This is a genomic window from Bacillus sp. NMCN1 (genome assembly GCF_002998085.1).
Taxonomy (GTDB): Bacteria; Bacillota; Bacilli; order Bacillales; family Bacillaceae; genus Bacillus.
On sequence record NZ_PVQL01000001.1, the window covers coordinates 1,324,265 to 1,554,950 of the forward strand.

Annotated in this window: 252 protein-coding genes, 1 tRNA gene, 1 other RNA gene, 1 pseudogene, 2 riboswitches and 2 other annotated features (2 of these 259 cut by a window edge); of the genes and pseudogenes, 46 read left to right on the forward strand and 209 right to left on the reverse strand. The window is 41.6% G+C overall.

Going from position 1 to position 230,686, the window contains the following annotated elements; all coding sequences use genetic code 11:
* The 23 genes from C6W21_RS07015 to C6W21_RS07125 all read right to left on the reverse strand — a co-directional run.
* Window positions 1–567 carry the 5' portion of a TlyA family RNA methyltransferase gene (locus C6W21_RS07015; RefSeq protein WP_034661248.1) on the reverse strand. The gene continues 288 nt to the left of window position 1, outside the view, so 567 of the gene's 855 nt are visible here — the first part of the coding sequence; its start codon is at window positions 565–567; its stop codon lies off the left edge, out of view.
* Entirely contained in the window at window positions 564–2,465 is a 1,902-nt protein-coding gene (gene dxs / locus C6W21_RS07020) for a 1-deoxy-D-xylulose-5-phosphate synthase (protein ID WP_106049780.1), read from the reverse strand. Before dxs ends, C6W21_RS07015 begins: the two co-directional genes overlap by 4 nt.
* Window positions 2,466–2,615: 150 nt before the next feature.
* Entirely contained in the window at window positions 2,616–3,512 is an 897-nt protein-coding gene (locus C6W21_RS07025; RefSeq protein WP_411266015.1) for a polyprenyl synthetase family protein, read from the reverse strand.
* Window positions 3,496–3,756, reverse strand: a complete 261-nt coding sequence (locus C6W21_RS07030; RefSeq protein WP_003215880.1) for an exodeoxyribonuclease VII small subunit — start codon at window positions 3,754–3,756, stop codon at window positions 3,496–3,498. Before C6W21_RS07030 ends, C6W21_RS07025 begins: the two co-directional genes overlap by 17 nt.
* Window positions 3,753–5,099, reverse strand: coding sequence for an exodeoxyribonuclease VII large subunit (gene xseA / locus C6W21_RS07035; protein WP_106049782.1), 1,347 nt, complete (start codon window positions 5,097–5,099; stop codon window positions 3,753–3,755). The genes C6W21_RS07030 and xseA overlap by 4 nt, the downstream gene beginning before the upstream one ends.
* A 70-nt stretch (window positions 5,100–5,169) precedes the next feature.
* Window positions 5,170–6,021, reverse strand: coding sequence for a bifunctional methylenetetrahydrofolate dehydrogenase/methenyltetrahydrofolate cyclohydrolase FolD (folD, locus tag C6W21_RS07040; protein ID WP_106049783.1), 852 nt, complete (start codon window positions 6,019–6,021; stop codon window positions 5,170–5,172).
* 11 nt (window positions 6,022–6,032) lie between these two features.
* Complete coding sequence (nusB, locus tag C6W21_RS07045) at window positions 6,033–6,428, reverse strand: transcription antitermination factor NusB (protein ID WP_034661255.1); 396 nt, start codon at window positions 6,426–6,428, stop codon at window positions 6,033–6,035.
* 210 nt (window positions 6,429–6,638) lie between these two features.
* Window positions 6,639–7,046: an Asp23/Gls24 family envelope stress response protein gene (locus tag C6W21_RS07050; RefSeq protein WP_034620383.1), complete on the reverse strand. Its 408-nt coding sequence runs from the start codon at window positions 7,044–7,046 to the stop codon at window positions 6,639–6,641.
* A 25-nt stretch (window positions 7,047–7,071) separates the two neighbouring features.
* A complete protein-coding gene (gene accC, locus C6W21_RS07055) occupies window positions 7,072–8,421 on the reverse strand; it encodes an acetyl-CoA carboxylase biotin carboxylase subunit (protein ID WP_106049784.1) in 1,350 nt (449 codons plus the stop codon).
* An 11-nt stretch (window positions 8,422–8,432) separates the two neighbouring features.
* Complete coding sequence (gene accB / locus C6W21_RS07060) at window positions 8,433–8,909, reverse strand: acetyl-CoA carboxylase biotin carboxyl carrier protein (RefSeq protein WP_003215926.1); 477 nt, start codon at window positions 8,907–8,909, stop codon at window positions 8,433–8,435.
* Between the two features lie 198 nt (window positions 8,910–9,107).
* Window positions 9,108–9,737, reverse strand: coding sequence for a SpoIIIAH-like family protein (locus C6W21_RS07065; RefSeq protein WP_189318167.1), 630 nt, complete (start codon window positions 9,735–9,737; stop codon window positions 9,108–9,110).
* Complete coding sequence (gene spoIIIAG / locus C6W21_RS07070; RefSeq protein WP_106049786.1) at window positions 9,737–10,408, reverse strand: stage III sporulation protein AG; 672 nt, start codon at window positions 10,406–10,408, stop codon at window positions 9,737–9,739. The genes C6W21_RS07065 and spoIIIAG overlap by 1 nt, the downstream gene beginning before the upstream one ends.
* Window positions 10,401–11,033, reverse strand: coding sequence for a stage III sporulation protein AF (gene spoIIIAF / locus C6W21_RS07075; protein WP_106049787.1), 633 nt, complete (start codon window positions 11,031–11,033; stop codon window positions 10,401–10,403). The genes spoIIIAG and spoIIIAF overlap by 8 nt, the downstream gene beginning before the upstream one ends.
* A gap of 15 nt (window positions 11,034–11,048) precedes the next feature.
* Window positions 11,049–12,242 carry a stage III sporulation protein AE gene (spoIIIAE, locus tag C6W21_RS07080; RefSeq protein WP_106049788.1) on the reverse strand — a complete coding sequence of 398 codons (1,194 nt, stop codon included), beginning with the start codon at window positions 12,240–12,242 and terminating at the stop codon, window positions 11,049–11,051.
* Between the two features lie 19 nt (window positions 12,243–12,261).
* The gene (gene spoIIIAD / locus C6W21_RS07085; RefSeq protein WP_087978339.1) at window positions 12,262–12,675 is read right to left on the reverse strand and encodes a stage III sporulation protein AD; all 414 of its coding nucleotides are present in this window, start codon (window positions 12,673–12,675) and stop codon (window positions 12,262–12,264) included.
* Window positions 12,672–12,878, reverse strand: coding sequence for a stage III sporulation protein AC (gene spoIIIAC, locus C6W21_RS07090; protein WP_003153142.1), 207 nt, complete (start codon window positions 12,876–12,878; stop codon window positions 12,672–12,674). The genes spoIIIAD and spoIIIAC overlap by 4 nt, the downstream gene beginning before the upstream one ends.
* 19 nt (window positions 12,879–12,897) lie before the next feature.
* Window positions 12,898–13,413: a stage III sporulation protein SpoIIIAB gene (spoIIIAB, locus tag C6W21_RS07095; protein ID WP_106056073.1), complete on the reverse strand. Its 516-nt coding sequence runs from the start codon at window positions 13,411–13,413 to the stop codon at window positions 12,898–12,900.
* On the reverse strand, window positions 13,407–14,330 hold the full coding sequence (gene spoIIIAA, locus C6W21_RS07100) for a stage III sporulation protein AA (protein WP_106049790.1): 924 nt from the start codon (window positions 14,328–14,330) through the stop codon (window positions 13,407–13,409). Before spoIIIAA ends, spoIIIAB begins: the two co-directional genes overlap by 7 nt.
* Window positions 14,331–14,396: 66 nt before the next feature.
* Window positions 14,397–14,681 (reverse strand): YqhV family protein, encoded by a 285-nt coding sequence (locus C6W21_RS07105; protein WP_066030673.1) that lies wholly within the window; start codon window positions 14,679–14,681, stop codon window positions 14,397–14,399.
* A gap of 178 nt (window positions 14,682–14,859) precedes the next feature.
* On the reverse strand, window positions 14,860–15,417 hold the full coding sequence (gene efp, locus C6W21_RS07110) for an elongation factor P (protein ID WP_012010541.1): 558 nt from the start codon (window positions 15,415–15,417) through the stop codon (window positions 14,860–14,862).
* A gap of 25 nt (window positions 15,418–15,442) precedes the next feature.
* Window positions 15,443–16,507, reverse strand: a complete 1,065-nt coding sequence (locus C6W21_RS07115) for a M24 family metallopeptidase (RefSeq protein ID WP_189318168.1) — start codon at window positions 16,505–16,507, stop codon at window positions 15,443–15,445.
* On the reverse strand, window positions 16,501–16,944 hold the full coding sequence (gene aroQ / locus C6W21_RS07120; RefSeq protein WP_106049792.1) for a type II 3-dehydroquinate dehydratase: 444 nt from the start codon (window positions 16,942–16,944) through the stop codon (window positions 16,501–16,503). The genes C6W21_RS07115 and aroQ overlap by 7 nt, the downstream gene beginning before the upstream one ends.
* Window positions 16,945–17,052: 108 nt before the next feature.
* A complete protein-coding gene (locus C6W21_RS07125; RefSeq protein ID WP_106049793.1) occupies window positions 17,053–17,580 on the reverse strand; it encodes a YqhR family membrane protein in 528 nt (175 codons plus the stop codon).
* 222 nt (window positions 17,581–17,802) lie between these two features.
* Here C6W21_RS07125 and C6W21_RS07130 point away from each other — a divergent pair, with 222 nt between their 5' ends.
* Entirely contained in the window at window positions 17,803–18,759 is a 957-nt protein-coding gene (locus C6W21_RS07130) for a DUF1385 domain-containing protein (RefSeq protein WP_106049794.1), read from the forward strand.
* Window positions 18,760–18,797: 38 nt separating this feature from the next.
* Window positions 18,798–19,193, forward strand: a complete 396-nt coding sequence (locus C6W21_RS07135) for an SA1362 family protein (RefSeq protein WP_106049795.1) — start codon at window positions 18,798–18,800, stop codon at window positions 19,191–19,193.
* On the opposite strand, the gene C6W21_RS07140 is transcribed toward C6W21_RS07135, so the two are convergent.
* The 3 genes from C6W21_RS07140 to C6W21_RS07150 form a co-directional block, all read right to left on the reverse strand.
* Window positions 19,190–20,065 (reverse strand): patatin-like phospholipase family protein, encoded by an 876-nt coding sequence (locus C6W21_RS07140; protein ID WP_106049796.1) that lies wholly within the window; start codon window positions 20,063–20,065, stop codon window positions 19,190–19,192. The genes C6W21_RS07135 and C6W21_RS07140 overlap by 4 nt on opposite strands.
* A gap of 103 nt (window positions 20,066–20,168) precedes the next feature.
* Window positions 20,169–20,603, reverse strand: coding sequence for a transcriptional regulator MntR (mntR, locus tag C6W21_RS07145; protein ID WP_003215946.1), 435 nt, complete (start codon window positions 20,601–20,603; stop codon window positions 20,169–20,171).
* A gap of 85 nt (window positions 20,604–20,688) precedes the next feature.
* On the reverse strand, window positions 20,689–21,525 hold the full coding sequence (locus C6W21_RS07150; protein WP_003216009.1) for a lipoate--protein ligase family protein: 837 nt from the start codon (window positions 21,523–21,525) through the stop codon (window positions 20,689–20,691).
* 220 nt (window positions 21,526–21,745) lie between these two features.
* Between C6W21_RS07150 and C6W21_RS07155 the strand changes: the two genes are divergently transcribed.
* A complete protein-coding gene (locus C6W21_RS07155) occupies window positions 21,746–22,126 on the forward strand; it encodes a rhodanese-like domain-containing protein (protein ID WP_106050221.1) in 381 nt (126 codons plus the stop codon).
* Window positions 22,127–22,170: 44 nt separating this feature from the next.
* Here the strand turns inward: C6W21_RS07155 and gcvPB are convergent, their stop codons facing one another.
* From gcvPB to gcvT, 3 genes are read right to left on the reverse strand one after another with little or no spacing between them, the layout of a single operon-like run.
* Window positions 22,171–23,631, reverse strand: a complete 1,461-nt coding sequence (gene gcvPB / locus C6W21_RS07160) for an aminomethyl-transferring glycine dehydrogenase subunit GcvPB (RefSeq protein WP_106049797.1) — start codon at window positions 23,629–23,631, stop codon at window positions 22,171–22,173.
* Window positions 23,624–24,970, reverse strand: coding sequence for an aminomethyl-transferring glycine dehydrogenase subunit GcvPA (gene gcvPA, locus C6W21_RS07165; RefSeq protein WP_106049798.1), 1,347 nt, complete (start codon window positions 24,968–24,970; stop codon window positions 23,624–23,626). The genes gcvPB and gcvPA overlap by 8 nt, the downstream gene beginning before the upstream one ends.
* 16 nt (window positions 24,971–24,986) lie before the next feature.
* Window positions 24,987–26,084: a glycine cleavage system aminomethyltransferase GcvT gene (gene gcvT / locus C6W21_RS07170; protein WP_106049799.1), complete on the reverse strand. Its 1,098-nt coding sequence runs from the start codon at window positions 26,082–26,084 to the stop codon at window positions 24,987–24,989.
* A gap of 104 nt (window positions 26,085–26,188) precedes the next feature.
* Window positions 26,189–26,284: riboswitch (glycine riboswitch) on the reverse strand.
* Between the two features lie 3 nt (window positions 26,285–26,287).
* Window positions 26,288–26,395, reverse strand: a riboswitch (glycine riboswitch).
* A 250-nt stretch (window positions 26,396–26,645) separates the two neighbouring features.
* Here gcvT and C6W21_RS07175 point away from each other — a divergent pair.
* The 4 genes from C6W21_RS07175 (at window position 26,646) to sinR (ending at window position 29,844) form a co-directional block, all read left to right on the forward strand.
* On the forward strand, window positions 26,646–28,316 hold the full coding sequence (locus C6W21_RS07175; protein ID WP_106049800.1) for a DEAD/DEAH box helicase: 1,671 nt from the start codon (window positions 26,646–26,648) through the stop codon (window positions 28,314–28,316).
* A gap of 14 nt (window positions 28,317–28,330) precedes the next feature.
* The gene (locus C6W21_RS07180) at window positions 28,331–29,128 is read left to right on the forward strand and encodes a YqhG family protein (RefSeq protein ID WP_106049801.1); all 798 of its coding nucleotides are present in this window, start codon (window positions 28,331–28,333) and stop codon (window positions 29,126–29,128) included.
* A gap of 182 nt (window positions 29,129–29,310) precedes the next feature.
* Window positions 29,311–29,475 (forward strand): anti-repressor SinI family protein, encoded by a 165-nt coding sequence (locus C6W21_RS07185; RefSeq protein WP_003217357.1) that lies wholly within the window; start codon window positions 29,311–29,313, stop codon window positions 29,473–29,475.
* A 33-nt stretch (window positions 29,476–29,508) separates the two neighbouring features.
* Window positions 29,509–29,844 carry a transcriptional regulator SinR gene (gene sinR / locus C6W21_RS07190; protein WP_106049802.1) on the forward strand — a complete coding sequence of 112 codons (336 nt, stop codon included), beginning with the start codon at window positions 29,509–29,511 and terminating at the stop codon, window positions 29,842–29,844.
* A gap of 67 nt (window positions 29,845–29,911) precedes the next feature.
* On the opposite strand, the gene tasA is transcribed toward sinR, so the two are convergent.
* Genes tasA through tapA form a run of 3 tightly spaced genes read right to left on the reverse strand, consistent with a single transcriptional unit; the run spans window position 29,912 to window position 31,921 of the window.
* A complete protein-coding gene (tasA, locus tag C6W21_RS07195; protein WP_106049803.1) occupies window positions 29,912–30,712 on the reverse strand; it encodes a biofilm matrix protein TasA in 801 nt (266 codons plus the stop codon).
* Window positions 30,713–30,769: 57 nt separating this feature from the next.
* On the reverse strand, window positions 30,770–31,342 hold the full coding sequence (gene sipW / locus C6W21_RS07200) for a signal peptidase I SipW (protein ID WP_106049804.1): 573 nt from the start codon (window positions 31,340–31,342) through the stop codon (window positions 30,770–30,772).
* A 51-nt stretch (window positions 31,343–31,393) separates the two neighbouring features.
* Window positions 31,394–31,921, reverse strand: a complete 528-nt coding sequence (gene tapA, locus C6W21_RS07205; protein WP_106049805.1) for an amyloid fiber anchoring/assembly protein TapA — start codon at window positions 31,919–31,921, stop codon at window positions 31,394–31,396.
* A 265-nt stretch (window positions 31,922–32,186) separates the two neighbouring features.
* On the opposite strand from tapA, the gene C6W21_RS07210 reads away from it, so the two are divergent.
* On the forward strand, window positions 32,187–32,498 hold the full coding sequence (locus C6W21_RS07210) for a YqzG/YhdC family protein (RefSeq protein ID WP_189318169.1): 312 nt from the start codon (window positions 32,187–32,189) through the stop codon (window positions 32,496–32,498).
* 33 nt (window positions 32,499–32,531) lie between these two features.
* Here the strand turns inward: C6W21_RS07210 and C6W21_RS07215 are convergent, their stop codons facing one another.
* The 9 genes from C6W21_RS07215 to C6W21_RS07255 all read right to left on the reverse strand — a co-directional run bounded on the left by C6W21_RS07215 (window position 32,532) and on the right by C6W21_RS07255 (window position 37,797).
* A complete protein-coding gene (locus C6W21_RS07215; protein ID WP_024718846.1) occupies window positions 32,532–32,726 on the reverse strand; it encodes a YqzE family protein in 195 nt (64 codons plus the stop codon).
* Between the two features lie 58 nt (window positions 32,727–32,784).
* The gene (locus C6W21_RS07220) at window positions 32,785–33,168 is read right to left on the reverse strand and encodes a competence type IV pilus minor pilin ComGG (protein WP_106049807.1); all 384 of its coding nucleotides are present in this window, start codon (window positions 33,166–33,168) and stop codon (window positions 32,785–32,787) included.
* Window positions 33,165–33,704: a competence type IV pilus minor pilin ComGF gene (gene comGF, locus C6W21_RS07225; RefSeq protein WP_317615075.1), complete on the reverse strand. Its 540-nt coding sequence runs from the start codon at window positions 33,702–33,704 to the stop codon at window positions 33,165–33,167. Before comGF ends, C6W21_RS07220 begins: the two co-directional genes overlap by 4 nt.
* Complete coding sequence (gene comGE, locus C6W21_RS07230) at window positions 33,604–33,921, reverse strand: competence type IV pilus minor pilin ComGE (RefSeq protein WP_106049809.1); 318 nt, start codon at window positions 33,919–33,921, stop codon at window positions 33,604–33,606. Before comGE ends, comGF begins: the two co-directional genes overlap by 101 nt.
* Window positions 33,905–34,351: a competence type IV pilus minor pilin ComGD gene (comGD, locus tag C6W21_RS07235; protein WP_106049810.1), complete on the reverse strand. Its 447-nt coding sequence runs from the start codon at window positions 34,349–34,351 to the stop codon at window positions 33,905–33,907. The genes comGE and comGD overlap by 17 nt, the downstream gene beginning before the upstream one ends.
* Window positions 34,344–34,637, reverse strand: coding sequence for a competence type IV pilus major pilin ComGC (gene comGC, locus C6W21_RS07240; protein ID WP_106049811.1), 294 nt, complete (start codon window positions 34,635–34,637; stop codon window positions 34,344–34,346). The genes comGD and comGC overlap by 8 nt, the downstream gene beginning before the upstream one ends.
* Window positions 34,638–34,653: 16 nt before the next feature.
* The gene (comGB, locus tag C6W21_RS07245) at window positions 34,654–35,694 is read right to left on the reverse strand and encodes a competence type IV pilus assembly protein ComGB (protein ID WP_106049812.1); all 1,041 of its coding nucleotides are present in this window, start codon (window positions 35,692–35,694) and stop codon (window positions 34,654–34,656) included.
* Window positions 35,675–36,745 (reverse strand): competence type IV pilus ATPase ComGA, encoded by a 1,071-nt coding sequence (gene comGA / locus C6W21_RS07250; protein WP_106049813.1) that lies wholly within the window; start codon window positions 36,743–36,745, stop codon window positions 35,675–35,677. The genes comGB and comGA overlap by 20 nt, the downstream gene beginning before the upstream one ends.
* A gap of 179 nt (window positions 36,746–36,924) precedes the next feature.
* A complete protein-coding gene (locus C6W21_RS07255; protein ID WP_106049814.1) occupies window positions 36,925–37,797 on the reverse strand; it encodes an STAS domain-containing protein in 873 nt (290 codons plus the stop codon).
* Between the two features lie 98 nt (window positions 37,798–37,895).
* Here C6W21_RS07255 and C6W21_RS07260 point away from each other — a divergent pair.
* A tRNA-Gln gene (locus C6W21_RS07260) sits at window positions 37,896–37,966 on the forward strand.
* 54 nt (window positions 37,967–38,020) lie between these two features.
* On the opposite strand, the gene C6W21_RS07265 is transcribed toward C6W21_RS07260, so the two are convergent.
* The gene (locus tag C6W21_RS07265; protein WP_007501232.1) at window positions 38,021–38,401 is read right to left on the reverse strand and encodes a Spx/MgsR family RNA polymerase-binding regulatory protein; all 381 of its coding nucleotides are present in this window, start codon (window positions 38,399–38,401) and stop codon (window positions 38,021–38,023) included.
* 212 nt (window positions 38,402–38,613) lie between these two features.
* Between C6W21_RS07265 and C6W21_RS07270 the strand changes: the two genes are divergently transcribed.
* Window positions 38,614–38,856, forward strand: coding sequence for a DUF2626 domain-containing protein (locus C6W21_RS07270; protein WP_003217440.1), 243 nt, complete (start codon window positions 38,614–38,616; stop codon window positions 38,854–38,856).
* Window positions 38,857–38,948: 92 nt separating this feature from the next.
* Here the strand turns inward: C6W21_RS07270 and C6W21_RS07275 are convergent, their stop codons facing one another.
* A complete protein-coding gene (locus C6W21_RS07275) occupies window positions 38,949–39,587 on the reverse strand; it encodes an MBL fold metallo-hydrolase (RefSeq protein ID WP_106049815.1) in 639 nt (212 codons plus the stop codon).
* A gap of 157 nt (window positions 39,588–39,744) precedes the next feature.
* Here C6W21_RS07275 and C6W21_RS07285 point away from each other — a divergent pair, with 157 nt between their 5' ends.
* On the forward strand, window positions 39,745–39,918 hold the full coding sequence (locus tag C6W21_RS07285) for a DUF2759 domain-containing protein (RefSeq protein ID WP_106049816.1): 174 nt from the start codon (window positions 39,745–39,747) through the stop codon (window positions 39,916–39,918).
* A gap of 26 nt (window positions 39,919–39,944) precedes the next feature.
* Here C6W21_RS07285 and C6W21_RS07290 read toward each other — a convergent pair whose 3' ends face one another.
* The 10 genes from C6W21_RS07290 to rpmG form a co-directional block, all read right to left on the reverse strand.
* Window positions 39,945–40,259, reverse strand: coding sequence for an MTH1187 family thiamine-binding protein (locus tag C6W21_RS07290; RefSeq protein ID WP_034662003.1), 315 nt, complete (start codon window positions 40,257–40,259; stop codon window positions 39,945–39,947).
* Window positions 40,260–40,337: 78 nt separating this feature from the next.
* Window positions 40,338–41,591, reverse strand: coding sequence for an MFS transporter (locus C6W21_RS07295; RefSeq protein ID WP_106049817.1), 1,254 nt, complete (start codon window positions 41,589–41,591; stop codon window positions 40,338–40,340).
* A gap of 155 nt (window positions 41,592–41,746) precedes the next feature.
* Entirely contained in the window at window positions 41,747–42,871 is a 1,125-nt protein-coding gene (locus C6W21_RS07300) for a M14 family metallopeptidase (RefSeq protein ID WP_106049818.1), read from the reverse strand.
* Window positions 42,872–42,957: 86 nt separating this feature from the next.
* A complete protein-coding gene (locus C6W21_RS07305; protein ID WP_106049819.1) occupies window positions 42,958–44,877 on the reverse strand; it encodes an LTA synthase family protein in 1,920 nt (639 codons plus the stop codon).
* A 214-nt stretch (window positions 44,878–45,091) separates the two neighbouring features.
* Window positions 45,092–46,045, reverse strand: a complete 954-nt coding sequence (locus C6W21_RS07310; RefSeq protein WP_106049820.1) for an ROK family glucokinase — start codon at window positions 46,043–46,045, stop codon at window positions 45,092–45,094.
* 13 nt (window positions 46,046–46,058) lie between these two features.
* Window positions 46,059–46,262 carry a YqgQ family protein gene (locus tag C6W21_RS07315; RefSeq protein WP_008342322.1) on the reverse strand — a complete coding sequence of 68 codons (204 nt, stop codon included), beginning with the start codon at window positions 46,260–46,262 and terminating at the stop codon, window positions 46,059–46,061.
* Window positions 46,263–46,335: 73 nt separating this feature from the next.
* Window positions 46,336–47,874 carry a rhomboid family intramembrane serine protease gene (locus tag C6W21_RS07320; RefSeq protein WP_106049821.1) on the reverse strand — a complete coding sequence of 513 codons (1,539 nt, stop codon included), beginning with the start codon at window positions 47,872–47,874 and terminating at the stop codon, window positions 46,336–46,338.
* A gap of 86 nt (window positions 47,875–47,960) precedes the next feature.
* Window positions 47,961–48,134 (reverse strand): hypothetical protein, encoded by a 174-nt coding sequence (locus C6W21_RS18995; protein WP_189318152.1) that lies wholly within the window; start codon window positions 48,132–48,134, stop codon window positions 47,961–47,963.
* 357 nt (window positions 48,135–48,491) lie between these two features.
* Complete coding sequence (locus C6W21_RS07325) at window positions 48,492–49,052, reverse strand: 5-formyltetrahydrofolate cyclo-ligase (RefSeq protein WP_106049822.1); 561 nt, start codon at window positions 49,050–49,052, stop codon at window positions 48,492–48,494.
* A gap of 48 nt (window positions 49,053–49,100) precedes the next feature.
* Window positions 49,101–49,250 carry a 50S ribosomal protein L33 gene (gene rpmG, locus C6W21_RS07330; RefSeq protein ID WP_008360061.1) on the reverse strand — a complete coding sequence of 50 codons (150 nt, stop codon included), beginning with the start codon at window positions 49,248–49,250 and terminating at the stop codon, window positions 49,101–49,103.
* A 430-nt stretch (window positions 49,251–49,680) separates the two neighbouring features.
* Between rpmG and C6W21_RS07340 the strand changes: the two genes are divergently transcribed.
* Both C6W21_RS07340 and C6W21_RS07345 read left to right on the forward strand, forming a co-directional pair.
* Window positions 49,681–50,028 (forward strand): hypothetical protein, encoded by a 348-nt coding sequence (locus C6W21_RS07340; RefSeq protein WP_003217285.1) that lies wholly within the window; start codon window positions 49,681–49,683, stop codon window positions 50,026–50,028.
* The gene (locus tag C6W21_RS07345) at window positions 50,025–50,525 is read left to right on the forward strand and encodes an endolytic transglycosylase MltG (RefSeq protein WP_106049824.1); all 501 of its coding nucleotides are present in this window, start codon (window positions 50,025–50,027) and stop codon (window positions 50,523–50,525) included. The genes C6W21_RS07340 and C6W21_RS07345 overlap by 4 nt, the downstream gene beginning before the upstream one ends.
* Before the next feature lie 42 nt (window positions 50,526–50,567).
* Here C6W21_RS07345 and pstB (C6W21_RS07350) read toward each other — a convergent pair whose 3' ends face one another.
* From pstB (C6W21_RS07350) to C6W21_RS07390, 9 genes are all read right to left on the reverse strand, one after another.
* Complete coding sequence (gene pstB / locus C6W21_RS07350; protein WP_106049825.1) at window positions 50,568–51,350, reverse strand: phosphate ABC transporter ATP-binding protein PstB; 783 nt, start codon at window positions 51,348–51,350, stop codon at window positions 50,568–50,570.
* 14 nt (window positions 51,351–51,364) lie between these two features.
* Window positions 51,365–52,177, reverse strand: a complete 813-nt coding sequence (gene pstB / locus C6W21_RS07355; RefSeq protein WP_034661308.1) for a phosphate ABC transporter ATP-binding protein PstB — start codon at window positions 52,175–52,177, stop codon at window positions 51,365–51,367.
* A gap of 23 nt (window positions 52,178–52,200) precedes the next feature.
* On the reverse strand, window positions 52,201–53,085 hold the full coding sequence (gene pstA / locus C6W21_RS07360) for a phosphate ABC transporter permease PstA (RefSeq protein ID WP_106049826.1): 885 nt from the start codon (window positions 53,083–53,085) through the stop codon (window positions 52,201–52,203).
* Window positions 53,085–54,011 (reverse strand): phosphate ABC transporter permease subunit PstC, encoded by a 927-nt coding sequence (gene pstC, locus C6W21_RS07365; RefSeq protein WP_106049827.1) that lies wholly within the window; start codon window positions 54,009–54,011, stop codon window positions 53,085–53,087. Before pstC ends, pstA begins: the two co-directional genes overlap by 1 nt.
* 79 nt (window positions 54,012–54,090) lie before the next feature.
* Window positions 54,091–55,008, reverse strand: a complete 918-nt coding sequence (locus tag C6W21_RS07370; RefSeq protein WP_106049828.1) for a phosphate ABC transporter substrate-binding protein — start codon at window positions 55,006–55,008, stop codon at window positions 54,091–54,093.
* A 214-nt stretch (window positions 55,009–55,222) separates the two neighbouring features.
* Window positions 55,223–57,358 (reverse strand): peptidoglycan D,D-transpeptidase FtsI family protein, encoded by a 2,136-nt coding sequence (locus tag C6W21_RS07375; RefSeq protein WP_106049829.1) that lies wholly within the window; start codon window positions 57,356–57,358, stop codon window positions 55,223–55,225.
* Between the two features lie 122 nt (window positions 57,359–57,480).
* Window positions 57,481–58,767, reverse strand: coding sequence for an MFS transporter (locus C6W21_RS07380; protein ID WP_106049830.1), 1,287 nt, complete (start codon window positions 58,765–58,767; stop codon window positions 57,481–57,483).
* A gap of 122 nt (window positions 58,768–58,889) precedes the next feature.
* On the reverse strand, window positions 58,890–59,498 hold the full coding sequence (sodA, locus tag C6W21_RS07385; RefSeq protein ID WP_007501264.1) for a superoxide dismutase SodA: 609 nt from the start codon (window positions 59,496–59,498) through the stop codon (window positions 58,890–58,892).
* Window positions 59,499–59,685: 187 nt separating this feature from the next.
* Window positions 59,686–60,171 (reverse strand): DUF456 domain-containing protein, encoded by a 486-nt coding sequence (locus C6W21_RS07390; RefSeq protein WP_095285394.1) that lies wholly within the window; start codon window positions 60,169–60,171, stop codon window positions 59,686–59,688.
* A gap of 143 nt (window positions 60,172–60,314) precedes the next feature.
* Here C6W21_RS07390 and C6W21_RS07395 point away from each other — a divergent pair, with 143 nt between their 5' ends.
* On the forward strand, window positions 60,315–61,085 hold the full coding sequence (locus tag C6W21_RS07395; RefSeq protein ID WP_106049831.1) for a DUF1189 domain-containing protein: 771 nt from the start codon (window positions 60,315–60,317) through the stop codon (window positions 61,083–61,085).
* A 53-nt stretch (window positions 61,086–61,138) separates the two neighbouring features.
* Here the strand turns inward: C6W21_RS07395 and C6W21_RS07400 are convergent, their stop codons facing one another.
* Entirely contained in the window at window positions 61,139–61,684 is a 546-nt protein-coding gene (locus tag C6W21_RS07400; protein WP_106050222.1) for a GNAT family N-acetyltransferase, read from the reverse strand.
* A gap of 207 nt (window positions 61,685–61,891) precedes the next feature.
* On the opposite strand from C6W21_RS07400, the gene C6W21_RS07405 reads away from it, so the two are divergent.
* Together C6W21_RS07405 and ispG are read left to right on the forward strand one after the other, a co-directional pair.
* Window positions 61,892–62,194 carry a hypothetical protein gene (locus tag C6W21_RS07405; RefSeq protein ID WP_106049832.1) on the forward strand — a complete coding sequence of 101 codons (303 nt, stop codon included), beginning with the start codon at window positions 61,892–61,894 and terminating at the stop codon, window positions 62,192–62,194.
* 105 nt (window positions 62,195–62,299) lie between these two features.
* Window positions 62,300–63,412 carry a flavodoxin-dependent (E)-4-hydroxy-3-methylbut-2-enyl-diphosphate synthase gene (gene ispG / locus C6W21_RS07410; RefSeq protein WP_003217392.1) on the forward strand — a complete coding sequence of 371 codons (1,113 nt, stop codon included), beginning with the start codon at window positions 62,300–62,302 and terminating at the stop codon, window positions 63,410–63,412.
* A 43-nt stretch (window positions 63,413–63,455) separates the two neighbouring features.
* Here ispG and C6W21_RS07415 read toward each other — a convergent pair whose 3' ends face one another.
* The gene (locus C6W21_RS07415; RefSeq protein ID WP_034661320.1) at window positions 63,456–63,818 is read right to left on the reverse strand and encodes a DUF308 domain-containing protein; all 363 of its coding nucleotides are present in this window, start codon (window positions 63,816–63,818) and stop codon (window positions 63,456–63,458) included.
* A 139-nt stretch (window positions 63,819–63,957) separates the two neighbouring features.
* Here C6W21_RS07415 and C6W21_RS07420 point away from each other — a divergent pair, with 139 nt between their 5' ends.
* Window positions 63,958–64,536 (forward strand): 5' nucleotidase, NT5C type, encoded by a 579-nt coding sequence (locus tag C6W21_RS07420; protein ID WP_106049833.1) that lies wholly within the window; start codon window positions 63,958–63,960, stop codon window positions 64,534–64,536.
* Between the two features lie 218 nt (window positions 64,537–64,754).
* Here the strand turns inward: C6W21_RS07420 and C6W21_RS07425 are convergent, their stop codons facing one another.
* The 5 genes from C6W21_RS07425 to C6W21_RS07445 all read right to left on the reverse strand — a co-directional run bounded on the left by C6W21_RS07425 (window position 64,755) and on the right by C6W21_RS07445 (window position 68,865).
* A complete protein-coding gene (locus tag C6W21_RS07425) occupies window positions 64,755–65,672 on the reverse strand; it encodes an ROK family protein (protein WP_106049834.1) in 918 nt (305 codons plus the stop codon).
* A 133-nt stretch (window positions 65,673–65,805) separates the two neighbouring features.
* A complete protein-coding gene (zur, locus tag C6W21_RS07430) occupies window positions 65,806–66,234 on the reverse strand; it encodes a zinc uptake transcriptional repressor Zur (protein ID WP_003217433.1) in 429 nt (142 codons plus the stop codon).
* Entirely contained in the window at window positions 66,212–67,072 is an 861-nt protein-coding gene (locus C6W21_RS07435; protein ID WP_060596671.1) for a metal ABC transporter permease, read from the reverse strand. Before C6W21_RS07435 ends, zur begins: the two co-directional genes overlap by 23 nt.
* On the reverse strand, window positions 67,072–67,848 hold the full coding sequence (locus tag C6W21_RS07440) for a metal ABC transporter ATP-binding protein (protein WP_106049835.1): 777 nt from the start codon (window positions 67,846–67,848) through the stop codon (window positions 67,072–67,074). The genes C6W21_RS07435 and C6W21_RS07440 overlap by 1 nt, the downstream gene beginning before the upstream one ends.
* A 135-nt stretch (window positions 67,849–67,983) precedes the next feature.
* A complete protein-coding gene (locus C6W21_RS07445; RefSeq protein WP_106049836.1) occupies window positions 67,984–68,865 on the reverse strand; it encodes a YitT family protein in 882 nt (293 codons plus the stop codon).
* 140 nt (window positions 68,866–69,005) lie between these two features.
* Here C6W21_RS07445 and C6W21_RS07450 point away from each other — a divergent pair, with 140 nt between their 5' ends.
* A complete protein-coding gene (locus tag C6W21_RS07450; RefSeq protein ID WP_106049837.1) occupies window positions 69,006–69,260 on the forward strand; it encodes a DUF2624 domain-containing protein in 255 nt (84 codons plus the stop codon).
* A 48-nt stretch (window positions 69,261–69,308) separates the two neighbouring features.
* Here the strand turns inward: C6W21_RS07450 and C6W21_RS07455 are convergent, their stop codons facing one another.
* Both C6W21_RS07455 and C6W21_RS07460 read right to left on the reverse strand, forming a co-directional pair.
* Window positions 69,309–70,202 carry a deoxyribonuclease IV gene (locus tag C6W21_RS07455; protein ID WP_106049838.1) on the reverse strand — a complete coding sequence of 298 codons (894 nt, stop codon included), beginning with the start codon at window positions 70,200–70,202 and terminating at the stop codon, window positions 69,309–69,311.
* Between the two features lie 9 nt (window positions 70,203–70,211).
* Window positions 70,212–71,531 carry a DEAD/DEAH box helicase gene (locus C6W21_RS07460; protein WP_106049839.1) on the reverse strand — a complete coding sequence of 440 codons (1,320 nt, stop codon included), beginning with the start codon at window positions 71,529–71,531 and terminating at the stop codon, window positions 70,212–70,214.
* A gap of 155 nt (window positions 71,532–71,686) precedes the next feature.
* Between C6W21_RS07460 and vrrA the strand changes: the two genes are divergently transcribed.
* A complete protein-coding gene (gene vrrA, locus C6W21_RS07465) occupies window positions 71,687–72,385 on the forward strand; it encodes a VrrA/YqfQ family protein (RefSeq protein ID WP_106049840.1) in 699 nt (232 codons plus the stop codon).
* Between the two features lie 157 nt (window positions 72,386–72,542).
* The gene (locus tag C6W21_RS07470) at window positions 72,543–73,487 is read left to right on the forward strand and encodes a 4-hydroxy-3-methylbut-2-enyl diphosphate reductase (RefSeq protein ID WP_106049841.1); all 945 of its coding nucleotides are present in this window, start codon (window positions 72,543–72,545) and stop codon (window positions 73,485–73,487) included.
* Window positions 73,488–73,523: 36 nt separating this feature from the next.
* Here C6W21_RS07470 and C6W21_RS07475 read toward each other — a convergent pair whose 3' ends face one another.
* The 25 genes from C6W21_RS07475 to rpsU form a co-directional block, all read right to left on the reverse strand.
* Window positions 73,524–74,645, reverse strand: coding sequence for a Nif3-like dinuclear metal center hexameric protein (locus C6W21_RS07475; RefSeq protein ID WP_106049842.1), 1,122 nt, complete (start codon window positions 74,643–74,645; stop codon window positions 73,524–73,526).
* Complete coding sequence (locus C6W21_RS07480; protein ID WP_106049843.1) at window positions 74,638–75,354, reverse strand: tRNA (adenine(22)-N(1))-methyltransferase; 717 nt, start codon at window positions 75,352–75,354, stop codon at window positions 74,638–74,640. Before C6W21_RS07480 ends, C6W21_RS07475 begins: the two co-directional genes overlap by 8 nt.
* 120 nt (window positions 75,355–75,474) lie before the next feature.
* Window positions 75,475–75,834: a cytochrome c550 gene (gene cccA / locus C6W21_RS07485; protein WP_106049844.1), complete on the reverse strand. Its 360-nt coding sequence runs from the start codon at window positions 75,832–75,834 to the stop codon at window positions 75,475–75,477.
* Window positions 75,835–76,137: 303 nt separating this feature from the next.
* Entirely contained in the window at window positions 76,138–77,259 is a 1,122-nt protein-coding gene (rpoD, locus tag C6W21_RS07490) for an RNA polymerase sigma factor RpoD (RefSeq protein ID WP_008342392.1), read from the reverse strand.
* 201 nt (window positions 77,260–77,460) lie between these two features.
* A complete protein-coding gene (dnaG, locus tag C6W21_RS07495) occupies window positions 77,461–79,290 on the reverse strand; it encodes a DNA primase (protein ID WP_106049845.1) in 1,830 nt (609 codons plus the stop codon).
* Between the two features lie 33 nt (window positions 79,291–79,323).
* On the reverse strand, window positions 79,324–79,824 hold the full coding sequence (locus C6W21_RS07500) for a YaiI/YqxD family protein (protein WP_106049846.1): 501 nt from the start codon (window positions 79,822–79,824) through the stop codon (window positions 79,324–79,326).
* A 261-nt stretch (window positions 79,825–80,085) separates the two neighbouring features.
* A complete protein-coding gene (locus C6W21_RS07505; protein ID WP_008342399.1) occupies window positions 80,086–80,907 on the reverse strand; it encodes a pyruvate, water dikinase regulatory protein in 822 nt (273 codons plus the stop codon).
* 25 nt (window positions 80,908–80,932) lie between these two features.
* Window positions 80,933–81,571 (reverse strand): transcriptional regulator CcpN, encoded by a 639-nt coding sequence (gene ccpN, locus C6W21_RS07510; protein ID WP_024423017.1) that lies wholly within the window; start codon window positions 81,569–81,571, stop codon window positions 80,933–80,935.
* Between the two features lie 166 nt (window positions 81,572–81,737).
* Entirely contained in the window at window positions 81,738–83,783 is a 2,046-nt protein-coding gene (glyS, locus tag C6W21_RS07515) for a glycine--tRNA ligase subunit beta (protein WP_106049847.1), read from the reverse strand.
* The gene (gene glyQ / locus C6W21_RS07520) at window positions 83,776–84,663 is read right to left on the reverse strand and encodes a glycine--tRNA ligase subunit alpha (RefSeq protein ID WP_106049848.1); all 888 of its coding nucleotides are present in this window, start codon (window positions 84,661–84,663) and stop codon (window positions 83,776–83,778) included. The genes glyS and glyQ overlap by 8 nt, the downstream gene beginning before the upstream one ends.
* A gap of 330 nt (window positions 84,664–84,993) precedes the next feature.
* A complete protein-coding gene (recO, locus tag C6W21_RS07525) occupies window positions 84,994–85,764 on the reverse strand; it encodes a DNA repair protein RecO (protein WP_106049849.1) in 771 nt (256 codons plus the stop codon).
* 35 nt (window positions 85,765–85,799) lie between these two features.
* Window positions 85,800–85,943 carry a YqzL family protein gene (locus tag C6W21_RS07530; protein ID WP_003217288.1) on the reverse strand — a complete coding sequence of 48 codons (144 nt, stop codon included), beginning with the start codon at window positions 85,941–85,943 and terminating at the stop codon, window positions 85,800–85,802.
* Between the two features lie 148 nt (window positions 85,944–86,091).
* A complete protein-coding gene (gene era / locus C6W21_RS07535) occupies window positions 86,092–86,997 on the reverse strand; it encodes a GTPase Era (protein WP_060596663.1) in 906 nt (301 codons plus the stop codon).
* Window positions 86,990–87,388 carry a cytidine deaminase gene (locus tag C6W21_RS07540; protein WP_034661347.1) on the reverse strand — a complete coding sequence of 133 codons (399 nt, stop codon included), beginning with the start codon at window positions 87,386–87,388 and terminating at the stop codon, window positions 86,990–86,992. The genes era and C6W21_RS07540 overlap by 8 nt, the downstream gene beginning before the upstream one ends.
* Before the next feature lie 113 nt (window positions 87,389–87,501).
* On the reverse strand, window positions 87,502–87,888 hold the full coding sequence (locus C6W21_RS07545; protein ID WP_044139413.1) for a diacylglycerol kinase family protein: 387 nt from the start codon (window positions 87,886–87,888) through the stop codon (window positions 87,502–87,504).
* Window positions 87,866–88,345 carry an rRNA maturation RNase YbeY gene (gene ybeY / locus C6W21_RS07550; RefSeq protein WP_012010615.1) on the reverse strand — a complete coding sequence of 160 codons (480 nt, stop codon included), beginning with the start codon at window positions 88,343–88,345 and terminating at the stop codon, window positions 87,866–87,868. The genes C6W21_RS07545 and ybeY overlap by 23 nt, the downstream gene beginning before the upstream one ends.
* On the reverse strand, window positions 88,346–90,457 hold the full coding sequence (locus C6W21_RS07555; protein ID WP_411266026.1) for an HD family phosphohydrolase: 2,112 nt from the start codon (window positions 90,455–90,457) through the stop codon (window positions 88,346–88,348).
* Window positions 90,458–90,571: 114 nt separating this feature from the next.
* The gene (locus tag C6W21_RS07560; RefSeq protein WP_034661351.1) at window positions 90,572–91,531 is read right to left on the reverse strand and encodes a PhoH family protein; all 960 of its coding nucleotides are present in this window, start codon (window positions 91,529–91,531) and stop codon (window positions 90,572–90,574) included.
* A 3-nt stretch (window positions 91,532–91,534) separates the two neighbouring features.
* A complete protein-coding gene (gene yqfD / locus C6W21_RS07565; protein WP_106049851.1) occupies window positions 91,535–92,725 on the reverse strand; it encodes a sporulation protein YqfD in 1,191 nt (396 codons plus the stop codon).
* A gap of 18 nt (window positions 92,726–92,743) precedes the next feature.
* Entirely contained in the window at window positions 92,744–93,025 is a 282-nt protein-coding gene (gene yqfC, locus C6W21_RS07570; protein ID WP_106049852.1) for a sporulation protein YqfC, read from the reverse strand.
* Window positions 93,026–93,233: 208 nt separating this feature from the next.
* Entirely contained in the window at window positions 93,234–93,731 is a 498-nt protein-coding gene (locus tag C6W21_RS07575) for a hypothetical protein (protein ID WP_106049853.1), read from the reverse strand.
* Between the two features lie 31 nt (window positions 93,732–93,762).
* Window positions 93,763–94,755, reverse strand: coding sequence for a flotillin-like protein FloA (gene floA, locus C6W21_RS07580; protein ID WP_034661354.1), 993 nt, complete (start codon window positions 94,753–94,755; stop codon window positions 93,763–93,765).
* 26 nt (window positions 94,756–94,781) lie between these two features.
* Entirely contained in the window at window positions 94,782–96,095 is a 1,314-nt protein-coding gene (locus tag C6W21_RS07585) for an NfeD family protein (protein ID WP_106049854.1), read from the reverse strand.
* A gap of 141 nt (window positions 96,096–96,236) precedes the next feature.
* Window positions 96,237–96,686: a GatB/YqeY domain-containing protein gene (locus C6W21_RS07590; protein WP_041086254.1), complete on the reverse strand. Its 450-nt coding sequence runs from the start codon at window positions 96,684–96,686 to the stop codon at window positions 96,237–96,239.
* Window positions 96,687–96,700: 14 nt separating this feature from the next.
* Window positions 96,701–96,874 (reverse strand): 30S ribosomal protein S21, encoded by a 174-nt coding sequence (gene rpsU, locus C6W21_RS07595; protein WP_003152957.1) that lies wholly within the window; start codon window positions 96,872–96,874, stop codon window positions 96,701–96,703.
* 182 nt (window positions 96,875–97,056) lie between these two features.
* Here rpsU and C6W21_RS07600 point away from each other — a divergent pair, with 182 nt between their 5' ends.
* Complete coding sequence (locus C6W21_RS07600; RefSeq protein ID WP_106049855.1) at window positions 97,057–97,986, forward strand: Na/Pi symporter; 930 nt, start codon at window positions 97,057–97,059, stop codon at window positions 97,984–97,986.
* A 40-nt stretch (window positions 97,987–98,026) separates the two neighbouring features.
* Here the strand turns inward: C6W21_RS07600 and mtaB are convergent, their stop codons facing one another.
* The 12 genes from mtaB to gpr all read right to left on the reverse strand — a co-directional run bounded on the left by mtaB (window position 98,027) and on the right by gpr (window position 111,998).
* Window positions 98,027–99,385: a tRNA (N(6)-L-threonylcarbamoyladenosine(37)-C(2))-methylthiotransferase MtaB gene (gene mtaB / locus C6W21_RS07605; RefSeq protein ID WP_106049856.1), complete on the reverse strand. Its 1,359-nt coding sequence runs from the start codon at window positions 99,383–99,385 to the stop codon at window positions 98,027–98,029.
* Window positions 99,385–100,155, reverse strand: coding sequence for a 16S rRNA (uracil(1498)-N(3))-methyltransferase (locus C6W21_RS07610; protein WP_106049857.1), 771 nt, complete (start codon window positions 100,153–100,155; stop codon window positions 99,385–99,387). Before C6W21_RS07610 ends, mtaB begins: the two co-directional genes overlap by 1 nt.
* Window positions 100,156–100,178: 23 nt before the next feature.
* Window positions 100,179–101,114, reverse strand: a complete 936-nt coding sequence (gene prmA / locus C6W21_RS07615; RefSeq protein WP_106049858.1) for a 50S ribosomal protein L11 methyltransferase — start codon at window positions 101,112–101,114, stop codon at window positions 100,179–100,181.
* A 22-nt stretch (window positions 101,115–101,136) separates the two neighbouring features.
* The gene (gene dnaJ, locus C6W21_RS07620) at window positions 101,137–102,270 is read right to left on the reverse strand and encodes a molecular chaperone DnaJ (RefSeq protein ID WP_106049859.1); all 1,134 of its coding nucleotides are present in this window, start codon (window positions 102,268–102,270) and stop codon (window positions 101,137–101,139) included.
* A gap of 165 nt (window positions 102,271–102,435) precedes the next feature.
* A complete protein-coding gene (gene dnaK, locus C6W21_RS07625) occupies window positions 102,436–104,274 on the reverse strand; it encodes a molecular chaperone DnaK (RefSeq protein WP_106049860.1) in 1,839 nt (612 codons plus the stop codon).
* A 24-nt stretch (window positions 104,275–104,298) separates the two neighbouring features.
* Window positions 104,299–104,856 (reverse strand): nucleotide exchange factor GrpE, encoded by a 558-nt coding sequence (gene grpE, locus C6W21_RS07630; protein ID WP_106049861.1) that lies wholly within the window; start codon window positions 104,854–104,856, stop codon window positions 104,299–104,301.
* Window positions 104,857–104,920: 64 nt separating this feature from the next.
* Complete coding sequence (hrcA, locus tag C6W21_RS07635; RefSeq protein WP_106049862.1) at window positions 104,921–105,952, reverse strand: heat-inducible transcriptional repressor HrcA; 1,032 nt, start codon at window positions 105,950–105,952, stop codon at window positions 104,921–104,923.
* Between the two features lie 81 nt (window positions 105,953–106,033).
* A complete protein-coding gene (gene hemW / locus C6W21_RS07640; protein ID WP_106049863.1) occupies window positions 106,034–107,173 on the reverse strand; it encodes a radical SAM family heme chaperone HemW in 1,140 nt (379 codons plus the stop codon).
* A 117-nt stretch (window positions 107,174–107,290) separates the two neighbouring features.
* Window positions 107,291–109,129: a translation elongation factor 4 gene (gene lepA / locus C6W21_RS07645; RefSeq protein ID WP_106049864.1), complete on the reverse strand. Its 1,839-nt coding sequence runs from the start codon at window positions 109,127–109,129 to the stop codon at window positions 107,291–107,293.
* Between the two features lie 131 nt (window positions 109,130–109,260).
* On the reverse strand, window positions 109,261–109,593 hold the full coding sequence (locus C6W21_RS07650; protein WP_044139432.1) for a YqxA family protein: 333 nt from the start codon (window positions 109,591–109,593) through the stop codon (window positions 109,261–109,263).
* A 14-nt stretch (window positions 109,594–109,607) separates the two neighbouring features.
* Window positions 109,608–110,816 (reverse strand): stage II sporulation protein P, encoded by a 1,209-nt coding sequence (locus C6W21_RS07655; protein ID WP_106049865.1) that lies wholly within the window; start codon window positions 110,814–110,816, stop codon window positions 109,608–109,610.
* Window positions 110,817–110,882: 66 nt separating this feature from the next.
* Window positions 110,883–111,998 carry a GPR endopeptidase gene (gene gpr / locus C6W21_RS07660; RefSeq protein ID WP_034661368.1) on the reverse strand — a complete coding sequence of 372 codons (1,116 nt, stop codon included), beginning with the start codon at window positions 111,996–111,998 and terminating at the stop codon, window positions 110,883–110,885.
* A gap of 198 nt (window positions 111,999–112,196) precedes the next feature.
* On the opposite strand from gpr, the gene rpsT reads away from it, so the two are divergent.
* The gene (gene rpsT, locus C6W21_RS07665; RefSeq protein ID WP_106049866.1) at window positions 112,197–112,463 is read left to right on the forward strand and encodes a 30S ribosomal protein S20; all 267 of its coding nucleotides are present in this window, start codon (window positions 112,197–112,199) and stop codon (window positions 112,461–112,463) included.
* A 135-nt stretch (window positions 112,464–112,598) separates the two neighbouring features.
* Here rpsT and holA read toward each other — a convergent pair whose 3' ends face one another.
* The gene (holA, locus tag C6W21_RS07670; protein ID WP_106049867.1) at window positions 112,599–113,618 is read right to left on the reverse strand and encodes a DNA polymerase III subunit delta; all 1,020 of its coding nucleotides are present in this window, start codon (window positions 113,616–113,618) and stop codon (window positions 112,599–112,601) included.
* A gap of 237 nt (window positions 113,619–113,855) precedes the next feature.
* Here holA and C6W21_RS07675 point away from each other — a divergent pair, with 237 nt between their 5' ends.
* On the forward strand, window positions 113,856–113,990 hold the full coding sequence (locus tag C6W21_RS07675; RefSeq protein ID WP_012010638.1) for a YqzM family protein: 135 nt from the start codon (window positions 113,856–113,858) through the stop codon (window positions 113,988–113,990).
* A 39-nt stretch (window positions 113,991–114,029) separates the two neighbouring features.
* Here C6W21_RS07675 and C6W21_RS07680 read toward each other — a convergent pair whose 3' ends face one another.
* The 3 genes from C6W21_RS07680 to C6W21_RS07690 all read right to left on the reverse strand — a co-directional run bounded on the left by C6W21_RS07680 (window position 114,030) and on the right by C6W21_RS07690 (window position 117,614).
* Window positions 114,030–116,357, reverse strand: a complete 2,328-nt coding sequence (locus C6W21_RS07680; RefSeq protein ID WP_106049868.1) for a DNA internalization-related competence protein ComEC/Rec2 — start codon at window positions 116,355–116,357, stop codon at window positions 114,030–114,032.
* Entirely contained in the window at window positions 116,350–116,919 is a 570-nt protein-coding gene (locus C6W21_RS07685; RefSeq protein ID WP_024423045.1) for a ComE operon protein 2, read from the reverse strand. Before C6W21_RS07685 ends, C6W21_RS07680 begins: the two co-directional genes overlap by 8 nt.
* Window positions 116,920–116,984: 65 nt before the next feature.
* Window positions 116,985–117,614, reverse strand: coding sequence for a helix-hairpin-helix domain-containing protein (locus tag C6W21_RS07690; RefSeq protein WP_106049869.1), 630 nt, complete (start codon window positions 117,612–117,614; stop codon window positions 116,985–116,987).
* A gap of 90 nt (window positions 117,615–117,704) precedes the next feature.
* Here C6W21_RS07690 and comER point away from each other — a divergent pair, with 90 nt between their 5' ends.
* Entirely contained in the window at window positions 117,705–118,553 is an 849-nt protein-coding gene (gene comER / locus C6W21_RS07695; protein ID WP_106049870.1) for a late competence protein ComER, read from the forward strand.
* Window positions 118,554–118,601: 48 nt separating this feature from the next.
* Here the strand turns inward: comER and C6W21_RS07700 are convergent, their stop codons facing one another.
* Genes C6W21_RS07700 through C6W21_RS07735 form a run of 8 tightly spaced genes read right to left on the reverse strand, consistent with a single transcriptional unit; the run spans window position 118,602 to window position 123,619 of the window.
* Window positions 118,602–119,345 (reverse strand): class I SAM-dependent DNA methyltransferase, encoded by a 744-nt coding sequence (locus C6W21_RS07700; protein ID WP_106049871.1) that lies wholly within the window; start codon window positions 119,343–119,345, stop codon window positions 118,602–118,604.
* A complete protein-coding gene (gene rsfS, locus C6W21_RS07705; protein ID WP_003217467.1) occupies window positions 119,342–119,698 on the reverse strand; it encodes a ribosome silencing factor in 357 nt (118 codons plus the stop codon). The genes C6W21_RS07700 and rsfS overlap by 4 nt, the downstream gene beginning before the upstream one ends.
* Before the next feature lie 12 nt (window positions 119,699–119,710).
* Entirely contained in the window at window positions 119,711–120,274 is a 564-nt protein-coding gene (gene yqeK / locus C6W21_RS07710; RefSeq protein WP_106049872.1) for a bis(5'-nucleosyl)-tetraphosphatase (symmetrical) YqeK, read from the reverse strand.
* On the reverse strand, window positions 120,264–120,833 hold the full coding sequence (locus tag C6W21_RS07715; RefSeq protein WP_106049873.1) for a nicotinate-nucleotide adenylyltransferase: 570 nt from the start codon (window positions 120,831–120,833) through the stop codon (window positions 120,264–120,266). Before C6W21_RS07715 ends, yqeK begins: the two co-directional genes overlap by 11 nt.
* A 13-nt stretch (window positions 120,834–120,846) precedes the next feature.
* Window positions 120,847–121,137: a ribosome assembly RNA-binding protein YhbY gene (yhbY, locus tag C6W21_RS07720; protein WP_106049874.1), complete on the reverse strand. Its 291-nt coding sequence runs from the start codon at window positions 121,135–121,137 to the stop codon at window positions 120,847–120,849.
* Complete coding sequence (gene aroE, locus C6W21_RS07725) at window positions 121,131–121,973, reverse strand: shikimate dehydrogenase (RefSeq protein ID WP_106049875.1); 843 nt, start codon at window positions 121,971–121,973, stop codon at window positions 121,131–121,133. Before aroE ends, yhbY begins: the two co-directional genes overlap by 7 nt.
* 21 nt (window positions 121,974–121,994) lie before the next feature.
* Window positions 121,995–123,095 carry a ribosome biogenesis GTPase YqeH gene (yqeH, locus tag C6W21_RS07730; RefSeq protein ID WP_106049876.1) on the reverse strand — a complete coding sequence of 367 codons (1,101 nt, stop codon included), beginning with the start codon at window positions 123,093–123,095 and terminating at the stop codon, window positions 121,995–121,997.
* 2 nt (window positions 123,096–123,097) lie between these two features.
* Entirely contained in the window at window positions 123,098–123,619 is a 522-nt protein-coding gene (locus C6W21_RS07735; RefSeq protein WP_044139602.1) for a YqeG family HAD IIIA-type phosphatase, read from the reverse strand.
* A 362-nt stretch (window positions 123,620–123,981) separates the two neighbouring features.
* On the opposite strand from C6W21_RS07735, the gene C6W21_RS07740 reads away from it, so the two are divergent.
* A complete protein-coding gene (locus C6W21_RS07740) occupies window positions 123,982–124,122 on the forward strand; it encodes a sporulation histidine kinase inhibitor Sda (RefSeq protein ID WP_003217327.1) in 141 nt (46 codons plus the stop codon).
* Between the two features lie 136 nt (window positions 124,123–124,258).
* Here the strand turns inward: C6W21_RS07740 and C6W21_RS19000 are convergent, their stop codons facing one another.
* The 4 genes from C6W21_RS19000 to C6W21_RS07755 form a co-directional block, all read right to left on the reverse strand.
* The gene (locus C6W21_RS19000) at window positions 124,259–124,408 is read right to left on the reverse strand and encodes a hypothetical protein (protein ID WP_189318153.1); all 150 of its coding nucleotides are present in this window, start codon (window positions 124,406–124,408) and stop codon (window positions 124,259–124,261) included.
* Between the two features lie 78 nt (window positions 124,409–124,486).
* Complete coding sequence (locus C6W21_RS07745) at window positions 124,487–125,215, reverse strand: SGNH/GDSL hydrolase family protein (RefSeq protein WP_223249535.1); 729 nt, start codon at window positions 125,213–125,215, stop codon at window positions 124,487–124,489.
* 84 nt (window positions 125,216–125,299) lie between these two features.
* The gene (locus C6W21_RS07750; protein ID WP_106049878.1) at window positions 125,300–126,040 is read right to left on the reverse strand and encodes a polysaccharide deacetylase family protein; all 741 of its coding nucleotides are present in this window, start codon (window positions 126,038–126,040) and stop codon (window positions 125,300–125,302) included.
* A gap of 176 nt (window positions 126,041–126,216) precedes the next feature.
* The gene (locus C6W21_RS07755; protein WP_106056074.1) at window positions 126,217–127,338 is read right to left on the reverse strand and encodes a response regulator aspartate phosphatase; all 1,122 of its coding nucleotides are present in this window, start codon (window positions 127,336–127,338) and stop codon (window positions 126,217–126,219) included.
* Between the two features lie 231 nt (window positions 127,339–127,569).
* On the opposite strand from C6W21_RS07755, the gene sigK reads away from it, so the two are divergent.
* Window positions 127,570–128,298 carry an RNA polymerase sporulation sigma factor SigK gene (sigK, locus tag C6W21_RS07760; protein ID WP_106050223.1) on the forward strand — a complete coding sequence of 243 codons (729 nt, stop codon included), beginning with the start codon at window positions 127,570–127,572 and terminating at the stop codon, window positions 128,296–128,298.
* A 290-nt stretch (window positions 128,299–128,588) separates the two neighbouring features.
* On the opposite strand, the gene C6W21_RS19205 is transcribed toward sigK, so the two are convergent.
* A complete protein-coding gene (locus C6W21_RS19205) occupies window positions 128,589–129,401 on the reverse strand; it encodes an aminotransferase-like domain-containing protein (protein WP_223249536.1) in 813 nt (270 codons plus the stop codon).
* 15 nt (window positions 129,402–129,416) lie between these two features.
* Window positions 129,417–129,980 (reverse strand): GntR family transcriptional regulator, encoded by a 564-nt coding sequence (locus C6W21_RS19210; RefSeq protein WP_223249537.1) that lies wholly within the window; start codon window positions 129,978–129,980, stop codon window positions 129,417–129,419.
* 350 nt (window positions 129,981–130,330) lie between these two features.
* Between C6W21_RS19210 and C6W21_RS07770 the strand changes: the two genes are divergently transcribed.
* Window positions 130,331–131,029 (forward strand): GNAT family N-acetyltransferase, encoded by a 699-nt coding sequence (locus C6W21_RS07770; protein ID WP_106049880.1) that lies wholly within the window; start codon window positions 130,331–130,333, stop codon window positions 131,027–131,029.
* Window positions 131,030–132,278: 1,249 nt separating this feature from the next.
* On the opposite strand, the gene C6W21_RS07780 is transcribed toward C6W21_RS07770, so the two are convergent.
* Window positions 132,279–133,448, reverse strand: a complete 1,170-nt coding sequence (locus C6W21_RS07780; protein ID WP_106049881.1) for an MFS transporter — start codon at window positions 133,446–133,448, stop codon at window positions 132,279–132,281.
* 646 nt (window positions 133,449–134,094) lie between these two features.
* Here C6W21_RS07780 and C6W21_RS07785 point away from each other — a divergent pair.
* Window positions 134,095–134,378 (forward strand): annotated as a pseudogene (locus tag C6W21_RS07785) (sigma factor-like helix-turn-helix DNA-binding protein); the annotation flags it as partial.
* A gap of 117 nt (window positions 134,379–134,495) precedes the next feature.
* Here C6W21_RS07785 and C6W21_RS07790 read toward each other — a convergent pair.
* From C6W21_RS07790 to C6W21_RS07800, 3 genes are all read right to left on the reverse strand, one after another.
* The gene (locus C6W21_RS07790; protein ID WP_106049882.1) at window positions 134,496–134,747 is read right to left on the reverse strand and encodes a DUF3986 family protein; all 252 of its coding nucleotides are present in this window, start codon (window positions 134,745–134,747) and stop codon (window positions 134,496–134,498) included.
* Between the two features lie 53 nt (window positions 134,748–134,800).
* Window positions 134,801–135,025, reverse strand: coding sequence for a hypothetical protein (locus C6W21_RS19435; RefSeq protein ID WP_411266016.1), 225 nt, complete (start codon window positions 135,023–135,025; stop codon window positions 134,801–134,803).
* A 147-nt stretch (window positions 135,026–135,172) separates the two neighbouring features.
* A complete protein-coding gene (locus tag C6W21_RS07800; RefSeq protein ID WP_106049883.1) occupies window positions 135,173–135,598 on the reverse strand; it encodes an NUDIX hydrolase in 426 nt (141 codons plus the stop codon).
* A 152-nt stretch (window positions 135,599–135,750) separates the two neighbouring features.
* On the opposite strand from C6W21_RS07800, the gene C6W21_RS19365 reads away from it, so the two are divergent.
* The gene (locus C6W21_RS19365) at window positions 135,751–135,882 is read left to right on the forward strand and encodes a hypothetical protein (protein ID WP_003217310.1); all 132 of its coding nucleotides are present in this window, start codon (window positions 135,751–135,753) and stop codon (window positions 135,880–135,882) included.
* Window positions 135,883–135,934: 52 nt separating this feature from the next.
* Here C6W21_RS19365 and C6W21_RS07805 read toward each other — a convergent pair whose 3' ends face one another.
* The 5 genes from C6W21_RS07805 to C6W21_RS07825 all read right to left on the reverse strand — a co-directional run bounded on the left by C6W21_RS07805 (window position 135,935) and on the right by C6W21_RS07825 (window position 139,188).
* The gene (locus C6W21_RS07805; protein ID WP_106049884.1) at window positions 135,935–136,126 is read right to left on the reverse strand and encodes a hypothetical protein; all 192 of its coding nucleotides are present in this window, start codon (window positions 136,124–136,126) and stop codon (window positions 135,935–135,937) included.
* A 100-nt stretch (window positions 136,127–136,226) separates the two neighbouring features.
* Complete coding sequence (locus C6W21_RS07810; protein WP_106049885.1) at window positions 136,227–137,639, reverse strand: polysaccharide deacetylase family protein; 1,413 nt, start codon at window positions 137,637–137,639, stop codon at window positions 136,227–136,229.
* A gap of 159 nt (window positions 137,640–137,798) precedes the next feature.
* Complete coding sequence (locus tag C6W21_RS07815) at window positions 137,799–138,353, reverse strand: delta-aminolevulinic acid dehydratase (RefSeq protein ID WP_106049886.1); 555 nt, start codon at window positions 138,351–138,353, stop codon at window positions 137,799–137,801.
* Window positions 138,354–138,613: 260 nt separating this feature from the next.
* Entirely contained in the window at window positions 138,614–138,841 is a 228-nt protein-coding gene (locus C6W21_RS19215) for a hypothetical protein (RefSeq protein ID WP_223249538.1), read from the reverse strand.
* A 53-nt stretch (window positions 138,842–138,894) separates the two neighbouring features.
* Window positions 138,895–139,188, reverse strand: a complete 294-nt coding sequence (locus C6W21_RS07825; RefSeq protein ID WP_106049887.1) for a spore coat protein — start codon at window positions 139,186–139,188, stop codon at window positions 138,895–138,897.
* A gap of 221 nt (window positions 139,189–139,409) precedes the next feature.
* Between C6W21_RS07825 and C6W21_RS07830 the strand changes: the two genes are divergently transcribed.
* A complete protein-coding gene (locus C6W21_RS07830) occupies window positions 139,410–139,622 on the forward strand; it encodes a hypothetical protein (RefSeq protein ID WP_106049888.1) in 213 nt (70 codons plus the stop codon).
* Between the two features lie 35 nt (window positions 139,623–139,657).
* On the opposite strand, the gene C6W21_RS07835 is transcribed toward C6W21_RS07830, so the two are convergent.
* The 4 genes from C6W21_RS07835 to C6W21_RS07850 form a co-directional block, all read right to left on the reverse strand.
* Window positions 139,658–140,998, reverse strand: a complete 1,341-nt coding sequence (locus C6W21_RS07835) for a sugar porter family MFS transporter (RefSeq protein WP_106049889.1) — start codon at window positions 140,996–140,998, stop codon at window positions 139,658–139,660.
* Window positions 140,999–141,080: 82 nt separating this feature from the next.
* Window positions 141,081–142,502 (reverse strand): L-arabinose isomerase, encoded by a 1,422-nt coding sequence (gene araA / locus C6W21_RS07840; protein WP_106049890.1) that lies wholly within the window; start codon window positions 142,500–142,502, stop codon window positions 141,081–141,083.
* 17 nt (window positions 142,503–142,519) lie between these two features.
* Window positions 142,520–143,224: an L-ribulose-5-phosphate 4-epimerase gene (locus C6W21_RS07845; RefSeq protein ID WP_106049891.1), complete on the reverse strand. Its 705-nt coding sequence runs from the start codon at window positions 143,222–143,224 to the stop codon at window positions 142,520–142,522.
* Window positions 143,218–144,843: a xylulokinase gene (locus tag C6W21_RS07850; RefSeq protein WP_106049892.1), complete on the reverse strand. Its 1,626-nt coding sequence runs from the start codon at window positions 144,841–144,843 to the stop codon at window positions 143,218–143,220. Before C6W21_RS07850 ends, C6W21_RS07845 begins: the two co-directional genes overlap by 7 nt.
* A gap of 273 nt (window positions 144,844–145,116) precedes the next feature.
* Here C6W21_RS07850 and C6W21_RS07855 point away from each other — a divergent pair, with 273 nt between their 5' ends.
* Window positions 145,117–146,217, forward strand: coding sequence for a GntR family transcriptional regulator (locus tag C6W21_RS07855; protein WP_106049893.1), 1,101 nt, complete (start codon window positions 145,117–145,119; stop codon window positions 146,215–146,217).
* A 33-nt stretch (window positions 146,218–146,250) separates the two neighbouring features.
* On the opposite strand, the gene C6W21_RS07860 is transcribed toward C6W21_RS07855, so the two are convergent.
* From C6W21_RS07860 to C6W21_RS07910, 12 genes are all read right to left on the reverse strand, one after another.
* Entirely contained in the window at window positions 146,251–146,976 is a 726-nt protein-coding gene (locus C6W21_RS07860; protein WP_106049894.1) for a DsbA family oxidoreductase, read from the reverse strand.
* Between the two features lie 140 nt (window positions 146,977–147,116).
* On the reverse strand, window positions 147,117–147,674 hold the full coding sequence (gene hxlB / locus C6W21_RS07865) for a 6-phospho-3-hexuloisomerase (RefSeq protein WP_106049895.1): 558 nt from the start codon (window positions 147,672–147,674) through the stop codon (window positions 147,117–147,119).
* Window positions 147,671–148,303 (reverse strand): 3-hexulose-6-phosphate synthase, encoded by a 633-nt coding sequence (gene hxlA, locus C6W21_RS07870; protein WP_003216301.1) that lies wholly within the window; start codon window positions 148,301–148,303, stop codon window positions 147,671–147,673. The genes hxlB and hxlA overlap by 4 nt, the downstream gene beginning before the upstream one ends.
* A gap of 188 nt (window positions 148,304–148,491) precedes the next feature.
* A complete protein-coding gene (gene hxlR / locus C6W21_RS07875) occupies window positions 148,492–148,848 on the reverse strand; it encodes a transcriptional activator HxlR (protein ID WP_106049896.1) in 357 nt (118 codons plus the stop codon).
* A gap of 75 nt (window positions 148,849–148,923) precedes the next feature.
* Window positions 148,924–149,793 carry an alpha/beta hydrolase gene (locus C6W21_RS07880; RefSeq protein ID WP_106049897.1) on the reverse strand — a complete coding sequence of 290 codons (870 nt, stop codon included), beginning with the start codon at window positions 149,791–149,793 and terminating at the stop codon, window positions 148,924–148,926.
* A 53-nt stretch (window positions 149,794–149,846) separates the two neighbouring features.
* A complete protein-coding gene (locus tag C6W21_RS07885) occupies window positions 149,847–150,224 on the reverse strand; it encodes a hypothetical protein (RefSeq protein WP_106049898.1) in 378 nt (125 codons plus the stop codon).
* Between the two features lie 18 nt (window positions 150,225–150,242).
* The gene (locus C6W21_RS07890) at window positions 150,243–150,590 is read right to left on the reverse strand and encodes a YxiJ family protein (protein WP_106049899.1); all 348 of its coding nucleotides are present in this window, start codon (window positions 150,588–150,590) and stop codon (window positions 150,243–150,245) included.
* Between the two features lie 59 nt (window positions 150,591–150,649).
* A complete protein-coding gene (locus tag C6W21_RS19555) occupies window positions 150,650–150,778 on the reverse strand; it encodes a hypothetical protein (protein WP_486187520.1) in 129 nt (42 codons plus the stop codon).
* Window positions 150,779–151,163: 385 nt separating this feature from the next.
* Window positions 151,164–151,406 (reverse strand): DNA-binding protein, encoded by a 243-nt coding sequence (locus C6W21_RS07895; RefSeq protein ID WP_050943707.1) that lies wholly within the window; start codon window positions 151,404–151,406, stop codon window positions 151,164–151,166.
* Between the two features lie 3 nt (window positions 151,407–151,409).
* Complete coding sequence (locus C6W21_RS07900; protein WP_106049900.1) at window positions 151,410–158,444, reverse strand: DNRLRE domain-containing protein; 7,035 nt, start codon at window positions 158,442–158,444, stop codon at window positions 151,410–151,412.
* Between the two features lie 168 nt (window positions 158,445–158,612).
* A complete protein-coding gene (blaBPU, locus tag C6W21_RS07905; protein WP_106056212.1) occupies window positions 158,613–159,401 on the reverse strand; it encodes a BPU family class D beta-lactamase in 789 nt (262 codons plus the stop codon).
* 101 nt (window positions 159,402–159,502) lie between these two features.
* Window positions 159,503–160,687, reverse strand: a complete 1,185-nt coding sequence (locus C6W21_RS07910) for an acyl-CoA dehydrogenase family protein (RefSeq protein ID WP_106056076.1) — start codon at window positions 160,685–160,687, stop codon at window positions 159,503–159,505.
* A gap of 144 nt (window positions 160,688–160,831) precedes the next feature.
* Between C6W21_RS07910 and C6W21_RS07915 the strand changes: the two genes are divergently transcribed.
* From C6W21_RS07915 to C6W21_RS07930, 4 genes are read left to right on the forward strand one after another with little or no spacing between them, the layout of a single operon-like run.
* Window positions 160,832–161,596 (forward strand): amino acid ABC transporter ATP-binding protein, encoded by a 765-nt coding sequence (locus tag C6W21_RS07915; protein ID WP_189318154.1) that lies wholly within the window; start codon window positions 160,832–160,834, stop codon window positions 161,594–161,596.
* Entirely contained in the window at window positions 161,593–162,453 is an 861-nt protein-coding gene (locus C6W21_RS07920) for an amino acid ABC transporter substrate-binding protein (protein ID WP_106056078.1), read from the forward strand. Before C6W21_RS07915 ends, C6W21_RS07920 begins: the two co-directional genes overlap by 4 nt.
* Window positions 162,450–163,148 (forward strand): amino acid ABC transporter permease, encoded by a 699-nt coding sequence (locus tag C6W21_RS07925; RefSeq protein WP_106056080.1) that lies wholly within the window; start codon window positions 162,450–162,452, stop codon window positions 163,146–163,148. The genes C6W21_RS07920 and C6W21_RS07925 overlap by 4 nt, the downstream gene beginning before the upstream one ends.
* Window positions 163,149–163,160: 12 nt before the next feature.
* Complete coding sequence (locus tag C6W21_RS07930) at window positions 163,161–163,874, forward strand: amino acid ABC transporter permease (RefSeq protein ID WP_106056082.1); 714 nt, start codon at window positions 163,161–163,163, stop codon at window positions 163,872–163,874.
* Between the two features lie 36 nt (window positions 163,875–163,910).
* Here the strand turns inward: C6W21_RS07930 and C6W21_RS07935 are convergent, their stop codons facing one another.
* The 6 genes from C6W21_RS07935 to C6W21_RS07960 form a co-directional block, all read right to left on the reverse strand.
* Window positions 163,911–164,741 (reverse strand): manganese catalase, encoded by an 831-nt coding sequence (locus tag C6W21_RS07935; RefSeq protein ID WP_106056084.1) that lies wholly within the window; start codon window positions 164,739–164,741, stop codon window positions 163,911–163,913.
* A 129-nt stretch (window positions 164,742–164,870) separates the two neighbouring features.
* The gene (locus C6W21_RS07940) at window positions 164,871–165,911 is read right to left on the reverse strand and encodes a 2,3-butanediol dehydrogenase (RefSeq protein WP_106049907.1); all 1,041 of its coding nucleotides are present in this window, start codon (window positions 165,909–165,911) and stop codon (window positions 164,871–164,873) included.
* A 70-nt stretch (window positions 165,912–165,981) separates the two neighbouring features.
* Window positions 165,982–167,202 (reverse strand): MFS transporter, encoded by a 1,221-nt coding sequence (locus tag C6W21_RS07945; RefSeq protein ID WP_106056086.1) that lies wholly within the window; start codon window positions 167,200–167,202, stop codon window positions 165,982–165,984.
* A 372-nt stretch (window positions 167,203–167,574) separates the two neighbouring features.
* Entirely contained in the window at window positions 167,575–168,324 is a 750-nt protein-coding gene (locus C6W21_RS07950; RefSeq protein WP_106056088.1) for an SDR family oxidoreductase, read from the reverse strand.
* 175 nt (window positions 168,325–168,499) lie between these two features.
* Window positions 168,500–169,657 carry an iron-containing alcohol dehydrogenase gene (locus C6W21_RS07955; protein WP_106056090.1) on the reverse strand — a complete coding sequence of 386 codons (1,158 nt, stop codon included), beginning with the start codon at window positions 169,655–169,657 and terminating at the stop codon, window positions 168,500–168,502.
* Entirely contained in the window at window positions 169,654–171,105 is a 1,452-nt protein-coding gene (locus C6W21_RS07960; RefSeq protein WP_189318155.1) for an alanine/glycine:cation symporter family protein, read from the reverse strand. The genes C6W21_RS07955 and C6W21_RS07960 overlap by 4 nt, the downstream gene beginning before the upstream one ends.
* Before the next feature lie 138 nt (window positions 171,106–171,243).
* On the opposite strand from C6W21_RS07960, the gene C6W21_RS07965 reads away from it, so the two are divergent.
* Window positions 171,244–172,137: a LysR family transcriptional regulator gene (locus C6W21_RS07965; protein ID WP_106056092.1), complete on the forward strand. Its 894-nt coding sequence runs from the start codon at window positions 171,244–171,246 to the stop codon at window positions 172,135–172,137.
* Window positions 172,138–172,410: 273 nt separating this feature from the next.
* Here C6W21_RS07965 and fdhA read toward each other — a convergent pair whose 3' ends face one another.
* Entirely contained in the window at window positions 172,411–173,625 is a 1,215-nt protein-coding gene (fdhA, locus tag C6W21_RS07970; RefSeq protein ID WP_106056094.1) for a formaldehyde dehydrogenase, glutathione-independent, read from the reverse strand.
* Window positions 173,626–174,025: 400 nt separating this feature from the next.
* Window positions 174,026–174,628 (reverse strand): class I SAM-dependent methyltransferase, encoded by a 603-nt coding sequence (locus C6W21_RS07975; protein WP_106056096.1) that lies wholly within the window; start codon window positions 174,626–174,628, stop codon window positions 174,026–174,028.
* Between the two features lie 267 nt (window positions 174,629–174,895).
* Here C6W21_RS07975 and C6W21_RS19440 point away from each other — a divergent pair, with 267 nt between their 5' ends.
* Window positions 174,896–175,024, forward strand: coding sequence for a YjcZ family sporulation protein (locus C6W21_RS19440; protein WP_106056098.1), 129 nt, complete (start codon window positions 174,896–174,898; stop codon window positions 175,022–175,024).
* Between the two features lie 44 nt (window positions 175,025–175,068).
* Here C6W21_RS19440 and C6W21_RS19005 read toward each other — a convergent pair whose 3' ends face one another.
* The 7 genes from C6W21_RS19005 to C6W21_RS08010 form a co-directional block, all read right to left on the reverse strand.
* Entirely contained in the window at window positions 175,069–175,224 is a 156-nt protein-coding gene (locus C6W21_RS19005; RefSeq protein WP_223249568.1) for a hypothetical protein, read from the reverse strand.
* A gap of 166 nt (window positions 175,225–175,390) precedes the next feature.
* A complete protein-coding gene (locus C6W21_RS07985) occupies window positions 175,391–175,525 on the reverse strand; it encodes a YrzI family small protein (protein WP_106049916.1) in 135 nt (44 codons plus the stop codon).
* 443 nt (window positions 175,526–175,968) lie between these two features.
* On the reverse strand, window positions 175,969–176,199 hold the full coding sequence (locus C6W21_RS07990; RefSeq protein WP_041815772.1) for a YrhC family protein: 231 nt from the start codon (window positions 176,197–176,199) through the stop codon (window positions 175,969–175,971).
* Between the two features lie 72 nt (window positions 176,200–176,271).
* Entirely contained in the window at window positions 176,272–177,420 is a 1,149-nt protein-coding gene (locus C6W21_RS07995) for a bifunctional cystathionine gamma-lyase/homocysteine desulfhydrase (protein ID WP_106056100.1), read from the reverse strand.
* A 1-nt stretch (window position 177,421) separates the two neighbouring features.
* Complete coding sequence (locus C6W21_RS08000; RefSeq protein ID WP_106056102.1) at window positions 177,422–178,345, reverse strand: PLP-dependent cysteine synthase family protein; 924 nt, start codon at window positions 178,343–178,345, stop codon at window positions 177,422–177,424.
* 46 nt (window positions 178,346–178,391) lie between these two features.
* Entirely contained in the window at window positions 178,392–179,087 is a 696-nt protein-coding gene (gene mtnN / locus C6W21_RS08005) for a 5'-methylthioadenosine/S-adenosylhomocysteine nucleosidase (protein ID WP_106049919.1), read from the reverse strand.
* Window positions 179,088–179,102: 15 nt separating this feature from the next.
* Window positions 179,103–179,744 carry a class I SAM-dependent DNA methyltransferase gene (locus C6W21_RS08010; protein ID WP_106056104.1) on the reverse strand — a complete coding sequence of 214 codons (642 nt, stop codon included), beginning with the start codon at window positions 179,742–179,744 and terminating at the stop codon, window positions 179,103–179,105.
* Between the two features lie 186 nt (window positions 179,745–179,930).
* On the opposite strand from C6W21_RS08010, the gene C6W21_RS08015 reads away from it, so the two are divergent.
* Window positions 179,931–180,134 (forward strand): YrzA family protein, encoded by a 204-nt coding sequence (locus C6W21_RS08015; protein WP_034620637.1) that lies wholly within the window; start codon window positions 179,931–179,933, stop codon window positions 180,132–180,134.
* A gap of 38 nt (window positions 180,135–180,172) precedes the next feature.
* Here the strand turns inward: C6W21_RS08015 and C6W21_RS08020 are convergent, their stop codons facing one another.
* From C6W21_RS08020 to C6W21_RS08095, 16 genes are all read right to left on the reverse strand, one after another.
* Window positions 180,173–180,838, reverse strand: coding sequence for a YrrS family protein (locus tag C6W21_RS08020; RefSeq protein ID WP_106056106.1), 666 nt, complete (start codon window positions 180,836–180,838; stop codon window positions 180,173–180,175).
* Window positions 180,839–180,905: 67 nt separating this feature from the next.
* A complete protein-coding gene (locus C6W21_RS08025) occupies window positions 180,906–182,648 on the reverse strand; it encodes a peptidoglycan D,D-transpeptidase FtsI family protein (protein ID WP_106049923.1) in 1,743 nt (580 codons plus the stop codon).
* Between the two features lie 50 nt (window positions 182,649–182,698).
* Window positions 182,699–183,172, reverse strand: coding sequence for a transcription elongation factor GreA (gene greA / locus C6W21_RS08030; protein ID WP_106049924.1), 474 nt, complete (start codon window positions 183,170–183,172; stop codon window positions 182,699–182,701).
* A gap of 724 nt (window positions 183,173–183,896) precedes the next feature.
* Window positions 183,897–184,529 (reverse strand): uridine kinase, encoded by a 633-nt coding sequence (udk, locus tag C6W21_RS08035; RefSeq protein ID WP_024423106.1) that lies wholly within the window; start codon window positions 184,527–184,529, stop codon window positions 183,897–183,899.
* A 7-nt stretch (window positions 184,530–184,536) separates the two neighbouring features.
* On the reverse strand, window positions 184,537–185,805 hold the full coding sequence (locus C6W21_RS08040; RefSeq protein WP_106049925.1) for a peptidase U32 family protein: 1,269 nt from the start codon (window positions 185,803–185,805) through the stop codon (window positions 184,537–184,539).
* A gap of 20 nt (window positions 185,806–185,825) precedes the next feature.
* Window positions 185,826–186,755 carry a peptidase U32 family protein gene (locus C6W21_RS08045; protein ID WP_106049926.1) on the reverse strand — a complete coding sequence of 310 codons (930 nt, stop codon included), beginning with the start codon at window positions 186,753–186,755 and terminating at the stop codon, window positions 185,826–185,828.
* The gene (locus tag C6W21_RS08050) at window positions 186,752–187,417 is read right to left on the reverse strand and encodes an O-methyltransferase (RefSeq protein ID WP_106049927.1); all 666 of its coding nucleotides are present in this window, start codon (window positions 187,415–187,417) and stop codon (window positions 186,752–186,754) included. Before C6W21_RS08050 ends, C6W21_RS08045 begins: the two co-directional genes overlap by 4 nt.
* Window positions 187,418–187,628: 211 nt before the next feature.
* Window positions 187,629–188,711, reverse strand: a complete 1,083-nt coding sequence (gene mltG / locus C6W21_RS08055) for an endolytic transglycosylase MltG (protein WP_106049928.1) — start codon at window positions 188,709–188,711, stop codon at window positions 187,629–187,631.
* Window positions 188,712–188,784: 73 nt separating this feature from the next.
* Window positions 188,785–189,873 carry an acetyl-CoA C-acyltransferase gene (locus tag C6W21_RS08060; protein WP_106049929.1) on the reverse strand — a complete coding sequence of 363 codons (1,089 nt, stop codon included), beginning with the start codon at window positions 189,871–189,873 and terminating at the stop codon, window positions 188,785–188,787.
* Window positions 189,861–191,324 carry an acyl-CoA synthetase gene (locus tag C6W21_RS08065; protein WP_106049930.1) on the reverse strand — a complete coding sequence of 488 codons (1,464 nt, stop codon included), beginning with the start codon at window positions 191,322–191,324 and terminating at the stop codon, window positions 189,861–189,863. The genes C6W21_RS08060 and C6W21_RS08065 overlap by 13 nt, the downstream gene beginning before the upstream one ends.
* Window positions 191,321–191,890: a biotin transporter BioY gene (locus C6W21_RS08070; protein WP_223249540.1), complete on the reverse strand. Its 570-nt coding sequence runs from the start codon at window positions 191,888–191,890 to the stop codon at window positions 191,321–191,323. Before C6W21_RS08070 ends, C6W21_RS08065 begins: the two co-directional genes overlap by 4 nt.
* Before the next feature lie 153 nt (window positions 191,891–192,043).
* Window positions 192,044–192,328: a DUF1292 domain-containing protein gene (locus tag C6W21_RS08075; RefSeq protein WP_003216483.1), complete on the reverse strand. Its 285-nt coding sequence runs from the start codon at window positions 192,326–192,328 to the stop codon at window positions 192,044–192,046.
* 15 nt (window positions 192,329–192,343) lie between these two features.
* The gene (gene ruvX, locus C6W21_RS08080; RefSeq protein ID WP_106049931.1) at window positions 192,344–192,760 is read right to left on the reverse strand and encodes a Holliday junction resolvase RuvX; all 417 of its coding nucleotides are present in this window, start codon (window positions 192,758–192,760) and stop codon (window positions 192,344–192,346) included.
* Between the two features lie 3 nt (window positions 192,761–192,763).
* A complete protein-coding gene (locus C6W21_RS08085) occupies window positions 192,764–193,030 on the reverse strand; it encodes an IreB family regulatory phosphoprotein (protein WP_008358522.1) in 267 nt (88 codons plus the stop codon).
* 89 nt (window positions 193,031–193,119) lie between these two features.
* Window positions 193,120–195,756 (reverse strand): alanine--tRNA ligase, encoded by a 2,637-nt coding sequence (alaS, locus tag C6W21_RS08090; RefSeq protein ID WP_106049932.1) that lies wholly within the window; start codon window positions 195,754–195,756, stop codon window positions 193,120–193,122.
* Between the two features lie 80 nt (window positions 195,757–195,836).
* Window positions 195,837–196,045: a binding site (T-box leader), on the reverse strand.
* A gap of 43 nt (window positions 196,046–196,088) precedes the next feature.
* Window positions 196,089–197,153: an AI-2E family transporter gene (locus tag C6W21_RS08095; protein ID WP_106056108.1), complete on the reverse strand. Its 1,065-nt coding sequence runs from the start codon at window positions 197,151–197,153 to the stop codon at window positions 196,089–196,091.
* Window positions 197,154–197,320: 167 nt separating this feature from the next.
* On the opposite strand from C6W21_RS08095, the gene C6W21_RS08100 reads away from it, so the two are divergent.
* The 4 genes from C6W21_RS08100 to C6W21_RS08115 all read left to right on the forward strand — a co-directional run bounded on the left by C6W21_RS08100 (window position 197,321) and on the right by C6W21_RS08115 (window position 200,275).
* A complete protein-coding gene (locus tag C6W21_RS08100) occupies window positions 197,321–198,049 on the forward strand; it encodes an amino acid ABC transporter ATP-binding protein (RefSeq protein WP_106056110.1) in 729 nt (242 codons plus the stop codon).
* A gap of 13 nt (window positions 198,050–198,062) precedes the next feature.
* The gene (locus tag C6W21_RS08105) at window positions 198,063–198,872 is read left to right on the forward strand and encodes a transporter substrate-binding domain-containing protein (RefSeq protein WP_106056112.1); all 810 of its coding nucleotides are present in this window, start codon (window positions 198,063–198,065) and stop codon (window positions 198,870–198,872) included.
* An 80-nt stretch (window positions 198,873–198,952) separates the two neighbouring features.
* Window positions 198,953–199,606 (forward strand): amino acid ABC transporter permease, encoded by a 654-nt coding sequence (locus C6W21_RS08110; RefSeq protein WP_106049934.1) that lies wholly within the window; start codon window positions 198,953–198,955, stop codon window positions 199,604–199,606.
* 18 nt (window positions 199,607–199,624) lie between these two features.
* On the forward strand, window positions 199,625–200,275 hold the full coding sequence (locus tag C6W21_RS08115; protein ID WP_106049935.1) for an amino acid ABC transporter permease: 651 nt from the start codon (window positions 199,625–199,627) through the stop codon (window positions 200,273–200,275).
* A 235-nt stretch (window positions 200,276–200,510) separates the two neighbouring features.
* Here the strand turns inward: C6W21_RS08115 and C6W21_RS08120 are convergent, their stop codons facing one another.
* The 8 genes from C6W21_RS08120 to cymR all read right to left on the reverse strand — a co-directional run bounded on the left by C6W21_RS08120 (window position 200,511) and on the right by cymR (window position 207,373).
* Window positions 200,511–200,642 carry a YrzQ family protein gene (locus C6W21_RS08120; RefSeq protein ID WP_106049936.1) on the reverse strand — a complete coding sequence of 44 codons (132 nt, stop codon included), beginning with the start codon at window positions 200,640–200,642 and terminating at the stop codon, window positions 200,511–200,513.
* A gap of 20 nt (window positions 200,643–200,662) precedes the next feature.
* Entirely contained in the window at window positions 200,663–200,854 is a 192-nt protein-coding gene (locus C6W21_RS08125; RefSeq protein WP_003216308.1) for a hypothetical protein, read from the reverse strand.
* 13 nt (window positions 200,855–200,867) lie between these two features.
* A complete protein-coding gene (locus tag C6W21_RS08130) occupies window positions 200,868–201,386 on the reverse strand; it encodes a PRC-barrel domain-containing protein (RefSeq protein WP_106049937.1) in 519 nt (172 codons plus the stop codon).
* A gap of 74 nt (window positions 201,387–201,460) precedes the next feature.
* Window positions 201,461–203,845, reverse strand: a complete 2,385-nt coding sequence (gene recD2 / locus C6W21_RS08135) for an SF1B family DNA helicase RecD2 (RefSeq protein ID WP_106056114.1) — start codon at window positions 203,843–203,845, stop codon at window positions 201,461–201,463.
* 19 nt (window positions 203,846–203,864) lie between these two features.
* On the reverse strand, window positions 203,865–204,518 hold the full coding sequence (locus tag C6W21_RS08140; protein WP_106049939.1) for a tetratricopeptide repeat protein: 654 nt from the start codon (window positions 204,516–204,518) through the stop codon (window positions 203,865–203,867).
* A gap of 60 nt (window positions 204,519–204,578) precedes the next feature.
* Window positions 204,579–205,697, reverse strand: coding sequence for a tRNA 2-thiouridine(34) synthase MnmA (mnmA, locus tag C6W21_RS08145; protein ID WP_106049940.1), 1,119 nt, complete (start codon window positions 205,695–205,697; stop codon window positions 204,579–204,581).
* 95 nt (window positions 205,698–205,792) lie between these two features.
* The gene (locus C6W21_RS08150) at window positions 205,793–206,935 is read right to left on the reverse strand and encodes a cysteine desulfurase family protein (protein WP_106049941.1); all 1,143 of its coding nucleotides are present in this window, start codon (window positions 206,933–206,935) and stop codon (window positions 205,793–205,795) included.
* 18 nt (window positions 206,936–206,953) lie between these two features.
* Entirely contained in the window at window positions 206,954–207,373 is a 420-nt protein-coding gene (cymR, locus tag C6W21_RS08155) for a cysteine metabolism transcriptional regulator CymR (protein ID WP_012010726.1), read from the reverse strand.
* Window positions 207,374–207,579: 206 nt separating this feature from the next.
* Here cymR and C6W21_RS08160 point away from each other — a divergent pair, with 206 nt between their 5' ends.
* Window positions 207,580–208,845, forward strand: coding sequence for a replication-associated recombination protein A (locus tag C6W21_RS08160; RefSeq protein ID WP_106049942.1), 1,266 nt, complete (start codon window positions 207,580–207,582; stop codon window positions 208,843–208,845).
* Between the two features lie 33 nt (window positions 208,846–208,878).
* Here the strand turns inward: C6W21_RS08160 and C6W21_RS08165 are convergent, their stop codons facing one another.
* The 5 genes from C6W21_RS08165 to C6W21_RS19010 form a co-directional block, all read right to left on the reverse strand.
* Window positions 208,879–209,643: a tRNA threonylcarbamoyladenosine dehydratase gene (locus tag C6W21_RS08165; protein ID WP_044140034.1), complete on the reverse strand. Its 765-nt coding sequence runs from the start codon at window positions 209,641–209,643 to the stop codon at window positions 208,879–208,881.
* A gap of 92 nt (window positions 209,644–209,735) precedes the next feature.
* Window positions 209,736–209,916: non-coding RNA, 6S RNA (gene ssrS, locus C6W21_RS08170), on the reverse strand.
* A gap of 77 nt (window positions 209,917–209,993) precedes the next feature.
* Window positions 209,994–211,772: an aspartate--tRNA ligase gene (gene aspS / locus C6W21_RS08175; protein ID WP_106050226.1), complete on the reverse strand. Its 1,779-nt coding sequence runs from the start codon at window positions 211,770–211,772 to the stop codon at window positions 209,994–209,996.
* Window positions 211,773–211,790: 18 nt separating this feature from the next.
* A complete protein-coding gene (gene hisS / locus C6W21_RS08180; protein WP_106049943.1) occupies window positions 211,791–213,065 on the reverse strand; it encodes a histidine--tRNA ligase in 1,275 nt (424 codons plus the stop codon).
* A 73-nt stretch (window positions 213,066–213,138) separates the two neighbouring features.
* Window positions 213,139–213,378: a binding site (T-box leader), on the reverse strand.
* Window positions 213,379–213,436: 58 nt separating this feature from the next.
* A complete protein-coding gene (locus C6W21_RS19010) occupies window positions 213,437–213,607 on the reverse strand; it encodes a YrzK family protein (protein WP_003216250.1) in 171 nt (56 codons plus the stop codon).
* Window positions 213,608–213,768: 161 nt separating this feature from the next.
* On the opposite strand from C6W21_RS19010, the gene C6W21_RS08185 reads away from it, so the two are divergent.
* Complete coding sequence (locus C6W21_RS08185; protein ID WP_486187523.1) at window positions 213,769–215,325, forward strand: N-acetylmuramoyl-L-alanine amidase family protein; 1,557 nt, start codon at window positions 213,769–213,771, stop codon at window positions 215,323–215,325.
* A gap of 97 nt (window positions 215,326–215,422) precedes the next feature.
* Here C6W21_RS08185 and dtd read toward each other — a convergent pair whose 3' ends face one another.
* The 8 genes from dtd to C6W21_RS08225 form a co-directional block, all read right to left on the reverse strand.
* Window positions 215,423–215,866: a D-aminoacyl-tRNA deacylase gene (gene dtd, locus C6W21_RS08190; RefSeq protein ID WP_106049945.1), complete on the reverse strand. Its 444-nt coding sequence runs from the start codon at window positions 215,864–215,866 to the stop codon at window positions 215,423–215,425.
* Between the two features lie 18 nt (window positions 215,867–215,884).
* Window positions 215,885–218,095: a RelA/SpoT family protein gene (locus tag C6W21_RS08195; RefSeq protein WP_106049946.1), complete on the reverse strand. Its 2,211-nt coding sequence runs from the start codon at window positions 218,093–218,095 to the stop codon at window positions 215,885–215,887.
* A 142-nt stretch (window positions 218,096–218,237) separates the two neighbouring features.
* Entirely contained in the window at window positions 218,238–218,750 is a 513-nt protein-coding gene (locus C6W21_RS08200; RefSeq protein ID WP_003216770.1) for an adenine phosphoribosyltransferase, read from the reverse strand.
* 23 nt (window positions 218,751–218,773) lie between these two features.
* Window positions 218,774–221,098, reverse strand: coding sequence for a single-stranded-DNA-specific exonuclease RecJ (recJ, locus tag C6W21_RS08205; RefSeq protein ID WP_106049947.1), 2,325 nt, complete (start codon window positions 221,096–221,098; stop codon window positions 218,774–218,776).
* Window positions 221,099–221,179: 81 nt separating this feature from the next.
* Window positions 221,180–221,533, reverse strand: coding sequence for a LapA family protein (locus C6W21_RS08210; protein WP_106049948.1), 354 nt, complete (start codon window positions 221,531–221,533; stop codon window positions 221,180–221,182).
* A gap of 101 nt (window positions 221,534–221,634) precedes the next feature.
* Window positions 221,635–222,123 carry a cation:proton antiporter regulatory subunit gene (locus tag C6W21_RS08215; protein WP_106049949.1) on the reverse strand — a complete coding sequence of 163 codons (489 nt, stop codon included), beginning with the start codon at window positions 222,121–222,123 and terminating at the stop codon, window positions 221,635–221,637.
* Window positions 222,124–222,309: 186 nt separating this feature from the next.
* Window positions 222,310–224,538, reverse strand: a complete 2,229-nt coding sequence (gene secDF, locus C6W21_RS08220; RefSeq protein ID WP_106056116.1) for a protein translocase subunit SecDF — start codon at window positions 224,536–224,538, stop codon at window positions 222,310–222,312.
* A 41-nt stretch (window positions 224,539–224,579) separates the two neighbouring features.
* Window positions 224,580–224,876, reverse strand: a complete 297-nt coding sequence (locus C6W21_RS08225) for a post-transcriptional regulator (protein ID WP_003216788.1) — start codon at window positions 224,874–224,876, stop codon at window positions 224,580–224,582.
* A gap of 115 nt (window positions 224,877–224,991) precedes the next feature.
* Between C6W21_RS08225 and spoVB the strand changes: the two genes are divergently transcribed.
* On the forward strand, window positions 224,992–226,542 hold the full coding sequence (gene spoVB, locus C6W21_RS08230) for a stage V sporulation protein B (protein WP_106049951.1): 1,551 nt from the start codon (window positions 224,992–224,994) through the stop codon (window positions 226,540–226,542).
* A 1-nt stretch (window position 226,543) separates the two neighbouring features.
* On the opposite strand, the gene C6W21_RS08235 is transcribed toward spoVB, so the two are convergent.
* The gene (locus C6W21_RS08235) at window positions 226,544–227,206 is read right to left on the reverse strand and encodes a DUF421 domain-containing protein (RefSeq protein ID WP_106049952.1); all 663 of its coding nucleotides are present in this window, start codon (window positions 227,204–227,206) and stop codon (window positions 226,544–226,546) included.
* 165 nt (window positions 227,207–227,371) lie between these two features.
* On the opposite strand from C6W21_RS08235, the gene C6W21_RS08240 reads away from it, so the two are divergent.
* Window positions 227,372–227,749: a TIGR04086 family membrane protein gene (locus C6W21_RS08240; RefSeq protein WP_106049953.1), complete on the forward strand. Its 378-nt coding sequence runs from the start codon at window positions 227,372–227,374 to the stop codon at window positions 227,747–227,749.
* A gap of 49 nt (window positions 227,750–227,798) precedes the next feature.
* Here C6W21_RS08240 and yajC read toward each other — a convergent pair whose 3' ends face one another.
* The 5 genes in view from yajC to ruvB are tightly spaced (at most 47 nt apart) and all read right to left on the reverse strand, a layout consistent with a single transcriptional unit that may run on beyond the window.
* Window positions 227,799–228,065 (reverse strand): preprotein translocase subunit YajC, encoded by a 267-nt coding sequence (gene yajC / locus C6W21_RS08245; protein WP_003216659.1) that lies wholly within the window; start codon window positions 228,063–228,065, stop codon window positions 227,799–227,801.
* 47 nt (window positions 228,066–228,112) lie between these two features.
* On the reverse strand, window positions 228,113–229,258 hold the full coding sequence (gene tgt / locus C6W21_RS08250) for a tRNA guanosine(34) transglycosylase Tgt (RefSeq protein WP_106049954.1): 1,146 nt from the start codon (window positions 229,256–229,258) through the stop codon (window positions 228,113–228,115).
* A 31-nt stretch (window positions 229,259–229,289) separates the two neighbouring features.
* Window positions 229,290–230,318 (reverse strand): tRNA preQ1(34) S-adenosylmethionine ribosyltransferase-isomerase QueA, encoded by a 1,029-nt coding sequence (gene queA, locus C6W21_RS08255; protein WP_106049955.1) that lies wholly within the window; start codon window positions 230,316–230,318, stop codon window positions 229,290–229,292.
* Between the two features lie 34 nt (window positions 230,319–230,352).
* Entirely contained in the window at window positions 230,353–230,553 is a 201-nt protein-coding gene (locus C6W21_RS08260; protein WP_012010741.1) for a DUF2905 domain-containing protein, read from the reverse strand.
* Window positions 230,546–230,686 carry the 3' end of a Holliday junction branch migration DNA helicase RuvB gene (ruvB, locus tag C6W21_RS08265; protein ID WP_106049956.1) on the reverse strand. The gene runs 864 nt beyond the window's last position, so only the last 141 of its 1,005 coding nucleotides appear in the window; the start codon falls outside the window, past its right edge — the gene reads right to left on this strand; its stop codon occupies window positions 230,546–230,548. Before ruvB ends, C6W21_RS08260 begins: the two co-directional genes overlap by 8 nt.

The following is a 230,686-nucleotide window of genomic DNA, read 5'->3' on the forward strand; positions in this document are numbered from 1 at the left end:
GCCTGCTTCAAATTGAGGCTTGACGAGTGCAATACAGTCTCCGCCCGGGACAAGAATATGCTTTAAAGCCGGCAGGATGAGTTTAAGTGAAATAAAAGAGACATCAATTGACGCCACTTCTGGCAATCCTTCGGTAAAATCTGCTGGGACGGAATGGCGGAAATTGGTGCGCTCCATGACGATCACTCGGTCATCCTGCCTTAATTTCCACGCAAGCTGATTGTAGCCAACATCAACAGCATATGATTTGACCGCTCCATTTTGAAGAGCACAATCTGTAAATCCGCCTGTTGACGAACCAATATCAATTAGTAATTTCCCTTCAACGGTTAAGTCGAATTCTTTTAGCGCCTTTTCGAGCTTTAACCCGCCGCGACTCACATATTTCAGAGGGTTCCCCTTCACAGTAAGCGGAGTATCACGAGCGATTTTCTCTCCTGGTTTATCCAAACGGTTTTCATTTGAGTAAACGATTCCTGCCATGATGGCACGCTTTGCTTTCTCTCTCGTTTCCATTAGTCCTTGTTCGACTAATAAAACGTCAAGTCGTTCTTTCTTTGATGTCATGATCCAATTCCTTTTCTTGGTGCTGCGGGAAGCAGGTCACGTAAAGTGTCAGCAACCTTTGCTTTCGTCAGACCAATTTCTTCAAGCAGGGCATCAACACTTCCATGCTCAATAAATTCATCTGGAATGCCCATACGTTCTACTTTGATATGAGATGCTTTCTTATCGTGTATATATTCTAATACGCTGCTGCCAAAACCGCCTTGGAGCACAGCTTCTTCAATCGTTAAAATCGGAATGCCTTCAGAAAGAATGTCATTTAACATCGCTTCATCAAGGGGCTTAATAAACCGAGCGTTGACGACACGAATCGATTTTCCTTCTTTTTGCAGTTCCTCTGCGGCTTGCAGCGCCATTTTAATCGTCGTACCAAATGTTAAAATCACGGCGTCCTTCCCTGGTCGAAGAACCTCCCAGGACCCAATCGGAATGGTTTTCAGCTGTTCATCCATTTTCACGCCCAGCCCATTACCGCGCGGGAAGCGCATGGCAATAGGACCGTCATCATACTGAATGGCTGTATTGACCATGTGCTGTCCTTCATTTTCATCCTTTGGCATCATGAGCACCATATTCGGCATATGACGCATGAAGGCAATGTCAAACACACCTTGATGGGTTTCTCCATCTGCACCGACAAGTCCCGCACGGTCAATGCCAATAAACACGTTGAGGTTCTGGCGGCAAATATCGTGCAGCATTTGATCATAGGCTCTTTGCAGGAACGTTGAATAAATCGCTAAAAATGGTTTCATGTCCTGCGTCGCAAGCCCAGCTGCCATTGTGGCTGCATGCTGCTCTGCAATTCCTACATCAAACATCCGCTCTGGAAATTCCTTTGCAAAGCCTTCAAGTTTTGAGCCAACAGGCATCGCAGGTGTGATCGCAACAATCCGCTCATCTTCCCGCGCCAGCTTTCTGACCGTCTCACTGACGAGACCACTCCATGACGGAGCTGCTGCTGCCGGTTTTACAAAATCACCTGTATCGATTTTGTATGGGCCCGTACCGTGCCAAGTCCCGATTTTATCGGATTCTGCCGGCTGATAGCCTTTTCCTTTTTTCGTGATGACATGCAGAAGGACAGGACCTTTTGTTTTCTTTGCATATTCAAGATTTTCAAAAAGATCTTCATACGAATGTCCATCGACAGGACCTAAGTAGGTAAATCCCATTTCCTCAAAGAACATGCCAGATACAAGTAAATATTTGAGGCTGTCTTTGATTCGCTCTGCTGTGGCAGCAAGCTTTCCGCCTACAGCTGGAATGCGCTTGAATAAATATTCGAGCTCGTCCTTTACCCATTGGTATTTGCCAGCTGTACGTAATCTGCCAAGCATTGTGTGAATCGCACCGACGTTTGGTGCAATACTCATTTCATTGTCGTTTAATATGACAATCATATCTTTCTTTTCATCCCCGATATGATTCAAGGCTTCCAGCGCCATACCTCCGGTTAGTGCACCGTCTCCGATAATCGGCAGGATATATTCATCTGTCCCTTTGATATCCCGCGCTGCCGCCATACCCATCGCGCCAGATAACGAGGTTGAACTATGACCTGTCTCCCAAACATCATGCTCGCTTTCATTTCGTTTAGGAAAACCGCAAAGCCCTTTATATTGACGAAGTGTATCAAACTCCGCCCCTCTTCCCGTTAACAGCTTATGAACGTAAGACTGATGTCCAACATCCCAGAGGAATTTGTCTTTTGGGCTGTCAAATACTTTATGAAGCGCAACAGTAAGCTCAACGACTCCGAGGTTCGGACCGATATGCCCGCCAGAGTTAGCTAAGGACTCAATTAAAAACATGCGAATGTCAGCACTAAGCTCCTCTAATTCTGCATTTGACATTCCTTTTAGAAACGTTGGATTTTTTATTGATAAAAGATCCAATCAGGATCAACTCGCTTTCAACAAAATTTCTATATACATATATAATGCCTTATTCCTTTGAAAACCAATGGGGAATAAGAGTTGTCTCATCATGATAAACTGTTTACAGTTTACCACAATTGCTCGAGGACCCTCAAATCTAGGCTGTTTTTAATGATCTCTTGAGGCAATCAGATCACATAAATCATGCAGCAATTGCTGCTCTAATTGAAGATTTGAGACAATTTCTTTTGCACGAGTGATGTGCTCATGCAGCTTTTCTTTTGCTCCTGAAAGCGTTAATAAAGAAGGATATGTCGACTTTTCATTTGCTGTATCAGAGCCGACCCGTTTTCCGATTTTCTCTTCGCTTCCTTCGAGATCTAAAATATCATCACGGATTTGAAACGCAATGCCAATATGATAGCTGAATTCCCTTAGCTTTTCGATATCGTCATCTGATGCTCCTGCCACCATTGCACCTGCCGCGACGCTGAACGTGAGAAGCTTTCCTGTTTTACGGGCGTGAATGGATTCTAGTTCAGTAAGCGATACTTGTTTTTGCTCTGCTTCCATGTCATCAAATTGACCGCCAACCATTCCTAGTGCACCTGCTGACTTCACAAGCTCATCTACAATTCTGAGCTTTTTGTCAGCAGAGACGCTGCTAGCCAGCTGCGATGTAATCAGGCGGAAGCTTTCTGTTAAAAGGGCATCGCCTGCGAGAACCGCTGTTGCTTCTCCGTAAACTTTATGATTTGTCGGTTTTCCTCTGCGAAGGTCATCGTCGTCCATGCAAGGAAGGTCGTCATGTATCAATGAATACGTATGAATCATCTCGACCGCACAGCCGACAGGTATGCCGTCTTCTTCGTTTTTACCGTAGGCATGTAATAGAGCAAGAACGAGAACAGGTCGAAGCCTTTTCCCGCCCGCTTTAAGAGAATAGAGCATAGAAGATTTCAGGTCTTCTGGAATCGTCAATTCCTGAACATATGTAAATAAATAATCTTCAATGGCCTGTTTTCGTGTTGTTAAAAATTCATTTAAATTACTTGTCACCAGCATCTGCCTCCTTCACTGAGAAAGGAGCCAGCTCACCGTCCTCTTTTAAAATGAAATCCATTTGCTTTTCAACATGCTGTAATTTTTCATGACAAAGCTTCGAAAGGGTCATGCCTTCTTGGAAATAATGAATGGCCTGCTCAAGTGGTACATCTCCTTCCTCGAGCTTTCCCACAATCTCCTCAAGACCTTTCATCGCCTCTTCAAATGTCATTTGTTCTTCTTTTTGTTTATTGGATTCTGTCATGATGATTGCCCCTCCTTCTCAATAACCTCACAAATCAGACGTCCATCTTTCATCGTGATAGTCAGCTGATCCTTCGTCTCTACTTGGTTCACACTTTTTATCAGTTCATCTTCTTTATAGGCTAAGCTGTAGCCTCTTTCCATCACTTGAAGTGGATTTAATGCATTTAGTTTACCAAGAACCGATTGGAACTGCGAATGAATTGTTTTCATTTGCACATTCATACTGCGGATGAGCTGTTCTGTTTCGTTGGCGTGGCGTTTTTTCGCCTGATGCAGCTGCTCTTTAGGATGAAGCGGCTTCAGCCTGTATGTTTGTCTGTCTAGTTGACTGCGCTTTTGCTCAATTTGTCTCGTCAGTTGTTTTTGAAAACGATCAAATACCAAATCAAATTGCTGCTCTTTTTGCTCCTGTAATCGTTTTGGAAAACGGAAGGCATAAGAGGATTGCAGCGCAACAAGACGGTCTTTCGCTTGTGAGGTTTGATTCTTTACCGCTCTTGTCAGCCGTATATCAATTGATTTGATTCGTTCAATTAAATCGGTCGTGCTTGGAACAGCAAGTTCGGCTGCTCCTGTTGGTGTGGGTGCTCTCATGTCTGCAGTGAAATCACTGATCGTAAAGTCTGTTTCGTGCCCAACTGCAGATATGATTGGAATGTCTGATGCGAAGATGGCCCTTGCGACAGCTTCTTCATTAAAAGCCCAAAGCTCTTCAATCGAACCGCCTCCTCTTCCGACAATCAAGACATCACAGAGCTGTTTTTCATTCGCTTCCTTGATCCGCTCTACGATGGAACGGGTCGCATGTTCACCTTGAACGAGCGCCGGAAGCACAATGATTTTCGCCTGCTGATAGCGCCGATTGATGGTCGTAATGACATCTCGAACAGCCGCTCCTGTTGGAGACGTAATCACACCAACAACCTCTGGATATTCAGGAATTGGTTTTTTATAGCGCGCATCAAATAAGCCTTCACTTGCTAGCTTTTTCTTCAGCTCTTCATAAGCAAGATGAAGAGCACCAACACCATCAGGCTGCATTTCTTTTGTATATAATTGATAGTTGCCGCTTGGTTCATATACTTGAATCCCGCCGCGTACAAACACCTTCATTCCACTCTTTGGTGAAAAAGGCAGCTTCGCTGCAGAGCGCTGGAACATGACAGCTTGCATGCGTGCGTTTTCGTCTTTTAAGGTGAAGTAAACATGTCCTCTTGAATGAATCTTCACATTGGATAACTCACCTTTGATCCAAATATCTTCTAAATGCGGATCAACATCAAATTTTCTTTTTATGTATTTTGTAAGGGCTGTGACCGTCACAAAGGCTTTTTCACTCATGACGTATTCCTCCTCTTCAAAAACGCACATTCATCCACCAGCAGCATGCAGGTGGATGAATGGATAAAGCTTATGCTAATGTACGTTTTGCTGATTTAACCGTATTGTGTGCAAGCATCGTAATCGTCATTGGACCGACTCCGCCAGGGACTGGTGTGATATAAGAAGCTTTTTCTTTTGCCTCTTCAAAATCAACATCTCCAACAAGCTTCCCAGTATCTAAACGATTGACTCCTACATCAATAACAATAGCGCCTTCTTTAATTTGATCAGCTTTAATAAAGTTTGCTCGACCGACGGCAACAACTAAAATGTCCGCTTTCAACGTATGTTCTGAAATATTCACTGTTCTTGAATGGCAGTAAGTAACCGTTGCGTTTTCGTTTAACAGCAATTGCCCTACTGGTTTACCGACAATATTGCTGCGTCCCACAACAACGACTTCTTTTCCAGAAAGATTAACACCCGTTTTGTTTAGTAATTCAACAATACCCGCTGGTGTACATGGAAGGAATGTGTCCTCCCCAAGCAGCATTTTCCCGATATTCAATGGATGGAAACCATCAACATCTTTTTCAGGTGAAATACGTTCAATAACGGCTTTTTCAGAAATATGTTTTGGCAGTGGAAGCTGAACAAGAATCCCGTGGAATTGGTCATTCGCATTGTACTGATCAATCAGCTGAAGCAATTCTTCTTCTGTTAAAGAAGCATCTAAATGATCAAGCTGGAAATGCATACCCATTGTTTCTGCTGCTTTTTTCTTCCCGCGTACGTAAGAAAGTGAAGCCGGATCATCACCGATTAGAATAACGGCAAGACCAGGTGTGACACCTTTTTGTTTTAGCTCTTCTACTTCTTTTGCTAATTGCTCACGCTTTTCTTTTGCTGTTTCTTTCCCATCGATGATTGTTGCTGTCATGTCGAATCCTCCTATTGCTGCTTTAGGTCGTTTTTAATGTTTGAAAGTACACCATTTACAAATTTCGGTGCTTTATCATCACCGAATAACTTGGCCAGTTCAATCGCTTCATTCATTGAGACACTAAGCGGGATATCTTCTTGATACACCATCTCGTACACAGACAGCCTTAAAATGGCTCTGTCTACGTTTGCAATACGATCGAGTTTCCAATTCACTAGATGCTGTGAAATCATGTCATCGAGCTTGTCCTTTTGTTCAAGCACACCGAAAACCAGCTCCTCGAAAAAAGGATCTGATTCTTGTTCATCCAGCGCATGTGTAATGGCCTCTTTCGGATCAATATTGCTCACATCAATTTGAAATAATGTTTGTAGCGCCTTTTCTCTTGCAGTTCTTCTTTTCATTATTTACTCCTTTAACCACTTTATCCGCTTGTCGTTAAGCCATACAGAGATCATAACATATTTTGACCGTGGTCGCACCAAGATCCATGCGAGCTGTGACGAAAAACGAATCAATCAACGCGTGAGATCATTATTATTCGGAAATGAACCAAAAATGGGCTTTAAAAAACCAAAGAGGCAACGCCTCCTTGGTTTCACTTCAACTCTTTTTTACATTTCTTGATCTACTTCAGCCTCAGATGCTTTAGTATCAAATTGAATACCAACGACATGAATATTGATTTCATTAATCGTTAAGGCAGTCATGTTCAAAAGAGTTTGACGGATATTTTCTTGTACAGCAGTGGATACCTTTGGAATGGATAGGCCAAATTCAACCACACAATACACATCGATTGTGATGCCTTCATCAGAGACATCTACTTTCACACCTTTACGGTGATTTTTCTTACCAAAACGTTCTGCTACATCAGCAGCGAAATTGCCGCGCATTTCGGCAATGCCTTCGACTTCTGAAGCGGCGATCCCAGCAATGACCTCAATCACTTCTGGTGCAATTTGCACTTTTCCCAATTGATCTTCATCAAGGTTCATTTCAAGCAAATTGTTTTCTGACACGATCATTCACCTCCGAAAGCTGTGATTATTTCATGATTTGGTATGTTTCTAAAAACTTCGTATTAAAATTACCGCTCACAAATGTTTCATGCTCAAGTAACCTTAGATGGAATGGGATCGTTGTGTAGACTCCTTCAATGACGAATTCTTGAAGCGAGCGTTTCATTTTCGCAATCGCTTCTTCTCTCGTTTTACCATATGTGATCACCTTTGCAATCATACTATCGTAATATGGCGGAATCACATAGCCCGGATAAGCGGCAGAATCAACACGTACTCCTAGACCGCCTGGCGGAAGATACATTTTAATTTCACCAGCTGATGGCATGAAGTTTTTCTCTGGGTTCTCTGCATTAATACGGCATTCGATCGCCCATCCTTCGTAGACGACATCCTCTTGTGTAAGAGAAAGTTTTTCACCTGATGCCACTTTAATTTGTTCTTTGATCAAGTCAACACCTGTGACCATTTCTGTTACAGGATGCTCTACTTGAATACGGGTATTCATTTCCATGAAGTAGAATTTCTCTTCATTATAATCATAAATGAATTCAACCGTTCCAGCACCAGTGTATTCAACAGCTTCTGCTGCTTTTACGGCTGCTTCACCCATTTGCTCACGGATGTCTGCATTCAGCGCTGGTGATGGCGTTTCTTCAAGAAGCTTTTGCATTCTTCTTTGGATCGAGCAATCACGCTCTCCTAAATGAATAGTATGACCATGCTGATCTGCAAGCACTTGGATTTCCACGTGTCTAAAGTCTTCAATGAACTTCTCTAAATAGACGCCAGGGTTACCAAAGTTTTGCGCTGCTTCCTGCTGCGTGATGGTGACACCATTAATGAGCTCTTCTTCGGTACGAGCCACACGGATTCCTTTACCGCCACCGCCTGCAGTTGCTTTAATAATGACAGGATACCCAATACTTGCTGCTGTTGAAACAGCATCATCAAGATCTTTTACAATGCCTTGAGAACCAGGAACAATCGGAACCCCGGCATCTTTCATTGTTTCCCTTGCGACATCTTTCGTTCCCATTTTGGAAATGGCTGACGCAGTTGGCCCAACAAAGATGACATTGCATTCCTCGCAAAGCTCTGCGAAGTCTGCATTTTCAGCAAGGAAGCCGTATCCTGGATGGATGGCGTCTGTCCCTGTTAATTTTGCTACACTGACAATATTCGTGACATTTAAATAACTATCTTTTGAAGCAGTCGGTCCGATGCAATATGCTTCATCAGCCATTTGAACATGAAGCGCATCGCGATCCGCTTCAGAAAATACCGCAACTGTTTCAATTCCAAGCTCTTTACAAGCGCGGATAATTCTAACTGCGATTTCTCCTCTGTTTGCAATTAATAGCTTTTTAATCATGATCGTACTCCTTACTCTGCTTTCACTAGAAAGAGGGGTTGTCCGAATTCTACAAGCTGACCGTTCTCAGCTAATACTTCGACGATTTCACCTTTTACTTCTGCTTCGATTTCATTAAACAGTTTCATCGCTTCTACGATGCACACAACTGTGTTTTCCTTCACCTTAGAACCTGATGTCACATAAGGATCTGCTTCTGGTGAAGATGAAGCATAAAATGTGCCAACCATTGGGGATGTGATTTTATGCAGATTTTCAGACGCAGCTGCCTCTTGTGCAGGGGCTTCGGTCTGAGCTGGAGCTTGTGCTTTAGGAGCTTGTTGAGCTGGAGCTGCTTGGACAGGAGCCACTGGTGCCGCAACTTGCTGAACGACTTCTTTATTTTTCTTCAGTTTGATTTTTGCACCTTCGTTTTCGTACGTAAATTCATCAATTGTAGATTCGTCAATTAATTTAATCAGTTCATGAATTTCTTCAATTTTTAACATGGATTTGCACCCCTATGTATGGATTTATCTTTTTCTTATAGGCTAGTACTAAAAGTACATACTATAACCATCTTACAGGAGGATTTCAATGAATTCAACTACTATTGTGGCGAAGCGCCTCGCGAAAGCACCTTGGAGAAGGCGCCAAACCGCATCAAAAAACGCCCTTTTCGGCAAAGGGCGCCTGTTCATTTTTTATTAATTGGAGGGCTCAAAAGTGACAGCTACGTTATCAAGACCTCTCATTTCTTTTGTGACCATATCAATAATATCGGCCGCTTGGGACTTTGATTTTTTGTCAGAACGAACCGTGATGCTTACTTTATCTCCCTCAGCACTCACTAGCGCATCTTTATATCCTTTTGTTTTAATTAAGGTTTCGAGCTGACGCTCCGTTCCTTCTGCCTCACTTAGCGCTGTCATTTGATCATACGCTTCACTTTTTTCTTGTGCTGTTGCATCATCACTGGATACGATTTCGTTGAACTCTTCGCGCTGTTTGCTTCGTTTATCTTCAAGCTCTAATCTATATGTTGTAAAAAGCTCATCGTCTGTTTGCTCCGACACAGCTTTTCCTTCTTCACCGCTTGTTTCGATATCCTCTTGTTTGCCATTTGTTTCTTTGTCATTGGACTTCTCATCAGCACCTTTTTCCGTTCCTTTGTCCGTTCCTTTTTCTGTTTCAGTCTTTTTCTCTTCCGTTCCTTTTGATTTCACCTCTTCTACTGTCACTGCATTTTCACCTTGTGGAGACATGATATAGTACACACTTAAGACGACAACTAAACTTAGCATCGTTAATAGCCAAACCGTTTGTTTTTTTAACATCATTCCGAATCCTCCTTGATTTTTTTAGGGGCAACAGCCACTCTATGGCTCGGTACATCAAGCACTCGTGTAACCGCTTCAATGATGGTTTTCTTTATTTGAACGTTGTCTACTCCTTGAGCAACAACGAGGACACCTCGAATATCTGGCTTTTTCGTTTGAACCACTACAGGTGTTTCTTCATTGCCATTTTTGATGATGACGATTTCTTCTTCTTTTGTTTGATCGGTGACACTTCGCACGCCGCCTTCTTTATCTGTTTCCTCGGTCGTTGTGCTTTTATTGGATTTGTTTTTTTCAAACACTTTTAAAGAAGTTGCGTCTACATTGACCACAATCGATACGTCCTCAACGCCAATGATGGTCTCTAAAATTTCTTTCAGCTGATTTTCGTATTCTTGCTCCACATCCTCAATCGAATTCTTTGATTTACTTGACGATGCCGGCTTGAATACTTCCTGCTCTTGTGAAGTTGTTTTTTTAGAAGCAGGAACAGCAGCCTGTTCTTTGTTTGATGGCGGTGACAAGATCTGACTGACTAACATGAAAGATACGCCGATGATGAATACAAGCAGCAAGTAATGGTGCTTCGTTAACTTTGGTTTCCCTTCACCTTTTTCAGGCGGCTGCAAGAATGCTTTCAGCTTTTGCTTCCAGTCCTTGTTATTCATGATCTGCTGCGTCACCTCCCTCAATGTTCAGCGCAATGTGCTCAGGACTCGTATTCCAAACATCAGCAAGCTTCTCTTTCACCCTCGTGATCTCTTTGCTAGAAGATCCAGCGCTTTCCTCCTTTTGCCTGGAGAGATCAATGTCCACCTTTGCCACCGTTTCTACCGCATCACCTGTGAGCGGGGAAAGAACTGCTTTGATGCGAAATTGATCCGCCTCCATATTCTGATCCAGATGCTCCTCATCTGCCAGCACTTCTACGTGTTTCATTTCATAGCTCTCCTTCTCCAGTGGCTCCTTTGCGCTTTTTTCTAGTTGGACAGCCATTTGCTTTAAAATATATGCACGCTGAGAGGCTTGTATTTCTTTTTTTTCTAAATTCATTCGATTTTTTATTTCTTCTGACTGTGCTTCTTCCTTCCCCTTCATCAATTCTGAGAAAATTTGATCAGGGTCTGCCCGAAATAAAGCAAAAATCGGATTGAGCATCACCACAATCAACAGCAGGCTGACGACCATTTTGGCATACTTTTGCATGCTTGAATTGGGAAGCAGAAGATCAATGACAATCGCAAATAAGATAAAGAGAATAATACTTGTGATCCATTCCGTGAGAAAACTCAAAAGGTGTCCCCCTCCTTACTTCATCATCATGGTCAAGTTGCCAGCAGTGATAATGACGGTAATGCTTAAAAAGAACATGAGCGACACGACAGCAAGTGCAGCAAAGATATAAAGCACACTTTTTGAAATGACATCAAGACAGCTGATGATCGGTCCGCCTCCTAATGGCTGAAGAATGGCTGCGGCAAGCTTATATATAAGGGCTAGCGAGAGCACTTTGATCGCCGGGAAGGCGGCAATTGAAATGAGAATAGCGACGCCAACAAGTCCGACCGTATTTTTGAGTAATACAGAGGCACTGATCACGGTATCTGTTGCATCTGTAAACATTCTGCCAAGGACAGGGATGAAATTTCCGGTAATAAATTTAGCTGTACGAAGTGCGATACCATCCGTAACCGCAGCAGATGCACCTTGCACAGAAATGACGCCAAGAAAGACAGTTAAAAAAACGGCTAACCCGCCTATCGCCACATTTCTTAACAGCTGGGCAAGCTGGGTGACCTTGTATTGTTCGGTCAGCGTACTGACAATGCTCAATATCGCTGATAAAAAAATAAGCGGTAGAACGACATATTGAATAAAAACGCCGCTCGTATTCATCAAAAATAAAATAACGGGATGAAAAAATCCGGCTGAGACAAGCCCGCCTGATGAAGCAATAAGTGCTAATAAAAGAGGTATAAGAGCAAGAATAAAACTAGTCATCGTTTGAATCGCTTCTGTAGCATAGGAAATCGCCACATGAAAGCTGTTGAGTGCAATAATGATCAGCACCATATAAACAAGAGCGTAAGCGACTTTGCTGACTGTGCTTTGCTCAAACGCATTCTGCAAAAGCTGCAAAAGTGAACAAAAGATGGTGAGTAAAATCAGTGTGCCTAGAAGCTTTCCGTTTGCTATGACCTCGTGAAAAAGATAATGAACAAAGGCTTTTAGCCATGTTTGGGGAGACAGCTCTTTATCGCCATCAACCATTTCCTTCACTGTTCCTTTTTGGCTTTCTGGCAGAAAGCCGCCATACTCGTCCAATATGGTTTCCCAAAAGTCACTGATAGAATGAAGCTCAAGTGCATCAGCCTGTCCATTCGCCACTTCTTCTGCTGCTGGTGCTTCATTTGAGAAAGGCTCTTTTTCTTCTGCACCTGCCTGCGGAGCGATCAGCCAGAAGAAAAGGATCAATCCCATAACAGCTGTCACCCGTTTCATTGTCATCACCTCTTTTCAATTAAGTCATGGACGGGATCATACCTAAGATGGTCTCAATGATGACTGTTAAAATGGGGACTGCCATGACCAAGATAAGAATTTTGCCGCCAAGCTCTATTTTTGATGCAATGGCGCCTTGTCCGGCATCTTTCGTCAGCTGGGCGCCAAATTCCGCAATATAGGCAATGCCAATAATTTTTAAAATGGTTTCAACATACTTCATATTGACGCCGGCACTTGCCGCAATTTTTTCAATCATCGAGATAATGGCATAGATTTGATCAATTAAATAAAGAAAGATTACACACCCTGTAAATACAACAAGCATAAAGGCGAAGGTCGGCTTTTGTTCTTTGACGATTAATGCTAAAAAAGTAGCGATTAAACCAAGTCCAACAATTTGTATGATTTCGATTTGTAAGCCCTCCCCTATCCTTGAAATAGAAATACGGCTTTAATCTTTTTAAACAAATCGTCTACAATGGTTGCCACCATAAACAAAATGTAGATAAACCCAAGCAGCGTGACCCACTGAGCGTACTCCTTTTTCCCCATTTGATCTAAAATCGTATGGAGGAATGCCACAACGATGCCTACTCCCGCAATTTGAAAAATGACGTTTACATCAACGCCCATGCTCTCGACTCCCTTCCTCTCACATCAATAAAAGAATCAGTAGTAATCCGCTTAAAAATCCGAGGCTTCTGACCATTTTTTCATTTTTCGCTTGGGCGATTTCAGCTTCCTTCTCCTCCGATTCCAAATGACCTAAAGCAAGCTTGATATATTTTTGCTGAGACGTGACATCATGCTGGCCAAGTGTTTCTCCAAAGTGCTTCAGTGCCTCATATTCGCCTTTTTTCAAAACGGTTTTTTTCCAAACATCCTCAAGACTCTCATTCCATGCATGCCGTGCAGAAAAAGTTCCGACTTTCAGTTTTTCTGCAAATTGTTCAAATAACCGATTTACAGGAGTACCTACTTGCGACGCAATTTGCTCTGCAGCCCGCGCTAGAGGTGTTTGACCATACATAATTTCCGCTTCAAGAGACTGGAGCGCAAACCGAAGCTGCCGAATTTGTTTCGGCCTGTCGCTATATCGTTTGGCAAACTCGAACCCTCCCCAAGTCGTAGCCGCGACAATCAAAATAGCGCCAATGAGCTTTAACATACGTCCACTCCCCGCCTCCATTTCATCTCTTGTCCGTCTTGGTCATATATCCGCCCGATCGTGCCGGGACCATTCTTGCGATTTAATTCAACATATCGTTCAAACACTCGAAGCTCCCATAACGACTTCAATGATGGGCGTTTATACACATCTTCAAGTGAATAGCCATGAACTGAGACGATAATGGTGACTCCGGCATGAATCGCTTCTAAAAGTGCCTGCACATCCTCGCTTTTTCCGATTTCATCGACGATCATGACCTCTGGACTCATAGACCGAATCATCATCATCAAGCCTTCAGCCTTTGGACACGCATCGAGCACGTCAACCCGGTGTCCAAACTGGTGCTGCGGTACCCCTCTTATACACCCAGCGATTTCAGAACGCTCATCTATAATGCCTGTTTTTTTAGGAGGAATTGCTTTTGTGCCAGTACTAGCCAGTCTTGCTACATCCCGCAATAATGTCGTTTTCCCTGTTTGCGGTGGACCGATGATGAGTGTATTGCACCAGTGCTCTTCATATAAATAAGGAAGAAAGGGAAGCGCAATCCCGAGTTTTTCTTTTGCAATGCGGATATTAAATGAAGAGATATCTCTTAATCCTTTGACAATACCGTTTTCAACGATCACCTTTCCTGCAAGTCCCACCCGGTGTCCGCCAGATATGGTGATGTAGCCTTGCTTTAGTTCCTCTTCAAGTGTGTACATGCTGTAATTGCTCAACCTGCCTAATAGCTGAGACGCATCTTCTCCTGTTGTGTGATAAGAAAGAAAGCGCGGTTTTCCTCTTTGCATCAATTCAATAGGACGATCCGTGCGAATGCGGATTTCTTCTATTTGATCCCATTCTGCTTCTTTTAGCAGTCTAAGTTCTTGTCCAATCGAGTGCGGGAGAATATCCAACAAACTCCGCAACGAATTCCCCTCCTTTTTTTCTTCTCTAAAATGTATGATGGGAGTCGTTAATTATGCCAAGCCGTTTCACTTATAGATCCCAACAAGAATAAACACGACACCAATGAAAATAAAGACGAGCTTGGCATAAGATAACTGCCCTGCGATTTGATAGATTCCAATCGTCATCGTGATAATAAAAATGAGCGGCCCAATGATCGCCAATATACTATTGATGACAACCGCTTTTCGAACGTCATTTGTGACTAAAATGAGGATGGCAGCCGTCAGTTCAATCGCGGCCGATAAGAACCTCATGCCTGCCATTGCAGCTACTGACGGATGGATGCCTGGGAAAAGAAATGGTTTCATATAGAACCTCCAGCTTTTTTTACACTATATGCTTGTCTAGCTGAAAGTAGTCTTGTTTTTCGGGAAGGAAAAGAGATGAATGAGAGAATTGAGAGAATGCCTACCTTTTGGGGAGTCTTACATGTTTTACAATAAAAAAAAGACTGTAAACACGAGGTTTACAGTCTTTCTTCGTTCATTACGCTCTTGACACGTATGAACCGTCTGATGTATTAATGACTAGTTTATCTCCTTGGTTCACAAAGAAAGGAACGTTGACGATTAAACCAGTTTCAGTTTTTGCAGGTTTTGATCCGCCTGATGTTGTGTCGCCTTTAATACCAGGCTCTGTTTCTACTACTTCTAGTTCTACCGTGTTTGGAAGTTCTACTCCAAGAGTTTCAGCACCGTACATCACAATTTGAACCGACATATTTTCTAGCAAATATTTCAGCTCATCTTTAATTTGTGTTTCACTTAGTTCAAGCTGCTCATAAGAACTTGTATCCATGAAGACATGCTGGTCGCCATTTGCGTACAAGTATTGCATTGTTTTTGTTTCAATTTGAGCTTTCGCTACTTTTTCGCCTGCACGGAATGTTTTTTCTTGAATGGCACCAGTACGCAGGTTACGCAGTTTCGAACGAACAAACGCTGCGCCTTTCCCTGGCTTTACGTGTTGGAAATCCACTACACGCCAAATACCGCCGTCCACTTCAATTGTCAGGCCTGTACGAAAATCGTTTACTGAAATCATTTTGTCATCCTCCTACATTTCACCATCATAATATGATAAGTTCTTTCGGTGAGTGGGTCAATCGTTTATTGCCGTCAGCTGTCAGGACAATATCATCCTCAATTCTCACGCCGCCGACATCCGGCAAGTAAATCCCCGGCTCAACTGTCACAACCATTCCTTCTTCTAAGACGACCTCTGATCGTGAGGAAAGGCCTGGCGCTTCATGCACTTCCATCCCTAGCCCGTGGCCAGTTGAATGCCCGAAGTATTGACCATAGCCATACTTTTCAATGATGTCACGTGTGATGCGATCAGCTTCTTTTCCTGTTAAGCCTGGCTTGATTCTATCCACACCAGCGTTTTCTGCTTCTAATACGATATGATAAATTTCCTTTAGCTTATCGCTCGGTGTGCCGACAGCAATCGTTCTTGTCATATCAGAACAATAACCTTTATAGTAAGCACCGAAATCGAGTGTGACTAAATCACCAGATTCAATCACCTTTTCACTCGCTCTTCCGTGCGGCAGGCTTGAACGAACACCTGAGGCGACAATCATATCGAATGAAGATCCTTCAGCGCCTTCTTTTCTCATGAAAAATTCAAGCTCGTTCATGACAGCAATTTCCGTCAAGCCCGGCTTGATGTAAGTGAGAATATGTTCAAAGGCGTGATCTGCAATCTTCGCAGCTTCCTCTAATATCTTAATCTCTTCACTAGACTTAATCAAGCGCAACTTTTCAACTGATTCTGAGACCGGAACAAGCTCTATATCGCCTGCTTTATCTGCATACTGCTGGTACGCGGCAAATGTCATATGATGTTGTTCAAACCCAAGGCGTTTTATCCCAAATTCCTTTGCCATTTGGGCTGCGGTTTCCACGATGTTTCCTTTATGTTCAATAATGTCGTAGCCTTTTACTTGGTCCTTCGCTTGCTCTGTATAACGGAAATCCGTGATAAAAGCTGCCCGGTCCTTTGAAACAACGGCAAGACCGGCTGAGCCAGTAAAGCTGGTCATGTACTGTAAATTAAAGCTGCTCGTAATGACAAGACCATCGATCTCCAATTCAGATAAAAGTGTTCTTAACTTTTCAAGTTTCATGATACTGCTCCCCCTTCACTGACTAAATAACGAATCGCCAATTTATACCCTTCTAAACCAAGACCAACGATTTGCCCTTGGCATACTGGAGCAAGTACAGAATGATGGCGGAATTCCTCTCTCTTATGAACGTTTGAGATATGTACTTCAATGACGGATAAAGAAATACTTGCAATGGCATCTCTCAGCGCATAGCTGTAGTGTGTAAAAGCACCCGGGTTAAACACGACTCCATCGTACTGATCTTCTCCCTCATGGAGCGCATCAATCAAATCCCCTTCGTGATTCGATTGAAAGAACGTTAACTGGATATTGGCTCTTTCTGCAAACTGGAACAAATCCGTTTCTAAATCTGTCAGCGTCTTACTTCCGTAAACAGCAGGCTCTCTTTTGCCAAGCCTATTTAAATTGGGCCCATTCAGCACAAGAAAATGAGGCATACGACCACTCCTTCACCCTAATTCAATCAATATCGAGATCTGTTTCTTTTTCCTTAGAAACCTTTCGTTTCCAAAAATATTTTATCATATGAATAGGTGATTTACACTTTATTCTGTCTTTTTCCCGAGTGCCCTTGCAAGCTTCTGACTCGTTAATTCATTATATTCAAATGAAATACTGTATCCGACAAACATGCCATATATAATATATAGGCAAAATGTCGTAACGATGGTGCTTTGCTGCAAATCCTGGACTTGCTTTACATCTGGGAAAATGGGATTAAATACGTAAAAAACGAGCAGCCATAAAAGCGCGCCATATATCAGTCCCATCCAATAGCCTTTGATTCGTTTTAAAAGCCCATAATAAATAAAGGCTGCTCCAATAGATAAAACCCCTAAAAGCACAATACTAATAAAAGTACCAAGTCCGCCCTTTTTCCACTCTCCGAGCACAAAAGGCTGAAGGAGCATATTCGGACTCACCTCTGAGAAATGAAACATATGGGTCAGGAACCCGATAAAGCCCCAAAAAACACCGCCGACAAAGCCTGTCGCAGCTGCTCTTGCCACCAGCGATGACGTTTGTACGGACTGATTTTTTTCTTCTTGGTTTTTCTTTTCATCACGTTTCATTTGTGAACACCTCCAGCAAGTAGTATGTCCAAAATGTCATGAAAAAAAAGGATTCCATCCGTGAGTGTAAAATTTTTATAACAGGGTATACTGGCTAAAAAGAGGCAGATAGAATTCTAGTAGATAATCGACCTGTGCGCTAGTGATTTCCCCTCATTTCCTGTACAATAAAGGTATAAGGAAATGCATGTAAATTACAGGAAACAGGCAGGTTGATGAAATATGTCCAATCAAACAAAACCTCCAGCATATGGAGGGCAGGCAGTTGTCGAAGGTGTCATGTTCGGAGGAAAAAAGAACTATGTGACAGCGATTCGGCGAAAGGATCAGTCCATTGAGTTTTTGAAGCTTCCCCGGACCTCCAATAAACGAACCGCCTTTCTCAAGAAAATCCCCTTTGTCAGGGGTGTTGCTGCACTTGTTGAAGCAAGCGCAAATGGCAGTAAGCACTTAAACTTCTCCAGCGAGCGCTATGACTTAGATCCTTCAGAAGATCATACTCTTGAAAAAGAACAAAAAAGCTCGAAATTATCCATGATTTTCGGCATTGCTGTGATCGGAGTTCTCTCTCTTCTCTTTAGTAAATTTGTCTTTACCCTAGTACCTGTCTTTTTAGCTGAACTTGTGCGGCCCGTATTTTCAGGGAATTTCGCACAAATCGCAGTGGAAACATTCTTTAAATTGGTTCTTTTATTAGGCTATATTTACTTTATTTCCATGACCCCTTTAATTAAAAGGGTATTTCAATATCATGGCGCAGAACATAAAGTCATAAACTGCTATGAACAGAATCTTGACATCACAGTGGAAAATGTCCAAAAACAATCACGGCTGCATTATCGATGCGGCAGCAGCTTTATTTTATTCACTGTCATTGTCGGAATGTTCGTCTATTTACTCGTACCGACAGATCCTTTATGGGTGAGAGTTTTGAATCGCTTGGCGCTCATTCCGGTTGTTCTGGGCATTTCATTTGAAGTGCTTCAGCTCACGAACAAACTACGAGAAGTGCCTGTGCTTAAAGTGCTTGGCTATCCTGGCCTTTGGCTGCAATTGCTCACAACAAAGGAACCCTCTGACGATCAAGTCGAGGTAGCCATTGCAAGTTTTAATGAACTTCTTCGTTTAGAGGAAGCGTCTGAGAAACAAGCGTCAGATTCTGCTCATCAAGTGATCTAACTTATAAATCCGGTAAATTCCTTCGGAGGTGGACAGTTATGAATCGCCGAGTACATCCTGCTTTTACCATTATTTTCGCTTTAGGTGTTTTGGGATTTGTGTATTTACTCACAACGAATCCAGGCAGACTTTTTACCATGCTGCTATCAGTTGTGATCATTGGAGCGGTTGTGTTTTTCCTATTTAGATGGCTGATGAATCGAAGAACTGGAACAGAGGGCAATCTTTATCGTAAAGCAGTCAAACAATCAAAACGTCGCTACCAGCAGCCTAAACCAAAAACGAAAAGCCAGATGAAAAATCGGGTCACTCATTTGCGAAGCGTGCCGACTGACCACAAGTCTAAGCCCGTCCTTCTCAAAAAGAAAAGCCAAACACAGTTAACTGTGATTGAAGGCAAGAAAAACAAAAAGAAGAATCGCGCCTTATTTTAAAATGTCCAGCTTTTTAAAAATTGCTCGGCCTTCTGTCTGCCTAGATCGACGAGCGCCTTTTTCTTTTCTGTCATCAGGTGAAAATCAGTGGCAATGACGTGTTCTACAGGAATAAAAATAATATGACGTTCGTGTTTTGTGGCGATGTGTCTTTCGTCATGAGCACCACGCATCGTTTCAAAAAGAGCGCCAAACAGTTCAAACGCATTGCGGATGGAGTGTTGAGGGCGTTCTTTTTCGTTTGGGGTTAATGTGACACCGACGAACGGTCTTTTTTTCTCTTCGGCAAACAGCCATATTGGAAAATTGCTGAGCACTCCTCCATCCACGATGGTACAAATACCTTTTGAAGACTTCAGTTTGACAGGCTCGAAAAAATACGGCAGGCTGCAGCTCATCCGAATCGCCCTCGCAACGGAAAAGCGCTCCGGATTTAAGCCGTATGAAGGAAGATCGTCTGGCAGCACGAGGATTTTCCCATTTGTTAAATCAGAAGCAACAATTTTCAGCGAATCTTTTTTCAGATCCCCAAATACGGTGACCCCTTTTCGTTTCAACACGTCTGTCAGCCATTTTTCCAGCCGGTCGCCTTTGTACAGACCGAGGCGCCAGTAAATGGATACCCACCTGAGCATTTTAAACGGAATGAATTGACATCTTCTGTCAAGCAATTGATGTTCATCCATTTCATCTAAAAGCTCCCGAATCTCCTGACTAGTAAAACCTGCTGCGATGAATGAAGCAATGATCGCTCCGGCACTTGTACCAGCAAGGCGGACAAATTGATATCCTCTCGCTTCAAGCGCTTCATAGGCACCCGCAAGTGCTGCCCCTTTAATGCCTCCACCTGAGAACACACCATCTATCTTCATCAAGGAGCCCCCTTTACTTTCACACTATTAATAGTGTAGGAGCATTTGCCTTCAATTAGAACTTTAATCAAAAAGGACACCCATGCTGAGGGTGTCCTTTTTCTTAAGATTCTTGATTTGTTTGTTCGTTTTTCTTTTGAATCGCTTTCAGCTGAACAGATCGCTCGTCGTTTTCTTCAAAGAATTGAACGAGATCGCCGATGCGGTCAATGCTGTTCCAGCTGAGATGATGTTCAATGCCTTCTACATCATCATAAATTTTCTCTTCATCTACACCAATGATTCTTAAAAATTGCTCTAGCAGTTCATGTCTGTATACGAGACGTTTTCCAATTTTTTTGCCTTTCGGTGTTAAAATTAGACCACGATACTTCTCATAAATGAGGTATTCATCTTTATCTAGCTTCTGAACCATTTTTGTTACAGAGGAGGGATGGACAGCGAGTGCTTCTGCAATATCAGAGACTCTGGCATATCCTTTTTCTTCTATCAGCATATATATTTGTTCAATGTAATCTTCCATACTAGGTGTAGTCATAAAACCCCTCCATAATGCACCTTTACTTAATAATCATAACAATTCTACACCATCGCCCATTAAAAAACAAGAAGTGTCCACTGTCTTAACGCTTGTAATTCCACTCGTCTGAGGCATATTTCGTTTTGGCGAGATGATGGACAAACGCTAATTCTTCATCTGTCAGCTCATAAGGCACAAGCTCAATATTTAACCCTTTTTCAAATCCCCGTTTAAACGCAACACGCGCATCGTCTATTGTACAAGTTCGGTCTGAGATTTCATTGATGGCGACCGCTTTGTTTTTAAAGCTTCGCTGCATCCGCTCTCTCACACGGTCGTTTGGATAAAGAAATAAATCGAACAGTTTGTCCTCATCAAGGTCAATTAAAATGGAGCCGTGCTGGAGGATCACTCCTTTTTGTCTCGTTTGAGCACTGCCCGCTACCTTTCTGCCTTCTACGACAAGCTCGTACCAGGAAGGCGCATCAAAGCATACAGACGATCTTGGATTTTTTAAGCTTTCTTTTTCTTTATCTGTTCGAGGAATGGCAAAATACGCATCGAGTCCCAGTTCTTTAAAGCCCTCTAAAATGCCTTCTGAAATAACGCGGTACGCCTCTGTCACCGTCGCCGGCATTTCTGGATGTTCCTCTGACACAATCACGCTGTAGGTCAGCTCCTGGTCATGAAGAACCCCTCGCCCTCCAGTTGGTCTGCGGACAAACCCAAGGCCATAGCGCTCGACTGCTTCCATGTTGATTTCCTTTTCAACATGCTGAAAATACCCAACAGACAATGTCGCCGGATTCCATCCATAAAAACGGATGACAGGCGGGATGAGCTTCTCACTATGCCAATAAAGCAAGGCTTCATCCATTGCCATGTTAAAAGCAGGGTCTTGATTTCCTGTATCAATGAAACACCATTTCTCTTTTTGCATATAAAAATCCCTTCTCTTTTACGTAGTCAATGTTAGCTGATGGTGATGGCCACCGGTTTTCTCTCTTCATCAGTCTATCAAATAGGGAACGAATTGAAAATAATTCTTACCATTTATGATGACAAGTTTCTTTTGCTTTACTATAATAGTATTTGTCTAAAACGTACCATCAGACAGGCCACTGTGCTGATGCTCAAGAAGGAGTCGAGTTGTATTGTCAATATTCAACTATATCGTCCTCTCACTTTGTGGACTTTTCGTTCTTTATTCCGTCGGCAGCTACATTTATCAGCAGCGCATTATGAAAACGCTGACGGAAGAAGAATTTATTAAAGGTTACCGCAAAGCTCAACTCATTGATGTGAGAGAGCCAAATGAGTTTGAAGGCGGACATATTTTAGGGGCAAGAAACATCCCCCTTTCCCAGCTAAAGCAGCGCAAAAATGAAATTCGTCCTGACAAGCCTGTTTATCTCTATTGCCAAAACAATTTGAGAAGCGGAAAAGCAGCCCAAACTTTACGTAAAAACGGCTGTCGTGAGATTTATAATTTAAAAGGCGGCTTTAAAAAATGGGGCGGCCGTATCAAAACGAAGAACTAACAAAAAAGACTCTGGGAGCGTGATCCCCCTTGAGTCTTTTTTCTTTATTTTCTTTCAAAAACAAGGACTGGATTCCGCGCGGCCTTTGTTTCGTCCATTCGTTTGACGACTGTCGTATGCGGCGCTTCCTGCACCACTTCAGGATTCTCTTCTGCTTCTTTGGCAATCTGAATCATCGCTTCGATAAAGGCATCAAGAGTTTCTTTTGATTCTGTTTCAGTTGGTTCAATCATGATACATTCCTCTACATTGAGCGGGAAGTAGATCGTTGGCGGATGATAACCAAAATCAAGTAATCGTTTGGCAATATCCAGTGTCCGCACACCTAATTTTTTCTGACGTTTACCTGAAAGAACAAATTCATGCTTACAGTGACGGTCAAATGGCAAATCGAAATGAGCACTTAAGCGGCGCATCATATAGTTCGCATTTAACACGGCATTATCAGTTACAGCCTTTAAGCCGTCTGGACCCATAGAGCGAATGTACGCATATGCTCTGACGTTAATGCCAAAGTTGCCATAGAACGGCTTAACGCGGCCAATTGATTCTGGTCGATCATCATCAAAGTAAAAGCGGCCTTCCTTCTTCACAAGCACCGGCTTTGGCAAGTAAGGGATCAAATCCTTTTTGACTCCTACAGGACCTGAACCAGGGCCTCCGCCTCCATGTGGACCTGTAAAGGTTTTATGGAGATTTAAGTGAACAACGTCAAACCCCATATCCCCCGGTCTTGCTCTGCTTAAAACGGCATTCAAGTTCGCTCCATCATAATAAAGCTTGCCGCCAGCTCCGTGAACGATTTCAGCCATTTCTAAAATATTTTCTTCGAATAGGCCGAGTGTATTCGGATTCGTCAGCATTAAAGCAGCTGTTTCTTCATTGACAACACGGCGCAGGTCCTCTAAATCAACAAGCCCATTCGCATCAGATGCGACGGTAATGGTTTCAAATCCGGCCACTGTCGCAGATGCCGGGTTCGTTCCATGGGCAGAATCAGGCACAATGACTTTTGTTCGCTTATGGTCTCCTCTTGCTTCATGGTACGCACGGATCATCATGAGTCCTGTCCATTCCCCGTGTGCTCCTGCCGCAGGCTGTAATGTCACAGCGTCCATCCCCGTAATTTCTTCAAGATGATCACCCAGGTCGTGGAGTAACTCTAATGCACCTTGCACAGTGTCTGCCTCCTGTAGTGGATGGACTTGCGCGAAGCCTGCAAGGCGTGCGACCTTTTCATTAATCTTCGGATTATATTTCATCGTACAAGAGCCAAGAGGATAAAATCCGGAATCGACCCCATGATTACGCCTTGATAATGCTGTATAATGACGCATGATATCAAGCTCAGATACTTCTGGAAGCTCAGCATCCTCATGACGGATGTACGTGTCATCAAATAAAGCTGGGATCTCCTGTTCAGGTACATCTAAATCAGGCAGGCTATAACCAATTCTTCCTTCTTTGGATAATTCAAAAATAAGCCGCTGATCTTGTTTATTCATGGCGATCCCCCAATTCCTTAATGAACGTATCAATTTCTTCTTTCGTTCTTAGCTCTGTTACAGCGACAAGCATGTGATTTTGAAGCTCTGGGTAGTCTATTCCTAAGTCATAGCCGCCGACGATTCCTTTTTCAAGCAATCGTTTATTGGCTTCTTTCACAGGCTCTTGTAATTTGATCACAAATTCATTAAAATGGGTCCCTTCTATATCAGCGAGCAGTCCATATGTTTCTGCCTGCGTCTTCGCATAGTGGGCTTTTTGTACGTTTTGATAGGCGATTTCTTTGATGCCTGTTTTTCCGAGTGCTGTCATGGCAACGGAAGCGGCTAATGCATTTAATGCCTGATTCGAACAAATATTGGATGTCGCCTTATCTCTTCGAATATGCTGCTCACGCGCTTGAAGGGTCAGCACAAATCCACGAACACCATTTTCATCTTCTGTCTGTCCGACTAAACGACCTGGCACTTTTCGCATCAACTTTTTCGTCACAGCAAAGTATCCGCAATGAGGCCCGCCAAACGCAGCTGGAATGCCAAACGGCTGTGCATCACCAACGACAATGTCTGCCCCAAGTTTTCCTGGCGGCGTCAGTAACCCGAGGGCAAGCGGATTGCTTGAGACAATGAACAGACTTTTTCCTTTATGCGCAATAGGTTCAATGTCTTTTAAAGGTTCGACGACACCAAAAAAGTTTGGATATTGCACAAGAACCGCTGCTGTATCGTCGCAGACAGCCTTCTCTAATGCAGCTAGATCTGTCTGTCCTTTTTTCGCAGGCACTTCAACAACTTCGATGTGCTGTCCTTTGGCGTATGTTTTTAGCACTGCTCTTGATTCAGGGTGAACCGTTTCAGAAACAACCACTTTTTTCTTTTTTGTGTGTCCCGCAGCCAGCATCGCCGCTTCAGCTAATGCCGTCCCGCCATCATACATCGAGGAGTTAGCAAGATCCATACCCGTCAGCTCAGCAATCATTGTTTGAAATTCAAAAATGGCTTGTAGTTCACCTTGCGAAATCTCCGGCTGATATGGTGTGTATGCTGTATAAAATTCGGAACGTGAGATGACATGATCAACAATGACAGGCTGGTAATGATCATATACACCAGCACCAAGAAACGATGCATAGGAAACCGTATCCTTATTCTTTGCAGCTAATCGGGATAATTCCCTTACAAGCTCTGTTTCAGATGCGGCTTCTTTAATGTTGTATGCTCCTTTAAATCTCACTTTTTCTGGGATATCTGAAAAAAGCTCATCAATCGACTGAACGCCGATGACATCCAGCATTTCTTTTTGATCTTGCTCAGTTTGCGGCAGATACCTGTGCTTCATCCTCTATTCCCCCTCATTATTTGGCTCTTTTATAAAATGGTGTTGCGACGATTTTAGCTTTTAGACGTTTTTTGCGAACTTGTACTTCCACCTCTGCCTGAAGCTGCGCCTGAGAAGATTCGATTAAAGCAAGCCCGACATTTTTCTTTAATGTTGGGGATTGTGTGCCCGTTGTGACAACCCCAATCTGCTTTTCTCCTGAAAAGACCGGATAGTCTGTGCGCGGAATCCCTTTATCGATCATTTCAATGCCGACAAGCTTTCGTTTCGTCCCTTCTTCTTTTTGTTTTTTGAGCGCTTCTTTGCCAATAAAATTGGCTTCTTTATCCGTTTTGACAGCAAAGCCAATCCCGCCTTCTAATGGAGAGATATCCTTTGTCAGCTCCTGGCCGTAAAGCGGAAGTCTTGCTTCAAATCTCAAGGTGTCACGTGCACCGAGCCCGCACGGTATTAATCCTTTTGGCTCGCCTGCTTCTAATAAAGCCGACCAAATATGGATTGCATCTTCTGACTGGCAGTAGATTTCAAAGCCGTCTTCCCCTGTGTAGCCCGTTCTGGAAACAAGCACTTCTTTTTGAGCGACCTCAGCTTTTGATAAAAATGTAAATGGCTTGAGAGATGTCACCTCTTCATCCGCCACATCTTTCATAATGTCAGCAGCAAGAGGTCCTTGAAGGGCTAGCAAGGCGATTTGATCAGAGACATTTTGGATCAATACATCGTTCTCACCTTGATGCTGAAGCAGCCAATCCACATCTTTTTCGATATTTGATGCATTAATGACAAGCAAATAATTGTTCTTTTCTTTTTGGTAGACGAGCAGATCATCCACCGTCCCGCCATCTTCATAGCACATGGCTGTATATAGCGCCTTACCATCTGTCAGCTTAGACACATCATTGGTTAATAACCTTTGTAAAAAAGGAAGGGCATCTTGACCTTTGATTTCCACCTCACCCATGTGAGACACATCAAAAAGCCCTGCCTTTGTTCGAACAGCTTCGTGTTCTTCTTTAATGGAAGAAAATTGGACAGGTAATTCCCAGCCCCCGAAGTCAATGGTTTTTGCGCCAAACATTTCATACGCATGAAAAAGCGGTGTTCGTTTCAACATCAATCGTTTCCCCCTTTTTTCTTTCAGTGCAGTTCACAAGCTGAATTTTCAGAAAAAAATCACAGCAAAAAAGGACAGAGCGCTCCCTTTTATCAAAAAGAAGTCTCTGTCCTTGCACCTGAAAGTTTACAGCACAACATCATTGTGCGTTTTCCCCTTTGGTGGTTTGCTAAAAAACGATGAGCAAACACTCTCCAGAGTTGCGTCCGGTAAGAGTACTTTTGCCTGAGAGATTCACTGAAACGATTCAGCTTGCTCCTTCGGCGCCTGCCAGTGCAAAATAACTGCCAAATCTCTCCCCATACCATCATCCGCTCATATTCTTCACATTTATTGGACATACTATCAAAATGGGTGACTTATTTTCTAGATCACTTACCAACATCCTACCATTAGAAACGGATGAAGAGCAACAGAAAAATCATTAACATTTTTTAAATAGTCATTCACTATCATTCGCTTTTATTCATATATCTAGTCTTTTAAAGACCTCTTAAAAAATGAAGCGTTTAAATACTGAACAATTTTATCCACAACCTACTAGAAAGGCAGGCGATCACATTGAATATTCAAACGATTTTCGATCAGGAATGGGCAAGTGAATTTCAGCAGCGGCTTGCAGCAGACGGCCCCTGGGCGAACTGGGAAATGTACCGTTTAGCGACGCAGGTCCAAAAAGTCACAGCCATTGATTCATTTGAAGGACTGCAAGCTCCCGCACACCTGCCTGCATTAACCCCTTTAAAACACCAGCTTGAAGTAGCCAGAAGAGTCGTAGAAGAGATGAACGGAAAAGCCATTTTAGCAGATGAAGTAGGACTTGGAAAAACCGTAGAAGCAGGACTCATTATCAAAGAATACATGATTCGTGGACTTGCAAAAAAAATTCTTATACTCGTCCCCGCCTCCCTTGTATCTCAATGGGTACAGGAGCTGCGGACGAAATTTTACATTGATGCTGTCGAACAAAAAAAGAGCTACGTGTGGGAGCAGTGTGACGTCGTGGTTTCCTCCATTGATACAGCCAAAAGACCGCCGCATCGAGACACCATTTTATCAATTGCCTACGATATGGTCATTATTGATGAAGCACATAAACTGAAAAACAATAAAACGAAAAACTATGAATTTGTGAGAAATCTGAATAAGAAATTCTGCTTACTGCTGACAGCGACGCCTATCCAAAACCGTATCGGAGAAATATTTAATCTCGTTTCCCTTCTGAAGCCAGGCCACCTAGGGAATGAACATCAGTTTAAAGATGTTTTTGCCAAAAAGGATTTGCAGCTTGAAGACCATGACCGATTAAAACAGCTTGTGAATAAAGTGATGATTCGTAATCGAAGGCAAGACACAGGCATCGAGTGGACAAAACGGCATGTCAAAACGATTTCCATTGATTTCTCTCCAACAGAACAAACATTATATGATGAAATCTGCAAGCTGAAAGAGAACCCGTCTTATACAAAGCACATGTTTTCCATCATGACCTTGGAACGGGAATGCTGTTCAAGCCGCGAGGCGGTCTATATGACGATAAAAAAAATGCAGGAAGAAGAAAAACATATCCTTGGAGCCTCTGCTATAGCGCAAATTATGGAGAAAATCAATCAAGTTCAGCAAAATACAAAGGCGCTCGAAGTGGTCAAGCTTATTCAGCAGTTAAATGAAAAGGTCATTATTTTCACCGAATACCGCGCGACACAAATTTATTTACAATGGTTTCTTCAGCAAAATGGCATCAGCTCCGTTCCTTTTCGGGGCGGCTTTAAGCGGGGCAAAAAAGATTGGATGAAAGATTTATTTAGAGAACGGGCGCAGGTGTTAATTGCGACAGAAGCGGGCGGCGAAGGAATCAACCTTCAGTTTTGTAACCAAATCATCAACTACGATCTTCCGTGGAATCCGATGCGTCTAGAACAGCGGATTGGACGTATCCACCGCCTTGGTCAAGAGCGAGATGTCCACATTTACAATATGGCAACAAACGGTACCGTTGAGGAACACATCTTAAAACTTTTATATGAAAAAATTCAGCTGTTTGAAAACGTCATTGGCGATCTAGATGATATTTTAACGCGAATAGATATCAAAGATGCCGAAACAGAACTGCATCAGATTCTCTTTCAGCACGAATCTGACGGAGACATGAAAAAGAAATTAACTCAGTTTGCTTCCTATTTAACAGAAGCAAAAACACCACTTTTAGAAAAAAGACAGCAAGGCTCATAAAGGAGAGTTGATCAATGGAGCAGCGTGACATACACACCTTTCTTCTCCGTTTCTTCCAGGCAAATCAATGTGACATACTAGAAGAAAGTGCAGGACATATGACCGTACAACTGACCATCGATATGGATAAATTGATTATGAACCGCCCTTTTTATTGGCACTGGCTTGAAAAAACTGGTGGTGTTCCGGAACCGCGGCAATTGACCCTCATCACCGATCAAAAAAAAGTGGATGATACGATTGAGGGTGAATTTATTCACTTCGGCTCCCCTCGTTTATTTCAAATATTTGAAGCTGTCAAACAGCAGGGCCGTTTTATCCGTCTCTATGAACGAGTCACTCCGCTCACAAACAACCAGATCGCACTCGAGCCATGGCTTGGTCTCAATGTGAAAATTTCTTATCTTGCAGATCGGAAGAAGGATAAGCTTTTATCACTAGGACTTCATCTAATTCGCGGAGAAGTCGTTGAACAATTTCAAGAAAAGCTGGAAACTCGCGAGCTGTCATCTCAAATTCCAGATTATTGCTTTACGATGAGTACAATGATTAAGCCAGAAAGCGGAGTCAAACGGCTCTATAGTCTAATGGAGCGTTACGCCCAAGAGGAGCCAGACGATTGGGCGGTGAGAGCTGTTCAAAAATGGAAGAAAGATGCCGAACTTTTAAACCAATTTTATGAAGGGACTTCAGACACGTCTGTAGAATATGAAATAGAAAGACAAGCACTCAAAACTTTATACGAACCAAAAATCAGTCTTACGATTGAAAATGGCGGGCTTTTTTACTTACAGCAAAAAAGAGGAGGTTGACCCATGGGTCCCCTCCCTTTCATGTGACATACAATTTTCGATCAGCCAAAAGCAACGTTTGTCTGTTTGTATTGGGCGGAAAAATGACGCAAGCAAACTATGAGGTCTTACCATCTGTGTCTTTCCATTTCATGCGTTAAGTGCCTGAAATACACGATTCAGTATTTTAGGAGGGTATTTGTATGGAAAAGAAAACGAACATATTAGACAGTGAATGGGTTCAATTATTACTTGAAGCTCGTAAAGCAGGGCTAACAGTTGAAGAAGTCCGTCAATTCCTCAAATCAAGTGAAAAGTCCTCTGAGTCTCACCCTCTGGTAAGAAGTCATTCTATCAAACCTTTCTGAATGTGCTATAATATCGAAAGGAAGGTGATGACATTGATTGGCCAGCGTATTAAACAATACCGCAATGAAAAAGGCTACTCACTATCAGAACTGGCCGAAAAGGCTGGGGTAGCGAAGTCTTATTTAAGCTCAATAGAAAGAAACTTGCAAACAAACCCCTCCATTCAATTTCTTGAAAAAGTCTCCGCTGTTCTGGACGTCTCGGTTCATACACTGTTACACGAAAAAGATGAAACCGAATACGATGGTCAATTAGATAGTGAATGGGAAAAACTAGTTCGAGATGCAATGACATCAGGGGTTTCGAAAAAGCAATTTCGTGAATTTTTAGATTATCAAATCTGGAAAAAAAAGCAAGAAGAGGAGTAAAGCGCACATTTTAGCGCATACTCCTCCAATTGCTATGCAGAGTTTGATATCAGTCTAAAGACTGGCTTTATTTTTTATCTTCGCTGTGTGCTTTTTCGTTTTCTTTCACGTAGCCTTTTTCATCCGTATGCTTTTTGGGATTGATCGTTAAACCATTCCACTGAGTCGCTTCGAAGGAAAGATCAATTTGAATCGCATCGCCTTGGTATTTATTTTGGATATAGTGACCAGCTTTATCCTTCGTCTGGTCATTGACAAATTCAATGATCATTTCCATTTTATCGTAATCAAACGGGTTCTTTGGAATGCCGTCATACTCTGGAGCCACTGTTCCATCAACAGTTGCTACATTAATCTTCCCACTTTCATGTAAAAACTTCTCATCGACGGCATGACGAAGCTTTTCAAATGCGGTCTGATCCTGTTTTGACGTTAGTTGATGCAAGTCAAGCAGGTTTGCATCGTCTAAGATAATATTTTTCGGATAACCATTTCCACCTTCGGCTCCAACCGTAAGAACACTCACCTGAAACTGGCTGAGGAATTCTTCAGCTGTATTCTTACCGCCATTCTTCGCGGAAGCTCCGTCTTGAAACTGGCTGTAATCAAGACTCATCAGCACTTGATTGATCGCAAGCGATCCTTTATTTTCAAAATGAAATTCTTTCTTGATCCGATCACCAGGTTTTAAGTTCGCAAGGTTGATGGCGCCGGAGTTCTCTTTTGCAGATAAATCCAGCTCTCCTGTTGAGTAGACCGCGTTTGCCGTTTCTACATCGTTAAACGCCGCCCATGTCCCCCCGCCGATTAATGCAAGGCCTAAAGCCCCTGATAATACACCTAAACGAATTGATCTCTTCTTTGTCATGAATGAACCCCCTAATAAATTGTTTTATTGAAACCTAATTAGGTTACAAACGAAAATTTAAGCTTGTTCCTCTGACATATGTAAATCAGCCGTGTGTCTTCGGTGTTTTGCAGCGCCCACAAAATGAAGAGTGGAATAAACGAGCAGCATCACACCTGGTATAATGAGCAGCAACGCAGTTCCAGCCGAAGTCCCTGCATACGAAAGAAGCTTTCCTGCATAAGGAATGTTCACACCCGTATACTGCGCAGCCACCTGATCCGCTTTCACTAGCGTGCCGTCCTGATACATATTATGGTCACCTTTTGTCTCAAAGGCTTTATTTGCTCCCTTTCCTTTCACCCCAACAATTCGGTGGGTCACATAAGACTGGTCCTTCTTCGTTTGAAACGTAATAATATCTCCTTTTTTCAGCGCCTCAGGTGAAGTCACTTCTTTTACGACAATGAGTGAGCCAGTCGAAAACTCTGGTTCCATTGAGCCAGATAATACTTGCTTGAATTGATAACCGAAAATCTGAGGATCTCCTCCTGTCGTTCTTGATGACAATACGACAATAATACATGCAATCATCACAGTGAACACTATCACATAAAGAATACTTCCAGACATCTTCATCCATTTTTTCATGACCTCTTCTCCCCTTCGCCTATCATTGTTTCATTTAAAAGACAGCGCCTTTTAGGATGCCTTTTCTTGACACTTTGCGAGCTGCATATGATTAGTCCAAATGAATGCTTCTTGAGATGCACCAAAACCATTAGGATAATAGATTTTAAACGCATAGATTCCATTCGTTTTCGCTTTATCTGTCGTGACAGTCGTCGTTTCTTGTGTTAAAAGAGACTGTATAGAGCCCTTTTCAACAATATGACCATCTTGTAACGGCTTCTGCTCACTTTTTACTTTATGTAATTCCCATTTCCATTCAGAGTGTGCAATAGGTTGTCCACTATTTTTTAATGTCATGCTCAGCTTTTGAGGCGCGCAGACTGTTCCTTTGATCATCGTTTGATCGATGAGTTCCAAATGACTTCTATCCCATTTGTTAGGCCGACAATGCTGATCCGTCTGTTCAAAATTTTCGCATGTTTTCATGACAAAGTTTGAGTGCTCAACATCGTTAAAAGAAGCGTTCGTTGTTGAGATCAAGAGAGACGTGAAAATCAAACAAATGGCACAAAAGAGTACAAAGAGCGACTGTTTCATTCATCCTCCAACTCCTTGAACGGTTGTTCTTTAATAAGAACGATTACATACAGTATAAGGAAATACCTATAAAAACCAAAACGTCAAATTAGTCCATTTTGTTCTTAAACAAGAACAATTACGAGAAAATTCTTCTATTTTCTCATTCTTTCGCCATATTCAATATTTTTTTGTGTGACATTTGTACTTCTTAAAACTTACATAAAAATGTAGGATTTGGTCAGGATAATAATAGGTGAGGTGATGTGAAGTGAAATATGGAAAGATGATAATCATGCTCAGTTTACTGTTGGGTCCTATAATACAAGACGCCACTCCTGCGGATGCGAGAGGTTTCACTGCCGCCGCAGATCAATGGGAAACACGGGCAGTCAAAGAAGCAAAGAAACGATATCCGCTGGCACAAGTCTTATTCAAACAAAAAGTATGGGACCGTCATCGTGAGAAGGAATCTGTGAAACAGTATCATATTACGTTAAAAGACCACGCCAAAGAATTCGGGGTATTTGTCACGATTTCTTATAACCCTTACTCAAACAAGGTCAATAAAGTGATTGTTGTGGAAGAATACAGTTAAAGGGGCATAAAAAAACCGCCTGCTGGCGGCTTTTTACTTTCGTCGATGTCGCTGACGTTTTTTTAACATCATTGAAAACCCAAACGGCAGAACCCCAAATAAACGCTGTGAAAATGGCGGTTTCGTTTCCATTTTCTCTTGTTTATGTTCCTTCCGTTCATCACGTGGTGTATTCATATATTTAATGATTTCCTGCGTCATATATTTTACATAGTCATTGGTTTTCAACACATTCACCTCTTCTTTCTTCAAGTGTTACCAGGAAGAGGATCATTTTATACACTGGCTATTCAGTGTTTGTCCATTTCATGATTTCACGGGTCTTCCAATCCAGTACGAGTTCCCGCTCATCTGTTAAACCATCCTTTGTTTTCACACTGACTAACATGAGGATACGCTTTTTCTTTTGATCGCATGTCATCTGCTTCAATGTCACGCGGCCTTCTTCAGTGTCAATATGGGTATGCTGCTTTTCACACAAACGATGTAATGTACGGGCAGCTTCACTCGCCCCCACCCTGAAAAGCTGCTGTTTTTTATAAAAGGAAATGGTCAGCTCTGCACTTCTCAGCTCTTTTTGAAACCCCATCGTCATCGATCCTAGGATCAAGAGAAAAAATAGAATCGCAGCCAGTACATGCGGATAGATAAATCCTCCTTCCCTTTTCACGATGTAGGAACCACCCCTTTATATATGGAAAAAACGGCTTCATACACCTTACCAGACCCATCTGTGACTTTAAGGATGGCTTTATGCTGATTCGTTCTGACACGAAATTGTTTCACCTTTTGCAATAAAGGAAGATGGCCTGCTTGATCCATTCGCTTCCGAAGCATTTCTTGATATGGCTCAATCGTTACCACTCGCCCTTGATCTGATACATACTCTAACGCTTTACCTCCTTGCACCGATCTAACAGCCGTTGCACGGCTTAATTCCTCATCTAATTGCAGGACAGTCTGTTTCCACTCCATATGTGAAAATCGGTTCATTTCTTCAAAAGGACGGGCTTTCTCAGCTGTAGAAAAGATCAGTACACAGCCAAAAGAAAGGAATAAAAATAGCTGCAATTGCCACAAAGCCTGGACAAAGGTAAAACCTTGTTCACCGTTCCACAACATGGCGAAAGCATATGGTCTGCTTTTTTTGTATTTTGTATGATACACATCCCTTCTCTTTACTCCGATTGAATGCATATATGACATCGCCTCGCTTCTTTTTGACAGAAGATTTTGTACCACCTATGAAGACTTCATTCATCTGTTCATGCAAGATCTGATAAGCTTCAAGTTTGGCTCTTACTTCGTTTTTCCCCATCATGATTTTTTCATAGGCTGGCATGAGCACAAGAGCTGCAAATAGAAAGATATGACAAGCAAACAGCGCCTCAATCGTACTAAACCCTTTACTGTTTTTGAACATGGATTCGCCCGCTTCCTAAATAGATCGTGAGCTTATACGTTTGACTGCCAAATTGAATGATGAGAGACCCGCCGCTGCTTGGATGTCCGTTTACATTAAAATAGATACCTTGTGGAAATGTAGAAGCCTTAATGCTTCCCTTTTGTTGCTGAAAAGAAGCAATGACTTCGCCATCCTTTTGATCGATTACTTGATACGATACATGTGGCGGATGGAATTCAACATCCACACGTGTTTTTTTGATAAATGCAGTATAAGCAGCCAATTGAAAATCTTGTTTCATGATGTTCACTTGTCTTTTGGCTTCAGCGCCTTCTATTAAATTTGGGATTTTTACTCCTATGATCGACAATAGAATCGATAGAACAAGTAAGATCATTAGCTGTTCTATGAGGGTAAAACCCTTTTCATGAAAAATCAATTTATTCATGCTTCACGTTACCGTTTTGAATGACAATCGCTTTTCCATTAGGACACGTTAATCCCTTTTTGACATAGCCTTCTTTTTCTAATTCAGCTAAAGATGGTGTCTTGCCATCATGCTCTAATTCATATGCCATCACCTGTGTGCTCACCATTGATTTAAGCCCTTCACAGCCCTTTGCTTGAATCGTTTGGTGATGACGAGTGATATTTGGAATGGTAATGAGTAAAAGAATCGAAATCACGAGCATGACAATCAACATTTCTAACAGAGTAAATCCCTTATCATTCATGTCTTTGTCCTCCTTCTTACACTTGCTCCATGAGTTGATACATTGGTAAAAGAATAGATAAATACACAATGAGTATAAGAAGTGCTGTCACACCATAGATAACCGGCTGCAGCCACGAAATCCATTTTTCAATTTTCAGCTCTGCATTCTCTAATAGAAATTGGCTGTACGTGTACATTTCTCTTGCAAGCATCCCGCTCGCTTCACCATGCTCGATGACGGCTGCAAAATGTTTCTCGAAAAAAGGAGACAGGCTTACTTGGTGTGCCATGCTTTCTCCTTTTCTTAACTCTTCAATCATCTGTTCTGATATTTCTTGAAGAAAGGGTAAGTAGCTTTGCTGTTTAAAAGCTAGCAAGCTCTCGTACATCGATAATCCAGCCTGAAGCAGTCCGCTTAACTGAAGAGAGAAAAGGTACGTATGCATCAGCCGCATTCCTTTATATAAAAAAGGAAACCTGCTTATCACCCTCAGCTTCTCAAGGGTGGACTTTTTCCTAAAAAAGACAGCATAGTATCCGGTCAGGCAGAGACACACACAGCCGATGAGGAGTAGAATAGCATGCAGCAATTGAAAAAGTCCAAACATACCTTGAATCAGCCATGACATTCGGGTATCCATCGAGGAGTACAAGAGAGAAAATTGAGGAATGATCATTTGCTGAACGAGTATGAGCACGACCAAAACCGTAAAAATGAGGAAGATCGGGTAACGTAACATGCGTTTAAACGTGTCTACCTGTGTGATTTTTTTCTCTAAAAACCGTGCGCTTTGTTCAAGTGCTTGTGCTAGACTGCCATGCTTTTCGGAGAAACTTAATATGGCGATGACTTCCCGCTGAAATTGGAGTCTCTCCAGCACCACATAAAAAGGCTCCCCTTCGAGCAGCAACTGAATGCCCGGTGTTAATTGCTGCTGCTGCTCATTCGACAACTGGATATTCACCATCGTTAATGCCTCAATCAATGTATATCCAGCCTGAATCAATTGAGCAAGTTTTGATAGACATTCCGCTTGGTCCTTTTTAGACCATGCTTTAAAGGCTTGCTTCTTCATAAACCCAGCGATGATAGGTGTTTTTCGATAAATAGCCTAGTGCCACTCCTTTACGAATTAATCTTTGCAGTGTTTCATATGACGAGTGAGCATATTCTCCTTTAGCCTCCTTTATACACTCACCGAGCTCCTTTCCGAAAAGCAGTTCAAATACATTTGTTCGTCTGACCGGTCGATTTAATTTACAGTAAAGCTGACATGTTTCTCCACAAAAAGGACAGGTGAGCTCGATTAATCGCTGCGCAGCAATCGCAACCATCGTTTGTTCGAGTTCATTCATCGTGACACCAAATTCAAGCATACGATAAAGGGCTCCTTTTGCATTTTTCGCATGGAGCGTACTCATCACTAAATGGCCTGTCAGTGCTGCTCTAATTGCCGTTCGGGCCGTTTCAGCATCTCTTATTTCTCCTAGCACAATCATATCTGGATCATGTCTTAAAATAGCGCGTAATCCTGCGGCATATGTGATGCCGGCTTTTTCATTCACTTGAACCTGTAACACTTCTTCATTTCTCGTTTCCACAGGATCCTCAAGTGTAATAATATTTCGGTTGAAATTCTTTTTTGCAAACTGGATCAATGAATAAAGGGTTGTTGTTTTCCCTGAATTTGTTGGACCGGTAAATAAAATGAGTCCATGCGAATGATTCAAAAATGATAATAACTTAGTGGAAGCTTTCGGAAATAGTGACAGATGTTTTATTTTCGGAACATGATCCTGCGGCAATATTCTAATCACTAAGCTCTCATCATTTACAGTTGGTAAAGTAGACATCCGAATAAACACCTGGCCGCTTCTTAGCATCACAGCTAGTGACCCATTTTGCGGTCTTCTTTTTTCCCCGATATCCATGGATGATAAAAATTTAAAATGAGCAATGAGCCGCTCCCCGCTTTTTTTATCAATGGTTCGCTGCTGAATTAAATCTGAGTCTACGCGGAAAGATACCGAAGCTTCCTTTTCTTTTGGAACAATATGCACATCAGATGCTCTCATGCGGCATGCTTCTTCTAGCAGCTCTTGTCCCAAATATTCAATCCCATACAAATGGTTCACTCCCTTCTCTGACCATATTGTAAGTTGGAGGAACCTGTCTGACAAAAGAGCATTTTATCATTTTAACGACTAATCAAGTGAAAAAAATCATCAGCTTGCGATGGAGAACGTGATTTTTTTAAAAAAGAGCATATAAAAAAACCTGACTTTTACAAGTTCAGGTTTTTTGGTCATGTGGCTTCTTGCGGCTGTTCTTCAAAAATACGAAATCCTCTTTTTTCTAAAGCTTTTGCAAGGCTGTGTTCAGTATTTACTTTTGAGAAATCAATGCCCAATTTCACGACGGTTTGAGCAATTTCTGGGCGGATGCCTGAAATAATCGTCTCAATTCCTAGAAGCTTCGCACTATCCACCACTTTAAACAGCTGATAAGCAACCATCGTATCAACGATTGGTACGCCCGATATATCAATAAATAAATGCGTTAGACGCAGTCTTGAAGCCTGTTCTAGTACGGATTCCAGAATAATTTTGGCCCGGTACGTATCAATCTCTCCGATCAGCGGCAAAATCCCGATTTCCTTTGATACTGGAATAACAGGGGCACTCAGTTCCTGAATCATCTCTCTTTGTGCATTTAGCTGACTCAGTGTCACGCGGTCGTATTCTTCTGATAAACGCTCGATCATATCATCAAACGTGGAATGAAAATGCTGATTCCACCCACACACATCTTGGAGCGTCACTTCAAGCTCGGTTTCTAGTGTGAATTTTTCAATTCTCGAACAGAAAATCTGACGGAATATCTTAAATTGTCCAATGATTTCATATAAAGGCACCTCGTGAACGGCTCGATCACGTGCAATATCAACAGACCATTTTTTCAAATGATTTTCTACTTTGTCTGACAGCGTCAAAAGCGTTGCTGCAATGGTTTGAATAAACGCTGTGTTCTGTTCTTTCAGTCTCATTTCCGTTTCCTCTGAAGCATGTTTGGAATATAATGAGCCTTCTTCAGTTCTTGTTTTCAGCCATTCTTCGGTCATGACAGGGGCTTCTTTTAGGATAAATTCATATAATCGCTTAGATTTTTCATTTTTCATTTACTTCTTCCGCTCCTTTTTCACTTATAACTAGTGACATACAACTTTTATGTATAAATGACCGCAGATGGTGAACAATATCATTACACGTTTGATATTGGGCTATAGCCAAGTGGTAAGGCAATGGACTTTGACTCCGTGATCGTTGGTTCGAACCCAGCTAGCCCAGTTCAGCACAAAAACGAAGACGGCTGAAGCATGTTTCAGCTGATCTTCGTTTTTATTAGGAAACTGATTGATGAATCGCTTTCTTTTTTGATATTTTCATGAGTTCTCCGGGATTATAGCCTACTACTAATTTATTTCCATCAATGATAATTGGTCTCCGGAGCAGTTTTGGTTTTTCAATGAGAAGCTGAAGAACCTCGTTTACTTTTAAATCATTAATATTTAAATTTAAGCTTTTAAAAGCCTGGCTTCGTGTGGCTAAAATTTCATCCATTCCTTCTGTTGTTAAGGAAAGAATCTTTTTTAATTCATCTAGGGTTGGCGTTTCTCTGAAAAGGTGACGCTCTTTAAAATCAATTTGATTCGCCTTTAGCCAATGTTTTGTTTTGCGGCAAGACGTGCAGCTCGGGTATGAATAAAAAGTAATGTCACTCATTAGTCTTCCTCCTTAGGTCGTTAACCTTTTCTCTTATGGAGTAAGTACCCTCATGTATTTCGGCATAAACACGTTTTTATCACTTTTTCAAAAAATTTTTTTCTGGTTGTAAAATAAATGTTCACACGTTGTCAAAAATGTAAATGTTTACATAACAAGTGGTGATCAGCTATAATATGAATCAAAGGGGTTTTTTAAGGGGAGGGAAAGAAATGAATCGCATGTTCCGCGTGCTTGGCTTTTGGACGGGTATTTTTGCTGTCATGTTCTATTTAGGGCATATGAAAGATGCATCACTGCTGTTCTTCGGTCAAACCGTCCTTTTTGTATTTTTATCCTACTTGAATTTATCCGAAAGAATGTATATTTACATTTTCGGAGCGTACTTGACGATTTTCTTTGCCGGATTTACATATTATTCGATCTTCATCATGGTTCCCGGTACCGGACATTAAAAAAGCATCTTTATAAAAAGAGATGCTTCAGATTGTTGACAAAGGGCTAAAATGATCTTTATTTTAGCCCTTTGTCTTCTTTTTTCATACGTTTAAAGAGAAAAACCATTGATAAACGGATTTTGCTCCTGCTCCGTGAGCACAGTGGTTTCACCACCATGTCCACTTAAAACAAGAGTTGATTCTGGCAATGACAACAATTTGTTATGAATTGATTGAAGCAGCACTTCTTGACTGCCCCCTACTAAATCTGTTCTCCCGATGCCGCCTTCAAATAACGTGTCACCAGAAATCACAAATCCTTCTTCCGCCGAATAGTAAGACACACTGCCTGGTGAATGCCCAGGAGTGTGGAACATTTCTAATGTAAACGATCCAATTTGAAGTGTTCCTTCTGACGTAATTAATTTTTCTGCTTCTTTGATCGTAATTCCATTCCCAATCAATCGAGCTGAACCGTTTAATTCAGCGTTCGTCAGCCATTCTTTTTCATTCTCGTGTACATAGAGCGGCACTCCCCACTCTCGCCGCACCTCATCTGCCGCACCGATATGATCAAAATGAGCATGTGTCAGTAAGACAGCAAGCGGTGTGAGCTGTTTTTCTTTTATATAGGAAATCAGCTTTTGTGCTTCACCGCCTGGATCAAAAATTAAGCATTCTCCGTGCTCATTTTTCCAAATATACGCATTCGCTTGTACATAGCCTAGTGGCATTCTTCTCCAATTCATTTTCATCACCTACTTTATTCATTCTTTTTTATTATGAAGGCTACACAATAAAAATTCAAACAATCGTCAACTGGAATCTACTCGACAAGCTTTATGAAAACGGTTAAAATGAAAAGAAAGGAAATCAAGGGGATTGATGACAAAGGGGGACTTTCACATGATGCTCGTCATTATTTTTGGTCTAGTCACGATTTTAGCTGCACTCGGGATCTTTCGCTCACTTAAAAAAGTGAACGTACTTGCCATCGCTTTTGCTGGCGCGACATTTTTGGTTTTTGGATGGTTTACTGTCATGACTATCATCTATAGCGGTTATCCAACTGCACATTAAAAAGCCTGCAAATAGCAGGCTTTTCTTTATTGATTCAAGTGCTTATTCACGCTTTCTATTTTACTTGTAAGCGTTGTGGTTTGATCCCGCCTGTCATCAATGCGGATATTGGTCGCTACGCGGTGCAATCCCTTTTCAAAAGGTGCTTCATGAATGCGCTGAATAACTTCAAATAAAACGGATAATTCACCTTCAATTAACGTATTCATTGGTGTTAATTGATAATTGATTTTCCCTTCTTTTTGAAAGCCTTCTAAAATTCTTTGTACATCTGCTACATAAGCACTGACACTTGGTGTTTCAGTGCCTATTGGAATGATGGTTACATCTGCTATGGCCATGTGTCTTGCCCCTTTCCATTGAAATCCTCATGTTTTCTCGTCCTCATTGTAACCTATTCGCTTTCAATCATGCCATGCTCACGTTGCATTTATAGAAGGTTTGTCTCGTTCTATCGTCAAATCCGCCCTCTCTACCTTCCCAATGTTTGTGAACAGAAGTAGGCATATCCCTGAGACAGCTTCAATGATGCCGCCAGCCGCAATGACATACCCAGACCCAAATAGTGTCGCCATATAGCCGCCAGTGAGAGCGCCTAACGGAATCATGAAGAAGGAGATCATATTGATAATCGCATACACTTGCGGCTGATCCTCTGCTTTTACTGACAATTGAATCATTGTATGTTCAGGCACGTTGACTGCACTGATGGCAGCCCCTAAAGCAAAGGCTGATATAAACACAAGTGGTAAAAATGCGTTCATGCCTGTGATGAAGAACGAAATTCCATCAACGATCCCGGCACCTATAAACAACAACCCATACCGGTTCACTTTTACCTTTGTCAAAACAAACCCCATCAAGAATGCACCTAGTGCTGTTGTGACTTTAATAAATGAATAGATAACTGGTCCACTATGTAAATCCTCTGTTAAATAAATAACAGACAATGCTTCCCAAGGTGCTGCAGCGAAGTTTGAACAGACACAAAAAATCGCCAATGGAAACAAAATATGATGCCTTTTAACAAGTGAAAATCCTCGAATTAATCTTTTGCCGTATGATAACCCTTTTTTGGCTTTATCGATGATGACTTCAGTCTCATATGTAATCATTAATACCAATAAAGCGGACAAGAGATAAAGAGGAATGATCACAAGCATTGTATATCCTACCCCTACAAACGCAATCATGACACCACAAATCGTTACCGTCACAAGCCTGACCACATGACTCGCTGATTGGATGGTTGCATTCGCTTTTTGTATGAGGTCCTCATGGACAAGCTTTGGAATAATTGATACGGATGCCGGTTCGTAGGAGCCACCAGTCGCCGAATGAAGCAGCATACAGCCAATAACAAGTGCTAATGGCGTGAAACCATAAAAGTAACTGACCACGATCACAAGGATTATCGCTCCTCTTGTTAAATCAGCAAAACACATCCAAAATTTCAATTGATGCGGCTTCATCATTGGGGTAATCAGCGGCCCAACAATGGCTTGCGGAACAAAGCTGACCGCAATAAAAAAAGCTGTTCCAATTGCCCCTTTCCCGCCTAGTACTAAAAGCCACAAGATGGTGTTGAAAGATAGACTATCAGCTGTTATTTTACACATTTTAGAAATAAATAAGTAAGTAAAATTCCTTTTCCACAGGCTTTGAGCACTCAATGTTCGACATCCCCCTAAAACATATCCTTTTTTTTACATCCGCACCTTTCACAATAGCTTAGAAGGCGACCTTCGTCAATTGCTCTAACATTATTTTTATTGACAATACGAAATTGCTTCATGTTCAAATGTAAAAAGCACCTGAGAGGTGCTTTTTAACACTTACATGCTTCCCATAACAGCCGCTTTGTTTTCTCATAGATGGAATCAAATTGATTCATGGAAAGAGGATTTTTCCCTAATCCAAGCTCGACTGTATAGCCCTCATTGTGAAATTGATAAATAAACCAATCTCGATAGCCTGCATAGCTGTCAAGATATTGTACCGGTTTATAGCCGCTCACATGCTCGAATCGTTTGACCGTTTCTTTTGAGATGGCAGGTTCGTGTCCAAGAAAGCCCCAGTATATCTCTTCCCCCTGTGTATGAAGAGCGATCAGCCGATCAAAGCGTTTTCGTAATGCTAGATTTGCCATCGCTTTTGCTTCTGGTTCTGTTAATGGCTCGCGCCCAGGAAACCCCCGATTGGACGGTGCCTTAGGCTGATGACGATAGTATTCGATCTCCCAATAAGCAGGAAATTGATTGTTCAAATCCACCCCTCGAATATTTGCTTTCCACTCCTGATAATCAGCAAATCCGCCATTTAGTGATGTGATTGCTTCACTGTTGAGACCTAGTGACTCAGGTCCATTCCGAACGAGGTCTACGCCATCTGGATTCACCATTGGCACGATGGAGAGAGCTGTGGTTCGCAGAATATGAACGGCTTCATGATGTCTTGCTTGCACCGGGTCAGATGCGGCTAAACACAGTGATTTCAGCCATTTTATTAAAACAGACGTCGTGATCCATTCATTTGCATGAAAAGAAGCATTCAAATGAATAGAATGTAAATGCTGAACAGGCTCTGTTCGGATTTCATAAATAGGTGTATCAAGCACTGAATGACCTATTATGCTGATTTGAAGAAAAGGAAATGCGGCTTTCAAACGGCTCAGCTCTTCTTCTAATTGAGCACTATCATATTCAAAGGTTCCATTGATCCAATCATCGGATTGCTGCAGCCTGTATGGTGCAATAAATTTCTGGACCTCACCTATAGAAGAAAATGAATGGATGCCTTCCGGAAGTCTATATCCCGGTAAAAGAAGGTAATCAGTGCTTGTTTGATTGGATAAATGAAAAGCCGCATTCCCTATCCCTAACTGCTTTGCCACATTATCCTTTCCCGCTTCATCTAGCTGCCATTCAATTTTCCCAAACGACGTTGTCTTCATTTACATCCCTCCTCTCATACTATATGAGCCGGCAGACAAAAAAAGAAAACCTCTGCATTTAAAAATAGCAGAGGTTTTCTCATATGTTAGGACGCCTTTTTCAGCTTCGTTTCATCTTCTTTTTTGGATGGAGAATGGTCCGGGCTGTTCCGGTCATAAAATCTAAGGAGATCCCCGTAAATGATTTGATCAGAGAATTGAAGCTCTTGCTTCGCCTTCTCTTCATAAGACTGACAAACGGTCTCATCATCTCTTGGCTCACCCGTTTCCTTATTGTAGCAAACACCATCTGTGAAAACACTGTCCTTCGTAATAAAGCTGCCGTCACGAAGTACGGTAAAGTCATTCTTATCTTTTGATAAAAGGTCATGACCAAATTGAATCTGTTTACTTGTATCAATTCCTAAAAGATTGAGTATAGTTGGACGGATATCGACTTGACCGCCTACCGTATCAATTTCTTTTGGATGTTGATCTGTGATCCCTGGAATGTGTACAACAAACGGGACTTTTTGAAGCTGCACTTCTTCAAATGGCGTAATCTCTTTATTTAAAAATTGTCCCATTGCTTCGTTATGGTTTTCTGAAATTCCGTAGTGATCCCCATATAAAACAAAGATGGAATTTTCGTATAAACCTGTTTCCTTCATTTTTTCAAAGAAAATCTTCAGCGCCTCATCTTGATAACGCACTGTAGGGAAGAATTTATTTAGCGTTTTGCTCTTAGAATCATATTCATCAATGAGCTTATCTTCTTCATCTAGATCAAATGGAAAGTGATTCGTTAATGTAATCAATCTCGTATAGAAAGGCTGCGGGATCGATTTCATCAATTCCGCTGACTGTTCAAAGAACGGACCATCTTTCAAGCCCCAGCCAACTGAGTTCTCTTCATTCACATCAAATGATTGAATATCAAAGAACTTGTCGTAGCCAAAGCTATCGTAGGTCAGGTCACGATTCCAGAAGCTTTTGTTATTCGCATGAATAACAGAAGAGTGATAGCCCTCATCCTTTAACAGCTCAGGTGTGGCTGTATACTCATTGCTTGGGTTTGTGAAGAACACAGCCCCTCTTCCAAGTGGATAGAGAGAGTTATCAACAATAAACTCTGAGTCCGATGTTTTTCCTTGACCTGTTTGATGATAAAAATTAGTAAAATTGTAGCTTTTCTTGATTAATTTGTTTAAAAACGGAGTAATTTCTTTCCCATTTAACTTTTCATTGACCACAAAACTTTGTGTAGACTCAAGTGAGACAAGAATGACATTCCGCCCTTTTGCTTGACCAAACGTCTTTTCATTACGGTCGGTTTGATTTGCGCTTACATAGTTTTCAATTTCCGTTAAACTATTGCTGTCAGCAAGGGCTCGTTGAGCAGACTGCTTCGACTGCAAAACCCCATCATAAATATGGAAGTTATATAAGCTAATATTTTTCACCAGCATCTCACGGTCAAATGAGCGAGTAAGCAGTTCTGGTCTTTCTGTTTCAGCTAAACCAAGGTTAAAGAAGAAGGTGGCTGCTACAAATAAATAATAGGCTGCTCGTTCTTTTCGTGAAATGGTGACATCCGTTCTAAAGGAAGGCTGTTTTTTATAGAGCCACATTAAAATCATAATATCAACGAACATCAGAAAATCGACCGGTTCAATTAAAGAGGTAATACTTGACCCGAGGTCACCCATATTGTTTGTTTGAAATAGGACGGGGATGGTGAGAAAGTCACTATAGAATCGATAAAACACAATGTTAGCTAACAAAATGAATGTCAGGATAAAGCTCATCACGATGATATATCGATTGCGATTTTTTTCTTTCATAAATAAACCGATACCGAAGATAAACAAAAGAAAGCTAAGCGGATTAATAAACAGGATAAACTCCTGCATAAAATTTTCTATTTTAATATTAAAGTTAGATTTATAGATAACATAGGTTTTGACCCACATTAACAAAGTCGCAATCAGTAAAAATGAAATCGCCTTTAATCTTTTCTTTCGCATTGTAACCTCCTTATGCTCTAAGCATGCACTCAAGTTAGGGAATACCCTAATGATTGGTACTTCTTCAAAAATAACTAAACTATATCTTATCCTGTATGGGCTGGAAAATCAATGTCTTTTTCCCCATGACAAACTTATGAATATGCTAAACATTTCATTTCATGCCCATCTATCGCTTTTTTTAATAAAAATGACATCATGATGACTTTTTTGTTTAAGACAGCCATTTGTTTTTCGCCATCCATGCACCGCCGATGACCCCTGCATCGTTTCCGAGTGAAGCAATCACGACTTCGACATCATCAACGCAAGGCGGGAATGCGTGATGTTTAACAACGCGCTCTACCTTACTGCGAAGAAGTTCACCTGCTTTTGAAACACCGCCGCCAATCACAATTTTTGTTGGGTTTAATGCACTGGCAAGATTCGCTAAGACAAGTCCAAGATGAGTCGTCACTTCTTCTACGACACGCATGGCAAGATCATCTCCACTTTCAGCGGCCTCAAACACAGCCTTTGCAGACAGCGAAGTGAGCGTGCCAAGTGAAGATGTATGCTGCTCTGTTTCTAATTTATCCTTTGCAAGCCGGACGATGCCAGTTGCAGATGCAATGGTTTCAATACAGCCTGTTCTTCCGCAGTTACACGGTGCTCCTTGGAATGGAACGGCACAAATATGGCCAATTTCTCCGCCAGCCCCTGTCTCACCTTGAACAACTTCACCATTTACAATAATACCGCCGCCAACCCCCGTGCCAAGTGTAACCATCAGGATATTTTTTGCGCCATCTCCTGCACCCTTCCACATTTCACCGAGTGCAGCAATATTCGCATCATTTTCTATGACAGATGGAAGTCCCGTCTCTGCCTCTAGGTGATCTTTGAGTGGATAGTTTGTCCAGCCGAGATTCGTTGTTTTATAGACAATCCCAGATACTTTATCTACAGGCCCAGGTGCACCCATTCCAATTCCAATAAGCGCTGATTTTGGCATACTGATCTGGGCCAGTTTGTGGTCAATTGATTTGGCAATATCGACTGTGATCGTCTGCCCTGATTTATCCGTAGGAATCTCCCACTTATGCTGAATTTCACCATATAGATTAATGAACGCTAGCTTAATTGTCGTACCGCCAAGATCAACACCTACAAACCAATCCCCTGTCATATGCCCTCCACCTTCACATTGTTTTTCGATTTAATTTGGCTAGTTCCATTTGAAGAATCGTCATTGCGTTTGACCATTCGGTCCGGTCAATAATGCCCGATGTATACATTTCCTTCAGTTCATCTGCCATAAATTCTAATTCCACTTCACGATCTCCGAAATACACATAATTTCCAAATCTCATGAGCAGCTGCTGTACATCATATAACGTTTTCATTGTTTCCACCATTTCTTCTCATCATCAACAGATAGGATAAGCGTATTCATAAATGCGCTTTCAGTCAAGTCATTCAACGTGCTTGCGTGTTTTCAATATATTGTTTCAGCTTTAAAAATTGATCATTTTTAGGATCTTGGTCTAACCCTTCCTCTATTAGATCCTCCGCTTTCGCTGTCTCTCCTTTTTCTACGTACAACAACGATAAATGATACAGTTTATTTGGGTCATCTGGATCTTTTTTAAGCGACTTTTGTAAAAATTGTATCGCTTTGTCAAGGTGGCCGAGCTGCGCTTCCGATAGTGCATATATATGGAGAGCCTCAGCTGATGCATCCTTTTGATGTACATATTCCTCTAAACGTTTACTTGCTTCGCTATAGTTCTTCTCATCAAATAGACTTGCTGCCTCACTTACTGCCGCCGCTTCCTTTTGATTGTCCGAATGAAACCCTGTATACAGCCCAAAACCGCCAATCAACAGTAGAACAACACTAGCAAGAAACATTTTGACAAGCTGCACCTGTTTAGGGAGCCGAACAGCTAAAGCAGCTAAAAAACCGCCAACCAGACCGCCAAGGTGCCCTGCATTATCAATACCTGATACAGTGAAGCCAATCCCTAAATTGATGACGATGATCACAATAATATTTGTCCCCATCGTTCGAAAGAAGAGCTTGCGGTTAGAGATTGCTAAATATAATAGTGCACCTAAGCAGCCAAAGATCGCACCTGATGCACCGGCAGCGATTGCCGTATTAAATACAAAGCTCGCAATGGAACCAAAAATGCCGGAAATGAAATAGATGAGCAAAAATCTCCCTGAGCCATAAATTCTCTCAACAGCCGCTCCGACAGACCAAAGAGCAAATGTATTAAAGAGTAAATGCGTCAAGCCAATGTGCAAAAACATTGGTGTAATCAGTCGCCACCATTCTCCATCTAAGATCAGCCCATTATTTTTAGCACCAAACGCTGTTAAAGTTGCCGTATTGGTACTTCCGCCAGATAGTTCAAGCAAAAGAAACATCACCACTTGAATAGCGATGAGCAAGTAGGTGAAAATTGGTCTGCCATTTTGAAAAACGGCCCGTTCTCGTTCACGCTGCTTTTCCTGATCATCAAATGCCTGAAGTACGTTCATTTTAAGCCGCATGACATCCCCAGCTGTGTCTCTCTTCGCCTCTTCTACATCCAATGTTACCGAGGTGTTCAGCCATTTTTGCAGCACGTTTACATCGTGTTGAAGAGTGTCTGCGTTCAGTAATACAGGTGTAACCGTCACCTTTTGTTTTTTTTGCGGCTGGCCGCTTAAGTCTTCCCAATCATCTACAGGATTGTCAGCTGTAAATTGGAGCTGCAAGAGATGAAGAGACCGTTTACGCATGGCCTCTCTCAGCTGATTCATCCGATACGTCTGCTCTTCGATATCTCGAACGATCTCCTGTCTAAAATTCACATCTTTTCTATATAGACGGATGAGATCATACCCTGAGTTTCGTGGTGCTTCAAAAAATATTTCATCTTCTGGATATGGACTTTGAATCATCTCGTACCCTTTTTGCCTTAATTCATCAACAACTCGCCAAAATAGACTATCTATGACATTCATTCATTCGCGCTCCATTTTTTACATTATTATAACAAGAATCGTTCATATCCGCATTTCTGAACAAAAAAATCCCGGCTTTTGCGGGATTAGAATGCTTGGCGAATAAATTTCGTCCGAAAATATGGAATTTTCATCAGCCACTTAATAAAAAAGTGACGCACTTGATTTTGACCTAAGATCAAATTCATCAGCCGATAACGATTTTGCACGAGAACGAATGCAAACAATGCGAACACAATGCTCCAAATCATTTTATTCATCATATTCCCTCCTATGTTCGTATCGTGGCTTAAATAGGATTTGTTTATGCATGAACCATCATTTTTATCGCTTTCAATGGTTCGTTTCATTAGCCGGCCTTCACAATCTAATCCCTTGTTTTTTTAATTGAATATAATAGACCTTTTCACACTCTGATTGATCATAAGAAACGTCAAATTGATGAAGGTCGATTAAATTTTTTGAAAGTATGAGGCAGCTGACAATTCCGCTCTAACTCTTCCATCTTGTGCGGGAAGTAACTGTCGTTTGGATTTGGTGTATGAACATATACAGCATCTGAACTGATGAAAGGATCTCAACACAAAAAGCCCGTTCATTGGACAATCAGCGGACTTTTACTCTTGATATAACGTACCTTTTTCACTGACAATCATAGACACTGGTATGTCGTGTGCTTCAGCCGGCACATGCCTGGTTTGCTGTAACGACAGACAAAGGGCAATGGTTACGCCGTGGTAGTCAGCTAAGTAGCGGTCATAATAGCCGCCCCCAAATCCAATCCGGTAGCCTTTTTGATCGAAGCATACCCCAGGCACAATGATTAAATCAATGGCTTCTTTATGTACAGCAGCCGACGCCTGAGGGTCTGGCTCCAATAGCCCAAAGTAGCTGGATGTCATCTTTGTTTCAAGTGTATATTCATAAAACTTCATCTCTTTTGTTTTCGGAAAACAGGTAGGTATACATACTGTTTTTCCTTCTTCCCACGCTTTTTCAATCAGAGGCATTGTCGGTATCTCTTTTCCTCTAGACATAGTCAAAGCGATCGTTTTCGCCTGTTTCCATGCTGGCAGCTGCAACAAGTGCTCATAAAGTAAAGCGGTGCTGCACTCAAATTCTTCAGCGCTTATCTGATCAAGCTTGGCTAATGTTTGAAGGCGAAGCTCCTTTTTCATACAGATCATCTCCCATCATAAAAAAACAGCAGGAAAATTCCCTGCTGCTTACTTTGTTTCACGATGTAAAGTTTGTTTTTTATCACGTGAGCAATACTTTTTGAATTCAACGCGATCTGGATTGTTTCGCTTATTCTTTTTAGTAATATAGTTACGCTCACCGCATTCAGTGCAAGCTAGAGTAATATTTACGCGCATATTTTTCCCTCCAAACTAAAATCAATTCACATTCAGACCTAACTATAATACCACTTCTAGCTTAGGAATGCTAGAATGTTTTTTCACCAATTTCATTTTGAGTGCATTCCGTCCGCGTTCTTTTACATATCGCACGGTTATGTCATGAAAAATCGTCTGCTCCCCTATAAAACCTGATCCTTTGTCGTACTGTATACATGAGACCCCTCTTCTCCCCGCCGCTTTCTTTTATTTTGACAGCGAGCAAGGTTTTCATACTCGTTTTACATATAAAAAGAAAAAAGATGAAAAAAAGGTGATTTTCTTCAGCAATTCCTTTTGAAACTAGCTTTTTTATGGTATAAAAAAGAAGGGTCGAAAACTGTCTGAAACAATCTTGAAAGCCTTTTATGGCTTTCAGCATTAAAATATGAATAAAAGGTGATGAAACATGGAAATTGCAATTATCGGATTGCTTGTTGTCAGTATTGTACTGATCGCATTCTCATATTTTCAAAGGGAGCCGATTAAAGAGGTCGAGCAGGAACTTGAAACACTTCAACTATCTGCAATGCAAGAAATCTATAAACTGAAAAAGAAAATGAAAGTGCTTGAAGAAGAATTACTTGAAACAAACATCGTCGTTCGCAAACATTCAGAAATTGATCCATCCATCGCAAGACAGATCATTTCAAAACATCAAAATGGCATGTCTCCTGAAGCCATTGCGCGCGCTGAGCATGTATCTGTAGAAGATGTCAACATGATCATTAAAGACAACGAGAGGGTGCTTGTATGACGAAAAAAAGCATCCAAACGTTTGCAGCAGGTATGATTCTTGCAACTGGGGTTCTCGCGATCGTCTTTTTCCTCACTGGAAAAGACGAGGCAGCAGCTGATACAACAACAAAAGAAACCCTCGCAGCGAAAGTAACAGACAATGACGTGAAAAACTATCTAGACTCCAAAAAAGAAGTCACTGTCAGCCGTGAAACGTACCAGCAGCTTCTGGACTATAAAGAAAAAGCGCTGAAGGCAAATGAAGACGGCGATTCTAAGAGTGATCAACAAAAAGCGGACAAGCCAAAAGGCAAATCGATCAAATTCGTGATTAAAAACGGTATGAGTACAAGTGATGTTTCAGACATGCTGGAAAAGGACGGCATCATCAACTCGTCTAAAGATTTTAATGATTACGTGATTGACGCCGGCTACCATAAAGAAATTCGTGCAGGCAAGTTCAATTTAAAAACAGGGATGACGTTCAAACAAATCGTCAAAGCCCTAACAAAATAACAACAAAACCCCCTGGCAGCACTGGCCTCCAGGGGGGTTTTATTATCCAAATCGACCAGATATATAATCATTCGTTCTTTGATCGTTTGGCTCAGAAAACATCACATTCGTATCATTGGCCTCAACAAGCTCCCCCATTAAGAAGAAGGCCGTTCGGTCTGATACCCTAGCCGCTTGCTGCATGTTATGCGTCACAATGGCAATCGTATATTTCTCTTTTAATTTCATAATCAATTCTTCAATCTTTAATGTTGAGACAGGATCAAGCGCTGATGTTGGTTCATCCATTAATAAGATATCTGGGCTTGTGGCAATGGCTCTTGCAATACAAAGACGCTGCTGCTGACCGCCAGAAAGACCTAGAGCGGGCGCACTTAATCGATCTTTCACTTCATCCCAAAGGGCAACATCTCGAAGCGCTTTTTCAGCGATTTCTTTCAATTGCTGCTTGCTCTTTACTCCGTGAATTCTTGGCCCGTATACGACATTATCAAAGATAGACTGAGGGAATGGATTCCCTTTTTGAAACACCATCCCGACATTTTTACGCAGCTCCACTAAATCGACACGGCCTTTTAAAATGTTGTCACCTTTATACATCATATCCCCGGTGATTTTAACACCTGGTACTGTTTTGACCATGAGATTTAACGTTTTAATAAACGTTGACTTTCCGCAGCCAGACGGGCCGATAATCGCTGTGACTTCATGCTCTCTAATAGCTAAGTCAATATGCTTCAGTGCATGATGCTGTCCATACCAAAGATTCATATCATTCACACGAAACACTTCTTTTTTTGCTGTTTCAGTTGCTACTGCATTCATCAAATCCACCCGCCTTATCCAAATCGACCATTGATATAGTCTTCTGTTTTTTGCTGCGCAGGACGTGTAAAGATACGTTCTGTGGCATCATATTCTACTAGATCTCCGTTTAAGAAAAAGGCCGTACGATCTGATACACGGAGCGCTTGCTGCATGTTGTGTGTCACAATGACGATTGAATAATCATTTTTTAATTCGCCTAATAGCTCTTCAATTTTCGCATTTGAGATGGGGTCTAGGGCAGAAGCCGGTTCATCTAATAGCAAGACACTAGGTTTCATCGCAAGTGTACGGGCAATACAAAGTCGCTGCTGCTGACCGCCTGACAATGACAAAGCAGATCGGTGCAGACGATCTTTGACCTCATCCCATAGAGCCGCCTTTGTTAAGCTTTCCTCAACCGCATCATCAAGCACAGATTTTCTTTTTTCCCCGGCATACTTTAACGCATGAGTAATGTTATTATAGATCGATTTAGGAAATGGATTTGGCTTTTGGAAGACCATACCGATTTCTCTTCTTAAATTCACCACGTTAATGCGGTCATCCAAAATATTTAACCCTTCGTACATGATCGCTCCTTCACTTCTCGCACCTGGAATCAAGTCGTTCATGCGGTTAATACTGCGTAAAAAGGTAGACTTCCCGCAGCCAGATGGGCCGATTAATGCAGTAATCGCATTCTTCTCAATTTCGAATGAAATGTGATTGACCGCTCTTTTTTCACCATAATAAATGCTTAAATCCTGCACCTGTAAAATCTGTTCCGCTTGAAGTGGAGCCTTTTTTGCTGCAATCTCTTTTTTTTCTGCTAGCATTTGAACCATATCCCCTTCACACCTCTCTCACATTATTTTGATGTAAGCTTTTTATGAATAAATGAACCAAGCCATCTAGCTGCTAAGTTGAACAATAAGACTGACAGCACAAGTACGGCTGATGCACCATTTGCTATGGCCTCTGCATCTGGAATGATTCCTTGTGTATTGACGTTCCATATATGAACGGCTAAAGTTTCTGCCGGTCTAAAAACATTCAGCGGTGACGTAACAGAAAATGGACTCCAGTTTGTAAAATCAAGACGCGGTGTTGTGAGACCTGCTGTGAAAAGAAGTGCAGCCGCCTCCCCAAAGACTCTTCCTGATGCTAAAATCGCACCGGTAATAATAGAAGGAATCGCACCTGGAATAAGGACCGTCTTCACTGTATGCCACTTCGTTACACCAAGCGCAAGTGATGCTTCCTTTTGATCCTTCGGTACAGAGCGAAGCGCATCTTCTGTCACCCTGACCATCACCGGCAGGTTAAACACAGTGAGCGCAAGAGCTCCTCCAATGATCGTATAGCCCCAGCCTGTTAAATTCACAAACATGAGTAAACCAAACATCCCAATGACGATAGACGGTAGTGAAGACAGCACTTCAATACATGTACGAATAAAATCTGTGACTTTGTTTTGAGGCGCATACTCTGCCATATACACTCCGCCGCCGACGCCAAGCGGGACTGTGATCAGCATCGTAATAAACAAAATATAAAACGAGTTAAACAGCTGATCCCTGATGCCGCCGCCAGAGCCAATCGCACTTGAGCGAGTTGTCAAAAAGTCAAAGTTTAATTCTTTTGCACCGTTGAAAATGATATAAGAAAACAAACCAACGAGGATCGCCGTAATAATGGCGGCACATAATCCAAAAACAAACGTGGCAAAACGATCGGTCATTTTGCTATTCATTAAACCTTCCTCCTAGACGACAAGTATCTGATAACAAGTATGAACATAAATGATACAACTAGAAGGACAAGTCCCATTGACCAAAGTGTATTGTTCTCAACACTTCCATACGTTGTGTGACCCATGTTTAACGTAATAATGGTTGTTAATGTACCAGCTGTATCCATAATGCTCTCTGGTAAATTACGTGTGTTTCCAATGACCATCTGAACAGCAAGGGCTTCTCCAAATGCTCTAGCCATTCCAAGAACAACAGCTGTCATTAATGTTGGCAGAGCTGCCGGTACAAGTACACGTCTAATCGTTTGCCATCTTGTTGCGCCTAGTGCATACGATCCCTCACGTAAACTTTTTGGAAGTGAAGCCATTGCATCAGTCGCAATGGATGTAACGGTTGGCAGTATCATAATAGACAGGACGATCGTTCCTGCTAACACGCTATGCCCTGAGCCGCTTGACTTGAAATGTCCGATAAACGGCACCAATACTGTAAGACCTATGAATCCGTAAACAACGGATGGAATCCCTACAAGCAATTCAATGACTGGCTGGAGAATTTTACGTCCCCAAGCAGGTGCAATTTCTGTCATAAAGATTGCGCCTGCGATGCCTAGCGGCGCTGCAATGAGTGCCGATAGGAGTGTGACGGCGATTGATCCAAAGATAAAAGGAAATGCGCCGTACTGCGGGTTTTCTGCTGTTGGGTTCCAATTGATACTGGTTAAGAACTCAATTGGGCTTACACCATTTATGATGAAAGATTGTAAACCCTTAATGCCAAGGAAGATGGTGATGGCGATGGATACAGCAATCATTAAGAATGCGCAGAATCTCACCAAAATACTTCCTCTTACTTCATCCATTTGCCTATTTTTCTTCGAGCTGATCAGTCGATCGCTCGCTTCTGTATGTTCTATCTGCTTCATCTTTTTCTACACTCCTATGAATGTCATAAAAGGAAAAGTGAAAAGCTCCACTTTTCCTTCATCAGCAATTCAAGACCTCTTACTTATCTGTTTGTTTGCCTGTTGCGTCTCTTTCTACTTTCATATTAGAAACTGAGATGTAGCCTTGGTCTTTGACGATTTCTTTTTGTACTTCATCACTCATGAGGTAATCTAAGAATTGTTTTGCTAGACCATCCGGATCACCTTTTGTATAAGAATGCTCGTAAGCCCAAATTGTATATTTACCGCTTTCTACATTGCTTTCTTCCGGTTTCACACCATCAATGCTAAGCGGTGTAATTTTGTCATCTGTTAAATAAGAGAATGCTAGGTATCCAATCGCACCTGGTGTTTCTGCAATCAGTTTTTTCACTGTGTTTGAAGAATCTTCTGTGATTCCTTCTGCAGGTGTTGCACCATCAAGTGCATATTTCACAAATGTTGCACGAGTCCCTGAAGAGTCAGGTCTGTTCACAAGCGTGATTTTTTGGTCTTTCCCGCCAAGCTCTTTCCAGTTTTTGATTTTACCAGTGAAGATCTTTTTCAATTCGTCCTTTGTGATGTCTTTGACACCAACTTCAGGGTTTACAGCTGCGGCCATTCCAACAACCGCTACTTTGTGGTCTTTTAAAGCTTTTGCGTCGATTCCGTCTTTCTCTTCTGCGAATACATCTGAGTTACCAATTTGTACAGATCCTTCTGAAACTTGAGAAAGTCCTGTACCTGAACCGCCGGCTTGTACTTGAATATCGGCTTTTGGATGTTTATCCATGAATTTTTCTGCTGCCGCAAGAACTAAAGGCTGCATCGCAGATGATCCTGAGATGGTAATGGAACCTGATGCCTCATCTTTGTTTGAAGCATTTCCTTTACTGTCTTTTGAATCTCCGCTTGAGCTGCTGTTTCCGCATGCTGTGACGAATGCTAACAATGCGATAGTAAGGAAAGTAAGCAGCCATAATTTGTTCTTTTTCATTTCAAGAATACCCCCTGAATAATTTGTCCTACGAGTAATACATTAAAGGTTCTTTATTAATTTCGTTTAAATGGAATGTTAAGGTTTTGTAAATGTCGAAGTTTTGTAGAGATCTTGCGATGTTTTTTATGCATTTTGTCAATTTATCTCGAAAAATTTGAAGAAAACGTAAAAAAACGCCCACAAAAAGTGAGCGTTTTTACCTAGAAAAGGTCTAGTCATTTGTTTCTGCTTCATTTTCAATTTTATTTTTGTTCTTCGCTTGTGTATCATTGCTTTCCTGTTTTGATTTCAGCTCAAAGTACTTGTCTAATACTTGTTCACCGATATCATTTGTAATTGGATAGCGCTGGTTGTAGTCTTGATACACCCACGGTACAACGACGGAAATGGCCACTTCTGGATTATCAGCAGGCGCATACGCAACAAGTGTGGTGTTATACGTCGGTGTGCCGCGTTTGCTTTTAATTGGGCCGTCATAGAATGATTGAGCGGTCCCTGTTTTGCCAGCTGGGTTGTACTTTTTGTTGCCAAAGTTCGAATAGGCTGTCCCTCTTGGATTCTGCATAACAAGCTTGAAGCCTTGCTGAACACGCTTGATCTCTTCACTTGTCATGTCTAGCTTATTCAATACGTCTGGTTTGACGGATTCTGTCACAGCGCCAATGCCGCGCTGCGGATCTGGCTCTCTCACTTCTTTGACAAGCTGCGGACGTAAACGATATCCGCCATTGGCAACTGTTGAAACGTATTGCGCCATTTGCAGCGGTGTAAACGTATCATACTGTCCAATTGAATAGTCAAGCAGGAGACCAGATTGTGTAGACGTTCCCCGATAGCCCGTTGCTTCGTTTGGCAGGTCAATCCCTGTTTTGACCCCAAGACCAAATTTACTGAAATTATAGCGGAACGTATCAAATGCTTTCGTATCGATTGGGAGCGGCTGGTTCTTACGATACTCCCCTTTTCCAATGGCGATCGCTGTTTTGAACATATACACGTTTGATGAACGCTCGAGTGCCGTTAAATCATTAACAAGCCCCATATTTTGGTAGGATTTCTTTGGCGGTGACTGTGCGATATACAGCGGTTCATCGTACTGGGTACTTCCAATGTGAAGCACGCCTGTTTTATATCCCGTCAGAACAGTTGCCCCTTTTACGGCTGAGCCCATCGCATAAGATGATGTCATCGTTCCTAATGCGTAGTCATCAAATTTGTATTTTCCGTTTTTGTTTGAAATCTGTTTCCCCGCAACTGAGAGAACTTCTCCATTTCTCGGGTCCATCATGACAACAAACGCGCGGTCAAGAAGCTCTGTTCCGCCTCTTTGTTTCGCACTTCTCAAGTTCTTTTCAACGATTTTTTCAACCGCTTTTTGCAGCTGAATATCGATGGTGAGCACAAGGTCTTTCCCGCTCTTTCCTTCTGTTAGCACTTTAGAGCTTGTCACATTGCCCTCTTTATCGGTTGTGCTCTGTTCTTTTTCCTTTTGGCCTTGCAGGACATCTTCATATTGATATTCTAGATAGCTTTTTCCCACACGGTCATTTCGGCTGTAGCCGAGCGATAAATAATGTTCAAGAAGTGACTGCGGAAGTCCTTCATCACTTGAAGATACACTGCCGAGCATACTGCGGAGCAGTCCTTTATACGGATAGCTGCGTGACCAGTCTGTCGTGACATCCACACCTGGCAGCTCGTCCAAATGCTCAGAGACGTAAGCAATTTCACTTGGCTTCACATCTTCATTTTTAATGAATTGAGGCGTAAGTGCATAGCCTGCATCCATTTGTCTTTTAATCGCAAGCACTTGTAAGTCTTTTTTCGTCAGTTGATTTAATTCCTTGTCCGTGATGCGTTTCAGCTGAAGCTCATATAATTTATCATCAGCGACCTTATCGTCACCCTTTAATTCAGATTCCTTTTGAACAAGCTTTTTCGCTTCATTCGGATGCGTTAAGATCCAGAAATCTTTTTTGTCACGATCTGTGATTTTTTTCGTACTCACATGAATCATATCCGCCAATTTTGTTGCCACTTTGAGCCGCTCTTCTTGTGAAGTCGTCGAGGTTCTCGTATATGTAATGGCATTTAGCGCTTTATTGCTGACAATCGTATTATAGTTTCGATCGTAAATTTTTCCGCGCGGAGCAGATGAGCTGACATTCACATCCTCTTGTTTTTCTGCCTGCTTTTTATAATCTTCTCCATTGACAATTTGTACAAATCCGAGTCTTACAACAACACCGGTAAAAATAATAAACGCAGCTAAAAATAGTAAATTCAGCCGAAGTGGAAGTGTTTTGCGCCCTTCCTTCGCGTCTTTTTTGTTTTTCTTGTTTCTCATCACATCACCTTTTCTATCAAGAAAGAAATGGCACCCCTTTTTGTGTATAAAAGGTGCCATCATCATTTTAGCGGTTTTTCTATGATTTATCTAGAATTTTGATGTTCCATTGGTCAGAAATTTTACCTTTCTCCCTTAATAAGGTTCGTGTGAGTAACTGGCTTTTGACCGTCAGCCTCTTTCATATCAGCTGTTTTTTCTTTTAAATGAATATCTTTTACAAAATAATAAATGAGGGTGTGCCCCGCTCCAAGCACAACAAGAGATGCAGGAATCCCGAGCTCATCACCCAGTAAGGTGACAGACAGAAGAAACAACACAATGGAACAAATACGGCCAGCATTTAAAAACAGCTCCCTGACCACAATATATTCAATTCGGGCTTTCCTTGCATACCTTGCATGACCAATAACATCGTATGTTAAGGATACATATGGAACAAGCAGAAGCGGGTATCCTATCGCAATGGCTACCGCATACATGAGAAGTGATACATAGGACAAGTGAAAGACGATTAAGAACAAGGCGCCGTATAAAATCAGCCCGCCAAGCATAATGGCTTTCTTTCGCCACTTTTTCTTAATCAAACGTGTAGCGAAGAAATAAGCGAAAAAGGCAACACCTGAGTTTACTAAACCAAACGTCCCGAGAGCAAGTTCACTGTTTGTTGCAATAAACACAAAGACACTGATTAAGAAGACAAAGACCCCTTCACGAAGCCCTTGAAAAAAGTGAGCTGTTGTAATCTTACGCCAATTTTCGTCGGCATGGCGTTCTTTCCATATTTGCTTGATGATAAATTTCCCTTTTGACTGCCTTCTCTTGAGGAAAAAGCTCATCACAACCGCTAATGAAAACAAAATTAGTGATAAAGTAAAAATCACTGTATAGCCCGTATCATCTGTTAATTGAGAAATGACAATACCCGCGATCAGTGGACCGATCATGCCAGCTGTAGAGGTGAGGACTCCTAGAAATCCATTAAAGAAGTCTCTTGTTTCAGGCTCTGTGATTTCAAAGGTGAGGACGTTAAAAGCAAGCCAATAAAAACCATAGCCGATCCCAAGGACACTCCCTAACAAAACAAGCCGCGCCGCCGCATGTTCTCCTGCTATTAAAACGATTAAGTAAAAAGCTGCTAAGAAGATCACACCAAAACGAAGAACAAACGCCCGATCTATTTTTTTAGCGAGCCGACCAGCGAATAAAAACGTAATGGGCTGAAGCACAACAATAGCCAGATTGTAAATCGCAAGATCCGTGAATTTCCCAGACTGTTTCCATAAATACACGTTTACAAACGTATTTGAAAGCGCAATAGCAAGTGCATATAATCCGCCAATCGTGAGGAGGAGCATTAAATCTCTTGTAACATCCATGTCCCCGAACATTTTCTTTAATCTGCTCATATATTTCATTCTCCTTTTCTACACAATAGTCTGTCTCATCAAAAGGCAGATATGTAAAAAAAGGAGGGAAAATATAAAAAGACCTGCTTCTCTAAAGAGCAGATCTTTTCAAATCAAATGATTTATTTAGCTTCGCTGTAAAGGCGAGCCACTTCATCCCAGTTCACAACATTCCAGAAAGCTGAAATGTAATCAGGACGACGGTTTTGGTAGTTTAGGTAGTAAGCATGCTCCCAAACGTCAAGTCCTAGAATTGGTGTTTTTCCTTCAGTTAAAGGAGAATCTTGGTTTGGTGTGCTTGTGATTTCAAGTTTGCCATTGTTCACAACAAGCCATGCCCAACCAGAACCAAAGCGTCCTGCAGCTGCTGCAGCGAAATCAGATTTGAATTTTTCAAATCCGCCTAATTCTTTTTCGATTGCATCTGCAAGTTCACCAGTAGGTGCGCCGCCACCGTTTGGTGAAAGAAGCGTCCAGAATAATGAGTGGTTAGCATGTCCTCCGCCATTGTTACGTACAGCTGTACGAATGTTTTCAGGCACAGAGTTTAGATTAGCCACTAGCTCTTCGATTGATTGATCTTCAAGAGCTGATACACCTTCGATTGCTTTGTTTAAGTTTGTTACGTATGTGTTGTGGTGTTTTGTGTGGTGAATCGTCATTGTTTCCTTGTCGATATGTGGTTCTAATGCATCGTAAGCATATGGTAATTCTGGAAGTTTAAAAGCCATGGTTAATTTCCTCCTTAGAAATGTATGTACTGAAATGCTTCCTTAGGTCGTAAGCAAGCAATTCAACCTACTCAAAGAGTATCAAAAGAATTGGCTTGTTTCAATGTTATTGCTCATGATCTGAAACATTTCAGTGTTTATTTTGTATTTAGCCCTTTAGAAAAAGTTTTAAACTCCCTTTTTCTATTTAGCGAAGGACATAAAATAAAAAGATGCCCAGCATCAGCGCTTGAATCAATCCTTTGGCAAATACACCTGATATAAATCCGATTAATGAGCCTAATCCTACTTTCACACTCGTCTTCACATCTTTTTGATGGACAAGGAGCTCTGCAATAACACTTCCGATAAATGGACCAATGATAATTCCTGCAATGGGAATCACAAAAGGACCAACTAATAACCCAATGGTGCTTCCCCAAATGGCTGCGCGGCTGCCGCCAAAACGCTTGACCCCAATGAGGTTTGAGACATAATCTGCCGCAAATAATACCGCGGTAAATACGGCTTGAATGAGCCAAAACGTCAGTGTCAGCGGCTCGAAGCTGAAAAAGAAACCATATAGAATAAACCCAAGAACCATAAAAACAACACTAGGAATAATTGGATAGACAAGTCCAACAAACGCAATGATAAATGCACAAATAACCAGAATCCAATACAGCACGTCCAAGTCACAGCCGCCTCCTTTTTATATGCTGTATACATTATGCCTCATTCCATCTATCTTAACCAGCGATGAAGGCCATACTTGTACTTGATAGATAGACATTGATACAATATGAGAAATAGAAAAGAATGTAGGAAGTGAATTGATTGAACGTATTTAAACTATTGTTAAAAGGCATTTATTCACCAAAAGATATTGCTAAAGCACGGTTTACAGGGATTGGAAAAGCGATTTTATTCATTTTTATCCTTTCGATCATCGCAGCAGTTCCTCAGGGCTATCATATGAGTCAAGAGATCTCGAATGCGATGTCAGGATTTCAGCATGTGATCAAAAAAGATTTACCTGATTTCTCAATCGAAAAAGGAAAGCTTCAAGCAGATCAAAGTGCACCGATAGAAAAAGAAGAAAACGGGATTACGATCATCTTTGATCCTGCTGAAAAAATAAAAGCAAGTGAGCTTGAATCCAAGCAAACGGCCATTGCTTTATTAAAAGAAAAAGCAGTGATTGCCATTGATGGCCAAATGACAGATATCCCTTACCAGCTGCTTGGCGGAACGCTGACAAAAGACGAACTCGCCCGCGTCACAAATCAGAATCAAGCGATTATTATCCCAGTCATCTGCGTGCTGCTGTATCTATCAACTGCGGCTCTCATGTTCATTAGTGCAACATTCCTTGCGATGCTTGGTACATTTATTAAACGCATGCAGCAAAAAGAGCTGTCTTTCCAAATGCTATGGAAGCTCTCCGCTTATTCACTCACATTAACAACGGTCTTTTTCGCCATCATGAGTGCATTAAACACGCCTGTTGCGAACTCATTTTTATTAAATTGGGTCATTAACTTTATCTTCTTATATCTCGTCGTAAAGGAAATACCCGCTAAACATAAACCACTTGTCAAAAATTAATGAGTAAATGAAAGCTCCCCCAACTTGGAGGAGCTTTTATGTATGTTCATGCTCTATGATTCATTTGGATGAATGATCGCAAACAAATAATGATCCTCCCACACGCCATCAATCTTTACTTTTTTACGATTCAGTCCCTCATTTTCAAAACCTGTCTTTTCAAGCACACGAATGGAACCCATATTATCCGGCTTTACTCCAGCCTCAATACGATGAAGGTGCAGTTCATTAAAGGCATAATCGATGATTAAACGAATGGCTTCTGTCATATACCCTTTCCCGCCATGCCTTTCATCAAGTACATACCCCAGCCATGCTCCTTCTACCGGGCCTCTTACGACAGAACTTAATGAGATCGTCCCAATTAAAGCATCTGTTTCATTTAAGAAAATACCATGCATGTAAGCTTCATCCTGCGCACATCTTTCCACACTGCGCTGAATTCGTTCAATTTGACGAGATAACGTAAAAAAATCATCTTTGACTAAAGGTGTAAATTGCTGAAAATATGAGCGATTCTCAAGTTCAAGTGTTAATAGTGATTGTGCATCATTTTCTGTTAGCGTCCTCACATATATATGCAGACTTATTTTCTTCATAAACTCTCCCCTTTCTTTTATTTTATCATAATGATCATAGAAGCTTGAAAAAAGCACCGCCAAGCGTAAAACAAAGTGTTTTTTCAATTCATTACAAGACTCACTAGAACTAACTAGAACCACCCTTTCCAGCTTTTCTCCTCATTTTAGTTCTATCATTTCAGGACATGCATAGACTGAAGTAAACTCTTAAAAGCGGTGAGTGAAATGCGGCGTATTATTTTTTTACTAATCAGTTTGTTTGTCCTCTTTATTATCTTTTTTGATTTAAAAAATGGCACCATCCCTGTTGAGGAAGGTCCTGCTGTTCCTGCAAATGCCTTTCAAACAGCTGAGAGAAAAGCCTATAAGAATGTGACTGTGAAACAAGGAGAAACCGTCGTCTCCATCGTCCATACAAGCAAGCCACTTGATGAAGTCATTGAAGATTTTGAAGAGCTGAATCAAGGCGTCAAAGCAAACGAAATTCGGGCAGGCAGCACATATAAGTTTCCGGTGTATAAGAGATAAAACGTTAATTCCTTGTCATTCATACAAAGAGACTGTTACAATATGAACTGTAAAACAAGACGTACATGGCAAATGATTGCTTGTACACTAAGGAGCGATTGACAAGTGAGTGAAGTCACACATCGTACTAAAACGCGTCCCGTCAAAGTGGGACCTTTAACTATAGGTGGAAATAATGAGGTTGTCATTCAAAGTATGGCAACAACCAAAACACATGACGTCGAAGCGACAGTAGCTGAAATTAAGCGTCTTGAAGAAGCAGGCTGTCAAATTGTGCGTGTCGCATGCCCAGACGAGCGTGCAGCAAATGCGATTGCGGATATTAAAAAACAAATCAACATCCCGCTTGTTGTCGATATTCATTTTGACTACAAGCTTGCACTGAAAGCCATTGAAGCAGGTGCAGACAAAATTCGAATCAACCCAGGAAACATCGGAAGACGAGAAAAAGTCGAAGCTGTTGTGAAAGCAGCAAAAGAAAAAGGCATTCCAATCCGTATTGGGGTAAACGCTGGTTCATTAGAGAAAAAAATTCTTGATAAATACGGCTACCCAACAGCAGATGGCATGGTCGAAAGTGCACTGCATCACATTAAAATTCTAGAAGATCTAGATTTTCATGATATCATCGTCAGCATGAAAGCATCTGATGTAAACCTAGCAATTGAGGCGTACGAAAAAGCGGCAAAAGCGTTTGACTACCCTCTTCACCTTGGGATTACTGAATCAGGTACGTTATTTGCAGGTACAGTCAAAAGTGCAGCTGGTCTCGGCGCTATCTTAAATATGGGGATTGGGAACACACTTCGCATCTCATTAAGTGCTGATCCAGTTGAGGAAGTGAAAGTAGCGCGTGAATTGTTGAAATCATTTGGTCTTGCAGCAAATGCAGCAACACTGATCTCTTGCCCAACTTGTGGCCGAATTGAAATTGACCTCATTAGCATTGCAAATGAAGTCGAAGAATATATCTCCACTATTAAAGCACCGATTAAAGTAGCTGTTCTCGGCTGCGCTGTAAACGGCCCAGGTGAAGCGCGTGAAGCTGACATCGGAATTGCCGGCGCTAGAGGCGAAGGCCTATTGTTCCGTAAAGGTGAAATTGTTCGTAAAGTACCAGAAGAAACAATGGTCGAAGAACTAAAAAAAGAAATCGATAAAATCGCTGAAGAGCATTATGCAAAAATGGAAGCTGAAAAAGCAAAAGCGAACGCATAACAAAAAACGCCTGACGTCACTGTCAGGCGTTTTTCTGTTCTTGTTAAAAGAACGGAGTGATAAATATGCCAAGGATGACGGAAACAATTCCGATCCCGATTGACCACGCGCCAAGCGCATGTGCTCCTTTTCTTCTTGCAATATAACCAACGACGATTGCCGCTACTCCTAATAGCACCGGCAAGACAAATAGTGAGATAATCGCAATCGCGAGTGCTGTATAGCCTATCCCCTTACTGCCTGAATCGTCACCTGCTTGGTCACGTTCTCGTCTGTCTACTCGATCTCTTGAAGCCTGATATGGCTCTGCAATTTCAGCAGCTGTTTCCTCTAGATAGCCATCATCATTACTAAAGTGTGTATCGATTTCACGATCATTTCTTCTGAAATCTTCGTCTCTTTCCATGATCAATTCCCCCTTTTGGTTAATAGAAAGGAGCTTTTTTAGTATGAGCAAAAATGTCTGTTTCATGTTTGCTAAAACTTGCTGGAATTGTGAATTGATTATGTTACACTTTAAGAGTATAAAAATGAGGAGTGTGGGCATGTTACGTTTAGGAATTGATATAGATGGCACAGTGACGGCGCAGGACACCTTTGTTCCCTATTTAAATGAGTCGTTCCAATGTGCCATGACACTAGATGATATGACAGAATATGATTTGACGAAGCTTTTAAATATTTCTCAAGAAGAATTTTGGGGCTGGATGAATCAGCATGAGCCTCTAATATATAAACAGGCAAAGCCTGCTAAAGATGCAAAAGAAATTCTTGATCAAATGAAACATCAACATAGACTGATTTATATTACAGCAAGAAGGCAACATCACGCGGATATCACCTACGAGTGGTTTCACAAACATCACTTGCACTATGATGACATTGAGCTGGTTGGCGGTCATCATAAGCTCGAAGCTGTTCAAAAGCACAAGATTGATGTGTTTTTCGAGGATCATCATGGGAATGCCACGATGATTGCAAAAGAGGCTGACATTCCGGTTATTCTTTTTAACTCCCCTTATAATCAAATGCCCATTGACGACAGGATTATTCGCGTGAACAACTGGCAGGAAGCGTCTCAATGGATCAAACAATACGAGCAGCTTTTGGAAACTGCTTATTAATGTAGAAAAGCCGATACTCTAATGTATCGGCTCAGATTATTGACAAAGGGCTTAAATGATCTTTATTTAGCCCTTTATCTTCTTTTCAGCGTGATTGAAAACCTTTGAAGTCTAGGAAGGACAGCTACTTTTGCGGAGCGAATTTGACATTCGTGAGCACCAGCGCGCAGGACTGCGGGCGAATGCGAGGGTTTGTCTACATGCTGAAACCGATACGCTTAATGTATCGGCTTTTTGGATGGAACAAGCTGACCTTCTTTCATGAGAAAATGGTACAGTGCTCCCTTCATGCCTGCCTGATTCAAGTAGTAGCACGTTTCCAGCTTCACCTGAATGTTCTTCCACGCATGCAGTGTATGTAAATGTTTCTCAATGCTTGATAGTAAATCCGGTCTTGCACTTACGCCGCCGCCAATGAGAATCTTCTCTGGATTAAGAACAGTTGCTACATTGTAAATGCCAATGGCGATTCGCTTGTACCACAGATCCACCAGTTTTTCAATGGACGGATCGTGTCTTGCCTTTTCAAAAATTTCTTGACCGTCTATTTGAGTACTTTGCGGAATGCCTTGCTTTTCTTTATAGCTGCGAATTAATCCAGCCGTTGAAGCACTGCTGTTGAGTGTTGTAAATTGTCCATTTTCTGTCTCTGTCAGCATCATGCCAAATTCACCGCCGCGGAAGGAAGCCCCGCGCACAAGCTGACCGCCAGCGAAAAGACCACCGCCAACACCTGTGCCAATTGTCATACAAATAAAGCTGTCACAATCTTTCGCATGGCCACTATATTTTTCTGCAAGAGCTGCACAGTTCGCATCATTTTCTACCTCAACACGAAGAGATGTTTTCTCTTCTAAAAGTGTTTTTACATTTTGACCATTTAAGGCGATGATCGCTCCTGCAAATTCCGTATAACCTATTTCACTGTCCACAAAGCCCGGAAGACTAATGGCGACCCCGCTGACATCCGACGTTCTCTGATATTGCTTGACCACATCCGCCATAGCTTCTAAAAACGGTTCAAGCTGCCGGCAATTCGTTTGATAGTCACCGCTTGTAACCAGCTCCCCATCCTGATCCATTAATCCATGTTTTGTTCTCGTCCCGCCTACATCGAACACGACATAATACGTCACTTTTGTCCCCTCCCTATACTTCAAAAGACGCAAATTGCTGCATCATACCTTTTTCTCATTTTAATGAAACAGCCGCCCTTTGTAAAACGTTTTCAAAAAGACAAAAGAAAAAGCCAGCACTGTAGCTGGCTTTTTATGAGTGAACTTCCTTCGGTTCACAGGAAGGACACGTTCCGTATATTTCGAATTTATGTCCGCTAATGTGATAATCCTCTAGATCGGCGTCTAGCTTGTCCATAGGGCAGGCATCGATCTCCTTTGTTTTACCGCATGTAAGACAAATAAAATGATGATGGTGATGAGAAAATGAGCATTTAAAACGAAAAAGCTTCTCCCCTGACAATTCAGTCGTTTCTAATATACCTAAGTCTTCATATAGCGACAGGTTTCGATAAATCGTATCAAAGCTAAGACCTGGGTAGTCTTCACTTAGTGCCGTCAGCACATTTTTAGCAGTCAAATATTTATCAGAATCAGAAAACAATTGAAGCATATCTTCACGTTTGCTTGTATATTTGTAGCCTTTTTCCTTTAATAAATCAAGCGCTTCTTGTACGTTCATGATGATTCCCCCTTCTGAATTTTCCAATACTAATACATCCGATTAAAATCAAAATGGACAGCATCACAATGGTTCCGCCTGGCGCTAAATCTAGATAATAACTTAAAATTAATCCGGCCAATACAGACAATTCACCGAACAAGATCGAAAGGAAGATCGCCTGTTTGAATCCTTTGGCAATGCGGATACTTGCCGCAACAGGAAGCGTCATGAGCGCGGATACAAGCAGTGTACCTACGATACGCATCGATGCCGCAATGACGAGTGCGACAACTAAGATAAAAATAAAATGAATCCATTTCGCTGATATACCAGAAGCCTTTGCATGCTCTTCATCAAAAGAAAGTAAAAACAATTCTTTATATAAAAGCACGACTACTAACACAACAACGAGTGAGATCCCAACAATAATCCAAAGATCTAATCTCGAAACTGCACTGACACTTCCGAACAAATAACTAAACAAATCTGTATTAAATCCATTCGCTAATGAGATGAAGATGACAGAAATCCCGATACCACCTGATAAAATAATAGGAATCGCAAGCTCCTGATAATGCTTATACACGGAGCGCAGACGTTCAATAAACAATGAACCGGCAACAGAAAACGCCATCCCTAAGTACAGCGGGCTCACTCCTGTCAAGAGGCCAAACTTTTTATCAAGGAATAAGCTTGCTGCAATACCGGCAAGTGATACGTGACTGAGGGCATCTGCAATCAGCGAGAGCCTTCTCACGACGATAAATACACCAAGTAAGGGCGCAATAAAGCCGATCAGCATTCCTGCGATAAACGCATTTTGTAAAAATTCATAATGAAAAAATGGAAATAGCATTATTCATGTCCCCCATGATGGTGATGATCGTGATGAATCACTTGAATGTCATGTCCGTAAAATTGAGATAACGCCTGATCATCCATTGAATCAAACGTTGCTGCATCTCCGTGGAAATGAAGTGTCTGATTTAAACAAGCCACATGGGTGACTTTATCAGAAACGGTGCCAACGTCGTGTGTGACGAGAATTAAAGACATTCCTTTTTCTTTGTTCAATGTTTCGAGCAGCTGATAAAAGCCCTCCACTGTCCGCTGGTCTACGCCAACCGTCGGTTCATCTAAAATGAGCAGCTTTGGCTGACTGACGAGCGCACGGGCAATAAAGGTACGCTGCTGCTGACCGCCTGAAAGTTCACCGATGTTTTGGTGCTTTAAATCTTGTATGCCAACTGAGCGAATGGCATCCTCAACTTGCCTTTTGTCCTGCTTGCTCATTCTTTTGAATAAGCCTATTTTCGCCGTCAACCCACTTGCGACGACCTCGTAAACAGAAGCAGGGAAACCCGTATTAAAACTATTCGCCTTTTGAGAAACAAATCCAATTTGATCCCAGTCTCTAAATTTTGACGCAGGCGTGCCAAATAGCTTTAATTCACCTTGCTGTGGTTTAATGAGCCCAAGCAGGCATTTTAATAAGGTTGTTTTACCAGATCCATTCGGTCCAACAAGTGCTAGAAAGTTTCCTTCCTCGACTGTTAAATGAATGTGATCTATGACATTTCGCTGTCCATACGAGTACGAAATGTCCTTCATTTCAATAATTGGCTTTGCCATGAATCTTTCCACCTTTAATCAATATAAAAAGAATGATTACGATTTATACAACAAAAAGAAAATGGCTTTTGCCATTTTCTCTGTCCATACATACATTTCATTATATAAAAGAAAGATTAAAAAGTAAAATAAAAGCTAATGAATGGCTGTTTTGAACTTACCGCCTTTTGTTTCATGCGTATCCATAATCGTAATAAATGCTTGACCATCAATTTCAAATACAATGGATTTTAGCTTTGTAATTTCAAGTCTTGTGACAACGGCGTAGATGACATCTTTTTCTTCATCTGTATAACCGCCTTTCCCTCTCAGCTTTGTCGTTCCCCTGCCAAGTCGATGAAGAATCGCATCTGAAATTTCATCATAATAATCTGACACGATAATGACAGCCTTTGTTTCATCAAGCCCTTGAATGACAGCATCAATTGTTTTCATTGCCAAATAATATGTCATGACAGAATACATAGCCTGCTCTGGTCCGAAGACAAAGCCCGCCCAAATAAAAATGAACACATTGACGATCATGACAAACTCACCGACAGAGAAAGGAATTTTTTTCGTCAGAAGAATTCCTAAGATCTCTGTTCCATCCATTGAGCCTCCATTACGGATAACAAGTCCAACACCAAAACCAAGTAATAGCCCGCCAAATACAGTGGCTAAGATCGGCTGAGTTGTAAATGCCTCTACATGATGGAGTGAAGATTCAATCACGGCTAAGCTGACAATCCCAATCACTGTGGAAATCAGAAACGTTTTCCCAATATGTTTGTATCCTGATATCATAAATGGAATATTCAAAATGACAACAATCGTCGCAAAATTGATGAATGGGTTATCTGTAAAGAGATAATCCAAAATAAGCGAAATGCCGATGATGCCTCCATCAATAATATTGTTTGGCACTAAAAATAATTCAATGCTGACTGCTGCACATGTAGCTCCTACTAAAATCAGAAAAATTCTCAAAATAAAATGAGGCACTGATTCCTTTCTATGCTGTTTACTATTTGCCATACGTTCTCCCTTCTACACATGTTAAATTTTCAATGAACATTTTATTCACTTTACTATTTTATCATTTCACAGGGTAAAATAAAATTTTTTGCACATTTTCCGTTTTCCCCCATACATTGTTACAGAGGGGAGGAATGGAATTGATTTTAATTCAAAAAATTGTCCTGCAGCGGCTCAATCAGATCACAGCAAATGATCTGTTAAGGTATGCGAAACAGTATAATGTCAGTTTAACGTCAAACCAAGCTGCCGAGGTGGCCAAACTCATGAATGGGAAAAACGTCAATATTTTTAATGATGCAGAGCGTAACCGGCTTCTTAAGCAAGTGGAAACGATTACTTCTAAACAGACAGCTCAGACTGTCAATGATCTGTTTAATCAGTTTACAAGTTAAACAAAAAAGGGCCGCATTTAGCGGCACCTCATGATGTTGTATGCTTTTTTACTGATCCTTAATTTTATCTAGTAAGCCTTCGTCAAATTTCTTTTCTTTTAGCATCGCAATTTCGAATTTGTAAGGTGGTTTTTTGTTCTTTTTATCTTCACCTACATAAGGCGTTTCTAAGATTTTGGGCACATCTTGAAGCTGCGGATGATGCACAATATAGTTCAGTGCATCGAAGCCAATTTCACCAAAGCCGATATTTTCATGTCGGTCTTTTCTTGCGCCTTGTACGTTTTTACTATCATTAATATGAAGAACCTTGATTCGGTCAATACCGACGATTCGATCAAATTCTTCTAACACCCCATCAAAGTCAGTTACAATCGGATAACCAGCATCGTGTGTGTGACACGTATCAAAGCAGACTGAAAGTGCTTCGTTATGTGTCACTCCGTCGATAATTTGGGCAAGCTCTTCAAAGCTTCTTCCGCACTCTGATCCTTTTCCTGCCATTGTTTCAAGTGCAATTTGAACCTCTTGCCCTTTTACGATGACTTCGTTTAAACCTTCAATGATTTTTTGGATTCCTGCTTCTGGTCCTGCTCCGACATGTGCACCTGGGTGGAGAACAATCTGCCCTGCACCTAGCGCTTCTGTACGTTCAATCTCAGAGCGAAGGAAGTCCACGCCAAGCTCAAATGTCGCTGGATTGACGGTGTTCCCAATATTAATAATATACGGTGCATGTACGACGATATCTGTCATACCATGCTCTTTCATATGCGCTTGTCCAGCTTCAATATTGAGATCTTCAATTTTTTTGCGGCGCGTATTTTGCGGTGCCCCTGTATAAATCATAAACGTATTTGAACCATAAGAGGCAGCTTCTTCACTCGCTGCAAGAAGCATATGTTTTCCGCTCATGGATACATGTGAACCAATCTTCAACAATGTTTCCCCCTACTTTCCATTACGCTTTGACTTTCTACGTTCCTGTCTTTTGATTTTGTCCATCTCACGTGTCATTTTCTTTTTATATCCAGGTTTGACGGCTTTCGGTTTTCTCACAAGACGCTTTGCTTTTTCTTCAATTTCATTAGGTGCTTTTTTACGTCTTTGACGCTTTAGACGGTCATCTGCATCTCGCCATTCGCCATGAACAATGGTTTTGTTTTCAAACACAACGCCCATTTTCTCGATTTGAATGAGTGCATCCTCATCAGCAAGCTCATAAATAGTCATTGCAATTCCAGATGAACCAGCTCGAGCTGTTCGACCAACACGGTGAACATAAAAATCAAGATCAGATGGAAGTTCATAGTTGATCACATGGCTGACGCCTTTAATATCGATTCCGCGGGCTGCAAGATCAGATGCCACAATATAAGTGAACTCTAAATCATCAATTTGTTTCATTACTTTTTTACGTTCGCGCGGCGTTAATCCGCCATGAAGCACTCCAACTTTCATTCCTTTTTCTTGTAGGAATGATGCGATTTCATCGACGGTTGTTTTTGTATTGGCAAAAATGATGCCTAAATAAGGCTGTACATTCGTCACCATTTCATGGAGCAATTTTAGCTTATCACGCTGTTTAGATGGGACTAAAATATGCTGAATGTTTTCAGCTGTAATCCGTTTTGGTTCAACATGGGCATATTTTGGATTGTCCATATATTTTTTCAGGAACGGCTTTAGTTTTTCTGGAATAGTTGCTGAGAACACAAGCATTTGCAGCTGTTCTGGCATTTGTGAACCAATACGATCCACATCTTCTAAAAATCCCATATCCAGCATTAAATCCGCTTCATCAATGACAAGAGATGTCGCTTTGTAAACGTTCAGCGCCTGCTCATGAATGAGGTCAGCAATACGTCCAGGTGTACCGACAACCAAATGCGGCTGGTTTTTTAGCTTTTGAATGGATTTCTGCTTGTCCGTTCCGCCAATGTAAAGCTTTGCTTTTATCTCTTCTTCTGGAGAGGTATTCTTTAAAATCGTTTGGGCTTCTTTGAAAATTTGATTGGCTAATTCTCTTGTAGGTGCAGTAATCACGACTTGTACTTGCTCTTTGCTTGGATCAATTGAATGAATAAGCGGCAATAAGTACGCGTGGGTTTTTCCTGTTCCTGTTTGTGATTGACCAATCACGCTTTCTCCTTTTAACACAGCAGGGATGATTCTTTTTTGAATATCAGTTGGCTCATAAAAGCCCAGTTCATGAATAGCATCTATAATAAAAGACTTTAATTCATATGTCGTAAATTTTGTTTCGTTCATGTTTTCACTCCTTAAGGCAATGCCTTTTTGCTCATCTCCTCATTATAGCTGATTTTCATCAAAAAAACCATGTCCGCTTTTCTTACAGGAAACCAATTGATGCATCCTTGCATAACCTATGAAGAGAAAGAGAATGCAGTAAGGGAGGTACAAGTATGTTAGGGCAAAGGCCTATGGGCGATTTTCAGCCGCACCGTCCCTCACGCCGGCATCTTGGAAATGGCGGACAGCCCGGGATTTTTCAAAGAGGGCAGCAGCCTCCTATCGAACAGCCTTTTCAAGGGCAAGGCAATCAATTTCAGCAAATGATGCCTCGCTCCCCGTCTGTACAGGGAGGCGGTGTACGCGGAATGGGCGGAATTCCAGGAGGCGAAAGCCGTGCACTAGGCGGCGGAGCAGGAATGAAAGGCATGCTCGCTAAATTTCTTCCTGGCGCAGGGGGAGCAGGGGTCTCTGGAGGTGGTGCGGGATTACAAGGAATCCAGAGCTTCACAAATCCTGCGACCCTCTCAAGCATGTTGGGAAATGTTCAAAAAGTGCTCGGTATGGCGCAGCAATTTACGCCAATGATTCAGCAATACGGTCCTTTAGTAAGAAATCTGCCTGCAATGATTAAGCTGTACAGCCAGCTTGGCAGTGCGGATGATGATGAAACAAGCGAAGATGAAGAACCTAAAGAGATCGGCGAGGAAACAGAAGTGCCGCAAGAAGAAGAAGCACGAGATGATGAAATAGAAGAAAACGAAGAACCAGAGGACATCCTTGTCAAAAAAGCAGCTCCTCACACATCATCTGCTCCTGAAGCAAAACCGAAAAAAAGACCTGGCAGCTCTGTTCCAAAACTATATGTCTAGTGATCTTTTAACGGCGAAGTGTTCACTGCGTATAACAATCTTTGATATATGCGCTTACTTTGGCTATAATGGAAGCTAGAGAATGATAAAAAGCCGTTGTGTACGGCTTTTTATATTGTTCTTCTCTAGCAGCACTTCCCTACAGGAGGACGAATAAATGAATGTAATTAAAATTTCGCCGCGTGGCTATTGCTATGGCGTTGTAGATGCAATGGTCATTGCTAAAAATGCCGCACTTGATAAAAACTTGCCACGCCCAATTTATATATTAGGTATGATTGTGCACAACAAGCACGTGACAGATGCCTTCGAAGAAGATGGAATCTACACACTGGACGGACCAAACCGCTTGGACATTTTAAAGCAGGTTGAAAGCGGAACAGTCATTTTCACTGCTCATGGCGTTTCACCTGAGGTTCGTCAAATTGCAGAAGAAAAAGGCCTTATCACCATTGATGCCACCTGTCCCGATGTAACGAAAACACATGATCTCATTTCAGAGAAAACAGCCGATGGGTATGACATTATTTATATCGGAAAAAAAGGTCATCCTGAGCCAGAGGGAGCTGTTGGAGTAGCCCCTGACAAGGTGCATCTTGTCGAAACAGAAGCCGACATTGAGGCGCTCGATTTAACATCAGATAAACTGCTCATCACCAATCAGACGACGATGTCTCAGTGGGATGTCCACGATCTGATGGAGCTGATAAAAGAGAAATACCCTCACGTCGAGTACCACCAAGAAATTTGTCTCGCGACACAGGTACGTCAGGAAGCTGTTTCCGAGCAAGCTGGCCAAGCCGATCTTACCATTGTTGTCGGCGATCCAAAAAGTAATAACTCCAATCGTCTGGCGCAAGTATCCATGGAGATTGCTGGAACGCAGGCTTACCGTATTGGTGACCTAAGTGAGCTCAAGCTGGAGTGGCTGCAAGGTGTAAATACCGTTGCCGTTACTGCTGGTGCTTCAACACCAACACCTATTACAAAGGAAGTCATCCGTTTCTTAGAAAACTACGAACCGAATGATGAAGCAACTTGGAAGATTGAACGGTCGGTTCCTCTTTCGAAAATACTACCGCGCGTGAAAACAAAGAAATAAAAAAACGTCAGAGCTGCTATGCTCTGACGTTTTTTTTTATATAAATTGAAATGGGTTTGTGTTTGATTCAGAAACAAAGAGCTGTACATCATACTTTTTATCTGAACATAGCGATTGAAGCTTCTCCTTTACGCCCTCTTTCATAATCTTTTCTGCATAATGCCCTGGGTCCACTACGTTCAGCCCGAGCATCATGGCATCATGGGCGACATGGAAATAAAGATCCCCTGTCACATACACATCAGCACCCATTCTTTTCGCTTGATGAATATATTTATTTCCGTCTCCGCCAAGCACAGCCACTTTTTTCACAACAGCGTCCTGATCACCTACAAAGCGAGCACCATTTACATCCAGCTTTGTCTTCACAAACCGTGTAAAGTCTCCAAGGGTCATAGGCTCTCTTAGCTCCCCTATACGGCCAAGGCCTTTTTGAATAGGAGGGAGATCTGTCGTGTGTACACTATAAGCGACTTCTTCATAAGGATGTGCTTTGATCATTTCACGAATCACTTGTTTTTCTATACTTGCCGGGAAAATGGTTTCAATCCGCACTTCTTTGACAAATTCCAATTGACCGCTCTCACCAATGAACGGATCCGCATCTTCTGATGGCAAAAAGCTGCCTGTCCCTTCATTTGAAAACGCGCAATGGCTGTAATTGCCAATATGGCCGGCGCCTGCATTTCCTAAAGCTGTACGGATGGCTTCTTCAAATTCCTGCGGGACATAAAGGGCAAGCTGTTTGATTTGATCTTCATATGTCGGGACTAACACGCTTGTTTCTTCAAGCTCTAAAGCCTCCGCAAGCAAGTCATTGACTCCTCCATCAGCCACATCTAAATTCGTATGTGCCACATATACCGTAATATCATGTTTGATGCATTTCTCAATGATCCGTCCAGCTGGCTGATCTGTCGCTACATGTTTTAACGGACGGAAGATCGGCGGATGGTGAGCAATAATGAGATCCACATTTCTTTCGATCGCCTCATCTACCACATTCTCTAATACATCCAAGGTGATCATGACATTGTTTACCTTTTTATTTAACGTCCCAATCTGGAGACCGATTTTGTCACCTTCCACGGCATATGCCTTTGGTGAAAATTGTTCAAATAATTGGATGATTTCATGTCCGTTTACTGTTTTAGCCAACAGTCAAAACCTCCCTTAGAATCTTTATTTTTACATGGAGCTCTTCAAGGCGCTCCTTATTCTCTTCTACCCGCGCTGCCTGCTTAATTTGACTTTCTATCTTCTCCATATGCTGAAGCTCTTGCAACCACTTGCGCCGGAAGACGTCGTTTTGCTCTTTCGCAAGAAACGGACCAACTAGCATGCCTGTTTCAATCGACATCCCTTCATAGGCTTTATCTTTGTCGCCTTTTTCTGCGATCATGATTTCGTATATTTTTCCATCTTCTTCCAAAATGACTTCATCCATCAATTCATACCCCTCTTGATAGAGCCATAAACGAATGTGGTGAGCATGGATATTTGGCTGAAGAATAAGCCTCTCATGACCTGCGAGCTTATGCTTGCCGTCATTTAAGATGCTTGCGATGAGTGCTCCGCCCATACCTGCAATCGTGACAGCATTCACTTCGCCCTTTTCAATGACTTCAAGGCCATTACCTTTTCTGACCGAGATCTGGTCATCTAATTCAAGTCTATGTACTTGCTGCTTCGCCGATTGAAGCGGTCCTTCTGTAATTTCACCAGCAATGGCTTTTACTGCTTTTTGATGCAGGATCGCATAGCATGGCAAATAGGCATGATCTGAGCCGATATCAGCAAAGACAGCCTCATGTGGTAAAAAGTCTGCAACTCTTTTTAATCGTTTTGATAAATTCATTTCATTCATACGTATCACTACTTTTCTTTAATGTTCATACTTGTCTATCTTATATAAATTATGGACTTTTTAAAAGTCGTTTTCAAATGAAAAAAGCTCTTCTGTTGAAAAAGAGCTTTTTGCGTAACATTATTTAATTTTGGATACCCATTCAGCCATTTCATCGAGCTTTTCATTCGGAATCAGCCCGCCTGGCATCCCGTTGCCGCCTTCTTGAATTTTCTTCTTGATGTCTGCCACTTCAAGCTTGTCTCCAACGCCTTTTAATGCAGGACCTGCGCCGCCTTCATAGTTTTCCCCGTGACAGCTCAGACAGTTTTGCTTATACAATTCTTCCGGCGTCGCATTCGCTGTCTCTTCTTGCTTTTGCTCCTTGCCCCCAGAGGCGATTTTGTCTTCATCTTTCAGCCCCTTCATTGATAAGAAAAAAGTGAGTCCAATACCTAAAATGGCAATCAATAAGAATGGTATAAGTGGATTCCGTTTCATTTCTTTCATCCTCCCCTTTGTGAAAACCCCTTTGAGACTATGCAAACAATTCTAATTCTACTTTAATTTTACAAAAAGTAAACGAATTATGATACAAAACTTTGGTCAAGTTCACAGATTAGACAAAAATGATGTAAGAATGAGAAATGAAGCCTTCAGCACATTTTGATGTATTTTTTATACATCTTTTCTCTAAGAACGTTGCAAATTCATTTGTTATTCAGTAAAATATAATCAGATTGAAAAAAGCGTTTTCATTTTTGATGAAGAAAGAACGGATCTCTTTCAAGATCCGTCCAGTTCCTACTCTAAGAAGTCTTTTAATCGTTTACTTCTGCTTGGGTGTCTTAATTTACGCAGAGCTTTCGCTTCAATTTGGCGGATACGTTCTCTTGTGACGCCGAACACCTTTCCAACCTCTTCTAACGTACGTGTTCTTCCGTCATCTAGTCCGAAGCGTAGTCTCAGCACATTTTCTTCACGGTCCGTTAGCGTGTCTAATACATCTTCAAGCTGCTCTTTTAACAATTCGTATGCAGCATGGTCAGATGGAGATGTCGCCTCTTGGTCTTCAATAAAATCACCAAGATGCGAGTCATCTTCTTCACCAATAGGTGTTTCTAAAGATACAGGCTCTTGCGCAATTTTAAGAATTTCTCTTACCTTTTCTGGAGTTAAATCCATGTCTTCAGCAATTTCCTCTGGCGTTGGTTCTCTGCCTAGGTCTTGCAGAAGCTGTCTTTGAACACGGATCAATTTATTAATGGTTTCCACCATATGAACCGGGATCCTGATTGTTCTGGCCTGATCCGCAATCGCACGCGTGATCGCCTGTCTAATCCACCAAGTTGCATATGTTGAGAATTTGTATCCTTTGCGGTAATCAAACTTCTCAACAGCCTTCATTAGACCCATGTTTCCTTCTTGAATCAAGTCAAGGAACAGCATACCACGACCGACGTAGCGTTTCGCAATGCTGACAACGAGACGAAGGTTTGCTTCCGCTAATCTTCTTTTTGATTCCTCATCGCCTTCTTCAATCTTTTGAGCATACGTAATTTCTTCTTTAGCAGATAACAAATTGACGCGTCCGATTTCTTTTAAGTACATACGAACAGGATCATTAATTTTGACACCTGGTGGTACGCTTAAATCATTCAGGTCAAATTCCTCTTCTGCTTTAGCCAGCTGCTGAACATTTGGGTCTTCTGTCTCTTCGTTTTCACTGATGAGCTCTACACCCTGTTCGCCTAAGTATTCATAGTATTCATCCATTTGGTCTGATTCAATTTCAAAACTAGACATACGCTCTGCAATTTCTTCGTATGTTAAAACGCCCCGTTTTTTACCCGTTTCAGTGAGTTTATCTCTCACCTGTTCAAAGGTTAATTCAGTTTCGGTTTCGTGGGCTTGTTTATCAGCCATTATGGATCCCTCCTTCCAAAGCTTGCAACGAATTCTAAAGTAACTTGCGATTTGCTTTCGCTCTGCTTTTCTCTCTTTATCAAACAGATGAGCAAATAGGAATAAAATAAATAATGATGAAGGCAAGATGCTTGCGGTCTTATGCTCCTCCCGTAAAGGATTCATTGCCAGCCGTAAGTCTTGTCATAAATATTAGACGTATTACTTCAGCGAACGGTTCAACTGAATAATTTCTTTTGCAAGTGTTGCCGCTTTGAAGAAATCTTTTTGCCTCTCCGCTTCTGCACGTTCTAGTTCTTTTCCCTTTATCATTGACAAATTCCGATGATTCAACACTTTTTTTACATAATCACTTAATTCAGCTTCACTTAGTTCGTCTCCAACTTGAATCATGAATATATCCGTCAAAAGCTGATTGATGACATCATCTTCTATACGGTTCATCAGGTGCTGCGGCGTTGGTTCTTTGCCTTCTTCATACAAAGCATAAATGTACGTGGCCAGCGCTCTGTGAGAATCTATATTAAATTCAATCCCTACTCTGTCAAGTACTTTTCGGATCACGTCATCGCTTTTTAACATATGAGCAAGCAGCATTCGCTCTGCATTTTCATATGCTGGCCGCAGACGCTTTCTTCGTACCTGTGTTGACAGATGTGCACACCGTTTTTCAAGCCCGCTTTCTTCCTGCGTGCTTTTGGCTTCTTGCCGCTGCTGTTTTTCAAACAGCTCCAGCTGTTCCTTTAATGAATCAAGTGAGATCGAGAACTCTCCAGCAAGCTGTTTCATGTAAATCTCTTGTTCCAAGGAGCCGTTTAACCGGCTAATTTCTCGGAGTACCTGCTTCATATACGTAAGCCGGTCTCCTTCGTCAGATAAATTCTTCCCCCTACGGAAAAAGTTCATCTTAAATGTCATTAATGTCACACTTGCATCTATGATGTCATTCCTAAATTTCTCGCCGCCATATTTACGAATGTAATCATCTGGATCAAGTCCATCTGGTATCATGGCAACGCGAACTTTACATCCTCTTTTTCCAAGCAAATCTGATGCTTTCATGGTGGCTTCATAACCGGCCGTGTCAGAATCATAGCAAAGGATGATCTCTTCTACGTTCCGTCTGAGAAGTTTTACGTGCTCTTCTGTTAGAGACGTACCCATTGTTGCAACACTTTCGCCGACACCTGATGTGACAGCTGAGATGACGTCAGCAAATCCTTCGAAAAGAACCGCCCGTTCGCGTTTTCGAATATGCATACGCGCGTCATGAAAGTGATAAAGCAACTTACTTTTATGAAAAAGTGGCGTTTCAGGACTATTCATATATTTAGGCTGCTGATCACCAAGCGATCTTCCGGAAAAAGCGACGACTGTCCCATGATGATCATGAATGGGAAACATCACACGATCCCTAAAGCGGTCAAAAAAGCCTGTTCCGTTTTCACGTTGAATTAAAAGACCAGCTTTCTCCATCATCACAGGATCAAACCCTCGTTTTTCTAAAAACTTGGTCACGAAATCCCAAGAGTCAAGAGCATATCCGATCTCAAACTTGGCAATTGTTTCATCTGTAAAGCCTCTCGCCCGTAAATAATCGAGTGCGTTTTGACCTTCCTTTGTATTTACCAGCAAATGGTGGTAAAATTTCTTAAGAAGCTCATGCGCTTCAATCATTTTATGATCTGCTGTGTCCTCTTGCTGTGAGGAGCTGACCTGAGCATTTGCTACATGATCAGGCAAATCAATATGGTACTTATCAGCAACATGTGAAACGGCTTCAATAAATGAGTAGCCTTCCATTTGTCTGAGGAACGAAAATACATTACCTCCTGCACCACAGCCAAAACAATGGAAGATTTGCTTATCTGCTGAAACAGAGAATGAAGGAGTATTTTCACCATGGAATGGACAAAGACCGAAGTAATTTCGACCTTGCTTTCTAAGCTGTACGTATTCTCCAATCACTTCGACAATGTCTGCGTTTTTTTGGATTTGCTCCAAAAGTTCATCTGGTATACGTTTGCTCATCCTAATAACACTCCGTCGTACATTATTCGCCTTTTAATTCAAAAATCCTTCATGATTCGACAGGATTTTTTGTAGCTGCGCAATAAATCGCTTTTTATCCTCTTCTAAAAGCTTTTTGGGACCTTTTCCATATACACCTTTTCTTCGCTGTTTACTGGAAACATGCCTGCGTTCCAAATCAAAATCAATTGTTTCGTTTGTGTACATCCGTCCTCTTTCAGACAGTACAATGACCTGTCTTGGAAGCAGTAAGGAGGCAAGACCAATGTCTTGGGTGACGACAATATCATGCGCGGCAGCTGAGTTCGCAATGACTAAGTCCGCTGCTTCCTTATGTGTATCTACAAACCGCCAATCTTCAAGTGGAGATCTTTTGGTTTGAAAATGCTCATATGAAGCAATAAACGTCACACGTACTTGAAATTGAGATGCGACAGAAAGGATTTCGTCTTTTACAGGACAAGCATCTGCATCGACATAAATCGTCCTCTCTTGCTTATGTTCATTCAGGTGACTAATTCTCCATCCCTCCACCTTATTCCTGCTTTAGAGAAGCAAAAAGACCATACTTTTCCCCCATAAAGCAAACAACAGTAAAACTCATTTTGTCGAAAAGTTATGTTCAGAATCACTTGACTTCTGCCAATATTAGTTTATTCGTTCTTGACTTAACTTAAACCTAAAATCAATCATTTTATCACAATTTTTTATTATAATACAAATGCAGCAAATATGCTATTGTTTTTGTTTACCCGTTTCCCACCATAGGAAAAACCCAGGAGGAGCATCCTGAGTTTATTCGGAACCTCTTTTGGTCAGCATTTGATGAATGACATTTGCTGTTTCCTCAACTGCTTTATTCGATACATCAACGACTTGACAGTTAATGCGGTCCACCACTTTTTCAAAATACTCTAGTTCTTCTTTAATCCGTTCAATGTTCGCATAAATCGCGCGATCATTTAAACCTAGAGATTTCAAACGCTCTTTACGAATATGATTTAGTTTGTCTGGACTGATTTTCAGACCGATGCATTTCTTTGGATCAACTGAAAATAACTCTTCTGGCGGATCTACTTCAGGAACAATTGGAACGTTCGCTACCTTCAGCCGTTTATGCGCCAAGTATTGAGATAGTGGTGTCTTGGACGTGCGTGACACACCGATGAGCACAATATCAGCCTTTAGAATGCCTCTCGGGTCTCTGCCGTCATCATACTTCACTGCGAACTCAATGGCTTCCACCTTTTTAAAATAGTCCTCATCTAATTGACGTACACGCCCCGGCTCATGTTTCGCTTCATTTCCATAAGCGGTCTCCATTTTATCGATGAGCGGGCCGATGATGTCATAATAAACGACGCCGTTTGCTTCTGCTTCTTCAATTAAGAATTGGCGCATTTCTGGCACAACAAGCGTAAAGCAGACGATTCCGTTATCTGCTTTCGCTAGTGAAATGACTTCTTTAATCGTACCGACATCCTCTACATATGGAATTCTTCTAATATTTGAATGGTCTGATGAGCCGCCATCAAATTGGCTAAGTGCCGCTTTGACTACGAGCTCTGCCGTTTCTCCTACTGAATCTGATACCACAAAAATTACGCGATTACTCATAACATCCCCTCGCAGTCTTCTGTAATTAGATTATTTCATTCTCCGATAAGCTAACAAGTATTTTCGTCATGTTTGTTTTCGTAATTCTGCCGACCACTTCAAAGCCTTTATCCGTATCTTTTATAACAGGAAGTGCGTCTATCTGCTTTTCAATCAAGTGCTTCGCCACATCCATAATGAAATCTTCCTTGCGGCAAACGGTGATGTTCGGCATTCTTGTCATAATAATATGGACAGGGATCGATGGAAGCTCCTGTTTTCCAATACTTGCGCGAAGGAGGTCTTTCCTTGACAACACGCCTGTTAAAATAGAGTGATCGTCCACAACGAATAATGTGCCCACATCCTCTAAAAACATCGTACAAATCGCATCATAAACTGATACATTCTCATGTATCACCACTGGAATGGATTGAAAATCTTTCACTTGAAGTTTTTTCAGCTTATCTGCTAGAAGCTGCGTACCTGTTTTCCCTGTGAAAAAGTAGCCGACCCTTGGTCTTGCTTCTAAAAAGCCTGACATCGTTAATATGGCTAAATCCGGTCTGAGGGTCGCCCTAGTTAAGTTCAGCCGATCGGCGATATGCTCTCCAGTGATCGGACCATTCTCTTTGACAATCTGTAAAATCTGCTCTTGCCGTTTATTTAACTCGATTGTACTCACCACCTTTAAATAGAGAGAGCGAATCTTTACTTTATGTATATCATTTTCATAACTCATCATATTATAGCGCATCTTTGTCCGAATGAAACAAAAATCCACTCAAAAACCGTGAATTAATTGAGTAAAAAACGATTGCCCTTCGAAAAAGGCAACCGTTCTTAGGTATTTATTTTACAATTAAATTGTTCATATTCGCAAATGATTGAATGACTTTGGCTAGTTTGACCATTTGCGCCAATCGATTTCTCTTCAGCTTTTCATCATCTGCATGAACCATTGTGTGATCAAAATAATGAACAATCGGTGTTTTTAACGTATCAAGCGCCTTAAGTGCTGCGCTGTATTGCCCTGCTGCTACATGTTCCTTGACAGCTGTCTCTACTTGCTGATACGCCTCATATAGCTTTTGCTCATGCTCATTTTCAAACAGCTCAGGCTGAATCTCTGCGTCTTCTCCTTTTCTACTGATTGAAATGACGCGTCCTAATGCTTCTGCTGTTTCTTTGAAGCTTTCTTGTTTCACGCTCTCTTCAAGAACAGCTGCTTTTTTCACGACTGCATAAGGTTCAATATTTTTAACATCCAGCACTGCATCGACAACATCATGACGGATATGCTCTGCTTGGAGGACATATTTTAAACGGTGTGTCAAAAATTCAATCAGAGCAGCTTCATGTTCTTCCTCTACTTGAGCAAGTGCCAAAAGCTCTTTAAATGAAATATTCCAATGACGATCGAGCAGGATTTGAACGATACCGCTCGCTTGTCTTCTCAGTCCATAAGGGTCTTGAGAGCCCGTTGGAATGACATCAATTGAGAAGAAGGAACAAATAGAATCAAGCTTATCTGCTACTGCCACAATCGCACCAATCAAAGTGGACGGCGCCTCATCACCGGCAAATCGCGGCATATAGTGTTCGTTGATGCTCTTTGCCACTTCTTCATGTTCGCCAAGTGCTTTTGCATATTTCTCGCCCATGATTCCTTGTAATTCTGGGAATTCATAGACCATTTGAGTCACAAGGTCAAACTTCGAAATACTTGCTGCTCTTGCCACTCGTTTTGTCGTTTCGTCATCTGCACCGACATGCGCTGCTAGACGGGTTGCAATGCCTGTCACTCTCTTTAGCTTGTCGCCAATTGTGCCAAGCTTCTCATGGAATACAACCTTATCAAGCTTCTTAATATTGTCTTCAATAACTAGTTTTTCGTCTTCTTTATAGAAGAATGCAGCATCTGATAAACGCGCACGAAGTACTTTTTCGTTCCCTCTTGCGACATTTTCAAGCGCCTCACTGTTTCCATTTCTGACCGTAATAAAGTGCGGCAATAATTCCCCTTGCTCATTTTTCACAGGGAAATAGCGCTGATGCTCTTTCATTGTGGTCACTAATACTTCTTCCGGCAATGCAAGGAACTCTTCTTCAAAGGAGCCAGACAGCACCGTTGGGTATTCTACAAGATTGTTGACTTCTTCTAGAAGCTCAGGATCAACAGGAATCACCCATCCTTTTTCTGAAGATAGGGCATTAAGCTGCTCGGTAATGGTTTGTTTTCTTTTATCTGAATCTGCAATGACAAATTGATCGCGCAATGTTTGCTCATAAGAAGCAGGCGAGTCGATAGTGGCTGCCTTACCAAGGAAACGGTGTCCTCTTGTCTCACGACCGCTTTTCACCCCGGCAATTTCCACAGGTACAATCTCCTCTCCAAATAAACACACAATCCATTTAATCGGACGGATATAGCGTAAATCTTTGCTTCCCCATCTCATGTTCTTTGGAAAACTTAATGAGGCGGCGATCTCCCCTAAAGCTGGCAGAAGGTCTTTGACTTGCTTTCCTTCTTGAAACTTTTGGACATGGACGTAGTCCACTCCTTTGATCTCTTTAAAATAGAGATCAGCTGTTGAGGCACCTTGTCCGCGGGCAAAGCCTTCCGCTGCTTTTGTCCAACTGCCTTCCGCATCTTGCGCGATCTTTTTAGCCGGACCTTTTGCTTCTTCTTTGATGTCTTCTTGTTTTTCTGCGACACCTTTCACGAGTACAGCAAGACGTCTTGGTGAGTTAAATAAAGCAACGTCTTCAAATGAAATATTTTGCGCTTCAAACCATGCTTTTACTTTCTCACCTAGCTGCTTTGTGCTTTCTGGCATGAAGCGAGCCGGCATCTCTTCTAAGCCGATTTCGAGTAATACATCTTGTTTATTCATGAGAAGCCGCCTCCTCTTTTAACATAGGGAATCCCAATTTTTCTCGTTCTTCATAATATGTTTTGGCTACTTTTCTGGCTAACTGGCGCACTCTTCCGATATAGCCAGTTCGCTCGGTAACAGAAATCGCGCCCTTTGCATCGAGCAGATTAAACGTATGAGAGCATTTGAGCACATAATCGTATGCCGGATGAACAAGCCCTTTGTCCATTTGGCTATGCGCTTCCTTCTCATAGGTCGTAAATAACTCAAACAGCATATCAGTATTAGATGTTTCAAATGTATAAACAGAGTGCTCATATTCAGCCATTAAGAATAAATCTCTGACCGTAAATCCGTCTGTCCATTCAAGATCGAAGACATTTTCTTTGTCCTGGATGTAGGAAGCAAGACGTTCTATACCGTATGTGATTTCAACGGAAACAGGCTTACATTCTAAGCCGCCGACTTGCTGAAAATACGTGAATTGTGTAATTTCCATCCCATCAAGCCATACTTCCCAGCCAAGTCCTGCACAGCCAAGAGATGGGTTTTCCCAGTTATCTTCCACAAAACGAATATCATGTTTCAGCGGGTCAATACCAAGTGCTTTCAATGAATCAAGATACAGTTCTTGAATATTGTCAGGTGACGGCTTAATGATCACTTGAAATTGATGATGCTGATACAATCTATTTGGGTTTTCTCCATATCTGCCATCAGCCGGGCGTCTTGAAGGCTCTACATATGCTACCTTCCACGGCTCCGGGCCAATGCTTCGCAGGAACGTGTATGGACTCATCGTTCCGGCACCTTTTTCTGTGTCATACGCCTGCATTAATACGCAGCCTTCATTTGACCAATGCTTTTGCAGCGTCAAAATCATGTCTTGAATATTCAATGATCGCACCTCCATCTTTTCTACACCATCCGCTATGTATGGCGGGTCGGACTAGAACCCCGCAAAAGAACACAAAAACTCCCGTCTCTATGCTCGCAAGGCTCCTTGCAAACATAGGGACGAGAGTTTTTCCCGCGGTTCCACCCTATTTGCTGGTGTCGTAGCATCCAGCCGCTTTGTTTTACGTTGCTCAAGAATGCCTTTCGTTACGCCTCCATCCTTAGCTCACACCGCCCTAAGGTCGCTTTTCATGGTTTCTGCGCAAGTACTTCTTTCTGTCAATGCAACATATTTTATCTTAGATGATCTTACAAAAAGTCATGGAAGATGTCAACTTTTGTTTTCCCCGTCCATTAGCTTTTTCATGGATTCCATCTGATTCATGAATTTTTTTGATTTCAAATAAAGGCCTGAATACTCGTCATAGTAGTGATCGAGCACTTGACGAATTTCTTGTTTCGTCTGTGGTTTCACATCCACCTGACCGAGCCTTGATAAATCAAAATAATGGAACAAACGGAGCAGCCTTGCAGCTGCTGGAGATAAGGGCAGTTTATACGGATCTTTAGAAAAGCAATTTTGGCAAATGAAGCCGTTATCTCTAATCGAGAAATGAAACTGCCCTTCTTTTTGACCACAATGAACGCATTGATCAAGTTCGGGCTTCATCCCCATCACTGATAACATTTTAACCTCTACGATAAATAAGATAATATCAGCATCTGTGCCTTCATTAAGATGACGCAGAGATTGAAGCAGGAGCTCAAACAAATAAGGGTTTGGCTTTTTTTCTTCTGTGCCTTTATCGAGTAACTCTGTCATATATGCGGCATATGCGGTTAGAAATAAATCCTCCCGAATGGTCCGCATACTTTCAATCATTTCGCCTTGCTGGAGCGTTCCAAGTCCTGTTGATGATTGGATCAGGAAAGTTCCGTATAAAAACGGCTGGCTTATGGCTGACAGGCGACTGTTTGATTTTTTTGCGCCTCTTGCCATCACACCTATTTTCCCATGTTCTCTAGTGAGCAGCGTGACAATTTTGTTTGTTTCGCCATAATCTGTTGTTCTAAGGACGATTCCTTCACTTTTAATGAGCATTTGTCTACACTCCGAGCATTGGAGGGGGTCAAGAATTATAAGATTGGAAAATCAAATCGTGCTATCTCTTCTTCAAGTACATCGGGTCTTTCCAGGTTCTCCTTTTCTAACTCTTTGAAAAGCAGATACGTGTCAACGCTTCCTGTTTGTGAAAATACGTTCCATGTAAAATTCAACATAAAAACCCCACCTTTCTTTATTAGAAGCAGCAACGCTACATCCAACATATTAATTTTATCTTGACCAAGCTACCTCCATTTCATGATAAACAATTTTTACTAATCGAACCGCACCATTGTCAGATTTAATGACAACAGCAGCGATTTTTTAATATTCGTCTTCTCTAAATCCGAAGTCACGAAGGTGAGTGGATTTATTACGCCAGTCCTTCTGAACCTTTACCCAAAGCTCCAGATACACTTTTGAGCCGAGAAGCGCTTCAATATCTCTGCGCGCTTTTTGTCCCACTTCTTTTAATAAGCTGCCTCGTTTACCAATGACGATCCCTTTTTGTGAATCACGTTCTACGACAATGGTCGCCGCAACATGGATCTTGCCATTTTCATCTGGCTTAATTGATTCGATCGCAACTGCAATACTGTGCGGGATCTCTTCTCTCGTTAAATGCAGCACTTTTTCACGAATTAATTCAGAAATAATAAACCGCTCTGGATGATCTGTTACTTGATCTGCTGGGTAAAATTGAGGGCCCTCAGGAAGATAACCTTCAATCTGCTGAAGAAGCGTGTCAATGTTGTTTCCTTCAAGAGCTGAAATTGGCACAATTTCCTTAAATGGATAACGTGTGCGGTATTCATCAATTAAAAGGAACAGCTCATCTGGGTGAATTTGGTCAATTTTATTGACGACTAGGAATACCGGTGTAGATGTTTGCTTTAGTCGTTCAATGATGAATTCATCACCCTTGCCATAGCCTTCCTGTGCATTGATCATAAACAAGATCAGGTCAACTTCCTTCAGTGTATTTGTAGCCACTCTCATCATAAAGTCACCAAGCTTATGCTTAGGTTTATGAATCCCTGGTGTATCGATAAAGATCGTTTGTGACGTGTTTGTTGTTAAGACACCTTGCACTTTGTTTCGTGTCGTTTGGGGCTTATCACTCATGATGGCGATCTTTTGTCCAATAACACGATTAAGAAAGGTTGATTTTCCTACATTTGGTCTTCCAATAATTGATACAAATCCTGATTTGAAGCTTTCGTTAGTCATTTAAATCCTCCGGTGAAAATGCGCCTGGCAATAGTTCGTTTACTGTTGTTTCGTATATATGTCCTTTTAAGTTCGTTAGAATCACTGGCATATCAGGTGCACATAGCTCTGAAATGACCTGTCTGCATGCGCCGCACGGCGAAACAGGCCGGTCTGTATCAGCCACTACCGCTAGCATTTGAAACGATGTGATGCCTTCTGAATAGGCTTTAAAAAGTGCTGTTCTTTCCGCACAGTTACACATGCCATACGCTGCATTTTCAATGTTGCAGCCGCCATACACTTTTCCATCATTCGACAACAATGCTGCACCGACTTTGAATTTTGAATAGGGTACATATGCAAAATCTCTTGCTTTAACTGCTTCTGAAATCAACTCTTGTTTGTTCATTCCTAGTTCCCACTTTCAGAAGAAATGGACCCACTGTCACATTTATATTTTACATAATTCACGTGACATTTTCACGCCCATTTCTAAAAATGTTAATAAATAGTAATATTGTTCTATTGCATAATCTTCGGTAAGAAGATGATCAACCCAATCATAACCGAAATCGCGGCGTAAACGCAAACAGCGCCTGCTGCAGCGTCTTTCGCTTTCTCAGCAAGCGGGTGCCTCTCTTCTGTCATCAGGTCCACTGTATGTTCAATGGCTGTATTGACAAGTTCAAGCGCAAACATCCCCCCGCATAAAAGCAAAACAATCATCCATTCAAATGGTTCAATGTGAAACCAAAAGCCGCAGATCACCACGATGATGGCTGCGACTGTGTGAAATCGAAAATTCCGTTCATTCAAGAAAGTTCGCCATATTCCTCTAAATGCATAATAAAAACTCCGAAAAAAACGGGCAAGCGGCCTTCTTTTCTTACGAAGATCTTGAAAGGCCATAATCATCCAAGATCTTTGTCTGTTTGGCGAACATTTCTTTTTCATCTTCCTCTGTCATATGATCAAACCCGAGCAAATGAAGAAACCCATGAATGGTGAGAAATCCAAGCTCTCTCATAAAGGAATGTCCATATTCCTCTGCCTGCTCTTTCGTACGATCCACACTAATGATGATGTCACCAAGTACAGGCGGAATATCATCAGCACCAATGATTTCAATTTCTCCTTCTCCTTCTTCCTCAAGTGCAAAGGAGATCACATCCGTTGGTGCGTCTTTTCCGCGGTATTCTTTATTGATTTGATGAATCTCTTCATTCGAGACGATCGTCACTGATACCTCCGCTTGATCTTTGACCTCAAGGGCATCAGCAGCGAACTGAAGAAGCTTTTCCACTTCTTCAAGCTGCTCTTTTGATACTTGTCCTGTTTCATCTATTAAATCGATTAACAATGTCATTTACTTCACCTTCTGCTTCGGGGCATCTGGATATTCAATCCGAGAATGGAAAATCCCCTTTAATGTTGTACAAATTGTTTGACTAATAATATTTAATTCTTTAAATGTCAGATCACATTCACTAAATTGCCCATCCTGCATTTTATCTGAAATAATGCCTTTGACGAGCTTTTCGATCCGCTCTGGATTTGGATTATGCATCGATCGTACCGCCGCTTCAACGCTGTCCGCTACAGAAATAATCGCCGCTTCTTTTGATTGCGGTTTTGGCCCAGGATAACGGAATTCTTCCTCTGTCACATGATCATCACGCTCTTTTGCCTTATAGTAAAAGAACTTTAACAGTGACTTTCCGTGATGCTGTTCGGCAATATCGACAAGCTCTTCAGGAAACTTCTTTTCTCTCAGCATATCAGCTCCATCTGTCGTATGAGCAATAATGATATTTTTACTTAGCTGAGGAGAAAGCTTGTCATGCGGATTATCAATGTTCATTTGGTTTTCGATAAAGTATTGCGGTCTTTTCGTTTTCCCAATGTCATGATAATAAGCGCCAACTCTTGCTAAAAGACCGTTTGCTCCGACTGCTTCACATGCAGCATCCGCTAAATTTGCCACCATGACACTATGATGATATGTACCTGGTGTCTCTGTTAAAATCTTTTTAAGCAACGGATGATTTGGGTTTGATAATTCAATCAGCTTCATTGTTGAAAGGATGCCGAACATACTCTCAAACACAGGCATTAACCCAATGACCAAAATAGATGATGCAAACCCTGACACAATCGCCATCATGAGGTTCACACCGATTTCAAGCCCTGATGGTGAGGAGTTTTGGATTAGCGTAATGGATAGAACCACAAGCACATTCACCAAAGCGACCCAAAGCCCTGCCTGCAATATTTTTGAACGTGCATTATGCTTTCTCAAAAATAAAATGCCTGCCATCCCGCTCACAAGGTAATAAGCGCAGATCACATAGTTAAAGACGCCGGTTACTCCTTGATTAAACATCATACTGCCGCAAAGAGCAAATACAAGGCCAGAGAAGATCGCTAGCCGCTCATTGATAAGCAGCTTGATCAGCATCGTGCCAAGTGCCACTGGCACCACATAACCTATCGTCGTATACTTCGTTTCCTGGAAAAGACTGAATACTTCCATGATAACTAAAATAATGGTGAAAATAAGCGAGTAGAGCAGAAGCGACTTATTCTTATGAACAAGCGATTTTTTCCTCGTTTCAAGTGAATGAATAATCGCTGCTAAGAATAGACCAATCAATATCATAAGACCGCTTACAGGTTTAATCAAATTGGAGCTGTTTAAGAGGCCTGTCAGTTCTAATTTACGATACACTTCTCGGTCGATAAGCTCTCCTTCTTCGACTAAGATTTGCCCTTGCTTAATCTGAACCGGCTGAATATTATCAGCGGCTTCTTGTCTTTTCTTCTCTGTAGCCACTGGATCAAATACATAGTTTGGAATGATCGCAAATTCACCGATTTCTTTCGCTGCATTTAAGTATTTTGACGGAATTGAATTATTTTCAAGCTCTGTTTTCACTTGTTTTTTCTCATCTTGTAATTTCGCTGCTGTGATTTCTTTACTCATCAGTGAATTCACCACTGTGATGATGGAATCCTTAGTGAAAGAGAGATTTTCGTCACTTGCCTGAAGCAATGCTTTAATGGATTGGTCTGAAACAGCCTCCTGCATATCTGATGTGAGTTTTTCCTTGACACGCTTGACCATTTCTTTATCTGATGGCGGATTTTCTTTTTCATCAGCTGCTTTCTTCTCTTCCTTAATGGCTTCGAAAAGGGAGGAGATGAGGTCAACACGATTGTCAGAATACGCTTTTTTGAGTGTATATTGATCCTCTACTTGATCTGTTGCTTCTTGCTTCTTTTCTTCTGTCGCTTCTTGATCATCGACGGTTGATGGAGAATAGATGGTCTGTTCGCTCACTGAAAATAAATCTAAGTCGAGCGATTCAGGCTTTACATGGAAGAAGAGCACCACGAATAGAATGGCTGCTAAACCAGCGTATAGCAAAACATTTAAATAACGTGAGCGCTCCATTTTCTGAGGTTCTTTTTTAGACAGCAGTCTTTTGCGCTTACTGTCTTTCTGATTCTTTCTCAAGGAAAGTACCTCCTTTTTTACTTTAAACCACGATCGAAACAAAATGACCCGATGAAGACGATCGGGTCACTAAGTTCATTTTTGCTTTTCGTATGCTCCGATGATCTTCGCCACAAGCGGGTGTCTGACCACATCTGTCTGGTCTAACTCAATAAATGAAATGCCCTTGATCTCTGCAAGCATGTCCTTTGCAGCTGCAAGGCCAGACTGCATGCCCTTTGGCAGGTCAATCTGTGTAATATCTCCTGTAATGACCATTTTAGAGCCAAACCCAAGTCTCGTCAAAAACATTTTCATTTGGGCAGGCGTTGTATTTTGCGCTTCATCTAAAATAACAAATGCATCATCGAGTGTCCGTCCTCTCATGTAGGCAAGAGGCGCTATTTCAATCACACCGCGCTCGATTAAACGTTCCGTATGATCACTGCCAAGCACATCATGCAAGGCATCATATAGTGGTCTTAAATAGGGATCTACTTTTTCCTTTAAATCACCTGGTAAAAAGCCAAGACTCTCTCCTGCCTCAACAGCTGGTCTTGTCAGGATAATCCGTTTCACATGTCCATTTTTCAGTGCATGTACCGCGTTGACGACTGCCAAATACGTCTTCCCTGTTCCAGCTGGCCCAATTCCAAAGACCAGGTCATCTTTTTTCATCGCCGCAGCATATTCCCGTTGGCCAATGGTTTTTACCCTGATTGACTTTCCTTTTGCATTTTTCGTAATTTCATCTTCATACATATTTTCAAAATAATTGAGCTTGTCTTTTTGCGCCATTTTAATGGCATAGACGACATCCCGTTCAGAAATCTCAATTCCTTTTCGGATGAGATGTAAGAGAGATGTAATCAGACGGCTCGCTGTATCTCTTGATGCTTCCTGACCAGAAACATACACTTTTTCTCCGCGTGTAATAATGGAGACATTCAGCTCGTTTTCCATCAGCTTCAGATAAGCATCTTGATTTCCAAATAAAGCAATCGCTTCGTTTGGGCTATCTAATTTTTGTTGAATTTCAAGTAAATGTTCTGTCATTCTCTAGTCTCCCTGAACGATAGGTGTTGGTTGAACAATATCTTCTATTACTTGGTAAAGGATGATTAACTTAACTTTACCATTCCCTGTTGTCTCGTGCAAAACTTTTTCACTTTTCACCTCTCCTGTTTGACCTAGCTTCTCTTCTAATTCTTTTTTACCCATTTTAATCCCTGCTTGAACGGCTTCTTTATTTGTGTATGTCCGATTTATTTTTTCACTTTCGCGTGTCATTTCTTTTTCATAGGAAAATGGGAGCTGGAAGTTTAAGAAATGAAGTGGGTGAACTTCTGTTTCTGTTTTTGGCTGCTTAAAATCATCCTTTTTAAAGGAAAAGCCCCAAAATGGCATTGAACCTCCAAATGCGGAGAGCTTGTGCTTTGTCTTCATTTTACCCGTAAAGACATCAAAAGATGTTCGAAGAGGGACAGAAACTTCAGAACGATACCACGTTTCACCATAAATTTTCGCTTTAGCGCCGACCGTTTTTTGCTGCTCTTCGCTGCCGATGAGGCCAGAGACGAGCATCTGCCCTTTCTTCACATGTTCATCAACTGCGGCAAGCGGCTCCCCTTTTTCCACATACATTCTCGTGATGACAGCCTTCTTCTTGGCAACGATGTGCTGAGGACTCGTGTATTTCTCTTTTTCCGGCTCATTTTTTTCCACAACTTTCATTTGAAATGTTGTACCGTTTAGTTCAACGCCGACCCATGTAATGCTTTGAATATTGGCTGTCAGTGATTTTTGAATTTTTTCAGGTGTCCCCATTAGAAACTGAAAGCGGCCTTTTTGCACCCCTATCTCGTCTAAATGCTTTCTCATCTGATGTTCAGTTTCTGGATTGGCTCCTTTAATATCAATTTTCCACACCATGTTTGAAAGCGCCAATATCGTCACTAGAAAGCATACAATTCCAAGGGTAAACCCAATATTCTTCCTTGACCATAGGAGAAGAAACGGAAATCCCTTCTTTTGATGAAATGAACATGTTACCTCATGATGTCTTTGTACTTTTCTGAAGGCATGTACATCTGATAAGCGAATAAATAAGCGCACGCTGTCTTGACGGCGGCTCACTTGAAACATTGTGATCCCCTGTCTCGTGCACTCATTGATGAGCCGCTCAATGCCGTTTCCCTTGATCTCCACTTCCACTCTGCCAATAAAATAGGCGAACCATTTATTCTTCACACTTCTCCCCTCCGTCAGTTAAGAATCAATATAACGGACCTCATCGATTTTCCCTTCTAATAAGATCTCTTCTGGCAAAATCGTTTTAATCACAAAGTCTTTTCCTGAAATAATGCATTGTCCTTGTTTGAGCATCAGCCTTACCTCTTGATCACTGAAAAGCAAAAGCCCTTTATGGTTCTCTATGTAAATATGGAGTCTGCCAACCATCGTAATACGGGGAAGATCCATCATGACGTCTGGAGGGATTTCAAGTGTTCTTGTCAGCCATGCTGTAAGTCGATTTTTTCTTTTTCCCATTCAATAAGAACCCCTTCCCGCCCCATGTGTATGAGATCAAACTGAAAGATGGTGAGACTGGTGAGAAAGCCTCTATATCATCCTATTCCTCAGCGGTTCAGATCATGCTAATGAATCCCGCAAAACAGCCGTTTCATCATTTTGCTTATTAAAAAAGCACCATCAGACCACAAAAAAAGCCCCCTTTATCAAAAGGGGACTTTCTTCTTTATCTTTTATATGGCCGTTTCATCGTTCTGTGCGGGTTTTTCGCACGCGGCTCTCCAAATACTTCACCAAGTAGCATGCCTTGAACAACAGTATTTTGGTTAAGCTTGTCAATGACGTGCGGTTTTATTTCCACAGCAGAAGCTTCCGGTCTGGTCAGCTGCCTTTCAAGAGATTTGAACTCTTTATTCAGCTCGCTTTTTCTTTCTTCCATTTCGGCAAGTGTAGCGGTATAACGATCCTCTAAGGACTGTGAACCTTGTTTCTTCATCCCGCCATGATCATGTACATCACCAAAATCGTCCAACTGGTCTTTTATGACCGGGTTCGGGCTTGTTTGTTCTGCTTTCTTTTGTGGGATCGGCTTATTCTGAGGAGCCGGCTTATGTTGCCGGTTGTTTTGTTCCTTCTCCTCTTGTTTGCCGATTTTCCCAAAGACAGCAGAGATAATACCGATGATAATCGCAATTAGTAATGGATTTTCAAATAGAATGTCCAATGGGCTCCCTCCTTAAAGCGTGAGAGGATGCTTATTTGTTTTCATTATCAGATGGACCTTTTGTCATTTTACCAAATGAATCTCTCATATCCGTATCAGCATCGATATTCTTAATGTTCATGTAGTCCATAACTCCAATATTGCCTTCACGTAGTGCTTCAGCCATTGCAAGTGGTACTTCAGCCTCTGCTTCTACGACTTTCGCGCGCATTTCTTCAACTCTCGCACGCATTTCTTGTTCTTGGGCAACAGCCATCGCGCGGCGTTCTTCCGCTTTTGCCTGTGCAATGTTTTTGTCTGCTTCTGCTTGGTCTGTTTGCAGAATCGCCCCGATGTTCTTACCGATATCAACATCTGCGATATCAATCGAGAGAATTTCAAACGCAGTGCCTGAATCTAATCCTTTACCAAGAACTGTTTGTGAAATCATATCAGGGTTCTCAAGAACCTTTTTATGATTATTTGATGAACCGATTGTAGAAACAATTCCTTCACCTACACGAGCAATGATTGTTTCTTCCCCTGCACCGCCGACAAGTCGTTCGATGTTTGCGCGAACTGTAATACGTGCTTTTGCTTTTACTTCAATCCCGTCCATTGCCACACCAGAGATAAATGGTGTTTCAATGACTTTAGGGTTTACACTCATTTGTACAGCTTCAAGTACGTCACGGCCTGCTAGATCGATCGCTGCACAGCGTGCAAAGTTCAATTCGATATTCGCACGTTGAGCCGCGATCAATGCATTCACAACACGGTCAACGTTACCACCTGCAAGGTAGTGACTTTCTAATTGGTTAATCGTCACATCAAGACCTGCTTTATGTGCTTTGATGAGCGGGTTGACCACTCGGTTTGGAATCACTCGGCGAAGTCTCATTCCCACAAGTGTAAAAATGCTTACTCTAACGCCAGCCGCTAGGGCAGAAATCCACAGCATCACCGGTACAAAGGTGAAGAAGATCGATAGAACGATCAGACCTGCTGCGATAATCACAAATAATAGTAAAGTAGATGGATCCATTTTATTCCTCCTATAAAATCAGTTATCTATACTTTCCTCACGACAATGCGTGAGCCTTCCGCTTTCACAATTTTAACCTGTTCATCCTTGTCAATAAACGCACCTTCTGACACAACGTCAATGCGCTCATCTCCGAGTACAGCCGTCCCAGATGGGCGAAGTGCTGTTAATGTAACAGCGGTCTGTCCAACAAGATCCTCTCTTGTTTCATTGGAGACATAACCACTTTCTTTGTTTGTTGAATCGGTTAAAATAAACTTTTTAAAGAACTTCATACGTTTCCCCAACACCTTTGTCAATATAATCACTGCTATGATTGAAACAGCAGTGGCAATCAAGATGGAAATCGCCATTTCTGTAAAGCTGCCAGCTGCTAAAAATAAGCTGCCAACAACACAGATCAGTCCAATGACACCTACGATTCCCCCTGGCAATACCAATTCAAGGATAATGAGCGCAATTCCCGCTAAAAACAGGAACAAGGTCTCGTATCCTGCAAATCCTGCCACGAGATGACCATAAAAGAATAAAAGAAGCGCTGTAACACCCATAGTCCCTGGAACCCCAAAGCCGGGTGAATAGAGCTCAACGATTAACCCTAAGCTTGCAATGGATAAAAGGATTGGAATGACGATTGGGTGTGTGAGAAAGCGCGCAACCTTTTCAGCAAAGCTCACCTCATCATATTGAACAGAAGCGTCTGCTAACTTCAGCTTCTGAAGCAAGTCATCCATATTCTTCGCTTCCCCTTCTGCATAACCGAATTGAAGCGCACGATCTGTGTTGAAGGTGAGCAATTCCCCTTTTGGTGCACCAGCTTCTTTTGCGTCTATATCTACATCTGCCATTGCAAGTGCATACTTTGGATCACGCCCCTGCTTTTCGGCAGCATCACTCATTTCAGCAAGCCACAAAGATTCAGACTTTTGATCGGCAGCATTGCCTTCTCCGTCAATGATCGCAGCAGCCCCCATCTTTCCATTTGGGGTCATATAGATCTCATCGGCACTCAGTGCAAGGAATGCCCCGGCTGAAAGCGCTCTATGATTTACATACGCTGTCACTGGGATATCAGACGCACGAATGGTATCTGCGATCTCAAGCGCCGCATCGACTGCACCACCTGGTGTATTAATGTCGAGAATAATATGTTTTGCTCGCTCCGACTTTGCCTGCTCAAACGACCGTTCAATGAACTTAGAAAGTCCTTTTTCTACTGTATCTTCAATTGGGATAACATGAACTTTCTGATCTACTGATTTCGCGGTCAATTGAACCCCTAATAATAAGCATATTATAAAACAACTGAAGAGAGCAATAGAAATTTTTATTTTTTTCATCTATTTGGTAATCCCTCCTCTCTACCTTCCATTTTACCGTTCCTTTACATACGTTACAAATGTATCATAGGTTTCATTTTTATATGACAGAATGATGAAGGTATAAAAAAAGTACCCTTCTAACAATAGAAGGATACTTTTTTATTGAGACAGCTGCTCGCTGACAAGTCTGTTAATGACAGCACCATCAGCTTTACCTTTTACTTTTGGCATAATAGCGCTCATGACTTTACCCATATCAGCCTTCGATGAAGCACCTGTTTCAGCGATCGTTTCCTTCACGATCGTTTGCAGTTCTTCTTCAGAAAGTTGTTCAGGTAAATAAACGTCTAAGATGTCAATCTCTTTTTGAACTTTATCTACTAAATCTAAGCGATTAGCTTTCGAAAATTCATGGAGGGAGTCTTTACGTTGCTTAATCTCGCGGGAAAGGACGGTTAGTTCCTCATCGCCGGTCAAACTGTCTTTCTTAAGCTTAATTGCTTCATTTTGGAGCGAAGCCTTTACCATACGAATGACAACAAGCTTGTCTTTCTCACGGTTTTTCATCATAAGCTTCATATCAGAATTTAATTGCTCAAGAAGACTCATAAAATCCACCCTCTTTAGAATTTACGTTTTCTAGCAGCTTCAGACTTTTTCTTACGCTTTACGCTAGGCTTTTCATAAAATTCACGCTTTCTTGCTTCTTGCAATGTTCCAGTTTTGGATACACTGCGTTTAAAGCGACGAAGAGCATCTTCAAGCGATTCGTTTTTTCTAACGACCGTTTTTGACATTCTCTTTCCCTCCCTCCGAATACACCAATCGACTGCATTAAAAAAAGATATACATGCAAAACATGTACCTAGACATTATAATATAAGCCTAGTGTGAGGTCAACTAAGTGATTTGGAAATATATTTTCGTCATGAGCAGGTAGACAAGTCCATATATTCATTGGTAAGAGGAGGACTTTTCTATGATGGCGATCATTTATTTTTGTGCACTTATTTTCATTTTTTTATGGTCAATGGGTTTGCTGAGAAAAGGATTAATGGCGCTTGCGTCGTCTCGTATTGAGAAATCACTTCTTCTCTTTACAGATCACCCAGTAAAAGCATTCTTGGTCAGCATTGTATTTACAGGGATTCTTCAAAGCAGTTCAGCGTTTATGGTCATTGTGATCGGCTTTGTCAGTACAGGCATTCTCTCTTTTAAAAAATCCATTCCAATGATTCTTGGCACCAATATTGGCTCCACGTTTACAACAGAATTTATAGCCATTAAAATGGATGTTTTCATGTGGGTCTTGATCCTAGCTGGTCTGATATGCATCATAGTTGGCAGAAAATCTTTTAGGCATGCAGGAAAAAGTGTATTTGGGCTCGGGATGATCTTTTTTTGTATTCAAGGCTTTTCTAAAATTGCGGGTATGATGACAAGTCAGCCTGAGACATTACGCTTTCTTGAAATGATGCAGCACTCTGACTGGACGGCGCTGCTTTCGGGTACCATTTTCACAGCGATTGTTCATTCGAGCTCCGTCTGTATCGGCATTTTAATGGGGTTTATGAATGAAGGAACTGTTGGGCTTCAGGAAGGAATCAGCTTTGTGTTAGGTTCTAATATTGGGACATGTATTACAGCCGTCATGGCTGCCATTTCTGGAGGCTATGCAGCACGTCAAACGGCTTATGCACACGTTGTATTTAATGTGCTTGGGGTGCTTTTATGCCTGCCATTTCTTGCCCTCATTACAGAATTCGTCGCCCTTCTTGCAAACGCTCCAGCCCAGCAAATTGCGCATTTCAGCCTTCTGTTTAATGTGGCAAGCTCTTTGCTTTTCTTCCCGTTCATTCGCCCTTTTCACACATTGATTTTATGTCTTTTACCGAATCAGTCAAAATAAAAAACCAGCTTGCCCTTTTTGGCAGCCGGTTTTTTATTGATTATGAGGTCATTCTCACTTTGTCTGTTTGCACATCATCGCTCATGCGAACGAATTGTCCTTCGTTATAAGGATAACCCGCTTTCGTGATTTTCACTTTGACCAAACGGCCGATCATGTCCTCTGTTCCTTCAAAAACAACCTTCATATAGTTATCTGTATATCCCACATAAAGGTTGTGCTTTCCTTCTTGTTCTTTGAAGGATTCTTCCGGAATAATCTCTAGGACATCTCCTTCATAAGCTGATGCGTATTCTTTCGCAAGCTGGTCAGAAAGAGCGATCAAGCGGTGGACGCGTTCGTTTTTCACATTTTCATCCACTTGATCTTCCATTCTTGCAGCTGGCGTACCTGTACGTTTGCTGTAAGGGAATACGTGCAGTTCAGAGAATTGATGGTCTTTGACAAAATTGTACGTTTCCAAAAACTCTTCTTCTGTTTCTCCAGGGAATCCAACAATCACATCAGAGGTGACAGCAAGACCTGGCAATGCTTTTTTCAGCTTTGTTAAACGCTCTGCAAAGAATTCCATCGTATATTTACGGCGCATTCTTTTAAGTACAGTGTTTGAGCCAGATTGAAGCGGGATGTGCAGGTGTCTGACAATCTTATCTGACTGATCAAGCACTTCAATCACTTCATCTGTAATTTGACTTGCTTCGATAGATGAAATACGGATTCGTTTTAAACCGATGACACGTTCATCTAATTCTTTCAGAAGCTTTGCAAAGTTATAATCCTTTAAGTCTTCTCCGTATCCACCTGTGTGAATACCTGTTAATACAATTTCTTTATAACCGGCATCTACAAGCTGCTGCGCTTGGTTGATGACCTCTTCCGGATCACGAGAACGAAGAAGTCCGCGAGCCCAAGGAATAATGCAGAATGTACAGAAATTGTTACAGCCTTCTTGGATTTTTAATGACGCACGTGTTCTGTCTGTAAAGGCAGGAACATCGAGTTCTTCAAACACGCGCGCTTTCATGATATTGCCAACCCCATTAATCGGCTGTCTTTCTCTGCGGTATTCTTCAATGTACCCGAGTAATTTATGTCTGTCTTGTGTTCCCACGACAATATCAACGCCAGGAATCGCCATGATTTCTGCTGGAGATGTTTGCGCATAACAGCCTGTTACACAAATGACACCATCTGGGTTATGACGAATGGCTCTTCTAATGACTTGGCGGCTTTTCTTATCGCCTGTATTCGTGACCGTACATGTATTAATGACATATACGTCTGCTTTTGATTCATACTCTTTTCTTTCATAGCCAGCTTCTTTAAACAGCTGCCAGATTGCTTCTGTTTCATAGTGATTGACCTTACAGCCAAGTGTATGGAACGCTACTGTTCCCATCATGATTCACCTCTTAATAACTCTGTTTGATAAGATATAGCAGAAAGCGCGTAAAGAGGAGCTGTTTCCGTTCTTAAAATGCGTGGTCCGAGCCCGCAAATGACTGCACCAAGCGTTTCAAGCGCTTCAATCTCCTTTTCTGCCAAACCGCCTTCAGGGCCAAAAACCACTAGCAAGGTTTGTCCACCTTTCATCTGTTGGAGCACAGTTTGAAAGCGGCTTTGCTCTCCTTCTTTCGATGATTCTTCGTATGCAACGACACATTTATCGAATTCACCAGCTAATTGAGTCATCTCTTTAAACGTTGATACTGGAAAAACACGAGGAATGATATTCCGGTAGGACTGCTCAGCTGCTTCTTTCGCAATTTTCTCCCAGCGTTCTCGTTTTTTATGTGACTTCTTTTGGTCAAGCTTTGTAATAGAACGAGCCGCTTGAAACGGGATAAATGCACTTGCGCCAAGCTCTGTGCCTTTTTGGATAATCAGCTCAAGCTTATCTCCTTTTGGAAGACCGCTTGCAATTGTTACTCTTACCGGAAGTTCTCTGTCCTGATTTGTCCAGTCTTCAAGGCGACAAATCACTTCTTCCTTTGTTATTGTATCAATTTTACTGAGCGCTTCAAAGCCGTCTGTCGTTAAGCAAAGGATTTCCTGTCCTGCTTTCATACGCATGACATTGGAAAGGTGATGTACATCTTCACCTTTGATGACGATAGTTCCCTTTGCGATCACTTCTTCTTTCGTGAGGTCGATAAAATATCGTTGCATACGTGTCCTGACACCTACTCGCTTTATTTTTTCGCTATAATGCTGACCCAATCTTCCATTGACAGCACTTCAACAATGTCAAAACCCGCTTCTTCTAATGCTGTTTTGACTTGTAATTTCTTTTGTCCAATGATGCCTGATGTAATGAAATAGCCATCTTTTTTCAATAAGTCATAGGCTTGATCTGTAAAGCGCAAAATCACTTCTGCGAGGATGTTGGCGACGATCACATCACGTTCACCTGAAATCCCATCAAGTAAGTTGTTTTGTTTGACCGCCACTTGTTCACTTACACCATTTAGCTCGATGTTTTGCTTCGCACTTTCAACCGCAACGGTGTCGAGATCAAAGGCTTGAATGTCCTTTGCACCAAGCATCGCTGCTGCCACACTTAAAATCCCAGAGCCTGTTCCAACATCAATCACCGTATCGTTTTCCTTCACATAGCGCTCAAGTGCCTGGATACAAAGGACGGTTGTTGGATGTGTCCCTGTTCCAAATGCCATTCCAGGGTCCATTTCAATAATCAGTTCATCAGAATGAACCGGTGTATATTCTTCCCATGTTGGAACGATGGTGAATTTTTCAGAGATTTTCACAGGATGATAGTATTTCTTCCATGCGGTGGCCCATTCTTCTTCATTTACTTCACAAATAGACAGCGTGTTTCGTCCAAGGTCAATATCGTATAGAAGAAGATTGTTGATGGCTTCTTTGATCTCATCTACCGTTTCCATCAAAAAGCTGTTCATTGGAAGATAGGCTTTGACGATGACCCCTTCATCAGGATAGTCATTCGGATCGAGCTGGTAGATCTCACCGTATACATTTTCACGTTCCTTCACTAAATCAAGCGGGTCCTCAATCACGACACCACTTGCACCTGCTTCATGCAAAATATTGGTGATCGGTTCCACCGCTTCATTTGTTGTATGGACGCTAATTTCTGACCACTTCAATACTACCAACTCCTTATCCGTCTTACTCGCCTTTAAATGCGCGTTTTACCTTATCGAAGAAGCTCATTTCTTGTTCGTCCGGTTTATTTCCGCTCACTTCAGCAAATTTTCTGATGATATCTTTTTGATTGTCTGTTAAATTTGTCGGTGTGACGACTCGTACGACGATATGCTGATCGCCTTGGCCATAGCCGCGTACATTTTTCACACCTTTTCCTTTGAGTCTAAACTTCGTTCCAGTTTGTGTGCCAGCAGGGACTTTCAATTTTACTTTACCGTGTAGTGTTGGCACTTCAATTTCGTCCCCTAATGCAGCCTGCGCAAAGGTTAGCGGCATTTCGCAGTAAATGTCATCTCCGTCACGTTCGAAGAATTCATGCGCACGCACATGGAACACAACAAATAGATCGCCTGGAGGTCCTCCATTTACACCTGGTTCCCCTTGACCAGACACTCTGAGCTGCTGACCATCGTCAACACCTGCTGGGATCGTCACATTGATTTTCTTACGCTTACGCACTTTACCAGAGCCGCCGCATGTAGAACATTTGTGATCGATTTGTTTTCCTGTTCCGCTACAGTAGTTACATACTCTGCGGTTGACCACTTTACCAAACGGAGTTGACTGCTCAACATTTAATTGACCAGAGCCGCCGCAATGTGAACAAGTCTTCGCTTCTGTCCCAGGCTTTGCCCCTGATCCATGACATGTTTCACATGATTCCTCGCGAGGGATTTCAATCGTTGCTTCTTTCCCAAATGCCGCTTCTTCAAATGAAAGCGTCATTGTATATTGCAGGTCTGCTCCTTGACGCGGTGCATTTGGATCTCTTCTTCTGGCTCCGCCGCCAAAAATACTAGAGAAGATGTCATCAAAGCCGCCGAAGCCGCCAAAGTCTCCTCCACCGCCAAAACCACCGCCGCCAAAGCCTTGGTTTGGATCGGTATGACCGAACTGGTCATACTGCGAACGTTTTTGATCGTCAGATAGGGTTTCATAGGCTTCTTTTACTTCTTTGAATTTCTCATCTGAGCCAGCTTCTTTATTAATATCAGGGTGATACTTTTTTGAAAGCTTGCGGTATGCCTTTTTGATCTCGTCTTTTGAGGCGCTCTTACTCACGCCAAGCACTTCATAGTAATCACGCTTACTCATCTCTTCACACTCCCGATTTTCTCACATAAATACGATTGTATCATTTTAATTTGACCTTTTTCAATTCCTTTCATCTTTGAAAAGAAAAAAAGTCAAAGCCAAGAGATCCTGACTTTGACTTTCTGACGAGTACGTTTCAGCAGTCTTTTTCAAAAGTAAAGGTGATTATTTTTTCTCTTGTTCGTCGTTTACTTCTTCGTATTCTGCATCCACTACATTGTCATCTGCTTTTTGAGCACCTTCAGCGCCTTCTTGCTGAGCTTGTGCTTGTTTTGCAGCTTCTTCATAGAGCTTTGTCGTTAGTTCTTGAACGATTGTTTGCAGCTCATCTTTTTTCGCTTTGATGTCTTCAAGCTCGCCTTTTTCGATCGCAGCTTTTAGTGCATCTTTCGCATCGTTTGCTTTTTTCACTTGCTCTTCATCGATTTTGCCTTCTAGATCTTTTAATGTTTTTTCAGTTGTAAACACTAATTGATCAGCTTCATTGCGCACTTCGATTTCTTCTTTTTTCTTCGCATCTGCTTCAGCATTTTCTTCTGCTTCTTTCACCATTTTTTCGATCTCATCATCAGAAAGACCTGAAGAAGATTTGATTGTGATGTTTTGTTCTTTGCCTGTACCCATATCTTTCGCACGTACGTTGACAATACCGTTTTTATCGATATCAAAAGATACTTCGATTTGCGGTACGCCGCGTGGTGCTGGCGGGATGTCAGTCAATTGGAAGCGGCCTAATGTTTTGTTATCTGCTGCCATTGGGCGCTCACCTTGCAGGACATGGATGTCTACCGCTGTTTGGTTGTCAGCAGCCGTTGAGAATACTTGAGATTTACTTGTTGGAATTGTTGTATTACGTTCAATCAGCTTCGTGAATACGCCGCCCATTGTTTCAATTCCTAAAGAAAGTGGTGTTACGTCAAGAAGAACAACGTCTTTGACATCTCCTGTGATGACTCCACCTTGGATAGCCGCACCAAGAGCAACGACTTCATCAGGGTTTACACCTTTATGAGGCTCTTTGCCTGTTTCTTTTTTGATTGCTTCTTGTACTGCAGGAATACGAGTTGATCCACCAACAAGGATGACTTTATCAATCTCGCTAGCAGATAAACCAGCATCTTTTAATGATTGACGTACAGGTGTCATTGTACGCTCTATAAGCTCTGCAGAAAGCTCTTCGAATTTAGCACGCGTTAGCGTTAATTCAAGGTGAAGAGGACCTGCTTCTCCAGCTGTGATAAATGGCAGTGAAATTTGTGTAGATGATACACCAGAAAGATCTTTTTTCGCTTTTTCAGCAGCATCTTTTAAACGCTGAAGCGCCATTTTATCTTTAGAAAGGTCAATGCCGTTTTCTTTTTTGAATTCAGCTACTAGGTGATCAATGATGACTTGGTCAAAATCGTCTCCACCTAAGCGGTTGTCCCCAGCAGTTGAGCGTACTTCAAAGACGCCGTCTCCAAGCTCAAGAACTGACACGTCAAATGTACCGCCCCCAAGGTCGTATACAAGAATCGTTTGATCTTCTTCTGTTTTATCTAAACCATACGCAAGTGCAGCTGCTGTTGGTTCGTTGATGATACGTTCTACTTCAAGACCAGCAATTTTACCAGCATCTTTTGTTGCTTGGCGTTCTGCATCGTTGAAGTAAGCAGGAACTGTGATAACAGCTTTTGTCACTTCTTCGCCAAGATAGCTTTCAGCGTAAGTTTTAAGGTGTTGAAGGATGATTGCAGAGATTTCCTGCGGTGTATAGTTCTTGCCTTCAACTTCTACTTTATAGTCTGTACCCATATGTCTTTTAACAGACATGATCGTGTTCGGGTTTGTAATTGATTGGCGTTTCGCTACTTCACCAACTTGGCGCTCTCCGTTTTTAAAAGCGACAACAGATGGTGTTGTACGTGCTCCTTCAGCGTTTGCAATGACTTTTGGCTCTCCGCCTTCAAGTACTGCAACACATGAGTTTGTTGTTCCTAAGTCAATCCCAATGATTTTACTCATAATCGATGACCTCCCATTATGTAGTTATTGATTTACTTTTACCATTGATGGACGAATAACTCGGTCTTTGAGTATATAGCCCTTTTGCAATTCTTCTACTACGATGTTTGAATCGAAGTTTTCATCTTCAACTTGCATGACGGCTTGATGAAGGTTTGGATCGAACTCTTTGCCGACAGCTTCAATTGGTTCAACGCCTTCATTTTTCAACGCTTCTACCAGCTGGCGGTAAACCATTTGCATTCCTTCTAACAAACTTTTCGTCTGCTCATTGTCTGGATCAATTCCAAGCGCTCTTTCAAAGTTGTCAAGAGCTGGGAGAAGATCGCTGACAACATGTTGAGAACGATATTTTTGCACGGTCTCCACTTCAGTTCGAGCACGGCGTTTATAGTTTTCAAAATCTGCTTGAACACGCAGAATCTTGTTTTCTTTTTCATCTAGAAGCTGCTGCAATTCATCGATTTTCTCTTGGAAGGCAGACTGTTCATCATGTGTTACTTCCTCAGTATCTGCTTGAACTGCTTCTTCTTGTGCTTCAACCTCTGCTTCTTGCTCAGGTGTCTGTTTTTCTTCTGACATTGTGTTCACCTCCCTCAAAAGATTCAAGAATACGAAGGGGCAGTGCCCCTATCTTTTTATCACCCTACTCATCATACAAATTGGAAAGTGCGTTTGACAAGTCTTTTGATACATGATGCAAAAGACTAACGACTCGTCCGTAATCCATGCGGGTTGGCCCGATGACGGCAATGGAGCCGAGTGATTTTTGATCAATCGAATAAGTGGCTGTGATCAAGCTGCAGTTCTCCATCGCTTCCAAATTGTTTTCTGAACCGATTTTAATGGTGATTCCTTGCTGATTTGGATGAAACAGCTGCATGACATCATTCTTTTGCTCAATCAGCATCATGAGTGAGCGAATACGGTCGATGTCATGAAACTCAGGCTGATTCAACATATTAATCTTCCCGCCAAAGAAAAGTTTTGATTCATTTTGTGTGGATGTAAATGTGTTACCCAGCGCATCTAAAATGTGATCATAATCTTTTAAATGTGTGCGAAGAAGCATGACCACTTCTTTATACATCCTGTCCTTCAGCTGGTCCATCGGAACGCCAGCTAAGCGGCTATTCAAAATATTCATCAGCTTCTCAATATCGGAGACATCGAGATGCTCAGAGAAGGTAATGGTTTTGTTTTCAACATGTCCGCTGTCTGTAATCATGATTGCTACTGCTTTGTTTGGCTGAACGGGGACAAGCTGAATTTGCTTTAATCGATTTTCACTCAGCTTTGGACCAAGCACTATCGATGTATAGTTTGTGAGATCTGATAAAATTTCCGCCGATTTTTGAACTGTTTTTTCCAGCTCAAAAATTTTCTCCTGAAAAGCCGACTGGATGAGCACAAGCTCTTTAGACGACAGTTTTCGCGGAGAGAGCAAATGATCTACATAATAACGATATCCTTTTTCTGAAGGAATTCTTCCTGATGAAGAATGGGTCTTTTCGATAAAACCAAGTTCCTCCAAATCAGCCATTTCGTTTCTAATCGTCGCAGAGCTGAATGTGATGTCGTCTTTTTTAGAAAGAGTCCTTGACCCAACTGGCTGCGCCGAACGAATAAAGTCATTAATGATGACTTGCAGAATCAAAAGCTGACGATTTGTTAACATCATCATCACCCCTGTTAGCACTCTCATTCAACGAGTGCTAATTGTATAAACAAAATTACCAAACTCAAATTAAAATGTCAATTATAACTCACCGAGAAACGCTTGAAATACTTCATTTCCCAACAATTTCCCTTTTCTTGTTAAACAAATCCCGATATCATCTTTTACAATGAGACCTTTTTCTTCTAATTCTTCAAGAACAGTGGAAAAAAGAGCTTCTGGTGCAGCACCATATTTGGCTTGAAAATCGGCACTTTTCACCCCTTCGATTTTTCGAAGACCTAAAAACATTTCTTCTTCTATCTGCTCTGCTTTTGTGACCTGATGAGTTTCTTTATACGGGAACCCTGTTTCCTCAATCAGTTCCAAGTAATGCTTCACCGGCCCTGCGTTCACATTTCGGATGCCATCTACATACCCGTGTGCTCCCGCACCGAAACCGAAGTAGTCTTCATTGCTCCAATAGGTCAGGTTATGCTGGCTTTCAAAGCCAGGCTTGGCGTAATTGCTAATTTCGTATTGCTTTAATCCATGTCGCTCCATTTCATCCATCACAAGCTCATACATTTCAGCCTCACGTTCTTGCGGCGGTAAATGCAGTTTTCCTTTTTGCATTAAGTTGTAAAAAACTGTTTTCGGCTCCACAATAAGTGAGTAGACTGAATAATGCTCTGCCCCTAATGAGAAAGCTGTCTCAAGTGAATTCATCACATGATGCTTTTCCTGATGCGGCAATCCAAACATGAGATCTAGGCTAATATTGTCAAATCCAACCGCTCTAGCTCGCTCAAAGGACGTAAGGACATCCTTCTTTTGATGAACTCGTCCGATTTTTTTGAGTAAATCGTCTTCAAAGGTTTGCACCCCAAAGCTTAGCCGATTGACGCCGGCTGCTTTTAACACATGCAGCTTCTCGAGTGATAATTCGTCTGGGTTTGCTTCCACTGCAAATTCAACCAGGTTTTTTGCCGGTTTTAACACACGGTGAATGCTGTTCATGAGCTGGTCTAGCTGGCTGACGGTCAGTGATGTCGGAGTTCCCCCGCCAATAAAGATCGTCTTTAGTTCTTGCTCGCCCTTTTGCTCAATCGTGTGCTGCATCTCTTTTTCAAGAGCCGCTAAGTATTCATCGACTGGCTGCGTTTTAATGAAAAATTTATTGAAATCACAATAGTGGCAAATGTGCTCACAAAATGGAATGTGAATATATGCTGCTTTCATTTGATGACACCTTCTTTACAGGTAAAGAGCCGCAGTTTATCGCTGCGGCACCTTTGTTTGTTTTCGACTATAAACGCCAAGGCTGACATTGTAAAGCAGGTTGCCTTGAGGATAATGTTATTTTTTCGGTGTGCTATCGTCCATCTTCAGCACAGCCATAAATGCTTCTTGCGGGACTTCAACAGAGCCCACTTGTTTCATGCGCTTTTTCCCTTCTTTTTGCTTCTCAAGAAGCTTTCTTTTCCGGGAAATGTCTCCACCATAACACTTAGCAAGTACGTTTTTACGCATTGCTTTAATGGTAGAACGAGCCACGATTTTTTGTCCAATCGCTGCTTGAACTGGTACTTCAAAATGCTGGCGTGGAATGAGTTCTTTCAGCTTTTCTACGATGATCTTGCCTCGTTCATAGGCGTAATCGCGGTGAACAATAAAGGAAAGGGCATCGATTTTTTCGCCATTCAGCATGATGTCCATTTTCACTAGAGTAGATGGGCGATAGCCAATCAGCTCATAGTCAAAGGACGCATAACCTTTTGTGTTGGACTTTAGCTGATCAAAGAATTCATACACGATCTCTGCCAAAGGAATTTCGTACACAATGCTCACTCGGTTTGCATCAAGGTATTGCATATCAATGAAATTACCGCGCTTTCCTTGGCAAAGCTCCATGACAGAGCCTACATAGTCATTCGGCACCATCATTGTTGCTTTCACGTATGGTTCTTCAATTTTCTCAATCTTTTGCGGATCAGGCAGATTGGACGGGTTATCTACGACGATTTTTTCTCCGTCTGTCATATACACATCGTAAATAACACTTGGTGCTGTCGTAATAAGGTCGATTTTAAATTCACGTTCAATCCGTTCTTGGATGATTTCCATATGAAGCATTCCAAGAAAGCCGCAGCGGAAACCGAAGCCAAGTGCTTGGGACGTCTCTGCCTCATATTGAAGTGAAGAATCATTTAATTCAAGCTTTTCTAACGCTTCACGTAAGTCGTTATATTTCGCTGTGTCAATTGGATAAAGTCCGCAGTAAACCATTGGGTTCAGCTTTCTGTATCCTGGCAGCGCTTCTGTCGCTGGGTTCTCCGCACTTGTGATCGTATCCCCTACACGTGTATCTCCGACATTTTTAATCGCTGCTGTTAAGTAGCCAACATCTCCAACAGTGAGTTCATCTGTCGGCATGGCTTTTGGTGTGAATACGCCGACTTCAAGTACTTCAAATTCTTTGCCCGTCGCCATCATTTTGATTTTCTGACCTGGTCTGACGGTTCCTTCAACAATTCGTATGTACGCAATAACGCCGCGATACGCATCGTAGAGAGAATCAAATATAAGCGCTTGAAGCGGTGCTTCTGGGTCTCCAGCAGGTGCCGGCACCTTTTCGACGATTTGTTCTAAAATATCTTCGATCCCAATACCAGCCTTAGCAGAGGTGAGAACAGCTTCAGACGCATCCAACCCGATGACATCTTCAATTTCTTCTCTTACACGCTCAGGCTCTGCACTTGGCAGATCGATTTTATTGATAATCGGAAGAATCTCTAAGTTGTTATCAAGAGCTAAATAAACGTTCGCAAGTGTCTGTGCTTCAATTCCTTGTGCTGCATCTACTACGAGAATCGCACCTTCACAGGCAGCAAGGCTTCGAGATACCTCATAGGTGAAGTCGACATGCCCTGGGGTATCAATCAGGTGCATAATATATTCTTCTCCATCCTTTGCCTTATATTTAAGCTGGACAGAGTTTAATTTAATCGTTATGCCGCGTTCACGCTCTAAGTCCATGGAATCAAGTAATTGTTCTTTCATTTCTCGCTGAGTAATCGCCGCTGTTTTTTCCAAAATACGGTCCGCCAATGTGGATTTCCCATGGTCAATATGGGCGATGATGGAGAAATTTCGAATTCTTGATTGCCGTTCTAATCGTTTTTCTTTATCTGTCACAATCTATCACTCCTACTATAAAACGCGGGTTGCGCTAGGTTAGATTATATCAATAGGGCTGTAAAGATTCAATCGAAATCAAGAAAAGCCGCTCATCGGTCAGCGGCTTTTGTCATATGGTGTTGATTCGTTTATTTCCCATTCACCCAATCGTAAAGAGAACGCGCTGCATGTGTCATGCCATCAGACAGCGCTTTTCCTGCCTTGGAGAAGGCATTAAAGCTCTCTATTTCCTCAAGCTGCTTTTGTTTTTCGGCAAGATCCTTTTCTGTGACAGCCGTTCCTAAGATAGAGGCTTCTCGTTCTTCTTCGTCGTTCATTTGGATGGAGAAAGCGCCTTTTAATTGTGGGTCATGGTAACCCTTCATTTGCAGCATGCCATTATTCGCCTGCTGCATTCCTAAAAAGACGCCAAATAGCAAGACCAGTCCTAAAATAATGGTTTTTCCAATAAATGATCCCATGCACCGTCACCACCTTAAGAGCGTTTTTTCTCATCCTTTGCTTTGCCGTTCACCTTTTCCGCGTCCCAGAAAATGTCGCTGAAGACATCAGCTGCTGCATTGGATGCATTTTTCAATTCTTCCATATTATTATCCACTCCGCCAAATTCTAAAAGAAGGGCTTTGTCGGATAAATCTTGATTATAAATTCCATTATCACCAATTTCGCCTTTGGCAAACACACCGACACTGAGACCTTTATATTTTTTCTCCATCAAATGGTGGAACTCCGTCGCCAGCTTGAGGTTTTTCTCATAGCTTTGATTCTTCTTCCCTACAACAAACGCAATTCTCGCATATTTTTTTCCTTTGATCTCGACAGTGGTGTCTTTCTTTCTTCTTGAGTCACGATGGATATCAATTAAATATTCGAGGTCATCATTTTTCGCTAAGGCTTCTTTTACGACCAATCTTGATTCATTATAAGACTGGGGATACTTTAATCCTTTTTGCAGGAGCCTTTTTTCAACTTCCGTTTTGTCGACCGTATTCCCGATTCCTTGCTGATCAAGCGCCTTTCCGAACATGTCGCCGACAAGGGTGACATTCACTTTTGAGTGCCTTGCATTGTTTGGGTTCGTTTCTCCTTTTAAAAATGGTAAATATGATTCCGTATTATGTGTGTGATAAATGTACACAGCTTTTCGTTTTCCTGTCGACTGGTCCGGCTCTTTCGCAGGCTTTTTCGGCACATCTTTGTCGAGCTTGTCCAGCTCTGCCAAATTTGCTTCTTTTTCATCCTGGATGACTTCACTTGGCGGCGGCGATTCCATTGGCATGTTGGTATAGTCTGTTCCTTCACCCGCTAAGATGATTTTTGTATCAAAATGTTCAAAGCCTGGGAGTTCTCTCCCTAGAAAACTACGCGGGTCTTCTAAATTGATACTGGTCGCCAGCTTGAGTGACAGTCCAGAGAAATGAAACCCTTTTTGATCTTTCGGGACTGCTGAGGCGAAATATTGGTTTTCCATGCCCATTAATGTGGCGAAGAACGCTCCGGAAAGCTCATCTGCTACACCATATAGCGAGGCTTGTGGCCTCAGCTCCGGCTTTAAAGATGTCAACGCCCCTGACATCACAAACACCACAACAAGCGAGGCTATAAATAAGAAAATGCTTTTGACTACTTTTGTTCCATTAATCGCAACGACCAACTGTCGAGGACGGCGGGGTCTTTTTTTCATGATTTACTCCCTCCAGCACGCTTTCTAGTAATTACACTATGAGCGAGCTAGAGAAAGTAGAACCGATTAATGATTATAAGAACCCATGTTATCTTGAGAGATTTTTTGATGGAGCGCTGTGTTTAATCCATTGGCGAGTACGTTTGCCATATCATCAATGAATGTATCCACTTCCTTAGGCGTGACCATTAAATTTTGCCCTAGCGGCGCAAGTACTTCATGGATCAGCTGCCGTTTCTCTTCTTCTGGAAGAGTTCCTACGATTCCTAAGAATGATTGACGTGTTTCCTCATCTGGTAAGTCTTCTTCGTTTAGCACTTTTTTCTTCCCAAAAGTCAAACCAGCCGGCACAAGAGAGCGGGACGGTCTATCATCTTTCAGTTCTCTACCAAAATGCTTTAAGACATAATCAATTGTGTCACTTGCAATGGTGACTGCATCTACCACTGTCGGAACGCCAATGGCAATAACCGGAATTCCCAACGTTTCTTTGCTTAATTCTTTCCGCTTATTCCCTACACCTGAACCGGGATGGATGCCTGTATCCGAGATTTGAATCGTGGTATTCACCCGTTCCACTGCACGAGCAGCAAGGGCATCGATGGCAATGACAAAATCAGGTTTGGACCGCTCGATCACACCTTGGATAATGTCGCTTGTTTCAATACCTGTTAGTCCCATCACTCCCGGTGATAAAGAGGATACTGGGCGGTAGCCTTCCTGTACATTTTCCGGCTGCAATTCAAAGAGATGCCGGGTTACAAGCAGACTTTCAACCGTGAGCGGACCTAACGCATCTGGCGTGACATTCCAGTTTCCTAGTCCTACTACAAGACAGCTCGCATCAGCCTGAATGCCTCGGTCTTTTAAAAACTGCGCAAAATGACGGGCAAAGACTTCGACGACTTTTTCCTGCATCTCAGAATCTTTCTCCCGAATGCCCTGCGCCTCAAGTGTCAAATATGTTCCCGCCTTTTTGCTGGTCAGCTCCTCCCCTTCTTTCGTGATTTCCACCGTGCGAATACGGATGCCGTGCTCCTCTTTTTCCTTTTCGACAATCCCTTGAATTCCGTCCTTTTTGACGACATTCGGATCGTTCTCTTGTTCTAGTATCTCTTTTGTTTCAACAGCCAAGTCTGTCCGGATTTGATAAGCACTTAAATCAAGTTTCTGTTTCTCCATAAAAAGACTCCTTCCACCAAGTAATTAACAGTAGTCTTTCCATCTCTTTAAAGAAACATTCGAGCGCTTCATCAATGAAAAATACTTTACATTTATATTGCATTCTAAAGGTGTGTTTGATAGAATACAACTTGTTCTATTGTGAAGATTTAACCTTAAGACAATTGTGTTTAGGTTGTATCTTAGGAGGTGAAACACATGCCAAATATTAAATCAGCGATCAAACGTACAAAAACGAATAACGAACGCCGTGCACACAACGCAACAATCAAGTCTGCGATGCGTACTGCGATTAAACAAGTTGAAGTTTCTGTAGCTAACCACGATGCTGAGCAAGCAAAAGCTGCTCTTTCTTCTGCTGCAAAACGCATTGACAAAGCCGTTAAAACTGGTCTTGTACACAAAAACGCAGCTGCGCGTTACAAGTCAAGACTTGCTAAACAAGTAAACGGACTTTCTGCATAATGCTTGCAACGCCTCAGTGATGAGGCACCTGTTTAACTGTACGTCCGTCCTGACCGGCTCAGCCATTAGGACTGACTGGCAATTATACATCTAAACAAAAACGACCCTCTTTTTAGAAGGTCGTTTTTTTTATGTTCAAGCACCCAATAGTCGAAGCAGGAACAATTCTAGCAATAGCTGCTTGTCCTTTTTACCGGTTTTCATTTCATAATCAATCGTTGATAGCTCTTTGACAATCTGCTTGAGCTCTTCTTCTGGAAACAGTCTTGCCTGATCCATAGCAAGTTTGACGCGGAATGGGTGGACTTTTAGATTTGAAGCAATTTGTTTTTGTCCATATCCTTGCTGAGCGAAATACTTCGCCTGCAAAATCAAACGGAATTGAGTTGATATGAGTGCTAATATTTTAATGGGTTCCTCATTTTGTTTCAGCAAATCATAAAACATCTGCATGGCCAGAGAGCGGCGTCTGTTGACAATTTGGTTAATTAATTCGAAAATATTCTGCTCTAAGCTTCTTGCAACGAGCTGATTGACATCCGCTAATTCAATTTCCTCTCGCTCTCCAATATATGTACTCAGCTTCCTGACCTCTTGAAACAGTGAAGATAGACTCCCGCCGCACAGCATCACAAGCTGCTCAGCTGCTTCAGATGTCATCGCCTTTCCTTCTGTTTTCACCAGTGTAATGGTGAAATCCGTTGTTTCTTTAGGGTTTAACTCTTTTGCCTCAACCATAGCCGCTTTCTTTTTTAGTAATTTGGTGATTTTCTTCCGTTCATCCAGCTTTTCATATGGTGCTAATAACACGAGAATGGTATAAGGCGCTGGCTTTTCTAAATAAGCTTCTAACACAGAAAGCTCATGCTCAATCTTCTCCTTTTTCTTTTCCGCTGTAAGAAAATAAGGATTCTTGATCACAACGAGCCGCCTTTCTCCCATGAACGGAAAGGTTTCTGCATCCGTCACAGCCTGTTCAAGCGGCACCTCTTCCATATCGAAGACGGAGTAATTAAAATCCTTCGCCTCCTCATCTACTACAGCTTGTCTTAATTTAGCTGCTGTTTCTTGCAGTAAATACGTTTCTTTCCCATATAAGCAATAAACGGGATAGATATCCCCTCTTTTTAAATTGTTCCAAACCTCAAAGACCATAAATTGAATCCCTCTCTTTCACTTCCTCCTCTATCCTAAAGTGTGTGAAGACATTAGTAAAGAGGAAGCTGAAAGTGCCGCCTCCTCATTTATAATAAACGTCTGGTGCAAGCTCCCGGGTCAGCTTGCTGTCAGACGATATTCATAAAATGATCATGAAAATGGAAAACGGTTACTTTACCTTCTAGCAATTCCAAATGAGTTCAAGTATACTAAAATTAGCCAGGAGGGATGAAAATGAATGAATTTGAAAAAAATGTTCAAAGCAAGCGGAATGATGTGACCGACTCAGCCGTTGGTTTTATTGTCACATTCGGATTTTTCGCCTCAATGTTTATTTTGGCAACAATTATACACCTCGTTGGATCTTAACTTCATGATTGCTAAATGACTGCCGTTTTGGCAGTTTTTTTATTGATTTTGTAAGATATCATATGGAGGATGCGTGTAAAACGTTCCTTTCTTCTCAAGAAATTCATAGGTCACACTCCCGTCTCGATCTGTGCGGTACACCTCCATTTGATGATCCTTTAGTTTTTTCAGGACTTCCTGATGAGGATGCTGATAACGATTGCGTTCACCAGCCGAAATGAGTGCATAGGACGGCTCCAGATGCCCCAGCCACTCCTCACTTGTTGACCCTTTACTCCCATGATGCCCAACCTTTAAGACATCCGCTCGCAGGTGGGGATAGGCTTCTATAATGTCTCGTTCCCCTTCTTGTTCAAGGTCTCCAGTGAACAGAAAACGTTTCCCACCAAGAGCAAAGGCCAGAACGAGTGAATCATTGTTCTTACTTGTCACCCGGTCTTGCGAAGGATGAAGAACCTCAAATATGTGCTCTCCAACTTGGAGCTGATCTCCTCTTTCTAATTCATCAACAATGATCCCTTTTTTAGCTGCTTCTTTTAGCAGCTTTGCGTCCTCTGGACTTCGGGCAAAGCCTTTTGGTATGGCCAGCCGCTTTACTTTATTTCGCTTGATTAAACGAACCGCTTCTCCCATGTGGTCTTGATCCGCATGCGTAAGAATTAGCACATCAAGTTTTGCTATACCTTTAGAATGCAAAAACGGGATCAGCGTTTGATCACCGATCGTAGACACTTTACGTCTTTTTTTCCACGGTTCCTCTTCAAAAGAAAGTCTGCCACCTGTGTCCACAAGTAGATGTCCCTTTCGATAGGGTAGCTGAATAAACAAACTATCCCCCTGTCCTACATCAAGCATCGTGACCTCTCCTTTTTGAAGAAAATTCGGGGTGAAATAGTGTGCACTTAGGATAGCAATGAGAAAAAGGGTCGGCACAGCATAGGATTTCACGGAAGTTTTGCACTCCATCACAAATAGCAGAAAAACAATGGCACTCACTTCAAGCAGAATATGCCACCAAGTAGATTTCATAAAAATCAAGTTGAACCCATCAAAAACTGCCATATGTGCTGACAACTGATGACTTAGCTGGATGACCGAATCAAGCAGCTGAAACAATGCTTGTCCAAGAGGAAGATAAACGATAGACAAAAGAAAAAAGAGTAAGGACAAAGGCAGGACAACCGTCGTATAAAAAGGGACAAACATCATATTCAATGGGATGCTCAGCAAAGAAAATTGCTGAAAATGATATAAAAGAACAGGAAGCGAGGCAATCTGTGCAACAAAGGAGATAAGGAATAACTGCATCACTGCACTTTTCGCTTGTGATAAGATTCTGGTCGATAACAAAATAAAAAACGTTACCACGAATGAAAGCTGAAATCCGATATCAAATAGATATAGAGGATGAATCGCTAATAAAAGTAAAAACGTTGCGCTTAATACTACAGCAGAAGGCTGTTTCATTTCTTTTGGCAGGCTCGTCATCACTAAATAGATTCCCGCCATGAGACAAGCTCTTAAAACCGATGGTGCAGCACCTGTCAAACAAGCATAAACAGGAAGAAAGCATAATAGAAGAATTCGTGCTGTCTCTCTTTTCACACCGGTACGAAGCAGACACCAAAATAAACAGGCAAGAAGCGTTTGCACATGCAGTCCTGAGATCGCTAACAGATGAATAATGCCGAGCATTTGATAGTCTCTTAACGTGTCAGGATCAATCAACTCACGGTCACCAAAAATAAGGGCCTGTACAATGCCTACAGAGTTTTTTGGGACATGATCTTTTAAGAATTTTAAGCCCTTTTGCCTCATCCCTTGAAGATAATAGGAAGGACTGTCTTTTCTTGTACAGCCTTTGATTGACTGTGGTAAGAAAATGGCGCTAATGCCTTTTGATTGTAGAAATTGATCGTATTGAAACCCGTTAGGAATGGTTGCGTGTTTAGGCGGCCGAACTTCACCTGTCATATGACAGCTCATACTTGGCTCTACATCTATTAACGCCTCTTTTTCATGCTCTGTTTGAATTGTATAAAAAGCGGCTAGTCGTTCATTGTCTGTTGACACAGTTGCTGAAAAACGATTGCCATCTATTTTCGGAATACTTTCAATCACAACGAAGCCGGAAAGAGATTTTTCTTGTACATGTTGATCCGCTTCAAAAAACTCATGAACCATAAAAATAAGTGTATAGACAGTTCCACATAGGCTGATCATCAGAAAGAGCTGGGGAATTTTTTTCAGTAGGCTGAGAAGTAATATGATGAGAAGAAAGAGAAGGAAATACACATGAAGATGATATGCAGCCAGAGCAATTCCAACAGCTGCTGAAATTGCCCCAAACGGCAAATAATTAAACATAGGAAGTAAATAATTGATTCGCCTTCTCATGCATATCGCGAATTTCTGTTTCACTAAGTCCTGATTCACTTAGCTTGCCAATTAAATCTGCAACAAAGGCCAATTTTTCTTGATTTTTTAAGTCGATGATCATTTCATCCAGTTCAACTTGTTCCGTTTGAACACCTGCCTGCTCAAATAAATCAATGGCATATGGGTGATTTTTATAATCCTTTGCATAGTAAACGGTTCGAATACCTGCTTGAATAATGGCTTTACAGCACTGCAAACAAGGAAAATGCGTGACATATATTTCAGCATCGGCTGTAGGTGCACCAAATTTGGCACATTGTAAAATAGCGTTCATTTCCGCATGGATGGTGCGAACGCAGTGATGATCAATGACATAGCACCCCACATCTGCACAATGGACATCACCAGCAATTGAGCCATTATATCCCCCTGCAATGATACGCTTGTCTCTGACGATGGTCGCCCCAACAGCTAACCGCTCACAGGTGCTTCGTAAAGCAAGCAAATGGCTTTGTGCCATAAAATATTGATTCCATGAAATTCTTTCCACGAGCTGATCCCTCCAGAATGATGGTTGGTATTAAGTGTACATGCCTTCCTTCTATACCGTCAATTCTACTTAACGGTCAATTCACTTTTCAGCCGTTCAATGGTCTTCTCCCCAAAACCTGAAATGTTCCGCAAATCGTCAATTTGTTGAAATTCTCCGTGTTCCTCTCTGTACGTAATGATGGCTTCTGCTTTAGCTGGCCCTATTCCGTTAATGGTTTGCAATTCCGCTACATCAGCCTGATTGACATTGACACCTTGACTCTTTTCTTTACCCGATGGAGCGTCAGTAGCTGCTATTTGTGTCTGCCTCTCCGCTTCTCCCTGCTTCCGTACATAAATCATCATACTGTCCTCTAATTTTGCTGCTTGATTGATTTCAATCGTGTCTGCTTTACTAGTAAAGCCCCCTGCTCTTTGAATCGCTTCTTCTACCCGCGCATCAGATTGAAACGTATAAACACCTGGCTTTTTCACAGCTCCTTTGACCTCCACAAAAATGGAGGGTGATTCATGATCGGTCTTTTCTTGTTTGTCTTCTAATGTGACCTGTATGTCTTTATCGTTCTTCAATACACTTGGCTCTCTGCTGCTCTCCCTATTTCCTGCGAAAAGGAAGAAAATGATGATGATCACGCCCATGAGCCCAGTTCCGATATAAAGACTGTATTTTTTCAATGGAATGAGTCGCTTCACGTGCTCACGCTTCTTTCAATCATATTTTTCTATTGTTCAACATACTGTTTAGAAGATAACAGATCCTATGCGTCTAAGGAGGGAGAACGTTTGAATATAGGGTTAATCGGTACAGGAAACATGGGTACCATACTTACTGAGGCATTTATTGAATCAAAGGCAGTCAATCCCTCATCCATCACCATCACAAACCGGACCATTGAAAAAGCGTTCAATATAAAAAAGAATCATCCAGAGCTTGAAGTAACGAAACAGCTTACAGGGGCTGTCACGAATAAAGATTTCATCTTTGTTTGTGTCAAACCACTTGATATTTATCCACTGTTAAAAGAGCTAAGCCCTCTTTTAACAGAGCAGCAAACCATTGTCATCATTACCAGTCCGGTTCATCCTGAACGGCTTCAGGATATCGTTCCTTGTCAAACAGCCAGGCTGATTCCAAGCATTACGAACCGCGCTTTATCAGGGGCGTCACTTTTAACATTTGGATCGTCATGCAATGTCGCGACGAAAACAGCGTTAAGACAGTTAGCTTCCTGCATTTCAACACCCATTGAAATTCATCATTCCATTACAAGAGCGGCGTCAGATATCGTCAGCTGCGGTCCTGCCTTTATCAGCTTTCTCGTTCAGAAAATGATTGAAGCAGCTGTCGAAGAAACAGATATTTCTAAAGAAGAAGCCACCACCTTATCAGAAGATATGCTTGTAGGACTTGGCCGTTTGATTGAAAAAAGAGTCTATACCCTTCCGACACTGCAAGACAAAGTGTGTGTAAAAGGCGGCGTCACTGGTGAAGGAATTAAAGCACTTGAAGCAGGTGTTCAAGATATGTTTCACCGCCTTTTTCAAAACACCCATGAAAAATTCGCTGAAGATCTTGAAGCGGTTGCGCATCAATACCCGCCAAGTGTGTTTACTGATGATCGCAGAAATTGATTATCTCTGCAACAAGCGAAAAAAGGGTTTTAAAAAACCATCGTTCCATTAAACGATGGTTTTTGGTTTCTTAGCTGAAATGAAATATCTTTCGGCGAATTCCCTGGGGGCTTCATTTGTAAAATCAGCGGTCACTTCTATCTGTTCAAAGCCAGCGGACTCAAGGAACGCCGCATATGTCTCAAATGGAAATGTACGCTGCTCATGTGTCTCATCATAACGCTGATACACGTCTCCGTCCTTTACAAAAAAGCTTAAATCGTGAATGACCGAATACATGTCAATCCCTTTATCACTCTGCCAAATATAGCTGATCTCTTCATCTTGATCGGCATAAGTCGAACCTGGGAATACCTCTTCCATTTTATAAGGTGTATGAACATCAAAGAGTAAAACCCCATCTACCTCTAAAAGCTGAAACATGTTTTTAAAGGTTTTTTTGACGTCATTTTCGTTTTTTAAGTAATTCAAGGAATCACAGCAAATAACCGCTGCTTGAAAGACCTGCTCAAAACCCGTAAGCTCTCTCATATCTTGATGTAAAAATTGAATGGACTGCTTTTTCGCCTGTGCTTTTTGCTGCGCGAAGGCCAGCATTTCTTCACTGAGGTCAATTCCTGTGACTGCGTGGCCCTTTTCAGCTAACCGAAGAGAAATTTCTCCAGTTCCACAGCCAACATCAATAATGGCAGCATTCGGTTTGATATACTGCTGGATCCACTGAACCCATTCATCATAAGGTGCAATTGTCATGAGCTCGTCATACACACCTGCAAACCCTTGATAAATCATGAGTTAATGCCAAGTGAAAGCGTTTCTCTCGGCGCATCTCCCCATAGCTTCTCTAGATTGTAGTATCCTCTTTCTTCCTTGTGGAACACATGAGCAATGACATCACCAAGATCAATCAATACCCATCTTGCTTCATCAAAGCCTTCCATCTTCTTCACTTCGATTCCACTTTCCTCTGCAAGATGTTTTACTTCTCTTGCAATGGCCTGCACTTGTTTATCAGAGTTCCCATGACAAATGAGAAAATAATCTGCAACAAGAGAGATTCCTTGCATATTAAGGGCAATAATATCCTCAGCCCGTTTATCATCGCATGCTCCTGCCGCGACGTTTAAAATTGATGATGAATCCATCCAAATTCCTCCTTAGTTGTTCTTATGCACAAGCGAGTTATAAGTAGCAAGCGTATCCGGAAAGACTGGCTGATTCTTTTTCAATAAAAAGCTGATGGTGTTTTTTAGCGATTGAATCAGTGCACGATCCAAATCTCGCTCTGCTAACTCTCTTACTTCTTCGACACCAGGGAAATGACGTCCTGGTTCGATATAATCTGCAACATAAATGACTTTTTCAAGTAATGTCATGTTTGGTCTGCCTGATGTATGAAATTCAATGGCAGTTAAAATATCTTGATCGTCAATTCCAGCTTCCTTCTTAACCAAATAGGCACCAACGGGGGCATGCCAAAGCTCAGGCGAATATTCCAGCAATAGAGGGTTCATCTGTTCTTGCTGGATAATCCCCTTCATTTCTTCCTTTGGTCTAAATTTCGCATAATCATGAAAAATAGCCGCGAGCTCTGCTTTTTTCACATCTGCACCGAACCGTTCCGCTAATGAAATGGCTGCACTCATGACCCCAAGCGTATGTGTATATCTATGCTCTGTTAACTGCTCTTTGACACAGCTTAATGCTTCTTCACGATTCATATAAATGATGCTCCTTTATATAACCCTCAACAGCTTTCGGGATCAAATAATCGACAGGTTTTTCCTGCATTATTCGCTGCCTAATCAATGTCGATGATACATCAAAAGCTGGAACATCTGCAAATAAAAGAGGATATTCCGTACTTCCGGCATAACCCGGTCTTTTCATCCCAATAAAGGTGATCATTTGAAGCAAATCATTAATCCGATGCCATTTTGGCAAATACTCGACCATGTCTGCTCCAATCATAAAAAAGAACTCATTCTCAGGATGACGCTTCTTTAAAAGCTCCACCGTATCTACTGTATAAGATGGACCCTCTCGCTCCATTTCAATGAGCTCCAGCCGAAAATGTTGATTTGACTGGATCGCCGCTTCCACCATTTTTACCCGGTGACGACTATCTGCTCGTTTCCGGTCTGTTTTATGAGGGGGCTTGTGATTTGGGATAAACCAAATTTCATCAAGCCCTACTTGAAAACGCACCTCATTCGCCATCAGCAAATGTCCATTATGAGGAGGATCAAACGTACCGCCGAACAACCCTATTTTTTTCATATCACATCCACCTTTACGGCAGCTTAATTTGTTTATTTTCCTTCGATTCTTTATAAAGGACAATCACATTTCCGATCGTTTGAACAAGTTCAGCTTTTGCACCTTTTACCAGTGCTTTCGCAACTTCCGTTTTGTCCTCGTCGCAGTTTTGCAATATGCTGACCTTTAAGAGTTCTCTTGCTTCAAGCGCCTCGGAAATTTGCTTGATCATATTGTCATTTACCCCGCCTTTTCCTACTTGAAAAATAGGTGATAAATGATGTGCTTTTGCACGTAAAAAACGTTTTTGTTTCCCTTTTAACATGGTGTTCCTCCTAATTTCTCTATCACAATTGACTTCATTTTTCTGGCGTCAGGCGTGATGCCTGTCCACAGTTCAAAGGCTCTTGCTGCTTGTCCAACAAACATACCAACACCATCTACTGTTTTCAAACCTAACCCGGCCGCTTCACTGAGCAGCTTTGTTTCTATTGGATTATACACAATATCACAAACGACCGCTGTTTTTTTTGCGTTTGCTAAAGAGATCGGGGTTTCTTCAACATTCGGGTGCATACCGATCGAGGTCGTATGGATGATGACATCATATTCCCCAAGCCGCTCTTCTGCCGCTTTTAACGCAATAGCGCTAGATGTAATGTTTCCATCCGCACTTTCAATTAAAGCCTCCGCTTTTTCAATGGTACGGTTGGTGATATCAAAGCTTTTCGGTGCATAGTCAGCGATTGTCGTATAAATCGCATTTGCCGCTCCGCCAGCACCAATCATTAGAAATGACAGCTCCGATAAAGGCTGATCCAAGGCTTCAAGCAATGAATGAAGAAAGCCCTCTCCATCTGTGTTGTACCCGACGAGCTGACCTCCTTCGAGCCGCACCGTATTGACTGCACGCAAGCGTTCAGCTGTCACATCAATTTTATCAAGGTACTGCATAATGTCTACCTTGTGCGGAACAGTGACGTTAAAGCCGCTGATACCCAAGGCTTTCATACCGCGAATGGCATCTTTAAGGTTCTCGTCTTCTACTTGAAAGCCATGATAATGTCCATCAATCCCAGCATCCTTTAATGCTGCATTATGAATATCCGGAGACATTGAATGGCCAACAGGGTTACCGATTACTCCGTATAAAGGTTTCAAGGTCTCTCCCCCTTTGAACATTTAAATTAACGAACGTCTCATAAACACATGAACGCCTTTTGGCGCATAGACTTTGATTTGCTTCCCTGCATCATTTGCCGTTACCCATCCTAAGCCTGAAAAGACGATGTCCATTTTCGGCTGATCAATCGTAAAGGTATGCGGAACGAGCGGCGGGAAATCTTCCATCTCCTCTTTTGATGGCGGTGATAGCAGTTCCCCGGCATGTTTTTCATATAAATCATCTGCGTTCTCTAACTTTGTTCTGTGTATGTTCAGCTCATTTGGCATATAGCAGACAAATGACGTTCTGCCGCCTTTTACATAGTCAAATCGAGCCAGTCCGCCAAAATAAAGTGTTTGAGCTTCATTTAATTGGAACGTTCTCGGTTTCAATTCTTTTTTCGGGGTTAAGATCTTCAAGTCATTTTTGCTGACATAGTGCGCCATCTGATGGCGGTTGATAATGCCTGGCGTATCAAATAAAGCAGACCCGTCATCAAGCGGGATCTCAATGGCATCAAGTGTTGTACCTGGATATTGGGATGTCGTGATCACGTTCTCTTCGCCAGATACTTCTTTGATGATTCGATTGATAAATGTGGATTTTCCAACATTCGTACAGCCGACGACATAGACATTTCTTCCCTCGCGGTAATGATCGATCGCTTCCATCACCTCAGGTACGCCCTGACCTCTGCTTGCACTGATTAAGAAAACATCGATCGGGTTCAATCCGTTTTCTTTGGCTTCACGTTTCATCCAATGAATCAGACGATCTTTTTTCACGGATTTCGGTAAAATATCTACTTTGTTGCCGACGAGTAAAATCGGATTACCACCGACGATACGGCTCAGTCCATTGATCCAGCTTCCGTTAAAGTCAAAAATATCAACGACCTTTACAATCAGAGAATCTGTCTCTCCAATGCTGTGCAATATATTTAAAAAGTCGTCTTCTGTTAAAGAAACATCTTGTATTTCATTGTAGTTCTTTAACCTAAAACAGCGCTGACAGATCACATCTTCTTTCAATAGAGATGCTGCCGGCGCATATCCTAATTGATCTTTATGTTCCGTCTGAATGGCTACACCGCAGCCAATACAAACAACCTTTTCCATTATTACTCTTCCTCCCACTGAATGTGGCCCTTACGCTTTAAGGCGCCTAAAATTCTGCGTTCAATCTGCCTGTTAAACTTGGTGAAAAATCCGTCTGAGGCAGCAACAGGGACGACCAAAATCGTATGGAAGCCATGACGATTCCCGCCTAGAACATCGGTCATGAGCTGATCCCCAATGACCACCACATCTTCTTTTTTCAATTGCATATCAGCGACTGCCTTATTAAAAGCTCTTCCCATAGGCTTTTTCGCTTTATAAATAAACGGGATATGAACTGGTTCAGAAAAAAGCTTGACCCTTTTTTCATTATTGTTCGATACAATCGTCACTTGTATCCCGTGATCCTTCATTTCTTGAAACCATTCAATTAAGCGGGGCGTCGCACTTGGACGGTCCCATTCTACTAGTGTGTTATCTAAATCGGTAATAATTCCTTTTACATTTCGTTCTTTTAGTTTTTGCGGCGAAATGTGGAAAATGCTTTTCACAAATTCATCCGGTAAGAAATACTTCTTTAGCACAATTTGCACCCTTTCTTCCATTGGTTTTTCAGCGATGGTGTCGAATCAAATCACAATTTGTCTGTCTATCGAATACAATGAAAAAGTTTTCGACATATGACGAGGACCTTCAACAGTTGTGGATAATTTTACACACATTATCCACCTATATTTCATCACGCTTTCATTCAATTATAAACACTCTACCCACAAGTTATCCACTTCACCATGTGGATAACAGAACGATTGTTCTTGTTTCCCATTCATGGTAGATTAAAGGTACTTCAGAGACATTCGATCAACCTATGATGATATGTCTTTTCCTCAACTTTTATGCCAACTTTTTCAGGGGAGGTGTTTTTCCCATCATATGGGTTTCTAGTATGAAAAAGCTGTCAGATGATTTACTTATAGAATCGTACTATAAAGCAAATGAAATGAACTTAAATCGCGACTTCATTGAATTAATTGAGACAGAAATGAAAAGACGTTCGCTCGGGCATATGCTCTCCGTTTCCTCTTAATTCCATATCACAGGAACCATGCCTCCCGAGCACTCTCCTTTTTTAAACTCAGGTGACTGATATTATATCACTTGCGCTATAGGCTTACTACTATTTTCCGTAAAAAACACCCCTTCTCAAGTAAAGAAGAGGTGTCTTATTTGTAAGGCTGTTCATTCCAAAACCATAACCCTCCGCCTACGACCAAAATGACCACAAGGAACACAACGAGAAAAGCGTAACCGATTCCTGCTCCTTGAGCTGGATAAGGCGAACACGCAGGGTAAGGATAAGGGCATCCCCACATATCAGTTACCTCCTTCTAGGAAGATATACTGTTAGACTATGCTGGAAGGATGGTCTTGTTTAGGCAGATGGCCAACATTTATAAATGTTTGATGACATCACGCTCTTTGATTTCGTTATAAATAATTCTTGCCCCTTTTGGCGTCATATGATTGCCAGAAGGGTCGATCAAACCTGATTGAATCAGCGCATTGTCACTATCTTCACCAGCTTCTCGGATGAACGCTTTCCAATTGTCGACAAGCGGTACTTGCTGATCCTTGGCTATTTCTCTCGTGATGTCATTATAGGAATTTTGCCAAGCTCTTGCCCCGCCTCTCTCAGCAAAATAAGATGACTTATACCTAGAGTAATAATACAAGCCCTTTTTTCCGCCTTCTACAACAGGTACACAGGTCATGAGAATCGGAGTAATGCCTGCTTTTCTACTTTCAGAAATAAAGTAGGATACATTTTCTTTAAACCGTTTTTTCGTCACTCGGGGATGTTTCCCGTCTAAAATCGCCGCATCATTCGTACCGAACATGATGAGGACGTAAGTTGGTTTCTGCTTTAAAATATCCTGCTCAAAGCGAAGCTTCGCGTCTTCAGTTGTCTGCCCGCCAATGCCTGCATTCTTCACTTGAATTTGGCCGCGCTCGACGTTTTTCATGAGATTCACCCATTTTTCAGATGTCGGATAATCTCGAAAGTCCCAGTTTGATCCCCTTGTGTTACTGTCACCAAATGCAATAACGCTTTCTTGTACTGGCTTTGAACATCCAGAAGCGACACAAAGCAGGATGAAAAGGACAACATATTTCTTCACAACATTCACCTCCAAAAGCCCTCTTCATATAGTAAACGACAAGACTTTTGGTTTCAATGAATGACTGTTTTTGACGAATGCTTCCTATTGCAGTTGAACAGGGACATACGCTTTGTCATGATGCAGCATTTCGCTCACTTTGACAAATTCATAGCCTCGATCCTTTAATTCAGGTATCACTTGTTTCAGTGCTTCTACCGTCTGCTTCCGATTTCCCCCGCCATCATGCAAAAGAATGATATCGCCGCCTTGAATATGATCAATAATCCGGCTCGCAATTTTGCGTGAGCCTGGTCTTGACCAGTCCTTCGGATCTTGCGTAAAGGACCACATGACCACGTCATATCCTTGCTTTGACAAAATGCGGAATGATGTCATCGTCAAGCGGCCGCCAGGAGGGCGAAATAATAAGGGCCCGCCTGGCTGGAGTGAAGCGATATGAGCTGCTGATTCTTTTAGCTCCTGCTTGATCTCTTTTGAGGATAACAGGTCAAAATACGTATGATTCATCGTGTGATTGCCAAGCTCATTTCCTTCGTCCACAATCCGTTTTGCGATCTTTGGATATGCGTGAATCCGGCTTCCTACGACAAAAAAGCTGGCATTTACTTGATGCTGCTTCAGCACATCCAATATTTGATTTGTATACACTGGATGAGGTCCATCATCAAAGGTGATCGCAATCTTTTTCCGTTCCGCTCTCATGTCCCAAAAGGCACGTCCTGTTTTTTCAAGATCGACTCTTTTTAATGTTCGTGCCTCTATTTTATTAGGAACAAAAGCACATAGCAGCAATATACACATCAAGACATGCAACCCTCTCATTTGACCGCCTCCACAGAACATTCTTACAGATTAAATTGCCCGCTTTTTGATGAATCATTCAGCATTCATGGTCACGATCCGCATCTCTGACTTCTTTTTTCACATAAAAAAAGCCGGCCCATCAGGCCCGCTTTTTGTTTCACGTTTGGTTTCTCTCTTCAACTGTCGAACGTTGCTTAGAATTCATACAGACACTCTCCTTCTTGGATTTGATTTTGAGCCCATAATAATTTCTGATAATACTGGTTGGACTTCTGGTATTGTTGGGAGGCTTCTAAGGCTGTCGCAATTTCTAGTGAGATATCCTCTATATAAGAGTATAGGCTAAGTTTTTCCAAATAATCAATGGTTTTTTGCAGTTGTTCTTCATTTATTCCTTGAACATATAAAGCATCCAGATACTCAAACATATGACAGAACAGCTGGTCTTCATGCTTCTTTGCAGCTAATTTTCCATCTTCTAATATGCGGAGTGCTTCCACTTGTTCATTTTGTCTAAAAAGCAGTTTTGCCAGCGTATAGAGCGTATGCGGAAGCGTGGGAAGCTGCTCTTTGCGGGCAAGATCAGCCGATTCCGTTAAATAACGTTCTGCTTCCTCTCGATAGCCCAGTTCCCCGTAACATTTTCCTAAATTATAAAGCGCTGAACTGTATATACGCGGGTGATCAATTTGTGATGCGAGCTGTTTTGCCTTTTTTAAATGAGGCAGTGCCCGGTCTTTTCGTTTTAGATCTTGATAGTTTCCTGAGATAACAAAAAGGCTCTGAATGATGCGAATAGAATAGGCATCATGCTGATCGTATATTTCCAGCGCCTTTAAAATATGATGCATCGAGACATGCGTTTGCTTCATGATATAGTAGGCTTCTGCTACTTTAAAATGAAACTCAGCCTGCTCAATATCATCAAATACCATGGACAGCTGTTTTTCTGCCACTCGATAATATTTGACGGCTTCTAAATATTCTTTTTGACTAAACTCATGCATGCCACGAAAAAATGCATGGTAATAATGCAGCATATCAGATAACTCATGATTGGAATTTTCGATTTTATCGACAAGATTAGATACTGAGAAAGGTTGATATTTTGAAGGGTGTATATAGTCAAGCATGATCTGGTGCCGAAAACACATGAGCTGATAATAAATCAGTAAATGCTGGTCCTCTTCCATCCGTTCAATTTCCGCTTCTATTTCTACTTTCAGGATTTCCGCATCTGGAACACTGAACTGCCGTATCATTCGATACCATTCATTAATTTTCATACCTACATGTGAAGAAAGAACCTTCCCCATGTTCCGAAAAAACCCCTTCCTTTTCGGTCTAATATTACATATTTTAGCACGCTTCTTGACCGCCAAGCACCGCAAAGAAACCGCAAACATATGAGAAGGTCAGCAAAAACAGACGAACAGAAGTCCGTTTTTTTCGAATGAGATGATTTTTTCATCGTACAGACACAGACAATCCCCCCTTCACATACATTTGAGGATATAGGCAGCGGCCTAAACATGGTGGAGGTGAAAATCGTGGCAGGAGTATTTACAGCGATGGGATTGATGGTCAAAGAATTGGTGTTCTTAGTGTCCTATGTCAAAAACAATGCCTTTCCACAGCCCCTTTCGGGAGATGATGAAAAAAAATACTTAGCCCTTATGGCACAGGGCGATGAACACGCGAGAAATATGCTGATTGAACATAACCTTCGGCTCGTCGCCCATATTGTCAAGAAATTTGAAAATACCGGGGAAGACGCTGAAGACCTCATCTCCATCGGGACGATCGGACTCATTAAAGCCATCGAAAGCTATTCCTCTGGAAAAGGAACAAAGCTGGCAACGTATGCGGCACGGTGTATTGAGAACGAAATTCTCATGCATTTACGCGCACTCAAAAAAACAAAAAAGGATGTCTCCTTACACGACCCAATCGGTCAGGATAAAGAAGGCAACGAAATTTCATTAATTGATGTCTTAAAATCCGAAAATGAAGATGTGATCGATACCATTCAGCTCAACATGGAGCTTGAAAAAGTAAAAGAGTATATCGACATTCTCGACGGACGGGAAAAAGAAGTCATCGTCGGCCGGTTCGGCCTTGATTTAAAGAAAGAAAAAACGCAGCGGGAAATAGCAAAGGAGCTCGGGATATCGCGGAGCTATGTATCCCGTATTGAGAAGCGGGCGCTGATGAAGATGTTTCATGAGTTTTACCGGGCGGAGAAGGAGAAGCGGAAGAAAGCGAAGGGGAAATAATGGAGAAACCGATAGCTTTTAACTATCGGTTTTTTACTACTAGCTATAATCGTCATCACAATCAAACACTGTTTATCAAGACTAAATTAAAAAAGTCCTTAATAAATATAAAAGAGCACATATTTACATGAATAATATGTGCTTTACATTTCTTCAATTGAAGCGCCCGATTGTTGAATAAACCAAACTTCTTATTTATGATACAGTTTACCTTAGCGTATAAATGAAGGATTTCTACTATTCTCTTATTTGGATATATTGATTAACCCAACATTTTTATTACTTACTGTTCACCCTCTTGATGGGAGGCAGCTAGCAAGTAATCTTACTCCATTTTCAATTTCTTCAATTGATAATCCACCAAATCCCAACATGATGTAGGAATCACCTTCGAGGTTTGGATTAAGCCAAAACCTAGATGGGGAATAAGCTTTGACACCTTTTTGGAAACCAGCTTCGATCAACTCGAAGGCTGTTACGCCTTTTAGTTTCAATAAGATATGTAAGCCTGACTTTTCTCCAACAACTTTTACTTGAGTACCCATATACTGTTCAATGCTCCTTAACAGAGTCTGATGTTTTCTTTGATAAATCTTACGCATTCTTCGTATGTGCCTCTCGAATTCCCCGGATTGCATAAACAGAGCCATAGCCCTCTGAATAATAGGAGAGGCAGATTGTTTGTAAGCTGTGAACTTTCGTGAATATTGAACCATTAGAGAAGATGGAAGTACAATATAACTTAATCGGGCTGAAGGTAGAAATGATTTAGAAAATGTACCTAAATAAATAACCCTTTCTTCTTCGTCCAAAGATTTCAGTGAAGGAATAGGCTGTCCCCTGTATCGAAACTCGCTGTCATAATCATCTTCAATAATGTATCCCTCAGTTTGATAAGCCCATTTTAATAATCGCATTCTTTTCGATATGGACATAATCATACCAAATGGAAATTGGTGAGAAGGTGTTAAATACACAGCTACTGCCTTGCTCATTTGAATATGCTCCATTGACAACCCGTCCTTTTCAAGAGGCACTGGTTCAATCTGGCATCCTTGGTCTTTTAAGACCGATCGAATTCCACTGTAACCGGGTTCTTCCATGGCCACGGCTTTTTCCTAGAGTGCTAAAAGACGGCAGATTAACGCCATGGAGGCTTGTGTTCCCGCCGTTACAAGAATCTGTTCTGGTGTAGAGCATACACCTCTGGATTGCAGTAGATAGTTTGAAATCTCTCTCCTCAATGCAAAGTCACCCTGATTTTCCCCATAATGAAATACTTGATCAACTGCGTCTGACAGACATTTTTTCCACTGCTTCAAGGGAAACTTGTCAAGATCGATGTTTCCATATTTAAAATCCACAAGGACCTCGCTTGATTGTATACTTTCCAACCTAATAGGATGTTCCACTACAATCGAATGTAGTAAAGGTTTCTCAATCTCAGCTACCCATATTCCACTTTTAGGGACACTTTCTAGATACCCCTCTGATTGTAGCTGCTGATATGCTGTCTCAATCGTGTTTCGGCTAACCTTTAAATGAGCCGTTAGCTGACGAATTGATGGCATTTTCATTCCTGGCAAGAGCCTACCTTCCTCAATTTCATTCTTAATCCAATGATACAATTGACTATATAACGGCTCAGACGACTCCCTATGTAAAAATGGGGTAATTTCCACTGTTAACCCTCCATCTGTCCCTATTGTTTTTTAAAATTCTGTCACTTTTATTAGACACAGAAATTTTCTAAAATGATTTTATCATTTATAAAGAAAGTTGGGATAAAAAAATTCATACGGTCCGCCAAGAAAATTAATATGTACAGATGATGAGAGGATTGATTTTTCTCAAGATACGATCGGATATAAATTGTTGGGATTATTCTTGAAATAGGTGCTTTATTGGGAGAATTCTTACGCTGATGAAATCCCCAAATAGAGAGAAATTCATATTAGTAAACATTCAATGTAATAGTAACAAGCATAAGTTCCCTACTTCGTAGGTTGATCTAAGAAAGGATATGTTAAGTATGCAAATTAACCAGTTTGGACAAAAAATCGGTGAGCCAGTTAAGGGGTATCAACGCCCGCTAGTTCCAAAAAGAAATAAAATAGCAGGAAAATACTGTACATTAGAAAAGGTATCCATCAAGCATTTTGATGATCTGTACAAAAATGTTTATGGGCCCGATAGTGAAGGTAAACAGTGGACCTATCTGCCGACCGAAAAATGTACCAGTGAAAAGGAATTCGAAATTTTCTTATCAAAATTGATAAAATCAGAAGACCCTTTTTACTATGCAATAGTTGACAATGTGACTGACGAGGCACTGGGCTGTTTTTCACTAATGAGGATCAATATCGAAAATAGTTCAGTGGAAGTTGGACATGTAATATACTCTGAAAAACTAAAAAAAACTAGAATTGCTACTGAAGCACAGTTTCTATTGGCGCGTTACGTATTCGAAGAACTGCACTATAGACGTTATGAGTGGAAGTGTGATAGTTTAAACGATCCTTCTAGAAAGGCAGCTCTAAGATTGGGATTTCAATATGAAGGAACTTTTAGGCAAGCACTTGTATACAAACAAAGAAATAGAGATACAGCTTGGTTTTCGATAATTGATAAAGAATGGCCGAATATAAAAAATCGGTTCGAAAAGTGGCTTCTGGAAAGCAATTTTGATGAATACGGAAATCAAATATCAAAACTAGACACCCAGCTTTGAAACGGGAAATTACTTTATCCATTTTTATGATGTTTTGAAACAGATCCTTGGCTTCTTGCTCCTTCTTGCTCTCGAAGTTTTCTCTGGTCACAGAGTGTTGCTATAAGGATATTACCAATAGATAATAAACATCCAACAGTAGCTGAAATCGCACTGGAAATGTTATGTAATTCCAGTTGTCATTGTGAATAGAGATTCTTCGGGATAAATACAAACTCTTAATCACTAAATGTATTCAACTCTCTGAAAGCAATGTTAAAGTAAAAGATACGTTGCAAAACAAACTAAATTATGTAAGTTGAAGGATGTGACACCATGCTAATGCCAATTACACTTCGTGGTCGCTTAGTCTGCTTAGAACCCATGACGATTGACCACGTTAATGATCTCTGTACTGCTGCCTCAGAAGATAGGTCAACTTACAACCTATACTTATGTTCCAAATGGACAAGAAGATACTAAACGCTACTTTGAAATTGCTCTAGCCGACTTCACGAAATGTCGCGCGTTGCCATTTGTAGTTCGTCACTTCGATACAGGCCGTATTGTCGGAACATTACGATTTTCTTAATCTGGAAGTTTTTTTATGGCCACCGGGCGTTGCAAATGGACCTTCCCCCACAGATACCAACCGTGGCAGAAATCGGTAGCACCTGGTATGCAGCTTCGTTTCAACGTACTGGTGTTAATACAGAGTGCAAGCTTCTGATGCTGCACATGCATTTGATTCGTGAAATACGATGAGAGTCACACTGAAAACTGACGCTCGTAACATAGTTCATGTTCTACTATACAAAGGCTTGGTGCTACTTTTGAAGGCATTCGCAGGACACACCTCCCTGCAAGTGATGGTAGCATTAGGGATACAGCTTATTTTTCAATCATTGCCGAAGAATGGACTGCGGTGCGTACAAATCTCAAAGATCGGCTTGAAAATATAACAGAGTAAAGCGAACGAGATCAGAGTGTAATGAACATAAGCCGGAGCCTCTTGTTGAGCAGGAATCCGGCTTTTTTATGACAAGTGGCTTAGCGTGCGAAATCCGCAATTTTTGTAGGTGGTCCACCTTGAAAAAGTCAAATAAAAAAAGCCAGCCTCATTTGAAAACGTACAGGAAATTTGACTTTTTTATTTTAGTTTGAAGTTATGCTTTGTGCAAAAAATTCACGTTTTCTAATGTGAAATTTGGAAATAAAAACAATCCTATGACCCGTCTCGGCTGAACCCCAAATAGACCTCGTTCCGTGGTCATGTATCTGTTGAAAAAGCTAATTCTTTTTTGGGTTCTTGTACCTTTTGGTTACTAAGCACAAAACTTACGATTGCTGCAACGCTACAAACATATGGAAGTAAAGAATATCCCCAATTAGATATGACATAACCTCCAATCATTGAACCAATGGTAATACCAATATACAGAGCCGTATTATTCCATGCCATAACAATTCCTCGTTTTTTTGGATATTCCACAGCTAATCGTGCTTGGTATGATGTAAATCCTGCATACCCAACTAAAGCCCACATAAAAAGAAAGAAATAAACCCAATCATCAGATGAGAAGAATATCCCTAAACAAATGAGTATTAAAATTAAGAAAATTAGCGTAGCCTTCGAAATTTTCACTTCTCCGAATTTATCTGTTAATTGCCCACTCGTAAGGCTCCCCAAAACAGCACCGACACCATAAAAAGCAACAGCTAGTGCGATTTCTGATGATGAGAATTTATTTTTGGAGTAAAGAGCTGCACCTAGATAAACATAAAGGGTATACATTGAAATCGCCCAAATGGTAGTAACACTTACAGAACCAAGTAATCTTAGCAGATTTCCTTCTAATAGGTTTCTTGTTAAATCATTTTTAGGAATAGATTCCCATGTTTTAAAATTCACTACCGCCAATATGGCTCCTATGATTGACATTACAACAAATACTGAACGCCATCCAAGAAAATGCTCTAATAACGTACCTATTGGCGCACCTGCCCAAAGAGCAGTCAAGTGCCCTGAGACAACAATCGAAAGCCATGTACCTCTTCGATTGGGTGGGGCAGTATCTCCAATGATTGCGTATATCAAAGGAGTGATGGAAGCAACGGATAAACCAGCTAAAATACGGCTAACAATCAGCCATAAAAATGAAGGAGAAAATGCAGTTAGCGTATTAGAAATAGCGAACAGCAACAAGCCAAATGTAATCAATGTTCTCCGATTTTTTATATCTGAAAGCCAACCGAAGAAAGGAGCCGAAAAAGCATATGTAACTGCAAAAACAGTTACCATCCATCCAGTAGTCGATGCACTAACTTTAAATACCTCTGAAATAAACGGTAGTAATGGGGATACCACAAATAAATCAGTACCCATTAGAAACAAAGTTATCCAACCAACGCTTAAACTTATCCTCCCTTGCAACTCCATATAATCCCTCATATAAAATATATTTTTACATGTATATTCTCTAGGGGGCATAAAAGAACTTTATGTAAGTGGAACTACCCCTATAATATGAGACCAAAAAACACCGATAGTTTGAAACCACCAATGTTTTCTCGGACAATTACTTCTCCCATTAGGCCCTGAGTAAATTTGAAGTCATTCCTTACATCCATTTACACTGTTTTATATTCATTTTAAGCACAAAATGGGCACAATTCAGGAATCCATCCAAATAGAAAAGGAAGGTCTAATCACCTTCCTCTTTATGCACCAACTCGATCTGCGGCAATTTTGAAACCACCATTTGAAGCACTGTCTGCATCAACAAAGTGAATTTTAATAAACTAATCTCCAATACTGCTTAATTACCTATTGAGAGAGTTGCCATGCAAATCAAAAGTTATTGCGATCTCACTAAAAATTTAAATTGCGGTGCCCTATTGCCTTTTTCTGCGAACGAAAACTTGTTAATATTCACATTACTAATAGAGTGCCGGCTTGGGTATTTCATTCCTGCCTCGTTCAATTATTGTTGCACTAGTATCTACTGGTGATTTACCTTAAACTTTATTTGAGCAAAAATTGCCAAACTCTTTATCGCTTTAAAAACGGATAACCTCTAGGAGTCAATGAAATTTCATTAATTGATGTCTTAAAATCCGAAAATGAAGATGTGATCGATACCATTCAGCTCAACATGGAACTTGAAAAAGTAAAAGAGTATATCGATATTCTCGACGGACGGGAAAAAGAAGTCATCGTCGGCCGGTTCGGCCTTGATTTAAAGAAAGAAAAAACGCACGGGAAATAGCAAAGGAGCTCGGGATATCGCGGAGCTATGTATCCCGTATTGAGAAGCGGGCACTGATGAAGATGTTTCATGAGTTTTACCGGGCGGAGAAGGGGAAGTGAAAACAAACTCTTTCCAACTTCTAATAAAAACAGGCCTTGTTGGGTCTGTTTTTATTTTATCATCACAATTTAGGCCATATACACACAAAAAAGCTATGTCATGGTTTTAATCTTCATTTATTTCACTATGTTGTTTTCTTTTAGAAAACGCTCAAAATGCTTATGACCTTCATCCTCAATTTGACCATCTTCAATAAGATATTCTCCAATTAATAGCCCTAGATCATTCCACTTCTCATATTTCTTTAAAAGCGTTATCCCATAACTATTTTGATCAAAAAACAATAACCATCTTCCTGTTTCTAAACTCTTAAAAAACACGCCTTCGTAATCAAAGCCATGTTGATAATATCCTACATGTAAATGCATAGTATGTCTAAATTATGTAATCTTTCATCTGTACACACTTTCATCTTGCTCCCCTAACTTTTCATATCATGCTGAAAATCAATATGCCTCAATTCGGACCATTCAACAAAATCAGGCACTGTTTTTGTCGTCAAAAAATGATGAACAATTTGATAAGCTTGATCTCGATTGATATAGCTGCACGACGGCACATACAATGGTGCTCCTGCGACCAAATGCTCGATGGTTTCGATCTTTTCTATCTTTTTAAAAGGGACCAAAAAATTTGGATATCTCATGATAAAGAACCCATACGGTTCAATATAAAAGAAAACTAGACTTTCACTTTCCAAATCTCCCTCAATCTCAATGGAAGATTCCCCATTTCCTTGTTTCCAATACTCTTCATCTTCCTGAAAGAAGGTCCTTTTCCCATCTTTAAGAACTTAACCAATTGTCCTATTTCCTTCAAATTCATAAAAAGCTTTTGGTTTTTGCTTTAATTTTAGCATGTTATATAACTTTGGATTGAGCTTTTGAAAGGTTTGCGTGTTGACCCATTTTACTTCTTCAATATCGTGATCCGGATCGAGAATGCTCATTTGTCCTCCGGTAATTTCGGCAAAGAAGGTGATCATCAGCGCATGATGCTTTTTATCTTGAAAAAACGCTTCTCGAACCGAATGAAGTTCATTTATTTTGCAAACATACCCTGTCTCTTCTTTCACCTCACGGACCACGGCCTGCTGCAGGTGTTCACCTTTTTCCACAGTACCGCCTGGAAGTTCCCAATATCCCTTTACATTTTTGACCATTAACATATTTTCTTCCTCATCATAAATAATAGCTGATACCACGTCTACTCGTTTCAAATGAATCCCCCTCAATCATTCTCTGTTCACATCAATTGTCGAATAAATAGCACGAACTGTTCATTTCAATACATTCATTATACTGTATCCTTGATACAAGATAATGGATAAGGAAGCAAAACAGCATTCTTGAGCAGATTGGAGGCCACAGCATGTGGATCATCATCATTTTACTTATTGTCCTCATTGGATTTACAGGGAATATCGTTTCTTTATTAAGACAGATGAAAGAGTCGAACGAGAAAATCATACAACTGTTAGAACATCAAAAACCGAAAAAATAAAAACTTCTCTCATTTAGAGGGAAGTTTTTTAGAGAAAGCAATTGGAGAAATCTTACCGTTTCTCATTAAGCAACATATATCTGATTCGACGAATATAATGTAGCGCAATATGACCGAGACATAAAATGAGCCCAATCATCGCAAGAATATAGATGGGCAGCATCAAACCAGGTACATAGTTGATGATATAACCCAAACAAAACGCTGTCAGCATATATAGGCTGATCAACCTCATCAATACCATCCGAAGCCCTCCCTTTCTACATTCACTTTAACATATTTTCCCTTCACCTTCATGATTGGCTTTAAAAAAAGATGCGAATCCACTAAGATTCGCATCATTATTACGTATTCAATTCACCTTTCTTCGTCCGCGCTTCCTTCCACTGCTCAAGCTCTGATACTGTCAATAATTGATATCCTTGTTTGGTCAATTCTTTGATAATCGTGACAGCTGCGTTTGCTGAGGTGTCATAGATGTCGTGCATTAAGACGGTTTCTCCGCTAGACGCATGTGTGAGAATGTAGTTGGCGACGTATTGGCTGTTGCGATATTTCCAGTCTTCAGGATCTACGTCCCAAAGCGTGACTTTCATGTTGACAGCCTCGTTAATCTGCCCGTTTGTTCCACCATATGGCGGTCTAAAGTGAGTCGGTGTGAAACCGCCTGCTTTTTCAATGATTTGCTGCGTCTCTTCTATCTGTTTGACGGCTTGTTTTAATGGCAGTCTTGTGAGTAAAGGATGGCTATAGGAATGATTTCCGATTTCATTTCCACCCTTTCTGATTTCACCTAGCATATCGGGGTAATATTGAACCCTGCTGCCTAATACAAAAAATGTCGCATGTCCTTTGTTTTCTTTTAAGGCATTTAAAATCTTTGAGGTCGTTGATGGATTTGGTCCATCATCAAATGTCAGGGCAATGGCTTTTTGGTTTGGGTTGAATACTGCCTGTTTTGGCAGTTTTACGATCTTTCTTTTTGGGATCGGTTCTTTTTTCTCATTTTTGTTCTTTTCTTTATTAATATATTCAGGCTTTAACATTCCTTTAAGCAGTGTTTTCTTAATCGCCAGCACTTGAGGGCCTTGTTTGTCTGGTGCAATTTGTCCTGCTGGAAAGTAGAATTCAATAAAACGATCCTTGATGGCAAAATACTGATAATGCTCTGCCTTAGGAGTCGTTCCTTGTTTAAGCAAATGCTCGTTTTCAGCAAGAGAGCGATCTTTCTTTAACTCCTCAAATGTCATTTGAGACAGTTTTTGCAGACTTTCTTTCTTTGATAAAAATAGATCATCTATAGATAAAAAATGCTGTTTCTTGAAATCAAAATTGAATATCTTCGTTTCATGTGCGCCTTTTACTCCGCCTTTCAATTCATATGTATTGAATTTGATTGCAGCGGTTTGCTTGGCATAATGAGTAATCTCGTAATCTATATTTAATTCGTATCGATTCTCTTCATCGACATCGCTCGCTTCGCTAAATGATGTTTTGAATTTGTCTAGCGCTGTTTCTGCAAATCTTTTCATCTCTTGATCTAACTTTTTTTGATGAAACACCGGATAGTTGACAGCATATCTCATGTATCTCCCGTCATTCACGAGGGTGACTATTTCAACTTCTTTATAGCTCGCATCTGGTTCTACTTTCTTCTTCTCCGTCCCGCTTGCCTGCTGATTATGATAAAACGCAGCGATTCCGATGATGATTGCAAGTCCGCATAGGACGAGACTGACTTTCCATTTCATTGACACAATGATTCCCCTCTCGTGATGGCGTCATGTCTTGATGACGTGTGTTTGTAGGATAGACTTTGGGCGAACCCGATTTAGTTTGCAAAAAACAAACTTGTCACATTTTAGACACAATTTAAGAGAGGAATAGAAAAAGGACTTGATTTCTCAGCCCTTTGATTATTTTTGCATATATAGTTGAAATAATTTCGTTTCTTCATCAATAGAACGTGCTCGATCAAATGCCGCTCTGACCGTCTTTGTATTGTTTATGAGCTCGTACAGCATGGTCAGGACAAAGATAAATGCCGCATCTCCATCAATGTAATCATCAGGTGCTGTATAGGACAAAGCACCTGCTTCTAAAAAGGCATCAGCAAGTTTTTTCTCACCTAGTGTGCAGCCTGTAGAAATGACGTGAACCCCTTTTAATGAAGCATACCGCTTGATTTCATCCGCTCCAAAAGTTGCACCTCTAGGCTCCTCATCTTCGTATACATCTTCCCCTAACTCCGGCATGAGAAACGCTCCTTCTTCCCCATGAAATGATAAAAGAATGTAATCTATTTCTCCTCTATTTTTTCCAGATAGCACATTGATCAGGTCATTTGGTCTGCCAATCCATTCCATATCGACTTTCACGCCGAAGTTTTCAAATGCTGCACGCAGGGCAAAAGATTCTAGCTCACTATTTGGTCCTGTTGCTAATGTGATGCGCATGGTCTGTTGTTCCACTTGTATCTCCTCCAAACGATGATAAAAATAAACCCATTTTTTCTTCATCTGCATATGTATCCGTCCATTTTAGTGCACTGATCAATACATTTGCTCGATGTCCTGTCGTTCTCGTGCGAAGGAAAGAGCTTCAAGTCCTCAAGCCTTGCCTACTCCCTTTCCGTGGGCATCAGCCGTTGCATACATTGCTGCTACATTCGCTCGGTGCTTTAAGGATGAGTGTGACCACAAGCTGTCCTTGATAAAAGGGCGCCAAATGTCTACATAGATTGTGCCGAAGCAAAACGAGCCGCATATTTGTCTTTTGTACCGATTTGTTCTTCTTCATAACTCATCGCAAAGCCCTCTGGATGTAATCGCAGTGCTTCTAGTCTTAATGCTGTATATTTTTCAGCATCCTCTGGTGTTAACAATCGTATATTCAGAAAATCGCCTCCAACAGAATAATGGATACTTCTCATTTTATCTTGAAAAGAACTTTGGATCAAAATTTTATTCCTGAATATAAAAAGGCACCCCATAAAAGGATGCCCTAGTCACATTACCACTTGCAGCGTTTTACTGGACGGCAGCAAGGGTTTTTGATATCCCTGCCGCAATCGTATTCTTCCACAATATACTCGTTATGAGTAGATTCAGTGACAGGATAGTAGTTTTCAATTCTTTTGATATTTTTATTGACGTTTGTGATATGCGTTGGATGAATTTTTCTGATCGTTTGTTCATTCGTTGTCGTGTTGACTATTTGACGTGTGGGGAAAACAACCGTTTCATCTCCTCCTTGGTTTCCTCTGCGAGGCCCAAAGAAAAAATCATCTAATCGATTCCGGCTCATCTCAACACCCCTTCAAGTTATCTTTCACTTACACTCTATCGTATGTAAGAAGCGCCTTTCGTGACTAGATGCTTGTCTATTTTTTAAAAAATCCACTATTCATCTCGTTTTCTCTTTCTTTACAAAAGGACAATTTTAACATATTATACAAATGATATATTGTGGTAGAAGAAATAGTACTCCACAACTTTCCCACTATCATCAAATACGAGGTGAACGATATGATCAATACGACACAACCAATCGATCGAAATAAGCTAGACATTGCACTTGAACTGACTCAATTGCATTTGAATCGTTTTGAAACAAATCATCCTGACCAGCTGAGTGAGGTTTATGCGAAATATTATGCGCTGCTTGAAGTGCTGGATTTGTCTTCCTATGATCAATTGATTGATTTATTGCCAGATGAGCTAAAACAGACGCTTGAGTAAAAAACCCTCTATCCACATGGGATAGAGGGGTTTCTTTATACTCGTGCTGCCATATCGGTTTCGATTTGCTCTAAGCTTCTTCCTTTTGTTTCGACTAGTACAAAGCGAGTGAACAATAGTCCGATTAAGCAGATGACACCAAATGAGGAGAAAATGACTCCAAAGCTGAATTGATCTGCCAAGATAGGGAACACGAGTCCAACGGCTAACGATCCCGTCCAGTTAAAGGCAGATGAGATACCTGCTCCGATACCTCTGACAGAAAGCGGGAAGATTTCGCCGATGATGATCCACGTGATCGGTGCCCATGAGAAGGCGTAGCACAAGATAAAGCAGCAAAGGGAAATCAATGTCACCCAGTTTAAAATCCCTTCACTAACGCCAAGTGCACCTAATGCGGCTGGTGCAAAGAAAGAAAGGGCCATACCTGTGCCTCCTACGGTGAGAATCGTTCGGCGGTCGAACCGGTCGACAAACTGTAAAAAGATCACGGTGGTGACGACAAAAATGACACCGACAATGACTGTAAAACCTGCGGCAACCTGAGGTGCAAGGCCTACATTCCGAGCAATACTCGTTGCATAATACACAATGGAGTTCGCGCCTTGAATTTGCTGAAGGGTCGCCATCCCAACGCCGATGAAAAGAGCCATTCTGAATTTCTTTTGAAACAATTCACGAATACCAGATCGTTCTTCTTTCGCGACTTCTAAAATTTCCTGCATTTCTGCGTCAATTTCTTCACGGGAAGAACGCAGTGATCCTAATACTTCACGTGCTTTATGAGCCATTCCGTGTTTAATTAAATATCTCGGAGATTCAGGGAGCCTTAGCATGCCAATATAAAGCACGATGGCAAATAAAGCGGCACTTCCCAGCATCCAGCGCCAGCTGTCTGGAATAGGTTCAAACACAAACGCGACAATATAGCTCAGCAATAGTCCGCTCACAATCATAAGCTGATTGAGCCCAGATAATTTCCCGCGGATTTTAGCAGGAGCGATTTCAGACATGTAAGCTGGCACCAAAGATGAGGCTGTTCCTACTGCTGTCCCTAAAAAGATACGTGCAATGGTTAATGAAATCTCTTCTGGTGCGATGGCTGACCCTATAGCTCCGACAAAAAAGATGATCGATGAGACCAAAATGAGCTTTCTGCGGCCGAACTTATCCCCCATAAGGCCGCTTAAAATCGAACCAATGATTGCTCCGCCCATTAATGAAGAGACGACAATTCCAAGCCATAATGGGCTGAGCTGAAATTCTTCCTGAATATGTCCTTCTGCCCCTGCAATAATACCAATATCATATCCGAATAAGATGCCTGCAAAGGACCCGAAAAAGAAGATAAATTTGCTTGACACTTTTTTCTCCAAGTGGATGACCCCCCTCACTTAATTAACCGCTTTCATTTCATCCCGTGCTTCTACTGTAAACAGTAGAAGACCTTTCACCCTTCTATAAAACCACATATTCTGCATGAACTAGTTTTGCAAAATGAACAATTTGATCAACCGTTAAATTGAGGGATACGACTGTATGATGACCCCCGCCTTGCTTAATCCATGCTTTGACTCCGTCCTGAAAATTCGGCTTGATTTTCCAGAGCACACGTGCAACCGGTAAATGAGGTGCTGCTTCCTCCGGCTCAAAGGCTTCGACTTCTTGTATGAGCCATTTGAAATGAGTCCCAAAGTCAGCAATGGAAACAACAACACCTTCGCCTGCTTTTCCATCAAATACAAGGCGAGCTGGATCCTCCCTGTTTCCGATACCAAGTGGAGATACGACAATCACAGGTTTCGTATGGGCGAGCGCTGGATCTACTTCTAACATATGAGATTGCAGCACTGCTTCCTGTCCAGAGGACATTTCATACGTGTAGTCCTCCATAAAACCAGTGGATTGATGATGACTCATCACCTTTAATAATCGGTCCAGTGCAGCAGTTTTCCAATCGCCTTCCCCAGCAAAGCCATATCCCTTTGCCATCAGCCGCTGTACCGCAAGTCCTGGTAGCTGTTTCATTCCATGTAAATCTTCAAAGTTTGTCGTAAAGGCATTGTAGCCGCCTTCATCTAAGAAGCGTTTAATGGCGATTTCATAACGTGCTTGCACCTTGACACTTTTTTCCCATTCTTCAACTGAATACGTTCCATAATCCACATCATATTGCGTTAAATACTCCGCAAATAATGCATCTACTTCTGCTTCTTCTACTGCATTGACATATTCAACGAGATCGCCTATTCCAAAGTAATCAACGGTCCATCCTAGTTGAATCTGGGCTTCGATTTTATCGCCTTCTGTTACAGCCACGTGGCGCATGTTGTCACCAAACCTAGCCACTTTAATCTGAAAGCTCTCATGATAAGCAGCCGCCACGTCCATCCAATCAGCGATTTGCTGCTGTACGTCTGACTTAGACCAATGACCGGTTACAATTTGATTTTGTTTATTTAAGCGTGCATTGATATAGCCATATTCTCTGTCTCCATGTGCAGATTGATGAAGATTCATATAGTCCATGTTGATCGTGTCCCACGGAATCTTCTCATAATACTGTGTGACAAGATGCAAAAGAGGCTTTTGCAAAAGGTTGGTCCCGCGTATCCACATTTTTGCCGGTGAAAATGTATGCATCCACGTCATCACGCCGACAACCTCATCGCGATAATTGACCTCTTTCATGAGCTTTGTGATTTGATCCGCGCTGACAGCCAGCTCCTGAAGGATCACTGGGTAAGGAAGTAAACCACTCTCATTTAAGGCATCCGTCATCTTTTGTGCATCTGCTTTTACTTTCTGCAGTGCTTCATCTCCATATAAATGCTGCGATCCAACAATAAACCAGCATTCTTTATGTTGACTTGTTAACATAGAAATCCCTCTTTTCTTTATCTTGAAGGTTTTTGTCCGTAATACGCATGTTCTCCATGTTTTCTTAAATAATGTTTATCTAAAATTCGCTGCGGGAGAGGCTCCGCGTATTCGTTTAATTGCTTTGCGAACAGATTCATTTTGGCGACTTCATCTAAAATCACACTGTTTGTGACCGCACTTTTTGCATCTTTCCCCCACGTAAATGGGCCGTGACCTTGAAGCAATACACCTGGCACCGCCATCACATCTAGGTTTCTTTTCTCAAACGTTTCGATGATCAGCCGGCCCGTTTCTACTTCATAACCTCGATTGACTTCTTCTTCTGTCAGAAATCGAGCACAGGGAACAGCGCCGTAAAATGTATCGGCATGCGTTGTGCCCATTGCCGGTAAATCAAGACCTGCCTGTGCCCAAACGGTTGCCCACATGGAATGGCTATGTGAAATACCGCCAATTTCCTCAAAGTGTTTGTAAAGAACAGCATGTGTTGCTGTATCTGATGAAGGGCTGAATTCCCCTTCCACTACTTCACCGTCAAAGTCGACAACAACCATGTCTTTTGCTGATAATTGGTCATACGCTATGCCGCTCGGCTTAATAACAAACAAACCACTGTCACGATCACACGCACTGACATTGCCCCATGTAAATTTCACAAGTCCGTATTTCGGCAAATCTAAATTCGCTTCAAATACTTCTTCTTTTAAACGCTCTAGCATACGCTTGTCACTCCTATCTTTGGCATCAGATGTGCTACTGCCGCTTCTTCAATCGGAAGGCCCTCTTGATAGCGCTTTAAAAATTTGTCAAAGCCTTTGACATCAAGCGGATCGGGTTTTATGAGCTCTTCTGATGTATGGGTAAACACTTGATGCGTGAGAAATTCAGCCAATGTTTGCTTTTGATGGTGAACCATATAGGAAGCAAGGACAGCCATCCCAAACGCACCGCCTTCTCCCGCAGTGGAGACGACTGATACAGGTGTATCAAGCGCTGCTGCGACCATTTTTTGACCAACGAGCGGTGTTTTAAATAACCCCCCATGCCCTAGTAAACGATCAATCACAACCTGTTCATGTTCTTTTAAACGATCCATCCCTATTTTCATTGCGCCAAAAGCAGAAAAAAGATGGGTACGCATGAAATTAGCCAGATTAAAACGGCTTTCAGCTGATCTGACAAAAAGAGGTCTTCCTTCTGGCAGTCTTGTAATATTTTCACCAGAATAATAGCCATAGCTTAAGAGTCCGCCGCCATCTCGATCTGCTTCTAAAGCCTGCTGCAATAAAGCTGCGTATACCTTTTCTGACGCCACTTGCATGCCCAATGCGTCAAATGCCTCTCTGAATATATTCATCCAAGCATTTAAGTCACTTGTACAGTTGTTCGCATGAACCATTGCAACTGGCATTCCGTCCGGCGTTGTGACCATATCCACTTCTGGATACACACCCTTTAGCTCCTGCTCTAGCACAATCATGGCAAAAACAGATGTCCCAACTGAAATGTTCCCTGTCCGTTTTTCTACACTGTTTGTTGCCACCATTCCCGTTCCGGCGTCACCTTCCGGCGGGCAAAATGGAATGCCTGGCTTCAAATGTTTGCCTTGATCTAAAATGGCTGCTCCTGCTGCCGTTAACACGCCAGCCTCCTCGCCTGCTAAATAAACACGCGGCAGAAGGTGACGCAGCTTCCACGGATAGCCTTTTTCTGCGATCAAGTCTTCAAATTGATGGAGCATTACTTCATTGTAATCCTTCGTTTGTTCATCAATTGGAAACATGCCTGATGCATCACCAATTCCAATGGCCTGCTTTCCGGTTAACAGCCAGTGAATGTAACCTGATAGGGTGGTCATATATTCTAAGCGGGAAAGATGTTTTTCCTCTTCTAATATGGCTTGATACAAATGGGCAATGCTCCATCTTTCTGGAATATGAAATTGGAAGACATCCGTCAGTTTTTGACTCGCCTCAATGGTTGTTGCATTTCGCCATGTGCGGAACGGAACGAGGACCTCTCCTGTATGATCACATGCCACATAACCATGCATCATAGCTGATACCCCAATTGAGCCAATGGTTTGAATGGTAACGCCATACCTTTGCTTCGCTTGTTCTTTCATCTCCCGGTACGCTACTTGAAGACCTGTAATGATATCGATTAAGTTGTACGTCCAAATTCCTTCCTGGAGAGAACTTTCCCATTCAAATGTACCTTGGGCAATTGGTTGAAACGCTTCATCTATTAAAATGGCTTTAATTCGTGTTGAACCAAATTCAATCCCTAAAGATGTCCGTCCTTCTTTTAAGGCTTTGGTCGTCTCTTCATGATTCATTCTGCATTCACCTCCATTATTGATAGCGGTTTCAATTTTAATTTTCTAGATTCATTGATTCTCTGTGCACATTCACAATATAATATTTGTACGTACATATGTCAATAATAAATATAATTGTACATACACAATGTGACAAAAACCTGCACTTTTCTAAAGCTGAGACGACAGAAGGGGAAAGCGCCTGTTTTTGATTCGACAACCATGTTAAAATATGTCCATACAATTTCTTCTCAATCCGAGTAGATGATCAACTGAGAAAGAAGTGAAACGATGAAAAAGAAGTACCAGATCATTATCGATGATATAAAAAGCAAAATACTCACAGGGGATTACCGGATCGGGGAGCGTATTCCAACCGAATCAAGCCTGCAGGAGATGTATCAAGTGAGCAGGCATACGGTTCGAAAGGCCATCTTAGAATTGTCGAGCGAAGGTTTTTTGCGAAGTGAAAAGGGTTCAGGCACATTTGTGACCAATCAATATCAAACAAAACCTGCTGGACATACGCATATGAAAACGATTGGGGTCATGACGACATACATATCCGATTACATTTTCCCTTCCATCATTCGAGGCATTGAAAGCCGATTAAACGAAGAGAACTATTCTTTGTTACTGGCAAGTACGAATAACGATGTGGAGCAGGAGAAAAAAGCGCTGGAAATGATGCTGTCGTTTGGTGTGGACGGACTCATTGTCGAGCCGACGAAAAGCAATTTATATAATCCGAACATCTCGTACTACCTATCTTTTAAAGAACAAGATGTACCGCTCATTATGATCAATGCCTATTATGAGCAGTTAGAGGTTCCCTTTCTCTGTTTAGATGATGTGAAATCCAGCTATTTAGCCACAAAAGAGCTGATCACCTCTGGACATCAGCAAATCGGCCTGATCTCAAAAACAGATGACTTACAGGGAAAGTACCGAATGAAGGGCTATATTCAAGCCCTCGGTGAAGCCAAGCTTAATTTTCTGCCTGAGCACGTACTCTTTTTCGATACAGAATCGAAGCAGCATTTGGGGGATAATATGAAAACTTTCTTATTAGAGCATCAGCATGAGCTGACTGCCCTTGTTTGCTATAACGATGAGGTTGGATTAGAAGTCGCCAATGTATGCAGTGACATCGGGCTGTCCATTCCAGAGGATCTCTCCATTATTGGACAGGATAATTCGTATATTGCCCAGAAAAATGCCCATGTGAAGCTGACAACACTCACCCACCCTCAGGAGCAAATGGGCCGGGATGCGGCAGACTGGATGATTAAAAAAGTTCAAGGGAAAAAGAATCTCCCTCATCAAACCTTTTACGAGCCTGAATTGGTTCCAGGTGAAACGATCAAACAAATGAATGCAAGAAAAAAATGAGCCCTTTTTGGAGAAGGCTCATTTTTTATATAATTAGATCTCTTCTTTAGGGGCAGGCACTGCGCATACGCCATCTGCACATGCGGCTTCAAATGAATTGTCAGCTTCTTTCTCAGCTTGAGCTGCTTCTTCTGTCCAAGCCGTTTCAAGTGCACGCAGGAAGGTATCGGCTGGCTGTGCACCTGCCACTGAATATTTGTCATTTATCAAGAAAAACGGAACAGCATTAATACCAAGCTGTCTCGCCTCTTTTTCGTCCTCTCGTACATGATCTGCAAACTCTTCGCCGTCTAGAACTTGCTGCACATCCTTCAAATCAAGACCTGCTTTTTCTGCAATATCTAAAAGGGTTTGACGATCACCAACATGTTTTCCATCTGTAAAATACGCTCGAAACAGCTCTCCCATGACGAAATCGCCTTTCCCCATTTGACCAGCATATTGCGCCAATCGATGGGCATCAAAGGTGTTTGTCAACACGAGTGGATCAAATTGAAAATCAATTCCCTTCTCTTTGCCGGCCTGCTTCACCTGCTCATTCATTGCCATGGCCTGGCTGCGGCTCATCCCATATTTTTTGACGAGCATATCATGGACATCATAATCGACCTGAGCAGGTGCATGCGGATCAAGCTCAAAGCTTTTAAACTCTATTTCTACCTGTTCCTTCTGAGGGAATTGTTCAAGCGCTGTTTCTAGCTGTTTTTTTCCTATATAACAAAAAGGACAGGCGATATCTGACCAGATTTGTACTTTCATCTTTATCTTCCTTCCATGCTTACGCTTTTTCTTTAACGATGTAACTATTATAGTTACATCCAATCGATGATGTCAAGATTCTGCTCTTGATTTAGATAAAAAAGCCTCTCCTTCTAAGAAAGGAAAGGCTTTGAAAATGACTATTCTAAATTTGCATGGTGACCATACATTTTATGTGTGTCGAGCTCTTTTATTTCCATTAAACGTAAAATGACCGCATCGTATGTCAGAAGAAGCGATTGCTCAAATAGTGAGCCCATTGGCTGCATGGTATGATGGCTTCCTTCCTTTTGATCCTTTGGCGCACCTGACAGTAAAATGACTTCATCCGATAGATCAGCTAGAGGTGAGTCAGCTGAAAGCGTGAATGCTGCCACTTTTCCGCCAATTGCTTTTGCCTTTTTTGCAAGGACTAGCAATGTCTCTGTTCGACCAGAGCCGCTCCCCACAATCAAGAGATCTTCTTCTGTAAAGGAAGGAGTATTGGTCTCACCGATCACATAAGCCTTGACGCCAATATGTGTGAGTCTCATGGCAAATGATTTTCCCATCAAACCAGACCTGCCAGCCCCTGCCACAAAGACCTTTCTTGCAGCTAAAATGCTTGAGACAAGCCGCTCCGTTTGTTCGTCTTGAATAGCGGGCGAGTGCTCAGAAAGCTCATTCAAAATGGCTTTCACATAGTCACTGGTCTTCATGATTGTGCGATCAGCTGCTTCATTTGTGCGGCCACTTCTGCTTTATTGTCCTGGCTTGCGATACCGCCGCCGACAATGATCAAATCAGGATTTAATTTCACGACTTCAGGTAACGTATCAAGCTTAATTCCGCCTGCAATGGCTGTTTTCGCTTGTTTGACGACTTGTTTAATGGTCATAAGGTCAGCAAATGAGTTTTGACCAACCGCTTGCAGATCATAGCCTGTGTGCACACAAATATAATCGACTCCAAGCTCATCCAGCTCTTTTGCCCGGCCAGCGATATCTTTGATACCAATCATATCAACTAAAATCTGTTTCCCTCTTGCTTTCGCTTCTTTCACCGCTCCTTGAATGGACATATCTTCAGCCGCTGCAAGAATGGTGACGATATCCGCCCCAGCTTCAGATGCCTGCTGCACTTCATAGCCGGCAGCATCCATAATTTTCAGATCAGCGAGTACACGTAAATTCGGAAAAGCCTGTTTGACTTCTTTTACAGCACGAAGCCCTTCGTTGATCACAACAGGTGTGCCAATTTCGACCACATCAATAGATCCTTCTACTTCTTTGATCAGCTCAATCGCTTCTGGTATATTCACTAAATCTAATGCTAATTGTAATTTCATCAATGTTCACTCCCGTTTTTTCATTTCATCTTCAAGAGCTCTGCGAATGATGCTTCTTGAACGATGAGATGAGTATAACAACAGGAGTGACGCAATCCAAGTACGCACTTTTTTTTTACATACTATACTTTTTCGCATATGGTCACAAAAAAGATACTGTCTTTCGACCAGTATCTTTTGCAGTATTACTATTTATCATCCTTTAAAAAATTGCTGTCGAGATATTGTTTTCCCCAATCATACATCGCCTCTAAAATCGGCATTAAGCTTTCTCCTAGTTCTGTGAGGGAATATTCAACTTTTGGCGGAACGACAGGATAAACCTCCCGATGCACAATGTGATCTTCCTCTAATTCTCTTAACTGATTGACAAGCATTCTTTGCGTAATCCCAGTCATTAACGACTTTAGCTCACCAAACCGTTTTGTACCTTCTCTGCCCAGATGCCATAAAATCAGCATTTTCCACTTACCGCCGATAATATTCAGCGTCAGCTCTTTTTCGCAATTAAACACTTTATTTTCCATACGTGATGACAACGACATACACTCCTTTGGTACAAACCATTTACGCTTTATCATATACTGCGGCAAATTAGATTGTCGAGCATACGGTCTTCGTTATTGATTCTGTTTATTCACAAAAGACATGACAGCCTTTGTCATTTCTTGCGCTTCTTTTGGCGCCCTGTCTGATCCAAACCATTTATTCAAGTCACTGTGGCTCAGCGAATGAACCCGAAAAACAAACCGCGAGCCTTTATCATGATTCAGTGTTTCTGCAAATCGGTACACCTCTGGATTTTCCCAGCCTGTGACTAAATAAACAGGCGGTACATTCGCTTGATTCATATAAGTGACAGGTGATGCCTTTGTCCAGTTCTTCTCCTGTTTACCAAACACTTTTTTATAGGATGGAATGGCTTGTATAAATTGATTGATGTTTAACGGTCCATCCAAAATCACGATGGAATTGATCGTTTTTGGCGACAATCCAACACGTTTTAAATAAGTTGAATCTGTGGCAACCAATGCCGTTAAATGACCGCCTGCCGAATGTCCCATCACGTTGATTTTTGATGAATCGATTTGATATTCATCTGCATGATCCTTGACCCATTTAATGGCGTTTGCTGTATCATCTGCCATCTGCTCATAGTTGGCATCAGGGTGAAGCCTGTAATTCATCGAAACAAACACATACCCTTGACCCGTAAAATAATCAGCCTTTGAAGCGACTCTATTCTTATCGCCGCCTGTCCAGCCGCCGCCATGGAGATAAATCATGACTGGGTGCTTCTTCTTTTTGTCTTCATCTTTGCCCTTCGGCATGTACATATCGAGTGTTTGCTGTTTGTTTTGTGTGTCTGCGTAATGAATGTTCGTCGTCGGCTTAGGCTGGTTGAAACGGAACACAAAGAATGCGCATACCAATAAGCCCGCGATGACAGCCGCAAATAAGAGCCATTTCGTGATTCGATTCAATGTCATTGCACCTTTCTATGTTGGGATGAAGAAGCATGATTAGCACATATGTAGATAGACTAGCACGATTCATTTGATACGACTTGTATGACTTGAACTGTTTGACAATAAAATGAAAAATAATCTTCTTCATAGTCTTCTACAAAGTAATTCAAATTTTCCCAGCCTCTATCCAAAAGCTGAATGTCCAAAAAAAGATAGGAATCGTTTGTTAACTCCAAATCTTTGATTTGAACAGAAGAGACATTGGTGAATTTCAGATGAATGTCTGCTTGTAGATTCGAGGATTCATATGGGATGTGCAGAACAATACAGTTGATCAAGTCGTAATGTTCATTATACTCTTTAAAGTAGTGAAATTCATTGATTTGCTTTAGAAGACTGATATCGAAATCAGGGATTTGTTTCTGGATTTTTTCATCTAAAAACCATGTCATCGTTTGTCCTCCAAGAGGTTATTGTATAAGTGCCATGATTCGTTTTCTTGTTTCTTCATGGTATTGAACGTAGGAATGCAACAAAGGATATGACTCAAGGATATGTTGATACGTTTTGATTTGGGGATATTGCTCTTCAAATGACTGACGCAGCACGTTTAACTGTTTTTTCGGTATTCGTTTATGATCGATCACATAACTTAAGCTGCCTGCAACAAGTGAAAAAAATAAATAAAAATCATCTGAGGATATACCAGTTTCTTCTTCAAAAGAGATGATATCATCTGGATAAGCTGAATCTAATAAGTATTGATAAAGTTGTTTTACATCATCGAATAAACCTTGTTTATCACGGCTGATTCTCATGGATTTTTCCCCAATCTCTCATTGTTTTTAATTCTTATTTAGACGCTAATGAGATCTTCCTATACACTGCAAATAAATTCTTGTGAATCGAAACATACGTTTTTCGATTCTATTGCGAGTAACATCCCATTGATGTTAAATAGAAAATTTGAATTTGTATCAAATTCTTCAAGTAGTTCATTGTTCAAGTTCCCTGTATCATAAAGATGAAAGACAGATTTAAAATTTTCTATTTTACCCCTTCTGTTATTAATTCTTCAAATCTAGAATTACCTTACCACATTTATAAATCGTATTTCATGATGAGTGACATTTTGTAATTTTGATTATTTTCAATTATTCTCTTGAATTACTTTTTACTTATATTTGTAGAATAATTTTTAATTCTTGGACTTCTTTTGTATTACCTCTATAACAATACACTTACTTTAACTTTCGAAAAGTTTATAAGGTTCCATAAAACTATATACCCTTTTGGCATATCTTCTCATGTTTAAAATTTGGGCAACAAATAAATAACAAAAAATGCGCCTTATAGTGAATAACATACTAAAAGGCACATTTCTACTAAAGCTATTTATATTTTCTTATCCATTCTTCCAAATCCTCTTCTGTGTGGAAATAGGAATTGGGAGCATCTTTCAAATCAATTCCACTTAGAAGAATCAGCATATCCCAAACTTTTTCATCATCGACTTCAGGATCATCTGCACTAACATAAATCTCAGCCCAATCAGAAACTTCTTCTCTAGTCATAGTCCCATTTAAGACTTTTTGTATTTTATTTATACAGTCTATCATTTCTGGTTCGACCATAAATTACCACTTCCCTATATACTGACCTTTACTGTTAAAGCGGTAATGCACTTTAACTTTACCATTTTGTGGTCTTACTTGTCTTACTTTACCACGATGATCAATAGTTTCATGCCATGTTCTCTTTTTTCCTGTTTTATAATTCCATTCTCTTACTACTCTTCTGCCCGCCATTTCCCCTTTTTTCTTAGCCGGTGTTACGTGGCCATAGTAACGGTAACGTCCCCCAGATAAATGCCTAACTTTTGCCTTGCCATATTTTTGTGATTGCTTATAATGTTCTTTTAATTTGCTATGCCTAGCAGCATTGTGGGCAATATTTGAAGATCGTTTAGCACGCTTTACTACTTTTAACACCTTGAATACCTTCCCAGGTCCAAAATTCGAAGCTGCTGCTAAAGCTGCGCCTTTCCAGCCCTTGCCTGATTTATAAGCTTTGTATCCATCATATACCGCAAACCCTGCATTGACAACTAACCATACCCAATGACCGTCTGGGTCCACATTCATGACTGGGTTGTTGTTTCCATAGGTATATCCGTTTTGATCTAGTGCATCTCCGTCACTTCCTGGGTCTGGGTCAAGTGATAGGAATATGCCATTTTTTGGTTCATAGTAGCGGGCGATTAGATAGTAAAGTCCTGTTTCTTCGTCGAAGCGGTAGCCAGCATAGCGATATGGGTTTCCTTTTACTTCTTCATCTTCTTTTACTTTAGTTGGAACGCCCCATGTATCGTATTCGTACTGAGCAACGATTTTTCCTGCACTATTTGTGATGGCAATGACATCACCGTGTGCATTGTAGTGATAGAAATATTTGTTTCCATTTTGCGTGAATGCAAGGAGTTGTCCACTCTCACCGTATGTGTATGTTTTTGTGACTTCGTTGTCTCCATCTGTTTCGTATAAAACATTCAGGCTGTCGCCGTCATAAAAGTAATTGGTGACTTTTCCATTCACTGTTTTTTGAATTCTATATCCACGCTCATCATATTTGTAAGTGACAAATGGCTTGTCTTCGCCTTTTTTCTTGATGGCCGTTATGTTATCTTCTGCATCCCATTCATAAAGGAATTGTCCGTCAGACGTTCGGTTGCCATTTTTGTCATAAGTTAAAGTCTCATCATTTACCTTTGTCAATTGGTTCATGATGTTGAATGATGCGTTGATTGTTTTTTTAGTGCCATTTTTTTCAGTCGTAACTGTTTTTCTGTTTCCAAACCCATCATATGTGTATTCAATAACCGTGCCATCAGGATGAGCTTCTTTGATCAATTGATCTAATTTTCCATATTCATATCGAATCTTCCCGTTGCTTCCTTGATCAACCGTTATTCTGTTTCCATTTTGATCATATTCGTAAGCTTCGTTTAAGATCGTTGCCCCTTGGCTTGTTCCAATGTGCAAATCATTGATTAAGTTGCGCTCATCATAAGCAAAGCTAGCACCACTGCCGTTACCTGTAATAAAGGACTGAACATTTCCATTTTCATCATAATCAAACGAATACGTAGAATTCGAATCCTTCATCTGCGTCATTTGATCAAGCTTATTGTAACTGAATTGGTTCGTTCCTTTTTGATTTCCGTGTGTCCACTCAAAGGATTTCAGTTTGTCTGAATTGGCTGGATATGTCCAAGTTTGGCTGCTGCCACGCTCTGTTAACTTTGTGATGCGGTTTTGTTGGTCGAACGTTCTGTTTTTGGTTGTGTTTTGTTCTTTGTTAACAACTGTTGTTTCGTTTCCGTTTTTATCATAGCTAAAGTGATATTTTTCTGTCCCATTGTATGACTTGGATTTCACTCGGTCTGTTCCATCATACGTGAGAGACACTTCATGCCCATTTGCAGAAATGGTTTTGATTAAGTTGCTATTCGCATCATATTCACTTTTCAACACATTCCCTAATGGATCAATGGTTTTTGTCAATTTGCCCATTAGGTCGTATTCGAATCGATACGTCTGATCTGACTCTGCACGAATGGTTTTCGACTGTTCATTGCCCTCTTTATCATACGTTCTCACAATGGATGTCCCGTTAGATAAAGTGATTTTCTTCAGCTGATCAGCCTGGTCATATTCGAATGTTGTTTTTTCGCCTTTCGCATCTGTTTCAGAAAGTTTTTTGCCTGTTTCATCGTAGGCAGATTGAGATGAGTAACCAAGCTCATCCTCTTCTTTAACTGCATAGTTCCCTTTTTCGTCGTAAGTGGTTTTCGTTAAAAGACTTCCTTCGACTAGACGGATATCATCAAACCAAACCGTTCCAGTCGCGCTTTTTTGGAAAACAATCTGAACGTCGACTTTTTTCAATGGTTTTGTTTTTGGTATGACAACCGCCGCTCGGTTCCACTCTTGTGTACCGGTTGGGAATTTCGCATTAAACGTTCCTGTTGTGCCATCTGTATACGTAACGGACGCTTGAAGTGAGTAGTCATTTTCATTTGAGGCTTTGACATTTTCAGCCTTAGACATCCCAGTCAATGTGACATACACAGATTGATTATTCGCACTTTGTTCAATCGGTACAGATTGTTTATAGATGACATTCGCTTGAGATGAAGAGGTTCTGGTCATTTTTAACGAAACGTCATCGTTAAAGCCTTCTTCATTATCTAATGAACCACTTGTTCCGCTCCAGCTTGTTGTTTTATCGGTAAAGGAATTATTTTTGACTGGATTATAACTTGATGAAACTTCGCCTTTTTCTAGCTGAATCTCATCGAACCAGGCTTTTCCTTTTCCAGCCTTATCTCGATGATCCACTTCCATATAGATCACAGCTTTGCCTGCATGAGATGGCGTCGTGAACGTGACTTGGCGTTTTGTCCAATCGTTTTTGCCTGATAATGTGCTGTAGCCGTTGCTGATCCATTGAATTCGCTTGTTGTTTGTATCTCTTAAATCGATGTTAAAAAATGCTCTTGCTTTCGTTAGCTCTGTCTTTATTTTTCCACTCAGTGTATACGTCGTATTTGGCTCTAGTGTCACTTCTTGAGTAGCAGAAGAATAGCCAAGTTCTGTTCCTTCAGTTGTCGACTGTGAACTGACCTCTAATACTCTGCCGCCAGATAACGGACCACTTTTTCCAGCTGTTTGCGCTAATTTCCCGTCATCCTTAGATGCTGTAAGCTTCCAGCCAGTTAGCGTATCTTCAAAACTGCCATTTTTTAATATACTCGCACCTGCAGCAAGTTCTTTACTCGTTTGTACCAAATTCCCGTACGAGTCATAAATACTTGCTGAAGACATATTTCCACTTTGATCCGTTTCAGATACAGCATCTAATCCATCATAGGCGATATCTGTGATATCTCCTTCTGTATCTTTCACTTTAGTGACATCATTATTTTTGTTATATTCGTAGGTTTCAGTGCCATAAGCATCTTTTGCTTGAATAACATTGCCGTTCTTATCATACGAATAGCTTTCTGTAGCTTTCCCTTTTTCTACATCATTCGGGTCAGCTTCTTCAACAATTTGATTTCCTTCATATTTGGTTTTGGTCGTAATCTTCAAACCTTCCGCATCATCTACAACTTGAATTGGATTGGCTGCTTCGTTATACGTATACTGTATTTTCCGACCGTTTGGCTGCGTCAGCATGAGTGTCTTTTTAGACATATCATATGCATACTCAAAGGTTTCTTTTTTTGCATTGATTGCCTTGACTAAACGATGATTTTCATATTGATATTCTGTAAAAACAGGCTGATCTTTTGTACTGTTTTGAGAGAATTGTTTAATCAATCTGCCTTCTTTATCGTATTCATATGAGATACTTGTTCCATCTGAATCTATGACTTTCGTTAGTAAACCTGCATCATACTCATATGAAAGCTTTTTCCCTTTTGGTCCTTGAACCGAGATGATATGACCATCTTCATCATAATCCATTGTTATTTTTCGGCCAGATGCATCTTCTATTGAAGTGAGCTGATTGTTTTCGTTATATTTGTATGTCGTTGTATTTTTATGTCCATCTACAACCTTGGTGATTTTCCCACCGTTTTTACTAAAGTGTGCAAAGGTTTGATCCTTCGTTTTTAACATGTATTCATCTTTTGATTCCGTTAATTCAAGGAAAATACCTGTTGGTGGTTGATACGTACCATCTGCTTTTTTTGTAAAAACATGAGTTGTGGCATCTTCATCAAGATAGATGACACCTTCTTTTGTTGGCGTGATACTCGTTTCTACATCTGTGTACCACCCTTGACCAAACAGGTGGTCAGCTGCATCTAAACTATTGTACGTTCGACCAATTCCAAGCCCTGGTCCTCTTCCATCAATCGACATTTCTTCTTCACTGACAATCACATTCCCAGTTGCACCATTCAGCTGGCCGTCTGGTATATCAATAATCGACCAGTAATCCTCTGTTCCAAGGAATTCGGCCCCTTCATGGAATGTCGGGTTAAAGGCTGGTGTCGGAATGGTTTCTCCATTTGCATCGTAGGCGGAAAGGGTAAAGGAGTAGTTCTTGCGTCCTTTATAATTTCCATTTGCATTTTCATATACTGGTGATGGGTCTAGCGCTAATTCTCCGCCCTTTCCATCTGTATGAAGCACATATTTCCCACTTTTAACTTCAGTAGGAGTCGGCCAAATATTCTTGTTTTGTGTTGTCCAGTGATCGACATCACCCACATCAAATGATTGATATGCCTTACCGTTATAGATGTTAATTTTATATCCTTTTGCATTTTTCACTTTGTCCCAATGTAAATTGAAATAACCTGTTTGGCTCTCTTTTGTATTGGTATAAGCATATCCAGATAAAGCTTTCGGTCTAGATAAATCAGGTAAAGTTGGTCCAGCTGGCGGTGAAGCAATGGCTTCTCCATCTTTATTATAGGCAATCACTCTGAAGGAATAATGTTTTTGAGCCGCATCTCCTCCAGCATTTTTGTAAGTCGCACCAGGATGAATTGGAAGCTCTGCCCCTTTTCCATCTTGGAGGTGCAATGCATATTTACCTGCTTTGATCTCAGCAGCTGTCGGCCATACTTTTTTCCCTTTTGTTGACCATGAAGTTTGATTCCCAAGATCCAATGTCTCATAGCTTTTCCCATTAAACATTTGTATTTTATAACCGATCGCACCGGAAACTGAATTCCATGAAAGCTCAAAGTAACCTGTTGCGTTGTTATTATTGAATCCTTTTGTACTAGGTGCTTTCGCTCTAGCCACATTCGGCACGACAGGTTTTACTTTTGCTGACATTGCGCCTTCACCTTGGTCAAAAATCGCACTTACAGCTACCCAATAATTTTTACTCGCCGCATAGTTGCCGCCTGAGTTTTTGTAAACCGGGGAAGGATCAACTGCTAATTCAGTTCCACCTTTTCCGTCTAAATGAAGTTTATATTTTTTTGCTACTATCTCGCTCGCTGTTGGCCATATATTCTTTCCTTTTGTGCTCCATGATGCTACATTTCCAACTGAAATCGCTTCATACTCTTTTCCGTTGTATAGCCACACTTTGTAGCCTTTTGCGCCAGCTACCTTTTTCCAACTTAAATTGAAGTAGCCCGTACCATTCCCATTACTAAAACCTTTTACAGTTGGTGCATTTGCCTGTGGAATGGTATACGTTACTTCAATGACTGGCTTATTGGTTGAGTTTGTTGATGAGATTATTTTTTTCCAATGATCTTGCCCATTCCCATTTGCATGTAATTTAAAGCCATAGTTAGCTGTTCCACTATTCCAAGCTTTGATGGTTGATGTCACATTATAACTCGCCCATTGTCCTTTATATACATTGGCTTTGCCGATGTTTTTGGAGCTTGGTTTATTGTTCCACGTTAGTTTTGTATGATCATAGTTGGCATTCACTGTATCCAGCCAAAGACCAGTAGCCTTCGTCCCGTAATATGAGTGAGCAACATACGTTTTAAGCGTCGCTTTTGTTACATTCATATTTTGAATCGGTTTGAATGAGTTAAACTTCATGAACGCATAGTTTGTACCAGTTGTTTTATCGTAATAACCAGTTTTGAGTACATAACTTTTAAGTTTAGCATCCCATTTTTGCGTAGAGGATGAATAATTTGTTGTTGGGTACTTACTCATGATAAATGTGTCTGCTGATACAGATAAAGAAGTCGAAGGATCGATAGACACAGGATAAACTCGTTCAGGATCTTTGAGCCATTTTTCATCTGCTGTCACATGAAGTAAATAGCCATCGTCTTCTTTTTCTAATTTAAAGCTCACATCTTCTGAGCGAGCCACTTCACCTGACTTTTCATCTAAATTAGAATCCGTCATAAACGGTTTTGGAACTTGAAAAATGGTCCGTTTTTTCTGATCATAAAATGTAATAGAACCGTCTTCCTCAATTTCCCCAGTTAGATCTGTCTTTAGTTTAAATGTAAATGAATTGTAGCCATCATATTGATTGAGTACAATATCTTCCTTGATGTTTTCATTAAAGGTGAATGATCGTAAATCTATATTTGGAAATACCTCTTCATATGTAAGCTCGTTGGTGTTCTCTTTAAATTGTGCAGAGGTATCTTTGGAATTGATTTCTGATTTGTTTTTCCCTGAAGCTTTTAAAATTGAAAAATCCATTTGATGCTTCTTGTGTTCAAATGTGGCATATAATCCAAGCTGCATTTGTTTTTGAAAAGTTGATTCTAACTTTGCATTTTCTGTTTCTATTTCTTTTTTCGAGATCGTCTTTAATTCTGGAGAGATGTCCTCCCATTCAGCATCTGGAGCCTCTTTAATATGAATAGGATCAGGATATACCTCTTGTGTAAATACACCCTCTCCTTCATAAAAAAGCTTGCTGTTTTCTGTTCTTTCTGAAAAAACTTCTCCATCTTTTCCAATTTCATCTTCGTCAATGCCTGCCATTTCCAGAGCCTTTGAATCACCTAACTCTTCTAAGCTGTTATGACTTGATTTTGTATTTTTGTCATGTTCTTCCGCAAAAATGTCAGAAGGTAACATTGATAAAAGCATCACAAACGCTAGTAGTGCTGCAATATTTCTTTTCCAATTCACTTTACTTTTTAGGTTCATATTAATCTCCTTATCATATATTTGTAACATTTGTAACATTACGCCATATATAATAATACATTCGAAATGATACTTCAATATATTTCTATAAATATATCATTCTTTCAAACTAATCCATATATCATCAACTTATCAATATATCCCCTTTTTTGCATATAAAAAAGCACCCTAAACGGATGCTTCCATCAAATGATATTTTTTCAAAATGCGATAGGTGATGTCTTTTGCTTCTATGCCTGTGCCTTTGATATTTGTGGCAAAGATGTAGGTTTTGTTTTCATGTTTGATAAAACCTACGTACCAGCCGATGCCTGATCCCGAGCCTGTTTTTCCGTATAGGGTGGCGTGTTTCTCTTCTTCTTGTACCATCATTCGTTTGACTGTTCTCATGTTCTTTAGGTCAAATGGAAGAGTCTCTTCATATAGCTGTTTGAGAAAACGAACTTGTTCGACTGGAGAAATACGTAACGTACTGCTTAACCAAAATTGATCGATTCCGCCAGATATATCTTCGTTCCCATAATGAATGGCTTTCACCCAATGACTCATGCGTTCTTCACCGATGTCACGGGCCATGGCTTGATAGTACCAGACGACTGAATCTCTCATCCCAGATCCTAATGTATGATCTCTATTCCAGTTGTCAATCTCTCTTTTTACGCCATCCCAATATTTGATGTCGTATTCATCTCTCACTGCGCCTGTTTGAAGTCCGATTAAGGCATTTGCCACCTTAAATGTCGATTGAGGTGCAAAGCGCTCTTTCGCTCTTTTTTTGTTATACATCCAAGGGGACTTTTCTTTTACTTCTTGAATTACAAACGTGCCTTCCCGGTCTTTCAAGAATTCATCTACTGACCACGCTGGTGATGCTCCCTCAGTTGATGAAGGCTGGCTTATACAAAGTGTCATTAGCATCATGCCAGTAATGAGCCATTTTATATACTTTTTCTTCAGGACAACCGCTCCCTTTCCCATGATTTCCATTGATTGTAGCATGTTGAGCGATGAGATATAAGGTACGCTTGTCCTCTTTTCTTTCAAAGAAAAAAGCCGGTTCACCCGGCTTTCTGCTCTATACTAGCTGTCTTTTTTTCTTCAATGGCTTGCTTCGCGATTTTTGAAATCGTCATATCGTCCATTGGCGGGTTATGGAGCCCGGCCCGAATATCTCGATAGTAACGCTGCAGTGGACAGTCAAGGCTTAAGCTTTTCGCACCGACTAAACGCATGGCTTTATCGACAACTTGCAGACTGTGATTGACGACTGTATGTTTCACAGCGCCGAATTCATTGATTAACAGCTCTCTTTTCTCCGGCTTTTCATACAATGTCGTCGTTGAGTAGATGACGTGGCGTGCTTGCTTTAATAGTAAGTCGATTTCACCAATAAGTGTTTGGACATTTGGCAGATCACTAATCGTTCCGCTGATGCTGTTCGGTGAGTGGGTGATGGCATACTGAACAGCATAGTCTCTTGCCGCTTGCGCAATCCCTAAATAGCAGGAAGGAATGTGTGCAATCCAAGGATTTAGCGTACCACCCCGTGGCCCTTTTTGCACCTCAACAAGCATGTCATTTGAGACCTTAACCTGATCTAAGATTAAATCATGGCTTTCTGTTCCTCTCATGCCCACAACATTCCACGTTTCTTCTATTGAAACACCTTCTGTCTCACGATGAATTAAGAAGAAACCCATCGCCTCTTTTTCTTCGATCCATACGCCGACTAAAAAGTATGTAAGCGCTGGTGACATCGTTGTGAAAATTTTACGTCCATTGATGATCCACTCATCACCTGATCTAGTGGCTGTTGTCCCAGGCTTTCCCCCTCTTGTTGGACTGCCTGTCTGCGCCTCGCTCACCGCACGGTTAACAAGGGCACCCTTCTTCACTTCTTCCGCAAAAAATTGTAGCTGCTTCTCATTCCATTGTTTCTTTTCGTAGATTTCGCCTACAACCCCTTGATGCCAGCCGATCGATAAGGCAGTCGCTCCGTCCATGCTACCAAGCGTTTCTTGAAACAGAACCATATCCGTGACAGATTGACCTCCGCCCCCGTATTCAGCAGGGAGAGACAACGTCGTATAGCCCATTTCTACTAATGATTCAATATTTTTTTCAGGAAAATAAGCGCCTTCATCATGTTCTTTTGCCGTTTGTTCGATCGTTTCACGAAGAGATTCTAGTTGATTGAGCCATGTTTTTTGAAAATCGGTATCGACAAATAATGCTTTAGACAAAACGTATCCAACTCCTCTGTTTCTCACAATCTATCATATCTGATTTTTCCAATCGGAATAAATAAAACACACTTTACTTATAGGATTTAATGTGTTAAATTTTATCAATATTAAGTACATCTGTCAAAGGAACGTGATGCTTTTATGATCTCAGCTACTAATCTACATAAATCTTATGGGCAGACCCATGTGTTAAAAGGCATTGATTTCACCGTACAAGAAGGTGAAGTGGTCGCCATTATTGGACCGAGTGGATCTGGAAAAACAACACTTCTTCGCAGCTTAAACAGCCTAGATATTCCAGACAAAGGAGAGCTGACAGTTGGTGAAGCCACAATTCAATTTGAACAATATCATAAAAAAGATCTTCTAAAACTCAGGCAGCAATCTTCCATGGTGTTTCAGCATTATCACTTGTTTCAGAATAAACGAGCACTTGAAAATATTACAGAAGGATTGATTGTGTCTCAAAACATGTCTAAGAAAGAAGCAGAAAAAGTCGGAGAGCAATTTTTAGCGCGGATTGGACTGCTGCATAAAAAAGAGGCATTTCCGAGTGAATTATCTGGCGGTCAGCAGCAGCGAATTGGCATAGCCCGCGCTCTTGCGATGAACCCTTCAGTCCTTTTGTTTGATGAACCTACGTCGGCACTGGACCCAGAGATGATAGGAGAAATTCTTGAAATGATGAAAGATATTGCGAGCCAAGGGATGACGATGGTCATTGTGACGCATGAAATTTCTTTTGCAAAGGACGTGGCGGATACGGTGATCTTTATGGCAGATGGCGAAATCGTTGAAAAAGGCTCACCAGAAGACGTCCTGTTGAAGCCACAGCATGAACGAACGAAACAATTTTTATCAAGAATTCATCGCGGCATGTGGCAAGGATCGGAGAAAGACAAATGAAGCAAAAGACAGCATTCATGATGTCTGGTGTCCTTCTGCTTCTTCTCTCTCTGATGGGCTGCAGCAGTGTGAAAACCACGACAGATGATGGTAGAAAAATTGTAAAAGTCGCACTGAGTGCAGAGGTCAATCCACCCTTTTTAGCAACAAATGATCGAAACGAACCGATTGGCTATAACATTGATTATTTAAATGAAGTGGAAAAGAGGCTCCCCTATGTACATTTTGATTACATTTTTGGCGAGGAAGAATCGAATTTAATTGGTGTAGGCGCAGGGAAGTTTGAAATGGCGGCTAATTGGTTTTTTAGTAACCCTGAACGTGAAAAACGTTTCCTTTACCCTAAGGTCCCGTATGGCTATTCGATGACAGGTTTAATTGTGAATGAATCAGACAAGGAGATTCGATCGCTTGACGATATGACATCTAAAAAACTGGCTCCTGTCAGTCCTAGCGGAGGCTTGCGTTCGATATTAAATCAATATAATAAAGAGCATGATCCGAATATTGCGCTGACGACCATTGAAAGTCCTTCAAATGAACTCAACTTAAAGCGTGTTGAAAGCGGACGGTCCGATGCAGCATTTATGAACATTTCAACCTTTGATACCATTCAAAAGCATTTGAACCTAAAGGTCAAAGTTGGCGGCATTGTGTCAAAGGAGCCTATCTATCTTGTCTTACAGCCAAGCGAGAAGCAGCTTGCAGCAGATTTGGACCGGATCACACAAGAGATGATTGATGATGGAACACTGCCTAAGCTGGCGAAAAAGTGGTTTGGTGTCGATTTCTTTCAAGATATTGATGACATCTCTGAGCAAGGGGATCAAAATGAAGAAAGGAAGGAAGCGTCATGACGTTTACAGCTGGAGATTGGCTGCGCATCTTTTTGCAGGTGCTTGAACGCCTGCCACTCACTTTTCTCATTATTACGGTGTCTTTGTTTTTTGCTATCATCATCGGGTTGCTATTTGCTTTCATTCGTATCAAACAAATCGCTGTACTGAAGCAATTGGCTGTTATTTATTTATCTTTTACACGAAGTACGCCTTTAATTGTTCAGCTTTTCTTGATTTATTTTGGACTGCCTCAGCTTTTACTTGTGGCGGGGATTCAAATCAATCATTGGGATCGTGTGTTATTTGTGATGATGACGTTTTCTTTACATACGGGCGCTTATTTATCTGAAGTCTTTCGCAGTGCGTATTCGTCTGTTGGGAAGGATCAGCTGGAGGCCGCCTACATTGTTGGGATGACAGATACACAGGCCTTGATCAGGATCATTATCCCGCAGGCCTTTCTCATTGCACTGCCAAACCTCGGAAATTACACCATTGATCTCGTGAAAGACACAGCGATTGCCTTTACAATCGGACTCATTGATATCATGGGACAGGTGAAGATCATTTTAGGGAATAATTACGGAATCGGCATGTTTGAAGTGTACGTAATTATTGCGATTGTGTATTGGCTCATTTGTATGAGCATTGAACTGATCACCATGCTGCTTGAAAGGAAATTTGTAAAAGGCCGTACTAGCCTGTCACGTTAAGGAGGCGATTTGATGCAAACCATTGATATTCCATTTGCGATTGACCAAGTACCTCATATTCTAAAAGGCGTTCCTTTTACATTATTGATTGCACTCGTTTCCATGGCTGTGAGCCTTTTAATTGGATCTGTTTTTGCTTTCATTCGTCTCTTTCGCATCCCTGTGCTTAGGCAGCTTGTGACACTCTATGTCTCCTTTTTTAGAGGAACGCCTCTTATTGTTCAGTTGTTCGCTTTCTTTTATGGACTTCCTTTTGTTCTAACCAAAGTGAGCGATACATTCGGGCTGACTTTTCATCCAGATATGGTCTCCCCATTAGCTGTTGCCCTCATGACCTTCAGCCTCCATTCAGCCGCCCATTTAACAGAGGTCGTTCGGAGTGCCCTCCTTGCGGTAGACAAAGGGCAGCTTGAAGCGGCAAAAATTGTGGGTATGACGACGCGCCAGGCGATGATGCGCATTATTTTGCCGCAGGCCTTTGTGGTCGCCTTACCGAATCTAGGCAATCAACTCATTCAGCTATTAAAAGCCACCTCTCTTTCGTTTACGATTGGGGTACTTGAAATCATGGGGATTTCCCGGATCATTGCGAACGATGGCTATCAGTTTTTAGAAACGTACCTTATCTCTGCTTTAATCTATTGGCTGCTGAGCATTTTCTTTGAAGTCGCTTTTGCCTTGTTAGAGAAACGTGTCAGCGTGTATGGAAGATCTCTCGGACGTTAAAAAAGCCGATCAGGCTCAAATACCTGATCGGCTTTTTTATTCGCCTTTTTTCGGTGTGTTAAACAGTTCCTTTGGTGCGGGCTTTAGTTTTGGTGCGGAACCGAACACGACTGGTGCAGATATATATCTGAACTCCCCTTTTCCATCCATGCTTCGGCCATGTGCCCATCTGCCTTCCTTGCTTGCCTCTCCTCTTGAGAAGTTAAACAGATCATAGGATACTTGCTGTTTTTCTAGTGAGCGCGGGAAAGTGGTTGGTACGACGACGTCCCCTTCTCGTTCTTCTAATTCTTTAATGGCCGCAAGCCACATATTTTGATGATATGTATCACGAGCTATAAGAAAAGAAAGCATATCCTTCACGCCGCGATCATCCGTCATTTCGTAGAGCCTTGTGACCTGAAGCCTCCCTTGTGATTCTGCATTTAAATTAGCTCTAAAATCAGCCATTAAATTTCCGCTAGCAATGATATACTTGGCATTCCACGGATACCCTTGACTATCCGCTGCCATAGCTCCTAAACCGGCAACAATCGCATGCTGAGAATTCATTCCGCCCATGACAGCTGCAAGTGCTGGATCACTTTGGTACGCCTCTTCTTGTTCCTTAACCGGTGCATCATCTAGTAAACGTGCGATCATCGTCGCCAGCATTTCGACATGACCAATTTCCTCTGTTCCCACGTCAAATAATAAATCCCTATATTTTTGATCTGCGCGGCAATTAAAGCCTTGAAATAAATATTGCATCATGACGCTGATTTCACCATATTGACCGCCTAAAACCTCTTGCAATTTTTTTGCATAAACTGGATCAGGCTTTGAGGGCTTTGCTTCATATTGCAGTTCTTTGATGTGATAAAACATGATGTCATCTCCCTTACCAAAACATCTTTTCACTTATCACTATTCAACGTCAGGCCTCTTTATGAAAAAGAGCAGAACATGTGCACAAAAAAAAGAGAATGGCCTATGCCACTCCCTTTGTCATCCTACTTATTCAGCACTAACTAAAATTTTCACTTGATCTTTTTCATTGATTAATGCATGGAAACCATCCTCAATCACATCGTCCAGTTTGATTTTTTTCGTGACGAGCGTATCTGCAGAGAAATAGCCTTTTCTCATTAAGTTTAATACAGATGGGAATACGTCTCTGTAGCCGATAATTCCTTTGACTGTACGTTCTTTAATGACAATGTCATTTGGCAGAATTTCTGCGCCTTTTTCCCAAATGCTCACAATGACTGTTTCACCTGAAATTCTAGTTGATTGGATTGCTTGCTTCAATACAACAGGTACACCTGTCACTTCAAAAGAAACATCGACGCCACCGTTTGTACGGCGTGCGATTTCTTGAACAACATCTTCATATTGAGAAGGATCAACAATGATCGCTCCAAGCTCTTTAGCTTTTTCTTGGCGTTCTTTAGATAATTCTACTGCGTAAATATCAGTAGCACCAGCTGCTTTTAATGCTTCAATAACAAGTAAGCCAATTGGTCCGCAGCCAAACACAGCCGCTGTATCGCCAGCTTGTACCTTACTAGAACGAACCGCATATAAAGCAACTGCTGAAGGCTCTACAAGTGCCCCTTGCTCATATGAAATTTCGTCTGGTAATAAATGAAGTAATTCTTCATCGACAGATACATATTCAGAGAATCCACCGCCGCCTCCGGCAAGTCCTAAAAAGCCCATGTTTTCATCTAAGTTGTAAGCACCTTGATGTCCGTGAGTCGCAAAAATAGGCTCAACAACCACTCGGTCGCCTACTTTGTAATTGCTCACGCCTTCTCCTACTTCAACAACCTCACCAGAGAACTCGTGTCCCAGCGTAACGGGTGCTTTTTCTTTTGTAAGTGGATGAGGTTCATTCACTGGAATGAAGATCGGTCCTCCTAAATATTCATGTAAATCACTACCACAAATGCCGCACCATTTTACTTTTAGTTTCACTTTTCCTGGAGCAACTGTTGGTTCGTCAATTTCCTCTAGTCGAATGTCCTTTTGATCGTGCCAGCGTAGTGCTTTCATGTGTAAGACTCCTTTTCTCATCAATTTGATTAACTTACTTAAATAATCATAACATAATTTTTTTAATTTTCTAAGTAGGATGCACTACTTTTTTGACATTCAATGGACGAAAGATGACAAAACATAGCAATAAACAGATAAGAAGCATACATACACACCCGATGACAACGGAGGTTCGGATTGATAAAACATGTGCAAGTCCACCAGAGACCCCTGTCATCATCATCGTCAGAATGGCTTCAACCAAAGCATAAAAGCTGGCTACCCTCCCCATCACCTCTACCGGGATATTCGTTTGATAGAAAGTCATAAAACCTGTGTTCGCAAATGCTAAAAAGAATGCTAGTATAAAAAATCCAACAGCGGCTGCAAACAATGTGCTGGAAAAAGCATAAATGAGATATCCCACCGCAACAAACAAACTGCCGATCCCCAGCATGAGCGAAACAGGAAGCTTTTCCACAATCATGGAATTGAGACTTGCGCCTGTGATGATGCCTGCCCCAGCTATACTGACAAGAAGACCATATTCTGTATCAGTCAGCAGTAGCACTTCTTTTGCAAAGGCTGTTTCAAGAGAGTCAATGGCAGTAGGAAGTACCGTGATGGCGGTACTAAATAACAAATACACCGCCATAATCTGGCGTGATGTCAGACTAAATCGAAGAACAAGCTTCGCATCCTCTTTTAACATTGAAAGGGAAAAGTCCTTTTGGCCAGTATCTTGTTTTAGCAAATTCGGTAAACACATCGTAAATAGAGCAGATATCAACAGACAGATCGCATTTATATAAATTGAAAAAACAGGTGTACCGACTAAAAAAAGCAGACCTGCTGTAGCGGGGCCAAGTAAAAACCCACCCGATTGTAATAATGAGCGAATGGCATTAAACCTTTTTCGGTTATTCGCCGGGATCAATCCTGTCATATAGACCATCGACGCTGGATGAAACATCGCTTGTGCCATTTGAATGAGAAACACCATCACATACAGGATGAGCAGGTGTCCTGAATATAACGCAAAGGGTACACATGCAATCAGGATAGCCCGGGTGATATCTAAGCTGATCATCACATTCCGCTGATTCAGTCTGTCAATCAAACTGCCAGACCAGCTGTTTGTCAAAAGAGCCGCAGCCGGTCTCAGCATATAGACGGCTGTTACAGCCAGCACAGAGCTCGTTTCTTGAAAAATGAGCAGATGGAGAGCAATCATATAAATCCATTCTCCTATGTTCGCAATTCCGATGGCTCCAAGCAGTAAACTCATATCCCGCCAATGTTTTTTCATAGCTGTTCCCCCTATTCGTCATAAAAAAATCCCGCCCCCAAGACATTTCTGTCTTGAGGACGGGATTTACTCCGCGCTGCCACCTCAGTTTATTCATCTGTTGCCAGATGAACCTTAGCAGGTCATTATGAACCCATCTCTGTAACGGGAGAATGTCGCTGCACCACCATCCGAAGGAATCCGGTGCAGAGCTAAGAGGCTTGGTTCCATCATGCTTCCCGGCTCCTTCTCAGCTTCACGGAGTTCTCTGTGCGGGACGGCTCATGATGTACTCTTCTCTATTTGCGCTGTGTCTTCATTTCATCACGATCTTCAGCTGAATTGTTACATATTGTACTGCGCCTTGATCACAGCGTCAATGTTTTTTTCAAGTTAATCAGCATAGATCATCTTTCTGGTCATGCCGCCATCAACGACTAAATCTGTGCCCGTTACAAATTGATTGCCTTCATCTGTTAAATAAAAGCAAGCCTTCACAATATCCTTTGGCGTCCCAACTCGATTGGAAAGATGCTGCTGGTGGTCGATCTCTCGAAGATTCTCCTCATCCTTCGTTTCAATCCATCCAGGTGAAATGCTATTCACCGTAATGTGATCCTGACTAAAAGAGACCGCCAAGGCATGAGTAAGCGCGGAAATGCCGCCTTTTGATGCAGCATATGCTTCCGTATGAGGTTCAGACATGGTTGCGCGGGTGGATGAGATGTTTACAATAGAACCGCCTTTTGGATTCTCTTTTATATAACGTGCTGCTTCTCTTGCACATAGAAAAGTTCCTCTTAGGTTCGTATGTAACACACGATCCCACTCATCGACCGTTAATTCATAAGGCGATACTGTGCACATGACACCAGCATTATTGATGAGGATATCAATCGTTTTGCAGCGCTCCGCCGCAAACGACATTAAGTGTTGAATATCCTTCTCTTGTGTCACGTCCGTTTTTTTAAAATAAGCTTCTAAGGATACTTTTTTCAGCTCTTCCTCCAAACGCTTTCCTTTCTCTTCATCTATATCTGCAAGCACCACTCGCGCTCCTTCTTTTGCATAGCCCCAGGCGATTGATTCACCAATTCCATTGGCTGCGCCTGTGATGACGACGGTTTTATGGTGAAAGTTCATCGTTTTTTCAACCCTTTCTATATCAGATGTTGTCGTCTATCATACCACTCATATGTAGACGATACCTAGCCTCATGAGGCATAAAAGAACACCCTCCAGGTGATAGTGTCATTAGGAGAGTGTTTATTGGGGACTCATTGGTCATTCTATTCTTCTCTTTTTCTATATGGTGATTTTAAAAAGCAACCTTTAAAATGTCTAAGTAGTCGGCTTTCGTAACGGCACGAACATTGCTTGATGTAGAGTTGTTTTGTTCTGCTAATTCAGCTATTTTTTCAAAATCCTCTTCTTTTACATAAGATAATTCTTTTAGTGCTGGAATACCCAAATTCTTTGTGAATGTATACATGCCATCAATTAATTTTTGAATCGCCACATCATCTGAATCCGTTTTATCTGCAAAGCTCATCATTTTAGCAAGCTCTGCGTGTAACAACTTGTTTTCAACAGCATTGAATTGCATGACATAAGGTAGAAATACAGCGTTTGCGATACCATGAGGTGTATCATAAAGACTACCAAGTGCTTCTGCTAAGCAATGAACGGCTGCTACATCGGCTGAACCGAAGCATAAGCCAGCAAGTAAACTGCCTTCCTGCATTTTGTATCTTGCTTCTAGATCAGATCCATTTTCATATGCCTTCGGTAAGTATTTCACAATTGTCTCCATTGCACTTGCACCCATTGCTTTCGAAATAGGATTTGTTCCTTTACATGAATAGCCTTCAATAGCATGCACCAATGCATCAACGCCTGTTGCGGCTGTTATGCTTTTTGGCACCGTCAATGTAAGAGACGGATCTAAAATCGCAATGGTTGGCCGAAGCAGGGCATGTTTTAATGTGATTTTTTTATGTGAAGCAGCTAACGTAATGACAGATGAACGTGTCACCTCAGAGCCAGTACCAGCCGTTGTTGGGATACAAATTAATGGAGATAGATTGGTATACGCCTTCTCCCCTGATATATACTCCTCAGGATGACCGCCATTTGGACCTAACAAAGCAATCGCTTTCGCCGTATCCATTGGACTTCCGCCACCAATCGCAATGACTGCTGATGCTTGTTCTTTTCTAAACAGCTCTGCACCAGCTAGACATTCATTGTCTCTAGGGTTTGGAGATACTTGATCAAATACAACAACAGAATAACCAGCTTCCTGCAAATATGATTCAATAGGCTGAACCAGCCCTGCGTTTTTCACACCAGAGTCCGTCACCAGCATAATTGTGGCACCCGGCAATACAAGATCCTCTACTATAGATCCGATTTCTTTTGATTGACCAGTCCCCATTATTATGTTTGTTTGGCAATGATATTCAAAATTCATCATGATTTTTCTACTCCTTCATTTAAATTTGTTGAGTGAGCCGTTTGTTTTTCTGCTCCCCACCACTCTATTTCTTTTAAACCTGGTATGCTAGAGGCATAAAAAACAGGATTTTTGCCTAACAGCCTTTGTTGAATGTAATCATCCAAAGCGGCAAAAGCATATTTTCCTAAGATAGCAATTGCAATCAAATTGACGATCGCCATTATGGCCATTGACAAATCGGCCAAAGTCCAAACGATTTGTAAGTTGGCAACAGCACCAAACATCATCATCATTAATACCATGATTCGATACACCAATAACGCTGTTACACTGTTATGAATAAAACCAATATTGGCTTCACCATAATAGTAACCACCTACAATGGAACTAAAGGCAAAAGTAAATATGGCAAATGCTAAGAAAATACTCGCCCAAGAACCGAAATGCTGTACCATCGCTGCTTGTGTAATTTCGATACCAGATAATTCACCTGCTGTTTCTACTGTCGATAGCATAATAATAAATGCTGTACAGCTACAAACAACTAATGTATCAAAAAACACACCTAATAATTGAACAAATCCTTGTTTTACTGGATGCGAAACATTGGCGGCAGCAGCGGCGTTTGGAGCACTTCCCATTCCTGCTTCATTGGAAAAGAGACCACGCTTTACACCGTTCATAATCGCAGCACCAATCCCGCCTCCAACGATTTGCTCTAACCCAAACGCACTTTTCATGATACTTGCTAATGCTGCGGGTACATCAGCGATATTTGTGACAATGACATAAAATGCTAAGATAATATAAAACGCTGACATCACTGGAACAACGATTTGAGTGACGTTAGCAATTCGTTTGACACCACCAAAAATGATGAAAGCAGTTAAAATGGTAACAAATAGACCCATGCCAACCGGACTGATACCAAATGAATAATGAAAGGCATTTGTAATTGTATTCGTTTGTACAGCGTTAAAAATTAAGCCGAAACTAAGAATAACAGAAAAGGCAAAAATCCTACTTGGCCATTTCAATCCGAATTGCTTTTGAATATAGTAGCCTGGTCCCCCTTTAAATCCATCACTTGTTCTAATCTTATAGATTTGAGCTAGTGTACTTTCAACAAATGCAGAAGCTCCCCCTAAAACTGCCGCAAACCACATCCAGAAAATAGCTCCTGGACCGCCAACTGTGATGGCAATGGCAACGCCTGCCATATTTCCAGTACCAATTCTTGTAGCAGCTCCGATAAAAAAAGCTTGCATAGACGAAATTTCATGACTTCCTCTTTTGGTTTTGGGAGCTTTTTCAAAAATAGAACGAAAAATCTCTTTTAGTAAGACAATTTGCATAAATTTCATTCTCACTGTAAAGTAGATTCCTATGCCTATTAACATGACCACTAAAATATATGTCCATAAAAAATCATTGACTGAATTGACAATCATTTCAAACAAAGCCATCTCCCCCTTGTGAATCTAAATATTTGAAATAATATAAATTGCAAGCGCTTACTTTTATGATAGTAAAAATGTTATGATCAATCTATAGAGGTTTTCTGATGATATCAATCGGTTCATCCGATTTAGGGAGGCTTGAAGTTGGAGATAAAGCAACTGATGATGTTCCAAACAGCATCAAAAGTATTAAACTTTACAAAAACTGCACAAATGCTTGGTTATGCTCAATCTAGCATCACAGCAAATATTGTGGCATTAGAAGAAGAACTAGGAACCCCTCTATTTGAAAGGCTTGGAAAAAGAGTGATCTTAACAGAAGCTGGCAGACAATTTCAACATCATGCGGATAAAATTTTAGGTTTAACAGGGGAAGCATTAGAGGCTGTTGGCGGGATGAATGAGCCAAGCGGCATTTTAAGAATATGTGCATCTGAAACACAATGTACCTACCGGCTTCCTCATATTTTAACGGACTTTCAAACAAAGTATCCTAAAGTCGAACTGATCTTCCGCCCAGGAATAGCGGAAAAGGATGTTTTAAATCTATTACTAGAAGGACAAATTGATGTCGCCTTATTATCGATGAATCCTGTAGTTTCTTCACATTTAATTGTAAAAGAATTAAAAGATGAACCGATGGCCATTGTTTGCTGTCCAACAAATCCTTTGAGCAAAAAACAAAAGGTATATCCAATTGATTTGAACCAGCAAAGATTGTTGTTAACTGAAGACTGCGATTATCGTTATGCCTTCGAACACTCATTGACACAGGCGGGAGCAAAACCGAGAAGTAAACTAGAATTAGCAGATGTAGAAGCCATAAAAAAATGTGTAATGGCTGGCTTAGGAATCGCTGTACTGCCTGAAATTTCTATGAAAAGAGAAATAGCGGAAGGCAATATCATCAGAATCAATTGGGTGGAACCCTGTTTCACAACGAAAATCCAACTATTTTGGCATAAAAATAAATGGATGTCCCCTGCTTTAAAGGCATTTGTTGATTTAACTGAGGATTATATACTCAAGCACGGCTAGCAGAAAATCAACTCTAGATTAAATAAAGGAAGGACTATTATTGTCATCATTAATATCTCAACGTATTCTATTACACTTACTGAAAGAGATTTGGCCATTCTAAATATAAAACGATTTCTAGCTAAACAATTCCAATCAATTGCTGTGTATGATGTTTTGTTCTTATATTTAGAATGGAAACCTCTGAATCGTAAAGATCTTTTTATATTTGATAACACAAAAAACTTACAGGAAGATTCCTGTAAGTTTTTTGTGATTAATTTCATTGAATCATTATTTAGAAATCATCCCATGCGGGTCAATGACAAATTTCTTCGCCACACCCGAATCAAAGTCGCTGTATCCTTGAGGAGCTTGATCAAGGTCAATGACGGTCGCATTCACCGCTTTGGCGATTTGTGCTCTTCCACTTAAAATGGATTTCATTAGACTGCGGTGATATTGCATGACAGGGGTTTGACCTGTCACAAAAGTATGGGCTTTTGCCCAGCCAAGTCCAATTCGCACTTTCAGAGATCCAACTTTTGCATCGGCATCCACTGCACCTGGGTCTTCTGTAACGTAAAGCCCTGGGATTCCGAGCTTACCGCCAACTTTGGTAATATCCATAATTGTATTTAATACGGTTGCAGGTGCTTCTCCTTGATCTCCATGACCTGAAGCTTCAAAGCCCACACAATCGACGGCACAGTCGACCTCTGGCTCTCCTAAGATATTCGTGATTTGTTCGCCGATTCGATCATGTTTTCGTAAATTGATCGTTTCACAGCCGAAGCTTCTTGCCTGCTCCAGTCTTTGTTCATTCAAATCACCGACAATTACCGCAGAGGCGCCAAGGAGCTGAGCGGAATGTGCTGCGGCAAGACCTACTGGCCCTGCACCGGCAATATATACGGTCGAACCAGGCTTTACTCCAGCTGTATAAGCACCGTGAAAACCTGTCGGGAAAATATCGGAAAGCATCGTCAGATCAAGTATTTTCTCCATCGCTTGATCTTTGTCTGGAAATTTGAGCAGCTGGAAATCTGCATATGGCACCATGACGTACTCGGATTGGCCGCCAACCCATCCGCCCATATCGACGTATCCATAGGCAGAGCCTGGACGGTCTGGGTTTACATTTAAGCACACATGGGTTTTTTGTTCCTTACACATGACGCATCGTCCGCAAGCAATATTAAACGGAACAGACACGAGGTCTCCTTTTTGAATAAACTCCACATCTCGTCCAACCTCAACGACTTCACCTGTAATTTCATGACCAAGGACTAGTCCTTCAGGCGCAGTGGTACGACCTCTCACCATGTGCTGGTCACTTCCGCAAATATTCGTCGTCACTACTTTTAAAATGACGCCATGCTCACATTTGCGCCCCACATTGGCTTTCGGTACACCCGGGCCATCTCTTAAAATCAAATCAGGGTATCCAATATCCTCAACTGCTACATTTCCTGCTCCTTTATAAACGACACCTTTGTTTCCCGACATGTTTTCATTCCTCCCTTTTGTTTAAAAATGAAGTCTCTACAATTTTCTCTATTTATGAAGCTATTCCCTGCTTCAAATAACACAATTGATAAAAAAAGCGAAAAATGTATCTTCCAGTCAAATAAAAAAGAAAATATTGAAAAAAAGCTAAACTTTTGAAGAACGGTGTCGATATAAGAAATAAGCCAGACAGGTATCCTTAATCGACAAACAAATTCCTTATATATACTATCATTCCTTACACACCTGGCTGGCGCCTACATAACATGCAAAAGGCTCTTCATCAGAAGAGTCTTTTTTTAATTCGTTCCATCAAACATGATTCAATTACACGCAAAGAGGCTCCTCTGACGAAGAGCCTCTTTTTGAATGCTAGTTCATTACCTGGGAAATATTTTCATCATTTTAATGCTTTGATACAGATGTATGTATCATAGTGATAAACCGAAACTTCTCTAAAGTGATACGCTGAAAATAGGCGGCTGATCTCTTGTTCACTATACGATGAAAAAGATTGTGACCGCTTTTGTTCCTTCATCATTTCCTGCTGTTGGAAAGATAAGAATACTTCTCCATCCACTTGAAGGACACGGTACACTTCCTTCATGACTTGCTCAATATCCTTCAAGTAATAAATAGTCTGCACCGTAAATAATTTATTGAATGATCTGTCTTCAAAAGGTAAATGCTCAGCTTTACCAAGAGTCACGACGGCTTTATCCTGTTCCACAAGCTTCTTATGTTTTCTTTTTGCATATTTGATCATATGACGAGAGGCATCTACTCCATACACTTTACCGCGATCAAGTTTTTCTGCTACCTTCGATAATGTCATGCCTCTTCCAGTCCCGATTTCTAAAATCCGGTCGTTTTCTTGTATATTTAAGAGTTGAATCGTCCATTCATTGATATTATGATGATTTTTTTCCATATAGCGGGCAACCCATTTTGAGAACAAGCCTTTTGGTTCCCTCATTTGTTTTCCAATCCAGCTTTGAATCAATGTTAACACCTGCTTTGCACCAGTAAATAAAACTATTTACGAATTTTCTTACTTTTCATATCGGCTCTCGCCTAACAAAGTTTAAGACCTAGTCCTAATTATTTGTCATTGATTAGACGGCACCTTTTCAGTAAATGTTTCGCAGAACTTTAAAAAATTTTGACCTGAATAGGCGTTTTCATTAATTGTGCTCAGATTGATTTCGTTTTCTGCATGAGCTGCATATTTTATGAATGTATCTTGATTAGATAAAGGTGGTGCTAGATTATGGGCTTTGGCGGTTATTCTGGAGGCTACTGCGGTGGCTACGGTGGCGGCGGTTTTGCAGGCGGATTCGCATTGCTTGTTGTACTGTTCATTTTGTTGATCATCATTGGTGCAAGCTGGGTTTGCTAATGTAAAAGGAGCACGAAACGATGACGTTTCCTGCTCCTTTTTCTTTAATACCAATAAGTTCGGTACTGATACATATAACGTCTGAGCATTTCTTCTTGCTCTCTTTGCATTCGGTATGGATTACCGTACCCATGCTTTAAGGAATGCGGAATGGATGTATACCCGTGCCCCACAGACGGAAACCTCATATATGGTGACATCGACATTCATTGATCACCTCACAATCTCCTTTTACGGATATCATATGTGCAGGTGATCAATGTGGAGCGTGTCTAAACCTGGTCCTTCTCCATAGTATAACAATCAAGCATTGCAAGCATCATAAACATGTCAATCTCCTCCTTTTCCAATTTTTCTTTTCCTGTTTTAGTTCATATACTTTAGTTGTTTCTGCTTCATTTCTTCATAAATTGTTTCGACTTGTTGTTCATAAAGAACGGTCTCAATGTCTTTGTATTTACGCTTGATCGTCAATGTAATAAAAAATAAATGGATTGTCATATACGCTCACCTCCCTTCAGTTCGCAGCATGCGAAATAGCCCGCAGATCTTCTTTATCAGTCGACCTGCGGGCACACAAAAATGCAGATCAAAAGACAATGTCTTCCAACCTGCAATGGATGATGCGTAAAATCCTCGTTTACTTAAACAGTTTTGAAGCGTGCACCGTATAAGGTAAAGGAAGGACACGAGCTCTTCCACAGGCTGATGACATGATGAAATTGTTGGTTGAATTGATCACAAGTAGATACGAATAACATATTCTTCAGCCTCCTTTACGTTTTTAATTACTTTGTAAGTATATCCAGCAAGCACCATTTTGTAAACCTGTTTTTGGTCATATAGATGATTTTTGTGTTTTTGACTAAATTTCTACAGTCATTTTTAGTCGATTGTCCAATACAATAAAAAAGCCCCCTCATCACATGAGGAGACTTTTCGGATTAATCTTCATCTAGTTCTTGCAGTTTCTTTTGAAAAAAGATCGCTCGTCTGACACATAGAAAAGCAGCTAATAAGAAAACACAATCAATTCCCATCATCAGCATTTTTGGAGATGCTTCGATGTGTTGGTTCGGTATGATCGTACCAATATATAAAAAGGTGCTGACAGCAAGCAAAATAAAAGCGTACTGCTTGTAATCTGTCACTAAACCACTCCACTTTTTCTTCACTTGCATCACCTTCCTGTTTAAAATGTCTATTGATAGCTTAACATAGTAAAAGAAAGGTAGTGGCATGTAAATCTATCCATTCACTAGTGCGTTTAGTCCCTGCTTCATATCATTCAGTAAATCATCCACATCTTCAATCCCGACAGATATACGAATTAAACCATCAGTGATGCCAAGCTCCTCCCGGCGGTCTTTTGGAATGGACGCATGAGTCATTCGAGCAGGAACAGAGATTAAGCTTTCAACCGCTCCAAGGCTTTCTGCGATCGTAAACAGCTTAAGCTGGCTTAAAAACACATCGACATGCTCTTCTTTTCCAATATCAAAAGAGATCATTCCGCCAAAGCCGGATGCTTGCGTTTTCGCAAGTTCATGTCCAGGGTGAGCACCGAGACCTGGGTAATACACACGTGTGACCGCTGGATGTTGTTCTAAAAACTCAGCGATTTTTTGCGCATTTTGCTGATGTGCTTCCATTCTTAGTCCAAGCGTTTTGATCCCTCTCATGAGAAGCCAGGAATCCTGCGGCCCAAGAATTCCACCTGTAGAATTTTGAACAAAATGAAGTTCTTCTCCAAGCTCTTTCGTCGCTGTTACAACAAGCCCGCCTACGACATCACTGTGGCCGCCTAAATATTTAGTGGCACTATGCAGGACAATGTCCGCACCATATTCAATCGGCCTTTGGAAATAAGGTGTAAAAAATGTATTATCAACAATCATTAAGATGTTGGCTTCTTTTGTCAATTGGCCGATCGCTTTGAGATCAGTCATTTTCAGTAAAGGGTTGGTTGGTGATTCAATGTAAACCGCTTTTGTTTCAGGTAAAATCGCCTTCTTCACTGCTTCAGGATCACTTGTGTCAACAAAGGTCGCATGAATGCCAATACGGTTGAGTACCTTTGTAATGACGCGGTAGGTTCCGCCGTACACGTCATCTGTCAGGACAATATGATCTCCGCTGTTAAACAGCATCATCACTGCCGTAATGGCAGCCATCCCTGAACCAAATGCGTAGCCGTTTGCTCCTCCTTCAAGATCACGGATGACAGTTTCTAGTGCCGTTCTTGTTGGATTCGCTGTTCTAGAATATTCATATCCTGTATGCTCTCCTGCTTTCGGCTGCTTATATGTGCTCACTTGGTATATCGGAACAGACAGGGCGCCCGTTTTTTCATCACCAGTTGTTCCGCTGTGTATCATCATTGTTTTTGGTTTCATTCTATTTTCCTCCCTCATAAATTCCTTTACTTAAATATCGTTCACTGCTGTCAGGAAAAATGGTGACAATGACGGTCCCAGGTGCTGCCTTCTTCGCTTCCTCTAAAGCGGCAAATAACGCGGCTCCAGAAGAGCTTCCGATGAGAACACCTTCTTTTTCCGCTGTCTCTTTCACCATTTGGAAAGCATCATCATCACTGACCGTGTAAATCTCATCGAATAAAGTAGATTCCATATAATCTGGGATAAATTCAAGGCCGATTCCTTCCGTTCTATGCGGGCCCGGATCCCCTCCATTTAAAATCGATCCTTCAGGCTCCACAACCACTGTTTTTAACGCCGGATGCTGCTTTTTTAAATAGGCAGCACACCCTTGAAAAGTTCCTCCAGATCCCGCTCCTGCCACGAATACATCAATGTTTCCTTGCAGGTCGGACCATAACTCTGGGCCTAGCGTTTTATAGTAAGTCAATGGATTTACTTGGTTTTTAAATTGTAAAACGCAATAGGCATTGTCAAGGCTTGCCTCTAGTTCAAGGGCTCGATCAATTGCACCCTTCATGCCTTCTTTTCTTGGTGTATGAATGATCTCTGCACCGAGCGCCTTCATTAGCTGTTGTTTTTCTTGACTAAAATGTTCTGGTACGCAAAAAATGGTCCGCAATTGATGCTTTCTTGCACTGAGGGCAAGCCCAATTCCTGTGTTTCCAGCAGTTGCTTCAATGATGGTTCCGCCAGGACGCAATTTGCCAGATGCCAATGCTTCTCTTATGAGCATATCACCTAAACGATCTTTAATACTTCCACCCGGATTCATCATTTCAAGCTTTGCATATACCTCTACACCTTCCGGGATTCCAATCCCTGACAGTTTCAAAAGCGGTGTGCGCCCAATTAATTCTGTAATATCCTTTATGACAGCCATATGATTCCCTTCCTTTGTATGGAAAAGAAGGGGGAACCCCCTTCTTTTATTGAGTTTGCTTTATCATACGCAAGACAAGGTCGGTTGAGTGAATCGCTGCTTGCTCAAGAAATTGATCAAAAGAGACATTGGATTCTTTCCCTGCAATATCAGATAGCGCTCGAACGACAACAAATGGCGTTTCAAAGAGCTGGCAAACTTGCGCAACGGCTGCGGCTTCCATTTCCACCGCATATAGCTCTGGAAACTTCTCTCTCACAAACGCTACACGATCCGGATCATTCATAAACGAATCTCCTGTTGCAATCGTTCCTTTTGCCACTTGAATATGATCGATCTCTAAAGCCGATTCCTCTGCCAGCTTCACAAGCTTTTCGTCTGCAGCGAAAGCAGCTGGCAAGCCTGGTACTTGTCCATATTCGTAATCAAAGATCGTCACATCCACATCATGATGTCTAACATCAGTAGAGATGACAATATCCCCTACATTTAATGTGTGATGGAAACCGCCAGCGGATCCTGTATTGATCACATAATCTGGCTGAAAGCGGTCAAGCAGAAGAGTTGTGCTGACCGCTGCATTTACTTTTCCAATCCCTGATTTTAATAAAATCACTTCTTTATCTTCATAAACACCTGTTGTGAATTCACACCCAGCGATGTTTTCTTGTGTAGCATTCTTTAGTTGATCTCTTAATATCGCCACTTCTTCTTCCATTGCACCTATGACTGCGATTTTCAAATCAATAACATCCTTTCATTCTCTTTTCTTCGCTTCTACGATCCAAACAAAATCATTCATTTGATGAAAGGACGTGCTAAAACCTTCTTCTTCAAAGATTTGCTTTAGCACATCAATGGATGGATAATATTCCGTTTCTAAATCCTCTGCAAGCTGATCGAATCCTGCGGCTTTCGCTTTGTCAATTTCAGCTTGATGTGCTGCTTGATTTTGAAACATTGTATCAGCAAAGACTATTTTACCATCTGAGTGAAGGATGTTGCTATAGGTGTGAATGGCTTGTTTTTTTTCTTCGTCCGTTAAATGGTGGAAAGCATATGAACTGACAATCGTATTCGGCTCAAATGGCGGCGCGGGAAATGATAAAAAATCCCCATCATGAAACACATCGGGTATTCCCTTTTGAAGAGCCGCTTTCTTCATGGCGTCTGATGGTTCAACGCCAAACACGTTTTTATCAGCTGCGAGCAATGCGGCTGTTAGATTCCCAGTGCCGCTTCCAAACTCAAGAACATATTGACCTGCACGGCGAACAATTTCTTTTAAAATAACCGGATACCGGCGAAACACTTCTTCATACTGCTCATCACGACCACTTACCGTGTCGTCATAAGAGTCAGCCCAATGATCAAATAAAGAAAGAAACTCACGTCCCATTTTCTTTCCCTCCACTTTATCTATTTATTCCTATGCGTATAGTATGTTTTAATCCGTCGAACAGTTCCTATCCTACCACATCTTCTGTTTCTTTCCCACTAAAAAATACTGGGAGGGGTAGAAAAATATTTGCCCTTTTAGAGGAGAGAGATTAAGATGAATGAAGAGTATGGAGGGGTGAATCAAATGGATTTTCAGTTGGATTTTCTAAAGGATAAAATTGAATTCTTTGAAGCATCGTCTTTAAAAGAACTTGAACAAAAGATCCAAAAACAAATTGAACATAATCAGGCAATCCTGCTCACTGTTCATTCTGTTAGTCACCAAACGACTGTGATCGATGACCGGATTTTGTATACAGCGGTTGTTCATTTTAAGGCGAATATCTAAATAAAAAAGATAGCATGGCTGCTATCTTTTTTTCATGTTTATCTTAATTTTTCAACCTTTACAGGTTTCCAGCCTTTTTCATCTACCCATGTAATTTCCACGCGGTAGCGTTCGCCTGTTGATTTGTCACGGATGGTTCCCTTTGCATCTTGAGGGCCTCCGTTATTTCCTAACCAAAGAACCGTCATTTGATCTTCTGAAATTCCCGTCGCATAAGACATGGCTTTGATCATTTCTTTCCAGTCTTTTGAGTTAGAATCATAGGTTGCTGTATGTGAACCGGATTGCTCTGTTCCTACAGGCTCCCAGTCATCGCTTTCATATGTTTTGTCTACGTCACTCGTTTTGCCGCCATCTGTTTCTTTGGCGTCTTTTAACGCATCTTTATTAGGTTCTTTTTCATCATCTGACTTCTTCGTATCGTCGTCTTGATCAGATGAATCCTCTTTTTTTGCATCTGAATCATCGGATGTGTCTTTCTTTTGATCATTCACATCTTCTTCTGATTTTTGTTTATTTTCACTTGTTGCAGGCGCCGTTTTAGATGGTTCTTTCGCTACATCTGTGTCTTTCGGTTTATTAAAAATTAACAAACTCGTTGCGACAACCAAAATAAGCACCACAACGATACCAATTAATATGTTAAGCACCATATTCGCCTTTCTGCGCTTATCACGATGTTCAAATCGAGAATTTCTACTCAAAATCTCTGCACTCCTTTGCCTCTGTTCCCTAAGTCGTTACTATTCTAACATGACATGAAGGGATGTTCTATGTCTGTTTCTTTTCAATTTCGTTGACCTTTTTTACAATATCATAAAACGCATCATTTGTCTTAGCCCGGCCACTTGCCTCATCAAGGTGAACAACGACAAGAGCATATTTTGGTTTTTCCACCGGAAAGTAACCAGCAAACCACTTATGATAAAGCGGATTCCCCTTTTTATCTTTACTGCCGGTTTGGGCAGTGCCTGATTTCCCCGCCACATCCAATGGAAGGTCTTGAAACCTTCTTCCTGTTCCTTTGTCAGACGTCACCACCTGCCTTAAGTACTTTTGAAGCTTTTGAGCTGTATAGCGGTCAATACTGTCTCCTTCCGGTCGTTTGTTTTGAAAGGTTAGCATCGTTGTTCCGTTTTGATACAGCACTTTTTCAGCGATTTTCACTTCTTTTCGTTCTCCGCCTCTCGCAATTGAAGCCATCATATTGGCGATTTGCAAAGGAGTCGTTTTGACATTTTTTTGCCCAATTGCGGTTTGGGCAATGGCTTTTTTGACATGCTTGTCTCTTTTATCTCCCCACACACTGCCAGTTTCTTCACGATCAAACTGTTTGAAATGCTGCTTATGATAGACATCCCCTTCCCATCCAGCTCGATCAATGAGTCCAAGCTTTGAAGCCGTCTTTTCGATGATTTGATCATCTTTTTGTATCAGCTTTCCAGCAAGCGTTGCAAAGGTATAATTACAGCTTTGCGAGAAGCTCTCAGACAAATTCAGCACTTCCTGCTTTCCTTCTGGCTCTCCATATAAATTCTTTCGACAGTCATATGTGGTTTGTGGCTGGTCGAGGTTTTTTTCGATAGCTGCGGCAAGTACAGCGGTTTTAAAGACGGAACCTGGTGCCATGGCTGTCAGCATGTAATTTCTTGCCTCATGCCGGTTTTGGCTCGTGACATTTGGCGTACTTGCCATTGCCAGCACACTGCTATTTTGAATGTCGAGCAGAACGGCCCCGCCTTTTTCGACGCCTTGTTCTTTCAGAACTTTCTCCATTTCAGCTTGCATGTTTTCATCAATTGTTGTTTGAACCTGAAGAGGATAAAATGAATGAGCCTCTGCTGTATATTTGACGTCCATCCCAAACAAAGGGTTTCCTCTTCCGTCCACATGATATAACAATTTTGTGTCTTGCTCAGGTAAAAGAAATTCGTCAAAGGTGCTTTCCAGCCCAAAAGTACCGATTTCTGTACGGATGGAAAGCTCTTTTTTGTCAGGATAACGCTTTCTGAGCAATTCTGGATTTTCACTCGTGAAGCCTAATGTGTGGAGGGCAAGTCTTTTTTTGTCCTTCTCTTTCATATATACGCCATAAACGCCTGAATATTTCATATCATTGATGTCTTTCAGCTTTTTTTTCGTGATGTCATCTTTGAGAATCAGAGGTTTTTTGGTTTCTGTCAGTTGTTTTTTGAGTTCATCTTCTTCCATCTCAAGTATAGAAGCAGTTTGTTTTAAATGAGGAAGATCATATTGCAGGAAAGGAAATAAGATAACTGCGGGCTGTTCTTGTGTAAGAAGTGCCTCGCCGTTTCGATCTAAAAATTCACCGCGGCCATCTGAAATGACCACTTCTTCTGTACGCTGTTTGACACTTTCTTGTATTAAATTGATATCAAGCTTTGAAAAAGATTCTGTGAAAAACAGTTGAATTTCTGCTAGTCTAATTAAAAGACCGAGCAGCAGCATAAAAATAATAGCACCTGTCCATTGAATTCTACGTTTTTTGCGCATAAAAACACCTCGTCTCTATTGTGGACGAGGTGTTTATCGTATAAACGTGATTATGAAATTTTTACAATTTGAACGAACATTTCTCCGCCAGGTGTTTGAACGGTTACTTTGTCGTCTACTTGTTTGCCTAACAGGCTTTTTGCGATTGGTGAATCGTTTGAGATTTTCCCTTCAAACGGATCAGCTTCTGCACTTCCAACGATAGTGTAAGACTCTTCTTCACCGTCTGGTAATTCAACGAATGTGACTGTTTTACCAAGTGAGACAATATTTGAGTTTCCTTCATCTTCGATAATTTTGGCATTGCGAATCATATTATCAAGCGTTGTGATACGACCTTCTACAAACGCTTGCTCTTCTTTAGCAGAATCATATTCCGAGTTTTCAGAGAGGTCTCCAAAGCTTCTAGCAATTTTAATACGCTCTACAACCTCTTTACGTTTAACCGTTTTCAAATGTTCAAGCTCTTCTTCTAATTTACGTTTTCCTTCTTCTGTCATTGGAAATACTTTCTCTTGTGTCATGAATCATTCACTCCTTCTATTAATCCTCATCATACAAACTTTCTGCACGTGAGTGACGACTGAAATATACAAGAATGAGGACATGTTTAGGCCCTCATTCCTTCTGTCCCATATTCGTAAAAGTCCATCTTACATGGCGTCCCTTTTAGATGCAACTATTATGCCTTTTATCAGATAGGACCATCCGCAGCGGTCAAAAGAGATGATCTATCTTATCGCACAAACTGTGGAAAGGCACAGGAAGCTCCTGTACCTCGTTCGGCCATTTCGATCATATGTAGAAGAATAGTTTACCCATTCTCCATCTTCCAATACATAATATGGTCAGTGTACGATATGTCTATGCTATATTATTACAAAATTGCATTTTGATCAAGAATTGTTTGAAAATTTGTGATGATTTGTTTGTCGTTTTTTTAATATACTTTTACAAAATCGAAACAACTTCAATATTCAGCTTGAAAACGGCATTTTTCTACATCTATTTCACATCATTGTTTTCCTATCATACCAAATCTTTCATTCAAAGTGTTACTTCTTAAAATATTTAAGCAGCTTCTACTTATAGAAACAAGTGAAATATTGGTATTTATTCTCTTTATCATGATGTTGAAAAGACCTTTACAATGTAAAGGTCTCAGATTGTTGACAAAGGGCTAAAAATGATACTTTATTTTAGCTCTTTGTCTTCTTTTCAGCGTGATGTCTTTTTCTTCTTCATCGTTTACTCTGCTCGGTTTTGAAGAATCGTTTGAATCTTTGTCACCATTAAATCGATCGCCACATGGTTTTGGCCGCCTTCTGGGATGATGATATCGGCGTATCGCTTTGTCGGTTCAATGAATTGATTATGCATTGGTCTGACAACAGATACATATTGTTCAATCACAGAATCGATTGAACGGCCTCTTTCCTTCGTATCGCGTAAAATGCGGCGAATGATGCGCAGATCTGCATCTGTATCGACATACAGTTTAATATCCATTAAGTCTCTTAGGCGTTCGTCTTCGAGTGCAAAGATGCCTTCAACGATGATGACATCCTTCGGCTCAACATGGACAGTCTCTTCTGAACGTGTGTTTAGCTTGAAATCATATATTGGCTTTTCAATGGATTCGTACCTTAAGAGCTGTTCCAAATGCTCAAACATCAGGTCATTATCAAATGCAAGCGGATGATCATAGTTTGTAAGCAAGCGCTCTTCAAATGGCATATGACTTTGATTTTTGTAATATAAATCTTGCTGAAGCATGAGGATGGAATGTCCTTTAAATTTTTCATAGATCGAATTGGTGACGCTCGTTTTACCTGAACCCGAGCCGCCAGCAATCCCAATGACAACTGGTTTACTCCTCATGTGTCTGTTATTTCCCCTTTCTCATCATGTTGCTAGGGTATACTTTTTGATCGAGCTTGAATTTTACGATTTGCAGCGGATGACGAGCAGCATCTAGTTCATTTCCTTTTTCATCCCAAATCGTCTCAATTTTGCATGTGAAATTCTCAATTTCTGGTCCGAAAAATTCGACTTCGTCGCCAGCTTTAAAGAAGTTGCGCTGCTGCAATGTGACGATTTGTTCTTTTTCATCGTAATGAAGAACGAGACCAGCGAAATCAAATGTTGTTTTCTTTCCATGAATGCCAAACATTTGTTCATCCGTACCTGGTACACCTTCGAAAAAGGCTGGTGCTGTATCGCGGTTTGCGCATTTATCTAATTCATCTAACCATTCCTGCTGAATGACAAAATTGTCCGGGTCAGCACAATAGGCGTCGATGACTTTGCGATACACACTCACGACAGTTGCTACATAATGAATTGATTTCATCCGTCCTTCGATTTTCAAGCTGTCGATTCCCATTTCGATCATTTGAGGAATGGATTCAACAAGCTTTAAGTCTTTTGGACTCATCGCAAATGGTGCGTCTTCCTCTCCAAATAATGGCGCTTCCTCAGAACCTTCTAGTTTATAAAGACCATAATCCCAGCGGCAGGACTGGCAGCAGCCTCCGCGGTTAGAATCTCTTGCCGTCATATGGTTGCTGAGTACGCAGCGGCCAGAGTAAGCAATACACATCGCACCGTGAATGAACGTTTCAATTTCAATATCGACCTTTTCTTTCATTTCTCTAATTTCCAGCGCACTTGTTTCACGCGCAAGCACCACACGCTCAAGCCCTTCTTCCTTCCAAAACTGAACAGCTTTCCAATTCGAAAGAGATTGCTGTGTGCTTAAATGGACTTCAAGCTTCGGTGCGACACGTTTACACGTTTCAATGATCAGCGGGTCAGCCACAATAATGCCCGCTACTCCAGCGCCTTCAATCCCTTGAAGGTATTCCTCCAGCCCGTCCATGTTTTCGTTGTGGGCAAAAATATTCGTTGTCACATAAATTCGTGCACCGTATTTGTTTGCAAATGCGACACCTTCAGCCATTTCTTCAATTGAAAAGTTATCGGCATTTGAGCGAAGCCCAAATTCTTTTCCGCCAATAAAGACCGCGTCTGCTCCGTAATGTACAGCAATTTTCAGCTTTTCCAAGTTTCCTGCTGGTGCAAGCAGTTCTGGTTTTTTTGTAATGACACGTTTCCCATCAATCATTTCAGAAATACCATCTTTCAATAGTGCCATTTCCTATGCCTCCTCTTATATTAATAAACCGTTTCTTTAAAGAAGAATCCTGTATCAATCGAACGATTCACTGGCTGAATCTCTTCAATCCGCTTCACCCAGTCCTCTTTCTGATCTTCATACGCGTCTTTGTCAGTCGCTAATAAATCAATTGCTTTTCTATAAAAAGACGTCACCTCTGTCATATAAGAAAGTGACTTTAAAATTCCGTCAATTTTAAAGGAGTCAATGCCTGCGTCAACAAATTCTTCTAATTCGTCAATCATACACACATCATTTGGACTCATAATGTGTGTGCCGTTTGCATCCTCGAAAATAGGGTATTTGTTTTGACGTTCTTGGTCATGAAGGAATAGTCCTTCCTCCATATTTCTGCCTTCAATGTTCATTTGTTTGCCCTGGTATTCAAAGTAGTTGCCGATGAGCGTACGTTTTGATTGGAACATACATGTCATGCCATGAACTTGAATTTCGATTTCCACCTCGGCATTTTCTTTGATGTCGATTACACTGTCCATGTTCAGTTCTTTTGCAAGAATAGCACGTGTTGCACCTTTTCTGCCCCAGTAGTTACAAGTGTAATAGTTTGTCCCAGTCGTTTCTGTACTCCAGTGGAGATTCAGGCTTACCCCTGTTTCCTTTGCGGCCATGATTACGGCTGGGTCTCCAAAGACGACGCCATCTACGTTTAAGGTATCGAGAAAGGTTAAATAATCTCCAAGCAGCTGCACACGGTCATTATGAAAAATCGCGTTCATCGCCACATACACTTTTTTGTGATGCGCATGTGCAAGCTCAACCGTCTGTTTCACATCTTCTCTTGAAAACTCGCCTGCAAGACGAATACCGTATGTTTGTTCGCCTATTAAGAATGCATCAGCCCCCGCCTCGATTAATGGCAGTACGTCTGACACCTTGCTTGGCGTCACAAGCAATTCTGGTTTTTTCATGATTGGTCACCTCTTTTTGTACTAATGGCGATCCCGTCGCCAACTGGAATAATACACGTTTGGAAATTAGGATTTGACATGAGCCATTGATTGTATCGATCAATTTTTCCAATTAATTGTTTTTTTCGTTTATCTTCAATTTCTTCTTCATAATTCGTTGCCACTAAGCCTTTGAATAATACGTTGTCTGTAATGATCATTCCGTCATGAGCAAGCATCGGTTCAAACAGCTCAAAAAAACGTTTGTACTGCCCTTTTGCGGCATCAATAAAGATCACATCATAGGGCGCCATCGTTTGGACTGTTTTAGCCGATTCCATGGCATCACCAAAGAACACGTGTATTCTTTCTTTTAACTTTAATTCCTCAATGTTCCGTGTCGCTTCTTCATAGCGTTTTGCATTTCGCTCAATCGTGAAAATTTCAGCATCTGGCAGAGCTGTCGCCATTCGAATAGCGGAGTAGCCAATCGCTGTCCCAACCTCAAGAATTTTCTTCGGCTTTTTCATCGACAGCAGCTGCAGTAAAAGCTCGATGCTCACCTTTTCCATAATTGGCACATGATGCTCTTTTGCGTATACCTCTAATTGAGCGATTGCATCAGGACTTGGGTGAATTAAATGTTCAATATAATCATTGATTTGATCATCTTCGATAGTCATTATTTGTCTAGCTCCTTCATGACTTGAAAAAGAAGAGTCCTGCCTGTTGCAGCTCTCTTTCTCGTCAATCTTTCGTTCATCTAAGTAAAAACAACCCGATATATTTTACCACAAAGAAGTGGCAATTGCGAACCTATAAAATGGATATTCCAACGAAAAAAAATGCAGGCAATCTTGTATTGTCTACAGTCTTTTTCGATTCACATGTACATTAATTACTGCCTGTGATGTATTTTGCTTTCGCTTTGTTGTGCTCATTTAACGTTTTCGTAAAGACGACTTCTCCATTTTTCTTCGCAAGGAAGTACACATAATCCGTTTTCTCTGGATGCAGTGCGGCTTTCCAGGAAGATTCACCAGCATTTGCAATAGGTCCAGGCGGTAGCCCCTTGTTGTTATACGTATTATAAGGGGATTTCACCTTAAGGTCTTTGTAATAAACGCGGGATTTATGCTCACCCAGTGCATAGAGAACGGTTGGATCAGTTTGAAGCGGCATGTCCTTTTTCAACCGGTTATAAAATACACTAGAGATTTTTGCTCGATCCGTCTTTTCCGTTGCTTCCATTTCAATCAGTGATGCCATCGTTAACACATCATGTATGGACATGTTTCTCTTTTTCATGTCTTTTTCATACGTTTTCACGTATTGATCTGTTTGTTTAATCATTGTTTCAATGATCGTTTCGAGTGATTCATCCTCACGATAAAATGGATACGTCGCAGGGAATAAATAACCTTCTAACGGATGTTTCACCTGTTTTCCATTTACCTGTGATGTCACCGTTTTCGGATATTTTTTCATTAACGTTTGAATAAAAGCAGGATCATCCAGCTTTGCTTCAACTTCCTTCGCTGAAAAATGCGTCTGGTTTGCAATAACCGCCGCAATATCAGACAGCTGTTTTCCTTCTGGAATCACAAGCTGAAAGGCGTAGTCTGTCCCTCCAGATGTCAGCTTGTGAATCAGCTTGTCTGCGTCCATCGTTTGTTTTAAATGAAAATACCCTGCTTTAAATCCGGAAGCATTTTTGTATTTAGCATAATAAGTAAAAATCGTGTCATTCGAAATGAGCCCATTTTCTTTTAAAATGCCCGCAATCTCACGGACAGATGTCCCATTTGGAATATGAATATTAATCGTTTGTTTGCTTTTTTGATCGACCGGTCCAAGTGCTGATTTAATATATAAAAAGCCTGATAATGCTGCAATGATGATGACAGCAAGAACAGATAACAGGACGATCCCCATTTTTCTTTTGAAAAATGGTCGTTTTTTTTGTTCTGAAAACATGCATGGCCCTCCTCACATCTAGCTTTTATAGTACATGATTCGACGGAGTTCGGCAATTACTTGCTCATGCATTTCATGACAGAACTTGACATAATACGGCTAAACCAACGCCGCCACCGCTTCCAATAGCAGCCATGACATAGCTTCCATTCGGTAAGGCGCGTGCTTCATAAAATAGCCTCACCATCATAGCAGCACCCGATGCGCTGTATGGATGGCCAAGACAAAGCGCTCCGCCTCTTTTATTGATCCGGTCATAAGAAATACCCAGCGTCCGGGCTATAAGCGCTACTTTCAGTGCAAAGGCTTCATTGATTTCAAACAGCGCGACATCCTCTGCCTTAATTTTCTCTTGATCTAGAAGTTTCTTGATCGCATCAATCGGAGCAGCAGCTGGAAAATGTGGATGCATCGCCGTCACAGCACTTCCGGCATATCGCAGCATAGGCTGAAAACCATTTGCCTCCGCTAACGCTCTTTCCATTACAACGACTGCTGCTGCACCGTCTGCTTCTTTGCAGCTATTGGCGGCAGTCACAGTTCCTTTTCCCGGTAAAAATACAGGCTTTGCCCGCTGGATCAGCTTCGCCACCGGTCTCATTTTAGCGGCCGCTTCATCTATGCTCAGTCCGCCAATCGAAACGATTTCCTCTGAATATGTACCACGTTTGATTGCGTCTATACTTCTTTCCCAGCTTAATTGCGCATAGTCATCTTGTTCTTTTCTTGTAACAGAAAATCTCGAGGCGGTCAGCTCTGCTGCTTCGCCCATAGCCGGATCTCCTATCCATTCAGGTGAAAAGCGGGCTTTTTCTTTCATTGGTGATCTGGAAATGCTCTCAGTCCCGCCAGCGATATACATTGAGCCCTCCCCTGATTGAACCATGACGCAAGCTGTTCGGATTGCTTCAATACCAGAGGCACACTGCCTATCAATCGTCATACCAGGAACGTGCAAAGAAAGTCCTGCTTCTAATGAGGACAGACGGGCCATATTCCCGCCGCCTCCTACAACATTGCCTAATATGACGTCGTCCGGCGTCACTCCTTGAGACAAATGCTGAATAAGGGGCGCGGCTAATTGCTCTGGACGATAATCCTTCAGCATCCCGTTTTTATCACCGAAGGGTGTCCGTTTTGCTTGTACGATTACGGCTTGCATGACAACTGCTCCTCGGCCCACTTTTTCATGCTGGCACGTGCTATTTTCCCGCCGGATGTTTCCATCATTTGATCAATGACAAGCCATTTTTTAGGCATCTTATAGGCAGCCAATTTTTCTTTGACAGCTTGCCGAATCGTCTTTTTCTGCTGTCCTTGTTCAATAATGGCAACAGGAATTTCACCCCAATATGGGTCAGGAACGCCAACCACAATCGACCGCTTCACCTCGGGCTGTTCATTTAGCACGCGCTCAATTTCCTCTGGAAAAATATTCAGCCCCCCATAGACGATCATGCCATTCTCACGGCCGCTCATATACAAATAGCCGTCTTCATCCATCCAGCCCATATCATAAACTGTCAGCCACTCCTCAGGTGGTTTCACCTCATGTAAGTAGCCCGAAAAAGACATTGGGCTCTTCACATAAATTCTTCCTGTCTCATTTGGCTGGCAGACAGTTTGATCGGCCCGCCTCACTTCGACTTGAATGGAATTAAAGGGTCGTCCGACAGAAGAAGGTTTCTGCAAAAAGTCATTTGATGATAAGTAGGAAACAAAGCTTAACTCTGATGTGCCGTAAAAATCAAAAAAAGTGACATGCGGATAGTTGGTGACAAGTTGTTTTTTCGATGAGATGCCCCAATCTGCTCCGGATGATATGACAAGAAGCGAGTTGTCACCCTTAAAAGCATCGATTTCCAGCAACGATTCTGTCATTGTCGGGACAGTATACATCACAGTGATGTCTCCTGTCTCTAAAGCTTTCTTCGCTTTCACTGGCGTAAATTTTTCTAAAAGTTTCACTGTGCCGCCAAAGTATAGGGTACTGATGGCACCATATAAAAAGTGGGGGGATAAGAGAGTGCCTGCTATAAGAACATGATCTTGATGAGTGATTCCAAATATATCGGCTGTCGTTCGAAAGCTATCGATCCATGACTGCTGACGCCTGATAAAGGCTTTAGGTGAACCCGTTGATCCTGACGTAAATCCCATATAAAAGACAGGGTCGTTCTCGCTGTCGCTTTTGTTATATGGACCGTGTGTGATCAGGCTCATTCTTTCGATCCACTCAGATAAAGAAAGAACCGGCATGTCTACGCTGTGTTTTTCAAATCTTTTCATATATCGATCCTCTATAATGACAAGAGCTGCCTCACTTAACAAGAGCTTTTCTACACATTCTTCATGGCCCCATCTCAGATCAAGCGGGATAGCTGTCCACCCGGCACAGGCAGCGCCAGCAAATATTTGTAGAAAAGAAGCACCATTTGATAATAAAAAAGCGACTCTTTTTTGCTCATGAGCCGTTCGTTGCAGCCATTGTGCCGATGTCTGGACACGTTCATACCAATCTTGATAAGTGATCCTTTCTTTTCCATCAATGATGGCGATATGATCTGGGTTCATTTCTGCATGTAATGCATAGCTTTCCGTTATTCTGTTCAAACTGCACGCCTCCCTTTATGCTCATCCCTTTTTCGATATGACATGGCCTCAATGATTTTCATCGTGAGAACGGCACACATGCCCGCTTTGATAAGATCGCCTGGAATATAAATCAGACTAAGAAGAGCTGCCTGAGTGACCTTTATATCCATCATCATCGCTTGAAAAGGAATGCCGGATAGATACAAAATCCCAATACTGCATACCGCAAAGATCATAAAAAGACGCAGAGCGGTCACTCTTTTCAGACGGTTTATCCACAAACTAATCATGAGGGTAGCCACTGGATAAGCAAGTAAAAATCCACCGCTTGGTCCAAAAAAGACCCCAATTCCGCCTCTCCCACCAGACAAAAGAGGTGCGCCTGCTGCCACAACCAAGAGAAACAGAAGTAAACTGATCAGTGCCTGCTTTGGCTTTAACAGCCCCCCAGCAAGCAAAAGACCTGCCGTTTGCAATGTGATGGGTACAGGTGTAAACGTAAGTAATATCGGTGGGATCAACCCTAACATCCCGATAACCGCTGTCATTAACGCCATTTGCATCATATCTTGAATTTTCAACATTCATGCCCCTCACTCAATTCGTTATTAAAATTAGAGTAAAAGGTACAGTTTATTATGTCAACATAAAATAAAATAAAGTTAACATATTGACCGTAAAAAAAAGACCTGTGAAAGAAAGATCACTAAGATCCGCTCACAGGCCTTTTATTCGTTCTATTCTTCGTCTTCTTCTTGATCTAAGAACGTATTTAACGTTTCTTCAATCATATCCCACTCTTCATCCGTTTCAATCGGCTCTAGCTCGCCATCTTCACCGTTTTCGTTTGGCGTGAAGCTTGATGCATGAATTTCAATTTCTTCATTGTCTTGCTCAGAAATTGGGTAGTAAAGAACATATGATTTGTTAAAATGGTCGCTTTCAAAAGTAAATAGTACTTCGCAAAGCTGTTCATTTCCATTATCATCAACGATTGTAATTTGCTTTTCTCCGTGTTCCATTTAATTCACCTCATTTTAATTTAAGCTGTCTAAATACCCTTGCAGGATCATAACAGCCGCCATTTTATCAATGACTTTTTTACGTTTTTGTCTGCTCACATCTGCAGAGATGAGCATTTTTTCTGCTGCCATTGTCGACAGACGCTCGTCCCAAAGCACAACAGGAACATTGTACGTGTTTTCTAGCACTTTCGCAAATGATTGGCTGGCTTCGCCTCTAGGACCTACCGTACCGTTCATATTTTTTGGAAAGCCAAGTACGATTTTATCCGTTCCGTATTGCGCGACGATCTCAGACAGGCGGCTGAGACCGAAGTCTCCGCCTGCTTCATCAATTTTAATTGTTTCAATCCCTTGCGCTGTCCATCCCATTTCATCACTGATCGCAACACCAAGGGTTTTCGTGCCTAAATCTAAGCCTAAAATTCTCATGTTTTACGCCTCTTTATGTGTCTCTAAGTACGATTTAACCAATTCCTCAATTAATTCGTCTCGTTCTAGCTTACGAATTAGGTTGCGTGCATCCTGATGTCTCGGAATATAAGCAGGGTCGCCTGACAGCAAGTATCCGACAATTTGATTGATCGGGTTGTATCCTTTTTCTTGGAGTGCATCATGTACTGTAATGAGCACTTCATTCACATTGGTTTCAGCTGAATCATCAGAGAAGTTAAACTTCATTGTCTTATCAAATGAACTCACTGCTTCTTGCACCTCTCTTCCAACATTCTACTAGCAAGCTTTTTTCTAACCGCTCATCTAATACCATTATTCTACACTACATCGCCTGATTATAAAACGGATTTGACAGATTCTTCGACAGTTGCCAGTGCTTCTTCTAGCTTTTCTGGTTGTTTACCGCCTGCTTGTGCCATGTCTGGACGTCCGCCTCCGCCTCCGCCGCAGATTTCAGCTGCCTGCTTCACAAGTTTCCCTGCATGCAAACCTTTTTCGATGACGTCTCTTGTCACTCCTGCTGAAATGTTTACTTTTCCGTTTTGAACAGCTCCGAGCACAATGACAGCTGACCCTAATTTGGCTTTTAAGTCATCGACCATTGTTCTTAAATGGTTCATGTCTTTCGCGTTTACTTTTTCAGTTAACACTTTCACTCCGCCGATATCTGTCACTTTCTCTAAAATAGAGCCTGCTTCAGCCTGGCTTAATTTTGCAAGAAGAGATTCGTTTTCTCTTTGAACCTCTTTTAAATCTGCCTGTAATGAAACGATACGTTTTGGTACATCTTTCGTATTTGACTTCAGCTCACTCGCTGCCTGTTCTAAAATGGCCAGCTGGTCATTTAATTCTTCGTATGCACCTTTACCAGTCACAGCCTCAATCCGGCGTGTTCCAGCACCAATACCCGATTCAGATGCAATTTTAAACAATCCGATTTCCGCCGTGTTTTGCACGTGACAGCCGCCGCATAGCTCGATGCTGTAATCGCCTACCTGGACAACGCGGACAATATCGCCATACTTCTCGCCAAAGAGCGCCATTGCACCCATTTCTTTTGCTTCAGCAATCGGCTTCAGGTCAATAGCAACAGAGATGCCTTCCCAGATCTTTTCGTTCACGATTTTTTCAATCTGAGACAATTCTTCTTTTGTCACTTGTCCAAAGTGAGAGAAATCAAAGCGCAGTCTATTTTCATTCACCAATGATCCCGCTTGGTTCACGTGGCTGCCCAATACATCTTTTAGCGCCTGATGCAAAAGATGTGTCGCTGTATGGTTTTTCACAATGCCTTTTCGAAGAGCTGATTCCACTTCTGCAGTGACTTCAAGTCCTTTTTTGGCTGTACCGCTTACGACTACTCCTTCATGGACATGCTGACCGTTTGGTGCCTTCTTCACATCTTTGATGTCAATGATGACTTCTTCGCTTTTTAATGTTCCTTTATCAGCCACTTGTCCGCCGCTTTCCGCATAGAAAGGTGTTTCATCTAACAAGATTTGCACCGTATCGCCTTCGTGTGCTTCTGTGACAATTTCACCATTTTGAAGCAATTCGACAATATGGGCATCTGCCGTTAGATTTTCGTAGCCAACGAAGGTGCTCTCTACTTTAATATCTCCTAGAGCGCCGCCTTGAACCTGCATACTGCCGACATCTTGTCTCGCATTTCTTGCACGTTCACGCTGCTTCTCCATCTCCGCCTGGAAGCCTTCTCGATCAACTGTCATGTTCTCATCTTCTGCGTATTCTTCTGTCAGCTCAACAGGGAATCCATACGTGTCATACAGCTTAAATACATCTTCACCTGAAATCTGCGTGTTGCCTTTGTCTATTTCTTTTTTGATGACTTCTGACAAAATAGCTAACCCTTCGTTCAGTGTTTCATGGAAGCGTTCTTCTTCATTTTTGATGACTTTCGCAATAAATTCTTCTTTTGCTTGTACATCTGGGTAGAAATCCTTCATGATTTCCGCAACAACTGGTACTAAATCATACATAAACGGGCGATGGATGTGAATGGTTTTTGCATAACGCACTGCACGGCGAAGCAAACGTCTTAACACATACCCGCGGCCTTCATTGGAAGGAAGCGCTCCATCACTTACAGCAAAGGCAACCGTCCGGATGTGGTCAGCAATTACTTTAAATGCTGTATCTTTTTCCTTTGTCTCGCCATAGCTTTCTCCGGAGATGGTTTCAGCTGCACGAATAATTGGCATGAATAGATCTGTATCAAAGTTCGTTGGCACGTTTTGAATGACGGATACCATTCGTTCAAGACCCATCCCTGTATCAATGTTTTTCTTCGGCAGCGGCGTGTATGATCCATCTGGATTATGGTTAAATTCAGAGAACACAAGATTCCACACTTCTAGATAACGCTCATTTTCTCCGCCAGGATATAATTCTGGATCGTTCATGTCGTCACCGTATGATTCACCGCGGTCATAGAAAATTTCCGTATTCGGTCCACTTGGTCCCTCGCCAATATCCCAGAAGTTTCCTTCAAGGCGGATAATACGTTCTTCAGGTACACCTATTTTATCTCTCCATAGAACATACGCTTCTTCGTCCTCTGGATGGACTGTTACAGATAACAAATTCGGATCAAAGCCAATCCACTCATCACTAGTGAGGAATTCCCACGCCCATTCGATGGCTTCTTCTTTAAAATAGTCACCAATAGAGAAGTTGCCGAGCATTTCAAAGAACGTATGATGACGTGCTGTCTTTCCTACATTTTCAATATCATTTGTACGAATCGATTTTTGTGCGTTGCAAATACGCGGATTGTCAGGTACGACGCGGCCATCAAAGTATTTCTTTAATGTTGCCACGCCGCTGTTGATCCACAAAAGTGTCGGATCGTCATGCGGTACGAGTGACGCACTCGGTTCTACAGCATGTCCTTTTTCTTTAAAAAAGTCTAAAAACATTTGGCGTACTTGAGCTGAAGTTAAAGTTTTCATTCAAAAATCCTCCCTTATCATTCATCAATCTCCACACAAACGAAAAAACATCCCGCCCTATGCAAGCACAAAACGACTTACACAGGGACGAGATGCTCTCGCGGTACCACCCTGATTATAGACCTATTCGTCTATCACCTTCACATCCGATAACGCCGGAAGAGAGCGGCAGTGTTTATCTGCACTCGGGACTAGCTTCCGTTAAAGGTCTGATAAGGCTTTTCTCAGCAACATAAAGCCTCTCTCTGCAACAGCTTTTTAACGTACTCGGGTCCGTCATTGAATTCAGTATGTATGAATCGAAATTATTATAGACAACTCGGCTCCTCTTGTCAATGAACGCTTCGTCTCATGAGGATATATTGCACAATGATCACCCTGATTATAGCGGCAGTTGGTACGGCTAAAATCATGCCAATTAACCCAAATAACTCTCCTCCTGCTAGCAAGACAAGCATAATGACGACAGGATGCATATGAAGGCTTCTCCCTACAATGATCGGGCTGAGGACATTGCTTTCTAAAAATTGCAGCACCGCTACTGTAATCAGCACAATAATAACCGATTTAACCGAGATGGTAAACGCAATAAAGACAGCGGGAACCGCACCAATAATCGGTCCAAAATACGGAATGACATTCGTTGCGCCAATCAGCATACCTAGGACAAGCGGATAAGGGATATGAAACAGCCAAAGCACAATGGCGGCTGCACCGCCAATTAATGAACAGACAAGCAGCTGCCCTCTAATATAATTACCAAGCGATTCATCAACTGCCTTCACAAACGCATGACCCCTCTTCCGAAATGAGGGCGGCGTCAAATACCATGCAGCCCGCTTCATCGTATTCATGTCCTTCACCATATAAAAAACCAGAAAAGGAATGAGTGCTGCAACTAATGCGTAATCAAGTAATACTTTACAGCTAAGAATCATCCGCTCCGCGCCGTTAGCTGCATATGTCTCCGATTGAACAATTAAGCGATCCAAGCGGTCGTGAAGTCCGTCGGGCCAATGACTAGTATGATGATGAATATGAGATAAGGCACCATTATACGTTTCAGCAAGCACAGGAATTTGTTCTGACAGCTCATTTAACTGCTTGATCATGACAGGCGCCCCTTTATAAACCGCAAAACCAATCCCGCCAAAAAACAGCACATAAATCAATAAGAGACTAACAGTCCTTGGTAAGCCCCCCGCGTGCAATCTTTCCACTATCGGATAAAGCAGATAAGAAATAAAAATGGCAATGAGAAGCGGAATCAGAACCGCCTTTAACAACAAAAAAATAGGCATCCATAACTCGTCGAGCTGCAGTAAAATGAGCAAGGATGCAAGGACAAGCAGGACCCCTGCGGCATATATCAGAAATTGGATCGGACGTTTCTTCACCTTTTTCACCTCTTTTCTTATTGTTTATCCATCTTCTGTAATTATCCATATAAATAAAATTTGTCCTAACTTTGTTAAAAATGAATACACATGAAACATACAGCTCCATCCAAAGTCACTAAAATGTCTACACTGAATATTCCATCATGTACAAGAGGAGGTTCTTCATGATCACATTCGAAGAAGTCAACAAGCATTATGGCCAGTTCCATGTACTTAAGGACATTAACCTACATATTCAAAAAGGTGAGGTTGTCGTGATCATCGGTCCTTCAGGATCAGGTAAAAGCACGATGCTCAGATGCATCAATCGTCTTGAAAGCATTGATGAGGGAAAGGTACTCGTCAACGAAGTGCCTGTTCAGCATCCGAAGACCAACATCAATCTTGTCAGGCAAAATATCGGGATGGTGTTTCAGCATTTTCACCTCTACCCTCATAAGACGGTACTTGAAAACATTATGCTTGCGCCAATGAAGGTGAAAAAGGTGAGCAAGGAAGATGCGAGGGAAACAGCCGAATTTTATTTAAATAAAGTCGGCATTCCTGATAAAGCTGACGCCTACCCTTCAAGACTCTCAGGCGGACAGCAGCAGCGTGTTGCGATTGCAAGAGGGCTTGCGATGAAGCCAGAGGTCATGCTTTTCGACGAACCGACATCCGCACTTGACCCAGAGATGATTGGAGAGGTACTAGATGTGATGAAGCAGCTCGCCCGAGAAGGAATGACCATGGTTGTCGTCACACATGAGATGGGATTTGCCAGAGAAGTGGCCGACCGCATTGTCTTTATTGATGAAGGCAGAGTTCTTGAAGAGTCAACACCGGCTGCATTTTATGAGAAACCGCGCGAGAAACGCGCTCAGATTTTTTTAAGCCGTATTTTAAATCATTAGGGGGAATGTTTTGATGAAAAAAATGAAACGCTTTGGCCTGCTGCTCTTTATGACTTGCTGTATTGCTGCATTACCTGCTTGCGGATCTGACGAAAAAGGCTCGACTGATGTAAAACAAGGAAGCTCTTTAGAAGCCATTCAGAAAGACAAAAAAATCATATTCGGGGTCAAGAATGATACACGTCTCTTCGGTCTAAAAAATCCTAGCAGCGGAGATATCGAAGGATTTGATATCGATATTGCTAAAGCCATCGCAAAGGAAATGCTCGGCGATGAAGGAAAAGCAGAATTCAAAGAAGTGACATCGAAAACGAGAATCCCTTTACTACAAAAAGGCGATATTCATGCGATCGTCGCGACCATGACAATTACAGAAGAGCGTAAAAAAGAAGTCAATTTCTCTGATGTTTACTTTGAAGCAGGACAATCACTGCTTGTGAAAAAAGGAAGCGACATTCAATCGATTGATGATCTTAAAAAAGGGACGAAAGTGCTTGCAGTGAAAGGATCTACTTCTTCTCAAAATATTCGCGAAAAAGCACCTGAAGCGTCTGTATTAGAATTTGAGAACTATCAGGAGGCTTTTACAGCTTTAAAATCAAACCAAGGGCAAGTGCTGACAACCGATAATGCGATCTTATTTGGTATGGCAGATGAGGATTCAAATTACGAAGTCGTCGGCGACACCTTTACGGATGAGCCTTATGGCATTGCTGTGAAAAAAGGTGATCAGAAATTAACAGCTGCGATCAATAAAGCCCTAAAAACCTTAAAAGACAATGGAGAGTATGACAAGATTCATCAAAAATGGATCAAAGAATAACCGTTTGACTTGTGAAGAATGATTCTCTCAGGGTGAGCCGCTCATTGGCTCCCCTGTTGATCAGGAAGGAAGTGAACTGATTGCTGCGGTTTTCCATTCTTATTGAAAATTTTCATCTTTATGTAGAAGGCTTCAAATATACCGTTGGTGCAAGTGTCATTGCTTTGATTGGAAGCTTTTTGATCGGTACACTCATTGCCATTATGAGAATTGCGCCACTCAGGCCGCTTAACTGGTTAGGAACGGCTTATGTGGAATTTATTCGGAATATTCCGTTATTATTAATTACATTCGTTTTCTTCTTTGGTTTACCCGTGCTAGGCATTGTAGCAGATGGCTTCACCGCTGGCACGATCGCCCTTGCCATTTATACCTCTGCTTTTATTGCTGAAGCCATTCGCGCAGGGATACAAGCTGTACCGCTTGGACAAATGGAAGCCGCCCGCGCATCAGGTCTGTCCTATGGCGGGACGATGCGGTATATCATTCTGCCGCAAGCGATTAAAATTGTCATTCCCCCTCTTGGGAATCAATTTATTAACCTTGTCAAAAACTCCTCTATTTTAGGTGTCATTGCAGGGTTTGATCTCATGTATCAAGGAGACCTCATCGCTTCTAGAACATTTGTGACATTTGATGTCTACATCTTTGTTGCCATGTTCTATCTGTTATTAACGATTCCGCTCAGTTTAGGCGTTGGTTATTTAGAAAAAAGATTAGCAAGAAGCCACTAGAAAGGAGGAAACATCATCATGGATTTTATAGGTGCCTACCAGCCTGATCATCTCGCCTTTTTACTTGAAGGATTTGCTGTCACCTTAAAAGTGGCTTTTATCTCCATCATTTTGAGCTTTCTCATTGGATTAGTCATTGGCACATTGCGGTTCGCTCAAATTCCGGTTTTATCAAAGTTACTTGCGGTCGTCGTAGAAACCATTCGAAACCTTCCGCTCTTACTGATCATCTTTTTCACTTATTTTGCACTGCCTGAAATCGGCATTAAGCTGAGCATCACAGCCTCAGCCATTGCAGCTTTAACCGTATTTGAATCAGCGATGCTGTCAGAAATTATTCGAAGCGGTTTAAAATCAATTGATAAGGGGCAGATCGAAGCAGCCAGGTCTTCTGGTTTAACCTATATCCAAACGTTAAAAATGATTATTATGCCGCAGGCTTTACGCCGAATGGTACCGCCGATTGTCAGTCAATTTATTTCTCTTTTAAAAGATACATCGCTTGCTGTTGTCATTGCACTTCCAGAACTTTTGCATCACGCTCAAATATTAAATGGCCAGAGCCAGTCTTACTTAATGCCCATTTTCCTCTTAGCGGCAATGATGTATTTTGTCGTCAATTTCAGCTTATCATTACTAGCACGCCGATTAGAATACAGGCAGGCATAAAAAAGGCATCCGTTTTTGGCGGATGCCTCAGCGTGTAGACAAACCCTCGCATTCGGTGTCAGGTCTGCGCTCCGGTGCTCACGAATGTCAAATTCGCTCTGCTCCGGTACTCGACCTTCCTAGGCTGCAAAGGTTTTCTATCACGCTGAAAATGAAAACAAAGGGCTAAAATCAAGATCATTTTAGCCCTTTGTCAACAATCTGGGACATCCGCTTTTGGCGGATGCCTTTTTGTTTACATCATTCTCATAACACGTTTTCTTATCTTTTTCATATCCCGCTTTGATGGCATATCATATCGACTTGCAAAGTGATATGCGAGTGCACCTGCACCAAGCGTTAATAGTGAAGAAGTCATTTTGCCCATTCGAAATTCCCCCTTAACACTTATAGTTGAATTGAACGTTCATCATCACTAAACAGATCATCTAAGCTGCTTAGTGTCCCGTCTTCTTCCACTTGGTGTGTAGATATTTTGCCTTTTGACAGCGTCAATTCAATAAAACAGCCCCAGCAATAATATTGATTGACCCCAATTTTTCCGATGTCTTTACATTTGCAATTTGGGCAAATGAGCATAATCAGCACCTCTTTACGTTCGGTTTAGAACAAGTGCTTCCTTTTGAACGTTGATCAAGGTTCCGGCAGCCTGCAGCTGTTTTCGAATCCCTGATAGCTCTGTAAAGAAGCCGTCCGAGAGTTCATATGCTACGATTGTGCCCGAATTTGTGCAAAAGTATACATCTTCCAAAATGCCTAAATTTTCACCGTCAGGCGACTGCATCATTTTCTTTTTCAATTTCGAAAATAAGAAGGATGGGGCGGAGGAATCCATGCCTACTCCCTCCTGGCAGCTCACATATAAGCCTTTGTCTGTCAGCTGATCACCAGCAGAGAACGGAACGAGTGCACAGTCTTTCTTTTTCCCATCTAACACATATCCTCCACAGCTGCCTCCGGCTAATAAGCAAATATCTTTAATGGAACCAAGTGAATGAGACAGCTCACCTGTATAGATTGACATTCCTTCAAGCTCTCGACATGTTCTCAAAATGTGCTCAACCACCTTTTGCGGAACAGTCTTATCGTGTGCGTTTGCTTCGATACTCATACGAAGAAATGGCTTCCATGAACGGAATATGAGGATTTCTTTTCACGCTTAAAAGGCTCCCATATGGAAGCCTTTTATTCATGCATAAAATCAAACGGAGTGATTCCCTCCATGCCAATATTTGCGTCATGTACGCTAAACGGCAGCTCTTTTTGGAGTGCGGCAAGCTCCGCATCCATAACTTCATTAGTTTGCATCAGCCGCATCGTTAAGGACGTTTGTCTGAGCGAATCCTCATTGTTTTTCACGCCCCACTTCAGCGCTGATTCCTCGCCGCACAGGATTAAAAACTTTTTACTTCGTGTAATGGCTGTGTACAGCAGATTTCGCCGCAGCATTCTGTAGTAGCTTCTCACGACTGGCAGCACAACGATGGGGAATTCACTGCCTTGTGATTTGTGGATGGAGCAGCAATAGGCATGTGTAAATTGATGAAAATCCTTTTTTGTAAAGGTGATTTCATTCCCATCAAAGGAGATCACAGCCATGTCTTCTTTTTCCGTGTTTTCTTTCGCATAAAAAATCGAGACAATTTCGCCGATATCACCGTTAAAAATATTGTTCTCCGGCTGATTCACAAGCTGAAGCACTTTATCACCGGTCCGGTACACCACATCACCAAACGGGATTTCTCTGCCCTTTGGTTTTTTAGGATTCAAAATATGTTGCAGCATTTTATTGAGCTCATTAATGCCTGCTTTCCCTTTATACATTGGGGCAAGCACTTGAATGTCTTTTGCTGAATAGCCTTTTTGAGCAGCATTGCTGACGACTTTCTCAATCACTTCTTTCATTTGATCAGCTGAGCATTTTATGAAGGATCGGTCCTTTGAACGTGCGGTAATATCTTTTGGCAGGACACCATTTTTCATATCATGCGCAAGTTCAACAATGCTGGAGCCGTCTGCCTGCCGGTAAATATCTGTCAGGGTAACAGCTGGCACGGCTTGTGAGGCAAGCAGGTCTCTTAATACTTGGCCTGGTCCGACAGATGGAAGTTGATGTTCATCTCCTACCATGATCACTTGGATATGATCAGGAATCGCTTTAAACAAATGATTGGCAAGCCAAATATCGAGCATACTTGATTCATCAATGATGACAAGCTTTCCTTCAATCGGCTGTTCCTCATCATGCGAAAAGCCCTCGGATCCGTTCCAGCCTAGCAGCCGGTGAATCGTTACAGCTGGAAGCCCTGTTGATTCTGTCATCCGTTTAGCTGCTCGTCCAGTTGGCGCCGCAAGCACAAATGGAAAGGATTCATCTTTTTTGTAATCACTCGGATCAAGAGATACACCGTGAAGGTCACTGTAAAGCTCAACAATCCCTTTAATGACCGTTGTCTTCCCAGTCCCTGGTCCGCCTGTTAAAAGCAGCATCGGGGACATGAGTGCCTTTTGAATCGCTTCCTTTTGTGTCGGCGCATACTGGACGCCAAGCCGTTCCTCAAGCTCGCCAAGTGCGAGCAGGAATTCTGATTCAGGGAATTGATCTGCATATTCCGTTTGGGAGACGATCTTTTGTATCCGTTTGGCGACACTTTGCTCGGCATAAAATAAGGACGGATGATAGCAGCGCTCATCTTCAATGATCATCTCTTTCCCTTCGCCAAGTGCAATGATCTGATTGGCGACATCTATTTCCGTCACTTTGTACTCATTGCCTGTCTGATTGAGCAGCTTGCGGGTTTCGACAATTAAATCCTTCGTTTGTATGTACGTATGACCGTCCTGAAGACTGGCTGTCTCAACTGTATAAAGCAGGGCTGCACGGATTCGCTCTGGGTCATTTCCTGAGATGCCGGTTCTAGCGCCAAGCTCATCCGCCTTAATAAATCCGATCCCCTCGACATCCTTGACGAGCTGATACGGGTTTTCTTCAATCTTTTGTAGCGTTTCACTCTCGTACACTTGGTATATCTTCATGCTGAGCTGCGGACCAAAGCCATATTGATTCAGGCTGATCATGATTTGTTCCAATCCTTGATGCTCCTGGAGCGCTGCGGCCAGCTTATCTGCCTTCTTTTTTGATAAGCGCGGAACGTCATACAAAACAGCTGGGTCACGCATGATTTTATGAAGCGTTTGATTGCCAAGCTGCCCCACAATTTCTTCCGCCGTCTTTTTCCCTATCCCTTCGAATAAATCACTTGAGAGATAATGAATGATTCCTTGCTTTGTTGTCGGTACTTCCTTTTGAAAATGAGTGGCCTGAAACTGTTCACCAAATTTCGGATGGCTTGTGACTTTGCCATAGAAGGTGTAAGTTTCTTCCTCATGAAGTGCTGGGAAGTAGCCTGTGACAGATGCTGTTTTTTCCTCTAAGTTTTCCGATGTTTCAATCACTTTCACCTTTAACACCGAGTATAAATTACTTTCATTATGGAAAATAACGGCTTGAACTGTCCCCTTTAAAAACGGTTCGTCCTCAAGCTTCATTTGATCTGGATGTTCCTGCACAGGTCTTCCCTCCTTCCGTCTATTCTGCTTCTTGAATCAGCTTTTGCGCATGTAGTGCCAGCATATGGTCAGGCTGCACATCAATGGCTTTTCTTAGCATCTCAAGTGCTTCGTCTTTTTTCTCTAAGTATGCATACGCAACCCCTAAATTATAAAAGGCATCCGCATGGTGCGGATCACGCGCAACCACCTCGGTAAAGGTTGTCACCGCTTCTTCCAGCAATTGTTCATTGGCTAAGCACATCCCAAATTGGAATCTTGCTTCATTATCTTCTTCATTCAGTTCGATGGCACGCTGAAGATAAGGCATCGCGAGCTTCGGCTGCTCTAATTTGATGAGCGTCTGCCCCAGCATATAAAATAAATCACTATTTTCCATGCCAGCTTGTAGTGCTTGTTCAAAATAGTCTTTTGCTTTCATAAAGTCTTCTTTTAATGTGTATACATTTCCTGCCCCGTAATAGGCTGCAGCTGCGGTTTGATCGAGTTCAACGGCTTTTTGAAAGAAGTTTAACGCATGTTCAAATTCATTGATGCTTGAAAGCAAGTTCGCAAAATTAATATATGGAACCGGATCTTTCGGGCTTTCTTCAATGGCTTTCGTAAAAGCTTCCGCTGCTTTTTCGATGTTTCCCTGATTTAAGGCTTCTATGCCGATTTCGTTATGATTCATTCGCTCTCTCATCCTTTCATTAAAAAACCTCAACAGCGACGTTGAGGTTTTGAAAACATGTTACACATACGACAGCTTTTGACCGTCCTTGAAAACATCGTCAATTGTTCCGCCGCCCAGGCATTCGTCGCCATCATAAAAGACAACCGCTTGTCCTGGTGTGACAGCACGAACGGGTTCATCAAAAATGACCATCGCTTCTTGCTCACCTGTCATTTTGACCTTCACATGGTGATCTTCTTGACGGTATCTGAATTTAGCTGTGCATGTTAATTCACCGTTTTCACCGACAATATGAGGACGAGTCCAGCTGATATTGACGGCTGAAATGCTTTCAGAATATAAAAGTGGATTGTGGAAGCCTTGTTCGACAAACAGGATATTTTGTTCCAAGTCTTTTCCAACGACAAACCAAGGATCACCGCTGCCGCCAATGCCAAGACCTTGGCGCTGACCGATCGTGTAATACATCAGTCCATCGTGCTCCCCTTTGACTTCTCCGTCCATCGTCTGCATCACGCCAGGCTGTGCAGGCAAATATTGACTGAGGAACGTTTTAAAGTTTCTTTCCCCAATAAAGCAAATACCCGTTGAATCTTTTTTCGTTGCGGTTGCGAGCTCTGCTTCTTTTGCCAATTCACGAACCTTTTTCTTCTCTAGATCACCGATTGGGAACATGACTTTATCAAGCTGTTCCTGAGTCAGCTGATTTAAGAAATACGTTTGGTCTTTGTTGGCATCAAGACCTCTTAGCATTTTAACTTCATCGCCAGTTCTGTCGACGCGCGCATAGTGGCCTGTTGCTAAATAATCCGCACCGAGTGACAATGCATGCTCGAGGAACGCTTTGAACTTAATTTCTTTGTTACACATGACATCAGGGTTTGGCGTTCTGCCCGCTTTATATTCATCAAGGAAATATTGAAACACTTTGTCCCAATATTGCTTCTCGAAATTCACTGCATAATAAGGGATTCCAATTTGGTTACACACGCGGATGACATCTTCATAGTCCTCCGTTGCTGTACATACACCATTTTCATCTGTGTCATCCCAGTTTTTCATAAATATGCCGATTACATCATAGCCTTGCTCCTTTAGCATAAGAGCAGCAACTGATGAATCGACTCCTCCGGACATACCGACCACAACTCTTGTGTCTTCTGGTCTTTTTGTCATCTTCATCAACTCCATTTTCAATGAAACAGCATGTGCGTTTCGTTCTTCAGGTGCCTGGCTGTTTCATTTTTCACACACGAACAAAAGAGGAACGTTTATTTGGCTAAGCGTTTGACAACAGCTGCTATCTTGCGCGCCGCCTGCTTCACATGATCCTCTTCATTCCCAAGACCGAAGCTTATTCTGACTGAGGACGTCAGCTTGTCTGCTTCTTCGCCATACATGGCGCTTAACACGTGCGAAGGAAGGACGGATCCAGCCGTACATGCAGATCCACTTGAAACAGCAATCCCTTCCATATCTAAATTCACAAGTAACGATTCAATGGAAACGCCCGGGAAATGAACATTTAAAATGTGCGGCAATGTCTCTTTCGGGTGCCCATTGATAGAGAAATTGAGTGATTCCTCTTCGAATACTTGCAGCATGATTTCTTTGAGCTTACCATAATGCATGGCTTTTTCTCTTCTATTTTGCTTCGTTAATTGAACAGCTTCTGCAAGTCCCACGATCCCTGCCACATTTTCAGTGCCAGCACGGCGTTTTCTTTCTTGTTCTCCTCCGAAAATTTGCGGAGAAAGTTTCACGCCTTCGTTTACATATAAAAAGCCCGTTCCCATTGGACCATTTAGCTTATGGCCAGAAGCAGATAAGAGATCAATATGAAGGTCTGCTACATCGATTGGCATTGTTCCAAACGCCTGCACGGCGTCTGTATGAAAATGAGCAGTGTGATTGTGTAAAAGCTCGCCAATGTCTTTGATTGGCTGAATCACACCTGTTTCATTATTGCCGTACATGATGGTCACAAGAATCGTATCATCTTTTAATGCTTGTTTTAGTTGTTCAAGACGAATCAATCCAGTTTCATCTACATCTAAATATGTCACATCAAATCCTAGCTTCTCTAGGCGTTCACATGTGTGCAGCACCGCATGATGCTCTGTTTTTGCTGTGATGATATGTTTTCCTTCATGCTGTCTTGCCATGGCCACACCTGTAATCGCCAGGTTGTCCGCCTCTGTTCCTCCACTTGTGAGGATGATCTCCTGAGGTTTACAGTGTAATTCTCCTGCAATCACTTCTCTTGCTTCATCGAGCCACTTTCTTGCCTCGCGCCCATATGAATGAATACTAGAGGGATTGCCAAATATCTCTGTAAAGTAAGGCATCATCTTGTCCACAATACGCTGATCCATCGGCGTTGTGGCCGCATGATCTAAATAGATTCGTTCCATTTCCGGTACACCTCTGATCTAAATATAGAACATATACGCGTCTTGATTCCCGTCATCTGTATAGCTTGCCAAGTCTTCAAGAGTTGTATTGTCTAGTACGTCTTTTACTGCATCACGAATCCGAATCCAGAGTTCACGTTTTGCTGGTTCTTCGTTTTCGATGACTTCGACAGGACTAATCGGTCCTTCTAATACACGAATAATATCACCGGCTGTGATCTCGTTTGGTTCATGTGCAAGAACATAGCCACCATATGCACCGCGAATACTTTTCACAAGACGGGCATTCCGAAGTGGTGATACAAGCTGCTCTAAATAATGCTCAGACAAATTATTGTTTTGAGCGATTGATTTTAATGATGTGGGGCCTTCTCCATGTTTTTTAGCTAATTCGATCATGATCGTCAGACCATATCTGCCTTTAGTTGAAATTTTCAAGTTAAACACCTCTGCGTTTTCTATTCTATGTCATCAATTATTTTTCTGATTTCATATACGCTTATATAGACCAAAAGCAATTATATCATACTTTCAGCCAACTTTCATTTGCCGGTTCTAAGCGCTTTAGGAGGACGCATCCCTTTTCTATTTGAAGAAATTTCGGTACTCTATACAAACAAGACATTGCTTTAGGAGAGATAATCATGAAACCTTTAGCGTACCGGATGCGCCCAAGTCATATTGAAGACATCATTGGGCAGGAGCATCTCGTTGGAGAAGGTCAAATTATTAGACGAATGGTCGAGGCGAAACATTTATCCTCGATGATTTTATACGGACCGCCGGGCATAGGCAAAACATCGATTGCAACCGCGATCGCTGGCAGTACAAGCATTGCGTTTCGTACATTGAATGCGGTCATTCATAACAAAAAAGATATGGAAGCTGTTGCCGCTGAAGCGAAAATGAGCGGTCAGGTGATCCTTATTTTAGACGAGGTTCACAGGCTCGATAAAGGAAAGCAGGATTTCCTTCTTCCTTATTTAGAAAATGGCATGATCATTTTAATTGGCGCAACGACGGCTAACCCTTATCATGCGATCAACCCTGCCATCCGAAGCCGGACACAAATATTTGAGCTAAAACTGCTTGAAACAGAGCAAATCAAGGCTGCGTTAACAAGAGCGTTACAGGATGAACATCGCGGACTTGGCAGTTATCAGGTGACAGTGGACGATGAAGCGATGAATCATTTTGCCAATGGATGCGGTGGAGACGTACGCTCTGCTTTAAATGCGTTAGAGCTAGCTGTCTTATCGACAAAAGCAGATGAGACTGGGCATATCATGATCACTCTTGCGGCAGCAGAAGAATGTTTACAAAAAAAGAGCTTCTCCCATGATAAGGACGGGGATGCCCATTATGATGTCCTTTCAGCTTTTCAAAAATCCATTAGAGGATCTGACGCAGATGCGGCGCTGCATTACCTTGCCAGACTGATTGAAGCAGGAGACCTTGAAAGCATATCAAGGAGATTACTCGTGATGGCTTACGAGGATATTGGTTTAGCTAGTCCGCAGGCCGGTCCTCGTGTGTTAAGCGCTGTTCAAACAGCAGAAAGAGTCGGCTTCCCTGAAGCACGCATTCCGCTGGCTAACGCAGTCATTGAACTGTGTCTTTCTCCTAAGTCCAACTCAGCATATAAGGCGATTGATGCGGCGCTCGGTGACATTCGCTCAGGGAAAATTGGTGAAATCCCTGTTCATTTAAAGGATGCTCACTACAAAGGAGCCACAGCACTTGGCAGAGGCGTCGATTACTTATACCCACACGATTATGAAAACGGCTGGGTGAAGCAGCAATACTTACCTGATCCGCTGAAAAACAAGCAATACTATGAACCGAAGCAAACAGGCAAATTTGAAGGCGCACTGAAACAGGTATATGAGAATTTAAAACGCCAAAAATAAAAAAAGCCCCCTGCATGTCAGCAGGCGGGCTGTTTATTTATCCTTCACACGTGTAATTGGAATATCTTTTAAAAGCTGCATAATGACATGACCACCCATGATCAGCCCTGCAACAGACGGGACGAACGCATTGGATGATGGCGGCATTTGTGCCTTGCGAATCTTCGCTTCATCATTTCCAACTTCTTTTCTAACATCTTCGCGAATCACAATCGGACTTTCATCAGAGAAAATGACTTCAATTCCTTTACGAATCCCTTCTTTGCGCAGACGCGTTCTCACGACTTTTGCAATTGGGTCGGTATGTGTTTTTGAAATGTCATCAATTTTGAAGCGGGTCGGATCAGTTTTGTTTGCAGCCCCCATACTCGAAATGATGTTCACATTGCGTTTCAGGCACTCTTTCATTAAATGAATTTTATAATGAATCGTATCTGACGCATCGATGACATAATCAAGCGGATACTCAAAAAATTGCTCATATGTTTCCTCTGTATAAAACATCTTGAGTGCAACTACTTCACATTCCGGATTAATATCAGCGATTCTTGCCTGCATTAAGTCAACCTTTGGCTGACCAACTGTTGAAAGCAATGCTGGCAGCTGACGGTTTACATTTGTAATATCAATATCATCTTTATCAACAAGAACAATACGGCCAACGCCTGAACGAGCGAGTGCCTCAACTGCAAATGAGCCAACGCCGCCCACACCAAGCACTGCAACTGTACTGTTTTTTAATATATCTAAGCCTTCCTTGCCAATGGCAAGCTCGTTTCTTGAAAACTGATGTAACAAGTGCCTCACTCCACCTTTATTTAAAATGAATCGAAAGAATCATATCATATTCAGACTTCTCCGTCATCCTTCTGTAAAAGAAAAAAACACAAAAAAGTCCCGACAACGCCGCCAGCTTTTCCTTCGTTTTGAACCCCGCACCATGCAGGTGGGTGCTTTCTTCCTGACTTTATAAGTCCTCTAAAGAGGCATTTATGCAGAAAGGAAAGGCAAGCTCCCGTATAAAAAAATGTTCGGTCAAAACTAGGTAACCACCGTACGTATCAGGACTTTATTTATTGATTGATGAAAGCATATCATAGGCATGTCGCTTTTTCAAGCGTTTACATGCCTATAAACATGCGCCTATTTTACTGTTTTACTTTTGTTTTAATCGCTAAACTTAGCTCATCAAGCTGCGCTTCGCTTACAGTGCCAGGAGCATCTGTTAGCACACAGCTCGCACTTGCCGTTTTCGGGAACGCAATGGTATCTCTTAGGTTAGAGCGGCCGGCAAGCAGCATGACTAAGCGGTCAAGACCAAGTGCGATTCCGCCGTGCGGAGGAACACCATGCTCAAAAGCATCCAGAAGGAAGCCGAATTGTTCATAGGCCTCTTCTTTTGAAAACCCAAGTAAGCTAAACATCTTTTCTTGAATGTCCTTTTCGAAAATACGAATCGAACCTCCGCCAAGCTCATAGCCATTCAGTACAAGATCGTAAGCCTGTGCCTTCATGTCTTCTGGGCTTGTCTCAATTAATTCAAGATCATCACGAACTGGCATTGTGAAAGGATGATGGGCAGCATAGAAGCGGCTTTCCTCTTCATCTTTTTCAAGCAGCGGCCAATCGACAACCCATAAGAAGTTGAATACAGACTCATCGATGAGTTCAAGCTCTTTGCCGAGTTTAAGGCGAAGGGCACCAAGCGCATCATGGACAACAGACGTCTTATCTGCAACGAAGAGTAACAGGTCACCTTCTTCAACTTGCAGCTGCTCTTTTAATTCTGCCTGCTTTGCTTCATCAAAGAATTTAGCAATTGGTCCTTTTAATTCTGTCCCTTCTGCTTTTAGCCAAGCTAGACCCTTTGCACCGTAGTTCGCAGCAAATGCACCAAGTGCATCAATGTCTTTTCTTGAGTAGTTGGCTGCAGCACCTTTGACATTGATGGCTTTCACAGCTCCACCATTTTTCACAGCTCCGCTAAAGACTTTGAAATCGGAGTCTTTTACCGTGTCTGAAATGTTGACAAGCTTCATCTCAAAACGTGTATCTGGCTTATCAGATCCATAAGAATTCATCGCTTCATCATATGTCATACGAGGTAAAGGCAATGTCAGGTCTACGCCTTTGACATCTTTCATCACCTTTGCCATCATCTCTTCAGCAAGCGTCATAATGTCCTCTTGACTCATAAAGGACATTTCAATATCGACTTGTGTGAATTCCGGCTGACGGTCAGCACGCAAGTCTTCATCTCTAAAGCATCGGGCAATTTGATAGTATCGATCCATTCCTGAAACCATCAGCAATTGTTTAAATAATTGCGGAGACTGAGGCAGGGCATAGAATTCTCCTTCGTGAACACGGCTTGGAACAAGATAGTCACGTGCACCCTCTGGCGTACTTTTTGTTAAAATCGGTGTTTCAATATCGAGAAAACCGTTGTCATCTAAGAAATGGCGGAATGCTTTTGTGACTTCATGTCGCATTTTCATCGTTTCAAACATAGCAGGACGGCGAAGATCTAGATACCGGTATTTTAAGCGCACATCTTCTGATACCTCGTCCGCTTGATCTGAAATGACAAAAGGAGGGGTCTTCGCTTCATTTAATACGCTGACCGTTTCGACTTGTATTTCAATTTTCCCTGTTTTTAGATTTGGGTTGATCGTTGCTTCTTCTCTTGCGACAACCGTTCCTTTAATATCAAGGACATATTCATTACGAATCGATTCTGCTGTCTCAAGCGCCTCTTTTGATAGGTCTGGATTGAAGACAGCTTGTACAATTCCTGTACGGTCGCGGAGATCAATAAAGATTAATCCGCCGAGGTCACGTCTTTTTTGAACCCATCCTTTTAATACAACGGTTTGACCGATTTGGTCTTCTGTTACTTCTCCACAATAAAAAGTTCTACCAAACACAAACATTCCACTCCTTCTTTACGCCTTCTTGTGGGCCTTCATCATTTGAATCAGCTCATCAAGCTTCACTTCAATTTGTTCACCCGTTGTCGTATCTTTTACATTCACAATATGCTGCGCCAGCTCATCTTCACCAAGGACTGCAATAAACTTGGCTTTTAATCGATCAGCCGCTTTAAATTGTCCTTTTAATTTCTTCCCTGTATAGTCCATTTCACTTGAAATGCCTTCTTTTCTCAGACGATTTAATAATGAAACAGAGTAATCCTTCGCTTCATCTCCGAGTGCAGCAATGTATAGATCAATGCCATCTTGCAGAGGAAGATCAATCCCTTCAGCATCGATTGCTGAGAGGAAACGCTCAATACTCATCGCAAAACCGATTCCTGGTGATTCAGGACCGCCAATTCCTTCAACAAGTCCATCATAACGGCCTCCGCCAGCTAATGTGGTAATCGCGCCAAAGCCTTCTGCATTACTCATGATCTCAAATGCCGTGTGATTGTAGTAATCAAGACCGCGCACTAAGTTCGGATCGACGACATATTCAATGCCTATATCTGTTAAGTATTGTTTGACCTTTTCAAAATAAGTCCGTGATTCTTCATTTAAATAATCTTGAATGGATGGAGCCGTTGCCATCAATTCGTGGTCACGATCCTTTTTACAATCAAGAATTCGCAGCGGATTTTGATGTAAACGGGTTTGACAGTCATGACAGAATTCATCAATTCTTGGTTCAAAATGCTCGACAAGTGCTTTGCGGTAGTCAGCACGGCTCTCTTTGTCACCAAGGCTGTTAATGACGAGCTTTAAGTTAGAAAGGCCTGCTTTCTCATAAACACTCATCGCAAGTGAAATGACTTCTGCATCAATGGCAGGATCCTTTGAACCGATCGCTTCAATCCCAAATTGATAAAATTGACGATATCTCCCTGTTTGCGGACGTTCATAGCGGAACATCGGCCCAATGTAATACAGCTTTGTTGGCTGTGCCGGCTGTGCAAATAATTTATTTTCAACATAAGAACGTACGGTTGATGCCGTTCCCTCTGGACGAAGTGTGATGCTGCGTCCCTTTTTATCTTCAAAGGTATACATCTCTTTTTGAACGATATCGGTTGATTCGCCTACTCCCCGTGCAAACAGCTCTGTATGCTCAAAAATCGGTGTACGGATTTCTTTGTATTGAAAGGCTGCACATGTATCTCTTGCAATTTGTTCAACATACTGCCAGCGTTCTGACTCTCCAGGTAAAATATCCTGTGTGCCTCTTGGAATATTAAAACTCATTTTTCGTCCTCCTACGACCATCATTCATTTTTTATGTGGACATATAAAAAACCCCCGCCTCTACTATGTGTATAGTAGGGACGAGAGTTATACCCGTGGTGCCACCCTAGTTGGAACATGATCTAGCCATGTTCCCGCTCAAATCCTTAACGCAGATTCACGTTCTCCGCCTATTGACTCATTTTTAGAGCGTTCAGCAGGAAACCTACAGAGTGTTCTTTCGTGATAAATGCCATGCGGATTCGCTTTCAGCCTAAGGCGATTCCTCTCTGCTCACGCAATTTACCCTACTATTCTCTATCATCAGTTCCACATTTTAAATTTTCAAGTGTGTTGATTTATATTATAATAAGGTCGGTGCTGCCACTCTGTCAACCCTTGCCGTGCCTCTTTTTCTTTTCCAGCTCTTCTTTTGACGTACATCCGTATTCAGATGCGGTTTCTTCAAGGAAGCCTGGTTGATCCATTTCGTCGTGCTGCCAGCGATCGATATCACGATGTCCATTATATTGCACTCGTCCTAATTTTCTGCTTAATCTCATGTTTGTACATCCTTTTATCACGTTTTTATTTAGTATAAACAGATTGATTCATTTTTATTAGGGAAACTGCAAGGAATTAGCCCATTACATAACGAATTTACATTCATCGGTTTTACAAGGGAGGGGAATACACCGTTTTGAATCTAAAACAACACAATCAAATGATGCTGCTGCTTACATGTTTTGTTCTCATCGCAAGTACTTTGCCTATGACACATGCTACAGCACAAACAGATCAAGCTGTGGTCGCTACAGATGAAATCAATGTGAGAACGGGCCCTGGTTTAAGCTATGGAATCGCAGCTGTTGTGAAGCGCAGAGAAAGCTATCCCATTCTCACTAAACAAGGGGAATGGGTGCAGATCCAATTGTCGAACGGTCAAAAAGGCTGGGTCGTCTCATGGCTGATTACGACATCATCTGGCAGCCAAAAGTCTGCTAAACCAAAGGCGCAAAATCAAAGCGTATCAGGCAGCAGTTCCATTACATCGACAGCCTCGGACCTTCGCATTCGGACAGGCCCTGGAACTTCCTATCAAGTCATCGGAACTTTTCCGCAAGGCGCTTCCGCTAAAAAGCTGAAAACAAGCGGCGAATGGACAAAAATTTCGTATAAACAAGCAGAAGGCTGGGTTCACTCTGATTATGTTTCAGGCGGCCAAAAAGCTTCTCAATCAAGCTCTGTCGAGTCCTCTCGCTCTAAACAGACAGGCACAGTTGGCGTATCGAGCTTGAATGTAAGGCAATCGGCGGCACCGAATGCACAAGTCGTCGCTTCACTTGCCCGCAACACACAGATCACCATTTTGCGCGAGCAGAACGGCTGGTATGAAATTGAGGCAAAAGGTGTAAAAGGATGGGCTGCAAGCTATTACATCGTCACAAGCAATGGAGCGAGTTCGGCTGGTGAAAAGAATTCATCTTCTTCGGCTTCCCAAAAGAAAGCATACATTGTCTACGATGGCACCAACATCCGAAAAAGCGCTTCTACCTCTGCCGGGATTGCAGAAAGAGCAACAAAAGGCGCTGCCTATCAAATTGTTCGCACGCAAGGTGATTGGTACGAGGTGACACTATCAAACGGCGGAACTGGTTATGTGGCGAGCTGGGTCGTTCAAACGAATAAAAATAGCAGCGAGGCACCAAGGCCACAGCACGATTCATCGTCTGGAACTGGGTCTTTAAAAGGAAAAACGATTGTTCTTGATCCTGGTCATGGCGGAAAAGACAGCGGCACGATTGGCGCAGATGGTGCATTTGAGAAGAACATTACCATTAAAACCGCTAATTTACTTGCAGGCAAATTAAGGGCTTCTGGAGCAAATGTCTATTTAACAAGAAGTGATGATACTTTTATCAGCCTTCAATCAAGGGTCGCGACATCTCATTACCGAAATGCAGATGCATTTATTAGTCTTCATTATGATAGTTTTATGGACCCAAGTGTCAGAGGAAGCACAGCGTATTATTATCAAGCAGCAAAAGACCAGCAATTAGCGACAAACGTTCATACGGAAGTCGCAAAACGCTCTCAAATCCCTGATAAGGGTGTCAAATTCGGAGATTATTTTGTTTTAAGAGAGAACAAACGTCCTTCTCTTTTATATGAACTCGGCTATTTAAGCAATCCTCAGGAGGAAGCGATCATTTATAGCGCCTCTTACCAAGAACGAGTCACAGAAGGAATGACGGAAGGATTAAAACAATATTTCCGTTAAAAAGAAAGAGGCCACTGCGCCTCTTTTTTATTTGAACGCAAAAGAAAAAGACTCTAAACAAACTCCTGCATGAGTTTACCTACAGTCTAAAGCGAATCTATTCTTTGCTATCCATCCAGATAGTGACGGGCCCTGAATTGGTCAATGACACGTCCATCATCGCGCCAAAGCGGCCAGTTTCTACATGAATGCCTTTTTCTCTAAGGGCTTTATTGAAACATTCGTAAAGGGAGTTCGCGGCATCTGGCTTGGCTGCTTTCATAAAATTCGGCCTTCTGCCCTTTCTCGTATCACCATAAAGGGTAAATTGAGACACAGACAGGACGCTTCCTTTTACATCCAATAACGAATGATTCATTTTCCCGTTTTCATCTTCAAAAATCCGTAAATGTGCAAGCTTTTCTGCTAAATAAAGCACATCTTCTTCTGTATCTTCATGTGTGACACCAACGAGTACCAAATATCCTTCATTGATGGCACCTGTGATCTCTTCTTCTACCTTCACAGATGCACTTGTCACACGCTGCACAACAAGCCTCATAGACGATATACTTCCTTTCTAATTCATGAATCGGCGAACAGAGTAAATGTCTTTGATTTGTTTAATGCGTTCAACCACTTTGTGCAAATGGTTAATGTTTTGAATAAAGATCGCCATATGGATCGTCGCCACTTTGTTACGGTCAGACTTCCCAGAAACTGAAGAGATGTTCGTTTTGGTTTCATTAACTGCTTGAAGCACCTCATTGAGTAAGCCGCGTCTATCATATCCTAATATTTCAATTTCCACATTGTATTCTTTACGGTTTCGAGCAGGCTGTTCGTGCTCCCACTCTACCGGGATTAACCGTTCCTGCGCTTCTCCTGTCTTCACGTTCGGACAGTCATCACGGTGAACAGATACGCCTCTGCCTTTCGTAATAAACCCAACAATGCTATCACCTGGAACAGGATTACAGCACTTAGATAAGCGGACAAGCAGGTTATCTATCCCTTTGACTCTTACGCCTGCTTCTCGTTTTTTCCCATGATACGTCTTTGACTCTACTGTCACTTCTTGAACAGTTTTCTCCTGTTCTTCTTGATCTCTTTGTTTTCTTTCTTTTTCTGTTAAACGATTTGCGACTTGAAGTGCAGTAATTCCGTTATAACCCACCGCTGCATACATGTCCTCTTCGTTTGAAAAATTAAATTTGTCAGCCACTTTTTGCAGATTTTCAGCTGTCAGTATGTCTTTGACATCAAACTCAAGGTTTTTGATTTCTTTCTCCACGAGTTCTCGGCCTTTTTCGACATTTTCTTCACGGCGCTGTTTTTTGAAAAACTGTCTGATCTTGTGCTTCGCTTGGGAGGTTTGGGCAAGTTTGACCCAATCCTGACTTGGCCCATAGCTGTGCTTTGATGTCAGAATTTCAATAATGTCACCTGTTTTCAATTTATGATCGAGCGTGACCATCTTTCCGTTGACCTTAGCACCGATCGTTTTATTCCCAATTTCCGAGTGAATCCGGTAAGAGAAGTCAATCGGAACTGAACCCGACGGCAGTTCAATGACGTCTCCTTTTGGTGTAAACACAAACACCATATCGGAGAAGAGATCGATCTTTAACGATTCCATAAACTCTTCTGCATCTGTCGATTCATTTTGGAATTCAAGAATTTCTCTAAACCAAGAGAGCTTCTTCTGGAAGACAGCTTCCTCCGTTGATTCTACTGACTCTTTTCCTTCTTTGTATGCCCAGTGCGCTGCAATTCCGTACTCTGCAATTTCATGCATTTCCACTGTACGGATTTGAACTTCAAGCGGGTCACCTTTTGGCCCAATCACTGTTGTATGAAGGGATTGGTACATGTTCGGCTTTGGCATCGCAATATAATCCTTAAATCTGCCTGGCATCGGCTTCCAGCATGTATGGATAATCCCGAGCACGGCATAGCAGTCTTTAATGCTGTCAACCAAAATACGAACGGCCAGCAGATCATAAATTTCATTAAACTGCTTATTTTGCAGGACCATTTTGCGATAAATACTATAAATATGCTTTGGTCTGCCGGAAAATTCAGCCTTGATGTTCACCTCAGACACACGGTCTTTCACTTCATTGACAACCTCGTCCAAGTATTCCTCACGTTCCGCTCGTTTGCGCTTCATGAGATTCACGATCCGGTAATATTGCTGAGGATTTAAGTAACGGAGCGCTGTATCTTCAAGCTCCCACTTAATCTTGGAAATCCCCAATCTGTGCGCAAGCGGTGCAAAGATTTCAAGGGTTTCATTTGAAATTCTTCGCTGCTTCTCCTGAGGAAGGTGTTTGAGCGTTCTCATATTGTGCAGACGGTCTGCCAGTTTAATTAAGATGACGCGTATATCCTGCGCCATTGCCACAAACATTTTTCGATGGTTTTCTGCCTGCTGTTCTTCTTGTGATTTATATTTAATCTTCCCGAGCTTTGTTACACCATCAACAAGCATCGCAACTTCTTCGTTAAAATGCTCTTTTAAATCCTGTAATGTCACATCTGTATCCTCGACCACATCGTGCAGGAAACCGCCTGCAATGGTCGATGGGTCCATTTCAAGGTCAACAAGAATCCCCGCCACTTGAATTGGATGGATAATATAAGGCTCACCAGATTTCCGGTATTGCTCCTTATGTGCATTCTCAGCATATTCATATGCTCGCTCTATAAATTGAATATGTTCAGCGGGCAGGTATTCTCTTGCCTTGTCAATGACCTGCTGCGCCGTTAAAACTTGTTCGTTCGCCATGGAATCACCTTTTTAAATGAAAACTGTATTGTAGTTTATTATCAAGAAAAATTCGATAGATGTAAAGAGAAGAAGTCCGCTAAAAGATTTTTGATAGGAAAAAAGCACCCTTCTTACCGAGTGCTTTTTTCGTAAAACTCCATTAGTATTGCATTAACGTCAAGATGTCGTAACCGTCAAGCTTCTTTCTGCCATCCAGATACGTCAGCTCAATCAAGAATGCAATCCCTGCCACAACGCCGCCTAATTCCTCTACAAGCTTGATGGACGCTTCAATTGTTCCACCAGTCGCAAGTAAGTCATCTGTAATCAATACACGCTGACCAGGACGAATCGCATCTTTATGAATCGTTAATACATCTTTACCATATTCTAAGCCGTATTCGACTTTAACGACTTCACGAGGAAGCTTTCCTTCTTTACGAACCGGTGCAAAACCTACACCAAGTGCGTACGCTACAGGGCAGCCAATAATGAATCCACGCGCTTCAGGTCCAACAATGAGATCAATGTCTCTTTCCTTCGCGTATTCAACGATTTGATCCGTTGCATAACGGTACACTTCGCCTTTATCCATTAACGTTGTAATATCTTTAAATTGTACACCTTCCTTTGGGTAGTCAGGTACAACTGTCACATATTGTTTTAAATCCATCTTTTCCTTTTCCTCCTCGTACGTCAAAGCACAGGTGAGACTTCGCTCATCATGCTATTCAGCCATTCCTTCAGCTCTTTGGCTGAGGAATATGTTAGTGTTTGATCGAGTTCCATCAATCGTTGTTTTGCTGTATAGGATGCTGATGCCGTTAAATCTTTTTTAGGGGCATCACGTACTATTGACAGCACACCATTCTCTATTTTAACAAACCCGAGTTCAAAAAACACCTTTGTCATAAAAATCATTGTATCTTTTGTCCAGCCTCTATGTTTGGCAAGCTCCATTCCTTGTTCTTTGAGGGGAAAACTTCCTCGTTTTAACAAGAACCCATAAAACCATTTGAATTGATCACGGCTAGGGAAAGAGGACATAAAATGATCTTCTTTTCTTTGAAAAACCGTATAAACTCTAGCTGGCTTTTGGCTTTCTAAAAGCTGCCTTAGCAAGTGCTCATCTGCAGGAACATCTGCAAAGACGACATACTTGCCCTCTACATCGAGCGTTGAAACATTTTCTGCATGGACATGATGAATCGGGATATTGACTTCCTGTTTTGTTTCTTCGTCAAAACAGACCACCACATATTTTTCTGGATCAAGCGTGGAGATTGTCTTTTCCCAATCCTTTTTGCCGCGCAAATCAAACAGCTGCCATTCATCTACTCGAGCATCTTTTAGCATGAGCTGAGGTTTCTTCCGGTTATTCCATTCATTGATGGACATTTCACCAATGACGGAAATGCGGCTGCCTGTGACAATTTCTTCTTTTAATTGACCTTGATGAAAACCGACACAGTCAAGCAGCTTGTCTTCGTCTTTCAGAGACATTTTAATATGATTCTGATTTGCCCCAATTGTTCGGATCTCTTCAAGCCGCGCATCTTCAATCATGATGAACGGCTTTGGATTCTGCATGCCAAATGGTGACAGCATCCCCACTTCTTCAATCGCTTCAACCGTCAATTCGTCTACCTTGCATACGGCATCGACCCGCTGAATCGGAATAAAATCTTCTTCTGTCAACGTTTCATTCGCATATTGATTTAATCTTTCCCTTAGTAAAGGAACATCATCCACTCGAAGTGTCATACCCGCGGCCATCGGGTGCCCGCCAAAATGCGGCAGAATGTCGCGGCATTTGCTTAAATGGAAAAATAGATCGAAGCCAGGAATACTCCGTGCTGATCCTTTTGCCATTTGCGTCTCTTCATCTATTCCAAGCACAATCGCCGGACGAGAAAAAGTATCCGTCAATTTAGAGGCAACAATTCCGACAACACCTGGATTCCAGCCAGCTTTCGCTACAACAATAGCAGACTGGTCATCGCCTGTCTCTTCCACCATTTGAATGGCTTCTTCTGTGATCGTACTCACAATTTTTTGACGTTCTTTATTGAGTTCTTGTACAAAACGAGCGAGCTCTTCTGCTTCATCCTTATCCTCTGTCATGAGAAGATGAACAGCTGGATCTGCCTGTTCAATTCGTCCTACAGCATTCAGCCTTGGCGCAATTTGAAAGCCGACCGTTTCCTCATTTGCTTCTTCAAGAGTAGCGCCCGCTTCTTTCAATAACGCCTTCAGCCCCGGTCTATTCGACTGCCTAAGCTGCATAAGCCCTTTTTTAGCGAGCCATCTATTCTCATCATGAAGCGGCACAAGATCCGCTATTGTCCCAATTGCCGCAAGATCTAACAGCTGAGCTGGCAGCTTCCCAAGAAGTGCATGCGCCACTTTAAACGCTACGCCTACACCGGCAAGTTCTTTAAAAGGATACTCACAGCCTGGCTGCTTAGGATGGACAATCGCAAGTGCCTCAGGCAGCTCCTCACTTGGTTCATGGTGATCTGTAATGATCAGGTCTAACCCTATTTCTTTTGCAATGCGTGCTTCATTTACAGCTGCAATGCCTGTATCGACCGTGATGACAAGCGATGCGCCTTGCTCTTTGATATATCGAAAAGCCTGTTCATTAGGCCCATAGCCTTCTTTAAATCGATCTGGAATATAAAAGTCTACTTTCGCAGACCGCTCTTTTAATGTATGTAAAAGCACAGACGTACTTGTCACACCATCCGCATCATAGTCTCCGAAGATCACAATCGATTCCTGCTCTTCGATCGCTTTGTTGATGCGCTCTACTGCTTCTTTCATTCCTTTTAATAGAAACGGATCATGAAATTCGGCTTTTTGATCAAATAAAAAAGACCTCGCTTCTTCTACTTCTTCGAGTCCTCTTTTTACAAGAAGCGATGCAGTCAGCGCTGAAATATTCAGATTTTCAGAGAGTGATTTCACTTTTTCTTCGCTTGGATGTTCATATTCCCAGCGCATTTTGGATAATAACATAAATTCACCCCTCAACCACACTATTATACTAGAGTGGCCTGAGGGGTTTCAATTTTTATTTTATGAAATTGTGCTGGAAGATTATTTTTCCTTCCGATCAAATGATGCTGGCTGTTCTTTTAAAGGCGTCACATTCGGTTTCTTTTGAACGTCTTTGCCGATCTTTTTATTTGAAACAGCAGGTGCAGGTGCGGATTCACGCTCAGCTTTTAATACCTTTAGTTCACGTTTCAGTTTCACAATTTGGAAAATCCCTGCAAAAGCCACAATGAGTCCGCCCATGAGCACAGAACCAATAATGACAAGGATCAGCGGCCATTCAGCCGATCCAAATAAGTAGTCAACTTGCACTGGCCGCACATTGATCACGGCAAATACTGAGACAATTAATACGAAAATAAATGCGAGTATGATGGTCCATTGTTGTTTGTTCATCTACATATCCCCCAAGCTTTTTCTTTTATTCTTCCCTTTTTATTGTCCTTTTTAAACACAGAAAGAAATGAGCGGAAGAAAATCTATCAGCATGGGCATGATTAGCTGCTGAGTTTTTCTTTAATGAGATTCTTTATTTCTTGTCTTTCTCCAGAAATAACAAGGGTATCCCCTTCTTCAATAGCCGTTTCAGGTCCTGGAATTAAAATCTTCTCATGTGATTTTCTCACGATAGCGATGACTGTTACTTGATCGTTTTGGCTGACATTGAGGTCTCCGATTGTCTGCTGAACAGCTGGTGCATTTTTTTCAATCTTAAACCATTCAATCATCAGTTCATCAATGGCTACTTCTACAGTTTCAAGCGCTTTCGGCTTATATACCATGCCACCTAAAATAGCTGCAATTTGTCTTGCTTCTTCATCGTTTAGCAAGATACCAGAAATAGATTCTTCATGGTCGTCCTCTTGAAAATGATACATTTCTCTCCTGCCGTCATCGTGTGTAATGATGGCAAGCTTCTCATTATTTCTTGTGATCATTTCGGCTTTGTGACCGATACCTGGCAGTTCAGTTTCCCGAACCTTCATAACAGCCCCTCCAATGAATAAGCCAAATGCCCCAAACAGACACTTGCTTCCTATACTGATCTAAACGTATGTCATTATAGCAAAAGACCATTTCAAGATCAATGAAACCCGAAATGTTTTTTCGAATCATCTTATTTTCCGGAAAAACTACAGAAAAAAGACTGCCGTTCAGGCAGTCTTGCTACATTAAATATCTTGCTCAGTATCAATTTTCGCCGGCTTTTTCAGCTCACGGCTTTTCCATATGAGCCAAATTTGCGCTGCGATATATAGAGATGAGTACACCCCTGTTAACAGGCCGACAAGTAAGGCAATGGAGAAGTTTGTAATAGACGCTGATCCGAAGATAAGCAGCGCAATGACAACGATCACGACAGTGAGTACCGTATTGATAGATCGTGTAAAGGTTTGCTGTAAACTCAAGTTGACGATGTAAGATAGATCTTTTACCGTTTTTGGTTTACGTTTCTTCATTTGTTCACGTACCCTATCGAACGTCACGATCGTGTCATTGATCGAATACCCGATCACCGTGAGGATCGCCGCAATGAAGGTCACATCTACCTCTAACCGTGTGATACTAAAGAATGCCACAATAAAGAATGCATCATATAAGAGGGAAGCAATCGCTGCAATGGCCATTTTATATTCAAATCGAATAGAGACATAAATAATGATCCCAATCGAAGCGATGATGATGGCATATAAGGCGTTACGAGCAAGTTCTTTTCCGACAGTAGGAGACACCGTACTGACATTCGGTTCTGTTCCATACTTATCTTTAAAGTAATCTTTCACTTCTGCGATTTTTTCTTTATTTGGCACACCAACAAATCGTGCCGCTGTTTGATTTTCTTTTTGACCAGATAACACAACACTGTCTGTATCAAGATCTAATTTTTGAAAGTCTTGCTCGATTTGAGCAGTTGACAGCTTGTGGTCACTTTGAATGTCAACTCTTGTACCACTTGCAAAGTCAATACCCGCATTGAGTTTGAAAATCGAAAGGGCAATAATCCCCGCAATGGTAATGGTTACTGAGAAAATCATGAAACCTTTTCGCTTGCTGACAAAATCCCATTTATCAAACGGTGTTTTTGGTTCAGTATTTTCTGTTGTTTCATGAATATCGATGATGTCTTTTTGACGGACACCAAACCAGCCTTTCTTGCGATCGAGCGCGCGGCTTTCCACAAGCAGTCCAAGAAGGAATCTTGATAGGAATACAGCCGTAATAAAGCTCGTTAAGATGGAAAGAATCAGCATAGTTGCAAACCCTTTTACAGAACTTGTCCCGAAGAAGAAAAGGACGCCCCCTGCAATAATACTCGTTAAGTTCGCATCAAAGATGGTCGCAAATGATCGGCGGTTCCCTGACCTGAAAGCAGAACGGACAGATTTACCGAGCTTAAGCTCCTCTTTGATCCGTTCATATGTGATGATGTTGGCATCAACCGCCATCCCTACTCCAAGAATCAGTGCCGCAATTCCAGGCAGTGTCAGAACAGCGCCCATCCAGTCAAACACCTGTAAGGTAATGTAGATGTACGTTGATAACGTGATGACAGCAATAAGACCAGGTAATCGGTAATAAAAAAGCATGAATAAGAAAATGAGGGCAATTCCCACAATCCCTGCAAAGACAGTCTCATTTAATGCCTGTTCACCGAATTGCGCACTCACTGATGTGGAGTACTTTTCAGTTAATTTCACTGGCAATGCCCCAGCATTTAAAATACTTGCAAGGTCCTTTGCCTCTTGGACAGTAAATTTCCCTTCAATTTGCACGTCACTGCTGTTGATTTCTTGATTCACATTCGGCGCAGAGACATACTTGTGGTTTGATTTTGAGACTTCTTTTTTGAAGGAATCTCCTTTGTGGTAATCAAGCCAAATGACAAGCTGGTTATTCGGCGCCATCGCCGCTACTTTTCTTGTCACGTCACCAAATTTTTTCGCATCCTTTAGTTTAACCGTCACAATTGGCTCATTCGTTTGACTGAATGTTTGTTTTGCACTGTTTTCGACCAGATCAGCTCCGTTTAGGAGTTCTTTATCATTCGTATCTCTGAAGGATAGCTGTGCTTCAGTGGAAAGAATCTCCCTAGCTCTGTTTTGATCTTTTACCCCCGCAAGCTGCACGCGGATACGATTGTTGCCTTCAATCGAGATGTTCGGCTCACTTACACCTAGCACATTGGCTCTTCGGTTTAAAGCCTCCACTGTACTGACGAGGACACTATTTGTGATCTTGTCCTCTTTTTTCACTGGATGTACATCATACAGGACTTCAAATCCACCCTGCAAATCCAGCCCTAGCGTCATATCTTTCGCAACAGGCTTTGTTAGTAAGCCTACGCCAGTTCCGATTAACAGAACCACTAAGAAAAACGCAAGAATGCGCCCTTTTTTCATTATGTATTTCCTCCTTAAACACCTGAATCCATTAAGATGGCTTATTTCAACAGTTCATCTAGCATATTCTTGCCATCTTCACTGTCCAAAAAAGCAGACGTTTTAAACGACTGAACGGTTGCATAGTTCATAAATTCGCCAATTTTCACAGATAAAATATCTGCAACCATTTCATGAATCGGATACTCTTGTTTTTTCTTCCACTTCTTATTCTCTAAGTATGACCATAATTCCTCTAAATCTACATCTTTATAGCCCAAAACGATGAATTCTTCAAGCTTACTGAACAGAAAAGGCTTTAAATGGTCTTTGTAAATTGCAGCCGGATGTTGTGTCAATGGGATGCTCCCCCTTTTCAGTTTTTATCGAGAGACTTGTCATGCTTGGACGATATACACGCATATCTTATTGTATATGATTCTATGTCGTTTGAGAAGGCAGGTGATCTTTGATTTGACGAAGCAAACGTTTTTAAAGGGCACGATTATTTTAATTTTAGCAGGTTTTATCACGAGAATATTGGGTTTTGTCAATCGAATTGTGATTGCAAGGTTCATTGGCGAAGAAGGAGTCGGGCTTTATATGATGGCTGCCCCTACCTTTTTTCTCGCTGTGACGCTGACACAATTCGGACTGCCTGTCGCTATTAGCAAGCTTGTCGCAGAAGCAGAAGCCCGGGGTGACAAACAGAAAACAAAACGTATTCTGGTCATGTCCCTTGCAATAACAGGGACACTCAGCCTGATATTCACGCCTCTCTTTTTATGGTTTGCACCCATCATGGCAGAAAAGATGCTGACAGATCCTAGAACGGTCTATCCACTGCTTGCCATTACTCCCGTAGTCCCAGTCATCGCCATTTCCAGTGTGTTAAGAGGATATTTTCAAGGCAGACAGCAAATGAGCCCGCTTGCAATATCTCAAGTACTGGAACAGGTCGCAAGAATTTCTCTAGTGGCAGTATGTACAACAGCTTTCCTTCCTTATGGGATTGAATATGCGGCTGCTGGAGCGATGATTTCATCTGTCATTGGAGAGATGATTTCACTTGCTTATTTACTGATCGCCTTTCGTTATAAAAAGACCATTCACATTCGAAAACGATTTTTTAAGGCGATTCATGACGGTAAGGACACGTTTAAGCAGCTGATGAGTATTGCCCTCCCAACAACAGGCAGCCGTTTCATCGGGAATATTTCGTGGTTTTTAGAGCCGATAGTTGTTGCGCAAAGTCTTGCCCTTGCTGGATATGCGGCTGTAGAGGCGACAAGGCAGTACGGGGAGTTGACTGGTCTTGCGCTGACCCTTTTGACACTGCCTAGCTTTATTACGTACTCTCTCTCCACTGCATTGGTCCCGGCGATCAGTGAAGGAATGGAGCAGAACAAACGTAAAACGGTCGAATACCGGCTGAAGCAGGCGATGCGTCTTTGTCTACTAAGCGGAGGTATTTCCTGTATTATTCTTTTCGTATATGCAGAAGATTTAACGCTCTTTATGTATGGTTCATCGCATGCGGCTATCTATGTGAAATTCATGGCTCCATTTTTTCTTCTATATTATTTTCAAGGACCGCTTCAAGCTGTCCTGCAAGCTCTCAATTTAGCTGGTGCGGCGATGACGAACAGTCTGATAGGTGCTGTTGTGAAAACAGGGATGATTTTTGTCCTTGCTTCACAGCCGGGCTTTGGCATTATGGGGGCAGCACTGGCGATATTAATCGGCATTGTCCTTGTCACGCTGCTTCATGCGGCAACTGTCGGTAAAGTACTGCCTATTCATTTACCAGTGAAGGAATATGGGATATGCGTTCTTGTGATTATCGGCACCGGGGCTGTCAGCCTTTGGCTGAAATCTCAAGTAAATGGGCTCTTTTCTGCTCCTATTGAGCTTGTGTTGCTGATCTTTGTTACGTGTGTGCTATATGTCATTCTATTAATCTGTCTAGGGCTGGTGAAGCGAGAAGAGCTTCGCCGTATCCCGTTCATTGGGAAACTGCTCTAGTTCATCTCTTCTTGATCACTTCATCTTTCAAATCAATATAAAATGTCTTTTGATTAAAGCTGCAGTAGGAAATATGATCAATTTCATGATAGCCTCTTTTGGCAAGCTCATCTTTCAGCCACTGTTCATTTTGATTAATTTGCTTCAGATGATCGTGCTGTACAACACCATCAGCAATAAGTGGCAGCTCAAGCGCTCCGTGTGTGTGCTTGTTTTCTTTTTCAACGACCGCAAGCTTTCCTGATGGCTCTAAAATGGCGTAAGAGACATCCTGAATGCTATCGATGTTGTTTTCTCTTAATTGAATGAGCAGGTCATCAAAATTGTATCGCTGCTTTCTCATCGCACCCTCGTCGATTTTCCCATTGATGATGAGCAAGGTCGGTTTGCCGTCAAGAAAGCGCCGGACACCTTGGAATTTCAATGAGAGGTAGGCAAGTATGATTTGAATGAAGGTTAACAGAAGGATTGGCCATACCGTATGTAACATGTGATCCTCGACTTCTTCTATGGCGAGAACCGCAATTTCTGCGATCATCATAAAAATGACAAGATCTAAAATACTCAATTCGCCAATTTCTCTCTTGCCCATTAACCGAAAAATAAACCAAATAAGAAAATATAAAATGATTGTTCTCATGGAGATTATCAAGATGTCCTGCATGTGATGTAACCCCTCCTTCTCCACCATAGCTTGTGTCAAAACACTTTATTTATGTAGAAAAGAAAGCCTCTGTTTTTATCGTGAGAAACATGTCTATTTTTTCTTCACAGTGAATACATTTTAGTAAAAGACAAGCTTCGGTCAATTGGAGAGGAGACGAATCACATGCAGGAAACGAAACAAATCGGAAAAGGGATTTTATCCGGCTTAATGGCCATTTTTATCGTGATGATTGTCACAAGCTTACTTGTATCGCTCATGCTTACCTTCACAAGTATGCAGGAATCATCGTTTAAATGGATGATTATGATTTTGTCCTTTGTGGCACTTTTATTAGGGGGGATCATTGCTGGAGGGAAAGCAAAGGAGCGCGGCTGGCTTATTGGTGCAATCACTTCTATGATCTTTTCTCTCACTGTATTCTTGTTTCAATATTTAGGGTTTGGAGAAACCTTTTCACCAGAGCAGTTCATCTATCATGGAGCATTTCTAGGGATTTGCATGCTGGGCGGAATGATTGGCGTCAACCTTCGAGGCAAATAAAAAAAGAGCGGATCATATCGCTCTTTTTTTATGGCTATGTATCGGAGGATTAGCCTTTGTCAGCTAATTCTCTAATAGCACGTCGATCGAAAGTTAAACGGTTGTTCTCGCTTGTTTTGATAACCACTTTTGATTCATCAATGTAGTCGATTTCACCGTGTAAACCACCGATTGTAACGATTTTATCGCCTTTTGATAAAGATTGCTGCATCTGACGCACAGCTTTTTGTTGCTTTTGCTGTGGACGGATTAACAAGAAGTAAAGCACAGCAAACATGACAACAATCATAATGATTGAACCCATACCACCATCCATTCTATTTCACCCCTTTCTAAAGCATTATAAAGCCTTTCGTTTATGCGTTAAAAGTTTTTCGCATTCGGTTCATTAAAGCCGTAACGCTCAAAAAACTCTTCTTTAAAATCACCTAAACGATCCTCACGGATAGCTTCTCTCACTTGCTCCATTAATTTTAACAGAAAATGAAGATTATGATAAGTTGTTAATCGAATTCCGAACGTTTCATTTGTTTTGATTAAATGTCTAATATAAGCGCGTGTGTAGTTTTTACATGTGTAGCAGTCACAATTTTCATCGATTGGTCTGAAATCACGCTCATATTTTGCATTTTTCACAACAAGACGTCCTTCGCTTGTCATCAACGTGCCGTTTCTTGCAATTCGCGTCGGCAGAACGCAGTCAAACATATCTACACCGCGAATGGCACCGTCAATTAAGGAATCTGGTGAGCCGACACCCATTAAGTACCTTGGCTTGTCTGCCGGTAACAATGGCGTTGTGAACTCCAGTACACGGTTCATCACATCTTTTGGTTCACCAACAGATAAGCCTCCGATGGCGTAGCCTGGGAAATCAAGTGAAACCAGATCTTTTGCACTTTGTTTTCGAAGCTCTTCGTATTCTCCGCCTTGGACAATTCCAAACAGCCCTTGATCCTCTGGACGCTGGTGCGCTTCTAGACAGCGCTCTGCCCATCTGCTTGTCCGCTCAACAGAACGTTTCATGTAATCATATTCTGCTGGATATGGCGGGCATTCATCAAATGCCATCATAATATCAGAGCCAAGCGCATTTTGGATGTCCATGGCCTTCTCAGGAGAAAGGAACAGCTTGTCTCCGTTTAAGTGATTACGGAAGTGGACGCCTTCTTCTTCAATTTTTCTAAATTCACTCAAAGAGAATACTTGGAATCCACCTGAATCGGTCAGAATCGCTCGATCCCAGTTCATAAATTTGTGCAGGCCGCCTGCTTCTTTCACAATGTCATGACCCGGACGGAGCCAAAGGTGGTACGTATTGCTTAAGATGATGCCTGCTTCCATTGCCTTTAGTTCTTCAGGTGCCATCGTTTTGACTGTAGCCAGTGTACCTACCGGCATAAATACAGGTGTTTCAAAGGAGCCGTGCGGTGTATGAACGCGTCCTAGTCGAGCACCTGTTTGTTTGCATGATTTAATGAACTCATAACGTATCGGTAATTGCGACAAAAATGAGCCCTCCTGTCTTTGTTGTATAATGTTATTGAATCAGCATGGCATCGCCAAAGCTGAAGAATCGGTATTCCTCTTTTACAGCCTCATTGTACGCTTTTAGGACATGCTCTCGTCCAGCTAATGCGCTGACAAGCATGATTAATGAGGATTTTGGCAGATGGAAATTCGTGATCATGCCATCAATTGCCTTGAATGTATAACCAGGGTAAATAAAGATTGACGTCCAGCCGCTTGACGCTTTGAATTCGCCGTCATGCGCACTTGCAATAGTTTCGAGCGTTCTCGTTGACGTTGTCCCAACTGAAATAATTCGTCCGCCTTCCTTGCGAACGCGATTGAGCTCTTCTGCTGTTTCTTCATTCATTTCGTAAAACTCTGCGTGCATTTCGTGTTCTTCAATACGTTCTGCACTGACCGGACGAAAAGTGCCAAGCCCCACGTGCAGCGTAATGAAAGCTATATGCACACCTTTTGCTTTCAGCGCATCCAGCAGCTCGGTTGTAAAGTGAAGACCGGCAGTTGGAGCAGCAGCGGAGCCAACCTCTTTCGAATACACCGTTTGATACCGTTCACGATCGTCAAGCTGCTCTTTAATATAAGGAGGCAGAGGCATTTCACCGAGGGATTCAAGTACTTCATAAAAAATGCCGGTATACTGAAATTCAACTTTTCTTCCGCCATGTTCCAATTCCTCTGTACATACCGCTTGAAGCCGTCCATCACCAAAGGTGATAACCGTTCCTTTTTTCACCCGTTTGGCTGGTTTTACAAGTGTTTCCCAGTTGTCTCCTTCCTCTTGTTTTAATAGAAGAAGTTCAACTTTTGCACCTGTACCCTCTTTCATTCCAAACAAACGTGCCGGCAGAACGCGTGTGTTGTTTAAAACGAGGCAATCACCCGTTTGAAAATAATCCGTGATTTGTGAAAATGTATCATGTTTGATTGCACCGTTTTTTTTGTTTAAGACCATCAGTCTTGATGCATCTCGTTTTTCAAGCGGCACTTGTGCAATTAATCTTTCTGGTAAATCAAAATCAAATAGTTCTAGCTTCATTTCCTTCACCTATTCTGTAGTTAACTAGTTAACGTTATTTCATCCGTCCAAAGATATTAAGTAATATGGTTAGCACGATGCTAATGACAATGCATGTTATCACAGGAAAAAAGAACGTCACATTTCCTTTTTTCACAAAAATATCACCTGGAAGCTTACCAACCAATTGAAATACTAATCCTGCGGCAAAAAGGACGCCACCTAAAATCATCAATATTTTAGGGAATTCAGTCACGAATCGGAACCTCCATTTGAAAATGTTCATACGCTTCTCTTGTGACGACCCGTCCTCTTGGTGTTCTTTGCAGGAAACCAATTTGCAGTAAATACGGTTCGTACACATCTTCAATCGTATGTGATTCTTCTCC

Coding starts and splice junctions, on each gene's coding strand:
- C6W21_RS07025 (WP_411266015.1), bottom strand. CDS start 3,512: ATGCTGGTGACAAGTAATTTAAATGAATTTTTAACAACACGAAAACAG.
- C6W21_RS07030 (WP_003215880.1), bottom strand. CDS start 3,756: ATGACAGAATCCAATAAACAAAAAGAAGAACAAATGACATTTGAAGAG.
- xseA (WP_106049782.1), bottom strand. CDS start 5,099: ATGAGTGAAAAAGCCTTTGTGACGGTCACAGCCCTTACAAAATACATA.
- folD (WP_106049783.1), bottom strand. CDS start 6,021: ATGACAGCAACAATCATCGATGGGAAAGAAACAGCAAAAGAAAAGCGT.
- nusB (WP_034661255.1), bottom strand. CDS start 6,428: ATGAAAAGAAGAACTGCAAGAGAAAAGGCGCTACAAACATTATTTCAA.
- accC (WP_106049784.1), bottom strand. CDS start 8,421: ATGATTAAAAAGCTATTAATTGCAAACAGAGGAGAAATCGCAGTTAGA.
- accB (WP_003215926.1), bottom strand. CDS start 8,909: ATGTTAAAAATTGAAGAAATTCATGAACTGATTAAATTAATTGACGAA.
- C6W21_RS07065 (WP_189318167.1), bottom strand. CDS start 9,737: ATGTTAAAAAAACAAACGGTTTGGCTATTAACGATGCTAAGTTTAGTT.
- spoIIIAG (WP_106049786.1), bottom strand. CDS start 10,408: ATGAATAACAAGGACTGGAAGCAAAAGCTGAAAGCATTCTTGCAGCCG.
- spoIIIAE (WP_106049788.1), bottom strand. CDS start 12,242: ATGAAACGGGTGACAGCTGTTATGGGATTGATCCTTTTCTTCTGGCTG.
- spoIIIAC (WP_003153142.1), bottom strand. CDS start 12,878: ATGGGCGTTGATGTAAACGTCATTTTTCAAATTGCGGGAGTAGGCATC.
- spoIIIAB (WP_106056073.1), bottom strand. CDS start 13,413: ATGTTAAAGCTCATTGGCGCTATTTTGATTGTCGCGGCTACGACTTGG.
- C6W21_RS07105 (WP_066030673.1), bottom strand. CDS start 14,681: ATGAAACCATTTCTTTTCCCAGGCATCCATCCGTCAGTAGCTGCAATG.
- efp (WP_012010541.1), bottom strand. CDS start 15,417: ATGATTTCAGTAAACGATTTTCGTACAGGCCTGACAATTGAAGTGGAC.
- aroQ (WP_106049792.1), bottom strand. CDS start 16,944: ATGCCTCATTTTCTTGTGCTGAATGGGCCCAATTTAAATAGGCTTGGC.
- C6W21_RS07125 (WP_106049793.1), bottom strand. CDS start 17,580: ATGAAACGTGATGAAAAGAAAAACCAAGAAGAAAAAAATCAGTCCGTA.
- C6W21_RS07130 (WP_106049794.1), top strand. CDS start 17,803: ATGTCCAATCAAACAAAACCTCCAGCATATGGAGGGCAGGCAGTTGTC.
- C6W21_RS07135 (WP_106049795.1), top strand. CDS start 18,798: ATGAATCGCCGAGTACATCCTGCTTTTACCATTATTTTCGCTTTAGGT.
- C6W21_RS07140 (WP_106049796.1), bottom strand. CDS start 20,065: ATGAAGATAGATGGTGTGTTCTCAGGTGGAGGCATTAAAGGGGCAGCA.
- mntR (WP_003215946.1), bottom strand. CDS start 20,603: ATGACTACACCTAGTATGGAAGATTACATTGAACAAATATATATGCTG.
- C6W21_RS07150 (WP_003216009.1), bottom strand. CDS start 21,525: ATGCAAAAAGAGAAATGGTGTTTCATTGATACAGGAAATCAAGACCCT.
- gcvPB (WP_106049797.1), bottom strand. CDS start 23,631: ATGAATAAACAAGATCAGCGGCTTATTTTTGAATTATCCAAAGAAGGA.
- gcvPA (WP_106049798.1), bottom strand. CDS start 24,970: ATGAAGCACAGGTATCTGCCGCAAACTGAGCAAGATCAAAAAGAAATG.
- gcvT (WP_106049799.1), bottom strand. CDS start 26,084: ATGTTGAAACGAACACCGCTTTTTCATGCGTATGAAATGTTTGGCGCA.
- C6W21_RS07180 (WP_106049801.1), top strand. CDS start 28,331: ATGGAGCAGCGTGACATACACACCTTTCTTCTCCGTTTCTTCCAGGCA.
- C6W21_RS07185 (WP_003217357.1), top strand. CDS start 29,311: ATGGAAAAGAAAACGAACATATTAGACAGTGAATGGGTTCAATTATTA.
- tasA (WP_106049803.1), bottom strand. CDS start 30,712: ATGACAAAGAAGAGATCAATTCGTTTAGGTGTATTATCAGGGGCTTTA.
- sipW (WP_106049804.1), bottom strand. CDS start 31,342: ATGAAAAAATGGATGAAGATGTCTGGAAGTATTCTTTATGTGATAGTG.
- tapA (WP_106049805.1), bottom strand. CDS start 31,921: ATGAAACAGTCGCTCTTTGTACTCTTTTGTGCCATTTGTTTGATTTTC.
- C6W21_RS07210 (WP_189318169.1), top strand. CDS start 32,187: ATGATAATCATGCTCAGTTTACTGTTGGGTCCTATAATACAAGACGCC.
- comGF (WP_317615075.1), bottom strand. CDS start 33,704: ATGTCATATATGCATTCAATCGGAGTAAAGAGAAGGGATGTGTATCAT.
- comGE (WP_106049809.1), bottom strand. CDS start 33,921: ATGTTCAAAAACAGTAAAGGGTTTAGTACGATTGAGGCGCTGTTTGCT.
- comGD (WP_106049810.1), bottom strand. CDS start 34,351: ATGAATAAATTGATTTTTCATGAAAAGGGTTTTACCCTCATAGAACAG.
- comGC (WP_106049811.1), bottom strand. CDS start 34,637: ATGAATGATAAGGGATTTACTCTGTTAGAAATGTTGATTGTCATGCTC.
- comGB (WP_106049812.1), bottom strand. CDS start 35,694: ATGAAGAAGCAAGCCTTTAAAGCATGGTCTAAAAAGGACCAAGCGGAA.
- C6W21_RS07255 (WP_106049814.1), bottom strand. CDS start 37,797: ATGAAAAATGAAAAATCTAAGCGATTATATGAATTTATCCTAAAAGAA.
- C6W21_RS07265 (WP_007501232.1), bottom strand. CDS start 38,401: ATGAGTGACATTACTTTTTATTCATACCCGAGCTGCACGTCTTGCCGC.
- C6W21_RS07270 (WP_003217440.1), top strand. CDS start 38,614: ATGAATCGCATGTTCCGCGTGCTTGGCTTTTGGACGGGTATTTTTGCT.
- C6W21_RS07275 (WP_106049815.1), bottom strand. CDS start 39,587: ATGAATTGGAGAAGAATGCCACTAGGCTATGTACAAGCGAATGCGTAT.
- C6W21_RS07285 (WP_106049816.1), top strand. CDS start 39,745: ATGATGCTCGTCATTATTTTTGGTCTAGTCACGATTTTAGCTGCACTC.
- C6W21_RS07290 (WP_034662003.1), bottom strand. CDS start 40,259: ATGGCCATAGCAGATGTAACCATCATTCCAATAGGCACTGAAACACCA.
- C6W21_RS07300 (WP_106049818.1), bottom strand. CDS start 42,871: ATGAAGACAACGTCGTTTGGGAAAATTGAATGGCAGCTAGATGAAGCG.
- C6W21_RS07305 (WP_106049819.1), bottom strand. CDS start 44,877: ATGCGAAAGAAAAGATTAAAGGCGATTTCATTTTTACTGATTGCGACT.
- C6W21_RS07310 (WP_106049820.1), bottom strand. CDS start 46,045: ATGACAGGGGATTGGTTTGTAGGTGTTGATCTTGGCGGTACGACAATT.
- C6W21_RS07315 (WP_008342322.1), bottom strand. CDS start 46,262: ATGAAAACGTTATATGATGTACAGCAGCTGCTCATGAGATTTGGAAAT.
- C6W21_RS07320 (WP_106049821.1), bottom strand. CDS start 47,874: ATGAATGTCATAGATAGTCTATTTTGGCGAGTTGTTGATGAATTAAGG.
- C6W21_RS18995 (WP_189318152.1), bottom strand. CDS start 48,134: ATGAATAAAATGATTTGGAGCATTGTGTTCGCATTGTTTGCATTCGTT.
- C6W21_RS07325 (WP_106049822.1), bottom strand. CDS start 49,052: ATGAAAAAGGAGCTTCGCCTTCAAACATTAGCCAAGCTTGATCAGATA.
- rpmG (WP_008360061.1), bottom strand. CDS start 49,250: ATGCGCGTAAATATTACTCTAGCTTGCACTGAATGCGGTGAGCGTAAC.
- C6W21_RS07340 (WP_003217285.1), top strand. CDS start 49,681: ATGGAAATTGCAATTATCGGATTGCTTGTTGTCAGTATTGTACTGATC.
- C6W21_RS07345 (WP_106049824.1), top strand. CDS start 50,025: ATGACGAAAAAAAGCATCCAAACGTTTGCAGCAGGTATGATTCTTGCA.
- pstB (WP_106049825.1), bottom strand. CDS start 51,350: ATGAATGCAGTAGCAACTGAAACAGCAAAAAAAGAAGTGTTTCGTGTG.
- pstB (WP_034661308.1), bottom strand. CDS start 52,177: ATGGTTCAAATGCTAGCAGAAAAAAAAGAGATTGCAGCAAAAAAGGCT.
- pstA (WP_106049826.1), bottom strand. CDS start 53,085: ATGAATAGCAAAATGACCGATCGTTTTGCCACGTTTGTTTTTGGATTA.
- pstC (WP_106049827.1), bottom strand. CDS start 54,011: ATGAAGCAGATAGAACATACAGAAGCGAGCGATCGACTGATCAGCTCG.
- C6W21_RS07370 (WP_106049828.1), bottom strand. CDS start 55,008: ATGAAAAAGAACAAATTATGGCTGCTTACTTTCCTTACTATCGCATTG.
- C6W21_RS07375 (WP_106049829.1), bottom strand. CDS start 57,358: ATGAGAAACAAGAAAAACAAAAAAGACGCGAAGGAAGGGCGCAAAACA.
- C6W21_RS07380 (WP_106049830.1), bottom strand. CDS start 58,767: ATGAGCAGATTAAAGAAAATGTTCGGGGACATGGATGTTACAAGAGAT.
- sodA (WP_007501264.1), bottom strand. CDS start 59,498: ATGGCTTTTAAACTTCCAGAATTACCATATGCTTACGATGCATTAGAA.
- C6W21_RS07400 (WP_106050222.1), bottom strand. CDS start 61,684: ATGAAGAAAATAAGTCTGCATATATATGTGAGGACGCTAACAGAAAAT.
- C6W21_RS07405 (WP_106049832.1), top strand. CDS start 61,892: ATGCGGCGTATTATTTTTTTACTAATCAGTTTGTTTGTCCTCTTTATT.
- C6W21_RS07415 (WP_034661320.1), bottom strand. CDS start 63,818: ATGGAAAGAGACGAAGATTTCAGAAGAAATGATCGTGAAATCGATACA.
- C6W21_RS07420 (WP_106049833.1), top strand. CDS start 63,958: ATGTTACGTTTAGGAATTGATATAGATGGCACAGTGACGGCGCAGGAC.
- zur (WP_003217433.1), bottom strand. CDS start 66,234: ATGAACGTACAAGAAGCGCTTGATTTATTAAAGGAAAAAGGCTACAAA.
- C6W21_RS07435 (WP_060596671.1), bottom strand. CDS start 67,072: ATGCTATTTCCATTTTTTCATTATGAATTTTTACAAAATGCGTTTATC.
- C6W21_RS07440 (WP_106049835.1), bottom strand. CDS start 67,848: ATGGCAAAGCCAATTATTGAAATGAAGGACATTTCGTACTCGTATGGA.
- C6W21_RS07445 (WP_106049836.1), bottom strand. CDS start 68,865: ATGGCAAATAGTAAACAGCATAGAAAGGAATCAGTGCCTCATTTTATT.
- C6W21_RS07460 (WP_106049839.1), bottom strand. CDS start 71,531: ATGAACGAAACAAAATTTACGACATATGAATTAAAGTCTTTTATTATA.
- vrrA (WP_106049840.1), top strand. CDS start 71,687: ATGTTAGGGCAAAGGCCTATGGGCGATTTTCAGCCGCACCGTCCCTCA.
- C6W21_RS07470 (WP_106049841.1), top strand. CDS start 72,543: ATGAATGTAATTAAAATTTCGCCGCGTGGCTATTGCTATGGCGTTGTA.
- C6W21_RS07480 (WP_106049843.1), bottom strand. CDS start 75,354: ATGAATGAAATGAATTTATCAAAACGATTAAAAAGAGTTGCAGACTTT.
- cccA (WP_106049844.1), bottom strand. CDS start 75,834: ATGAAACGGAATCCACTTATACCATTCTTATTGATTGCCATTTTAGGT.
- rpoD (WP_008342392.1), bottom strand. CDS start 77,259: ATGGCTGATAAACAAGCCCACGAAACCGAAACTGAATTAACCTTTGAA.
- dnaG (WP_106049845.1), bottom strand. CDS start 79,290: ATGAGCAAACGTATACCAGATGAACTTTTGGAGCAAATCCAAAAAAAC.
- C6W21_RS07505 (WP_008342399.1), bottom strand. CDS start 80,907: ATGAGTAATCGCGTAATTTTTGTGGTATCAGATTCAGTAGGAGAAACG.
- glyS (WP_106049847.1), bottom strand. CDS start 83,783: ATGAATAAACAAGATGTATTACTCGAAATCGGCTTAGAAGAGATGCCG.
- recO (WP_106049849.1), bottom strand. CDS start 85,764: ATGCTCATTAAAAGTGAAGGAATCGTCCTTAGAACAACAGATTATGGC.
- C6W21_RS07530 (WP_003217288.1), bottom strand. CDS start 85,943: ATGTTGAATTTTACATGGAACGTATTTTCACAAACAGGAAGCGTTGAC.
- era (WP_060596663.1), bottom strand. CDS start 86,997: ATGACTAACGAAAGCTTCAAATCAGGATTTGTATCAATTATTGGAAGA.
- C6W21_RS07540 (WP_034661347.1), bottom strand. CDS start 87,388: ATGAACAAACAAGAGTTGATTTCAGAAGCAGTTAAAGCAAGAGATTTT.
- C6W21_RS07545 (WP_044139413.1), bottom strand. CDS start 87,888: ATGGCCTTTCAAGATCTTCGTAAGAAAAGAAGGCCGCTTGCCCGTTTT.
- ybeY (WP_012010615.1), bottom strand. CDS start 88,345: ATGACATTGTTAATCGATTTAATAGATGAAACAGGACAAGTATCAAAA.
- C6W21_RS07560 (WP_034661351.1), bottom strand. CDS start 91,531: ATGACAGAACATTTACTTGAAATTCAACAAAAATTAGATAGCCCAAAC.
- yqfC (WP_106049852.1), bottom strand. CDS start 93,025: ATGGGAAAAAGAAAAAATCGACTTACAGCATGGCTGACAAGAACACTT.
- floA (WP_034661354.1), bottom strand. CDS start 94,755: ATGGATCCATCTACTTTACTATTATTTGTGATTATCGCAGCAGGTCTG.
- C6W21_RS07585 (WP_106049854.1), bottom strand. CDS start 96,095: ATGAAAAAAATAAAAATTTCTATTGCTCTCTTCAGTTGTTTTATAATA.
- C6W21_RS07590 (WP_041086254.1), bottom strand. CDS start 96,686: ATGAGTCTTCTTGAGCAATTAAATTCTGATATGAAGCTTATGATGAAA.
- rpsU (WP_003152957.1), bottom strand. CDS start 96,874: ATGTCAAAAACGGTCGTTAGAAAAAACGAATCGCTTGAAGATGCTCTT.
- C6W21_RS07600 (WP_106049855.1), top strand. CDS start 97,057: ATGATGGCGATCATTTATTTTTGTGCACTTATTTTCATTTTTTTATGG.
- mtaB (WP_106049856.1), bottom strand. CDS start 99,385: ATGGGAACAGTAGCGTTCCATACACTTGGCTGTAAGGTCAATCACTAT.
- C6W21_RS07610 (WP_106049857.1), bottom strand. CDS start 100,155: ATGCAACGATATTTTATCGACCTCACGAAAGAAGAAGTGATCGCAAAG.
- dnaJ (WP_106049859.1), bottom strand. CDS start 102,270: ATGAGTAAGCGTGATTACTATGAAGTGCTTGGCGTGAGTAAGAGCGCC.
- dnaK (WP_106049860.1), bottom strand. CDS start 104,274: ATGAGTAAAATCATTGGGATTGACTTAGGAACAACAAACTCATGTGTT.
- grpE (WP_106049861.1), bottom strand. CDS start 104,856: ATGTCAGAAGAAAAACAGACACCTGAGCAAGAAGCAGAGGTTGAAGCA.
- hrcA (WP_106049862.1), bottom strand. CDS start 105,952: ATGTTAACAAATCGTCAGCTTTTGATTCTGCAAGTCATCATTAATGAC.
- hemW (WP_106049863.1), bottom strand. CDS start 107,173: ATGAAAGCAGCATATATTCACATTCCATTTTGTGAGCACATTTGCCAC.
- C6W21_RS07650 (WP_044139432.1), bottom strand. CDS start 109,593: ATGGGATCATTTATTGGAAAAACCATTATTTTAGGACTGGTCTTGCTA.
- C6W21_RS07655 (WP_106049865.1), bottom strand. CDS start 110,816: ATGAAAAAAAGACCCCGCCGTCCTCGACAGTTGGTCGTTGCGATTAAT.
- gpr (WP_034661368.1), bottom strand. CDS start 111,998: ATGGAGAAACAGAAACTTGATTTAAGTGCTTATCAAATCCGGACAGAC.
- rpsT (WP_106049866.1), top strand. CDS start 112,197: ATGCCAAATATTAAATCAGCGATCAAACGTACAAAAACGAATAACGAA.
- holA (WP_106049867.1), bottom strand. CDS start 113,618: ATGGTCTTTGAGGTTTGGAACAATTTAAAAAGAGGGGATATCTATCCC.
- C6W21_RS07675 (WP_012010638.1), top strand. CDS start 113,856: ATGAATGAATTTGAAAAAAATGTTCAAAGCAAGCGGAATGATGTGACC.
- C6W21_RS07680 (WP_106049868.1), bottom strand. CDS start 116,357: ATGTTTAATTATTTGCCGTTTGGGGCAATTTCAGCAGCTGTTGGAATT.
- C6W21_RS07700 (WP_106049871.1), bottom strand. CDS start 119,345: ATGATTTATCAAGGGTTTGCAGGTGTGTATGACGAGCTCATGACAATT.
- rsfS (WP_003217467.1), bottom strand. CDS start 119,698: ATGGATTCATCATCAATTTTAAACGTCGCGGCAGGAGCATGCGATGAT.
- yqeK (WP_106049872.1), bottom strand. CDS start 120,274: ATGAATCGTGAAGAAGCATTAAGCTGTGTCAAAGAGCAGTTAACAGAG.
- C6W21_RS07715 (WP_106049873.1), bottom strand. CDS start 120,833: ATGAAAAAAATAGGGTTGTTCGGCGGTACGTTTGATCCTCCTCATAAT.
- yhbY (WP_106049874.1), bottom strand. CDS start 121,137: ATGTTAAAAGGGAAACAAAAACGTTTTTTACGTGCAAAAGCACATCAT.
- yqeH (WP_106049876.1), bottom strand. CDS start 123,095: ATGGAAAAGGTTGTTTGTATTGGCTGCGGTGTAGCCATTCAGACGGAA.
- C6W21_RS07740 (WP_003217327.1), top strand. CDS start 123,982: ATGAAAAAGCTGTCAGATGATTTACTTATAGAATCGTACTATAAAGCA.
- C6W21_RS19000 (WP_189318153.1), bottom strand. CDS start 124,408: ATGTGGGGATGCCCTTATCCTTACCCTGCGTGTTCGCCTTATCCAGCT.
- C6W21_RS07750 (WP_106049878.1), bottom strand. CDS start 126,040: ATGAGAGGGTTGCATGTCTTGATGTGTATATTGCTGCTATGTGCTTTT.
- C6W21_RS07755 (WP_106056074.1), bottom strand. CDS start 127,338: ATGGGGAAGGTTCTTTCTTCACATGTAGGTATGAAAATTAATGAATGG.
- C6W21_RS19205 (WP_223249536.1), bottom strand. CDS start 129,401: ATGGAAGAACCCGGTTACAGTGGAATTCGATCGGTCTTAAAAGACCAA.
- C6W21_RS07770 (WP_106049880.1), top strand. CDS start 130,331: ATGCAAATTAACCAGTTTGGACAAAAAATCGGTGAGCCAGTTAAGGGG.
- C6W21_RS07780 (WP_106049881.1), bottom strand. CDS start 133,448: ATGGAGTTGCAAGGGAGGATAAGTTTAAGCGTTGGTTGGATAACTTTG.
- C6W21_RS07790 (WP_106049882.1), bottom strand. CDS start 134,747: ATGCATTTACATGTAGGATATTATCAACATGGCTTTGATTACGAAGGC.
- C6W21_RS19435 (WP_411266016.1), bottom strand. CDS start 135,025: ATGAGATATCCAAATTTTTTGGTCCCTTTTAAAAAGATAGAAAAGATC.
- C6W21_RS19365 (WP_003217310.1), top strand. CDS start 135,751: ATGTGGATCATCATCATTTTACTTATTGTCCTCATTGGATTTACAGGG.
- C6W21_RS07805 (WP_106049884.1), bottom strand. CDS start 136,126: ATGGTATTGATGAGGTTGATCAGCCTATATATGCTGACAGCGTTTTGT.
- C6W21_RS07825 (WP_106049887.1), bottom strand. CDS start 139,188: ATGAGCCGGAATCGATTAGATGATTTTTTCTTTGGGCCTCGCAGAGGA.
- C6W21_RS07830 (WP_106049888.1), top strand. CDS start 139,410: ATGATCAATACGACACAACCAATCGATCGAAATAAGCTAGACATTGCA.
- araA (WP_106049890.1), bottom strand. CDS start 142,502: ATGTTAACAAGTCAACATAAAGAATGCTGGTTTATTGTTGGATCGCAG.
- C6W21_RS07845 (WP_106049891.1), bottom strand. CDS start 143,224: ATGCTAGAGCGTTTAAAAGAAGAAGTATTTGAAGCGAATTTAGATTTG.
- C6W21_RS07850 (WP_106049892.1), bottom strand. CDS start 144,843: ATGAATCATGAAGAGACGACCAAAGCCTTAAAAGAAGGACGGACATCT.
- C6W21_RS07855 (WP_106049893.1), top strand. CDS start 145,117: ATGAAAAAGAAGTACCAGATCATTATCGATGATATAAAAAGCAAAATA.
- C6W21_RS07860 (WP_106049894.1), bottom strand. CDS start 146,976: ATGAAAGTACAAATCTGGTCAGATATCGCCTGTCCTTTTTGTTATATA.
- hxlB (WP_106049895.1), bottom strand. CDS start 147,674: ATGAAGACCAGTGACTATGTGAAAGCCATTTTGAATGAGCTTTCTGAG.
- hxlA (WP_003216301.1), bottom strand. CDS start 148,303: ATGAAATTACAATTAGCATTAGATTTAGTGAATATACCAGAAGCGATT.
- hxlR (WP_106049896.1), bottom strand. CDS start 148,848: ATGTCGTTGTCATCACGTATGGAAAATAAAGTGTTTAATTGCGAAAAA.
- C6W21_RS07880 (WP_106049897.1), bottom strand. CDS start 149,793: ATGACATTGAATCGAATCACGAAATGGCTCTTATTTGCGGCTGTCATC.
- C6W21_RS07885 (WP_106049898.1), bottom strand. CDS start 150,224: ATGACATGGTTTTTAGATGAAAAAATCCAGAAACAAATCCCTGATTTC.
- C6W21_RS07890 (WP_106049899.1), bottom strand. CDS start 150,590: ATGAGAATCAGCCGTGATAAACAAGGTTTATTCGATGATGTAAAACAA.
- C6W21_RS07895 (WP_050943707.1), bottom strand. CDS start 151,406: ATGGTCGAACCAGAAATGATAGACTGTATAAATAAAATACAAAAAGTC.
- C6W21_RS07900 (WP_106049900.1), bottom strand. CDS start 158,444: ATGAACCTAAAAAGTAAAGTGAATTGGAAAAGAAATATTGCAGCACTA.
- C6W21_RS07915 (WP_189318154.1), top strand. CDS start 160,832: ATGATCTCAGCTACTAATCTACATAAATCTTATGGGCAGACCCATGTG.
- C6W21_RS07920 (WP_106056078.1), top strand. CDS start 161,593: ATGAAGCAAAAGACAGCATTCATGATGTCTGGTGTCCTTCTGCTTCTT.
- C6W21_RS07925 (WP_106056080.1), top strand. CDS start 162,450: ATGACGTTTACAGCTGGAGATTGGCTGCGCATCTTTTTGCAGGTGCTT.
- C6W21_RS07930 (WP_106056082.1), top strand. CDS start 163,161: ATGCAAACCATTGATATTCCATTTGCGATTGACCAAGTACCTCATATT.
- C6W21_RS07935 (WP_106056084.1), bottom strand. CDS start 164,741: ATGTTTTATCACATCAAAGAACTGCAATATGAAGCAAAGCCCTCAAAG.
- C6W21_RS07940 (WP_106049907.1), bottom strand. CDS start 165,911: ATGAAAGCACTACGCTGGCACGATCAAAAGGACATTCGACTAGAGGAA.
- C6W21_RS07945 (WP_106056086.1), bottom strand. CDS start 167,202: ATGAAAAAACATTGGCGGGATATGAGTTTACTGCTTGGAGCCATCGGA.
- C6W21_RS07950 (WP_106056088.1), bottom strand. CDS start 168,324: ATGAACTTTCACCATAAAACCGTCGTCATCACAGGCGCAGCCAATGGA.
- C6W21_RS07955 (WP_106056090.1), bottom strand. CDS start 169,657: ATGATGAATTTTGAATATCATTGCCAAACAAACATAATAATGGGGACT.
- C6W21_RS07960 (WP_189318155.1), bottom strand. CDS start 171,105: ATGGCTTTGTTTGAAATGATTGTCAATTCAGTCAATGATTTTTTATGG.
- fdhA (WP_106056094.1), bottom strand. CDS start 173,625: ATGTCGGGAAACAAAGGTGTCGTTTATAAAGGAGCAGGAAATGTAGCA.
- C6W21_RS19440 (WP_106056098.1), top strand. CDS start 174,896: ATGGGCTTTGGCGGTTATTCTGGAGGCTACTGCGGTGGCTACGGTGGC.
- C6W21_RS19005 (WP_223249568.1), bottom strand. CDS start 175,224: ATGTCACCATATATGAGGTTTCCGTCTGTGGGGCACGGGTATACATCC.
- C6W21_RS07985 (WP_106049916.1), bottom strand. CDS start 175,525: ATGACAATCCATTTATTTTTTATTACATTGACGATCAAGCGTAAATAC.
- C6W21_RS07995 (WP_106056100.1), bottom strand. CDS start 177,420: ATGAAACCAAAAACAATGATGATACACAGCGGAACAACTGGTGATGAA.
- C6W21_RS08000 (WP_106056102.1), bottom strand. CDS start 178,345: ATGGCTGTCATAAAGGATATTACAGAATTAATTGGGCGCACACCGCTT.
- C6W21_RS08010 (WP_106056104.1), bottom strand. CDS start 179,744: ATGGGACGTGAGTTTCTTTCTTTATTTGATCATTGGGCTGACTCTTAT.
- C6W21_RS08015 (WP_034620637.1), top strand. CDS start 179,931: ATGGATTTTCAGTTGGATTTTCTAAAGGATAAAATTGAATTCTTTGAA.
- C6W21_RS08025 (WP_106049923.1), bottom strand. CDS start 182,648: ATGCGCAAAAAACGTAGAATTCAATGGACAGGTGCTATTATTTTTATG.
- greA (WP_106049924.1), bottom strand. CDS start 183,172: ATGACACAAGAGAAAGTATTTCCAATGACAGAAGAAGGAAAACGTAAA.
- udk (WP_024423106.1), bottom strand. CDS start 184,529: ATGAGGAGTAAACCAGTTGTCATTGGGATTGCTGGCGGCTCGGGTTCA.
- C6W21_RS08040 (WP_106049925.1), bottom strand. CDS start 185,805: ATGGCACTATTGAAAGATGGTATTTCTGAAATGATTGATGGGAAACGT.
- C6W21_RS08045 (WP_106049926.1), bottom strand. CDS start 186,755: ATGAAAAAACCAGAATTGCTTGTGACGCCAAGCAAGGTGTCAGACGTA.
- C6W21_RS08050 (WP_106049927.1), bottom strand. CDS start 187,417: ATGACTATCGAAGATGATCAAATCAATGATTATATTGAACATTTAATT.
- mltG (WP_106049928.1), bottom strand. CDS start 188,711: ATGTTTTCAGAACAAAAAAAACGACCATTTTTCAAAAGAAAAATGGGG.
- C6W21_RS08060 (WP_106049929.1), bottom strand. CDS start 189,873: ATGCAAGCCGTAATCGTACAAGCAAAACGGACACCCTTCGGTGATAAA.
- C6W21_RS08070 (WP_223249540.1), bottom strand. CDS start 191,890: ATGTTGAAAATTCAAGATATGATGCAAATGGCGTTAATGACAGCGGTT.
- C6W21_RS08075 (WP_003216483.1), bottom strand. CDS start 192,328: ATGGAACACGGAGAAAAGCAAATTACAATCGTTGATGATAATGGAAAT.
- ruvX (WP_106049931.1), bottom strand. CDS start 192,760: ATGAGAATTTTAGGCTTAGATTTAGGCACGAAAACCCTTGGTGTTGCG.
- alaS (WP_106049932.1), bottom strand. CDS start 195,756: ATGAAAACTTTAACTTCAGCTCAAGTACGCCAAATGTTTTTAGACTTT.
- C6W21_RS08100 (WP_106056110.1), top strand. CDS start 197,321: ATGATCACATTCGAAGAAGTCAACAAGCATTATGGCCAGTTCCATGTA.
- C6W21_RS08105 (WP_106056112.1), top strand. CDS start 198,063: ATGAAAAAAATGAAACGCTTTGGCCTGCTGCTCTTTATGACTTGCTGT.
- C6W21_RS08115 (WP_106049935.1), top strand. CDS start 199,625: ATGGATTTTATAGGTGCCTACCAGCCTGATCATCTCGCCTTTTTACTT.
- C6W21_RS08120 (WP_106049936.1), bottom strand. CDS start 200,642: ATGGGCAAAATGACTTCTTCACTATTAACGCTTGGTGCAGGTGCACTC.
- C6W21_RS08125 (WP_003216308.1), bottom strand. CDS start 200,854: ATGCTCATTTGCCCAAATTGCAAATGTAAAGACATCGGAAAAATTGGG.
- C6W21_RS08130 (WP_106049937.1), bottom strand. CDS start 201,386: ATGAGTATCGAAGCAAACGCACACGATAAGACTGTTCCGCAAAAGGTG.
- C6W21_RS08140 (WP_106049939.1), bottom strand. CDS start 204,518: ATGAATCATAACGAAATCGGCATAGAAGCCTTAAATCAGGGAAACATC.
- mnmA (WP_106049940.1), bottom strand. CDS start 205,697: ATGACAAAAAGACCAGAAGACACAAGAGTTGTGGTCGGTATGTCCGGA.
- C6W21_RS08150 (WP_106049941.1), bottom strand. CDS start 206,935: ATGGAACGAATCTATTTAGATCATGCGGCCACAACGCCGATGGATCAG.
- C6W21_RS08160 (WP_106049942.1), top strand. CDS start 207,580: ATGAAACCTTTAGCGTACCGGATGCGCCCAAGTCATATTGAAGACATC.
- hisS (WP_106049943.1), bottom strand. CDS start 213,065: ATGAGTTTTAATATTCCAAGAGGCACACAGGATATTTTACCTGGAGAG.
- C6W21_RS19010 (WP_003216250.1), bottom strand. CDS start 213,607: ATGAGATTAAGCAGAAAATTAGGACGAGTGCAATATAATGGACATCGT.
- C6W21_RS08185 (WP_486187523.1), top strand. CDS start 213,769: ATGATGCTGCTGCTTACATGTTTTGTTCTCATCGCAAGTACTTTGCCT.
- dtd (WP_106049945.1), bottom strand. CDS start 215,866: ATGAGGCTTGTTGTGCAGCGTGTGACAAGTGCATCTGTGAAGGTAGAA.
- C6W21_RS08195 (WP_106049946.1), bottom strand. CDS start 218,095: ATGGCGAACGAACAAGTTTTAACGGCGCAGCAGGTCATTGACAAGGCA.
- C6W21_RS08200 (WP_003216770.1), bottom strand. CDS start 218,750: ATGGATTTAAAACAATATGTGACAGTTGTACCTGACTACCCAAAGGAA.
- recJ (WP_106049947.1), bottom strand. CDS start 221,098: ATGTTATTATCCAAAATGCGCTGGGAATATGAACATCCAAGCGAAGAA.
- C6W21_RS08210 (WP_106049948.1), bottom strand. CDS start 221,533: ATGAACAAACAACAATGGACCATCATACTCGCATTTATTTTCGTATTA.
- C6W21_RS08215 (WP_106049949.1), bottom strand. CDS start 222,123: ATGAAGGTTCGGGAAACTGAACTGCCAGGTATCGGTCACAAAGCCGAA.
- secDF (WP_106056116.1), bottom strand. CDS start 224,538: ATGAAAAAAGGGCGCATTCTTGCGTTTTTCTTAGTGGTTCTGTTAATC.
- C6W21_RS08235 (WP_106049952.1), bottom strand. CDS start 227,206: ATGCAGGACATCTTGATAATCTCCATGAGAACAATCATTTTATATTTT.
- C6W21_RS08240 (WP_106049953.1), top strand. CDS start 227,372: ATGCAGGAAACGAAACAAATCGGAAAAGGGATTTTATCCGGCTTAATG.
- yajC (WP_003216659.1), bottom strand. CDS start 228,065: ATGGATGGTGGTATGGGTTCAATCATTATGATTGTTGTCATGTTTGCT.
- queA (WP_106049955.1), bottom strand. CDS start 230,318: ATGAAGCTAGAACTATTTGATTTTGATTTACCAGAAAGATTAATTGCA.